209 protein-coding genes and 2 pseudogenes (1 of these 211 only partly in view) are annotated in these 225,161 nt (G+C 72.5%); 133 read left to right on the top strand and 78 right to left on the bottom strand.

From position 1 onward, the window contains the following. The 9 genes from ACF1G2_RS02905 to ACF1G2_RS02865 form a co-directional block, all read left to right on the top strand. On the top strand, positions 1–40 hold the end of the coding sequence (locus tag ACF1G2_RS02905) for a DUF6777 domain-containing protein (RefSeq protein ID WP_391796524.1). Its footprint begins 1,145 nt before the window's first position; 40 of the gene's 1,185 nt are visible here — the last part of the coding sequence; its start codon lies off the left edge, out of view; its stop codon occupies positions 38–40. Positions 41–90: 50 nt separating this feature from the next. Next, positions 91–2,196, top strand: a complete 2,106-nt coding sequence (locus tag ACF1G2_RS02900) for a SpoIIE family protein phosphatase (protein WP_391796523.1) — start codon at positions 91–93, stop codon at positions 2,194–2,196. A gap of 88 nt (positions 2,197–2,284) precedes the next feature. Next, a complete protein-coding gene (locus ACF1G2_RS02895) occupies positions 2,285–3,712 on the top strand; it encodes a wax ester/triacylglycerol synthase family O-acyltransferase (RefSeq protein WP_391796522.1) in 1,428 nt (475 codons plus the stop codon). Positions 3,713–3,749: 37 nt separating this feature from the next. Then, positions 3,750–4,622 (top strand): Fpg/Nei family DNA glycosylase, encoded by an 873-nt coding sequence (locus tag ACF1G2_RS02890; protein WP_391796521.1) that lies wholly within the window; start codon positions 3,750–3,752, stop codon positions 4,620–4,622. A 23-nt stretch (positions 4,623–4,645) separates the two neighbouring features. Then, entirely contained in the window at positions 4,646–5,419 is a 774-nt protein-coding gene (locus ACF1G2_RS02885; protein ID WP_391796520.1) for a LytR/AlgR family response regulator transcription factor, read from the top strand. Positions 5,420–5,548: 129 nt separating this feature from the next. Continuing rightward, positions 5,549–5,989 carry a hypothetical protein gene (locus ACF1G2_RS02880; protein ID WP_391796519.1) on the top strand — a complete coding sequence of 147 codons (441 nt, stop codon included), beginning with the start codon at positions 5,549–5,551 and terminating at the stop codon, positions 5,987–5,989. Positions 5,990–6,004: 15 nt separating this feature from the next. After that, positions 6,005–7,771, top strand: a complete 1,767-nt coding sequence (locus ACF1G2_RS02875; RefSeq protein WP_391796518.1) for a cation acetate symporter — start codon at positions 6,005–6,007, stop codon at positions 7,769–7,771. Further along, positions 7,768–8,976 (top strand): sensor histidine kinase, encoded by a 1,209-nt coding sequence (locus tag ACF1G2_RS02870; protein ID WP_391796517.1) that lies wholly within the window; start codon positions 7,768–7,770, stop codon positions 8,974–8,976. Before ACF1G2_RS02875 ends, ACF1G2_RS02870 begins: the two co-directional genes overlap by 4 nt. Before the next feature lie 178 nt (positions 8,977–9,154). After that, entirely contained in the window at positions 9,155–9,739 is a 585-nt protein-coding gene (locus tag ACF1G2_RS02865; protein ID WP_391796516.1) for a DinB family protein, read from the top strand. 117 nt (positions 9,740–9,856) lie between these two features. On the opposite strand, the gene ACF1G2_RS02860 is transcribed toward ACF1G2_RS02865, so the two are convergent. From ACF1G2_RS02860 to ACF1G2_RS02850, 3 genes are all read right to left on the bottom strand, one after another. Continuing rightward, the gene (locus tag ACF1G2_RS02860; protein ID WP_391796515.1) at positions 9,857–10,354 is read right to left on the bottom strand and encodes a hypothetical protein; all 498 of its coding nucleotides are present in this window, start codon (positions 10,352–10,354) and stop codon (positions 9,857–9,859) included. Between the two features lie 198 nt (positions 10,355–10,552). Further along, on the bottom strand, positions 10,553–10,972 hold the full coding sequence (locus ACF1G2_RS02855; protein WP_391796514.1) for a PaaI family thioesterase: 420 nt from the start codon (positions 10,970–10,972) through the stop codon (positions 10,553–10,555). 4 nt (positions 10,973–10,976) lie between these two features. Continuing rightward, positions 10,977–11,540, bottom strand: coding sequence for a sigma-70 family RNA polymerase sigma factor (locus ACF1G2_RS02850; RefSeq protein ID WP_391797020.1), 564 nt, complete (start codon positions 11,538–11,540; stop codon positions 10,977–10,979). A gap of 276 nt (positions 11,541–11,816) precedes the next feature. On the opposite strand from ACF1G2_RS02850, the pseudogene ACF1G2_RS02845 reads away from it, so the two are divergent. Together ACF1G2_RS02845 and ACF1G2_RS02840 are read left to right on the top strand one after the other, a co-directional pair. After that, positions 11,817–13,005, top strand: a pseudogene (locus tag ACF1G2_RS02845) (CapA family protein). Between the two features lie 102 nt (positions 13,006–13,107). Beyond that, positions 13,108–14,001: a polysaccharide deacetylase family protein gene (locus ACF1G2_RS02840; RefSeq protein WP_391796513.1), complete on the top strand. Its 894-nt coding sequence runs from the start codon at positions 13,108–13,110 to the stop codon at positions 13,999–14,001. A 66-nt stretch (positions 14,002–14,067) separates the two neighbouring features. Here ACF1G2_RS02840 and ACF1G2_RS02835 read toward each other — a convergent pair whose 3' ends face one another. Next, entirely contained in the window at positions 14,068–14,730 is a 663-nt protein-coding gene (locus tag ACF1G2_RS02835) for a class F sortase (RefSeq protein ID WP_391796512.1), read from the bottom strand. A 388-nt stretch (positions 14,731–15,118) separates the two neighbouring features. On the opposite strand from ACF1G2_RS02835, the gene ACF1G2_RS02830 reads away from it, so the two are divergent. After that, positions 15,119–15,640: a hypothetical protein gene (locus ACF1G2_RS02830; protein ID WP_391796511.1), complete on the top strand. Its 522-nt coding sequence runs from the start codon at positions 15,119–15,121 to the stop codon at positions 15,638–15,640. Positions 15,641–15,794: 154 nt separating this feature from the next. Here the strand turns inward: ACF1G2_RS02830 and ACF1G2_RS02825 are convergent, their stop codons facing one another. Next, complete coding sequence (locus ACF1G2_RS02825) at positions 15,795–16,355, bottom strand: hypothetical protein (protein ID WP_391796510.1); 561 nt, start codon at positions 16,353–16,355, stop codon at positions 15,795–15,797. Between the two features lie 174 nt (positions 16,356–16,529). Continuing rightward, complete coding sequence (locus tag ACF1G2_RS02820) at positions 16,530–17,294, bottom strand: hypothetical protein (RefSeq protein WP_391796509.1); 765 nt, start codon at positions 17,292–17,294, stop codon at positions 16,530–16,532. A gap of 95 nt (positions 17,295–17,389) precedes the next feature. Between ACF1G2_RS02820 and ACF1G2_RS02815 the strand changes: the two genes are divergently transcribed. The 4 genes from ACF1G2_RS02815 to ACF1G2_RS02800 all read left to right on the top strand — a co-directional run bounded on the left by ACF1G2_RS02815 (position 17,390) and on the right by ACF1G2_RS02800 (position 22,403). Next, positions 17,390–17,863 carry a hypothetical protein gene (locus tag ACF1G2_RS02815; protein ID WP_391796508.1) on the top strand — a complete coding sequence of 158 codons (474 nt, stop codon included), beginning with the start codon at positions 17,390–17,392 and terminating at the stop codon, positions 17,861–17,863. Between the two features lie 312 nt (positions 17,864–18,175). After that, positions 18,176–19,159 carry an SCO0930 family lipoprotein gene (locus tag ACF1G2_RS02810; RefSeq protein ID WP_391796507.1) on the top strand — a complete coding sequence of 328 codons (984 nt, stop codon included), beginning with the start codon at positions 18,176–18,178 and terminating at the stop codon, positions 19,157–19,159. Positions 19,160–19,428: 269 nt separating this feature from the next. Beyond that, positions 19,429–20,241 (top strand): SAM-dependent methyltransferase, encoded by an 813-nt coding sequence (locus tag ACF1G2_RS02805; RefSeq protein ID WP_391796506.1) that lies wholly within the window; start codon positions 19,429–19,431, stop codon positions 20,239–20,241. Beyond that, positions 20,238–22,403, top strand: coding sequence for a putative bifunctional diguanylate cyclase/phosphodiesterase (locus ACF1G2_RS02800; protein WP_391796505.1), 2,166 nt, complete (start codon positions 20,238–20,240; stop codon positions 22,401–22,403). The genes ACF1G2_RS02805 and ACF1G2_RS02800 overlap by 4 nt, the downstream gene beginning before the upstream one ends. A 58-nt stretch (positions 22,404–22,461) precedes the next feature. Here the strand turns inward: ACF1G2_RS02800 and ACF1G2_RS02795 are convergent, their stop codons facing one another. Then, positions 22,462–23,340, bottom strand: a complete 879-nt coding sequence (locus ACF1G2_RS02795; protein WP_391796504.1) for a LysR family transcriptional regulator — start codon at positions 23,338–23,340, stop codon at positions 22,462–22,464. Positions 23,341–23,412: 72 nt separating this feature from the next. Between ACF1G2_RS02795 and ACF1G2_RS02790 the strand changes: the two genes are divergently transcribed. From ACF1G2_RS02790 to ACF1G2_RS02780, 3 genes are read left to right on the top strand one after another with little or no spacing between them, the layout of a single operon-like run. Further along, a complete protein-coding gene (locus tag ACF1G2_RS02790; protein WP_391796503.1) occupies positions 23,413–24,123 on the top strand; it encodes a succinate dehydrogenase in 711 nt (236 codons plus the stop codon). 1 nt (position 24,124) lies between these two features. Beyond that, positions 24,125–26,125 (top strand): fumarate reductase/succinate dehydrogenase flavoprotein subunit, encoded by a 2,001-nt coding sequence (locus ACF1G2_RS02785; RefSeq protein WP_391796502.1) that lies wholly within the window; start codon positions 24,125–24,127, stop codon positions 26,123–26,125. After that, positions 26,122–26,871 carry a succinate dehydrogenase/fumarate reductase iron-sulfur subunit gene (locus ACF1G2_RS02780; RefSeq protein WP_391796501.1) on the top strand — a complete coding sequence of 250 codons (750 nt, stop codon included), beginning with the start codon at positions 26,122–26,124 and terminating at the stop codon, positions 26,869–26,871. The genes ACF1G2_RS02785 and ACF1G2_RS02780 overlap by 4 nt, the downstream gene beginning before the upstream one ends. Before the next feature lie 41 nt (positions 26,872–26,912). Here ACF1G2_RS02780 and ACF1G2_RS02775 read toward each other — a convergent pair whose 3' ends face one another. After that, positions 26,913–27,767 (bottom strand): helix-turn-helix domain-containing protein, encoded by an 855-nt coding sequence (locus tag ACF1G2_RS02775; protein ID WP_391796500.1) that lies wholly within the window; start codon positions 27,765–27,767, stop codon positions 26,913–26,915. A 130-nt stretch (positions 27,768–27,897) separates the two neighbouring features. Here ACF1G2_RS02775 and ACF1G2_RS02770 point away from each other — a divergent pair, with 130 nt between their 5' ends. Continuing rightward, entirely contained in the window at positions 27,898–28,446 is a 549-nt protein-coding gene (locus tag ACF1G2_RS02770) for a YceI family protein (protein ID WP_391796499.1), read from the top strand. A 13-nt stretch (positions 28,447–28,459) separates the two neighbouring features. Here the strand turns inward: ACF1G2_RS02770 and ACF1G2_RS02765 are convergent, their stop codons facing one another. Together ACF1G2_RS02765 and ACF1G2_RS02760 are read right to left on the bottom strand one after the other, a co-directional pair. After that, a complete protein-coding gene (locus ACF1G2_RS02765) occupies positions 28,460–30,811 on the bottom strand; it encodes an ATP-binding cassette domain-containing protein (protein WP_391796498.1) in 2,352 nt (783 codons plus the stop codon). A 9-nt stretch (positions 30,812–30,820) separates the two neighbouring features. Next, complete coding sequence (locus ACF1G2_RS02760; RefSeq protein WP_391796497.1) at positions 30,821–31,951, bottom strand: LLM class flavin-dependent oxidoreductase; 1,131 nt, start codon at positions 31,949–31,951, stop codon at positions 30,821–30,823. A gap of 397 nt (positions 31,952–32,348) precedes the next feature. On the opposite strand from ACF1G2_RS02760, the gene ACF1G2_RS02755 reads away from it, so the two are divergent. After that, complete coding sequence (locus ACF1G2_RS02755; RefSeq protein WP_391796496.1) at positions 32,349–32,837, top strand: hypothetical protein; 489 nt, start codon at positions 32,349–32,351, stop codon at positions 32,835–32,837. Positions 32,838–32,893: 56 nt separating this feature from the next. Here ACF1G2_RS02755 and ACF1G2_RS02750 read toward each other — a convergent pair whose 3' ends face one another. The 3 genes from ACF1G2_RS02750 to ACF1G2_RS02740 are packed head-to-tail and all read right to left on the bottom strand — an operon-like array spanning position 32,894 to position 34,701. Next, complete coding sequence (locus ACF1G2_RS02750; protein WP_391796495.1) at positions 32,894–33,112, bottom strand: dodecin; 219 nt, start codon at positions 33,110–33,112, stop codon at positions 32,894–32,896. A gap of 26 nt (positions 33,113–33,138) precedes the next feature. Then, entirely contained in the window at positions 33,139–33,903 is a 765-nt protein-coding gene (locus ACF1G2_RS02745; protein ID WP_391796494.1) for a GntR family transcriptional regulator, read from the bottom strand. Between the two features lie 30 nt (positions 33,904–33,933). Further along, positions 33,934–34,701, bottom strand: a complete 768-nt coding sequence (locus ACF1G2_RS02740; protein WP_391796493.1) for a GntR family transcriptional regulator — start codon at positions 34,699–34,701, stop codon at positions 33,934–33,936. Positions 34,702–34,883: 182 nt separating this feature from the next. Here ACF1G2_RS02740 and ACF1G2_RS02735 point away from each other — a divergent pair, with 182 nt between their 5' ends. From ACF1G2_RS02735 to ACF1G2_RS02700, 8 genes are all read left to right on the top strand, one after another. Next, entirely contained in the window at positions 34,884–36,140 is a 1,257-nt protein-coding gene (locus tag ACF1G2_RS02735) for an extracellular solute-binding protein (protein ID WP_391796492.1), read from the top strand. Next, entirely contained in the window at positions 36,137–37,036 is a 900-nt protein-coding gene (locus ACF1G2_RS02730) for a carbohydrate ABC transporter permease (RefSeq protein WP_391796491.1), read from the top strand. The genes ACF1G2_RS02735 and ACF1G2_RS02730 overlap by 4 nt, the downstream gene beginning before the upstream one ends. Continuing rightward, positions 37,033–37,866, top strand: coding sequence for a carbohydrate ABC transporter permease (locus tag ACF1G2_RS02725; protein ID WP_391796490.1), 834 nt, complete (start codon positions 37,033–37,035; stop codon positions 37,864–37,866). The genes ACF1G2_RS02730 and ACF1G2_RS02725 overlap by 4 nt, the downstream gene beginning before the upstream one ends. Positions 37,867–37,876: 10 nt before the next feature. Then, entirely contained in the window at positions 37,877–39,385 is a 1,509-nt protein-coding gene (locus ACF1G2_RS02720) for a beta-N-acetylhexosaminidase (RefSeq protein ID WP_391796489.1), read from the top strand. Continuing rightward, entirely contained in the window at positions 39,382–40,806 is a 1,425-nt protein-coding gene (locus ACF1G2_RS02715; RefSeq protein WP_391796488.1) for a cellulose binding domain-containing protein, read from the top strand. The genes ACF1G2_RS02720 and ACF1G2_RS02715 overlap by 4 nt, the downstream gene beginning before the upstream one ends. Before the next feature lie 194 nt (positions 40,807–41,000). After that, positions 41,001–42,251: an extracellular solute-binding protein gene (locus ACF1G2_RS02710; protein WP_391796487.1), complete on the top strand. Its 1,251-nt coding sequence runs from the start codon at positions 41,001–41,003 to the stop codon at positions 42,249–42,251. Between the two features lie 183 nt (positions 42,252–42,434). Further along, a complete protein-coding gene (locus ACF1G2_RS02705; RefSeq protein ID WP_391796486.1) occupies positions 42,435–43,301 on the top strand; it encodes a GNAT family N-acetyltransferase in 867 nt (288 codons plus the stop codon). Beyond that, on the top strand, positions 43,298–44,176 hold the full coding sequence (locus ACF1G2_RS02700; protein ID WP_391796485.1) for a lysophospholipid acyltransferase family protein: 879 nt from the start codon (positions 43,298–43,300) through the stop codon (positions 44,174–44,176). Before ACF1G2_RS02705 ends, ACF1G2_RS02700 begins: the two co-directional genes overlap by 4 nt. On the opposite strand, the gene egtD is transcribed toward ACF1G2_RS02700, so the two are convergent. Genes egtD through egtA form a run of 4 tightly spaced genes read right to left on the bottom strand, consistent with a single transcriptional unit; the run spans position 44,071 to position 48,357 of the window. Further along, positions 44,071–45,036, bottom strand: a complete 966-nt coding sequence (gene egtD, locus ACF1G2_RS02695) for an L-histidine N(alpha)-methyltransferase (RefSeq protein WP_391796484.1) — start codon at positions 45,034–45,036, stop codon at positions 44,071–44,073. The two genes, ACF1G2_RS02700 and egtD, sit on opposite strands and share 106 nt — an antisense overlap. Continuing rightward, on the bottom strand, positions 45,033–45,785 hold the full coding sequence (egtC, locus tag ACF1G2_RS02690) for an ergothioneine biosynthesis protein EgtC (protein WP_391796483.1): 753 nt from the start codon (positions 45,783–45,785) through the stop codon (positions 45,033–45,035). The genes egtD and egtC overlap by 4 nt, the downstream gene beginning before the upstream one ends. Next, positions 45,785–47,101 carry an ergothioneine biosynthesis protein EgtB gene (gene egtB / locus ACF1G2_RS02685; protein WP_391796482.1) on the bottom strand — a complete coding sequence of 439 codons (1,317 nt, stop codon included), beginning with the start codon at positions 47,099–47,101 and terminating at the stop codon, positions 45,785–45,787. Before egtB ends, egtC begins: the two co-directional genes overlap by 1 nt. Next, a complete protein-coding gene (gene egtA / locus ACF1G2_RS02680; RefSeq protein ID WP_391796481.1) occupies positions 47,101–48,357 on the bottom strand; it encodes an ergothioneine biosynthesis glutamate--cysteine ligase EgtA in 1,257 nt (418 codons plus the stop codon). The genes egtB and egtA overlap by 1 nt, the downstream gene beginning before the upstream one ends. Before the next feature lie 133 nt (positions 48,358–48,490). Here egtA and ACF1G2_RS02675 point away from each other — a divergent pair, with 133 nt between their 5' ends. Both ACF1G2_RS02675 and ACF1G2_RS02670 read left to right on the top strand, forming a co-directional pair. Next, positions 48,491–49,315, top strand: coding sequence for a TIGR02452 family protein (locus tag ACF1G2_RS02675; protein ID WP_391796480.1), 825 nt, complete (start codon positions 48,491–48,493; stop codon positions 49,313–49,315). 117 nt (positions 49,316–49,432) lie between these two features. Beyond that, positions 49,433–49,597 carry a hypothetical protein gene (locus ACF1G2_RS02670; RefSeq protein WP_352189670.1) on the top strand — a complete coding sequence of 55 codons (165 nt, stop codon included), beginning with the start codon at positions 49,433–49,435 and terminating at the stop codon, positions 49,595–49,597. Between the two features lie 141 nt (positions 49,598–49,738). On the opposite strand, the gene ACF1G2_RS02665 is transcribed toward ACF1G2_RS02670, so the two are convergent. The 5 genes from ACF1G2_RS02665 to ACF1G2_RS02645 form a co-directional block, all read right to left on the bottom strand. Next, positions 49,739–50,017: a GlsB/YeaQ/YmgE family stress response membrane protein gene (locus ACF1G2_RS02665; RefSeq protein WP_352189669.1), complete on the bottom strand. Its 279-nt coding sequence runs from the start codon at positions 50,015–50,017 to the stop codon at positions 49,739–49,741. A 202-nt stretch (positions 50,018–50,219) separates the two neighbouring features. Further along, positions 50,220–51,638 (bottom strand): flotillin family protein, encoded by a 1,419-nt coding sequence (locus ACF1G2_RS02660; RefSeq protein ID WP_391796479.1) that lies wholly within the window; start codon positions 51,636–51,638, stop codon positions 50,220–50,222. Between the two features lie 81 nt (positions 51,639–51,719). Further along, entirely contained in the window at positions 51,720–51,938 is a 219-nt protein-coding gene (locus tag ACF1G2_RS02655; protein ID WP_391796478.1) for a hypothetical protein, read from the bottom strand. 14 nt (positions 51,939–51,952) lie between these two features. Next, the gene (locus ACF1G2_RS02650; RefSeq protein ID WP_391796477.1) at positions 51,953–52,660 is read right to left on the bottom strand and encodes an alpha/beta fold hydrolase; all 708 of its coding nucleotides are present in this window, start codon (positions 52,658–52,660) and stop codon (positions 51,953–51,955) included. Between the two features lie 15 nt (positions 52,661–52,675). Further along, the gene (locus ACF1G2_RS02645) at positions 52,676–54,025 is read right to left on the bottom strand and encodes an MFS transporter (RefSeq protein WP_391796476.1); all 1,350 of its coding nucleotides are present in this window, start codon (positions 54,023–54,025) and stop codon (positions 52,676–52,678) included. A gap of 78 nt (positions 54,026–54,103) precedes the next feature. Here ACF1G2_RS02645 and ACF1G2_RS02640 point away from each other — a divergent pair, with 78 nt between their 5' ends. From ACF1G2_RS02640 to ACF1G2_RS02630, 3 genes are all read left to right on the top strand, one after another. Beyond that, positions 54,104–55,126 carry a LacI family DNA-binding transcriptional regulator gene (locus tag ACF1G2_RS02640; RefSeq protein WP_391796475.1) on the top strand — a complete coding sequence of 341 codons (1,023 nt, stop codon included), beginning with the start codon at positions 54,104–54,106 and terminating at the stop codon, positions 55,124–55,126. A 74-nt stretch (positions 55,127–55,200) separates the two neighbouring features. Further along, positions 55,201–55,470 carry a hypothetical protein gene (locus ACF1G2_RS02635; protein ID WP_391796474.1) on the top strand — a complete coding sequence of 90 codons (270 nt, stop codon included), beginning with the start codon at positions 55,201–55,203 and terminating at the stop codon, positions 55,468–55,470. Between the two features lie 210 nt (positions 55,471–55,680). Next, positions 55,681–56,868, top strand: coding sequence for a thiolase family protein (locus tag ACF1G2_RS02630; protein WP_391796473.1), 1,188 nt, complete (start codon positions 55,681–55,683; stop codon positions 56,866–56,868). An 88-nt stretch (positions 56,869–56,956) separates the two neighbouring features. Here the strand turns inward: ACF1G2_RS02630 and trxA are convergent, their stop codons facing one another. Beyond that, positions 56,957–57,331 (bottom strand): thioredoxin, encoded by a 375-nt coding sequence (trxA, locus tag ACF1G2_RS02625; RefSeq protein ID WP_391796472.1) that lies wholly within the window; start codon positions 57,329–57,331, stop codon positions 56,957–56,959. A gap of 187 nt (positions 57,332–57,518) precedes the next feature. On the opposite strand from trxA, the gene ACF1G2_RS02620 reads away from it, so the two are divergent. Then, a complete protein-coding gene (locus ACF1G2_RS02620; protein WP_391796471.1) occupies positions 57,519–58,970 on the top strand; it encodes a dihydrolipoyl dehydrogenase family protein in 1,452 nt (483 codons plus the stop codon). Further along, on the top strand, positions 58,967–59,848 hold the full coding sequence (locus ACF1G2_RS02615; RefSeq protein WP_391796470.1) for a 3'-5' exonuclease: 882 nt from the start codon (positions 58,967–58,969) through the stop codon (positions 59,846–59,848). Before ACF1G2_RS02620 ends, ACF1G2_RS02615 begins: the two co-directional genes overlap by 4 nt. A gap of 35 nt (positions 59,849–59,883) precedes the next feature. On the opposite strand, the gene ACF1G2_RS02610 is transcribed toward ACF1G2_RS02615, so the two are convergent. After that, positions 59,884–60,498 carry a TetR/AcrR family transcriptional regulator gene (locus ACF1G2_RS02610; RefSeq protein WP_391796469.1) on the bottom strand — a complete coding sequence of 205 codons (615 nt, stop codon included), beginning with the start codon at positions 60,496–60,498 and terminating at the stop codon, positions 59,884–59,886. Positions 60,499–60,637: 139 nt separating this feature from the next. Between ACF1G2_RS02610 and ACF1G2_RS02605 the strand changes: the two genes are divergently transcribed. Both ACF1G2_RS02605 and ACF1G2_RS02600 read left to right on the top strand, forming a co-directional pair. Continuing rightward, a complete protein-coding gene (locus ACF1G2_RS02605) occupies positions 60,638–62,035 on the top strand; it encodes a purine-cytosine permease family protein (RefSeq protein WP_391796468.1) in 1,398 nt (465 codons plus the stop codon). 31 nt (positions 62,036–62,066) lie between these two features. After that, on the top strand, positions 62,067–63,728 hold the full coding sequence (locus ACF1G2_RS02600; protein ID WP_391796467.1) for an amidohydrolase: 1,662 nt from the start codon (positions 62,067–62,069) through the stop codon (positions 63,726–63,728). 60 nt (positions 63,729–63,788) lie between these two features. On the opposite strand, the gene ACF1G2_RS02595 is transcribed toward ACF1G2_RS02600, so the two are convergent. The 3 genes from ACF1G2_RS02595 to ACF1G2_RS02585 all read right to left on the bottom strand — a co-directional run bounded on the left by ACF1G2_RS02595 (position 63,789) and on the right by ACF1G2_RS02585 (position 65,379). Further along, positions 63,789–64,436, bottom strand: coding sequence for a DUF305 domain-containing protein (locus ACF1G2_RS02595; RefSeq protein WP_391796466.1), 648 nt, complete (start codon positions 64,434–64,436; stop codon positions 63,789–63,791). 92 nt (positions 64,437–64,528) lie between these two features. Continuing rightward, the gene (locus ACF1G2_RS02590) at positions 64,529–64,978 is read right to left on the bottom strand and encodes a DUF6153 family protein (protein WP_391796465.1); all 450 of its coding nucleotides are present in this window, start codon (positions 64,976–64,978) and stop codon (positions 64,529–64,531) included. A 56-nt stretch (positions 64,979–65,034) separates the two neighbouring features. Continuing rightward, positions 65,035–65,379 carry a tetratricopeptide repeat protein gene (locus ACF1G2_RS02585; RefSeq protein ID WP_391796464.1) on the bottom strand — a complete coding sequence of 115 codons (345 nt, stop codon included), beginning with the start codon at positions 65,377–65,379 and terminating at the stop codon, positions 65,035–65,037. A 145-nt stretch (positions 65,380–65,524) separates the two neighbouring features. On the opposite strand from ACF1G2_RS02585, the gene ACF1G2_RS02580 reads away from it, so the two are divergent. Continuing rightward, complete coding sequence (locus tag ACF1G2_RS02580; RefSeq protein ID WP_391796463.1) at positions 65,525–66,490, top strand: pirin family protein; 966 nt, start codon at positions 65,525–65,527, stop codon at positions 66,488–66,490. Positions 66,491–66,598: 108 nt separating this feature from the next. Here the strand turns inward: ACF1G2_RS02580 and ACF1G2_RS02575 are convergent, their stop codons facing one another. Further along, the gene (locus tag ACF1G2_RS02575; RefSeq protein WP_391796462.1) at positions 66,599–68,254 is read right to left on the bottom strand and encodes an MFS transporter; all 1,656 of its coding nucleotides are present in this window, start codon (positions 68,252–68,254) and stop codon (positions 66,599–66,601) included. 158 nt (positions 68,255–68,412) lie between these two features. Here ACF1G2_RS02575 and ACF1G2_RS02570 point away from each other — a divergent pair, with 158 nt between their 5' ends. The 5 genes from ACF1G2_RS02570 (at position 68,413) to ACF1G2_RS02550 (ending at position 73,736) form a co-directional block, all read left to right on the top strand. Continuing rightward, positions 68,413–69,420 (top strand): helix-turn-helix transcriptional regulator, encoded by a 1,008-nt coding sequence (locus ACF1G2_RS02570; RefSeq protein WP_391796461.1) that lies wholly within the window; start codon positions 68,413–68,415, stop codon positions 69,418–69,420. A gap of 164 nt (positions 69,421–69,584) precedes the next feature. Further along, a complete protein-coding gene (locus ACF1G2_RS02565) occupies positions 69,585–69,758 on the top strand; it encodes a hypothetical protein (RefSeq protein ID WP_391796460.1) in 174 nt (57 codons plus the stop codon). A gap of 79 nt (positions 69,759–69,837) precedes the next feature. Next, positions 69,838–70,158, top strand: a complete 321-nt coding sequence (locus tag ACF1G2_RS02560; protein WP_391796459.1) for a hypothetical protein — start codon at positions 69,838–69,840, stop codon at positions 70,156–70,158. A gap of 237 nt (positions 70,159–70,395) precedes the next feature. Then, on the top strand, positions 70,396–72,243 hold the full coding sequence (locus ACF1G2_RS02555; protein ID WP_391796458.1) for an N-acetylmuramoyl-L-alanine amidase: 1,848 nt from the start codon (positions 70,396–70,398) through the stop codon (positions 72,241–72,243). 128 nt (positions 72,244–72,371) lie between these two features. Then, positions 72,372–73,736, top strand: coding sequence for a PP2C family protein-serine/threonine phosphatase (locus ACF1G2_RS02550; RefSeq protein WP_391796457.1), 1,365 nt, complete (start codon positions 72,372–72,374; stop codon positions 73,734–73,736). A 44-nt stretch (positions 73,737–73,780) separates the two neighbouring features. On the opposite strand, the gene ACF1G2_RS02545 is transcribed toward ACF1G2_RS02550, so the two are convergent. Together ACF1G2_RS02545 and ACF1G2_RS02540 are read right to left on the bottom strand one after the other, a co-directional pair. Next, positions 73,781–74,200, bottom strand: coding sequence for a VOC family protein (locus tag ACF1G2_RS02545; RefSeq protein ID WP_391796456.1), 420 nt, complete (start codon positions 74,198–74,200; stop codon positions 73,781–73,783). 137 nt (positions 74,201–74,337) lie between these two features. Further along, positions 74,338–75,177 carry a class II glutamine amidotransferase gene (locus ACF1G2_RS02540; protein ID WP_391797019.1) on the bottom strand — a complete coding sequence of 280 codons (840 nt, stop codon included), beginning with the start codon at positions 75,175–75,177 and terminating at the stop codon, positions 74,338–74,340. 163 nt (positions 75,178–75,340) lie between these two features. Here ACF1G2_RS02540 and ACF1G2_RS02535 point away from each other — a divergent pair, with 163 nt between their 5' ends. Together ACF1G2_RS02535 and ACF1G2_RS02530 are read left to right on the top strand one after the other, a co-directional pair. Next, entirely contained in the window at positions 75,341–75,805 is a 465-nt protein-coding gene (locus ACF1G2_RS02535) for a DUF3618 domain-containing protein (protein ID WP_391796455.1), read from the top strand. Then, positions 75,802–76,068, top strand: coding sequence for a DUF4235 domain-containing protein (locus ACF1G2_RS02530; protein WP_391796454.1), 267 nt, complete (start codon positions 75,802–75,804; stop codon positions 76,066–76,068). Before ACF1G2_RS02535 ends, ACF1G2_RS02530 begins: the two co-directional genes overlap by 4 nt. Before the next feature lie 126 nt (positions 76,069–76,194). Here the strand turns inward: ACF1G2_RS02530 and ACF1G2_RS02525 are convergent, their stop codons facing one another. From ACF1G2_RS02525 to ACF1G2_RS02515, 3 genes are all read right to left on the bottom strand, one after another. Beyond that, on the bottom strand, positions 76,195–77,469 hold the full coding sequence (locus tag ACF1G2_RS02525; RefSeq protein ID WP_391796453.1) for a ricin-type beta-trefoil lectin domain protein: 1,275 nt from the start codon (positions 77,467–77,469) through the stop codon (positions 76,195–76,197). A 208-nt stretch (positions 77,470–77,677) separates the two neighbouring features. Further along, positions 77,678–78,328 carry a DUF4360 domain-containing protein gene (locus ACF1G2_RS02520; RefSeq protein WP_391796452.1) on the bottom strand — a complete coding sequence of 217 codons (651 nt, stop codon included), beginning with the start codon at positions 78,326–78,328 and terminating at the stop codon, positions 77,678–77,680. A gap of 263 nt (positions 78,329–78,591) precedes the next feature. Further along, positions 78,592–80,307, bottom strand: coding sequence for an ABC transporter ATP-binding protein (locus tag ACF1G2_RS02515; protein ID WP_391797018.1), 1,716 nt, complete (start codon positions 80,305–80,307; stop codon positions 78,592–78,594). 365 nt (positions 80,308–80,672) lie between these two features. Here ACF1G2_RS02515 and ACF1G2_RS02510 point away from each other — a divergent pair, with 365 nt between their 5' ends. Together ACF1G2_RS02510 and ACF1G2_RS02505 are read left to right on the top strand one after the other, a co-directional pair. After that, positions 80,673–81,038: a hypothetical protein gene (locus tag ACF1G2_RS02510; protein WP_391796451.1), complete on the top strand. Its 366-nt coding sequence runs from the start codon at positions 80,673–80,675 to the stop codon at positions 81,036–81,038. A gap of 82 nt (positions 81,039–81,120) precedes the next feature. Next, positions 81,121–81,573, top strand: coding sequence for a YbhB/YbcL family Raf kinase inhibitor-like protein (locus tag ACF1G2_RS02505; RefSeq protein ID WP_391796450.1), 453 nt, complete (start codon positions 81,121–81,123; stop codon positions 81,571–81,573). 147 nt (positions 81,574–81,720) lie between these two features. On the opposite strand, the gene ACF1G2_RS02500 is transcribed toward ACF1G2_RS02505, so the two are convergent. From ACF1G2_RS02500 to ACF1G2_RS02490, 3 genes are all read right to left on the bottom strand, one after another. Further along, the gene (locus ACF1G2_RS02500; RefSeq protein WP_391796449.1) at positions 81,721–82,527 is read right to left on the bottom strand and encodes a crotonase/enoyl-CoA hydratase family protein; all 807 of its coding nucleotides are present in this window, start codon (positions 82,525–82,527) and stop codon (positions 81,721–81,723) included. Between the two features lie 100 nt (positions 82,528–82,627). Continuing rightward, complete coding sequence (gene thpR / locus ACF1G2_RS02495; protein WP_391796448.1) at positions 82,628–83,218, bottom strand: RNA 2',3'-cyclic phosphodiesterase; 591 nt, start codon at positions 83,216–83,218, stop codon at positions 82,628–82,630. A 53-nt stretch (positions 83,219–83,271) separates the two neighbouring features. Beyond that, the gene (locus ACF1G2_RS02490) at positions 83,272–84,882 is read right to left on the bottom strand and encodes an FAD-binding oxidoreductase (protein ID WP_391796447.1); all 1,611 of its coding nucleotides are present in this window, start codon (positions 84,880–84,882) and stop codon (positions 83,272–83,274) included. A gap of 67 nt (positions 84,883–84,949) precedes the next feature. Here ACF1G2_RS02490 and ACF1G2_RS02485 point away from each other — a divergent pair, with 67 nt between their 5' ends. Next, entirely contained in the window at positions 84,950–85,579 is a 630-nt protein-coding gene (locus ACF1G2_RS02485) for a TetR/AcrR family transcriptional regulator (RefSeq protein ID WP_391796446.1), read from the top strand. A 5-nt stretch (positions 85,580–85,584) separates the two neighbouring features. On the opposite strand, the gene ACF1G2_RS02480 is transcribed toward ACF1G2_RS02485, so the two are convergent. The 8 genes from ACF1G2_RS02480 to ACF1G2_RS02445 all read right to left on the bottom strand — a co-directional run bounded on the left by ACF1G2_RS02480 (position 85,585) and on the right by ACF1G2_RS02445 (position 93,864). Next, positions 85,585–86,196: a TetR/AcrR family transcriptional regulator gene (locus tag ACF1G2_RS02480; RefSeq protein ID WP_391796445.1), complete on the bottom strand. Its 612-nt coding sequence runs from the start codon at positions 86,194–86,196 to the stop codon at positions 85,585–85,587. After that, complete coding sequence (locus ACF1G2_RS02475) at positions 86,193–87,152, bottom strand: 3-hydroxybutyryl-CoA dehydrogenase (protein WP_391796444.1); 960 nt, start codon at positions 87,150–87,152, stop codon at positions 86,193–86,195. Before ACF1G2_RS02475 ends, ACF1G2_RS02480 begins: the two co-directional genes overlap by 4 nt. Before the next feature lie 136 nt (positions 87,153–87,288). Next, the gene (locus ACF1G2_RS02470; RefSeq protein ID WP_391796443.1) at positions 87,289–88,461 is read right to left on the bottom strand and encodes an acyl-CoA dehydrogenase family protein; all 1,173 of its coding nucleotides are present in this window, start codon (positions 88,459–88,461) and stop codon (positions 87,289–87,291) included. A gap of 44 nt (positions 88,462–88,505) precedes the next feature. After that, the gene (locus ACF1G2_RS02465; RefSeq protein ID WP_391796442.1) at positions 88,506–89,678 is read right to left on the bottom strand and encodes an acyl-CoA dehydrogenase family protein; all 1,173 of its coding nucleotides are present in this window, start codon (positions 89,676–89,678) and stop codon (positions 88,506–88,508) included. Between the two features lie 47 nt (positions 89,679–89,725). Then, the gene (locus ACF1G2_RS02460) at positions 89,726–91,864 is read right to left on the bottom strand and encodes an acetate--CoA ligase family protein (protein ID WP_391796441.1); all 2,139 of its coding nucleotides are present in this window, start codon (positions 91,862–91,864) and stop codon (positions 89,726–89,728) included. 1 nt (position 91,865) lies between these two features. After that, a complete protein-coding gene (locus tag ACF1G2_RS02455) occupies positions 91,866–92,063 on the bottom strand; it encodes a ferredoxin (protein WP_391796440.1) in 198 nt (65 codons plus the stop codon). Continuing rightward, on the bottom strand, positions 92,060–93,415 hold the full coding sequence (locus tag ACF1G2_RS02450) for an NADH-ubiquinone oxidoreductase-F iron-sulfur binding region domain-containing protein (RefSeq protein ID WP_391796439.1): 1,356 nt from the start codon (positions 93,413–93,415) through the stop codon (positions 92,060–92,062). The genes ACF1G2_RS02455 and ACF1G2_RS02450 overlap by 4 nt, the downstream gene beginning before the upstream one ends. After that, positions 93,412–93,864 carry a hypothetical protein gene (locus tag ACF1G2_RS02445; protein ID WP_391796438.1) on the bottom strand — a complete coding sequence of 151 codons (453 nt, stop codon included), beginning with the start codon at positions 93,862–93,864 and terminating at the stop codon, positions 93,412–93,414. Before ACF1G2_RS02445 ends, ACF1G2_RS02450 begins: the two co-directional genes overlap by 4 nt. A 620-nt stretch (positions 93,865–94,484) precedes the next feature. Here ACF1G2_RS02445 and ACF1G2_RS02440 point away from each other — a divergent pair. The 8 genes from ACF1G2_RS02440 (at position 94,485) to ACF1G2_RS02405 (ending at position 103,276) form a co-directional block, all read left to right on the top strand. Further along, complete coding sequence (locus ACF1G2_RS02440; protein ID WP_391796437.1) at positions 94,485–95,594, top strand: aromatic ring-hydroxylating dioxygenase subunit alpha; 1,110 nt, start codon at positions 94,485–94,487, stop codon at positions 95,592–95,594. Positions 95,595–96,003: 409 nt separating this feature from the next. Beyond that, positions 96,004–97,134 carry a spermidine/putrescine ABC transporter substrate-binding protein gene (locus tag ACF1G2_RS02435; RefSeq protein WP_391796436.1) on the top strand — a complete coding sequence of 377 codons (1,131 nt, stop codon included), beginning with the start codon at positions 96,004–96,006 and terminating at the stop codon, positions 97,132–97,134. A gap of 64 nt (positions 97,135–97,198) precedes the next feature. Next, positions 97,199–98,020: an ABC transporter permease gene (locus ACF1G2_RS02430; RefSeq protein WP_391796435.1), complete on the top strand. Its 822-nt coding sequence runs from the start codon at positions 97,199–97,201 to the stop codon at positions 98,018–98,020. Next, positions 98,017–98,853: an ABC transporter permease gene (locus ACF1G2_RS02425; protein WP_391796434.1), complete on the top strand. Its 837-nt coding sequence runs from the start codon at positions 98,017–98,019 to the stop codon at positions 98,851–98,853. The genes ACF1G2_RS02430 and ACF1G2_RS02425 overlap by 4 nt, the downstream gene beginning before the upstream one ends. Before the next feature lie 5 nt (positions 98,854–98,858). Further along, complete coding sequence (locus ACF1G2_RS02420; protein ID WP_391796433.1) at positions 98,859–100,013, top strand: ABC transporter ATP-binding protein; 1,155 nt, start codon at positions 98,859–98,861, stop codon at positions 100,011–100,013. 26 nt (positions 100,014–100,039) lie between these two features. Next, a complete protein-coding gene (locus ACF1G2_RS02415; protein WP_391796432.1) occupies positions 100,040–101,368 on the top strand; it encodes a flavin monoamine oxidase family protein in 1,329 nt (442 codons plus the stop codon). After that, the gene (locus tag ACF1G2_RS02410) at positions 101,361–102,779 is read left to right on the top strand and encodes an aminobutyraldehyde dehydrogenase (protein WP_391796431.1); all 1,419 of its coding nucleotides are present in this window, start codon (positions 101,361–101,363) and stop codon (positions 102,777–102,779) included. Before ACF1G2_RS02415 ends, ACF1G2_RS02410 begins: the two co-directional genes overlap by 8 nt. A 158-nt stretch (positions 102,780–102,937) precedes the next feature. Beyond that, entirely contained in the window at positions 102,938–103,276 is a 339-nt protein-coding gene (locus ACF1G2_RS02405; RefSeq protein WP_391796430.1) for a hypothetical protein, read from the top strand. 56 nt (positions 103,277–103,332) lie between these two features. Here ACF1G2_RS02405 and ACF1G2_RS02400 read toward each other — a convergent pair whose 3' ends face one another. Beyond that, entirely contained in the window at positions 103,333–104,646 is a 1,314-nt protein-coding gene (locus ACF1G2_RS02400) for an ROK family protein (protein ID WP_391796429.1), read from the bottom strand. Positions 104,647–104,829: 183 nt separating this feature from the next. Between ACF1G2_RS02400 and ACF1G2_RS02395 the strand changes: the two genes are divergently transcribed. From ACF1G2_RS02395 to ACF1G2_RS02375, 5 genes are all read left to right on the top strand, one after another. After that, positions 104,830–106,146, top strand: a complete 1,317-nt coding sequence (locus ACF1G2_RS02395) for an extracellular solute-binding protein (protein ID WP_391796428.1) — start codon at positions 104,830–104,832, stop codon at positions 106,144–106,146. Positions 106,147–106,160: 14 nt separating this feature from the next. Continuing rightward, the gene (locus tag ACF1G2_RS02390; RefSeq protein ID WP_391796427.1) at positions 106,161–107,156 is read left to right on the top strand and encodes a carbohydrate ABC transporter permease; all 996 of its coding nucleotides are present in this window, start codon (positions 106,161–106,163) and stop codon (positions 107,154–107,156) included. Then, positions 107,149–108,027 carry a carbohydrate ABC transporter permease gene (locus tag ACF1G2_RS02385; RefSeq protein WP_391796426.1) on the top strand — a complete coding sequence of 293 codons (879 nt, stop codon included), beginning with the start codon at positions 107,149–107,151 and terminating at the stop codon, positions 108,025–108,027. Before ACF1G2_RS02390 ends, ACF1G2_RS02385 begins: the two co-directional genes overlap by 8 nt. A 17-nt stretch (positions 108,028–108,044) precedes the next feature. Next, complete coding sequence (locus tag ACF1G2_RS02380; RefSeq protein WP_391796425.1) at positions 108,045–109,433, top strand: GH1 family beta-glucosidase; 1,389 nt, start codon at positions 108,045–108,047, stop codon at positions 109,431–109,433. Between the two features lie 229 nt (positions 109,434–109,662). Further along, complete coding sequence (locus ACF1G2_RS02375; protein ID WP_391796424.1) at positions 109,663–111,831, top strand: discoidin domain-containing protein; 2,169 nt, start codon at positions 109,663–109,665, stop codon at positions 111,829–111,831. A 99-nt stretch (positions 111,832–111,930) separates the two neighbouring features. On the opposite strand, the gene ACF1G2_RS02370 is transcribed toward ACF1G2_RS02375, so the two are convergent. Continuing rightward, a complete protein-coding gene (locus ACF1G2_RS02370; RefSeq protein ID WP_391796423.1) occupies positions 111,931–112,479 on the bottom strand; it encodes a hypothetical protein in 549 nt (182 codons plus the stop codon). 125 nt (positions 112,480–112,604) lie between these two features. On the opposite strand from ACF1G2_RS02370, the gene ACF1G2_RS02365 reads away from it, so the two are divergent. The 4 genes from ACF1G2_RS02365 to ACF1G2_RS02350 all read left to right on the top strand — a co-directional run bounded on the left by ACF1G2_RS02365 (position 112,605) and on the right by ACF1G2_RS02350 (position 119,582). After that, a complete protein-coding gene (locus tag ACF1G2_RS02365; protein WP_391796422.1) occupies positions 112,605–115,535 on the top strand; it encodes a BTAD domain-containing putative transcriptional regulator in 2,931 nt (976 codons plus the stop codon). A gap of 137 nt (positions 115,536–115,672) precedes the next feature. Continuing rightward, positions 115,673–116,533 carry an ABC transporter ATP-binding protein gene (locus ACF1G2_RS02360; protein WP_391796421.1) on the top strand — a complete coding sequence of 287 codons (861 nt, stop codon included), beginning with the start codon at positions 115,673–115,675 and terminating at the stop codon, positions 116,531–116,533. After that, positions 116,530–117,510 (top strand): iron-siderophore ABC transporter substrate-binding protein, encoded by a 981-nt coding sequence (locus ACF1G2_RS02355; RefSeq protein ID WP_391796420.1) that lies wholly within the window; start codon positions 116,530–116,532, stop codon positions 117,508–117,510. Before ACF1G2_RS02360 ends, ACF1G2_RS02355 begins: the two co-directional genes overlap by 4 nt. A 5-nt stretch (positions 117,511–117,515) precedes the next feature. After that, a complete protein-coding gene (locus ACF1G2_RS02350) occupies positions 117,516–119,582 on the top strand; it encodes an iron ABC transporter permease (protein ID WP_391796419.1) in 2,067 nt (688 codons plus the stop codon). A gap of 102 nt (positions 119,583–119,684) precedes the next feature. On the opposite strand, the gene ACF1G2_RS02345 is transcribed toward ACF1G2_RS02350, so the two are convergent. Both ACF1G2_RS02345 and ACF1G2_RS02340 read right to left on the bottom strand, forming a co-directional pair. Next, a complete protein-coding gene (locus tag ACF1G2_RS02345; protein WP_391797017.1) occupies positions 119,685–122,081 on the bottom strand; it encodes an ATP-binding cassette domain-containing protein in 2,397 nt (798 codons plus the stop codon). Positions 122,082–122,200: 119 nt separating this feature from the next. After that, positions 122,201–122,557: a VOC family protein gene (locus ACF1G2_RS02340; RefSeq protein ID WP_391796418.1), complete on the bottom strand. Its 357-nt coding sequence runs from the start codon at positions 122,555–122,557 to the stop codon at positions 122,201–122,203. A 535-nt stretch (positions 122,558–123,092) separates the two neighbouring features. On the opposite strand from ACF1G2_RS02340, the gene ACF1G2_RS02335 reads away from it, so the two are divergent. From ACF1G2_RS02335 to ACF1G2_RS02325, 3 genes are all read left to right on the top strand, one after another. Then, complete coding sequence (locus ACF1G2_RS02335) at positions 123,093–124,175, top strand: sugar ABC transporter substrate-binding protein (protein ID WP_391796417.1); 1,083 nt, start codon at positions 123,093–123,095, stop codon at positions 124,173–124,175. Positions 124,176–124,281: 106 nt separating this feature from the next. After that, the gene (locus ACF1G2_RS02330) at positions 124,282–125,061 is read left to right on the top strand and encodes an ATP-binding cassette domain-containing protein (RefSeq protein WP_391796416.1); all 780 of its coding nucleotides are present in this window, start codon (positions 124,282–124,284) and stop codon (positions 125,059–125,061) included. Next, on the top strand, positions 125,058–126,359 hold the full coding sequence (locus tag ACF1G2_RS02325) for a sugar ABC transporter permease (RefSeq protein ID WP_391796415.1): 1,302 nt from the start codon (positions 125,058–125,060) through the stop codon (positions 126,357–126,359). The genes ACF1G2_RS02330 and ACF1G2_RS02325 overlap by 4 nt, the downstream gene beginning before the upstream one ends. Before the next feature lie 53 nt (positions 126,360–126,412). Here the strand turns inward: ACF1G2_RS02325 and ACF1G2_RS02320 are convergent, their stop codons facing one another. Together ACF1G2_RS02320 and ACF1G2_RS02315 are read right to left on the bottom strand one after the other, a co-directional pair. Further along, entirely contained in the window at positions 126,413–127,330 is a 918-nt protein-coding gene (locus tag ACF1G2_RS02320; protein WP_391796414.1) for an oxidoreductase, read from the bottom strand. 39 nt (positions 127,331–127,369) lie between these two features. Next, positions 127,370–127,969 carry a sigma-70 family RNA polymerase sigma factor gene (locus ACF1G2_RS02315; protein ID WP_391796413.1) on the bottom strand — a complete coding sequence of 200 codons (600 nt, stop codon included), beginning with the start codon at positions 127,967–127,969 and terminating at the stop codon, positions 127,370–127,372. A gap of 64 nt (positions 127,970–128,033) precedes the next feature. Between ACF1G2_RS02315 and ACF1G2_RS02310 the strand changes: the two genes are divergently transcribed. Continuing rightward, on the top strand, positions 128,034–128,939 hold the full coding sequence (locus ACF1G2_RS02310) for an alpha/beta fold hydrolase (RefSeq protein WP_391796412.1): 906 nt from the start codon (positions 128,034–128,036) through the stop codon (positions 128,937–128,939). A 112-nt stretch (positions 128,940–129,051) separates the two neighbouring features. Then, on the top strand, positions 129,052–130,020 hold the full coding sequence (opcA, locus tag ACF1G2_RS02305; RefSeq protein WP_391796411.1) for a glucose-6-phosphate dehydrogenase assembly protein OpcA: 969 nt from the start codon (positions 129,052–129,054) through the stop codon (positions 130,018–130,020). Here the strand turns inward: opcA and ACF1G2_RS02300 are convergent. Continuing rightward, complete coding sequence (locus ACF1G2_RS02300; RefSeq protein WP_391796410.1) at positions 129,933–131,177, bottom strand: 4-hydroxybenzoate 3-monooxygenase; 1,245 nt, start codon at positions 131,175–131,177, stop codon at positions 129,933–129,935. The two genes, opcA and ACF1G2_RS02300, sit on opposite strands and share 88 nt — an antisense overlap. A gap of 153 nt (positions 131,178–131,330) precedes the next feature. Between ACF1G2_RS02300 and ACF1G2_RS02295 the strand changes: the two genes are divergently transcribed. Beyond that, positions 131,331–133,007, top strand: coding sequence for an IclR family transcriptional regulator C-terminal domain-containing protein (locus ACF1G2_RS02295; RefSeq protein ID WP_391796409.1), 1,677 nt, complete (start codon positions 131,331–131,333; stop codon positions 133,005–133,007). Positions 133,008–133,057: 50 nt separating this feature from the next. Here the strand turns inward: ACF1G2_RS02295 and ACF1G2_RS02290 are convergent, their stop codons facing one another. After that, complete coding sequence (locus ACF1G2_RS02290) at positions 133,058–133,516, bottom strand: MarR family winged helix-turn-helix transcriptional regulator (protein WP_391796408.1); 459 nt, start codon at positions 133,514–133,516, stop codon at positions 133,058–133,060. 173 nt (positions 133,517–133,689) lie between these two features. Here ACF1G2_RS02290 and ACF1G2_RS02285 point away from each other — a divergent pair, with 173 nt between their 5' ends. From ACF1G2_RS02285 to ACF1G2_RS02240, 10 genes are all read left to right on the top strand, one after another. Beyond that, the gene (locus ACF1G2_RS02285) at positions 133,690–134,442 is read left to right on the top strand and encodes a CoA transferase subunit A (protein WP_391796407.1); all 753 of its coding nucleotides are present in this window, start codon (positions 133,690–133,692) and stop codon (positions 134,440–134,442) included. Next, entirely contained in the window at positions 134,439–135,089 is a 651-nt protein-coding gene (locus tag ACF1G2_RS02280; RefSeq protein WP_391796406.1) for a CoA transferase subunit B, read from the top strand. Before ACF1G2_RS02285 ends, ACF1G2_RS02280 begins: the two co-directional genes overlap by 4 nt. Positions 135,090–135,106: 17 nt before the next feature. Further along, positions 135,107–135,877, top strand: coding sequence for a protocatechuate 3,4-dioxygenase subunit beta (pcaH, locus tag ACF1G2_RS02275; RefSeq protein WP_391796405.1), 771 nt, complete (start codon positions 135,107–135,109; stop codon positions 135,875–135,877). 6 nt (positions 135,878–135,883) lie between these two features. Next, on the top strand, positions 135,884–136,456 hold the full coding sequence (gene pcaG, locus ACF1G2_RS02270; RefSeq protein ID WP_391796404.1) for a protocatechuate 3,4-dioxygenase subunit alpha: 573 nt from the start codon (positions 135,884–135,886) through the stop codon (positions 136,454–136,456). Then, positions 136,453–137,802, top strand: a complete 1,350-nt coding sequence (pcaB, locus tag ACF1G2_RS02265; RefSeq protein ID WP_391796403.1) for a 3-carboxy-cis,cis-muconate cycloisomerase — start codon at positions 136,453–136,455, stop codon at positions 137,800–137,802. The genes pcaG and pcaB overlap by 4 nt, the downstream gene beginning before the upstream one ends. After that, a complete protein-coding gene (gene pcaD / locus ACF1G2_RS02260; protein WP_391796402.1) occupies positions 137,799–138,950 on the top strand; it encodes a 3-oxoadipate enol-lactonase in 1,152 nt (383 codons plus the stop codon). Before pcaB ends, pcaD begins: the two co-directional genes overlap by 4 nt. Before the next feature lie 177 nt (positions 138,951–139,127). Next, complete coding sequence (locus ACF1G2_RS02255) at positions 139,128–139,868, top strand: amino acid ABC transporter ATP-binding protein (protein ID WP_391796401.1); 741 nt, start codon at positions 139,128–139,130, stop codon at positions 139,866–139,868. Positions 139,869–139,906: 38 nt separating this feature from the next. Beyond that, entirely contained in the window at positions 139,907–140,749 is an 843-nt protein-coding gene (locus ACF1G2_RS02250; protein WP_391796400.1) for a glutamate ABC transporter substrate-binding protein, read from the top strand. Positions 140,750–140,759: 10 nt separating this feature from the next. Further along, complete coding sequence (locus tag ACF1G2_RS02245) at positions 140,760–141,425, top strand: amino acid ABC transporter permease (protein WP_391796399.1); 666 nt, start codon at positions 140,760–140,762, stop codon at positions 141,423–141,425. Next, positions 141,422–142,336: an amino acid ABC transporter permease gene (locus ACF1G2_RS02240; protein WP_391796398.1), complete on the top strand. Its 915-nt coding sequence runs from the start codon at positions 141,422–141,424 to the stop codon at positions 142,334–142,336. Before ACF1G2_RS02245 ends, ACF1G2_RS02240 begins: the two co-directional genes overlap by 4 nt. 109 nt (positions 142,337–142,445) lie before the next feature. On the opposite strand, the gene ACF1G2_RS02235 is transcribed toward ACF1G2_RS02240, so the two are convergent. Next, positions 142,446–143,189 (bottom strand): anti-sigma factor domain-containing protein, encoded by a 744-nt coding sequence (locus ACF1G2_RS02235; RefSeq protein ID WP_391797016.1) that lies wholly within the window; start codon positions 143,187–143,189, stop codon positions 142,446–142,448. A gap of 5 nt (positions 143,190–143,194) precedes the next feature. Next, positions 143,195–143,779 (bottom strand): sigma-70 family RNA polymerase sigma factor, encoded by a 585-nt coding sequence (locus ACF1G2_RS02230; protein WP_391796397.1) that lies wholly within the window; start codon positions 143,777–143,779, stop codon positions 143,195–143,197. A 220-nt stretch (positions 143,780–143,999) separates the two neighbouring features. Between ACF1G2_RS02230 and ACF1G2_RS02225 the strand changes: the two genes are divergently transcribed. Continuing rightward, positions 144,000–144,632 carry a fasciclin domain-containing protein gene (locus ACF1G2_RS02225; RefSeq protein WP_391796396.1) on the top strand — a complete coding sequence of 211 codons (633 nt, stop codon included), beginning with the start codon at positions 144,000–144,002 and terminating at the stop codon, positions 144,630–144,632. Positions 144,633–144,730: 98 nt separating this feature from the next. Here the strand turns inward: ACF1G2_RS02225 and ACF1G2_RS02220 are convergent, their stop codons facing one another. Together ACF1G2_RS02220 and ACF1G2_RS02215 are read right to left on the bottom strand one after the other, a co-directional pair. Continuing rightward, entirely contained in the window at positions 144,731–146,848 is a 2,118-nt protein-coding gene (locus ACF1G2_RS02220) for an MMPL family transporter (protein ID WP_391796395.1), read from the bottom strand. 184 nt (positions 146,849–147,032) lie between these two features. Then, positions 147,033–147,527 (bottom strand): MarR family winged helix-turn-helix transcriptional regulator, encoded by a 495-nt coding sequence (locus ACF1G2_RS02215; protein ID WP_391796394.1) that lies wholly within the window; start codon positions 147,525–147,527, stop codon positions 147,033–147,035. 135 nt (positions 147,528–147,662) lie between these two features. Between ACF1G2_RS02215 and ACF1G2_RS02210 the strand changes: the two genes are divergently transcribed. Beyond that, on the top strand, positions 147,663–149,264 hold the full coding sequence (locus tag ACF1G2_RS02210) for an SDR family oxidoreductase (RefSeq protein ID WP_391796393.1): 1,602 nt from the start codon (positions 147,663–147,665) through the stop codon (positions 149,262–149,264). Positions 149,265–149,387: 123 nt separating this feature from the next. Next, on the top strand, positions 149,388–150,761 hold the full coding sequence (locus ACF1G2_RS02205) for a cryptochrome/photolyase family protein (RefSeq protein WP_391796392.1): 1,374 nt from the start codon (positions 149,388–149,390) through the stop codon (positions 150,759–150,761). Positions 150,762–150,770: 9 nt separating this feature from the next. Here the strand turns inward: ACF1G2_RS02205 and ACF1G2_RS02200 are convergent, their stop codons facing one another. Next, entirely contained in the window at positions 150,771–151,793 is a 1,023-nt protein-coding gene (locus ACF1G2_RS02200; RefSeq protein ID WP_391796391.1) for a MerR family transcriptional regulator, read from the bottom strand. Positions 151,794–151,926: 133 nt separating this feature from the next. On the opposite strand from ACF1G2_RS02200, the gene ACF1G2_RS02195 reads away from it, so the two are divergent. From ACF1G2_RS02195 to ACF1G2_RS02160, 8 genes are all read left to right on the top strand, one after another. Further along, positions 151,927–152,568, top strand: a complete 642-nt coding sequence (locus tag ACF1G2_RS02195; protein WP_391796390.1) for a sigma-70 family RNA polymerase sigma factor — start codon at positions 151,927–151,929, stop codon at positions 152,566–152,568. 189 nt (positions 152,569–152,757) lie between these two features. Continuing rightward, positions 152,758–154,836, top strand: coding sequence for an ATP-binding protein (locus tag ACF1G2_RS02190; protein WP_391796389.1), 2,079 nt, complete (start codon positions 152,758–152,760; stop codon positions 154,834–154,836). A gap of 205 nt (positions 154,837–155,041) precedes the next feature. Continuing rightward, a complete protein-coding gene (locus ACF1G2_RS02185; RefSeq protein ID WP_391796388.1) occupies positions 155,042–156,298 on the top strand; it encodes an NAD(P)/FAD-dependent oxidoreductase in 1,257 nt (418 codons plus the stop codon). Positions 156,299–156,402: 104 nt separating this feature from the next. Continuing rightward, the gene (locus ACF1G2_RS02180; RefSeq protein WP_391796387.1) at positions 156,403–157,104 is read left to right on the top strand and encodes a DUF1365 domain-containing protein; all 702 of its coding nucleotides are present in this window, start codon (positions 156,403–156,405) and stop codon (positions 157,102–157,104) included. Next, the gene (locus tag ACF1G2_RS02175) at positions 157,101–158,414 is read left to right on the top strand and encodes a class I SAM-dependent methyltransferase (RefSeq protein ID WP_391796386.1); all 1,314 of its coding nucleotides are present in this window, start codon (positions 157,101–157,103) and stop codon (positions 158,412–158,414) included. Before ACF1G2_RS02180 ends, ACF1G2_RS02175 begins: the two co-directional genes overlap by 4 nt. Then, positions 158,411–159,220 carry a DUF1295 domain-containing protein gene (locus ACF1G2_RS02170; RefSeq protein ID WP_391796385.1) on the top strand — a complete coding sequence of 270 codons (810 nt, stop codon included), beginning with the start codon at positions 158,411–158,413 and terminating at the stop codon, positions 159,218–159,220. Before ACF1G2_RS02175 ends, ACF1G2_RS02170 begins: the two co-directional genes overlap by 4 nt. Then, complete coding sequence (locus ACF1G2_RS02165) at positions 159,217–159,891, top strand: alpha/beta fold hydrolase (protein WP_391796384.1); 675 nt, start codon at positions 159,217–159,219, stop codon at positions 159,889–159,891. The genes ACF1G2_RS02170 and ACF1G2_RS02165 overlap by 4 nt, the downstream gene beginning before the upstream one ends. Before the next feature lie 120 nt (positions 159,892–160,011). Beyond that, positions 160,012–160,407, top strand: coding sequence for an STAS domain-containing protein (locus ACF1G2_RS02160; protein ID WP_391796383.1), 396 nt, complete (start codon positions 160,012–160,014; stop codon positions 160,405–160,407). A gap of 78 nt (positions 160,408–160,485) precedes the next feature. On the opposite strand, the gene ACF1G2_RS02155 is transcribed toward ACF1G2_RS02160, so the two are convergent. After that, entirely contained in the window at positions 160,486–163,476 is a 2,991-nt protein-coding gene (locus ACF1G2_RS02155) for a carbohydrate binding domain-containing protein (RefSeq protein WP_391796382.1), read from the bottom strand. A 318-nt stretch (positions 163,477–163,794) separates the two neighbouring features. Between ACF1G2_RS02155 and nadE the strand changes: the two genes are divergently transcribed. From nadE to ACF1G2_RS02125, 6 genes are all read left to right on the top strand, one after another. Further along, entirely contained in the window at positions 163,795–164,625 is an 831-nt protein-coding gene (gene nadE, locus ACF1G2_RS02150) for an ammonia-dependent NAD(+) synthetase (protein ID WP_391796381.1), read from the top strand. 113 nt (positions 164,626–164,738) lie between these two features. Next, on the top strand, positions 164,739–165,125 hold the full coding sequence (locus tag ACF1G2_RS02145; RefSeq protein WP_391796380.1) for a VOC family protein: 387 nt from the start codon (positions 164,739–164,741) through the stop codon (positions 165,123–165,125). A gap of 96 nt (positions 165,126–165,221) precedes the next feature. Continuing rightward, complete coding sequence (locus ACF1G2_RS02140) at positions 165,222–165,479, top strand: DUF6381 family protein (protein ID WP_391796379.1); 258 nt, start codon at positions 165,222–165,224, stop codon at positions 165,477–165,479. A gap of 147 nt (positions 165,480–165,626) precedes the next feature. Further along, the gene (locus ACF1G2_RS02135) at positions 165,627–166,307 is read left to right on the top strand and encodes an ABC transporter permease (protein WP_391796378.1); all 681 of its coding nucleotides are present in this window, start codon (positions 165,627–165,629) and stop codon (positions 166,305–166,307) included. Then, positions 166,304–166,978, top strand: a complete 675-nt coding sequence (locus ACF1G2_RS02130; RefSeq protein WP_391796377.1) for an ABC transporter permease — start codon at positions 166,304–166,306, stop codon at positions 166,976–166,978. The genes ACF1G2_RS02135 and ACF1G2_RS02130 overlap by 4 nt, the downstream gene beginning before the upstream one ends. Then, positions 166,975–167,952, top strand: a complete 978-nt coding sequence (locus tag ACF1G2_RS02125; protein ID WP_391796376.1) for an ABC transporter substrate-binding protein — start codon at positions 166,975–166,977, stop codon at positions 167,950–167,952. The genes ACF1G2_RS02130 and ACF1G2_RS02125 overlap by 4 nt, the downstream gene beginning before the upstream one ends. Before the next feature lie 10 nt (positions 167,953–167,962). On the opposite strand, the gene ACF1G2_RS02120 is transcribed toward ACF1G2_RS02125, so the two are convergent. After that, a complete protein-coding gene (locus tag ACF1G2_RS02120) occupies positions 167,963–169,126 on the bottom strand; it encodes a betaine/proline/choline family ABC transporter ATP-binding protein (protein ID WP_391796375.1) in 1,164 nt (387 codons plus the stop codon). An 87-nt stretch (positions 169,127–169,213) separates the two neighbouring features. Between ACF1G2_RS02120 and ACF1G2_RS02115 the strand changes: the two genes are divergently transcribed. The 4 genes from ACF1G2_RS02115 to ACF1G2_RS02100 all read left to right on the top strand — a co-directional run bounded on the left by ACF1G2_RS02115 (position 169,214) and on the right by ACF1G2_RS02100 (position 173,989). Then, complete coding sequence (locus tag ACF1G2_RS02115) at positions 169,214–170,761, top strand: cellulase family glycosylhydrolase (RefSeq protein ID WP_391796374.1); 1,548 nt, start codon at positions 169,214–169,216, stop codon at positions 170,759–170,761. A gap of 121 nt (positions 170,762–170,882) precedes the next feature. Then, on the top strand, positions 170,883–172,181 hold the full coding sequence (locus ACF1G2_RS02110) for an alpha/beta fold hydrolase (protein WP_391796373.1): 1,299 nt from the start codon (positions 170,883–170,885) through the stop codon (positions 172,179–172,181). 136 nt (positions 172,182–172,317) lie between these two features. Next, positions 172,318–173,217 (top strand): SIS domain-containing protein, encoded by a 900-nt coding sequence (locus tag ACF1G2_RS02105; protein WP_391796372.1) that lies wholly within the window; start codon positions 172,318–172,320, stop codon positions 173,215–173,217. A 19-nt stretch (positions 173,218–173,236) separates the two neighbouring features. After that, complete coding sequence (locus ACF1G2_RS02100) at positions 173,237–173,989, top strand: PIG-L deacetylase family protein (protein ID WP_391796371.1); 753 nt, start codon at positions 173,237–173,239, stop codon at positions 173,987–173,989. A gap of 57 nt (positions 173,990–174,046) precedes the next feature. Here ACF1G2_RS02100 and ACF1G2_RS02095 read toward each other — a convergent pair. Next, positions 174,047–174,818: pseudogene (locus ACF1G2_RS02095) on the bottom strand (transposase family protein). 234 nt (positions 174,819–175,052) lie between these two features. Between ACF1G2_RS02095 and ACF1G2_RS02090 the strand changes: the two are divergent. After that, positions 175,053–175,886 (top strand): enoyl-CoA hydratase/isomerase family protein, encoded by an 834-nt coding sequence (locus tag ACF1G2_RS02090; RefSeq protein WP_391796370.1) that lies wholly within the window; start codon positions 175,053–175,055, stop codon positions 175,884–175,886. A 23-nt stretch (positions 175,887–175,909) separates the two neighbouring features. On the opposite strand, the gene ACF1G2_RS02085 is transcribed toward ACF1G2_RS02090, so the two are convergent. The 4 genes from ACF1G2_RS02085 to ACF1G2_RS02070 form a co-directional block, all read right to left on the bottom strand. After that, the gene (locus tag ACF1G2_RS02085) at positions 175,910–177,094 is read right to left on the bottom strand and encodes a hypothetical protein (protein ID WP_391796369.1); all 1,185 of its coding nucleotides are present in this window, start codon (positions 177,092–177,094) and stop codon (positions 175,910–175,912) included. Between the two features lie 111 nt (positions 177,095–177,205). Then, positions 177,206–177,985 carry a VOC family protein gene (locus ACF1G2_RS02080; protein WP_391796368.1) on the bottom strand — a complete coding sequence of 260 codons (780 nt, stop codon included), beginning with the start codon at positions 177,983–177,985 and terminating at the stop codon, positions 177,206–177,208. Between the two features lie 119 nt (positions 177,986–178,104). Next, complete coding sequence (locus tag ACF1G2_RS02075; protein ID WP_391796367.1) at positions 178,105–179,004, bottom strand: SDR family oxidoreductase; 900 nt, start codon at positions 179,002–179,004, stop codon at positions 178,105–178,107. A 41-nt stretch (positions 179,005–179,045) separates the two neighbouring features. Then, positions 179,046–180,014 (bottom strand): NAD(P)/FAD-dependent oxidoreductase, encoded by a 969-nt coding sequence (locus ACF1G2_RS02070; RefSeq protein ID WP_391796366.1) that lies wholly within the window; start codon positions 180,012–180,014, stop codon positions 179,046–179,048. A gap of 63 nt (positions 180,015–180,077) precedes the next feature. Between ACF1G2_RS02070 and ACF1G2_RS02065 the strand changes: the two genes are divergently transcribed. The 4 genes from ACF1G2_RS02065 (at position 180,078) to ACF1G2_RS02050 (ending at position 184,005) form a co-directional block, all read left to right on the top strand. Beyond that, complete coding sequence (locus ACF1G2_RS02065; RefSeq protein WP_391796365.1) at positions 180,078–180,674, top strand: helix-turn-helix domain-containing protein; 597 nt, start codon at positions 180,078–180,080, stop codon at positions 180,672–180,674. A gap of 93 nt (positions 180,675–180,767) precedes the next feature. Then, positions 180,768–181,736: an NADPH:quinone oxidoreductase family protein gene (locus ACF1G2_RS02060; protein WP_391796364.1), complete on the top strand. Its 969-nt coding sequence runs from the start codon at positions 180,768–180,770 to the stop codon at positions 181,734–181,736. After that, positions 181,733–182,932: an acyl-CoA dehydrogenase family protein gene (locus tag ACF1G2_RS02055; RefSeq protein ID WP_391796363.1), complete on the top strand. Its 1,200-nt coding sequence runs from the start codon at positions 181,733–181,735 to the stop codon at positions 182,930–182,932. The genes ACF1G2_RS02060 and ACF1G2_RS02055 overlap by 4 nt, the downstream gene beginning before the upstream one ends. After that, complete coding sequence (locus ACF1G2_RS02050) at positions 182,929–184,005, top strand: acyl-CoA dehydrogenase family protein (RefSeq protein WP_391796362.1); 1,077 nt, start codon at positions 182,929–182,931, stop codon at positions 184,003–184,005. Before ACF1G2_RS02055 ends, ACF1G2_RS02050 begins: the two co-directional genes overlap by 4 nt. A gap of 100 nt (positions 184,006–184,105) precedes the next feature. Here the strand turns inward: ACF1G2_RS02050 and ACF1G2_RS02045 are convergent, their stop codons facing one another. After that, complete coding sequence (locus tag ACF1G2_RS02045) at positions 184,106–185,311, bottom strand: PP2C family protein-serine/threonine phosphatase (RefSeq protein WP_391796361.1); 1,206 nt, start codon at positions 185,309–185,311, stop codon at positions 184,106–184,108. After that, positions 185,308–186,918 (bottom strand): CHASE3 domain-containing protein, encoded by a 1,611-nt coding sequence (locus ACF1G2_RS02040; RefSeq protein WP_391796360.1) that lies wholly within the window; start codon positions 186,916–186,918, stop codon positions 185,308–185,310. The genes ACF1G2_RS02045 and ACF1G2_RS02040 overlap by 4 nt, the downstream gene beginning before the upstream one ends. Positions 186,919–187,043: 125 nt before the next feature. Here ACF1G2_RS02040 and ACF1G2_RS02035 point away from each other — a divergent pair, with 125 nt between their 5' ends. From ACF1G2_RS02035 to ACF1G2_RS01980, 12 genes are all read left to right on the top strand, one after another. Then, positions 187,044–187,388 carry a hypothetical protein gene (locus ACF1G2_RS02035; protein ID WP_391796359.1) on the top strand — a complete coding sequence of 115 codons (345 nt, stop codon included), beginning with the start codon at positions 187,044–187,046 and terminating at the stop codon, positions 187,386–187,388. Then, positions 187,385–187,813, top strand: coding sequence for a response regulator (locus ACF1G2_RS02030; RefSeq protein ID WP_306324902.1), 429 nt, complete (start codon positions 187,385–187,387; stop codon positions 187,811–187,813). The genes ACF1G2_RS02035 and ACF1G2_RS02030 overlap by 4 nt, the downstream gene beginning before the upstream one ends. A 354-nt stretch (positions 187,814–188,167) precedes the next feature. Then, positions 188,168–188,743: a DUF6328 family protein gene (locus ACF1G2_RS02025; protein WP_391796358.1), complete on the top strand. Its 576-nt coding sequence runs from the start codon at positions 188,168–188,170 to the stop codon at positions 188,741–188,743. A gap of 74 nt (positions 188,744–188,817) precedes the next feature. Continuing rightward, the gene (locus ACF1G2_RS02020) at positions 188,818–190,014 is read left to right on the top strand and encodes a phosphatidylserine/phosphatidylglycerophosphate/cardiolipin synthase family protein (RefSeq protein WP_391797015.1); all 1,197 of its coding nucleotides are present in this window, start codon (positions 188,818–188,820) and stop codon (positions 190,012–190,014) included. 135 nt (positions 190,015–190,149) lie between these two features. Further along, positions 190,150–191,769 carry an ABC transporter substrate-binding protein gene (locus tag ACF1G2_RS02015; RefSeq protein WP_391796357.1) on the top strand — a complete coding sequence of 540 codons (1,620 nt, stop codon included), beginning with the start codon at positions 190,150–190,152 and terminating at the stop codon, positions 191,767–191,769. Next, positions 191,766–192,758, top strand: coding sequence for an ABC transporter permease (locus tag ACF1G2_RS02010; RefSeq protein ID WP_391796356.1), 993 nt, complete (start codon positions 191,766–191,768; stop codon positions 192,756–192,758). Before ACF1G2_RS02015 ends, ACF1G2_RS02010 begins: the two co-directional genes overlap by 4 nt. Further along, the gene (locus tag ACF1G2_RS02005; RefSeq protein ID WP_391796355.1) at positions 192,751–193,587 is read left to right on the top strand and encodes an ABC transporter permease; all 837 of its coding nucleotides are present in this window, start codon (positions 192,751–192,753) and stop codon (positions 193,585–193,587) included. The genes ACF1G2_RS02010 and ACF1G2_RS02005 overlap by 8 nt, the downstream gene beginning before the upstream one ends. 92 nt (positions 193,588–193,679) lie before the next feature. Next, positions 193,680–194,600: an ABC transporter ATP-binding protein gene (locus tag ACF1G2_RS02000; RefSeq protein ID WP_391797014.1), complete on the top strand. Its 921-nt coding sequence runs from the start codon at positions 193,680–193,682 to the stop codon at positions 194,598–194,600. Beyond that, positions 194,593–195,300, top strand: coding sequence for an ABC transporter ATP-binding protein (locus ACF1G2_RS01995; RefSeq protein ID WP_391796354.1), 708 nt, complete (start codon positions 194,593–194,595; stop codon positions 195,298–195,300). The genes ACF1G2_RS02000 and ACF1G2_RS01995 overlap by 8 nt, the downstream gene beginning before the upstream one ends. 167 nt (positions 195,301–195,467) lie before the next feature. After that, a complete protein-coding gene (locus ACF1G2_RS01990; RefSeq protein WP_391796353.1) occupies positions 195,468–196,310 on the top strand; it encodes a phosphatidylinositol-specific phospholipase C/glycerophosphodiester phosphodiesterase family protein in 843 nt (280 codons plus the stop codon). Positions 196,311–196,423: 113 nt separating this feature from the next. Continuing rightward, the gene (locus ACF1G2_RS01985) at positions 196,424–196,618 is read left to right on the top strand and encodes a hypothetical protein (RefSeq protein WP_352190023.1); all 195 of its coding nucleotides are present in this window, start codon (positions 196,424–196,426) and stop codon (positions 196,616–196,618) included. Positions 196,619–196,747: 129 nt separating this feature from the next. Next, positions 196,748–198,340 (top strand): hypothetical protein, encoded by a 1,593-nt coding sequence (locus ACF1G2_RS01980; protein ID WP_391796352.1) that lies wholly within the window; start codon positions 196,748–196,750, stop codon positions 198,338–198,340. Positions 198,341–198,403: 63 nt separating this feature from the next. On the opposite strand, the gene ACF1G2_RS01975 is transcribed toward ACF1G2_RS01980, so the two are convergent. The 3 genes from ACF1G2_RS01975 to ACF1G2_RS01965 form a co-directional block, all read right to left on the bottom strand. Next, positions 198,404–199,204, bottom strand: a complete 801-nt coding sequence (locus ACF1G2_RS01975) for a VOC family protein (protein ID WP_391796351.1) — start codon at positions 199,202–199,204, stop codon at positions 198,404–198,406. 127 nt (positions 199,205–199,331) lie between these two features. Next, a complete protein-coding gene (locus tag ACF1G2_RS01970) occupies positions 199,332–200,549 on the bottom strand; it encodes a phosphodiester glycosidase family protein (RefSeq protein ID WP_391796350.1) in 1,218 nt (405 codons plus the stop codon). A gap of 58 nt (positions 200,550–200,607) precedes the next feature. Beyond that, positions 200,608–200,985: a DUF779 domain-containing protein gene (locus ACF1G2_RS01965; RefSeq protein WP_391796349.1), complete on the bottom strand. Its 378-nt coding sequence runs from the start codon at positions 200,983–200,985 to the stop codon at positions 200,608–200,610. 127 nt (positions 200,986–201,112) lie between these two features. Here ACF1G2_RS01965 and ACF1G2_RS01960 point away from each other — a divergent pair, with 127 nt between their 5' ends. Next, complete coding sequence (locus ACF1G2_RS01960; RefSeq protein ID WP_391796348.1) at positions 201,113–202,192, top strand: dihydrodipicolinate reductase; 1,080 nt, start codon at positions 201,113–201,115, stop codon at positions 202,190–202,192. Beyond that, positions 202,189–202,668 carry a carboxymuconolactone decarboxylase family protein gene (locus ACF1G2_RS01955; protein WP_391796347.1) on the top strand — a complete coding sequence of 160 codons (480 nt, stop codon included), beginning with the start codon at positions 202,189–202,191 and terminating at the stop codon, positions 202,666–202,668. Before ACF1G2_RS01960 ends, ACF1G2_RS01955 begins: the two co-directional genes overlap by 4 nt. Positions 202,669–202,680: 12 nt before the next feature. On the opposite strand, the gene ACF1G2_RS01950 is transcribed toward ACF1G2_RS01955, so the two are convergent. After that, positions 202,681–204,258, bottom strand: coding sequence for a GMC oxidoreductase (locus ACF1G2_RS01950; protein ID WP_391796346.1), 1,578 nt, complete (start codon positions 204,256–204,258; stop codon positions 202,681–202,683). Between the two features lie 160 nt (positions 204,259–204,418). Between ACF1G2_RS01950 and ACF1G2_RS01945 the strand changes: the two genes are divergently transcribed. Further along, positions 204,419–205,018, top strand: coding sequence for a hypothetical protein (locus ACF1G2_RS01945; protein WP_391796345.1), 600 nt, complete (start codon positions 204,419–204,421; stop codon positions 205,016–205,018). 55 nt (positions 205,019–205,073) lie between these two features. On the opposite strand, the gene ACF1G2_RS01940 is transcribed toward ACF1G2_RS01945, so the two are convergent. Next, positions 205,074–205,802 (bottom strand): VOC family protein, encoded by a 729-nt coding sequence (locus ACF1G2_RS01940; protein WP_391796344.1) that lies wholly within the window; start codon positions 205,800–205,802, stop codon positions 205,074–205,076. A 179-nt stretch (positions 205,803–205,981) separates the two neighbouring features. On the opposite strand from ACF1G2_RS01940, the gene ACF1G2_RS01935 reads away from it, so the two are divergent. Further along, on the top strand, positions 205,982–207,196 hold the full coding sequence (locus ACF1G2_RS01935) for an aromatic acid exporter family protein (protein WP_391796343.1): 1,215 nt from the start codon (positions 205,982–205,984) through the stop codon (positions 207,194–207,196). Positions 207,197–207,240: 44 nt separating this feature from the next. Here the strand turns inward: ACF1G2_RS01935 and ACF1G2_RS01930 are convergent, their stop codons facing one another. Further along, positions 207,241–207,444 (bottom strand): hypothetical protein, encoded by a 204-nt coding sequence (locus ACF1G2_RS01930; RefSeq protein WP_383567801.1) that lies wholly within the window; start codon positions 207,442–207,444, stop codon positions 207,241–207,243. Positions 207,445–207,614: 170 nt separating this feature from the next. Here ACF1G2_RS01930 and ACF1G2_RS01925 point away from each other — a divergent pair, with 170 nt between their 5' ends. Then, entirely contained in the window at positions 207,615–207,893 is a 279-nt protein-coding gene (locus ACF1G2_RS01925) for a hypothetical protein (RefSeq protein WP_391796342.1), read from the top strand. Positions 207,894–208,284: 391 nt separating this feature from the next. Continuing rightward, positions 208,285–210,129: a S8 family serine peptidase gene (locus tag ACF1G2_RS01920; RefSeq protein WP_391796341.1), complete on the top strand. Its 1,845-nt coding sequence runs from the start codon at positions 208,285–208,287 to the stop codon at positions 210,127–210,129. On the opposite strand, the gene ACF1G2_RS01915 is transcribed toward ACF1G2_RS01920, so the two are convergent. Together ACF1G2_RS01915 and ACF1G2_RS01910 are read right to left on the bottom strand one after the other, a co-directional pair. Then, the gene (locus tag ACF1G2_RS01915) at positions 210,126–210,347 is read right to left on the bottom strand and encodes a hypothetical protein (RefSeq protein WP_391796340.1); all 222 of its coding nucleotides are present in this window, start codon (positions 210,345–210,347) and stop codon (positions 210,126–210,128) included. The two genes, ACF1G2_RS01920 and ACF1G2_RS01915, sit on opposite strands and share 4 nt — an antisense overlap. A 37-nt stretch (positions 210,348–210,384) precedes the next feature. Next, a complete protein-coding gene (locus ACF1G2_RS01910; protein WP_391796339.1) occupies positions 210,385–210,930 on the bottom strand; it encodes an EF-hand domain-containing protein in 546 nt (181 codons plus the stop codon). Between the two features lie 56 nt (positions 210,931–210,986). Here ACF1G2_RS01910 and ACF1G2_RS01905 point away from each other — a divergent pair, with 56 nt between their 5' ends. Both ACF1G2_RS01905 and ACF1G2_RS01900 read left to right on the top strand, forming a co-directional pair. Continuing rightward, positions 210,987–212,243, top strand: a complete 1,257-nt coding sequence (locus tag ACF1G2_RS01905; RefSeq protein ID WP_391796338.1) for a M28 family peptidase — start codon at positions 210,987–210,989, stop codon at positions 212,241–212,243. An 85-nt stretch (positions 212,244–212,328) separates the two neighbouring features. Further along, on the top strand, positions 212,329–212,625 hold the full coding sequence (locus ACF1G2_RS01900) for an antibiotic biosynthesis monooxygenase (RefSeq protein ID WP_391796337.1): 297 nt from the start codon (positions 212,329–212,331) through the stop codon (positions 212,623–212,625). Between the two features lie 12 nt (positions 212,626–212,637). Here ACF1G2_RS01900 and ACF1G2_RS01895 read toward each other — a convergent pair whose 3' ends face one another. Further along, complete coding sequence (locus ACF1G2_RS01895) at positions 212,638–213,099, bottom strand: RrF2 family transcriptional regulator (RefSeq protein WP_391796336.1); 462 nt, start codon at positions 213,097–213,099, stop codon at positions 212,638–212,640. 141 nt (positions 213,100–213,240) lie between these two features. Between ACF1G2_RS01895 and ACF1G2_RS01890 the strand changes: the two genes are divergently transcribed. Next, on the top strand, positions 213,241–215,991 hold the full coding sequence (locus ACF1G2_RS01890) for an FAD/NAD(P)-binding protein (protein WP_391796335.1): 2,751 nt from the start codon (positions 213,241–213,243) through the stop codon (positions 215,989–215,991). A 6-nt stretch (positions 215,992–215,997) separates the two neighbouring features. On the opposite strand, the gene ACF1G2_RS01885 is transcribed toward ACF1G2_RS01890, so the two are convergent. Then, positions 215,998–217,227, bottom strand: coding sequence for a Tm-1-like ATP-binding domain-containing protein (locus ACF1G2_RS01885; protein ID WP_391796334.1), 1,230 nt, complete (start codon positions 217,225–217,227; stop codon positions 215,998–216,000). 103 nt (positions 217,228–217,330) lie between these two features. Here ACF1G2_RS01885 and ACF1G2_RS01880 point away from each other — a divergent pair, with 103 nt between their 5' ends. From ACF1G2_RS01880 to ACF1G2_RS01870, 3 genes are all read left to right on the top strand, one after another. Then, on the top strand, positions 217,331–217,909 hold the full coding sequence (locus tag ACF1G2_RS01880) for a Type-2Aa cytolytic delta-endotoxin (protein WP_391796333.1): 579 nt from the start codon (positions 217,331–217,333) through the stop codon (positions 217,907–217,909). Between the two features lie 77 nt (positions 217,910–217,986). After that, positions 217,987–218,607: an L-threonylcarbamoyladenylate synthase gene (locus ACF1G2_RS01875; protein WP_352188944.1), complete on the top strand. Its 621-nt coding sequence runs from the start codon at positions 217,987–217,989 to the stop codon at positions 218,605–218,607. Positions 218,608–218,622: 15 nt separating this feature from the next. Next, complete coding sequence (locus ACF1G2_RS01870; protein WP_391796332.1) at positions 218,623–219,261, top strand: DUF4232 domain-containing protein; 639 nt, start codon at positions 218,623–218,625, stop codon at positions 219,259–219,261. A gap of 63 nt (positions 219,262–219,324) precedes the next feature. Here the strand turns inward: ACF1G2_RS01870 and ACF1G2_RS01865 are convergent, their stop codons facing one another. Continuing rightward, positions 219,325–220,989 (bottom strand): FAD-dependent oxidoreductase, encoded by a 1,665-nt coding sequence (locus ACF1G2_RS01865; RefSeq protein ID WP_391796331.1) that lies wholly within the window; start codon positions 220,987–220,989, stop codon positions 219,325–219,327. Between the two features lie 44 nt (positions 220,990–221,033). Continuing rightward, entirely contained in the window at positions 221,034–221,948 is a 915-nt protein-coding gene (locus tag ACF1G2_RS01860; protein ID WP_391796330.1) for a diiron oxygenase, read from the bottom strand. Between the two features lie 260 nt (positions 221,949–222,208). Between ACF1G2_RS01860 and ACF1G2_RS01855 the strand changes: the two genes are divergently transcribed. Further along, complete coding sequence (locus ACF1G2_RS01855; protein ID WP_391796329.1) at positions 222,209–225,022, top strand: hypothetical protein; 2,814 nt, start codon at positions 222,209–222,211, stop codon at positions 225,020–225,022. The last annotated feature ends 139 nt before the right edge of the window (positions 225,023–225,161 follow it).

Here is a 225,161-nt window from a genome sequence, read left to right as displayed (position 1 = left end):
GGAGACCGCGCCCCAGCAGCCGGAGACGTTCGAGGGCTGAGGCGTGATCTCCGCCGTGCGAGCGGCCGGGCCTGCGCCTAGCGTGGCCACATGAGCGCGGGTAGCGGGGGCGGCGAGTCGACGGAGCCCTGTCGCTGCGAATCGGGCACGGGCGGTGTGACGTGCTGCTTCCTCCGTGACTACGGTCGGGCGTTCCGCATGGGCAGCTTCGACTGGGATCTCGTCGCGGGCCTGATGACCATGGACGAGGGTGCCCTGCGGGTCTTCGACATCAGCCGCGACGAGTACGACGGCCACCCCGCCACCCTCTCCTCCCGTGTGGGGCCCGACGAGGGCAGGCAGCTCGACACCCTCGTCTCCCACGCGCTCAAGGACGGCAGCCACCACTACGGCGCCTACTTCCGCGTCCGCACCCGGAACGGCACACCCCGCTGGACGCACACCGAGGGGGAGATCCTGCGGGACGAGACCGGCCGTCCCGTCCGGATCGTCGGCATCGTCCGGGACGCCTCGGAGGAGGTCAGCGAGCAGGCCGTCCGGCTCGGTCTGGACGAGGGCAGGCGCGAGCGCACCAGCGTCGTGGAGTCCACCACGGCCGCCCTCGCCCACGCCCGGACGGTGCAGGACGTCATCGACCTCCTCAACGACTCGCACGGCCTGGAGTCCTTCGGTGCCACCAGCCTGGTCATGGGGCTCATGGAGGCCGGCCGGATCCACCTCGTCGCCGAGGGCCCCCAGGGCGCCTTCGTGCCCGGCACCCGGTTCACCCGGGTGGACGAGCCGTACCCGATGGGCGAGGTGATCCGGACCCTCAGACCCCGGTTCATCGAGTCGCCGGACGACTTCGCCGCGTCGTACCCGATCCTGTGGCCCCACATCAGCGGACTCGGCATCACCTCGGCCGCCTACCTCCCGCTGATCGCCCAGGCCCGGCCGATCGGCGCGCTGGGGCTGCTCTACAGCGACCGGACCGGCTTCAGCCCCGACGAACGCAACCTGCTGGTGGCACTCGGCAGCAGCATCGCGCAGAGCCTCCAGCGCGCCATGCTCTACGAGCAGGAACACGACCTGGCCGAGGGGCTCCAGCAGGCGATGCTGCCGCGCCGCATCCCCGACGTGCCCGGCGCCCAGATAGCGGTCCGCTACCGCTCGGCACGTCTCGGCCGGGACATCGGCGGCGACTGGTACGACGTCATCCCGCTGCCCGGCGGCCGGGTCGGCGCCGTCATCGGAGACGTCCAGGGACACGACACCCACGCCGCCGCCGTGATGGGGCAGCTGCGGATCGTGCTGCGCGCCTACGCCGCCGAGGGCCACACGCCCGCGACGGTGATGGCCAGGGCCTCGGTCTTCCTCCACGAGCTGGACACCGACCGCTTCGCCACCTGCACGTACGTGGAGGCGGACCTCACCACCGGCGCCATGCAGGTCGTCCGCGCCGGCCATGTCGACCCGCTGCTCCTCGACACCGACGGAAGCTGCCGCCGGCTGCCCGTCGACGGCGGGCTGCCCCTCGGCCTGTCGGCCGAGTTCGACCGGCTCGACTACCCGTCGACGACGCTGGGGCTGTCCCCCGGGCAGACCTTGCTGCTGTACACCGACGGGATGGTCGAGAAGCCCGGCTCCGACCTCGACGACGGGCTGCGGTGGCTCTCCTCGCTGGTGGAGGAAGGGCCGCGCGACCTCCAGCCGCTCGCCGACCACCTCTGCGAGGTCGTGGACGAGCGGGGCGGCGAGGACGACATGGCGCTTCTGCTGCTGCGGCGGCAGGGGGCGTACTTCCCGCAGTCGGGCGGCCGGCTCCAGCAGCACGTGGCGCAGAGCGATCCGGAGGCGCTGCGGTCGGCCCGGCACATGATCCGTGCGGCCGTGCGGGCCTGGGGAGCGGGGGAGCGCTCGGACGAGATCGAGCTGGCCGCCGACGAGCTGATCACCAACGCGCTGATGCACACCGACGGCGGAGCGATCGTGACCCTGCGCATGCTGGCGGGTCCGGAACGGCGGCTCCGCGTGGAGGTGGAGGACCGTTCCAGCGCCCTGCCCCGGCGCCGGGAGGCCGGCGAGGCGGGCGTCTCCGGGCGGGGTCTGATGCTCGTGGACCGCATCTCGGACGTCTGGGGCGTCGAATCGCGAGGCAGCGGAAAGTGCGTCTGGTGCGAATTCATTGTTAACTCTGCGTACATAGATCGTACTTGACCGTAACGGAGCGCACGCGATTGACTGCGGTGTCCGCCACCCTGGTTTCCGCCACCCGGTTTCCGCCACCTGAGGACATGGGGATCTCTTGAGCAGTCAGCTTCTGGCACCTCTCGACCTGGCTTTCTGGCATCTCGAATCCGCCGACCACCCCATGCACCTGGGCGCCCTCGCGCACTTCGGCCCGCTTCCCGGCGACGGCGACCCGTCCGCCGTCCTCGACCTCCTCGGAGACCGCGCCGCCGCCATCCCGCGCCTGCGGATGCGGGTCCGCGACGTCCTGCTGCCCGTCGGCGGGGCCGCCTGGGCCACCGACAAGCACTTCGACGTACGCCGTCACGTACGGGAGATCGCACTGCCCGGCGCCGACTTCGGCGCCGAGACCGCCCGCCTGGCCGGCGAGCTGATGGAACGGCCGGTCGAACGGGGGCTGCCGCCCTGGGAGATGTACCTGCTCACCGGTGCGCCCGACGGCTCCTTCGCCGTCCTCGTCAAGCTCCACCACGCCCTCGCCGACGGCATGCGGGCCGTCGCCATCGGCGCCGGCATCTTCGACGAGATCGCCGCTCTCGCCCGCCGTACCGGTTGGAAGGCGGGCACCAGAGGCGACAACGCGGACGGGCGGCGGAGTCCCGTCGCCGTACCGCCGCGCTCCTGGCTCCCCGGTCCCGGCCGGATCGTGGGCGCCGCCCGCGAGCGCATCGGCGACCTCGGCCGGGCCGTCGAGGTCGGCGCCTCCGTCGTCGGCGCCTCGGTCGCCCGGGCCGGCCGGCTCGACCCGCCCGCCACGGCCGCACTCGCCGCCGACTCCAGCGGCACCCGGCGGGTCGCCACGGCCGTCCTCGACCTGGAACGCGTCCACCGGATCCGCCGGACCTCGGGCGGCACCGCCAACGACGTCCTCCTCGCCGTGGTCGCCGGTGGCCTGCGCCGCTGGCTCGACGGGCGCGGCGAACCGCTCCCCGGCGCCGACCCGCGTGCCCTGGTCCCCGTCTCGCGCCGACGGCCCGGATCCCCCGCGGCCTCCGGAAACAGCCTCTCCGCCTACCTCCTCAGCCTGCCGGTCACCGAGCCCGACCCCGCCGTCCGGCTCGCCGACGTACGCCGTGCCATGGACCGCAACAAGGCCGTCGGCCCCATGCGGGGCGCCGGGGCCGTGGCCGTGCTCGCCGACCAACTGCCTCCGCTCGCCCACCGCTTCGGCGCACCCCTGGCCTCCGGAGCGGCGCGGCTCCTCTTCGACGTCCTCGTCACCAACGTGCCGCTGCCCCGCTCGGCCCTCTCCCTCGGCGGAGCACCCCTGCGCACCCTCTTCCCGATGGCCCCGCTCGCCCGCGGCCAGGCGCTCGCCGTCGCCATGTCCCCGTACGGCGGCCGCGTCCATGTCGGCCTGGTCGCCGACGGCAAGGCCGTCCCCGACCTCGACGCGCTGGCCACCGCGCTCTCCGCCGAACTCGACCTCCTCGAGGGTGCCGGCCTCCCCGTCGGACGCGGGCCCCTCGGCGGGGCCGGCTGAACGCGCGGCCGGACGGCGGCTGCGGCAGGGTGGAGCCATGCCCGAACTGCCCGAGGTGGAAGCCCTGCGAGAGTTCCTCGACGAGCACCTGGTGGGCAAGGAGATCGCCCGCGCCCTGCCCGTCGCGATCAGCGTGCTCAAGACGTACGACCCGCCTCTGAGCGCCGTCGAGGGCGCCACCGTGACCGGGGTCGCCCGGCACGGCAAGTTCCTGGACATCGCCACCGACGGCGCGGCGGGGCGGCTCCACCTCCTGGTCCATCTGGCGCGCGCGGGCTGGCTCCAGTGGAAGGACCCCCTGCCCTCCGGCGTCCCCCGCCCCGGCAAGGGACCGCTCGCCCTGCGGACCGCGCTCACCGGCGGCGACGGCTTCGACCTCACGGAGGCGGGCACCACCAAACGCCTCGCCGTCCATCTGGTCAGGGACCCCCAGGACGTACCCGGCGTCGCCCGGCTCGGCCCCGATCCGCTCGCCGGGGACTTCGACCTCGCCGCCTTCACCGCCCTGCTCACCGGGGAACGCCGCCAGCTCAAGGGCGCCCTGCGCGACCAGAGCCTGATCGCCGGGATCGGCAACGCGTACAGCGACGAGATCCTGCACGTGGCGAAGATGTCGCCCTTCAAACCCACCCAGAACCTGACCGAGACCGAGACCGCCGTCCTCTACGAGGCGATGCGGACCACGCTGCGCGAGGCCGTCGAACGCTCGCACGGGGTCGCGGCGGGCAGACTCAAGGCCGAGAAGAAGAGCGGGCTCCGGGTCCACGGCAGGACCGGCGAACCCTGCCCGGTCTGCGGGGACACCATCCGCGAGGTCTCGTACCGGGACTCCTCGCTCCAGTACTGCCCCACCTGCCAGACCGGCGGCACCCCCCTCGCCGACCGCCGCACGTCCAAGTTCCTCAAATAGTCATTTCCCCTAGACTCCGCCGCATGCTGCGCGTACTGGCCGTCGACGACGAAGAGCCGGCCCTCGGGGAACTGCTCTACCTTCTCCGTGCCGATCCGAGGATCCGCAGCGCCGAGGGGGCGACGGACGCCACCGGGGCCCTGCGCAGGATCGGGCGGGCGCTGGAGGCCGGGCCCGACGGGGACGAGGCCATCGACGTCGTCTTCCTCGACATCCACATGGCGGGGCTCACCGGCCTCGACCTCGCCCGGCTGCTCGCCGGCTTCGCCCGGCCGCCGCTGATCGTCTTCGTCACGGCGCACGAGGGATTCGCCGTGCAGGCCTTCGACCTCAAGGCCGTGGACTACGTCCTCAAGCCGGTGCGGCGCGAGCGGCTGGCCGAGGCGGTCCGCCGCGTCCGCGAGCTGGTGCACGCCCCCGCGGCCCACGCCACCGCGGGCCACGCCCCCGCCGCCGTCGCGGCCCCCGAGCAGATTCCCGTCGAACTCGGCGGCGTCACCCGGTTCGTGGCCGTCGACGACATCGCCTATGCCGAGGCGCAGGGCGACTACGCGCGCCTGCACACCGACGAGGGCAGCCACCTCGTCCGCATCCCGCTCTCCACCCTCGAGGAGCGCTGGGCGGCCCGTGGCTTCGTCCGGATCCACCGCAGCCACCTCGTCGCACTCGCCCGCATCGACGAACTCCGGCTCGACGGCGGTGCCACCTCCGTCCGGCTCGGCTCCACCGAACTCGCCGTGAGCCGTCGCCACGCCCGCCAGCTGCGCGACCTCCTCATGCGCCGCGCCGGCGGCTGACCCGGCGCGCCGTCACCGCGGACGGGCGCGCCCCGCCTCTGCCGCCGGCGGCCCAGCCGTACGCCTCTACCGTGCGTGAGCGCCGCTGCGTAGACTCCGTGCACTCCACAGCCCCTGCGAGGTCGAGCCATGCCGGAGCGGACACCGACGTCCGAGGAACCACCGCCGCGCCGGCCCCGGCGCGAGACGGTCACGCGTGCCTCCGCGCTCCGTGACAGCGGACCGCCCCGGCAGCGCTTCCCCGGCCCCCCGACCTCCACCGGCCTCCGGCCGGGAGGACCCGCGCCTCGCTCCGCCCGCTCGGAGATCAGCGAGCAGAGCACCCTCGGTCACACCTACGTCCGCTCGCTCATGCGGAGCCAGCTGCGGGCCGCCCTCACCGCGCTCGGCGCGCTGGCCCTCTGCGTCGGACCGCTGCCCCTGCTGCTCGCGCTCCCCGCGCCCGAGGCCTTCGTCTGGATCGCGCTCGGCGTCGGCGTGTACCCCGTCATCTGGGCCGTCGCCCACTGGTACGTCCGTAGGGCCGAGCGCAACGAACGCGACTTCACCGGCCTCGTCGAGGGCCGCTGAGCGCGGGGGCCGGACGTGAACCACACCTACGCGGTGGCCGCCGTCACCGCCGTCGTCCTGGCGACCGTGCTCATCGGCGCCCTCGGCCTGCGGATATCCCGTACGACCTCCGACTTCTACGTCGCCTCGCGCACCGTACGGCCCGGCCTCAACGCCGCCGCCATCAGCGGCGAGTACCTGTCCGCCGCCTCCTTCCTCGGCATCGCGGGCCTCGTCCTCGTCCAGGGCCCGGACATGCTCTGGTACCCGGTCGGCTACACCGCCGGCTATCTGGTCCTGCTCGTCCTCGTCGCCGCCCCGCTGCGCCGCTCGGGGGCGTACACACTCTCCGACTTCGCCGAGGCCCGGCTCGAGTCCCCGCCCGCCCGCCGGCTCGCGAGCCTGCTCGTCGTCGGCATCGGCTGGCTGTACCTGCTCCCGCAACTCCAGGGCGCCGGCCTCACTCTGGAGATCCTCACCGGGGCACCCGACTGGGTCGGCGGCCTCCTCGTCGCCCTCGTCGTCACCGGCATCGTCGCCGCGGGCGGCATGCGCAGCATCACCTTCGTCCAGGCCTTCCAGTACTGGCTGAAGCTCACCGCCCTGCTCGTGCCCGCCCTCTTCCTGACAGCGGCCTGGTTCGGCGACGACGCGCCGCGCGTCCGCTTCGACGCCCCGGCCGTCTTCCGCGAGCACACCACCGTGAAGGTCGCCGACACCGTACGGATCGAGCTCGACGCCCCGCTCACCCTCACCGTCACCGGCCGCGTCGACCACCTTCCGTACGACGGCGGGTCCGTCACCCTGGACGAGGGCGCCCACCGCGTGGACGGCGGCACCGAACTCGCCTTCCCCCGGGGCGCGCCCGTCCCCGCGCGGGCCTCCACCGGAGCCGACCCCCTCGGCTGGTCCCAGCCGCTGGCCGGCGGGCGCGACGGCCACCAGCTCTACGCCACGTACGGGCTGATCCTCGCCACCTTCCTGGGCACCATGGGACTGCCCCACGTCGCGGTCCGCTTCTACACCAGCCCCCACGGCCGGGCGGCGCGCCGCACCACGCTCGTCGTCCTCGGACTCGTCGGCGCGTTCTATCTGCTGCCACCGGTCTACGGGGCGCTCGGCCGCATCTACGCCCCCGAGCTGGCGCTCACCGGAGCCGCCGACGCCGCCGTGCTCGTGCTGCCCGAGCGGATGCTCGGCGGTGTGCTCGGCGACCTCCTCGGCGCGCTGCTCGCCGGCGGAGCCTTCGCCGCCTTCCTCTCCACGGCCTCCGGGCTGACGATGGCGGTCGCCGGAGTCCTCACCCAGGACGTGCTCCCCTCGCGGGGGGTACGGCACTTCCGGCTCGCCACTCTCCTCGCCACCGCCGTACCGCTGACCGCCGGGGTCTTCGCCTCGAAGGTCCCGGTCGCGGACGCGGTCGGCCTCGCGTTCGCGGTCTCCGCCTCCTCCTTCTGCCCCCTCCTCGTCCTCGGCATCTGGTGGCGCCGGCTCACCCCGCCGGGAGCCATGGCCGGGCTCGTGCTAGGCGGCGGATCCGCGCTCACGGCCGTGATGGCGACCCGCGCCGGCCTGCCCGACGAGGGCTGGCCGCACACCCTGATGGCCTGGCCGGCGGTCTGGTCGGTGCCGCTGGGCTTCCTCACGATGATCCTCGTGTCGCTCGCCACCCCCCGGCACATCCCGGCGGGTACCTCGGCACTCCTGGCCCGGCTGCACCTGCCGGAGGAGCTGACGGCCCGCCCGGAGCCGGTGCGTCACGAGCTGCGCCCCGAGCCCGGGGCGAGGGGGGCCGAGCGGTGAGCGGGATCGCGGTCGCCGCCTCCGCCGCCGTCGGCGCCGTACTCCTCGCCGTCGGCTTCGCCCTCGGGCGACTCGCCGCCCGCCGCGGCGACCGGGCGGCCGACCTCGATCTCGGCACCCCCGTCGAGCGGGCCACCTTCACCACCCTGCACACCGCCTCGCTCGCCGCCCGGCCGCTGCGCGCCGGCCTCACCGAGGACACCGCGCGCAAGGCCGCCCGGCACCTTCGCTCGCTCCTCGGCACGGAGGCGCTCTGCCTGACCGACCGGTCCGACGTCCTCGCCTGGGACGGACCGGGCGAGACCCACCACCGCGGGCACGTCATGGAGCAGGTCGCCGGAATCCTGGGCTCGGGGCGCAGCCTCTCCGCGCACACCGGCTGCGCCGATGTCGACTGCCCGCTGCGCTGGGCGGTGATCGCCCCGCTCACCGGGGAGGGCGGCGTCCTCGGAGCTCTCGTCGCCTATGGCTCGCGGGAGTCGGCGGTGCTGGTACGGGCCGCCACGGAGGTCGCCCGCTGGGTCTCCGTCCAGCTCGAACTGGCCGAGCTCGACCGGTCGCGGACCAGGATCGTGGAGGCCGAGATCCGGGCCCTGCGCGCCCAGATCTCCCCGCACTTCATCTTCAACTCCCTCGCCGCCATCGCCTCGTTCGTCCGTACCGACCCCGAACGGGCGCGGGAGCTGCTCCTGGAGTTCGCCGACTTCACCCGGTACTCCTTCCGCAGGCACGGGGAGTTCGCTCAGCTCGCCGACGAACTGCGCGCGATCGAGCAGTACTTGGCGCTCGCCGGGGCCCGTTTCGGCGACCGTCTCAAGGTCACCCTGCAGATCGCGCCCGAGGTGCTTCCGGTGGCGCTGCCGTTCCTCTGCCTCCAGCCGCTCGTGGAGAACGCCGTGAAGCACGGCCTGGAGGACAGCGTGAACGTCTGCCGCGTCACGATCGCGGCCCGTGACGCGGGCTCGGAGGCGGTGGTCGTGATCGAGGACGACGGTGTGGGCATGGACCCGGACGTGCTGCGCGCGATCCTGCTGGGGGAGCGGCCCACCGGTTCGGGCATCGGCCTGTCCAACGTCGACGAACGGCTGCGCCAGGTGTACGGCGCGGAGCACGGACTCGTCATCGAGACAGGGATCGGTGCGGGGATGAAGGTGACGGTACGGATCCCCAAGTACCGTCCCGGGGTGCACCCGACGGCCCCCTAGTCCGTGTGGCCGGGAGCCGGATCGCCGGTTGCGGTGTGGTAGTGGACCGCGAGACCGGTGGTGGCCGGGGCCATCGAGGGGCGCGCGGGACCAGGTTCTCGTCGGAGCCCGCCGGTTCCGGTGGCGGAAGGGCCATGCGTCTTGAGGCCACCGGCAGCCCATGGCAGGCTGATGCCGCATGATCGATGAGTTCGCGAAGGACAACCTGCACAGGAGACTGCGGCGGGACCGCGAGGCGCTGCTCTGGAAGCTCGAGGGTCTGTCCGAATACGACGCCCGCCGACCTTTGACAGCGACCGGGACCAACCTCCTCGGCCTGGTCAAACACGTGGCCAGCGTGGAGGCCAGGTATTTCGGCGAGGTCTTCGACCGCCCTTCCCCGGAACCGTTGCCCCGGTGGCAGGACCACGACGGCAGCGATCTGTGGGCGACCGAGGACGAGACCCGAGATCAGATCACCGAGTTCTATCGGCGCACGTGGCAACACTCGGACGCGACGATCAGCGAGCTTCCCCTCGACGCCCCCGGCCACGTGCCGTGGTGGCCGGAGCCTCATCCCCACACGAACCTGTTTGCCGTCATGGTCCACGTCCTCAGCGAGACCAACCGGCATGCCGGACACGCCGACATCCTGCGTGAAGGCGTCGACGGGCGAACCGGGATGCGCCCCGAACATGAGATGCAGATCGATGAGGAAGCCCGCGTCGCCTACTGCGCGAGGATCGAGCAGGCTGCCAGATCGGCCGCATCGGTCACGGCATAGAAGGTTGCGCCCAGCGGTATCCGCTGTCGGGTGCCCCTGACAGGAATCTCGGAACGGCGTCGGGTCCCCGACGGGCGACTGCGCACGGAAACGGTCTGCATCTGTCCGACGGACTCGTCAGTACAGATGCAGGGCCAGATGGCCGAGCGGGACCCCCAACTGCCAGGCGGGAAGCCAGACATGTGCCGACTCGTCGACGTGGAGGCGGCCGAGTCCGGCCGGCGGGAGGCCGCCGAGGTCGGCCGCTCGCACCGTCGTCGCCTCCAGGAGGCGCCAGGTCTCGCGGGCCATGGCGAGGTCCGGGCCGTCGTCGCCCGCGTGCGTCCGCTCGGCGAGCCGCGCGCGGACCCACTGCGGCCAGGGGTGGTCGTAGGCGGTCCTGGACAGCCACTCGTCGAGCCGGCCCGCGGACCGTGCTCCGCCCAAGGCCCCGTCCCCCTCGCAGAGATGGATGGTGAGCGCGAGTGTCTGGCGCCCGGCCCGGTACTCCAGCGTGCCGGGCGCGACCAGGCAGCCGGCGCGCAGCAGGTCGTCGGCTATGAACTCGGCACACAGCCACGCCATCGGGACGGCGAGTCCGCCCCCGCTGGTGCCGTTCGTACTCTCGGGCAGCAACGCTCCCACCTTCTCCCGGACATGTCGGTCGGCGATCCCGAACACGAGCCTCCACCGAGGAAGACGCGTGCGGGTCGCTCTTTACTCAACTCGCCGGTGTGGTTTCGGATACGTTTCTCCGCCGGATAGGTGCCGGTGTGGCGCCAGGAGGGCGGGGAGACGCCCGGGGCGGTCGGGGCGGTGCGACGGACCGGTGCGTCAGCCGAGGAGCGCGTACACCGCCGTCGCGTGCGCGGCCGTCTCCTCCGTGCCGTCGGCGGTCATCGTGATGTCCGCGAACGCCATACGGCGGCCGGCCTTGGTGAGCCGGGCCCGCACCAGCACGTCCGTACCGAGCACCGCCCGCTGGAAGCTGATGGACTGCTGCACCGTCGTCATCGGTACGAAGCCGCCGCGGGCCGCCGCGACCGCGATCACCGTCGCCGTGTCGGCGGCGGCCATCAGCGCCTGGCCGGACAGGCCGCCGCCCTCCCGGGCGAGCCGGTCGGACCAGGGAAGGCGCAGCACCGCCTCCCGGCCGTCGACCGAGACCACGGAGAGTCCCAGATCGAGCACCCAGGGGGCGAAGTTGTCGGCGAGTACCTTTTCGGCGGCGGCGGAAGTCAGCGTCGGCGTCACGGGATCATTGTGCTGCCACGGTCCGCTGACGGGCAACGGCGCGTCGCCGCGGCCGGTAGTCGGGCAGCCGGTGGCCGAGTTGCCGCAGCGCGTAGTGCGAGCGGGACTTGACCGTTCCGGCGGGGATGCCGAGGTCGGCCGCCGCCTCGTTGACGGTCAGGCCCCGGAAGTAGAGGCTGACCAGCACCGCGCGGTGCTCCGGGCTGAGCCCCCGGACGGCCTCGCGCACGTCGAGCGCGGCCACCGCCGACTCCGTGGCGTCCGCCGGGTCGGGCGTGGCGGCGAGCATCCCGTCGCCGATCTCGGCGGGCCTGGCGAGCCGGGAGCGCCGGGCGTCGATGGCGAGGCGCCGGGCCACGGTGAAGAGCCAGGGGCGCATCGAGTCGTAGGGCCCGTCGAAGGCCTCCGGGTGCAGCCAGGCCCGTACGAGCGTCTCCTGCACCAGGTCCTCCGCGCGCTGCTGGTCGCCGTAGGTCAGCCCGAGCAGGAAGCCGAGGAGGGCCTGGCCGTGGTCACGCTGCAGCTCCGCGAGGGCCCGCTCGTCCGTCGTCGCCTTCCCCGTCGTCACGGTCGCCGTCGTCATGCTCCACACCTCTTCTGCCGGCTCGTCGTCCCGGGGCGTATACGAACGCATGCGGGCGGCAAGGGACAGGGAACGGACAGACGTCTGCGACGAGCGGTCGCACCGAGCGGCGAATGGTGCGATGAGCGGTCGGGGCGGAGGTGTTTCATCCGAATAAGCAGGCTTTACGCCATATGCGGCTTCACCTCTTGACTGGGTCAATGATCCCCTATCAATTCATCAGGAAAGCTTTTTATCCTATGAATCGGGCGGAGTTGGCAGATGACCCAGCGTACGAAGCACGGGGCGACGGCCTTCGCGGCGGTCCTGCTCGCGGCTGTGACCGGCTGCGCGGGCGACATCGGCGCACCCGCCGCCCGTTCCGGCTCCGGGAGCCCCTCCGCCCCCTCGCCGGTCGGTGGCGGGGCCTCCGCCCGGACCGGTTTCACCCTCGTCGCCTCGGGCGACGTCCTGCCGCACGATTCGATCATCCGCCGGGCAGCCGCCGACGCGAACGGCCGGGGATACGACTTCCGGCCGATGTTCTCCGGCGTCAAGAGCGTCGTCTCGGCGGCCGATCTGGCGATCTGCCACATGGAGACCGTGTACGGACCGGAGGGCGGGCCCTACAACCGGCTACCCGGCCTTCACCTCCCCGCCCGAGATCGCCCCGGCACTCAAGGAGACCGGGTACGACTCCTGCTCCACCGCCTCCAACCACACCCTCGACGACGGCGCCGCCGGACTCGCCCGCACCCTCGACGCCCTCGACAAGGCGGGCGTGCGGCACGCCGGTTCGGCCCGCACCGCCGAGGAGGCGGCGCGCCCGACGCTGCTCAGGGCGGGCGATGCCACGGTCGCCCAGCTCGCGTACACCTATGACACCAACGGCTACCCCCTGCCCGCGGGGCAGCCGTGGGCGGTCAACCTGATCGACGAGGAGAAGATCGTCGCCGACGCCCGCGCCGCCCGGAAGGCCGGCGCCGACGTCGTCGTGGTCAGCATCCACTGGGGAACGGAGTGGCAGACCGCCCCGGACCGGCGGCAGCTCACGCTGGGCCGGTCCCTCACCTCGTCGAAGAGCGGCGGCCGGCCCGACATCGACCTCGTCCTCGGCACGCACGCCCATGTCCCGCAGGCGTACGAGAAGGTCAACGGCACCTGGATCGTCTACGGGATGGGGGACCAGATCGCCGGCGACATGGTCAACCACCAGGGCGCCTTCGACCCCCGCGGCAACCAGGGCACCCTCGCGCGCTTCACCTTCACCCCGCCGGCCGCCACCGGCGCGCGGTGGGAGGTCGCCAAGGCGGAGTTCCTTCCGCAGTGGTTCGACACCGGCCGCGGCCGGGTGGTCAACCTCAACGCCGCGATCAGGAAAGGGGAACCCGTGACCGCCGTACGGGACTCCATCCGCGACGTCGTCCTCGGCCGGGGCGCCGCGAAGGACGGTCTGGTGATGGGGGAGTAGCGCACCGGGGCCGCCTCCGCGGTGTGCGCCCAACGGGTGCATTCGGGCGGGCCGTCGGTGTGGATGAGCCACGCCGGTGTTCGACCGTGCGAGCTATAAGTCATGAAAAAGGATGAGAAGCCCAGTGGGCGGCGGACGATCCTGCGCATCGCCGCCGCCCTCGGTGCCACGGCCACGGTCGGAGTCCTCTCGTCGGACCGTCTCACGGCGCCCCCGGGCACCGCACCGGAGGCCTCCGGACCGGCGGGACGTCCGGCCCCCGGCAACAGCCCGGTGGCGGGGCCTCCAGCGGGCCCTGCCGTGGGGCCGCAGGCGGGGGCGCGGCTGAATCCGTCCTCGTACCGGCTCCAGCCGATGACGGCGCACGCGCCCCCCGCCTTCCGGCGGGCCCTCCCACCGGTCCGGCAGCGGCCGTTCCTGAAGATGTCCGGCGTCGGCCGCTCGATGGTGCTCACCTTCGACGACGGCCCCGACCCCCGCTACACGCCGGAGATCCTCGCGACCCTGCGCCGGTACGGCTGCCGGGCGATGTTCTTCGTCTGCGGCGAGATGGCGGTCGAGAACCAGGACCTGCTGCGGGAGATGGCCGCCGACGGGCACGTGGTCGGCAACCACTCGTGGTCCCATCCCCTGATGCCCAAGCTGCGTCCCTCCCGCATCCGGGACGAGCTGGGCTCCACCAGCGACCTGGTCGAGAAGGTCCTCGGCTCGGCTCCGCTCTGGTACCGCGCCCCGTTCGGGGCGTGGAACCGGCACTCGTTCGAGATCGGCGCCGAGCTGGGCATGGAGCCGCTCGCCTGGACCGTCGACACCCTCGACTGGAAGGAGCCGGGCACCGGCAGCATCGTGCGCGGGGTGCTGGACGGGGCGGCGCCCGGCGTCGTCGTCCTCTCGCACGACGCGGGCGGTGACCGCTCCCAGAGCGTCGCTGCGCTGAAGCGGTACCTGCCCGAACTCCTCGACGCCGGCTACAGCATCACCGTGCCCCGGCGCTGAGTCCGTAAGGCGAAGGCCCCCGGTGCCATCGGGCGCCGGGGGCCTTCGCGCGGACGCGGCGACCGCTCAGTTGGATCCGATCATGCGGGCGTAGACCACCACGTTGCCGTCGTAGCCGTTCGCGCGGGAATAGCCGCCGCCGCAGGTGATGACCCGGAGTTCGGGTACCCCCGTGTCGCCGTAGACCGCGGACCCGGGGAAGTCGTTCTTGGCGTACACCTCGATGCCGTAGATCTCGAAGACCGCCGTCCGGCCGTCGTACCGCTCCACCTCGATGTGCTGGCCCTTCTCCAGCGAGCCGAGGCCGTAGAAGACCGCGGGGCCCGCCTGGTTGTCGACGTGTCCGACGACGACGGCCGTGCCGCGCTGACCCGGAGCGATGCCGTTCTGGTACCAGCCCGCCATGTTGGGGTCCTGCGGGGGCGGTGCCTCGATCCACCCGGCGGCGTCCAGACCCACGTCCATGATCGGCGCGTTGACCGAGATGGAAGCGATCCGGATGCGCGAGGCGGGAGCCTGGGGCAGGGCCTCCACGCCGGCGGACATGGGGGGCGCGGGGCCCGTCAGACGGGTGTCGAGCGCCGCGGCGGCCGCCGGCTGAGGCGGGCCGGCCTCGACGTCGACTCCATTGCGCATCATCGCCAGACCGGACAGCATGACGAGGGTCAGGACGCCCCACGGCCGGCGCATCCTTCTGGGCTCGAAGACGCTGAAGTCCTTGGGGCGCATGGTTCTCCCTTCGTGGCGTCGTCAGAACGGTAAGGGCGGCGGGCCGGACCGGCGATCAGAGCGGGGCGAACGGGTGGCGGCCGGGCGGCCGACGGGTGCCGGACGGGTGCCGGGAGGCGGTCCGCGGGCCCCGAACCCCTCGCGTGCGGGGGCGGCCGGGTGACACGGACGATGACCCATCCGAGTATTCGTCGGACAATCACCCTGACGGCCTGTGACCTGCGGCTCCGTCAGATTCGGGGGCGATTCCCCGGCGTGTCGCCTCACCGGGGTGGACCAGTGCCGAAATGCGCGCTTCGCCACTGCTTGTGAGGGTTCGTCATGGAAGGCGTACTCGTCGAACTTCCCGGAGCACCGCTTTGGGGCGTCTTCCACTGGAGGTTCAACCATGCGTGCTGCACGCACTCTGGCGGTGACCGCCACCGCGTTCGCGGCGGTCGGGCTCGCCGCCCCTCTCGCCGCCGCCACCCACGGGCCCACCCAGGCCGTCAGCGCCCACCAGGTCGACCGGGGCGGTGACGGGGCCAACAGCGTCACGGTCTCCCCGTTCGCCGTGCACCAGGGCGGCATCCTCACGATCTCCGTCCGGAACTGCCCCGGCGGCCGGGTCACGTCCAACGCCTTCCCGACGGTCACCCTCTCCGGCAACGTCAACGGGGTGTCCACCGCCACCGCCCGCATCCACGACCACGCCACGCCGGGCCAGTACAACCTGGCCGTCCAGTGCAACGGCCGCACGCTCACCCAGACGTTCCGCGTCCTGGCCGGCCAGGGCGCGCAGGGTGGCCTCGGCGGCTCGCTCGCGCCCAGCTCCACGGAGATGGCGGTCGGCGGATCGCTCGTCGCCGCGGCAGCGCTCGGCGGTGGTCTCTTCATCGCCCGGCGCCGTATGAGCGGCGGAAGGGCCTGACCGCCGAACCTCCCGGTCGGCCCGCTACGCCCGTCGCCCCCGAGTCCTGGATCCAGGACTCGGGGGCGACGGGCTCGGTGTGTTCCGCGGGACGGTGGGTGTTCGTGCTCGCGCAGGCCGGTGGTGAGCGGTACGGGGGACATCGCCCCCGCCGTCAGTGCCGCCGGCCCCGGTCGAGCTGCGCCCGGCGTCGTACGACGAGGACGGTTCCCGTGGCGGCGGCGAGGACGAGGCCCGCGCCGGCCGCCAGCATCACCTTGTCGACCTCGTCGACCGAACCGCCGAGACCGCCCTGGACACCGCGCGGTGTGGTGAGGATGGTCGAGCTGGTGGTCGGCGTGGCGGTGGTGCCGCTGATGGTCAGGTTGACGGTGTCCGTGATGCCGCCGGTGCAGTTGAACGCCACGGTGTAGACGGCACCGCGCCGGGCGTCCGCGTCCACCACGGCGGTGGCCGAGGACCCGGGGGCGATGGTGACCGTGTCGAAGATGCCCGCCGACGCGATCGCCGTACTGCGGCAGCCGGGAGCGGTGAGCGTCACCCGGCCGCCCGGCGCCACCAGCGAGGGGGTCACGACGAAATCGCCCGGTGCCTTCGCTCCGGCGGCCTTGGGGTTCGGTGCGGGTGCGCCGTCCGCCGCGGAGGCGACGGGAGCGGCCAGGGCGAGGGTGGCCGCCCCCAGCAGGGCAGTGGACACGGCACGTATCGCGCGCATGGGTTCCTCCGGGTCCCCGAGGAGCAGCCGCGGAAGCGGTTTCCGCACAAGGACAGGGCATACACCTCGATACCGTCAGACGCTAGGAGCGCACTACCACAGCCGCGATCCCAGACGTGCGAATGGGGGACCGATGTCCCCCGTACGGCCCTGGTGGCGTGTCGCGCGCCGCCGCTACCGCGTGAGGTGCGGAAACAGGTCGGTGAACGGTGTGGCCGTCGCCGAGATCCCGCGCCCGAACGGCGCGTCGAAGTCCCAGATCAGGAAGAGCAGGAAGGCGATGAGCGCGCTGAACAGCCCCGCGAGCAGGAGCTCCCGGCCGGTGCGCCGGATCTGCAGGGTGAAGATGAGCCCGACCGTCACCAGCGCGCCGATGATCAGGCCGAACCACACCACCCCGGGCATGGTCGCCCCCGCGTTCTGCCCCCGGGCCCCACGCGCGTCGTCCACCACGGCCACCTGGTCCACGAGCGGTTGGTACGCCTGCCCCTCGTGGTCGTCCGCCGGCCGGTAGTCGGTCACGCTCCTGCGCACCTGTTCGAGCAGCCGGGTGCCCTGCTCGCTGAGTGCGCCGTGCTCGGACATGTGGTCCCACTCCTCGTCGACCACGTACGCGGCGTACGCGTCGACGTCGGCGCGGATCCGGTCCCGGACGCCGGCCGGGTACACCTCGACCCGGGCCGAGATCTCGTGCAGCGCCTGGGCCTCCTGGCGGACGGTCTCCTGGGCAGCGCCGCGTGCCTCCCAGACGCCCGCGATCGCGAGGCCGAGCACGATCGCGTAGATCACGCCGATCATCATGGTCATGTACTCCATGACGTCGGGGGTCTCGCTGGGATCGTCGTCGTCGGGGACCCTGCGGTTGTTGATGACGACGATGGTGAGGACGACCGCGCACGCGGCGGCCATCGCGATGGTCAGGACGAGCCATTCGGACATGGTGTTCCCTTCGGCGGGCTCAGCGGGCTCAGCGGGCTCGGCGGGCTCAGCGGGAGCGCGGGCGCAGGATCGCAGTCGCGAGCACCGCGGGGGCGGTGACCAGCAGCATCAGGGAGACGAGCGAGGGCCCGCCCGTGGGCTGGGGCCGGGCGGTCCGGCGGTACTCGGGCAGGGCGACGGGCGCGGGCGCGGGTGCCGGCGGTCGCGCACGCGCCGACGGTGTCGTTGACGGTGAGGGCGGCGGGGGAGCGGGCGCCGGTGGTGGCGGGGCCGGAGCGCGGCTCGGCGGGGCCGGTGGTGGCGGAGGCGGGGGGTCCGCCCGCTCAGGAGGGGGCGGCGGCGTGGGTTTCGGCGGCGTCGGTTCCTTGGGCGGTTCCTTCGTCGGTTCCGGTGTGGGCTCGGGCGTCGGCTCCGGTGTGGGCGTCGGCGTCGGTTCCGGGGTGGGCGACGGAGTCGGCTCCGGAGTGGGCTCCGGACAGGGCGGCGGGGTGGTCGGCGGGGGCGGACACCCGCCCGGACCGGTGCCCGCGACCGAGGTGTTCGAGCCGCCCGGCCCGGTCACGGCGTAGGCGCAGGCGTCGGCGGCCGCGGGCGCCGGGGCGGCGAGCAGCCACAGCAGCGCGGCGGCCGCCAGCGATCGCGCGAGGTGAGATCCGTACAGAGACACAGGCACGCCGAAGAGCATGATCAGAGCCCCGGCCCAGCACGCCGGGAACCGGGCCGGATTCCCCGGATGGAGGGGATCTCGGCCGTCAGTGGTTTGACGATCTCCGAAAGTTTTCTTCGCCGCCGTTGAGTGCGACGCCTCCGAGCCCCGTATCCAATGCCGTGAAGCGGCCGCGGAGGCTGCGCCGACAAGCAATGACGCAACGGGAGTTGACATGAAGACCTGGGGGAACGCGGCGCTCGCACTGACGGCGGCGACGATGCTCGCTCTGACGACGGCGTGCGGTCAGGAACAGGGCGACCAGACACTGGGCGGCCAGCCCGCGGGAGCCGCCAACCCGGCCGAAGCCCCCGCCGACGCCGGATACAGCTCCGGCGGTTACGCCTCCGGGGGTTACGGCGACAGCGGCGGCGGCGAGGCGGAGCCCGCCGGGCAGATGGCGGTGGCGTCCACCAAGCAGCTCGGCAAGGTGGTCACCGACAGCGAGGGCTTCACGCTCTACCGCTTCGACAAGGACTCCGCCTCCCCGCCGAAGGCCACCTGCGAGGGCGACTGCGTCAAGGCGTGGCCCGTGGTGAGTGCGGAGGGCGCCAAGGCCCCGGCCGGCGTGGACGCCTCACTGCTGGGCGAGGTCACCCGCGCGGACGGCAGCAAGCAACTGACGCTCGGTGGCTGGCCGATGTACCGGTACGCCAAGGACACCAAGCCCGGAGACGTCAACGGCCAGGGCGTCGGCGGCACCTGGTTCGCCTCCGCCCCCGACGGCAAGAAGGCCTCGGCGGGAGCCGACGGCGGCGCCGCGGAGGAGGGCGCCGAGGAGGAGCCGGTGACGGACGCGGCCGGGCTCTCGGTGCACAAGGATCCCAAGCTCGGTGAGATCGTGGTCGATTCGCGAGGAATGACGGTCTACCGCTTCAAGAAGGATTCCGCCTGGCCCATGAAGACGGCCTGCACCGGTGCCTGCCTGGAGAAGTGGCCGGTTGTCGCCCCCGTCGACAAGAACGACATCGAGGGCATCACGAAGAAGGGCTTCGTCACCTTCTCCCGGCCCGACGGCATCAAGCAGCAGACCATCGACTGCTGGCCCCTCTACACCTTCGCCGGCGACGAGGAGCCCGGAGACACCAACGGCCAGGGTGTGGGCGGCACCTGGTATGCCGTCTCCCCCGAGGGAAAGCTGGTCGGAGCGCCCAAGTAGGTCCCCCGCGCCGCGCTTCCGGCCTGCCGGCCCGCCGTCACCTCCCCGGTGACGGCGGGCCGGCGCACGTCCGTATGCACGTGAAAATGCACGAGCTGAAGGCGTGAACCTTTCTCTTCCGCTCGCACGTGCCAATGGCGTGTGACGAAGAACGGACCGCGAATTTCCGTTTCCACTCGCTCTCGCGACGGGCGATCAGTAGCCTCTGCTCGAACACCGGCCGCGAACACCTGGCCGCGTCCCCCGTGGTTGACTCGTTGGAGACAGTGATGGAGCGTCCCGCCTGGGCCCCGCCGGGCATCGATATCTCGGTGCCGAGCGTGTCCCGAATGTACGACTTCTATCTGGGCGGCTCGCACAATTTCGAGGTCGACCGCGAAGCGGCCCGCAAGGCCATGGAGTTCATGCCGGGGCTCCCCAAGGTCATGCAGGCGAACCGTGCCTTCATGCGCCGCGCCGTGCGCTACGCCGTCGCCGAGGGCGTCACCCAGTTCCTCGACATAGGCTCCGGCATACCGACGTTCGGCAACGTCCACGAGGTCGCCATGGCCGCCTCGCCCGACGCGCGCGTGGTGTACGTCGACCACGACCCGGTGGCCGTGGCGCACAGCCGGGCCGTGCTGGAGGGCGAGGAGCGCGCCGCCGTCGTCGCGGCCGACCTGCGCAAGCCCCGGGAGATCCTGGACAGCGCCGAGGTCCGCCAACTCCTGGACTTGGAGCGGCCCGTGGCGCTGCTGCTGGTGGCCGTCCTGCACTTCCTCGAGGACGAGGACGAGCCCCGCGCGGCGGTCGCCGAGCTGCTCGACGCCCTCGCCCCCGGCAGCCTGCTCGTGCTGACCCACGCCTCCTACGAGGGCATCCCGCTGACGGAGGACGAAGCCGCGGGTACCGTCGGTGTGTACCGGCAGATCCGCAACCCCCTCGTCATGCGCTCGCACGCCGAGATCAGCCGGTTCTTCGACGGCTGCGAGCCGGTCGAGCCCGGCGTGGTATCCATGCCGGAGTGGCGGCCCGAGAGCCCGGTGGAGGAGGAGGATCCCTACGCCTTCTCGGGCTTCGCCGGTGTGGGGCGCAAGGCGTGAAGGTGCCGTCGCAGCCGTCGGGCTCCGGTGCGGAACCGGACAGCCTGGAGGACAGACTCCGGCGGTTCGTGACCATCTGGAGCCGGGCCACCTTCCCTGTCACGGCCACCTCCATGACCCGCGCCGAGTTCGAGCAGCAACTGATGCCGCTCGCCCGCGCGCTGTGCGCCGCGCTGCACGACCGGTCCCTGGACACGGCGCCCGCCCACGGCGCCGGCGCCGCGCTGGTCGGCATCCACTGCACGGAGCCCGACGCGCTCAGCCGCACCCTCGGCGTCATCGACGCCTACCTGGTGCTCTACTGCGGTGACGAGGAGAGCGCCTCCACGGAGGAGCTGCGGGCCCGCTGTTCACGGCTGCAGCACGCGATGGCGGCCGGCTTCGCCCAGGCACTGCGCGAGCGGACCCGCGCCGAGCAGGAGGCCATCGCCCGCTCCGCGCTCAGCGCCCGCAACGCCGCCGAAGTCGCCCTGCACACCACCGAGAGCCGCTTCCGGGCGGTCTTCGACGGGGCGGCGGTCGGGATCGGCATCGCCGACCTCGAAGGGAACGTCCTGGAGGTCAACGAGACCCTCACCCGGATGTTCGGCGGTCTGGACGGGCAGATCCGCGCGCGCAAGGTCAAGGAGTGGGCCCACCCCGAGGACGGCCCGCACGTCTGGAAGCTCTACGACGAACTCGTGCGCGGCGAGCGCGAGCACTACCGCGTGGAGAAGCCGTACTACCGGGGCGACGGCACGGTCCTGTGGACCAACCTCACGGTCTCGCTGCTGCGCGACGCCGAGGGCTTCCCGCAGTACCAGCTCGCCCTCCTGGAGGACACCACCGAGCGGCGGCTGCTCAACCTGCGCCTGCGGTACGAGGCGACCCATGACGCGCTCACCGGGCTGCCCAACCGGACCCTGTTCTTCGAGCGCCTGGAGAAGGCCCTCAGCTCGGCCGACGGCGGCCGTTTCGGCCTCTGCTACCTCGACCTGGACGGCTTCAAGGCGATCAACGACAGCCTCGGCCACGCGACCGGCGACCGGCTGCTCGTCGAGGTCGCCGACCGGCTGCAGAGCTGCGCCACCGCCCCGGGCGAGATGGTGGCCCGCCTCGGCGGCGACGAGTTCGTCGCGCTGACCACCGGTCCGCACACCGAGCGCGAGGTCGCCGAGCTGGCCAACCGCATCCTCGCCACGCTCGCCACCCCCGTCCGGATCGACGGCCGTGAGCTGACGGTCCGCGGCAGCGTCGGTGTCGTCGAGGGACCGGCGGGGGAGCGGACACCGGCCGAGGTGCTGCGCAGCGCCGACATCACCATGTACCGCGCCAAGTCGGCCGGCGGAAACCGCTTCGAGTTCGCCGACGCCGAGGCCGACGCCCGGGCGATCACCCGGCACGGGCTGACCACCGCGCTTCCGGCGGCCCTGGAACGCGGCGAGTTCTTCATCGAGTACCAGCCGCTGGTACATCTCGGCGACGGCAGCGTACACGGCGCCGAGGCGCTCGTACGGTGGTGCCATCCGCAGCACGGCGTACTGGGGCCCGACCGGTTCATCCCGCTCGCGGAGAACACCGGGCTGATCGTGCCGCTGGGCCGCTGGGTCCTCCAGGAGGCCGTCCGCCAGGCCCGGTTCTGGCAGGCCCGGCACGCCGACGGCGGCCCGCTGCGCATCAACGTCAACCTCTCGCCGACCCAGCTGCACCATCCGCGCCTGGTCGCCGACACCGTCGACGTCCTGGAGCGCTCGGGCCTCGAACCGGGCGCGCTCTGCCTGGAGGTCACCGAGTCGGCGCTGATCGGCGCGGACGACGACCTGCTGAAGCCGCTGCGCCAGCTCGCCGAGATGGGTGTGGACATCGCGCTCGACGACTTCGGCACGGGCTACTCGAACCTGGCCAATCTGCGGCGGCTGCCGGTGAGCGTCCTCAAGCTGGATCGTTCCTTCACCCAGGGCATGCAGCAGCACCCCGCCGACCCGGTCGACCTCAAGATCGTGGAGGGCATCGTCTCGCTCGCGCACAGCCTGGAACTGGCGGTGACGGTGGAGGGCGTGGAGACGGGCGCACAGGCGCAGCAGCTCAGGGAGCTCGGCTGCGACACCGCGCAGGGCTGGTACTACGCCCGCCCGGGCGCTCCGGACCGCATCCACTCCCTGCTCCTGGCGGACGCGGTGTAACACCCGCCGAGGGACACGTTCCCGCCAGGGGACGGTGCCGGCCCCGACCGGGGCGCGGTCAGGTGGACCGGAGGAGCAGGCGCTGCAGCTCCCGCGCGGCCCGGGGCGGTGCCACGTCGCTGCGGTGGGCCAGCGCGATCGTACGGCGCAGCCCCGGACGGGCCAGGGCCGTGACCCGGAGGTCGCGGCCCGCGCGGGCCGCGACCATGGCCGGCACCACCGCCGCCCCGAGGCCCGCGCGGACGAAGCCGAGCACCGCGTCCATCTCGCCGCCCTCCACCGTGAACGTGGGCTCGAAGCCCTCCGCCCGGCACGCGGCCACCGTCAGCTCCCGCAGGTCGTACCCGTGCCGGAACATCACCAGCGGCTGGTCGCGCAGATCCGCGATCCGTACCGGCCGGGCCGGCGCCCGGCCCGCCGCGCTCGACACCACCACCAGATCCTCGCGCAGCAGCTCGACCGTCGTCAGGGCCGGGGACGGCGTCGGCAGCGGCAGCACCACGAGGGCGAGGTCGAGCGCGCCACGCGCCAGCTCCCGTACGAGGTCGTGCGAGCCGCCCTCCTCGATGAGGAGCTGGATCCCGGGGTGGAGATCGTGGAAGGCGCGGAGCACATCCGGCAGCAGACCCGTGCAGAGGCTAGGCGTCGCACCGAGCCGAACCCGCCCGCGCCTCAGCTGCACCAGCTCCTGCACCTCGTGGCGCGCCGTGTCCGTGTCCGCCAGGATCCGGCGCGCGAGCGGCAGCAGCGCCTCGCCGGCGTCGGTCAGCGTGATGTTCCCCCGCGCCCGGCTGAACAGCTCCGCCCCCAGCTCCTTCTCCAGGGCCCGGATCTGCTGCGAGAGCGAGGGCTGGGAGACGTGCACCCGCTCGGCGGCACGCGTGAAGTGCCGGGTCTCGGCCACCGCCACGAAGTACTGGAGCTGCTGGAACTGCATAGGCTCAGCCTATCGAGATGAGCCGGACCATGTCTTGGACCTCTCGGGCCCTTCGGCCCTAGCGTCGGATGCATGGCTCTGGCAACGAAGGCGGCACCCCCGCCGCCCACCCGCCCCCGCGGCTTCTGGTCCTCGACCATCGGCAAGAAGACCGTCATGGCCGTCAGCGGTCTGCTCATGCTCGGCTACCTCGTGGCCCACGTCATGGGCAACCTCAAGGTCTTCTTCGGCCCCGAGGAGTTCAACGCCTACGGCCACTGGCTGCGCACCATGGGCGCACCGGTCCTGCACTACTCCTGGGCCCTCTGGCTCGTCCGGATCGTGCTGCTCGCCGCCGTGGTCGGCCACGCCGTCTCCGCGTACCAGCTCAGCAGGCGCGACATCAAGGCACGGCCCACCGGCTACGTGCACCGCCGCAGGAAGTCGTCGTACGCCACGCGCACCATGCGCTGGGGCGGGATCATCCTGGCCCTCTTCATCGTCTGGCACATCCTGGACCTGACCACCGGCACCGTCCACACCGGCGGCTTCCAGGAGGGTCACCCGTACCAGAACGTCGTGGACACCTTCTCCACGTGGTACGGCAACGTGATCTACATCGTCGCCATGCTCGCCGTCGGCCTCCACGTCCGCCACGGCTTCTGGAGCGCCGCGCAGACCCTCGGCGTCGGCAACGCCCGGCGCGAGCGGCTGCTCAAGGCCCTCGCGAACGGCCTCGCGCTCGTCCTGACCGCGGGCTTCGTCTCCGTACCCGTAGCCGTCATGACCGGAGTGGTGAGCTGACATGAGCTTCCTCGACTTCACGACCGGTGAGCCGGTCGTCGACCACAAGGCCCCCGCGGGACCGATCGCGGAACGCTGGGACACCCGGCGCTTCCAGGCCAGGCTGGTCAACCCCGCCAACCGCCGCAAGCACACCGTCATCGTCGTCGGCACCGGCCTCGCCGGCGGATCCGCCGGCGCGACCCTCGCCGAACAGGGCTACCACGTCGTCCAGTTCTGCTACCAGGACTCCCCGCGGCGCGCCCACTCCATCGCCGCCCAGGGCGGCATCAACGCGGCCAAGAACTACCGCAACGACGGCGACTCCGTCCACCGCCTCTTCTACGACACCGTCAAGGGCGGCGACTTCCGCGCCCGCGAGTCCAACGTCCACCGCCTCGCGCAGATCTCGGTCGAGATCATCGACCAGTGCGTCGCCCAGGGCGTCCCCTTCGCCCGCGAGTACGGCGGACTGCTCGACACCCGCTCGTTCGGCGGCGTCCAGGTCTCCCGTACCTTCTACGCCCGCGGCCAGACGGGCCAGCAGCTGCTTCTCGGCGCGTACCAGGCGCTCTCCCGCCAGATCGCCGCGGGCAACGTCGAGATGCATGCCCGCACCGAGATGCTCGACCTGATCGTGGTCGACGGCCGGGCCCGCGGCATCGTCGCCCGCGACCTGATCACCGGCGCTGTCTCCACCCACTACGCGGACGCGGTGGTCCTCGCCAGCGGCGGCTACGGCAACGTCTTCTACCTGTCGACGAACGCCATGAACTCCAACGCCACCGCCGTCTGGCGGGCCCACCGGCGCGGGGCGTACTTCGCCAACCCCTGCTTCACCCAGATCCACCCCACCTGCATCCCGCGCACCGGCGACCACCAGTCCAAGCTGACGCTGATGAGCGAGTCGCTGCGCAACGACGGCCGCATCTGGGTCCCCAGGGCGAAGGGCGACAACCGGCCGGCCGCCGAGATCCCCGAGGACGAGCGCGACTACTACCTGGAGCGCATCTACCCCTCCTTCGGCAACCTCGTCCCGCGTGACATCGCCTCCCGTGCCGCGAAGAACGTCTGCGACGAGGGGCGTGGTGTCGGCCCCGGCGGACAGGGACAGAGGGGCGGAGCCGAAGGCTTCTCGGGCGAGGGTGGTGGCGGGCGACGGGAGGGCGTGTACCTGGACTTCGCCGACGCCATCCGGCGGATGGGCCGCAAGGCAGTCGAGGAGAAGTACGGCAACCTCTTCGACATGTACGAGCGGATCACCGCCGAGAACCCGTACGAGGTCCCGATGCGGATCTATCCCGCCGTGCACTACACGATGGGCGGACTCTGGGTCGACTACGACCTCCAGACCACTGTGCCGGGCCTGTTCGCCATCGGCGAGGCCAACTTCTCCGACCACGGCGCCAACCGGCTGGGCGCCTCCGCGCTGATGCAGGGCCTCGCCGACGGCTACTTCGTGCTGCCCTCCACCATCAGCGACTACCTCGCACGCCACCCGCACTCCGAACCTGTCACCGACGAACACCCGGTGGTCCGCGAGGTGTTGGCTGAGACAGAGGACCGGATCAACCTCCTGCTCGCCGTGGACGGAGACCGGACCCCGGACTCCTTCCACCGCGAACTCGGCGAACTCATGTGGGAGTTCTGCGGGATGTCCCGCACCGACGAGGGCCTGCGCACGGCGCTGGGGCGCATCCCGCAGATCCGCGAGGAGTTCTGGCGCCGCATCAAGGTCCCCGGCACGGGCGAGGAGTTCAACCAGTCGCTGGAGAAGGCCAACCGGATCGTCGACTACCTCGAACTGGCCGAGCTGATGTGCCTCGACGCGCTGAACCGCGCCGAGTCCTGCGGCGGCCACTTCCGCGAGGAGTCCCAGACGCCGGACGGCGAGGCCGCGCGGCGCGACGAGGAGTACTCGTACGCGGCGGCCTGGGAGTTCACCGACGGCGGCGCACCCGTCCTGCACAAGGAAGACCTCGTCTTCGAGTACGTCCACCCCACCCAGCGGAGCTACGCATGAAGCTCACCCTGCGCATCTGGCGCCAGAAGAACGCCGACGCCCCCGGCGCCATGTCCACCTACGACATCGACGGCATCTCCTCCGACATGTCGTTCCTGGAGATGCTCGACACGCTGAACGAGGAGCTCATCCTGCGCGGGGAGGACCCCGTCGCCTTCGACCACGACTGCCGCGAGGGGATCTGCGGCGCGTGCAGCCTGGTCATCGACGGAGACGCCCACGGCCCCGAGCGCACCACCACCTGCCAGCTCCACATGCGGTCCTTCCGCGACGGCGACACCATCGACATCGAGCCGTGGCGTGCCTCCGCGTTCCCCGTGGTCAAGGACCTGGTGGTCGACCGGTCCGCCTTCGACCGCATCATCCAGGCCGGCGGCTACATCAGCACCCCCACGGGCTCGGCCCCCGAGGCCCATGCGACCCCGGTGCCCAAGGCCGACGCCGACTTCGCGTTCGAGCACGCCGAGTGCATCGGCTGCGGCGCGTGCGTGGCCGCCTGCCCGAACGGATCGGCGATGCTGTTCACCTCGGCGAAGGTCAACCATCTGAACGTGCTGCCCCAGGGCGCCCCGGAGCGCGAGACCCGGGTCCTCGACATGGTCGGCCAGATGGACGCCGAGGGCTTCGGCGGCTGCACGCTCACCGGGGAGTGCGCGACGGCCTGCCCGAAGGGGATCCCGCTCCCGTCGATCGCGGCCATGAACAAGGAGTGGCTCCGCGCGACGCGCAGGTCCGGCCGTCGGTAGGGAGGTCGAGGTCGGACCCGCGGCCTCCGCGGCCCTCCCGGTCAGCCGCCGACCGCCCGCAAGGTGCCCGGCCGGCGGCCGACCAGCCGGTCCAGGGCGGCGGAGGACGCCTCGTCGGCGGGCAGCCGTACCACGAGCCGCTGCCCGTCGGCCTCGGCCAGGTCGAGCACCTCGTACGCGAGCCGCAGCTCACCGGCCTCGGGGTGCACCAGCCGCTCGACCCCCGAGCGCTCCGGCAGCACACCGGCGGAGGCCAGCCGGTCCGAGAAGGCCGCGCCGGCGGTGACCGTCAGCTCTCTGGCCAGCTCGGCCATCGCCGGATCGGAGCCGGTGACGCCGAAGTACAGCCCCGCCACCTGCTGGTCGGCGACCCGGTCCCAGTCCGGGTAGACCTCCCGGGCCCTCGGATCGGTGAGGACGTACCGCGGCAGGCTCGGCGGATCGCCGTCGAGCAGGCCCACCGGCCCCGCGAGCCGCGCGAAGCCGTCGCTGTACGCGACGATCTCACCGAGCATGTTCGTCACCGCGGCCGGCGTCTCGCCGAGCCGGTCGAGCAGCGCACGCACGGTGGACCGCACCTCACGGGCCGGGGCCGGAGCGAGCGAGCACATGTGCTGGTCCTGCCCGTGCTTCTGCAGCCGCCGCATATGGACCCGGGCGTCGAGCGGCAGCCGCAGGGCGTCGCTCAGCGCGCCGAGGACCTGGGCCGACGGGTTGCGGTCCCGGCCCTGCTCCAGGCGTGCCAGGTACTCGACGCTGATCCCGGCGAGCATCGCCAGCTCCGTCCGCCGCAACCCCGGGGTCCGTCGGCGTGTCCCGGCGGGCAGCCCGGCCTCGGCGGGTGTCAGGGCCTCGCGTCGGGCGCGCAGGAACGCTCCCAGTTCGTTGTCGCTCACTCCACGATCGTACGAGCGCGGGGCGAGAACAGGGTGGCCCTGTCACTACCAGGCTCGTCACTACCAGGCTGCGCACTACCCGTCCGGGCGCGGCCTTCCTCGCGGGACGGCGAGGCCCCAGCGTGGAGCCATGACCACTGAACAGCAGACCAGCCCGACCGCACTTCCGCTGACCGCCGGCCGCTGGGCCTTCGACCCGCTGCACTCCGCCGTCGGCTTCACCGTCCGTCACCTCGGCATCTCCAAGGTGCGCGGCCGCTTCAACGACCTCGACGCGGAGCTCGTCGTCGGTGAGAGCCTGGCGGACTCGTCGATCACCGCGACCGTCGCGCTGGCCTCCATCGACACGGGCAACGCGGACCGTGACGCGCATGTGCGGGCCGCGGACATGCTCGACGTGGAGAAGCGCCCCACGATGACGTTCCGCTCGACCCGGATCGGCGGTGCGGACGGGGAATGGACGCTCCAGGGCGACCTCACCATCGGGGACGTCACCCGGCCCGTCACCTTCGACGTGGAGTTCGGCGGAGTCGTGGAGGTGCCGATGGAAGGCAGCCGGCACGCGGGCTTCGACGCCACGGGTGAGTTCCGCCGCAGCGACTTCGGCCTGGACTTCGCCCCCGGCTTCCTCGGTGACGTGATCAAGGTGAGCCTGGAGGTCCAGTTCGTGGAGCCCTAGCTCACCGGGGGCATCAACCGCCGAGCCGGGCCGCGAGATAGCGCGCGGTCCGGCTCTCCGGCGCGGCGGCCACCGCGTGCGGCGGGCCCTCGGCAACGATCCTGCCGCCCTCCTCGCCGCCGCCCGGACCGAGGTCGAGCACCCAGTCCGCCGTGGCGACCACGTCCATGTCGTGCTCGACGACGACCACCGAGTGCCCGGCGTCGACCAGGCCGTGGAGCTGGCGCATCAGCACCTCCACATCGGCCGGGTGGAGGCCGGTCGTCGGCTCGTCCAGGACGTAGAGGGTGTGTCCGCGGCGCAGCCGCTGGAGCTCGGCGGCGAGCTTGATGCGCTGGGCCTCGCCCCCGGACAGCTCGGTCGCCGGCTGGCCGAGCCGGAGATAGCCGAGGCCGACGTCGAGCAGCGTGCGCAGACTGCGGGCGGCCGCCGGGGTGTCGGCGAAGAAGCCGGCCGCCGACTCGACCGTGAGATCCAGGACCTCCGCGATCGTGAGCCCCCGCAGTCGCACCTCGAGGGTCTCCGGGTTGTAGCGGGCGCCCCGGCAGTCGGGGCAGGGGGTGTACGTGCTCGGCAGGAAGAGCAGCTCGACCGAGACGAAGCCCTCGCCCTGACAGGTCTCGCACCGCCCGCCGGGCACGTTGAACGAGAACCGTCCCGCCTTGTACCCGCGCTCCCGGGCCTCCTCGGTGGCCGTGAACAGCTTGCGCACCACGTCGAAGAGACCGGTGTACGTCGCGAGGTTGGAGCGCGGCGTCCGCCCGATCGGCCTCTGGTCCACCGTCACCAGCCGCTCCACGCCCTCCAGTTCCTCGCCGAGCGTGCCGACCAGGGTCGACTTGCCCGACCCCGAGACCCCGGTCACCGCCGTGAGGACCCCGGTGGGGAAGGCCGCGTCGACCGCCTTGAGGTTGTGCCGGCTGACCGGCCCGGTGCGCAGCCAGCCGGTGGGCCGGCGCACCGTCCGCGCGGGGGCGGGCGCGCGGTCGAAGAGGAAACGGCGGGTCGCCGACTCCTCCACTCCCGCGAGGTCCCCCGGCGGACCGCTGTGCAGCACCCGGCCGCCGTGCACCCCCGCCCGGGGGCCGACGTCCACGATCCAGTCGGCGTGGCGGATCACGTCGAGATGGTGCTCCACCACGAACACCGTGTTGCCGGCGGCCTTGAGCCGGTCGAGGACGACCAGCAGCGCCTCGGTGTCGGCCGGGTGCAGACCCGCGGACGGCTCGTCGAGTACGTACACGACACCGAAGAGACCTGAGCGCAACTGGGTCGCCAGGCGAAGCCGTTGGAGCTCGCCGCTGGAGAGTGACGGGGTGGTGCGGTCCAGGCTGAGGTAGCCGAGGCCCAGCTCGGTCACCGTGCCGATCCGCGCGACGAGGTCCTCGGTCAGGAACCGCGCCGTCTCCGAGCCGTCGTGCTCCGTCAGAAGCCCCGCCAGAGCCGTCAGCGGAAGAGCGGCCAGCTCGGCGATCGTGCGTCCCGCGAAGGTCACCGCGAGCGCCTCCGGCCGCAGCCGGCTGCCCTCGCACACCGGGCACGGCGCGCTGGTCAGGAAGCGCTCGGCCTTCGCCCGCAGCGTGGCGCTCTTCGAGTCGGAGAACGTGTGCATCACATAGCGGCGGGCGCTCATGTACGTTCCCTGGTACGGGCGTTGGATGCGACCCGCATCCCGTACCGGATGGACCGTGACGACCGGCTGCTCGTCGGTGAAGAGGATCCACTCCCGGTCCTTCGCGTCGAGCTCCCGCCACGGCCGGTCGACGTCGTGGCCGAGCGCGTCCAGCACGTCGCGCAGGTTCTTGCCCTGCCAGGCGCCGGGCCACGCGGCGATCGCCCCCTCCCGGATCGACAACTCCGGGTCGGGTACGAGGAGTTCCTCGCCGGTCTCGTGGACGAGGCCCAGACCGTGGCACTCGGGGCAGGCGCCGACGGCGGTGTTCGGCGAGAACGAGTCGGAGTCGAGCCGCGCGGCCCCCGCCGGATACGTCCCGGCGCGGGAGAACAGCATGCGCAGCGAGTTGGAGAGCGTGGTGACCGTGCCGACCGACGAGCGGGTGTTCGGCGAGGATCGGCGCTGTTCGAGGGAGACCGCCGGGGGAAGCCCGGTGATCTCGCCGACCTTCGGCGCCCCCACCTGATGGATCAGCCGCCGGGCGTAGGGCGCGACCGACTCGAAGTAGCGGCGCTGGGCCTCCGCGTAGATCGTCCCGAACGCGAGCGAGGACTTGCCGGAGCCGGACACCCCGGTGAAGACGGCGATCGCGTCACGCGGGACGTCCACGTCGACGCCGGCGAGGTTGTGCTCGCGGGCGCCGCGGACGCGGACGTACGGGTCATGGCCGTCGATGCGAGTGTCGGGCATTCCGCAATTCTAGGTGTTTGCGCTGGTCAGGCCCGCCACGCGAGCCAGACGGCGGTACGAGTCGAGGAGCGCCGCACGGTCGTACGTACTGGTCGTCACCAGCACTTCCTGAGCCCCGCTCTCCTTCACCACCCGCTCCAGCGCGTCGCCGACCTGCTCCTCCGTGCCGTACAGGTGTCCCGTCAGACCCGACTCGAAGAAGCCGCGCTGCTTGTCGGTCATGGGGAGCCGCAGGATCTCCTCCACGGGCCTGAGAGGCGGGAAGACGCCCTGGGTGCGGGAGTGGGCGAGCGACCACGCCTCCGGTATCAGCAGGCTCCGCGCCTCCTCCTCGGTCGCGGCGACGGCGACGGTGCCCGCGATCACGACGTAGGGCTCCTCGGACCACGCCGAGGGGCGGAACGCGGACCGGTAGGCGTCGACGGCGCCCAGCATCCGCTCCCTGCCTCGCAGATCGCCGATCACCAGCGGCAGCCCCGCCTCGGCGGCGATCGTCGCGCCCTCGCCTGTCGCAAGGACGTACGGCGGGATCCGCAGACCCTCCGCCGGGCGGGCGTGCACCTGGGGGTGGGCGGTCTGGGTGCCCTCGAACCAGCCGAGGAGCTCGGACAGCTGCTCGCCGAAGCGGTCCGCGTCCTCCTTGTCCCGGCCGAGCGCGCGCCGGATCCCGTCGGTGAAGCCGACGGAGCGGCCGAGTCCCATGTCGATCCGGCCCGGGAACAGCGACTCCAGGACGCCGAACTGTTCGGCGACGACCATCGGCTGGTGGTTGGGGAGCATCACCCCACCGGTGCCGACCCGGATGGACGAGGTCGCGGCGGCCACGGCGGCCGCGAGCACGGTCGGCGCGGAACCGGCCACGCCGGGCACGCTGTGGTGCTCGGAGACCCAGAACCGGTGGTACCCGAGCGCCTCCGCCTGCCGCGCGAGCTCCACGCTCGCCCGCAGGGCGACGGCCCCGTCCTCACCCTCCCGGGTCCGGGAACGGTCGAGGACGGAGAAGCGGATGCCGCCGAGAGAAGAGGTCACGCAGGGTTCAACGCGTGCGGGCGCGGAGGATTCCCGGGCGGGCGGGGCGGGGCGGGGCGGGGCGAGGCGGGGCGGGGCGGGGCGAGGCGGTCGGCGACGGCATTCCTGCATGCGGGCGTCCCGGAAGTCCGGCACTCCGGCGTCCCGGAACTCCGGCGCCTCAGCGCCCCGTATGTGGCGCCCCGGCACCCGGTGCCCCAGCGCCCCGCCACTTCGGCGTCGCGGCGCCCCGCCACTCCGCGCGTCTCCGCCCCCCCGGCGCCTCAGCGCCCCAGTACTCCAGCCGCGCGGCGACCCGGCGCCCAGCACTCCGCGCGTCTCCGCCCCTCTGTGCCCCAGCGCCCCGGTACTCCGGCGTCGCGGCGCGCCGGCGCCCCAGCACTCCGGCGTCGCGGCGCCCCAGCGCCCCGGTACTCCCCGCGTCTCCGCCCCCCGGCACCCCCGGCCTCCCGGCCCCCCCCGGCGGGCCGCGTGCCCCCGCCTCGTCCGTCCTGCCTACGCTGTCCGTGTGACGCGCAACCGCAGCCCCCTCGCCGTGTTCGACCTCGACAACACCCTCGCCGGCACCGCCCACCGGCAGCGGTTCCTGGAGCGCCGGCCGCGCGACTGGACGGCGTTCTTCGCCGCGGCGCCGCACGACCCGCCGCTCGCGGAGGGTGTCGCCCTGTGCCTGGAGGCCGCCGAGGAGTGCGAGATCGTCTATCTCACCGGGCGCCCCGAGCGCTGCCGCCGGGACACCGTCGCATGGCTGGCCGCACAGGGACTGCCGGAAGGCGCCCTCCACATGCGGCGTGACCGCGACTTCCGCCCCGCGCGCCAGACCAAGCTGGAGATCCTGCGCCGGCTCGGCCGCGACCGGGAGATCCGGATGCTCGTCGACGACGACGAACTGGTCTGCGACGCGGCCGAGGAGGCCGGCTTCACGGTCGTACGGGCCCGCTGGGCGACCGCTTCGGAGGCGCTGAAGGACGCGCAGGAGAAGGAGGGCCGTACCTGACCTGAGGGAAGGCCGACGCCCGGCCCCTCAGGAGCCGCCCCTCACGACGCGCCCCCTCAGGAGCCGCCCTCCTCCAGCCGGAACCCGACCTTGAGCCCGACCTGGTAGTGGCCGATCTGCCCGTCGACGATGTGGCCGCGGACCTGCGTCACCTCGAACCAGTCCAGACCCCGGAGGTTCTGTCCGGCACGCTGGATGCCGTTGCGGATGGCCTGGTCGACGCCGTCGGGGGAGGTGCCGACGATCTCGGTGACGCGATACGTGTGGTTCGACATGGCGGCCGAACTCCTCTCGGTGGGGGTCACTCCACGGTGCCCCACCACGCCCCGGTCCGCGACACGTCGGGCGCCGGGTGGTCGGGCGCGCCGTCGGCGAGCGCGAGGCGGGAGACGATCCGGTAGCGGTCGCCCCGGTAGAGCGAGCGGACGTACTCCACCGGGCGTCCGCCCGGGTCCGAGGTGATCCGGTCGAAGAGCAGCGCGGGGGAGAGGACGGGGACGTCGAGCAGCGCGGCCTCCTCCTCGCTCAGGACCGTCGGCTCGATCGACTGCACGGCCCGCGCCGTCCGGATGCCGCACTTCTCCCGCAGGTGGGCGTAGAAGCCGCGCTCCATGTCGGCCGCCGTCAGACCCGGGACCAGTTCGGCCGGGACGTGCAGGTGTTCCAGGGCGATCGGTGCGCCGTCCACCCGCCGCAGCCGCGCCACGTAGACCAGCTCCGCAGCAGGGGAGACCGTCAGCTTCCGGCCGATCCGCGCGCCCGCCCGCACGGTACGGAACTCGAGCACCGTGCTCGTCCAGCTGCCCCTGCTCGGCGGCGCCCCCGCCGCGTGGTCCTCGGCCACCAGTTCCTGGGTGATCTTGGCGGGGGCGACGAACATGCCGCGGCCGTGCTCCCGTACGAGCGCTCCCGTGGCGACCAGCTCGTCGACGGCGGCCCGCAGGGTGGGGCGCGAGACGCCGAGCGTGGCGCACAGCGTGCGCTCCGAGGGGATCGCGTCGCCCGGGCGACGGCCGTCGATCACGGCCAGCAGATGCTCCCGTACCCGCTCCCGCTTGAGTTCCATCGCGTGCCCTCCCCGCCGTGGTTCCGGCGGTCAGTATGCATCGCCCTCCGTCGAGGAGGTCACGACGCCGTCGCGGGTGAAGTCGAGGCGGGAGACGATCCGGTAGCGGTCGCCCCGGTAGACCGAGTGGACGTACTCGACGGGCCGGGCCGAGGTGTCGAGGGTCAGACGCTCGATCAGCAGGGCGGGGGAGAGGACGGGGACGTCGAGCAGGCGCGCCTCCGCCTCGCTGACGACGGTCGGTTCGATGGACTGTGTCGCCTCCCGGACGTGGATGCGGTGGTGCTCGCGCAGATGGTCGTAGAGGTCGCCGGCCTCCAGCTCCTCGGCGGTGAGCGCGGAGGGCACCAGGTCCGCCGGGATGTGGAGGTGCTCGATGGCCATGGGGGAGCCGTCGACCAGGCGGAGCCGGGCGATGTAGAGCAGTTCGGCGGCGGGGGAGACCCGGAGCTTGCGTCCGATCCTGGCCCCCGCCCGCGTCCTGGCGGACTCGAGCACCGTGCTCGACCAGCTGCCCGCCGCCCGGGGCACGGCGAACGCCGTGTCGTCCGGGGCGAGTTGCTGGGTGATCTTGGCGGGGGCGACGAACATGCCGCGCCCGTGCTCCCGTACGAGCGCTCCCGTGGCGACCAGCTCGTCGACGGCGGCCCGCAGGGTGGGGCGCGAGACGCCGAGCGTGGCGCACAGCGTGCGCTCCGAGGGGATCGGGTCACCCGGGCCGCCCGCCTCGATCAGCCCCAGCAGATGCTCCCGCACCCGCTCCCGCTTCAGCACCCCGCCCGAGGGGCTGTCCTTCATGCGCTCTCCCTGACTCCTGACTGGTCAACTGGTAAGCCTCATCCTAGCCAGACTCCCGGGCGGCGAGTCTGTGAACAACGCATATTTTTCAAGGGGTTGACGGCCTCATTGGTCCATGCCACCTTCTGGTCACGCAGCTGACCACTTGACCAATTGGTCAATTCTCCTTCTCCGAGGTGCCCGTGAAGACCAGATCCCTCGCAGCGCCCGTCGCCGTCGCGGCGACCCTCGCCCTCTGCGCCACCGCGTGCGGCTCGACGGACGACCCGAAGGCCGGAGACTCCGGCGAGGTGACCGTGTGGATCATGAAGGACAGCGTCACCGACGACTTCCTCGCCCGTTTCCGCGCCGACTTCGAGGCGACGCACCAGGGCACCACCCTCGACATCCAGATCCAGGAGTGGGACGGCATCGGCGAGAGGGTCACCGCCGCCCTGGCCGGCAACGACGCCCCGGACGTCATCGAGGTCGGCAACACGCAGATCGCCCAGTACGCGGTGAGCGGCGGCGTCCGCGACCTCAGCGACAAGGCCGACGAGCTGAACGGCGCCGACTGGCTGCCCGGACTCGCCGAGCCCGGCAGGATCGACGGCAAGCAGTACGGCATCCCCTGGTACGCCGCCAGCCGGGTCGTCATCTACCACAAGGACCTCTTCGCGCAGGCCGGCATCACCGCCCCGCCCAAGACCCGCGAGGAGTGGCTGGCCGTCACCGCCAAGCTCAACAAGGGCCCGACCCAGGGCATCTACCTGCCCGGCCAGAACTGGTACGCCCTCGCCGGCTTCGTCTGGGAGGACGGCGGCGACCTCGCCGTACGCGACGGCGAGACGTGGAAGGGCGCACTCGACACCCCGGAAGCGCTGGCCGGCATGGAGTTCTACCGGCAGCTCCAGGCCCTCGGCAAGGGGCCCAAGGACTCCGACGAGGCCAAGCCCCCGCAGGCCGACGTCTTCGCCAAGGGCGACGTCGCCCAGATCATCGCCGTACCGGGCGGCGCGAAGATCGTCGAGGAGGCCAACCCCGCGCTCAAGGGCAAGCTCGGCTTCTTCCCGATCCCCGGCAAGTCGGCCGACAAGCCCGGCGCCGTCTTCACCGGCGGCTCGGATCTCATCGTCCCCGAGGCCTCCGCCCACCCCGACGCCGCCTACGAGGTCATCAAGGCGCTCGCCGGTGAGAAGTGGCAGACGGAGATGGCCAGGACGATGAGCTACGTCCCCAACCGCACCTCGCTCGCCAAGGTCATCCAGGACGACCCCGGCACCGCCGCCATGGCCGCCGGGGCCGCGCAGGGCCGCGCGACGCCCAACTCCCCCCAGTGGGCGGCCGTCGAGGCCACCAACCCGATCAAGCAGTACCTGACCGCCGTGCTCACCGGTACCGACCCGGCGAAGGCCGCCAAGGACGCGTCGGAGAGCATCACCAAGACCCTCGGCTCGTGAGCGGGCGGCGCCGGGCCGCACTCTGGCCCTACCTCCTCGTCGCGCCGACGGTCCTCGGCGGCGCCCTGCTCCTCGGCTACCCTCTCGTCCGCAACCTGCTGATCTCGCTCCAGCACTACGGGATGGGCGAACTGATCCGGGGCGACGCGGTGTTCGTCGGACTCCGCAACTACCGGACCGTCCTGGCCGACCCCGAGTTCTGGGAGGTCGTCCGGCGCACCTTCTGGTGGACCCTGATCAACGTCGCGCTGATCATGGTGATCGGCACCCTGGTCGCGCTGATGATGCGCAGGCTGAGCCGGCGGATGCGGATCCTGGTGACGAGCGGGCTGGTCATGGCATGGGCCAGCCCGGTCATCGCCACCACCACCGTCTTCCAGTGGCTCTTCGCCTCCCGTCTCGGGGTCGTCAACTGGGTGCTCGTGCGGATGGGGTTCAGCTCCTACGAGGGGTACTCCTGGCTCGCCGACGGCACGGCCGCCTTCACCGTCCTCGTCCTGCTCGTGGTCTGGCAGTCCGTCCCGTTCGCGGCCATCGCCCTGCACGCGGCGCTGATGACCGTCCCCGAGGAGCTGTACGAGTCGGCCCGGCTGGACGGGGCCGGGGCCTGGCGGATCTTCCACGCGATCACCCTGCCCCTGCTCCGCCCCCTCTTCGGCCTGGTCCTCTGCCTCGAGGTGATCTGGGTCTTCCGCTGCTTCGCCCAGATCTGGGCCGTCACCCGCGGCGGCCCGGGCGACGCGACCACCACGCTGCCGGTCTACGCCTACCGGATCGCGCAGTCCCTGCACCGCTACGACCTCGGCTCGGCCGTCTCGACCCTGACCGTGCTCCTCCTGGTCGCCGTGCTGATCGCCTACTTCCGTCAGTTGCTCCGGCAGGAGGCCGACCGGTGACACCCCGCGCGCTGCGCCGCCTACCGCTGAACACGGCCGCGGCGATCGTCTTCGTCCTCGCCGTCTTCCCCGTGTACTGGATGGTCCTGACCGCTTTCAAACCCACCCGTGACATCCAGACCGAGACCCCGGTCTTCCTGCCCACCTCCCTCACCCTGGAGCACTTCGCCGACGCCGTGGAGGCGGACGGATTCTGGCTCTTCTGGCGCAACAGCCTTCTCGTCACGGCCGGCTGTGTCCTGCTCGCGCTCGTCGTCGCGCTCGGTGCCGCGTTCGCCGTCGCCCGGATGCGCTGGCGCGGCCGCCGGGGCTTCATCCTGATGGTCTTCATCGCCCAGGTGGCGCCCTGGGAAGCCCTGTTGATCCCCATGTACGTCATCGCCCGGGACGCCGACCTGCTCGACCGGCTGGCGACCCTGACCCTGATCTACTTCATGATCACGCTGCCCTTCACCATCGTGACCCTGCGCTCCTTCCTCGCCGCCGTCCCCGCCGAGCTCGAAGAGGCGGCCCAGGTCGACGGCTGCACCCGGGCGGAGGCGTTCCGCCGGGTGACCCTGCCGCTGCTCGCGCCCGGTCTCCTCGCCACCTCGCTCTTCGGATTCATCACCGCCTGGAACGAGTTCGCCTTCGCCAACATGCTGATCATCAAGAACCAGGACGACCGGACGCTGCCCGTCTGGCTCTCCTCCTTCTCCAACGTCTTCGGCACCGACTGGGGCGCCACGATGGCCGCCTCCACCCTCTTCGCCCTGCCCGTCCTCGTCCTGTTCCTGGTCCTGCAGGGCCGGGTCGCCGCCGGGATGACCGGCGGAGCCGTGAAGGGATAACGAGCACGCCATGCGCCTGCCCCCACTCGTTCCGCAGCCCACCCAACTCCACCAGCTGTCCGGCAGGTTCACCTTCGACCGCGCCACCGCGCTCAAGGTCGCCCCCGGCGCCGAAGGTGCCGCCCGGCTGCTGCGTACCCTCCTGGGCCCCGCCACCGGTCTGCCCCTGCCCGAACGGTCCGACGGCACCGTCGTCCTCGCCCTCGACCCCGCCCTCACCGGACTCGGCGACGAGGGGTACGGCCTGACGGTCGGCGCCGAAGGCGTGCTGATGCGCGCCGCCCGCCCCCAGGGTCTCGTCGCCGGCGTCCAGACCCTCCGTCAACTCCTTCCCGTGCAGGCCCTGTACGACGGTCCCTCGCCCGGCGTCGCCTGGTCCGTCCCCTGTGTGCAGATCACCGACACACCCCGGTTCCCCTGGCGCGGCGCCATGCTCGATGTCGCCCGCACCTTCCGGCCCGTCTCCTTCCTCCACCGGTACGTCGACCTCCTCGCCCTCCACAAACTCAACGTCCTCCACCTCCACCTCACCGACGACCAGGGCTGGCGCATGCCCGTCACGTCCCGCCCCCGTCTCACCGAGGTCGGCGGCCATCCGCACGGCGGCGCCTACACCCGTACCGAGCTCACCGCGCTGGTCCGGCACGCCGCCGAGCGCGGCGTGACCGTCGTCCCCGAGATCGAGATGCCCGGCCATGTCAGGGCCGCGCTCGCCGCCTACCCCGCGCTCGGCAACCGGCCGGACCGTGCCCTCGACGTCTGGGACCGCTGGGGGGTGTGCGACACGGTCCTGGGCGTCCACGACGAGGTCCTGGACTTCTGCCGCGACGTCCTCGACGAGGTGATGGACGTCTTCCCCTCGCCGTACGTCCACGTCGGGGGAGAGGAGTGCCCGACCACCGAATGGCACGCCTCGCCCGCCGCGCGCCGGCGCGCCGCCGAGGAGGGGCTCGACGGGCCCGCCGCCCTGCACGGCTGGTTCATGGAGCGGATCGGCGGCCATCTCCTCGACGCCGGCCGCCGGCCCCTCGGCTGGACCGAGACCGGCGCCGACCTCCCCCCGTACTTCACCGTCATGCCCTGGCGCGACACCGCACACGGCCGCACCGCCGCCCGCCGTGGCCACCGGGTCGTCATGGCGCCGCACCGCACCACCTACCTCGACTATCCGCAGTCGGCACGCTCCGACGAGCCCCCGGGTCAGCCCGGCGCCGTCGTCGATCTGCGCGCCGTCCACGGCACCGACCCGGCGCCCGGCCACTGGAGCGCCGAGGAGACCGCCCAGGTGCTCGGAGCCCAGGCCCAGTTGTGGACCGAGTACGTGCCCACCGCCGCACACGCCGAGTACCTGACCTTCCCCCGGCTCTGCGCCCTCGCGGAGGTCGCCTGGGCCGGCCGCGGCGACTGGAACGCCTTCCTGGCGCGGCTGCGCCACCACAGGACCCGGCTCGACGCCCTCGGGGTGCCGCGCCGCCTTTCCCCCGCCCCCGTCACCCCCTCAGGAGAGGAAACCCGATGAGTGAACCGAAGAGCACCAGGAACCTGCGGGTACGTGCCGCGCTCGCCGTCGCCGCCGTGACCGGCCTCGGCGCCACCGCCCTGACCGCCCTTCCGGCAGCCGCGGCAGGCGAGGCCGTCACCGTCCAGTACCGGCAGAGCGCCTCCGGAAGCGACCAGGCCGAGCCCTGGTTCAAGGTGGTCAACTCCGGTTCTTCGAGCGTCCCGTTGAGCCAGGTGAAGGTGCGGTACTACTTCAAGGCCGACGCGGGAGCCTCGTACACCTACGCCTGCTCCTGGGCGGTCAAGGGCTGCGCGAACCTCACCGGAACCTTCGGTACCCTCGCCAACCCCACCGCCACCGCCGACCGCTACCTGGAGGTCGGCTTCACCGCCGGCGCCGGCAGTCTCGCCCCCGGCGCGGACACCGGAGACATGCAGCTGCGCTTCCACCGCTCCAACTGGCAGCCGCTGAACCAGAGCGACGACTACTCGTTCGGTCCGTCGCAGACGGCCTACGCGAACTGGAGCAAGGTCACGGCCACCGTCGGCGGGGTCCAGGTCTGGGGCACGGCCCCCGCGGGCAACGAGCCCACCCCGACCCCGACCGACCCCACCACACCGCCGCCCACCGGCGGGGCCGCCCTCTTCGACGACTTCGACTACACCGGCCACACCGACCCCGCGGTCTCCGCCCACGGATGGAGCGTGCGGTCCAACTCCGGCGGACCGGGTGTGCCGGGCGCCACCTGGGCCGCCGAGAACGTGACCTTCGCCAAGGAGGGCACCAACTCGATCATGAACCTGCGGACCTCGACCGCCGGCACCGCAGAGTCGACCCGGCAGACCGAGATCCTCACCCGGGCGACGAAGTTCAAGAACGGCACGTACGCCGCACGGGTCCGCTTCTCCGACGCTCCGGTCTCCGGGCCGGACGGCGACCGCCTCGTCCAGACCTTCTTCACCATCAACGACCTCAAGGCGCCGATGGCCGACGACTACGCCGAGTACGACTTCGAGTACCTGCCCAACGGCGGCTGGGGCGAGCCCGCCAACATCCTCTACACCACCTCGTGGGAGACCTACCGGCCCGACCCCTGGGAGGCGGTCAACCAGCACTCCGAGGTGCGCGCGAGCTACGCCGGCTGGCACGACCTGGTCCTGACCATCGACGACAACACGATCGTCTACTACGTCGACGGCCAGGAGTTCGGCCGCCACGACGCCCGCTATCTGCCCGAGCGCCCCATGTCCATCAACTTCAACCAGTGGCTCATCGACCTCCAGGGCCAGACGTCGACCACACCCCGGTCCTACGACCAGAAGGTCGACTACGTCCTGCACGTGAAGGACCAGGTCCTGACCCCGGCGCAGGTGGCAGCCAAGGTGGCGGCCTACCGCACGGCGGGCACCGCCTTCGAGGACTCCGTACCGGCCGTCTGACGGTCCTGCCCGGGGCAACGGGCGGGCGTGCCCGTGCACGCCTGCCCGGAACCGGACAGCCCCGGGCTTGACCAGTCCGTTGGTCCAGACCAGAATCCAGGCCACGCACCCGCACGAACACGCCGTTCGGTCCCCCCACGACGGGTCAGCTCCCCATGCCGCACTCCATTCATGGAACGCAGAAGGTGACCTACGTGAAGAACCGCCACCTGGCCTGCCCCCTGGCAGCCGCGACCGCCCTCGCCCTCGCGGGCTGCGGGCTCCTCCCCGGCGACGAGGGCGGGACCCGAACGGTGAACGTCTGGCTGATGCGCGACAGCGCCAGCGAGGACTTCCTCAAACGCTTCGAGGCCGCGTACGAAGCGGAACACGACGGCGTCGAACTGGAATTCACCATCCAGGAATGGACGGGCATCGGGAAGAAGGTCACCGAGGCGATCCGGGGCGAGGGCGGCCCCGACGTCATCGAGGTGGGCAACACCCAGGTCGCCCAGTACGCCGACACCGACAAGCTCTACGACCTCACGCTGGAGTCCGTACGCGACCTCGGCAGCGAGGACTGGCTGCCCGGCCTCGCCGAACCCGGACGCATCGGCGGATCCCAGTACGGGATCCCCTGGTACGCCGCCAACCGGGTCGTGATCTACCACAAGGACCTCTTCGAGCAGGCCGGCATCACCAAGCCGCCCACCAGCCGGGCCCAGTGGCTCGACGACACCGAGAAGCTCAACAGCACCGGGTCCCAGGGCATCTACCTCGCGGGACAGGACTGGTACACCCTCGCCGGGTTCATCTGGGACGAGGGCGGCGAACTCGCCGAGGACAAGGGTGGCGAGTGGACCGGCTCCCTGGACAGCCCCGCAGCCCTGCGCGGCATGGAGTTCTACAAGGACCTCCAGTCCCTCGGCTCCGGCCCCAAGGACGCCGACGAACAGACGCCGCCCCAGGCCGAGGTCTTCGCCCGGGGTGACGTCGCCCAGATCATCGCCACCCCCAGCGTCGTCGCCGCCATCACCAAGGCCGACCCCGGACTCGCGGACAAGCTCGGCTTCTTCCCGATACCCGGCAAGAAGGCCGGACAGCCCTGCGCGGTCTTCACCGGCGGCTCCGACCTGATCGTGCCGGAGAACGCGCCCGAGCGGAACGCCGCCATCGAGGTCGTCAAGGCGCTCGCCGGCGAGAAGTGGCAGACGGAGCTCGCCCGTGCCATGAACAACGTCCCCAACAAGGCCTCCCTCGCGTCCGTCGTCCAGGGCCAGGAGGCCACCGCCGTCATGGCCCGAGCGGCCGCCCGGGGCCGCGCCACACCGAACTCCCCGCAGTGGGCCGACGTCGAGGCTGCCAACCCGATCAAGCCCTACATGACGGCCGTCCTCCAGGGCGAGAACCCCGAGAAGGCCGCCCGGGCCGCCTCCGAGAAGATCACCCAGACCCTCGGCGAATAGCCCGGCCCGACCGAAGAACCAGGCCACGCGGGGTCCACCGACCAGCATTCAGCACCTACACACCCGCGAGCCCCCGAACGGTCATGTCGAATCCAGTCGGCCACGGAAGAAGTAAGGAGCCGGACCACCGCTCACCCGGTCCGGCCCCCACCGTCCCCCTTCCGTACGCCGGAGGAGCCCGACATGCCCGCACCCTCGCCCGTAGCCGCTGTCGCACCCGCCGTCCCCGTCCCCGCCGGTGTCACCCTCACGACCGCCCCCCTCACCGGGGTCCCGGCGCAGCCGCAGCCACTGGCTGCCGACCGCGCCACCGAGGAGCAGCCGCGCTACGTCGTCTGCCTCGCCCGTGACCAGGACGACGTCCGCGCCGCGCAGCGGCTCCGCCACCAGGTCTTCGCCGGCGAGATGGGCGCCCACCTCGACGGACCCGAGCCGGGCCTCGACATCGACGCCTTCGACGCCTACTGCGACCACCTGCTCGTACGCGAGGAGGCCACCGGCGACGTCGTCGGCACCTACCGCGTACTGCCGCCCGACCGCGCCCGCATCGTCGGACGCCTCTACTCCGAGAGCGAGTTCGACCTCGGCCGCCTCGGCCCCATCCGCGACGACCTCGTCGAGGTCGGCCGCTCCTGCGTCCACCCCGCCCACCGCAACGGCGCCGTCATCGCCCTCATCTGGGCCGGACTCGCCCGCTACATGACCCGGACCGGCCACAACTGGCTCGCCGGGTGCTGCTCGATACCGCTGGCCGACGGCGGCACGCTCGCCGCCGCCACCTGGGACACCGTCAAGGCCAAGCACCTCGCCCCCGAGGAGTACTGGGTCACCCCGCACAAGCTCTGGACCCCCGACGGCGTCACCCGCCCCGAGGGCCGCGTCGAACTCCCGCCCCTGCTCCGCGGCTATCTCCGGCTCGGCGCCTGGGTCTGCGGTGCGCCCGCGCACGACGTCGACTTCGGGGTCGCCGACCTCTACGTCCTGCTGTCGCTGCGCAACACCAACCCCCGCTACCTCCGCCACTTCCTCTCCCTCGCCCCGGCGCAGTGACCACCGCCGGCCCCGTCTCCCCCTGGCTGCCGACGGCGCCGTGCGCGCCCGGCGACTGCGCCCGGCACGCCGGCCCGTCGGCCGGGCCGGTCCTGGCGGCGCTCCGGCTGACCACGGGCGTCACCGCCGTCCTCGCCGGGGTGCTGCTCGCACCGCTGGCGGTGCTGCTGCCCGCCCGCGGCCGGCGGGCGCTCGTCCGCCGGTGGTGCCGGCTGGTGATCCTGGCCTTCGGCGTCCGTATGAAGGTCACCGGCGCCCCCGTGCCCGCGGACGGGCCGCTGCTGGTCGTCGCCAACCACATCTCGTGGCTGGACATCCCGCTCGTCGCCGCCGTCCTGCCCGGGCGCATGCTCGCGAAGCGGGAGGTCAGGTCCTGGCCGTTGCTCGGCCCGCTGGCGGCGCGCGGCGGCACCCTCTTCATCGACCGCGACCGGCTGAGAGCCCTGCCCGAGACCGTGCGCACGATGGCCGGGGCGATGGCGGGCGGCGGGCGGGTGGTCGTCTTCCCGGAGGGGTCGACCTGGTGCGGCCGGGGCGGCGGCGCCTTCCGGCACGCCGCCTTCCAGGCCGCCCTGGACGCCTCCGCGCCGGTCCAGCCGGTACGGCTGGAGTACCGGCCCGTCGGTCCCGCCGCCTTCGTGGGAGAGGATCCGCTGGCCGCCTCCCTCTGGCGGATCGCGAAGGCCCGCGGCATCACCGCGGAGATTCGGATACTGGATCCGATATCCGGCATCCAGTATCCGAACCGTCGCGAACTCGCCCGGGCGGCTCAGAGAGCCGTCGCCAGCGACAGCGCGAACCGCCCCTCCCTGTCCGTCCACCAGCGGGTCAGCTCGAGGTCGGCCTCGGCCAGCTCCGCCCGCACACCCGCCTGACGGAACTTCGCCGACACCTCCGTCCGGATCTCCTCGCCCTTCTCGAACGGCACCACCAGATCGAGCTCCGGGATCTTCACCGTCAGCGCGTGCCGCGCCCGCAGCCGCATCTCGATCCACTCCCGGTCCCGGTCCCAGACCGCCACATGGTCGAAGTCCTCCGGCCGGACGTCCGCGTCCAGCTCACGGGCGATCACGGCCAGCACGTTCTTGTTGAACTCCGCCGTCACCCCCTCCGCGTCGTCGTACGCCGCGACCAGCGTCGCCTCGTCCTTCACCAGATCCGTACCGAGCAGCAGCGCGTCGCCCGGCGCCAGCATCGCCCGTACCGAGCGCAGGAACACCGCGCGCTCGGCGGGCAGCAGATTGCCGATCGTGCCCCCGAGGAATGCCACCAGGCGCGGCCCGGGAGTTCCCGGCAGCGCGAGCCCCCGGGTGAAATCGGCGACCAGGGCGTGGATGTGGAGACCGGGACGCTCCTCGAGCAGCGCCTCGGCCGCCCCCTTCAGCGCCGACTCGCTCACGTCCACCGGCACATAGCTGTCCAGCTCCGGCAGGAGCGCGTCGATCAGGAAGCGGGTCTTCTCCGAGGAGCCGGAACCCAGCTCGACCAGCGTCCGAGCCCCCGTCGCCGCCGCGATCTCATGGGCCCGGTCGATCAGGATCTCCCGCTCGGCACGGGTGGGGTAGTACTCGGAGAGCCGGGTGATGTCCTCGAACAGTTCGCTGCCGCGCGCGTCGTAGAACCACTTCGGCGGCAGTTCCTTCGGCATGCGGGTCAGACCGTGGAGCACGTCGGCGCGCAGATCGGCCTCCGTGGCGTCCTCGGGAAGGGTACGGGTCAGCTGGAAGGGGCTCACGAGGACGGCTCCTTGAGCGAGGTGAGGGTGACATCGGTACGGGTGGCGGTCAGCAGCGTGCGGTCCGGCACCTCGTGCCAGCGGGGATCGTCGTCGTACGGTTCGGAGGCCACGACCACGCGGTCGGGACGTCTGAGGTGCCACAGGGAGTTCCCCCAGCTCGTCGCGGTGATCTCCGTACCGTCGGTGAGCAGCAGGTTGAGCCGGGACCCGGGGGCGGCCTCGGCGACCTCCCGTACGGTGTCGGCGAGCGCCTGCACCGGCGCGTCACCGGCCCGGAGCCGGTGCAGTACGAGGGCCCACACCAGCGCCGAGTCCGTACGGGCCTCCAGCGCGAGCAGCTCCGCGGCCGACAGCGAGGCGGCCGGGCCGGTCAGCGACCCCGGCCAGCCCTCGACGGCGCCGTTGTGGCTGAAGAGCCAGGGCCCGGCCGCGAACGGGGACGCCGCGGCCTCCCCGTCCGCGCCCGGCCGGGTGGCGCCCCGGACCGCCGCGAGCAGCGCGCCCGTGCGCACCACCCGCCCGAGATCGGCCAGGGTGAGGTCGCCCCAGACGGGCGCGGCGCGACGGTAGCGGGCCGGCACCGGGTCGCCGTCGGCGTACCAGCCGACGCCGAACCCGTCCGCGTTCACCACACCGCTCGTCTGCATACGCGGCTGCCAGGCCTGCCGCTCCAGCGAGAAGGGCGGCCGCAGCAGCAGCTCGCCGAGCGGCAGCGGGTCGCCGACGAAGGCGAGATGGCGGCACATCAGGAGAGCTCCGCATCCCGCGCGGTCCGGAACCCGGAGAAGATCTGGCGGCGCACCGGGAGGTCCCAGTTACGGAACGTGCCCCGGCAGGCCACCTTGTCCACCGCGAACGACCCGCCGCGCAGCACCTTGTGCGCGGGACCGAAGAACACCTCCGAGTACTCCTTGTACGGGAAGGCGGTGAACCCCGGATACGGCAGGAAGTCGCTCGACGTCCACTCCCACACATCCCCGATCAACTGCCGCACTCCGAGCGGCGAGGCGCCCTCGGGGTAGCTGCCGGCCGGGGCGGGCCGCAGGTGCCGCTGACCGAGATTGGCGTGGCCGGGCTCGGGGTCGGCGTCGCCCCAGGGGTAACGGCGCGAGCGCCCCGTCGCCGGATCGTGCCGGGCCGCCTTCTCCCACTCGGCCTCCGTGGGCAGTCGGCGCCCGGCCCAGCGGGCGTAGGCGTCCGCCTCGTACCAGCTGACGTGCACCACCGGTTCGTCCTCGGGCACCGGCTCCGTCACGCCGAAGCGGCGGCGCAGCCACTGTCCGCCGTCACGCCGCCAGAACAACGGCGCGCCGATGTCGTGCCTGCGGATCTGCTCCCAGCCCTCCGCGTGCCACCAGCGCTCGTCGGTGTAGCCGCCGTCCGCCAGGAACGCCATGTAGGCGCCGTTGGTGACCGGCACGGTGTCGACGAAGAACGCGGGGACGACCCGGGTGTGCGCCGGGCGCTCGTTGTCCAGGGCCCAGGCCTCGTCCGAGGTGCCCATCGTGAACGCGCCGCCGGGAACCAGTACTTCGGCCGGAAGGAGGCCGATGTCCGTGACGGGCGGCGGGGGTGCGCTGAGCGCCTGCGGTCCCTTCCGCAGTTGATGGGTGATCAGCATCGTCTCGTCGTGCTGCTGTTCGTGCTGGGCGATCATCCCGAAGGCGAACGCCGCCTCCACCAGCGGCCGCCCCTCCAGCGGTGTGCGCTCCAGGATGTCCAGGACCCGGCTCCGGACGTCCGAGGCGTACGTACGGGCCTCGGCGGGCGCCAGCAGCGGAAGGGTGGGACGGGACGCGCGGGGGTGCTCGAAGGCGTCGTAGATCGAGTCGATCTCCGGGCGCAGCGCGTCACGCCCGGCCACCGTCCGCCAGAGCCACTGCTCCTCCTGGTTGCCGATATGGGCCAGGTCCCACACCAGCGGGGACATCAACGGTGAGTGCTGAGCGGTGAGTTCGTCATCCTCGACGCAGGAGGTGAGCAGCGCGGTGCGGGCCCGCGCGGTCGTGAGCGCGTCCAGCGCCCGCCGCCGCAGCACCGTCGGCTCGTCGGTCACGGTCATCACGCCACCTCCTGGTGCTCGTCGGCGGGACAGCTGCCGGTCCGTACATGGCGCTCGTGGAAGTCGGCCACCGCCTGCCGGACCGCCTCGCTCGCCCCGATCCGGGGCAGCGCCTCGAGGGCCGCGGGGAACGCGACCAGCGCGGCCGCGTGAAGGTCGGGGTCGGTGAGCCCGTCCCGCGCCGCCGCCAGCCAGAGCTCGTTGCGCGGAGCGGTCAGCGAACCAGCACGCTCGGCAAGGGGTTTGACGGCCCGGTAGACCGTCTCGGCCGCCTCCGCGTCGTCGAAGAGCGCCGTGGTCACGGCGACCGGCACGATCCAGCCGTCCGGTCCGGATTGGGCGTCGATCATCCGCAGCTCCAGATGCCCGCGTGGCCGCACCGGCGGGAAGAGGGTCGTCAGGTGATAGTGCAGATCGTCCTCGTCGGCAGGCCGGGGGCGCCCGGTGCGCAGCCACTCCCTGAACGTCAGCGCCTCCGGAACGTCCCAGGGCGTCTCCGCGCCGCGTACGCACATCACCGGGGTGTCCAGCACATGTGCCGCCCAGGCGGCACGCGGCTCGCCGTCCGGCGGCGGGGCGAGCGCCCGCGCCGGGTCGAGATCCGCCCACAGGGCCTGCCGGGTGGACCGCCAGCCGGTCCGGCGCCCGCCGTGGACGGGGGAGTTGGCGAACGCCGCCACCAGTACCGCGCCCAGCAGATGCGCCATCTGCCAGCGGCGGTGGTAACCGAGCGGCCCCGGCTCCTCGTGACCCGCGTCCAGGCAGACCTGCACGGACGCCGAGTCCCGCATCATGGCCCGGCCGGCGGGACCCGTACGGTCGAGAACGGTCTCCATCGCGTCGTAACGGGGCTCACGCAGGATCCGCTCGCGCGGCGCGTTCCAGGGATCCACGCCGTACCCGTTGAGGGAGAGCCCGAGAGGGGAGAGGGCGTCGCGCACCGCGCGCAGGTCGGCCGAAAGGGTGTCGACGCAGCTCATGAGGGATCCGGCGGGCGGCGAGCTGAGCTCCAGCTGTCCACCGGGTTCGAAGGTGATGGCCGAGGCCAGGGGCAGGGACCGTACGGTGTCGACGGCCGCGGCCAGTCGTTCGGGCGGGACGGGAAGCCGCGGATCCCGCAGCTCGTGGACGAGCCATTCCACTTCCACCCCGACCGTGCGGGGCGGACCCGTCTTGAAGCAGATACATCGGAGCAGGTCCTCGGCCTCGTCCACGCTGAGGCCCTGATCGCCCTGCGGTATGCCGCTCGACGACATGTCGTCTCCTCCTTCTCCGTCAGGCACTGATTCCACCTAAAGCCACCACCGACGGGCGTGCAAGAGCGCCTCACCGGCCCCCCGGTGAATATCCCGTTGCTCAGGGTCAACGGAATCGATCAAGCTTGCGTTCATGAGCGCACGACTGCGGGGGATCGCGAAGCAGACCGAGGAGATCGTCGAGGCGGGCCGTTACCGAGCCCCCGGCGGCCGGGCGGTCTCCATCGAGGAGGCGCTGCGCGCCGCGCTCGCGGGCACGACGCTGTACGGCCCCGAGGCCGTGCCCGTCACGCCGGACACGGACCGCTCCACCTCCGTCGAGGTCACCGACGAGAGCAGTCTCGTCGCCGCCCGGCGCCTGACCGGGGCCGATCCGGCCACGCCGGTGGCCGTCCTGAACTTCGCCTCCGCCCGTAACCCCGGTGGGGGATACCTGAACGGCGCGCAGGCCCAGGAAGAGGCCCTCTGCCGGGCCTCCGCCCTCTACACGACGCTCCTGCGCGCCCCCGAGTACTACACGCACCACCGGGCCGAGCGGGACGCCTTCTACACGGACCGGGTGATCCACTCGCCCGGTGTCCCCGTCTTCCGCGACGACCGCGGCGGACTGCTCGACGAGCCCTTCACGGTCGGTTTCCTCACGTCGCCCGCCCCCAACGCGGGCGTGATCCGCCGGCAGACGCCCGCGCTCGCCGACCGTGTCCCGGCCGCCCTCGCCGCCCGCGCGGAACGGGTCCTGGAGACGGCCGTGGCGGCCGGATACCGGCGGCTCGTCCTCGGCGCCTGGGGCTGCGGGGTCTTCCAGAACGACCCGGCCGAGGTCGCGGGCGCGTTCCGGGTACTGCTCATGGACGGCGGCCGGTTCGCCGGCCACTTCGAGGAGATCGTCTTCGCGATCCTCGACCGTGCGGCCGCCCGGACGACGCTCGGCGCGTTCCAGCGCGTCGTCACCGGCTGACCCGCCGCCCGATCTCCCCGGAAATCCGGCGACGCGCCCCTGACATGCGGCGCCCGTACGCCCGTGCGAGGCTGAAGACGGCCCCAGCGTCCGAGTTCCGGTACAGGAGGCACGATCGTGGGCAAGAAACAGACCCGGGTGAACCGCGGTGCCCGTACGGGCGGCCACGAGCACAGGACCGAGGCGACGTCGAAGGAACAGACTCCGGCCGTACGGGAGACCCCGCGCCCGATCATCGAGCAGGTCTCCCACAAGAAGGAACGGAAGTTCGGTCACAACTGACCGTTCCGAACGGACTTGCGTGCCCGGTGGGTGACAGCGGCGCACACGCGACAGACGGGGCACGCGACGGGCGGGGCACCCCACTGGGGTGCCCCGCCCGTCGCGTGGGCCCGGCACGCCGTCTCCCCGACCCGCGGGAGGTCAGGCGTGCCGGTGGGAGCGCCGGTTCCCGGTGAAGAGGCGGTACAGCGCCAGCAGGATGAGGGACCCCACGATCGCGGCGACCCAGGTGGAGAGGTCGAAGAAGCCGTCGATCGAGTCGACGCCGAATATGACCTTGCCGAGCCATCCGCCGAGCAGGCCGCCCGCGATACCGATGAGCATGGTGATGATGATGCCGCCCGGGTCCTTGCCCGGCATCAGGGCCTTCGCGATGAGACCGGCGAGCAGTCCGATGAGGATCCAAGCGATGATGCCCATGATGCGTCTCCTACCTTGCGTGATAAGAACGGTGTCAGACAGTCGTCTTTACCCGTTCGGCCCGTCCAAACACGGGGACCCCGGTACGGCACCCGGGGAGGGGAGGGGAGACGAGCGGAGCGGCATCGCGGCGCCGTGAACGGCACGGCCGGGGCCCGGCGCCGCACCGGCGCCGGGCCCCGACTGTCCCGCTCCCGTACGGCTACCCCCGGTCGTCGCCGACCGGGATCGCCTCCGTCCGGGGAGCGGGCGCGGTCGCGCCGTTCACCGAGGGCGCCGTGGCCGTCTGGGCGCCCGGATTCATCGTCGAGAGCAGCTGACGGGCAAGACCCAGACCCGTCCCGCCCATGGTCAGCGCCTTGGCGAACATCTCCGCCATGCCGTCGGCGCCGTTCAGCAGGACCATCTGGTCCACATTGCCGAAGGCCGACGCGCCGGCCTCGACGATCTCCGGCCACCTCTCGGCCAGCTGCTGCGCGACCACGGCCTCCTGGTTCTCGGCCAGCGCCGCGGCCCTCGCCTTGATCGACTCGGCCTCCGCGAGACCCTTGGCGCGCGTCGCCTCGGCGACGGCCAGACCCCTGGCGTGCTGGGCGGCGGCCTCCGCCTCACCGGTGAGCCGGGTCGCGGTGGCCTTGGCCGCGCTCGCCAGCTCGGTCTCCTTCGCCTCCGCCTGCGCCGCCGAGATCCGGGCGTCGCGCTCGGCCTCGGCCAGCGTCCGCGTCTCGTACGCCATGGCGTCGGCGGGCTTGCGGACCTCCGCCTGGAGCTGCTGCTCCTTGCGGTGCCCCTCCAGCTCGGCGACCCGGGTCTCCTGGACGACGACCTCCTGGCGCGCCCCCGCCTCGGCCAGCGGACCGGCCTGCCGGGCCTTCGCCGACGCCTGGTCCCGCTCGGCCTGATAGCCGGCCTGCAGGATCTCGCTGTCCCTGGTGGCCTCCGACATCCGGGCCGCGGCCTGCTGCTCGGCCTCGGTGGCCCGCCGGTTGGCCTCCGCCTGCGCGATCCGGGCGTCGCGCTGAACGGCCGCCGCGTGCGGCGCGGCCAGGTTCTTGATGTACCCGGTCGGGTCCTCGATCTCGTGGATCTGCAGCGAGTCCACGATCAGACCGAGCTTCTCCATCTCCGTGCCACAGGCCGAACGGGCCTGCCCGGTCAGCTTCTCGCGGTCACGGATCATGTCCTCCACCGTCAACCCGCCGACGATGGCGCGGAGATGACCGGCGAAGACGATGTGCACCCGCTCCGACATCAGCTTCTGCTGGTCGAGGAAGCGGCGGGCGGCGTTGGCGATCGACACGAAGTCGTCGCCCACCTTGAAGATCACCACACCACGGACCTTGAGCGGAATGCCCTGGTGGGTGACGCACTCCACCTGCAACTGGGTCTCGTTGAGGTCGAGCGACAGCTTCCGTACGGCCTGGACGCCGGGCATCACGAGCGTGCCGCGCCCGGTGACGATCCGGAAGCCCATGCCCTCGCCGAGCCCCTCCATCTTGTGGTTGGAGCCGGAGATGATCAGCGCCTCGTTCGGTTCCGCGACGCGCCACATGAGTTTGAACAGTGCGATGAGGACGAGGACGGCGACGACAGCGCCGCCCGCCAGGATGCCGATTCCCATGGGCAGCTCCCCCTTCACCGGAGCCGTGCGGATCCGGTGAAGGGAGTGTGCGCCTCGCCGGACGGGCGCTCAATGGATCGGTCAGCCTTCGTACGCGGCTGTGACGTAGACGGTGCGTGGAGGGAGATGTTCCACGACCATCACGACCGTACCGAGACCGATCCGTTCCGTGGCGTCGGCCGCGTACGCGAGGAAGTGCTCGGCTCCGCCCCGGATCCGGACGATCACCTCGCCGACGAGTCCCGGCCCGACGGTGCCGGTGACCCGGCCGACCATGCCCACCATCGAGAGCTCGTCCATGACCACACGGTACGTCAGATCCAACCCTTCAAGGCGGTCATGAACCCGTCGAAGTCGTCGCGGTGGATCGTGTGTCCCGCGCCGACGACCGTACGGAGTTCGAAACCGCGCCCGGAGAGCATCCGGGCGTCGTCCGCGGTCACGAGCAGGCTCGGGTCGGCGAGGGCGACCAGCGAGGGCACGGCAGGTCTCGTGGGCCACATGTCCCGGCCGGCGAGGGTCACGAGACTCTGCGCCGTGCGCTCGTCCCACAGCCCGACGGTGTCGATCTCGATGTCGAGATCCTCCTCCGCCCAGCGGGGGTTGAAGACCCTGATGTGCTCGCGGGTGAGCCGCTTGGCATGGGCGAAGAGCTCCGCCCTGGTGCTCGCGTCCCCGGCCGGCAGATGCCAGGCCGGATCGACGTACACCGCTCGACGCGGGGCCAGGCGCTCCACCGCGGTGGCGAGGGCCAGCGCTCCGAGTGAATGCCCGATCGCCAACTCGGCTCCCACGGACAGGGTTTCGACGAGATCGTCGGCGTAGCTCTCCGGCGTGTACTCCTCCGGCCCGGCGGCCCGGCCGCTGGCGCCGTGCCCCCGCAGATCCACCGCCACCACCCGGTAGCCCTGCTCGGCCAGGGCCGGTCCGACCCGCCGCCAGGTGCGGTGGTCGGACATGATGCCGTGGATCAGCAGGGCGACCCGGTCGCCGGATCCCCAGGTTGTGGTGTGCAGGCGCACGTCGTCCCCTCTCGGTCAGCGCACGGTACGGATCGGGCGCACGGCGAGTGCCCCGAGGACCGACAGTACGGCGGCGATCACGAAGAGGGCCGTGTACCCGCCGCTGAGGGAGACGATGAGCGAGGCCACGAACGGGGCGACGATCTGCGGCCCGGCGTTCGCCACGTTGAGCACGCCCATGTCGCGGGCCGCGTCCTCCGCCTTCGGCAGCACCATGGTGACCAGGGCGGTGTCCACGGCCATGTAGCAGCCGAAGCCGAGGCCGTTGACGACGGAGAAGACGAGCATCGCGCTCCAGCTCGTCGAGACGGCCGGTATGACGAGCGCGACGGCGGCCAGCGCGGCCGAGGCGCCGACGAACAGCTTGCGGCGGTCGTAGCGGTCCGAGAACCAGCCGCCCAGGACGGTGGAGACCACCATGGCGACGGAGTTGACCGGCATCAGGATGGCCACCGCCTCCTCCGGGGTGAGCCCGCCCGGCAGCTCGGTGTGGTCCTTGAGGATGTACAGCTGGAAGCCGGCGACCGCGAAGTAGCCGAGGACGAGCAGCGCGCGCCCGATGAACGCCCAGCGGAAGTCGTGGTGCCTCAGCGCGCTGCCGAAGGCGGCGATCTGCTGCTTCACGGGCAGGGGGGCCTTGGCAGGCATCCGCCGCTCGGGGGCGCAGGTGGTGAACAGGACGGCGGTGGCCGCCACGATCACGCCGAAGACCAGGTAGCCGGTGCGGTAGTTCTCCGAGAAGGCGGCGCCGATGAGCGCGCCGACGGTGGACCCGATGGGCATGCCGAGCCCGACGGCGGCCGAGGCCTTGCCACGTGCGGCGAAGGGCACCCGGTCGGGCACGACCGAGGTGATCGCCGCCTGGTAGATGTTCATGACGGCCTGGCCCAGACACCAGGCGATCGTCACGAGCAGGATCGTGTCCACGCCGCCCAGCAGGAACATCACCGGTATCGCGAGCAGTCCGCCCGCCAGGATCCACGGGTTGCGCCGGCCCGAGCGGTCGGACAGTGCGCCGGCGACCGGGTTGAACACCGTCGCGAAGATCGCGGAGACACCCGAGACCAGGCCGAAGTTGGCGACCTTGTTCGCGGGGTCGATGTCCTCGATCTGCAGGGCGAGCAGCAGGCCGGGGACGCCGATGTAGAGCGCGTACATCGCCGTGTTCCCGGCGAGGAGGAGGGACAGCAGACCGCGGGTGGGCCGGGGGTCCGCGGGGGAGCCGGCTGCGGCGGGGGTTTCGGGTCCGGTGCCGGCGTCGGCTCCGGTGTCGGAGGAGGAAAGGGCCAGGGTGCCCTCCTGGTGAAGATCGCCCGATGCGGGGCGAGGAGCGGATGTGCGAGTGGTGACACGTGTCAGTGACACGCGTCAGCATTGTGTAGCACCCGAATCCGGCCATCCGGAAGACCCTGGCCCGGATCGGTCTGGAAAGATGCCGGAGCGATGACCAAGTCACCCGAACAGTCCGCCGAACGTCCTGTCCCGACCAGCGCCGATGTGGCGCGGCTCGCGGGAGTGTCCAGAGCGACCGTCTCGTACGTCCTGAACAACACCGCCGCCGTACGGATCAGTGAGCCGACCCGGCAGCGGGTGCGCGAGGCGGCGGAGGAGCTGGGATACGTCCCGCACGCCGCGGCGCGCAGCCTGCGTGCCGGTCACAGCCGGATGGTGCTGCTGCCCACCGCCCACGTGCCGATCGGCCCCCTCTACAGCCGGTTCTTCAACGAGCTGCAGTGGGCCCTGCGGCGCCTCGACTACACCGTCGTGCAGTACGGCAGCCTCGGCCTCGAAGGCGACGAGGCCGCGCGCGCCTGGGCGGAGCTCCGTCCGGTCGCCGTGGTCTCGCTCGGTGAGGTCCAGCTCTCCCCGCACGGCGTCGAGATCCTGAAGCGGTCCGGGGCGAAGGCCGTCATCACCGTCGGCCCGCACCGGGTCGACGGCGCGCACGCCCTCGTCATGGACCAGGGCCGGGTGGGGCGGGTCGCCGTCGAGCACCTCCTGGAGCGCGGCCGGCGCCGGATCGGCGTGGTGATCCCCGAGGAGCCGGGGCTCGAGATGTTCTCCGGGCCACGGCTCGAAGGTGCCCGGCAGGCGGTGGCGGGGACGGAGGCCACCGTCGTACCGCTGCCGCTGCGGTACGAGGAGGAGTCGGCGAACGGGCTCGCCGGACGCTGGCGAGAGCTGGGCCTCGACGCGGTGTTCGCGTACAACGACGAGTACGCGATGCTGCTGATGCGGGCCCTGCAGGACGCGGGGATCTCCGTCCCGGACGAGACGGCGGTCGTCGGCTCGGACGACCTGCTGCTCGGGCGGCTGCTGCGGCCACGGCTGACGACGGTGCAGATCGACATGGTGATCGGCCGGCACCTCGCCGAACTCGTCGACAGTACTGTCCGCGCCCCCGACAGCACGCCCATGGCGCAGGAGCTGATGGCCTCGCGGGTCGTCGCCCGCGAGTCGAGCTGAGCGCCTCCGTCGGGCGGTGGGTGGCAGGCGCCGAGCAGCGGGCGCCGGGCGGCGATGCGGCTTAGCGTCGAAGCATGAGCACAGTTCCGCGGCGCTTCGAGATCCTGCTCGTCGCCGAGCACGTGGAGGACCGGGGCGGCGCGTCCGTGGAGGACAGTGCGGTCCGGACCGCGGTGGTGGAGGTGACGGGCCACACGGGCTCGTCGGGCTACCCGCGCTACGAGGGTCACGGCATGGCCGCCGACATCGACCCGGAGACCCGCACGGTCGAGGCGCTGCTCGTCGACGGCCGTGAGCTCGACTACGGCCTGACGGCGCTGGTCAGGGTCCCGACGGGGTCCTGAGCGGTGGCGGTGTCGTATCGGTTCACACACCACGTACGGGACGTCCGGCACCGTTGACAGAAGCCTCCGCCGGGCGGAGACTCGGCGCGCACGTCAACGAAGGAAAATTCACCAGGCGAACGAAGCCCGGCGGGCACGCGCACGGCGCACACGCACACGCACGCGGCACGCGCGCGACCGCCCGCCCGAGGGTCACGTGGGAGAGAACCGATGAGCATCCGCGACGTCTACATCGTCGACGCCGTCCGCACCCCGATCGGCAAGTTCGGAGGCGCGCTCTCCTCCGTACGCCCCGACGACCTCGCCGCCCATGTCGTCGCGTCGCTCGTGAACCGGTCGCCCGACCTCGACCCGGCCAGGATCGACGACGTCTACTTCGGCGACGCCAACGGCGCGGGCGAGGACAACCGTGACGTGGCCCGGATGGCCGTCCTGCTCGCCGGGCTCCCCACCTCCGTGCCCGGTGTCACCGTCAACCGGCTCTGCGGCTCCGGTCTTGAGGCGGTGATCCAGGCCGCGCGCGCGATCGCGGTGGGCGACGCCTCCGTGGCCGTCGCGGGCGGCGTCGAGTCGATGTCCCGCGCCCCCTGGGTCCTGCAGAAGCCCGAGCGCGCCTTCCCGGCCGGCCATCAGCAGCTCCACTCCACGACGCTGGGCTGGCGGATGACCAATCCGAGGATGCCCGCGGAGTGGACCGTCGGCCTCGGCGAGGGCGCGGAGCTGATCGCCGACAAGCACGCCCTCACCCGCGAGCAGCAGGACGCGTTCGCCCTGGCCAGCCATCAGAAGGCGGCCGAGGCGTGGGCGAAGGGGCTGTACGACGGCGAGGTCGTGCCCTACGAGGGCGTGGAACTCGACCGGGACGAGTGCATCCGCGACACCACGTCCCTGGAGGCGCTCGCCAAGCTGAAGCCGTCCTTCCGCCGCGAGGGCGGGACGGTCACGGCGGGCAACGCCTCACCGCTCAACGACGGTGCCGCCGCGCTGCTCCTGGTCGACGAGGAGGGGCTGCGGGAGACCGGCCGCGAGCCGCTCGCCCGGATCCGCGCCTCGGCCGTCACCGGCATCGAGCCGCAGCTCTTCGGGCTCGGGCCCGTGGAGGCGGTGCGGCGCGCGCTCGGGAAGGCGGACCGGTCCTTCGCCGACCTGACCACGTTCGAGCTCAACGAGGCCTTCGCCGCCCAGTCCCTCGGCTGCCTCGCCGAGTGGCCGGATCTCGATCCCGCCGTCGTCAACCCGCGCGGCGGTGCCATCGCGATCGGGCACCCGCTCGGCGCCTCCGGCGCACGGCTCGCGGGCGCGGTGGCGCACCAGCTGGCGGCGGCGGGCTCGGGTACCGGACTCGCTGCCCTGTGCATCGGCGTCGGCCAGGGTCTCGCGCTGGTTCTGGAGCGCTGACCCCCGAGGGCCCCACGCGGACCCGCGGCGCGAGCCCACGCACGCGGGGGCGGTACGGGATCTCCCGTACCGCCCCCGCGGCGCGCCGTTACTGCTGCTGCTGTTGCTGGGCGTCCTCGATCGACTTGCGCACCTGGTCCATGTCCAGCTTGCGCGCCTGACCGATCACGTCCTCCAGGGCCGCCTCCGGCAGCGCGCCGGGCTGGGCGAACACGGCCACGTTGTCGCGGACGATCATCAGCGTCGGGATCGATTGGATCTCGAAGGCGGCCGCCAGCTCCTGCTGCGCCTCGGTGTCCACCTTGGCGAAGACCAGGTCCTCGTGGCGCTCGGACGCCGCCTCGAAGACCGGTGCGAACTGCCGGCACGGACCACACCAGGAAGCCCAGAAGTCGATCAGAACGAATTCGTTGTCGCTCACGATCTGGTCGAAGTTGTCCTTGGTGAGCTCAACAGTGCTCATGTTTTCTGCCTCTCCGGGTCTCCTGGCGGGTGTCCTCACGGTCCCCTGGGGACTCGACCCGCACAACGGCGTATCGAGTCGCGCTATTCCACGCGGTTCCGCTCCTGTGCACGGCCCTCGTCGCGGGCGTGCAGGGCCGCACCTTCCCCTGTGGCCACGGCGCACACCTGCCAGCAGACTGGGGCTCATGACACATGAGGTGGAGCAGGAGTACGACGTGGTGGTCCTGGGCGCGGGACCCGTGGGCGAGAACGTGGTGGACCGGGTCGGGGCCGCCGGTCTGAGCGTGGCGGTGGTGGAGAGCGAACTGGTCGGCGGCGAGTGCTCGTACTGGGCCTGCATGCCGAGCAAGACCCTTCTGCGCCCGGCCATCGCCCGCTCGGACGCCCGTAAGGTCCCCGGCCTCCGGCAGCTGGTGCAGGGGCCGCTCGACGCGGCGGCGGTCCTGGCCCACCGCGACTACTACGTCTCCGACTGGAAGGACGACGGCGCCGTCGGCTGGCTGGAGTCCACCGGAGCCCGCCTCTACCGCGGCCACGGCCGTCTCGCCGGCCCCCGGAAGGTCGTCGTGGAAGGCCCCGAGGGCGATCGCCATCTCCTCTCGGCCCGTCACGCCGTCGCCGTCTGCACCGGCAGCCGCGCGGCGCTGCCGGAGCTGCCCGGCCTGACCGGGGCCCGGCCCTGGACGAGTCGCGAGGCGACCAGCTCACACACCGTTCCCGGCCACCTGATCGTGGTCGGCGGGGGAGTGGTCGCGGCGGAGATGGCCACCGCCTGGCAGGCGCTCGGCTCGCGGGTGACCGTCCTGGTGCGGGGCAAGGGGCTGCTGCCGCGCATGGAGTCCTTCGTCGGCGAGCACGTCGCGGACGCGCTGACCGAGGGCGGCGCCGATGTCCGCACCGGCGTCTCCGTGGCCGCCGTGGTACGCGACGGAGGCACCGGCCCGGTCACCGTCGTCCTGGAGGGCGGCGACCGGATCGAGGGCGACGAGGTCCTGTTCGCGACGGGCCGGAGCCCGCGCACCGACGACATCGGTCTGGAGACCGTCGGCCTGGAGCCCGGCTCGTGGCTCTCGGTGGACGACAGCCTCCGGGTCGAGGGAAGCGACTGGCTGTACGCCGTCGGCGACGTCAACCGGCGGGCCCTGATGACCCATCAGGGCAAGTACCAGGCGCGGATCGCCGGTGCGGCCATCGCCGCGCGCGCCGCCGACGGCGCCTCCGTGACGGCCACCCCCTGGGGCGCGCACGCGGCCACCGCCGACCACGCGGCCGTACCCCAGGTCGTGTTCACCGACCCCGAGGCCGCGGCGGTCGGCCTCTCCCTCGCCGAGGCCGAGAACGCCGGTCACCGGGTCCGCGCGGTCGACCTCGACCTCACCTCCGTGGCGGGTGCCGGTCTGTACGCCGACGGCTACCGCGGCCACGCCCGGATGGTCGTCGACCTGGAACGCGAGATCGTCCTCGGCGTCACCTTCGTCGGGCCCGGCATCGGAGAGCTGCTCCATTCGGCCACCGTCGCCGTCGCTGGAGAGGTGCCGATCGACCGCCTCTGGCACGCCGTTCCGGCGTATCCGACGCTGAGCGAGGCCTGGCTGCGGCTCCTCGAGGCGTACCGGGACGGCGCGACCACGGCATGAGTCCCGGCGCCCCCGACCTCACCAACGACTACGACGGCCGCTGCGCGGTCTGCGGGTCCGTCGTGCCGGCGGGGACGGGGGTGCTGCGGCACGGCCACGGCCCCAAGGACGGCTGGGAGGTCTTCCACCCGGGGCACGTGCCCGAGGACGGACCGCCGGCCCGGCAGGACCTGCCGGGCTGGCACCGCCGCCGCCTCATGGCGGTGGACATCGTGACCACCGGATACCGGGGGGCCGTGGACCGGATCCTCGCCGCGTCGGTGCGGACGAGCGACGACGCGGACAACGGAGATTGGATCATGGATCCTGGATCCAATCTCCCGTATCCGGACGGCGGCGCGGGACTCGGCACCGCCGTCGAGCACGCCCGCGCCGAAGGCGCCCCCGCTCCCCGCGCGCTCGACGAGCTCGCGACCGTCCTCGCCGGTCACCTGGCCGCGAACGAGGTGCTGGTCGTCTGGTTCGCCCCCCACGTCCTGACCACCCTCCACGCCGAGCTCCGGCGCCATGACCTGGCCCCCCTCACCGCACGGCTCCCGCACGGAGTGGCCCCCGTCTGCGACCCGCTCGTCCTGGACCGCCACGCCGACCGCTACCGCCCCGGCAGCCGCTCCCTGCGGGCCGTCACCGCGTGGTACGGCGTCCCGCATGCCCGCCCCGGAGACGCGGCCTCCGACGCCGAGGCGTCCCTCGCCCTCGCCCGGCTGATCGCGGACTCCTATCCCGCTGTCGCCAAGCTGTCCCGCCCCGCACTCCACGCCGAGCAGATCCGCTGGTACGCCGACCAGATGAAGCGCCACCCCGACGCCCTCGACTGGCCCTACAGCGCCGTCGAGCCGCTCCCCTGGGAGGACCCGCCGGCCGCCGGCGGCGCGTAGCCGCCGCTCACCCCCGCGGGATCAGCCGCGCGAGCTCAGCCCCGCGGGATCAGCCGCGCGGCCGCCGCCCGAGCCGCGTCGATCGCCGGGCGCGGGTCGGGGCCGTGCTCCTGGCCCAGCACCATGCGGGTGCTGAGACCATCGAGGAGTGCGAGGAGTTCGGAGGCGCGCTCGGTCACCTCGGCCGCGTCCATGGGCGCGAACCGGGCCTGCGTCACGCCCTTGGCGAGCAGGTCCTCCAGGTCCTCCTGCCAGCCCCGGTCCAGCTCCTGCTGCGCCTCGCGCAGCGTGTCGTTCCCCTGGGTGCGCGCCCAGAGTTCGATCCAGAGCATCCACCGGGGATCGCGCGGACCCTGCGGCAGATAGAGCCGCAGGAACAGGTCGAGCTTGCGCTCCGCCGTCAGCCGCCGGCCGAGCAGCGCCCGACGCTCCTCGGTGAGGGCCGACTCGCTCCAGCGCAGCGCGGCGAGCAGCAGCAGGTCCTTGCTGCCGAAGTAGTACAGGATGTGGCCGCCGCTGGTCCCCAGGCGCTCGGCCAGCGCCGACATGGTGAGCGCCGCGAGACCGTTCTCGGCGATGGCCGCCATGGCCTCTTCGAGCATCCGCTCCTGGGTGATGTGCCCGTCGCGCCGTCGTGCTGACCCTGCCACCCGTGCCTCTCCTCCCCGTGACCCCGCCAGGTCACGACTTTAACCGCAGGTCTCGGAGGTCTTGACGCGGCCGTCACCTCTCCCACATCTTGAATGCTGTTCTAAATTCTAGAACACCATTCAAAGTCTGGGAGTGGGCATGCTGCACCAGGAGAGAACGGCGGACGCCGGCCGGGACGAGGTCTTCCAGGTCGAGGGCCACGGCATCGACCCCATTCCGGACGCCGAGCGCCACGGCGGTGCCAAGGACCTGTTCTGGCTCTGGTTCGGCTCCAACCTCACCTTCACCTACGTGATCAACGGCGCCCTCGCCGTCGCCTTCGGCCTCTCCTTCTGGCAGGCCACCGCGGCCGTCGTCATCGGCGGCCTCTCGTTCTTCGCGATCAGCGCGGCCGGGCTCAGCGGCGTCCGCACCGGCACCGCCACCCTCGTGATCTCCCGCGCGGCCTTCGGGGTGCGCGGGAACTGGCCCGCCGGACTCCTCAACTGGGTCGTCAGCATCGGCTACACCATCGTCAACACGGTCGTCGGCACCCTCGCCCTCGAAGCCCTCCTCGCCGACCTCGGCTGGGCCACGGGCGGCCACACCGCACGCGCCGTCGCCCTGCTCGTGACGCTCGCCATGACCTTCGCCGTCGCCCTGTGGGGCCATGCCACGGTCCAGTTCGCCGAACGCTGGATGGCCCACGCCCTCGCGCTCGGGTTCGCCGCCCTGCTCGTCTTCGTGCTGCCCGGCGCCGACACCACCGCCCCGGCCGAAGGGCCCGGCGCCGCCGGATGGAGCCTCGCCTTCGTCGTCGTGCTCGCCGGCCCCATCTCGTACGTCCCGATGCCCGCCGACTACACCCGCTATCTGCCGCGCACCACCTCACTCAAGGCCCTCACCTGGAGCGGCGGGCTCGGCGGCTTCCTCTCCTCCGTCGCCCTCGGCGTCGCCGGCGTCGCCGCCGCGACCCAGGCCGACATGACCGACGCGGTCGCCGGGGCCGAAGGACTGCTCCCGAGCTGGTTCCAGCCGCTCTTCCTCGCCCTGATCCTCGGCGGCTCGGTCACCAACTCGATCATCACGCTCTACTCCTCCAGCCTGAACCTCCAGGTCCTCGGCATCCCCTGGAGCCGCTCGCGCGCCATCGTGATCAGCGCCGCAGTCACCGCCGTCGGCTCCCTGGGCGCCCTCTTCCTCACCGACTTCACCACCTCCCTGCTCGCCTTCCTCTCCCTCCTGATCATCGTCTTCGCCCCCTGGGGCGGGGTCTTCCTCGCCGACATGGTCCTGCGCCGCTGCACCTACGACTCCGACGCCCTGCACGCCGGCGAGCGCGGCGGCTACTGGTACCGCTCCGGATGGAGCCCCGCAGGAATGACCGCCCTGCTCGCCGGGATGGTCTTCGCCGCCCTCACCTGCGACTCCGCGCTCTGGACCGGCCCCCTCGTCGCCCCGCTCGGCGGCGCCGACCTCACCCTCCTCGGCGCCCTCGTCTCCGCGCTCGTGTACGTCCTCCTCGCGCGCCGCACCGCCACCCCCGTACAGCCGTGACACCTCCGTCAGGAACTGGAGTCCGCCCCTCATGAACAGCGCAACCCCCGCCGACCTCGTCCTCACCGGGGCCCGCATCCACACCGTCGACCCCCGGCTGCCCGAGGCCGAGGCGCTCGCCGTACGCGACGGACGCATCGTCTGGCTCGGCGCGGACGCCGACGCCGCGCGCTGGACCGGTCCCGGCACCACGGTCCTCGACGCGGGCGGCCGCCTGGTCCTGCCCGGCTTCATCGACGCCCACAACCACGTACGCCTCGGCTCCGACGACGCCTGCGTCCAACTCGCCGGGGCCCGTACCCTCGACGCGATCCACGAGCGCATCGCCACCTGGCGCGCCGCTCACCCCGAAGCCGCCTGGATCGAGGCCGAGGCGTTCGACTACTCCGCGATACCCGGCGGGCGCATGCCCACCGCCGCCGACCTCGACCCCGTCACCGGCGACACGCCCGCCCTCGTGCTCAGCTACGACGTGCACACCGCCTGGCTCAACACCGCCGCCCTGCGTGCGCTCGACGTCACCCGCGACCGCACGGACCTGCCGTTCGGCACCGCCGTCACCGACCCCGAAACCGGCGAACCGACCGGCTTCGTCAAGGACTTCGCCATCAAGGGCCTCTCCCGCGCCGGCCACCGTGCGCTGCGGGAGCTCGGCCTCCCGTGGGCCTCGCCCGACCGCCAGTACGGCCGGCTCGCCAAGAGCCTGGACGACGCCGTCGCGTTCGGCATCACCACCGTCGTCGAACCGCAGAACTCCCTGGACGACCTCGCCCTCTTCGAGCGCGCCCGCGCCGAAGGCCGGCTCCGTTCCCGGATCGTCGCCGCGCTCTTCCACCCGCGCGGCACCACCGACGCCGAACTGGACGAATTCGCCGCCGCCGCCCGTACGTTCGCCGACGACCGGCTGCGCGTCGGACCGCTCAAGCTGTACATCGACGACGTCGTCGAACCCCGCACGGCCGCCCTCCTGGAGCCGTACGCGGGCTGCGGGCACCACCGCGGCGGCACCTTCTACCCGCCGGAGGAGTTCGCCGAGCTGCTCACCGGGCTCGACGCGCGCGGCTTCCAGTGCTTCGTCCACGCCACCGGCGACCGCGGCATCCGCACGGTCCTCGACGCCGTCGCCCGAGCCCGCGCCGCCAACGGGCCGCGCGACGCCCGCCACCAGGTCGTCCACGTCGAGTGTCTCGACCCGGCCGACACCCCGCGCTTCGCCGAACTCGGCGTCGTCGCCTGCATGCAGCCCCGCCATGCCGCACCCGACATCGCGGGCCCGGGCCAGGACTGGGCCGAGAACATCGGCCCCGACCGCTGGCACAAGGCGTGGCCGCTGCGCAGCCTCCATGCCGCAGGTGCCGTCCTCGCCCTCTCCAGCGACTGGAACGTCGCCGAGATGGACCCCATGGTCGGCATCTACACCGCCGTCACCCGCCGTCCGCTGCACGGCGGGGGAGAGCCCTGGACGCCGGAGGAGACGATCGACGTCGCCACTGCCGTCGAGGGCTACACCATGGGGTCCGCCTTCGCCAACTTCCTGGAGGACGAGCGGGGTTCGCTGACCGTCGGCAAGCTCGCCGACTTCGTCGTCCTCTCCCGCGACATCCTCCGCATCGACCCCGAGGAGATCCCGGGGACGGTGGCCGAGACCGTCGTCGTGGGCGGCGACATCGTCCACACGCGTACGGGCGCCTGACCCCCGTACGGAGGACCGGCGGCTCCCCTCATTCCGGGGAGCCGCCGGCACGCGCCCGGGTCAGAGCCGGTCGAGGATCTTCTTCAGCTCGGCGATCTCGGCGGACTGGGTCCGCACGACGTCGTCGGCGAGCTTCTTCGCCGTGGCGTCGCGACCGTCCTTCTGCTCGGTCTTCGCCATCGCGACCGCCCCCTCGTGATGGGCGGTCATCAGCTCGGCGAACTTCCGGTCGAAGGCCTTGCCCCGGAGGGACTCCAGTCCCTTCATGTCCTGCTCGGACATCATCCCGGCCATGGCGTGGCCACTGCCGTGTCCGCCGCCGTGACCGCCCGCACCCGCCGACTCGGGCTTGCCCCAGGACTTGAGCCAGGACCTCATCGTACGGATCTCCGGGTCCTGGGCCTTCTCGATGTCGGCGACGATCCTCTTGACGCCGTCGTCCTCCGCCCTGCCGTCGGCGAGCTCCGCCATCTCCAGGGCCTGCTGGTGGTGCGGGATCATCGCCTGGGCGAACGCCACGTCCGCGTCGTTGAACGCGCCGGCCGCGGAAGAGCCGGAGGCCGAGGCCGCGGCGCCCGGCTTCGTCCCGCCGGCCGCGTCGTGAGCGGAGTCTCCGGCGGAGCCGCAGGCGGCGAGCAGCAGGGCCGCGACGGCGGCGGCGCCGGTCAGCGTGAGCTTCCGGGCGGTGGGATGGTCGAACGTACGCATGTCTGTCACACCTCGTGTGCTGTGAAGGTTCGGAAAGGCCGAAGCGGCGCGTGTGCGGGCGGCGCGAGGCGCGCCCGCGGTGGCGGTTCGGCCTATATCCGCAGGATCGACAGCTGAGCGAGGTCGGGAGATATGGGTGGCGGGGCGTTCGGGGCGAGCGACCGGGTGAGCCGGCCGAGCAGCCGCACCAGCCGGTCGGGACGCCGCCCGAGGGCGGCGAGGACCAGCCGGGCGAGAGCCCAGACGCCGAGGACGGCCACGCACAGCGTGGTCATGTCCATCGCCATGCCGGAGTCGTGCGACGGGGCGGCGGGAGCCTCGGTGCCGGTGGGGTGGACGGGGGCGGCGTCGTGGACGGAGGCGGTGTCGTGGACGGGGGCGGAGGCGTGCGACACCCCGTCCGTCCCCGTGTCCGAGGCGTTCTCCGGGTGGCCGACCGCGTGCATCACGAAGACGCCGAGGGCGAGCACCACCACGAGCAGCAGGTGCGCGACGGCACCTCCCGCTCGCGTCCGGCTCCGTCCCACACGTTCCGTACGCACCGCTGAACCTCCCGCGACGACCCTACCGAAGGCCGCCGCGGGACCGGCTCAAGGGCCTACTCCGGCAGGTCGCCGTTCATGGCGGCGGCGAGCCGGAGGTGCGGGGCGGCCTCGGCGGGGCGGCCCTGCCGCTGCAGGGTGCGGCCGAGCATGAGCCGGGCGTAGTGCTCCACCGGGTCCCGGTCGAGCACGGCGCGCAGCTCGGTCTCGGCGCGGGACAGCTGGGCGGAGTGGTAGTAGGCGCGGGCCAGCAGTAGGCGCTGGGCGGTCTGTTCGGGGTGCTCGGCGACGAGACCGCGCAGGATGCGCGCCGCCGACAGGTACTCCTTGGCCTCGAAGAAGAACCGGGCGCGGTCCCAGCGCTCGCCGGCCGTGCCGAACTCGTAGTACGTGTCGTTCACTCGCGCTCCCTCGTGGCGTCCATACCCTGCCACCCGGTGGGGTGGTGCCGTCGTCGTCAACATCGCAAGATGATTGAACATTCCACTACTATTTCCGGGTGGAGACACGCCCACCTCGTCCCGTGAGAGGAATAGGTTGACTGGCATGAGCAATCTAGATCGTCAGGCCGCCCTCACCGTGTGCGGCGGCCGCGGCTTCGTCGTCGCCGAGCCGGTCCGGGAACTCCTCAGCCCCCGCCACGTCCAGCTCGGCGAGTCGACCGAGGTCCGCCGTCTGCTCCCCAACCTCGGCCGCCGCATGGTGGGCGCCTGGGCCTTCGTCGACCACTACGGTCCCGACGACATCGCGGACGAGCCCGGAATGCAGGTCCCGCCGCACCCGCACATGGGTCTCCAGACGGTGAGCTGGCTCCACGAGGGCGAGGTCCTGCACCGTGACAGCACGGGCAGCCTCGAGACGATCCGCCCCCGGGAACTGGGCCTGATGACCTCGGGCCGGGCGATCTCCCACTCCGAGGAGAGCCCCCGCTCGCACGCGCGCTTCCTCCACGGGGCCCAGCTCTGGGTCGCGCTCCCGGACGCCCACCGCCACGTCGAACCCCACTTCCAGCACCACGCCGACCTCCCCCAGGTCACGGCCCCCGGCCTGACGGCCACCGTGATCCTCGGCGAACTCGACGGCGCCACCTCGCCCGGCACCACGTACACCCCCCTGATCGGCGCGGACCTCGCCCTGACGGCGGGCACGGAGGCGAGTCTCCCCCTGGATCCGGACTTCGAGTACGCGGTCCTGTCCATGTCCGGGGAGGCCCACGTCGACGGTGTCCCCGTCCTCCCGGGCTCGATGCTCTACCTCGGCTGCGGCCGCACCGAACTCCCCCTGCGCGCAACCTCGGACGCGGGCCTGATGCTCCTGGGCGGCGAGCCGTTCGAGGAGGAGATCGTCATGTTCTGGAACTGGATCGGCCGGTCGCACGAGGAGATCGCGCAGGCCCGGGAAGACTGGATGACGGGCACCCGCTTCGGCGAGGTGAAGGGCTACGACGGCCTCCCGATCCCCTCCCCGGAACTCCCCCCGACCCACCTGAAGGCCCGGGGCAGGCTGCGCTGACCTGCTGGTTTGTGTGAACCCTGGTGGGTGCGGTCCTCGCACCCACCCAGGTCATGAGATCCGTCCTGCAGCACTCTGCGGCCGGTGGAGCTGTGGGGCCGCGCCCTCTTAGGAGGCAGGCAGCTGCCGGACGTCGGCGCCGGCCTCCTGCGCCCCGCCGGAAGCGTCCTCTCCGTCCCGCTGCCGGGCGTCCGGCTCGCGCTGGGGGATGAGGAAGGTCGCGAGCATTCCGAGCACCAGCAGCGCGGCGCAGGTGTAGCCGTTGATCTGGACCCCGTAGGACATGGCGTCCCGGGCTGCGTCGGCGGCCGCGGCCGTCTCGGGGTGCTGGCTCAGACCGGAGATCATCGCGCCCGCGCTGTCGGCGACTGCCGAGGACAGCTCGTCCGCGTCGGGCGTTCCCTGCTGGGCGAGCCGCTCGGACAGGTCGGAGTCCAGCGCCGTGAAGAACGTCGACGTCAGGATCGCGATGCCGAGCGCGGAGCCGAGCTGACGCGCGGCGCTCTGGATTCCGGAGCCCTGGCCGGCCTGCTGCGGCGGTACGTCCGCCAGGACGACGTTGGTGACCTGCGCGGTGGCGAAGCCGACCCCCATGCCGTACAGGAAAAGGGCGACGGCGATGACCCACCACGCGGAGTCGTCGCTCGCCAGCAGGCCGAACAGCAGCAGACCGAGCGCTTCGAGCGTGAGGCCGATGCGGACCAGGCCGACGGGGCCGGTCCTCTCGGCCATGCCGAAGCCGGCACCGCTCGCGAAGAAGCTGCCGACCGCGACGACGAAGACCATCAGGCCGGTCCGGAGTACGGAGTACCCCAGGGTGTACTGGAGCCACAGGGGCAGTACGGCGAGGATGCCGAACTCCGCCAACGCGATGATCAGCGTCGCGATGTTGCCCGTGCTGAAGGACTTGATGCCGAACAGCGAGGTGTCGATCAGCGGTGCCGTGCCGTTCTCGCGCGTCAGCCGGACCTGCAGCTGGAGGAAGAGCGCGAGGCTGACCACGGAGACCGCCAGGGCGACCGGGACGACGGACAGGTCCACCCCGTCACCGAAGGGGCCGAAGCTCTTGCGGGCCTCCCACCAACCGTAGTTGCGGCCCTCGATGAGACCGAAGGCGAGAAGTCCGAGCCCCAGCACCGACAGCACTCCGCCGCCGACGTCGACCTTGCGCGGCTGCCGGGGAGACGGCTGGAGGAACCGGATGATGCCCGCGAGGATCAGAACCACGACGAAGATGTTGATGCCGAACGCCCACCGCCAGGAGTACTCGGCGAGCCAGCCGCCCAGCAGCGGTCCGACCGCCGCGGCCGCACCGATCGTGGACCCCCAGATGGCGAAGGCCTTGCCGCGATCGCGTCCCCGGAAGGTCATGCTGAGCAGCGCCAGCGACGTGGGCATGACGATCGCGCCGCCCACGCCCTGGGCGAACCGGCTGACGATCAGGAACTCCCCGGAGGGCGCCACAGCCGCGGCGATGCTCGCCAGCCCGAAGATCACGGTTCCGACGACGAACAGGCGGCGTGCTCCCACGATGTCCGACAGGCGCCCCATCATCAGCAGCAGGGCTGCCAGGATGATCGCGTAGGACTCCTGGACCCACTGGGCGCCGAACGCGGAGATCTTCAGGTCGTCGATGATGGAGGGCATCACCACGTTGACGATGGTGAAGTCCACGACCACCAGCGACACCCCGAGAGAAATCGCGACCAGACCCAGCCAAGCGTCCCGACTGCCGGATGAGGACCGAGTTGGATTCTCAGACACTGCGTTCTTCCGATCTTCTCGATGCGATGCACCCGGTGGAACGCCGGGGGCGACATACGGGAGCGGGAGGGGATGCGCGCCGCCCCCGGAGCAGCGGCACCATCGCAGGAGAAGAGGACGCGTGCTGACCTCTACTGATCGCAATCGGAGGGAAATTCTTGATCGCCAACCGCACACTGGAGCTCCTCAGCCTGCTTCAGGCACAGAAGGAGTGGACCGGCGACGGGCTGGCCGAGCGCCTGGGGGTGTCCCCGCGCACCGTCCGCCGTGACATCAACCGGCTCCGCGAACTGGGCTACCCCGTCACGGCGACGAAAGGCCCCTCCGGCTACTACCGGCTGTCCCGCGGGGCGCGTCTTCCTCCACTGGTAGTCGACGACGAGCAGGCCATCGCCATCGCGCTGTCCCTCCAGACGGCGCCCGCCTCCGTGACCGGCATGGGTGACGCCACCAGACGCGCGCTGAACTCCATCAGGGAACTCCTGCCGCCCCACCTCTCCCGCCGCCTCGCGACCTTCTCCGTCGAACAGATGGAGAACGCCTGGGAGCTGGCCCCGCCCCAGGTCGACCCCGGACTGGTGGCCCAGCTGAGCGCCGCCGCGCAGGAGCGGGAACTTGTGCGGTTCACCTACCGGTCCATCGAAGTCGACGAGGCGGACGGCTGTGAGGTCCTCGCCGAACCCCACCGGCTCGTCGTCTGGTCGGGACGTTGGTACATGGTCGCCTACGACCAGCGAGGGTGCTCCTGGCACGCCTACCGGCTCGACCGGATCGAACAGCCGGCCCCCACCGGGTGGCGCTTCGCCCAGCGTGACGTTCCCGAGGGGGACATCACCCGCTTCGTCCAGAGCCAGCCCGACCGCGGAGACACCTCGGACACCTGGCCCTGCTGGGGCACCGTCCTGATGGAGTGCCCGGTGGCGCTGGTGGCCAAGTGGGCTCCGGGCGCGGCGAGTTGTGAAGCGATCGACGAGCGGATCACCCGGATACGGATGGGTGCCTGGTCGTGGTCGGCGCTCATCGGCTTCCTGGTCACCTTCGACTGCCGGTTCACCGTCGAGAGCCCGCCCGAACTCGCCGAGGCGGCACGCCGTGTGATGGGCCGTATCGACGTCGACATCCCCCGGGCCGACGCGTCCGCCTCGGGGGGAAAGCCGACCCCGTGATCTCCCTCCGGCCCACCTGAATCCCCGGGGCAGGGTGCGCTGACCGCGAAGGCCGCGGCCGCGGGGGACCAGGGCGCCACGGTCCGTCGCCGGTCGAAGCCTCGCCTCGGCTTGGACCGGCGATGCGGGGGCAGACGGACAGCACCCTTCGAGAGGAGCTGTTCATGCTTGGCATAGTGGCTGCGGTCCTGTTCTTCATAGCGTGGCTGATCAACGCCGCGGACATCGGTACCAACGACGTCTTCTCTTCGGCGAACGTGATGCTGCTCGGGTTGACCGCACTCGCCCTTCACGTGGCGGGTGTGGGGGCCGGCCGTTCCTTCAAGCGCCGCCGCTGACCTTGCCAGGGCAACCCGCAGGGACGTCCTGACGTCTCGTTCTCCGGAGGACGGCCGCCGACCACACCCGGGAGAGCACGTGGCGAAGAAGAACGAGACGACGGACGCGGCGGCGGAGAGGGATCGCGAGAAGTGGATGGCGCGTTTCCAGGTGCGGCTGGTCAGGCAGCCGGGCGTGGACCGGGCAGTCGTGCTGCGGGCGGTCAAGGAGGTCACGGCGCACTGCGCGGATACGGGAGAGCACCCGCGGGCCGCCTTCGGTGATCCGGACGCCTACGCCGTGCAGGTCGCCGAGCGGCTCGTGCCGGCGGACCGGGCGGCGGAGGCGCGGCGTCGCAACGCCGGGGTGGACGCGCTCGACTCCGTACTCAAGAGGGCGCGGGACATCGCCGGACTCTGACCGCCCGCTCCACCTCGCCCCCCGTGCGGCTCGTCATGCCGTGGCCGGCAACTGCTCCGGTGCGGTGACGGACCCGCACGCATGCGGCGTGTCGGCCGGAACGGAAGGCCGTCGCCCCAAGGATTGTGGCGGCCGCCGAACCGGCCTCGACGACGACTCCGACCGCCGAAGCGAATGGGACGTGGTGTGGCCAGAAGACACAGGAGGCAGCGGCGTCTCGGCGCGACGGGTGTGGCGGTGGCCCTCATCTGGGGGTGCGCCGGTGCCGGGACCGCCCGGCCGTCCGATGCCACGCCGGGTGACTTCGAGCGGGCGGCCGAGCAGGCAGCCGCGGAGTTCGGCGTACCGAAGGACGTGCTCCTCGGGGTCAGCCACGAGGCCTCCTGGTGGGAGGGCAACCAGGGCCGCCCGAGTACCAAGGGCGGCTACGGGCCGATGCACCTGACGGACACGACGTCCGGGAGGACGTACGCCCACCGCCCGGGCGAAGGGCCCGTGGACGCCACCGGCACCGACGACCCCTCCGAGCACACCGTGCAGGCCGCCTCCGCACTGATCGGCGTCGCACCACGGACTCTCAAGACCGACGAGCGGCAGAACCTCCGAGGTGGCGCCGCCCTCCTCGCCTCGTACCAACGGCAGATCACCCGGGGGGCCTCGCCGGATCCCGGCAGCTGGTACGGGGCCGTGGCGCGGTACAGCCAGGCCGCCGACACCGCGACGGCCGGCCGGTTCGCCGACGGCGTGTTCACCGTGATCCGTACGGGCATGCGGCGGGTGCGCGAGGACGGTCAGACGGTGACGCTGGCGAAGAGGCCGGCCGTTCGTCCGGCGACGTCACAGCTCGCGTCCCTGAGGCTGAGGACGCTTCCCGCGACGGAGGTGCCGGAGTGCCCCACCGAGCTGAACTGCCGGTTCGTCGCGGCCGCAGCATCGAACTACCAGGTGTCCGCGCGGAATTCCAACGGCATCGACGTCGACTTCATCGTCATCCATGACATCGAAGGGCCCTACGACGCGGGAATCAGCTGGTTCCAGGACCCGTCCAGCGGGGTTTCCGCGCACTACGTGATGAAGGCCGACGGCAGCGCTGCGACCCAGATGGTCGCCACCAAGGACATCGCCTTCCACGCCGGAAACTACTGGGTCAATCTGCACGGCGTCGGCATCGAGATGGAGGGTTACGCCGCCCAGGGGCCGACCTGGTTCACCCCGGCCCAGTACAAGGCGACGGCCGCGCTGGTGACCTACCTGGCACGGCGCTTCGACGTCCCGCTCGACCGCAGGCACATCGTCGGGCACGACAACGTCCTTCCACCGCGGCCGGCCCGCGCGCCCGACGCCCACTGGGACCCCGGCCCCTACTGGGACTGGGAGAAGTTCATGGCTCTCCTCGGTGCCGGCGACCGCCGGGAGCCCGGTGCCGAGGGGGAAGCGGGCGGCGGGAACATCGGGATCGGCCAAGCGGTCAAGATCGTCCCGGAGTTCGGCAAGAACCCGCAGGCGGTCAGGGTGTGCGATCCCAAGTGCCGTACACAGAACCAGCCTTCGAACTTCCTCTACGTCCGCACGGCGCCGCGCGTCGACGCTCCGCTCGTCTCCGATCCCGCGCTCCATCCGGACGGGTCGGCGGGAACCGAGCGCATCGACGACTGGGGAGCCACCGCGATGTGGGGGCAGGAGTTCGTGGTCGCCGACGTGCGAGGAGACTGGACGGCCATCTGGTTCGGTGGGCAGAAGGGCTGGATCCACAACCCGGCGGGTGTGCACACCCGCCCCGCCCCGAACGCGCGGATCGTCCGTCCCGCGGACGGGGCGAAGTCGGTCTCCGTCCACACGACGGCCTACCCTCGCGCCGCCGAGTACCCCCGGGGAGTGGTCGCGTCGGAACAGACGCGGTTCACCATGTACGCGTTCCCGCCGGGTCAGGCGTACGTGGCCGCCCGCACCCCGGTGGGCGCCGACGACTTCTTCCCCGCCACGCCGGCGCGCCCCGAGGTCGTGGTCACCGGTGACCAGAAGTACGACGTGATCCAGTACAGCCGCCGCCTCGCCACCGTGGACCATGCGGAGACCCGCGGCTGACCGCTTCGTCACCGGCCGTGTCGGGACGTTCACATGACCGAGCCGTAGGGGTGTGCTGGCGCGCGGATGGCCGGAGGGCTGAGTAGGTTGGCGAGAGAGGCATCCCCGGGAAGAGGAGCCGGTGGGCCGTGAAGCTGGAGATCGATTACAGGGCGTTGTTCACCGCGACGCCGAGCCCGTATCTGGTGCTGTCACCGGATCTGGTGATCGTCGATGTCAACGAGGCGTATCTGCGGGCGACCGGACGCAGCCGCGACGAGCTGCTGGGCCAGCCCTTGTTCGAGGCCTTCCCCGACAACCCCGCGGACCCCGACGCGGACGGTGTCAGCAATCTCGGGGCGTCGCTGGGGCGGGTGCTGGCCACGGGCCAGACGGACATCATGGCGCTGCAGAAGTACGACATCCCCGTGACCGAGCGCCCCGGAGTGTTCGAGGAGCGCTGGTGGTCCCCGGTCAACGCCCCCGTCACCCGTCCGGACGGACAGGTCGCATGGATCATCCACCGGGTGGAGGACGTGACCTCGTTCGTCCGTGCCCGCCGGTTCCACCGTTCCGCCGAGGGCGAGCAGCTGCCCGGACGGGGAAGCCGAAGCGGGAACGAGACGGGGAGCGGGAAGGAAGACGGCAGCGAGAGCGGAAACGGGAGCGGGGACGAGAACGGTCACGGGAACGAGCGCGGCAACGGGAACGAGTACCGGAGCGAGGACGGGGTGGAGGCCGAGCTGTACGCCCGGGCGCGGGAACTGCAGCTGCTGAACGAGGAGCTGCGCCGTGCGCATGCCAGGGAAAGGGAGATCGCGCTCGCGCTGCAGGAGGCGATGCTGCACTCCCCGGACCTGGCCCGGCATTCGGATGTCGCCGTGCGCTACCTGCCGGCCGTCGGCTCGCTGAACGTGTGCGGCGACTGGTACGACACCGTCGACCTGGCCGAAGGACGCTTCACGGTCGCCGTGGGTGACGTCGTCGGCCACGGCCTGGAAGCCGCCACGGTCATGGGCATGCTCCGCAGCGCCCTGTCCGCCGCCGGCCGGTCGGTGGCGGGGCCCGCCCAGGCCCTGGAGGTGCTGGGGATGTACGCCCGCTCCATCGAGGGGGCGCTCGCCGCCACCGCGGTGATGGTGTTCGTGGACACCCGCTCCCAGCTGGTCGTCTACTCCAGCGCCGGGCACCCGCCCCCGGTGCTTCTGCACGCGGACGGCACCTGCGAGCTGCTGGATCAGGCCACGGACCCGCCGCTGGGAGCCAGGCCGGCGCATGTCCTCCGGCCGCAGTCCGGCACCTCCTACCGCCCCGGAGACACGCTCGTCCTCTACACGGACGGGCTGATCGAACGCCGCGACGAGGACATCGACCACGGCCTGGACCGGCTCACCACCGCGCTCGGCGACCTCCACGGCCATGACCCGGAGCGGCTTGCCGACGAACTGCTCGCACGGCTGGGGGTCGCCGGAGGTGCCCGCGACGACATCGCCCTCGTCGTCGTCCGTCTCTGACCCCCACGTCGGCCACACGGAACCACCGGACCGACAAGGGGAGTTCACACCGTCTTACGAGAGCCGTCGGCGGATCGAGCGGCCAGGACGAAGGAGTGCCCGGCCGGATCGGTGTAGCGGCGCAGGTCGGTGCGCCGGTCGGACCGGGTACCGTCGCGCACCGCCGCGACGGGGCGCGCCCCGAGTGAGACCGCCTCGCGCTCCGCCGCGTCGAGCGCGTCATGGGCCACGAAGAACTGCAGGTGGGCCTGGAGCGAGTCCTCGGGGCGGGGCCAGCTCGGCGGCGCCTGTCCGAGGTCACGGCGGATCCCGAGGACCACTCCGGCGTCACCGGAGACGAGCAGCAGATCGGGATCGCCGTCGGCCGGCTCCACGGTGGCGGCCAGCAGGGCCGCGTAGAACTGTGCGAGGGGTTCGGGGTCGGTGCTGTCGAGAACGAGGACACTGGTCTTGGGTACGGTCATGCGACCCGTCTGCCCCGCGCCGCCGCCGACAAGCGCACCGGCTGCCGACCACCGGCTGCCGGCTCCCGACCACCGGCTGCCGACCACCGGCCGCGGCCCGCGCTCGGCTCGGGACCGGCGGCCGTTTACGGCAACGCCTACGGCAACTCCGGAACGAACGGAAGGTAGTCGGTGTCCGGACCGGAAGGGATCACCGCGTAACTGGACTCCGGCAGTTCGTTCCACACGCCCGGCAGGTCGCCCAGGGGCTCGGAGACGACGATGCGGGTGTCGTCGGAGATCTCGCTGAGATAGTGGATCTCGGGGTGAAGGCCCCGGACCGCCTCGGCCCTGCTGCTGTAGAAGAGCGAGCGCGACTTTCCCTGACTGGAGTGCCGGAACGCCCAGACGCGCTCACCGTCGCTCACCGCCACCGTCATCTGCATCGGTTCAGGCACGCCGTGTTCTCTGCCGAGGTGCTCCACCGTGCCCACCATCCGGGCCACCGCGCCCGGGACGTCCTGGTCCAGGCCGAAGGTGACGGCCAGGTAGAACATCACTTCGGAGTCCGTCGATCCCTCGATGGAGGGGAAGAGCGCCGGGTCGACCGCCATGCAGAGATCGCGCTGCAGGCGGGGGAAGTCCGCGATGGCCCCGTTGTGCATCCACATCCAGCGACCGTGCCGGAAGGGGTGGCAGTTGGTCTGCTGGACCGCCGAGCCGGTCGAGGCCCGGACATGGGCGAAGAACAGGGGGGAGCGGACATGCGCCGAGAGTTCGCGCAGGTTGCGGTTGTTCCAGGCCGGCCCGACATCGCGGAACACGGCCGGCGTCCCGTCCCCGTCCGTGCTGTACCAGCCGAGGCCGCAGCCGTCACCGTTGGTCGTCTCGACGCCCATCCTGGCGTGCAGACTCTGATTGATCAAGGAGTGTTCGGGACGGTAGAGCACGGTGTCGAGCAGCATCGGCGTACCTGAGTAGGCGAGCCAGCGACACATACGCCCCATCCCCTTCGGGAGCCTGTTTCGAGCGTACGTGGTGAGCGCCGGAAGTGCCCGTCCGTGACGGTTCCCGGCCGTGTGGACCGGGCCGGGCCGGGTACACGCGCAGACACGGGGGTCGGAAGACCGTGCAGGAAAGATCGACAAGGAGGGCGAAGCGATGACCCCGTCCCGGCACGAACCGCAGAAGACCGGCGCCGAAGCGACCGAGAAGCGGCGCGAGAAGGTGCAGCAGACCCGCGAGCAGCTCGGATCGACGGTCGACGCGCTCGCCGCGAAGGCCGACATCAGGGCCACGGCGCACGACACGGCCGCCGCCGTGAAGGGCCGGGCGGGCCATGTCGCGACCCAGGTGCGGGACAAGGCCGCTCACGCCGCTCAGGCCGTGCGGGAGAAGACTCCCGAGCCCGTACGGGAGAAGGCCGGCAGCACGGCGGCCCAGGTCCGCGACAAGACTCTGCACACCGCGCACCTGGTGCAGGAGAAGGCCCCCGAACCCCTGAAGCAGCGCGCCGACCAGGCCACCCACAAGGCGCGGGAGAACCGCATCGCGCTTCTCGCCGCCGCCGGGCTCGGGCTGCTGGCCGCGGCGGTGATGCGCCGACGCAGGAAGGCACATCGATGAAGGCCTCGAAGGTCGCCTACAAGCCGGTCGGCCTGGCCCTGGGCGCCGCGACCGGCATGATCTCCGGAGTGCTGTTCAGGCAGGTATGGAAGAAGCTCGGCCACGAGGACGACGCACCTGACGCCACGGACGAGGAGCGCGCCTGGCGCGAGGTCCTCATCGCCGCCGCGCTGCAGGGCGCCATCTTCGCCACCGTGAGAGCCGCCGTCGACCGCTCCGGCGCCACGGCCATCCGCCGGGTGACAGGAACCTGGCCCGGCTGACCTGCCGGCCCCGCGGTCGATGCGGTCGCCGGCATCGCTGCTCCCCGCAGCTCCGGTCTGATCACCCCGGCGGGCGCCGCCGACACGGCAGTCGGGCCGAAGAGCCGCCGTGTCCCCTGACGTTGCTCAGCCCACCGTCCACTTCTGGTTCGCCGTTCCGGCGCACGTCCACAGCTGGAGACGGGTGTTGTTGGCGGAGCTGTTGCCGGTGGCGTCGAGGCACTTGTTCGCCTGGGGGTTGACGATGTCCCGGGCCGCGCCGGCGACCCAGCGTTGGGCCGGGGTGCCGTTGCACTCCCAGAGCTGGACGAGTGTGCCGTCGGCCGTGCCGCCGGAGGCCGCGTCGAGGCACTTGCCCAGGGCGCGGATCGTGCCGTCCGTACCGACCGTCCACTGCTGTGCGGCGGTGCCGTTGCAGTCGTAGAGCTGCACCGGCGTGCCGTCGGCCGTGTTCGCGCCGGCGACGTCCACGCACTTGCCGCCGAGTCCCGTGATCCGGCCGCCGGTGGTCGGGCCGTCGCCCGTGGTGACGCGGACGTGGTCCACGACGAGCTGCTGCGGGAAGACGGTCGAGCCGTCGGGGTCGCCGGGCCAGTAGCCGCCGACGGCGAGGTTCAGGATGAGGAAGAAGGGCTTGTTGAAGACCCAGGACCGGCCGCCCAGATCGGCCGGAGTCCGGGTCTGGTACACGGTCCCGTCCACCGACCAGGTGATCCGGTCGGGGGCCCAGTCGACGGCGAAGGTGTGGAACGCGTCGGCGAACGCCTGTCCGCCGGGCAGCGTGTAGCCGGCGCCGATGCCGCCCGAGCCGGAGTAGCCCGGGCCGTGGAGGGTGCCGTGGACGGTGGAGGGCTCGAAGCCCACGTTCTCCATGACGTCGATCTCGCCCGAGTTCGGCCATCCGACCTGGCCGAGGTCGTTGCCGAGCATCCAGAACGCCGGCCACATGCCCTGGCCGCGGGGCACCTTCATCCGGGCCTCCACCCGGCCGTACTGGGCCGTGAAGCGCCCGGCGGTGTTGAGGCGGGCCGAGGTGTACTCGCACCGGCCGTACCAGCACGTGTAGTTCCCGGGGTTCTCGCGGCGCGCGGTGATGACGAGATGCCCCTGGCCGTCGAGCGCTGCGTTGGCCGTTCCGGCCGTGTAGTACTGCCGCTCGTGGTTGTTGACGTTGTCGCCGGTTTCGAGCTGCCAGCGGCCGGCGTTGACGGCGGAGCCCGCGGGGCCGTCGAAATCCTCCGCGAAGGTGACGGCGGCCGCCTCGGCGGCGGGCACCGCGCGTATGCCGTCGTCGGCGGTGGATCCGGGGGCGGTGCCGGCGATGCCGAGCAGCAGAGCGGCGCCCGCCAGGACGGACAGGGCCACCCGCAGGGGGCGGCGCGGTGGGCGGGAGGAGTGCATGGCTCTCTCTTCCGTCGGATGTGGGGGATGGGGGGATGGGGGCGGGAATGGAGAGGACGGCAGCAGGAGGGCATGCGCATGACATGCCTTAGTCACCTCCATGATTTAAGAAGTAAGTTAAGTGGCCGTCAAGAGGCTTGAGTTGGTCGCCGGGAGACGCGGCTGACCCCGGCCGGGACGGGGGGCCCGGCCGGGGGTTCCGCCCGTGTCAGTTCGCCGGACACTCCTTCCAGGCGAGGTGGTAGACGGTGCTGATGTCACCGTCGGTGGAGTCCATCGTCATGTAGCTGGTCTTGGCCGGGTTCGACGTGCCGGCGTTCACCCGGAGTTCGGTGTTGATGTTGAAGTTCCGCTGCACACCGCAGGGCGCCCACACGAGCTGCGCCCAGTCGGTGTTGTCGGTGGCCTGCCAGTTGTCCTCGTACGGGCCCCGGAAGGTGTGGGTCCGCGACGCGGTGTTCGGAGAGCCCTGGAAGTAGTACGACGCCTTCTCGGTGCTGCTCGCGCCGGGCTGGAGTGACGCGTAGCCGCGGTAGTCTGCGCTCGCGATCGCGTAGGTGAAGCCCTGGGGGACGTGCACCAGGAGGTTGAGCTGGCAGTTCCTGCGGGCCGCCGTGGGGGCGGAGCCGCCGCCGACCTGTGCCAGGTACTCGCTGTACGTGACGGTGAAGGCGGTGTTGTCCTCGGAGACGGCGATGGCCGCGGTGCCCAGGGGGCAGCCGGAGCCGTTCACCGTCGCGATGTCGATGACGATCCTGTCCGGGGGCGGATCGACGATCGACGACGGGCTCGCCTGCGTCGGCAGGGCCGAGGCGAACAGAGCGGCGACCGCTCCGCTCACGAGCAGGGGGACTCTCATGATTTCTCCCATCCGGTGGTTCGCTGCGCCACGGGGGTGGTCCAACCGGCAACGGTTGAACTATCATGTACATGTCAGACATGTGGGCTGGGGCTCCCCGCCGGTGTGGGCGGGGGTGGTCGAATGCTAGGCGCCCGGGTACGGCGGGGCAGGGGGGTGCCCGGCCAACAATCCCCCCGCGAACGGCCCTCCTTTTGGCGCGGAACAGCGGTTGGCGGCCCCTGGGTCCCACAGGAACCGGGGACCCCAGGGGTAACGCCGCCTCAGCTCTCGGCGGTGGCCAGGAACTGGGTCGCGGCGAGCTCCGCGTACAGCGGGTCGACGGCGACGAGTTCGCGGTGCGTGCCCACGGCCCGCACTCGCCCCGCGTCCATGACGACGATGCGGTCCGCCATGGTGACCGTCGACAGCCGGTGGGCGACGACCATCACGGTCGTGGTGCGCGCGACGTCCGTCACGGTGTCGCGCAGCGCGGCCTCGTTCACGGCGTCGAGCTGGCTCGTGGCCTCGTCGAGCAGGAGGAGCCGGGGGCGGCGCAGCAGCGCGCGGGCGATCGCGACGCGCTGGCGTTCGCCACCGGAGAGCTTGGTGCCACGGTGGCCCACGAGGGTGTCCAGGCCCTTGGGGAGCCGTTCGACGAGACCGTCGAGCCGTGTGGTCCCGAGCACGCGCAGTACGTCGTCCTCGTCGGCGTCGGGGTTGCCGAGCAGCAGGTTGTCGCGCAGGGTGCCGGAGAGGACCGGCGCGTCCTGCTCGACGTATCCGATCGCGGCGCGGAGCCGGGGGATCTCCCAGGTGTCCAGGTCGCGGCCGTCGAGGGTGATCCGTCCGGCCTCCGGGTCGTAGAACCGCTCGATGAGCGAGAAGACGGTGGTCTTGCCCGCGCCGGACGGACCGACGAAGGCGGTCATGCCGCGCTGCGGCACGGAGAAGGTCACCCCGTGGTGGACGTGCGGCAGATCGTCGGCGTAGCGGAACCGGACGTCCTCGAAGGTCAGCGCGGCGGGCTCCGCGCCGGGCGCGGGCAGTGGCGCCGGCGCCGCCGGCGGCTCGGCCGGGAGCTGCAGGGCCTCGCGGATCCGGGCCAGGGCACCGGCCCCGGCCTGGTACTGCGTCACGGCGCCGACGACCTGCTGGATGGGCGACATCAGATAGAAGACGTACAGCAGGAAGGCGACGAGGGTGCCGACGTCGATCGCGCCGGTGGCCACCCGGGCGCCGCCGACCGCGAGCACGGTGATGAACGCGATCTGCATGGAGAGGCCGGCGGTGTTCCCGGCCAGCGCGGACCACTTCGCGGCCCGGAGGCTCTGCCGCCAGGACTCCTCGGCCGCCGCGTGCACGGCCTGCTCCTCACGGTGCTCGGCGCCGGACGCCTTGACGGTACGGAGCGCGCCGAGGATGCGCTCGAGCGACGCCCCCATCGCCCCGACGGCGTCCTGCGCCTGCCTGCTGGCCTTGTGGATACGGGGCACGAAGACACCGATCACCGTGCCCGCGCCCAGCACGACGCCGAGCGTGACCGCGAGCAGCACCGGATCGACCACGCCCATCATCACCAGCGTCGCGACGAGCGTCAGCCCGCCGGTGCCGAGACCCACCAGGGAGTCGGTGGTGACCTCGCGCAGCAGGGTCGTGTCGGAGGTGACCCGCGCCATCAGGTCGCCGGGCTCGCTGCGGTCCACGGCCGCGATGCGCAGGCGCAGCAGATACGACGACAGGGTGCGCCGCGCGCCGAGGACGACCGACTCCGCGGTGCGCTGCAGGACGTACCCGCCGAGCGCACCGATGGCCGCGTTGGCGACGACCAGGGCCGTCATCAGCAGCAGCGCGCCGGCGATCGGACGGTCGTCGGAGAGCGCGTCGATCAGGAACTTGGCCACCAGCGGCAGCGCGAGCCCGGTGGCTCCGGTGACCAGGGACAGCACCGCCCCGAGCAGCAGCGTCCAGCGGTGCGGCCGCACGTACCCCAGGAGCATGCGCCAGGCGGGCGTGGCCGGCCCGGCCGGCTCACCACTCGCGTACGCGTCCCGCGGTGCGGGATCGGTGGGCGGGGCGGACTCTGTGGTGGTGGCCACTCGTGCTCCTCGTCGTCGTGCCGTGCCGGGTGGGCGGCCGGGGTCCGCCCCGGACGGGAGGAGGCATCAATGTACGTCCGGGCCGGGAGGGTACGGGCCGTGGGGTGGGCCTCCAGGAAGCCAGACGCGGTACGGGGCGCGGCGGTTGAGGACGCCGGGCGTGTCCGCTCCCCGTGACGTCGGGCACACCGGACGGCGTCCGTGGTTCGGCCGTGGCCACCGGGGCAGGAAGCACGAGGGGCGGCTGATGTCAGGGGGGATGCCGCATGATGTTCGGTTACTCGGACGACTGGATGGCCCTGCTGTTCGTCCCGGTGGTGTTCTGGGTGCCGCTCGGGCCCTTCCTCATGGCGGGTTTCGGTGTGTGGTGCGCCCGGCGGCCGGGCTGGGTGCCGCGACTCTGGTCGGTGCTGGTGCCGGCCGTACCGGTGGGGATCTCGGGCTCCGTCCTGGTATCAGGCCTGATCCGCCTGAAGGAGGAGACCTGGCAGGAGGACCTCACCGGCTATCTCGCGGTCTACGTCTTCGGCATCACCGTGCTGCCCTGGCTGCTCGGCTACGCCATCACGCGCACCTCGCGCGCGCTGCGCGCCCGCCGGAACCGGGTCGCCCCGCCGGCTCAGCAGGGCTGAGCGCGCGCAGGGTGCTCCGCCGAACGGGGGTTTCCGGGCCCGGACCGGTGCCGGGGCCGCCATGGCGGGTAGGGCGGCGCCCATGAGCGGAATGGAACTCAGCAGCAGCGCGTTCGACGACAACACCACGATCCCCCGCCGGTACAGCGGGGAGGGAGAGAACGTCTCGCCACCCCTGACCTGGTCCGGAGTGCCCGAGGAGGCCACGGAGCTGGTGCTTGTCTGCGAGGACCCGGACGCGCCGGGGGAGACGTTCCTGCACTGGCTGGTGACCGGCATCGATCCGGAGACCACCGGGGTGCCGGAAGACACGAAGCCGCGGGGCGGGCTGCCCTGGCCCAACGGCTTCGGCCGTATGGGCTGGGGCGGGCCGATGCCTCCGCCCGGCCACGGTCCGCACCGCTACCACTTCCGCCTCTACGCCCTGTCCGAGCCGCTGCCACTCCACGGGCACCCGGGCGTCGAGGAGGTGCACGGCGCGCTGAAGGGCCGCGAGCTGGCCTCCGGCACGCTCCTCGGGACGTACGAGCGCTGAACGCGGCCGGTGATGCCGTGAAGCTGTCAGGCCGTGATGCCTTCAGGGCGTGATGCCGTCAGTCCGTCAGTCCGTCAGTCCGTCAGTCCGTCAGGCCTCAGGCCTCAGGCCTCAGGCCTCAGGCCCCAGGCCTCAGGCCTCAGGCCGTCAGTCCGTGAAAGACCCGTGGCGGCCCGCCCCGTGCGCGAAGCGTGCGGCGCCGGAGAGGGTTTCGCCGGCCGACAGCGGCACCATGCCGTGACGCAGCTCGGCCGCCAGCGCATCCGGTTCGGGGAGGCCGTGCTGCTCCCGTACCGAGAGCCGGTCGTGACGCAGGCACAGCTGCGGGAACGCGGCGATCTCGCGGGCGAGTTCCTCGGCGGCCCGCCGGGACCGCCCCGAGGGTACGAGACGGTTGGCGAGTCCGATCTCGTACGCCTCGGTGGCCGGGACCGGCCGGCCGGTCAGGATCAGGTCCATGGCGCGGCTCTCGCCGATCAGCCGTGGCAGCCGGACCGTACCGCCGTCGATCAGCGGGACGCCCCATCGGCGGCAGAACACCCCGAGGACCGCGTCCTCCTCGACCACGCGCAGATCGCACCAGAGAGCCAGTTCGAGCCCGCCGGCCACGGCATGACCGGCGACGGCCGCGATCACCGGCTTGCTCAGGCGCAGGCGGGTCGGGCCCATCGGGCCGTCGCCGTCCGGCTCCACCCGGTTTCCGTCCTCCGTGCCGATGGCCTTGAGGTCGGCGCCCGCGCAGAACGTCCCGCCCTCACCCCACAGCACCGCGACCGAAGCCTCGTCGTCGGCCTCGAACGCCCGGAATGCGTCGGCCAGTTGCCGAGCTGTCGGCCCGTCCACCGCGTTGCGGGCGGCGGGCCGCGACAGCACCACGGTGGTCACCGGCCCGTTCCTTTCCACACGTACGGCTGGGGCCAGCGGGTCGTCCGATGCAGCTGGGGTGTCGGTCATGGGGGCATTCTCACGCGCCCACGGCCCCACGGCCAGAGCGCCGATCACGACGACACGAGGAAGCCGTGCGCCTCACGGCGTTCTTCGCCGAACCGATGTCTCAATGGCCCTCGACGCCGCCGAAGCTCCACGCCTCGATGTCGCGGTAGTGGATCGGTCCGGGGCCGCGGCCGAAGTTGCTGCCGACCAGGTGCAGTCGCCCGGCCGGCCAGGCGCGGCCGGTGAACGCGGCGAGTCCGGCAGCGGTCTCCACCACGGGAGCGGTCTCGTTGCGGCGGGCCCGGGCGAGCGTGAGGTGCGGGCGGAGCGGCCGGTCCTCGAAGGCGACACCGCACGAGCGGACCACGGCCCGCACCTCGGACGCGAGCAGGTGCAGACCGTCGAGGTCCCCGTCGATCCCGCTCCAGAGCACCCGCTCGTCGAAGTGCCCGCCGCCGCGCAGCGCCAGTTCCAGGGGGCGGCGGGCCGCCGCGAGTCCGGCCAGCGGCGGACGGAGGAGCGGCACGTTCTCCGCGGGGAGTTCCCCGAGGAACGCCAGCGTGATGTGCCAGTCCTCGATCCGGTTCCACCGCAGGTCCGGGTACGCCTCGTAAGCGGGCCGCAGCGCGCGCGCCAGCTCGTCCTTGGCATCGTCCGGAGGGGCGAGCGCGACGAACACCCGAATGGTCGAGGAGTGGTTCTGATCGTTCACAGAGCACTTCGTACCTCACCCCGAGCGGTTCGGTCACCTTTCGTCCGCGGCGCTCAGTCGACGAGCACTCCGGGGTTGAGGATGCCCCGGGGGTCGAGCGCGTCCTTCGCGGCACGCAGAGCGAGGGCGAACGGCTCGGGGCGCTGGCGGTCGTAGCCCGGGCGGTGGTCGCGGCCGACGGCGTGGTGGTGGGTGATCGTGGCCCGATGGCGGTGCAGTACCTCGCTCGCCACGGCCTTGAGGTCGTCCCAGAAGGCCACCTCGTCGCCGGGGCGGCCGGCGGCCAGGACGGTGAAGTACGGGGCCGCGCCGTCCGGATAGACGTGAGTGAGGCGGCAGTTGACGGTCGCCGGGTGGCCGGTGGCCTTCAGCGCTGCATCGCCGACCTCCGTGCGCACCGCTTCGATCAGTGCGGGGATCCGGTCCCACGTCGCAGCCGTCTCGAAGGTCTCGGCCACGGCCCCCATCCTGACCAGGCCGTCGCGGAGATACGGCATCCGCAGGAAGGCCGAGCGCCAGGCGCTCACGGCGGCGTCGGCGGGCGCGCCGTCCGCCGAGAGGGTGTCCGCCGCACGTCGGCCGCCGTGGGAGCGGGCCAGGTCGACGGCCTGTTCCAGGCGCGACGTGACCGGTCCGTCCGAGGACTCGAACCCGAGGACGAGTACGGCCGAGCCGTCGTGCGCGGCCCCGGACAGCGCGGCCTCTCCGGAGTCGAGGAGCCGGCAGTTGGCCGGGGAGAGGTCCGACTGGGCAAGAGCGCGTACGGCTTCGAGTGCGGCGTGGAAGTCGGTGAACGAGAGGGAAGCGGACGCCTTGTGGGCGGGGCGCTCCTGCAGCCGCACCCATGCCTCCGTGATGACGCCGAGCGCTCCCTCGGAGCCGAGGAAGAGCCGGTCGGGGGAGGGGCCGGCGCCCGACGCGGGCAGCCGCCACGAGGCGCTGGTGCCGGCCGGGGTGACCACGCGCAGCGACTGGACGAAGTCGTCGATGTGCGTCCGGCCGGTGGCGTAGTGGCCGCCGGCCCGGGTGGCGAGCCAGCCGCCCAGGGTGGAGAACTCGAAGCTCTGCGGGAAGTGCCGCAACGTCAGCCCGTGCGGCCGCAGCTGGTCCTCCAGGCTCGGACCGAGGGTGCCGGCCTGGATGCGTGCGGACCGGCCCCGGACATCGACCTCCAGGACGCGGTCCATGGCGGTCAGATCGAGGGACAGCACGGCGCGGTGGGCGTCGCCGCGGTACTCCACGCCGCCCGAGACCGAGGACCCGCCGCCGTACGGGACGACCGCGACCTGCCGCTCGCCGGCCCAGTCCAGCAGGTCGGCCACCTCCCGGTCGTCCGTCGGGCGTGCCACGAGGTCGGGTATGCGGCCGGGGCGCCCGCGCAGGGCGCGTACGACATCGCGGTACGCCTTGCCCATGGCGTGCGCCGCGCGCTGCCGGGGGTCGGTGTCGACCAGGTGGGCGAGGCTCGCGGGCGGCGCGACGGCGGAGTCCGCGATGCGCAGGTCGGAGACGCGCGGAACGGGGAGCGGGCGGGTGAGGGTGCCGGGGAGCAGGGCGCCCATCGCGGCGCACTCCGCGTCGTCGGGATGCGCGTCCTCCCACCCCCAGCCCCACCAGGAGCGGGTACGAGGAGAGGGAACGGGCTGCGTCGTCGTGCCGGACATGGGTGCGCTCCCGAGGTCGCCGAATGAATTTACCTATCGGTAAATTACTTACTGATAATATCGACGCATGGCAACCCCCCGCTCGAAGGCAGGCACCAAGGGAGTTCCGCGGCACCACCGTCAGCAGCAGATGCTGGAGGCCGCCACGGAGGAGTTCGGCACGCGCGGCTACGCGGCCGCCTCGCTCGCCGCGATCGCGGAGCGCGTCGGCGTCACGAAGACGCTGCTGCACCAGTACTTCGGTACGAAGGAGGACCTGTACCTCGCCTGTCTCGTGCCGGTCGGGGACCGGCTCCTGGACACCATCCGCACCGCGATGGGCGAGCACGGGACCACCGGGCAGACGCCCCTGCGCGTGCTGGACAGCATCTTCACCGCGCTGGAAGGGCGGCGGGAGGCGTGGTTCGTCCTCTACGACACCTCACTGCCGGCCGGTGGCGAGGCCGCGCGCCGGGCCGCCGAGTACTGGACGGCCATCGACCGGCTCGCGGCCGGCGGCACCGCCGACCTGCTCCGCGCGGCCGGATCCACCGACCCGTTGGACGCGGACGCCCTCCGGTACGTCTGGCGCGACCTGGTCGCCACCCTCGTCCGCTGGTGGGTCAAGCACCCCGAGGAGTCCCCCGAGGCCATGACCCGGCGCTGCGCCCGTCTCTTCGCGGCCGCCGCCGCCCTCACGCCCGACCCGGCCGGCTGAACCCCTCAGACCTCGGGGAACGCGGGGTCGATGCCGAGCGTCGGGGCGATCGTTCCCCAGATCGTCGAGCGGGCCGTCGCGAGGTCCACGCGGGGGTCGTCCAGCATCAGGCGGATGCCGAGGCCGTCGCAGAGGGCCAGCACCTGCGTGCTCAGCGCGTCGACGTCGCAGTCGGCGAACTCCCCGGACGCGACGCCGCGTTGCACCGCCCCGCCGACCCAGACATGCAGCTGGTCGTACAGGTCGACGGCCAGATGGCGCGCCGCCGTGTCGCGCAGGGCCCGCACCCACAGCTCCTGCCAGAGCTTCCAGTCCTGGCGCAGCTCCGCGTCCGTCGGCAGCATGCTCCGCAGGATGCGGGCCAGGGCGACGGACGCCGGGACCGCTTCGGCGCCGTCTTCGGCCTCCGTACCGGTCTGGGCGAAAGAGTGCGTCATCGCGTCGGCGAAGAGCTTCTCCCGCGTGTCGAAGTGATAGTGCAGCAGTGCCTTCGAGACTCCGGCGTGGTCGGCGACCTTGCGCATGCTGACGTTCTCGAAGCCGATGTCGGCGATGACTTCGCACGCGGCCGTGAGGATGCGCTCTCGCGTCTCCAGTGCGCGTTCGGCCTTGGTCACGTCGGCTGCTCCCCGTGTCGGTGCCCGTGGACCGGGCGGGCGGGCCCGGTCGCCCGGTCCGCCACTCCGCCATTCTCGCGCATCGCGCTTGCCCGGCCGCCGTAGGTGTGAAAGCCCCGGCCCGTCTTGCGGCCCAGCAGACCCGCGTCGACCATGCGGGCGAGGAGCGGCGGCGGGGCGTAGAGGGGCTCCCGGTACTCCGCGTACATCGACCGCGCGATGGCCTGCACCGTGTCCAGGCCGATGAGGTCGGCAAGGGCGAGCGGGCCCAGGGGATGCGCGCAGCCGAGGGTCATGCCCCGGTCGATGTCCTCGGCCGACGCCGTCCCGCACTCGGCCATGCGTACGGCGGCCAGCAGGTACGGCACGAGGAGGGCGTTCACGACGAACCCCGCCCGGTCCTGGGCGCGGACGACCTCCTTGCCCAGGACCTCGACGGCGAACGCCCGCGCCCGCCGGACCGTCTCCTCACCGGTCAGCAGGGACGGGACCAGCTCGACCAGGGGAAGCACCGGCACCGGGTTGAAGAAGTGGAGGCCGACGACCTGCGCCGGCCGCGAGGTGGCGGCCGCCAGGCGGATGACCGGGATGGAGGAGGTGTTCGTCGCCAGGACGGCGTCCCGCCGCTCCACCGTCCGGTCGAGCACGGCGAAGACCTCCAGCTTCGCCCGCTCGTCCTCGGCCACCGCCTCGACGACGAGGTCCCGGTCCGCGATCCGCTCCATCTCCGTGGTCACCGTGATCCGGCCGAAGGCGGCGTCCCGTTCGGCGGCCGTCAGTCTTCCCGATGCCGCGGCGCGCTCCAGGGAACGGGCGATCCGCTCCCGGCCGGCGGCCGCGGCCGTACGGCCCGATTCGACCACCACGACGTCCCGCCCGGCGCGGGCGCAGACCTCCGCGATACCGGAACCCATCAGTCCGCAGCCCACGACCCCGACCCGCTCGACGTCCGTCATCGGTGCGTCCTCCCTCCACTGAACCTGTGATGCCTCGGCTGTTGCGTGCGCGTACGCGTACGAGGTACGGGTGGTCCGGACGGCGGCGCGGTGCATCGAGCCGCCGGGCGCCGGCCGGACCACCCGGGGAAAGCGCCTATCCGGCGGACGGCATGTGCAGAACGCCCGTACCCCGCTTGACCAGTTCGCCCGCGATGATCAGCCGCTGGATCTCGGAGGTTCCCTCCCAGATCCGGTCCACGCGCAGTTCGCGGTAGAGCCGCTCGACCGGGTACGAGCGGTCGTAGCCCCGCCCTCCGAAGATCTGCAGGCACCGGTCGATCACCCGGCCGGACGCCTCGCTCGCCGCCAGCTTGGCGATGGCCGCCTTGGCGTGGAGCGTCTTGCGGTCGGCCACGCCCTCGTCGACCTCCCAGGCGACCTGGTGGGTGTAGGCGCGGTTGACGGCGATGTCCACGGCGGAGTCGGCGAGCATGCCCTGGATCAGCTGGAAGTCGGCGATACGGGAGCCGAACTGGCGGCGCTCCACCGCCCAGTCACGGGCCAGTTCCAGGCCCCGTTCCGCCGCTCCGACGGTCCGCGCGGCGATCATCAGCCGCTCCTCCGTGAACCAGGAGCGGGTGATGTCGTAGCCCTGGCCCACCTCGCCGAGCACCGCGTCGTCGGGTACGAAGACCTCGGTGAAGGTGAACTCGGGGTGCTCGTAGACGAAGGTGTGCATCCAGCGCGGCACCCGCGTCATCTCGATGCCCGCCGTGTCCTTGTCGACGAGGAACAGGGTCGGAGCGCGCTCCTCTCCGGCGGCCGCGAGCACGATCATGAAGTCGGCGTGGTCGCCGACGGTGACGAACCACTTCTCGCCGTTCAGCACCCAGCCCCCGTCGACCCGGGTCGCGGTGGTGCGCAGGCTCTGCGGGTCGGAGCCGGCCTCCGGCTCGGTCACCGCGTAGCAGTCCCGGCGCTGCCCCCTGATCACGGGGACGAGGTACCGCTCGCGCTGCTCCGGGGTGCAGTAGGAGAGTGCGTTGGCCGGGCGCCACACCATGTCCCACAGCGCGCCGGTGAGCCGTCCGAGCTCCGCCTGGACCGTCACCTGCTCCAGGATCGTGAGCCCGGCGCCGCCCCATTCCTGCGGCATGTTGACCGCCTGGAGTCCGCTGTCGAGGACGGCATCGCGGATCTCGGCGTGGGCCTGAGGGGGCAGCCCGTTGTTCTCCTCGCAGTCGAGTTCGTACTTCATGATGACGTCGGTGAGGGCGCGCGCCGCGTCCCGGAGCTCTTCCTGGCGGGCGGTGAGGCGGAAGTCCATGGGTGTGTCTGTCCTCTGGGTCGTGGTGGGCGGGCGAGCGGTCGTCAGGAGTGGGGAAGGGCGAGGGCCCGGGTGCCGCGCTTGATCAGCTCGTTGGCGATGATCAGGCGCTGGATCTCGGAGGTGCCCTCCCAGATCCGGTCGACGCGCAGTTCGCGGTACATGCGCTCGACCGGGTACGTACGGTCGTAGCCGCGGCCGCCGAAGATCTGGACGCACCGGTCGATGACCCGCCCCGCGGCCTCGCTCGCCGCGAGCTTCGCCGTCGACGCCTTGGCGTGCAGCATCTTGGGGTCGGCGTCCGGCCGGTCGGCCTCCCAGGCGACCTGGTGGGTGTAGGCGCGGTTGACGGCGATGTCCACGGCGCAGTCGGCGAGCATGCCCTGGACGAGCTGGAAGTCGGCGATGGGGGAGCCGAACTGGCGCCGTTCGACGGCCCAGTCCCGGGCGAGCTCCAGGGCACGCTCGGCGGCGCCGACGGTACGGGCGGCGATCATCAGCCGCTCGTCCGTGAACCACTCCTTGGTCAGCTCGTAGCCGCTGCCGACACCGCCGAGCACGTCCTCGTCGGCGACGAAGACGTCGGTGAACGTGAACTCGGGATGCCCGTTGACCGCGGAGTGCATGAAGCGGGGGACACGGGTCATCGCCACACCCGGCGCGTGCTTGTCCACGAAGAACAGCGTCGCCGCCCGCTCGGGTCCCGCGTCGGCCTGCACGAGCAGGAAGTCCGCGATGTCACCGCAGGTCACGAACCACTTCTCACCGTTGAGGAGCCAGCCGCCCTCGGTCCGGGTCGCCGTGCTCGTGCCGGAGGCCGGGTCGGAGCCCGCACCGGGCTCCGTCACCGCGAACGCGTCGAACCGCTCGCCCCGGATGGCCGGCAGCAGGTACTTCTCCCGCTGCTCCTCGGTGCCGTACGCGAGGACGTTCGCCGGCCGCCAGGGGATGTCCCAGAGGCAGTTGGTGACCTTGCCGAACTCCTCCTCGACGATGACCTGGTCCAGCAGGGAGAGGCCCGCGCCGCCCCACTCGGCCGGCATGTTGATGGCGTAGACCCCGGCGTCGATCGCGGCGCGGGTCAGCTCGCGGACCGTGTCGGCGGGCAGCGGGCCGCCCGCCTCCTCGGCCTGGTCCTCGTACCTCATCAGGAGCCGCGTGTAGGCGGCGGCGCGGCCTTTGAGATCGGCCTGTTCGGGTGTGTAGCGGAAGTCCATGTGTCCTCCAGGGCACAGATGGCGGGTGGTGGGTCCGGCAGCCGGCGTCAGCGCCGATCGGCGGGCTGGGCGAGATCGGCGGCCGCTGCGGGATCGGCGGGCGGGGCGAGGACCGCCCGGGCGTCCAGGGCGAGGGCGCCGTCCGGACGTACGAGCAGCGGGTTGACCTCCAGTTCGGCGATCTCCGGGTGCGCGGCTGCGACGGCGGTGATGCGCTCGACGACGGCCGCGGCCGCGGCCACGTCGACGGCCGGCCGTCCGCGCACGCCGTCCAGCAGCGCGGCGCTGCGCAGGCCGCGCAGCAGGGCTTCGGCCCGCGACGCCGGTACGGGCGCGAGGGCGAAGGCCACGTCCCGGAGCGTCTCGGTGAGCACCCCGCCGAGCCCGACCAGGGCGACCGGCCCGAACCTCGGATCCCGGTTCACGCCCACGATCAGCTCGACACCGTCCGACAGGTCGGCCATCGCCTCGACCGAGTAGGCGGGCGCCCCGAGCCGGGACCGCATCTCGCGGTACGCGCGAAGGAGTGCGTCGCGGTCGGGCAGGCGCAGCGCCACACCGCCGGCGTCGGACTTGTGCAGGACGTGCAGAGCCTTGAGTACGTACGGGCCGTCGAACTCGGCGGCGGCGGCCAGCAGTCCGGCCTCGTCCGTGATCTCGCGCGCCGCCGGGAACGGCACGCCGGCGGTGGCGAGCAGCGCCCGCACCCCGTGATACCCCGGACTCCGCAGCGGTTCGGCGGCGGGCGGCAGCGGCGGGACGCCACCCGTGCCGGCCGCCGCCCGGCCGGTCATCGCCGCCAGCGCGCGGGCCGCGTCCTCGGTGGCACCGAACACCGGAATCCCGGCCTCGGCGAGCACCCGGCAGCTCGGCGACTGCGGGTACATCGACTGCACGACGAGCGGCTTCGGCACGACGGCGAGGTGGGCGGCGATCTCCTTGGCGGCGCGGGTCTCGCCGTCCGCGAGTGCGGAACCGCCGGCCGGACCGCCGCCCAGACCGCCGTCGGACGCGGCGTATCCGCCGAAGTACCCGGTCATCAGCACGGCGTCGACCTCGTCGGCGGCGAGGAGCTCCCCGACCGTGTCGGCGTACGACAGGGGGCGCTGCTCGCCCATCCCCGCCAGATCGACGGGGTTGCCGACCGAGGACTGCTCCCAGAGCACGGCCCGCAGCCTGTCCTGGGCCGGCCCGCCGAGTTCCGGCACGTCGAGCCCGGCGTCCTCGGCGGCGTCCGCCGCGATCGCGCCGTGACCGCCGCCGTCGGTGAAGACCGCGGTACGCCGGCCGGCCGGACGCGGTCGGGTGGTACGAGGCTCCGCGCCCAGCGCGGCCAGGACCACGGTCATCTCCCTCGGTGTGCGGACGAGTTCGACTCCGGCGTCGCGGCAGGCGGCGGCCACCACGTCGGACGAGGTGGTGAGGGCCCCGGTGTGCGACTGGGCGCTGCGCGCGGAGGCGGTGCCCCGGCCGGCGGTGAGCAGGACCACCGGCTTGCCCGCCGCGGCGGCGGCCGCCGCGAACGCCCGGCCGTCGCCGAAGTCCTCGGCGTAGACCGCGATGGCAGACGTGGCGTCGTGGCGGGCGCAGTCCTCGACGAGGTCGACGAGCGTGACGTCGGCCTGGTTGCCGAGGGAGACGAAGCGGGAGAACCCGAGGCCGTGCGGCTCGCCCCGGAGCTGGAGTTCGAGAGCGAGGTTGCCGCTCTGGCTGAGCAGGGCGACACCGCCGGGGGCGAAACGGTCGGAGGCCAGGTACAGCTCCGTGGTGTTGTCGGCGATGCCCAGGCAGTTGGGCCCGACGAGGACGGCTCCGGCGGCGCGTACACGGACGGCGACCGCCCGCTGCCGGGCGAGTCCCGCGGGGCCCGCCTCCGCGAAGCCCGCGGTGATGGCGACGATCGCCTTCGCCCCGCAGACGAGGGCCTCGTCGACGGCGGCCTCGAAGCCGGCGCCGGGCACGGAGATCACGACCAGGTCGACGGGCTCGCCGATCGCGGTGAGGGAGGTGGCCGCCGTTCTGCCGAGGACGGTGCCGCCGCGGCGGTTGACCAGGTGCACGGGCCTTCGGTCCGGAGCGCGCAGCGCCTGGGAGGCCACCGCGTGGCCGTACTTCGCCGGGTCGTCGCTCGCGCCGACGACGGCGACGGAGCCGGGGTCGAACAGGGCGGTCAGATCGCGTGCCATGTCATCCCTCCACGCGGAGGGCGGAGTTGGGGCAGCTCTCGACGCAGGCATGGGCGCGGGCGGCGGCCTCGGGGCCGGACGGGACGTCGAGGGCGATGACCCGCGCGTAACCCCATTCGTCGAGTTCGACCAGGTCGGGCGCGGGTTCCTGGCACAGTCCGTAGCCCTGGCAGCGGGTGGAGTCCAGAAGGAGTTTCACGGCGTTCCTTTCAGCGCGGGCAGCGGGAGGGCGGGGGAGGAGAGGGGAGAGACCGGGGAGGGGAGCGCAGAGCCGGAGGAGGGGAGAGGGGCCCGGGGGCGGTCGGGGTCGGCTTCCGCCGGCGGCACGGTCGCGGTCAGGCGGCGGCCGTCCGGGGGAGCGGCGGCGCACCGCGGGCAGGGCGTGGCGAGATGGGAGCGGACGAGCCGGGGGAAGGCGCGGAGCAGACTGCCCGCGATGCCGGCGGAGGCGTCGAGCAGCCCGCAGGCGCCGCGTCCGGGCAGGCCCTGCGACCAGCGGCGCAGGCTGTCGTCGGTGTCCCGACCCGCGGTTCCGGCGGCCAGTGCGCGCAGGGCGTCGCCGACGGCTCGGGTCCCGGAGACGCAGACCCCGCACTGCCGTGCGCTCTCGGCCGCGAGATGGGCGGCCGCGTCGGCGGCGGTGGCCACGGGGCATTCGCCGGGGGAGAGGAAGCGGATCGCTCCGCATCCCAGGGCGGTGCCCGCGGCGGTGAGCGCGTCCGGTTCCAGGGGGAGACCCAGGGCGTCCGCGCCGACGAGTCCGCCGAACAGCCCTCCCATCAGCGCTCCGGTCGCGTCGGGTACGCCGAGCTCGGCGGCCAGTACGCGCAGGGGGACTCCGTACGGGACCTCGGTGAGCACCGAGGCGACCTGGCCGCCGGAGAGCGTCACCAAGGTGCCGAGGGCGATGGAGCGCCGCAGGTCGGGCCGGGCTGCCGTGAGGGCGATCCGGGCGAGGGTCTCGACGTTGGAGACCAGGGTGGGCTCACCGCCGACCCCCTGCTCGAAAGGGCGGGGCGGCTTGGCCGTGGGCAGCGCGGGTCCGCCGTCGATCCTGCGGACCGCCGCAGTCTCCTCGCCGGCGACATAGGTGTGTCGGGTCTCGACGATCTCGACGGGCAGGGGCGGTGGGTGCTCGACGAGGGCCCGGCGTACGCTCCCGGCCGCCACCGGGTCGGAGAGGTACACGACGCCCCGTACGGCCCCGACGACCGCGGCGGAGCGGGCGAGTCCGTCGAGGACCAGATGGGGACGGGCCCGCAGCAGCCAGCGGTCCTTGACCGAGCCGGGTTCGCCCTCCTCGCCGTTGGCGACGACGACGGGGGCGCCGCCGCGGTCGCGTACGGAGCGCAGTTTGACGGCGGCCGGAAATCCGGCGCCACCGCGGCCGCGCAGCCCGGAGGCGGCGAGGTGGGCGAGGAGGCCGTCGGGGGCGGTGAGCCCGTCGTAGCCGCCGGTGGCGCGGTAGTCGTCGGCGCTCTCCGTCAGGCCCGGAGCCGTCCCGAGGACGGTGCCCGGCGGGTTCGCCGTCGGGAGTCGGATCGTGGTCATCGGCTGCTGCTTCCTGTCCGAGTGGGGGCCTGGGGGCCGGTGGGGGTGGAGGTGGGGATGTGGCCGCGAAGGGTCCGTAGGGCCCCTTCCAGCGCGGCGCGGTCGCCCGCCGTGCGGCCGTATCCAGGACCAGGAAGGCCGATGAGCATGCGGTGGTGGTCGAGGACGACCTCGCAGGCGAGCAGGGCCGCGGCGGGATCACCCGCCCGCGACCCGGTGGCCACGCCGGTCACCAGCTCGGTGACCTCGGCGAGGTAGCGGAGCCAGCTGTGCCGGCTTCCGCGTAGGACCAGCCGTTCGACGCGGCGCCGCTCCGCCGCCGCCACGTCCTCCGCCCGCCGCGTCGGCGCGCCGGGCACGGAGGCGCGCAGGGCTGCCACCGCGGTGGGGAGTTCTCGCTCCGGTTCGGGGGTGAGCCCGAGCCAGTCCAGACGCCGACGACCGCTCATGCGTGCCTCCGGAGGTTGGGTGCCGCCCTGCCGGTCCGGTGCCTCGCGGAGGGCCTTCGGTACGGGGAGGCCCGATGGCTCGATGTGCGTGGGCACCGACCTGGTGGGACGGCCGGATGTCGGGGGATCGAGGAGATCGGATGGATCAAGAGGGAGGGGTTCGAGACTGCGAGGGGTGCGGGGCCCGGGCCTGCCGGGCGGGCCACCCTCCTACTTCCACGCCTGTGAACAGGGCGAATGAGGAGCAGTGCCGGGGCGGCGACACGAGAACGCGTTTGCTGACCGATCGGTCAGGCAAGAATTACGCTAGCTGACCGATCGGTCAGTGAACAAGTCTTGACCCGACGGAAACGAGCCAGCAATCTGGCTGTCCAATCGGTCAGCCCGGTCCCGGCTTCCCGCCCCGACCGCCTGTCCGCAGCTCGGTCGTACCGACATCGCATGCCCATACCGATCGCCGCACCGGCGGCACGGAGGAGTCACCGATGTACTCCAGAGCACCGGAGAAACCCGAAGTCGCTCAAGCACCGACAGCCACCGAAGCATCAGCAGACGCGGGAGCGCCGGCGGCCGACGGAGCACCGGCAGCCGCCGGAGCGCCATCGGCCACCGAGACGCCGGTGGCCCCCGCGCTTCCGGCGCGCTACTACACCGACCCCGCCACCGCCGCCGCGGAGACGCGGCATGTGTTCGGCAAGTCCTGGCAGCTCGTCTGTCACGAATCCGACCTGCCGAACCCGGGGGCCCGCCTCGCCGCCACCGTCGCGGACCGGGAGGTTCTGGTGGTCCGCACCGAGGACGGCGGCCTCGCCGCCCACCTCAACGTCTGCCGTCACCGCGGCACGCGCCTGGTCACCGCCCCCGAACCGGCCGGCAAGGCGATCCGCTGCCCGTACCACGGCTGGACGTACCGCCTCGACGGAAGCCTGGTCGGCGCCCCGGAGGCACGGCAGATCCCCTGTCTCGACAAGCCGAGGCTCGGCCTGTTCCCCGCCCGCGTCGAGTCCTTCCTCGGCTTCGTCTTCGTCAACCTCGACCTCGACGCCGTACCGCTGGCGGAGAGCTGCGCCGGCCTCGAAGCGGCGGTCGGCCACTACGCGGGAGCCGACCTGGTGCCGGTGGGCCGCGCCCGCATCCACGACCTGGCCGGTGCGGAGGTGCAGAACGCCAACTGGAAGGTGGCGGTCGACAACTACCTGGAGGGGTACCACGTTCCGGTGGCTCACCCCGGCCTCATGCGGCTGCTCGACTACCAGGGCTACACCCACGAGATCGAGGAGTCCTACGCCCTCTTCGCCTCGCCGCTGCGCGACAAGCCGTCCTCGAACTGGGCCGAGCGCCTCTACCAGCGCATCGCCGCGCCCATGCCCGGCCTCGCCGAGGCCGACCGCCGGATCTGGCGGTACGCGGTCATCTACCCGAACACCCTCATCGACTTCTACCCCGACCACGTGCTGGCCTGGACCGCGATCCCCACGGCGGTGGACCGCGTGGCCGTGCCCGGAGCCTTCTACACCCGCCGTGGCACCGGACTGCGCACCCGCCTCGCCCGGCGCCTGAACATCCACATCGGCTGGATCACCAACGACGAGGACGCCGAGCTGGTGGCCCGTGTCCAGAAGGGGCTCACCACGCCCGGGTTCGAACCCGGACCGCTGTCGCGCCGCGAGTCGGCGGTCGGCTGGTTCGCCGACCGCGTCCGGGCCGACCTCGACGGCGCCGCGCCCTAGACGGGCCGCCCGCCGGCCTCCGTACGAGGAGGCCCGACGGCCGCGACGCGTACACACGCCGACCGGGCCGCACGCTCTCGCCGAGCAGACGCCCGCGTGCCGACCGCGCACTCCCGACCGGCCCGCGCACCGCACGGCCGCACGGCCCGCCCGCACCAGGCCACCTCCCTCAACGGGCCCCGTGCCCGCACCAGGCCACCTCCCTCAAGGGGCCCCACGCCCTCGCCAGGCCGCACGCAACGCCGGGCCCCACGCCCGGCCGAGGGCCAAGCCCCACGCCCTTCCCGCACGCTCTCACCGGCCGCACCCTCCCCACACCGCCGGCGACCGTGCCTCCACCCACCCACGACCGAGCCCCGACGCCCCGCTCGTTCCCGCCGTCCCCCTGCGGCCCTACGGAGAGGACCCCATGTCCCCCGAGGCACTCCCCCCGACCCGTCGCTCGTTCCTCCGCGCCGGTACCGCCGCCGCTGTCGCCCTCACCGCTGCCGGCTGCGGCTTCAGCTCCGCCGACGACCCGGCCGGCAAGGCGCGCGCCGAGACCCCCGTCGACGCCAAGGTCGACGGCGATCTCGTCTACTTCAACTGGGCCGACTTCGTCGACCCCGCCGTGTTCGAAGGCTTCCAGAACGAATACGGAGTCAAGGTCGTCCAGTCCAACTACGACTCCATGGAAGGCATGGCGGCCAAGCTCAACGCCGGAAACCGCTACGACATCATCTTCCCCACCGCGAAGTGGGCCGAGCGCCTCGTCGCCGGCGGCCGGCTGCGCAGGATCGACCACTCCCGGCTCCGCAACGCCGACGCCGTGTTCGGCGGCTACGACTACTTCGCCGACCCCTGGTACGACCCCCGCTCGGCGCACACGGTCCCCTTCACCATGTACAAGACCGGCATCGGCTGGCGCCGGGACCGGCTCGGCGACCTCACCGGTTCCTGGAACGACCTGTGGAACGACAAGGCCAAGGGAAAGGTCTTCGTCCTCGACGACCGCGACGAGGTGCTCGGTCTGGGCGCGCTCAAGCTCGGCCTGGACCTCACGACCGGAGACCGCGAGGACCTCGCCCGCGTCACCGACACCCTGCGCACGCTCCGCCCCCGCCTGCGCGGCTTCTCCAGCGACAGCTACAACAACCTGCTCAACGGCAACGCCGACATGACCCAGGCATGGAGCGGCGACATGGCCGCCATGCTCGCCCAGGCCGAGGACCCGGACGTCTTCGGCTTCGAAGTCGCCCGCGAGGGCGCCCCGGTCAACTCCGACTGCTACGCCATACCCTCCGACGCCCGGCATCCAGGGACCGCGATGCTCTTCATCGACTACATGCTCCGCCCGGAGAACGTGAAGAAGAACATCGAGTACATCGGCTACCCGATGCCGGTCCGCGGCACCGAGGACACGTACGCCGCGCTCGTCGAACCGTTCCCCCAGTGCTCGGTGACCGCCGACGACCTCAAGGCCGACCTCTTCTTCCGTAACGGCGACACCCAGGCAGAACGGGCCCGCGACGCCGCCTGGACCGATGTGAAGGCCGGCTGACATGGCATCGGGCAAGCGATCCGGGGCGGCGGCCGGGAGGCAGCCCCGACTGTGGACCTGGCTCATGCTCCCCGGAACCGTCTGGATGACGGGCTTCCTCGTCGCCTCCCTCCTCCTGGTGGCCACCCTCTCGCTCGGCTCCACCGACCCGCTCGGCAACCCGCGCTTCGGGTTCGACCTCGGGAACATCACCGCACTGGCCGACCCGGCCTACAGCACGGTCCTGGTGCGCTCCCTCGGTTACGCGCTGATCACCTGTGTGATCTGCCTGGCCGTGGCCTACCCGGTCGCCTATGCCATCGCGCTGCGCGGCGGTCGCTTCAAGAACCTGCTGATCGCCGCGATCGTCGTCCCGTTCTTCGCCAACTACCTGGTGCGGATGTACGGCTGGTCCGTCGTTCTCTCCGACGACGGGCCACTCCTGAAGGGCCTGCGTGCCCTCGGTCTCGCCGACGACGGCACCAAGATCCTCCAGACCGGTACGGGCGTCGTCGCCGGGCTCGTCTACGGCTTCGTCGTCTTCATGATCATCCCGCTCTACGCGGCGATGGAGCGCATGGACACCTCGCTCATCGAGGCGGGCCGCGACCTCTACGGCGGCCCTCTGCGCACCTTCTTCTTCGTCACCGTCCCCGCCACCCGGCAGGGAGCCGCCGCCGGCTGCGTCCTCGTCTTCCTGCCCGCCATGGGGGACTTCGTCAGCGCCCAGCTCATGGGAGGTCCCGACCAGATCATGATCGGCAACCTGATCCAGGACAAGTTCTTCCAGGGCCAGAACTGGCCGCTCGGATCCGCCCTGACCATGCTCCTCATGGCGGTCCTGTTCCTCGGGATGCTCGGCTACCTGCGCCGCACCCGCAAGGACGAGACGGAGGCCGTCCGATGAGCGCCCGGCAGCGCCGCCGGCGCGGCGCCGAACGGCGGCCCCGGTTCGCCGTCGCGGTCACCGCCGTCTTCTTCGCGCTCCTCTACCTCCCCGTCGGCGTCGTCGTCCTGTTCTCCTTCAACTCGCAGAAGTCCCTCACGGTCTTCGAGGACGTCAGCCTCCGCTGGTACGAGGCGTTCGTCCACGACGACGTGCTGCTCTCGTCGCTCGGCATGAGCCTGCGGGTCTCGCTGGTCGCCATGGCCGGATCGCTCGTCCTCGGCGTCGCCCTGGCCCTGGGCCTCGTGCGCGGCCGCAGCCGCCTCGGCTCCTTCGCCGGCCTGGTGATGCTCGTCCCGCTGATCACACCGGAGATCGTGACCGGTGTCGCGGCGATGCTCCTCTTCAAGGGCCTGGGCATCACCCTGTCCACGACGACCGTGATGCTCGCCGAGATCACCTTCTCCATCTCGTACGTGACGGTCATCCTCCGCTCCCGGATCGCCGCGCTCAATCCGGAGGTGGAGGAGGCCGCGATGGACCTCGGCGCCACCCGGCGGCAGGCCTTGCGCCTGGTCACCCTGCCCGCGCTGCTCCCGAGCATCCTTGCGTCGGCGGTGCTGATCTTCGCCCTCGTCTTCGACGACTTCGTCCTCGCCTACTTCACCACCGGCGTCGACCCGCAGCCGCTGTCCGTACGCATCTACTCGGCGATCCGGTTCGGCGTGCAGCCGACCATCAACGCCGTCGGCACGCTGATGCTGGCCGGGTCCATCGGCCTCATCGTCCTCGCACTCGCCATCCCGCGCCTGTTCGGGCGGCGCGGCGGCCTCGATCTGCTCTCCGGGAAGTGACACCGATGCACCCGACCTCCGCGAACCCGAACCCCGACGCCCCGACCTCCGCGAACCCGAACCCCGACGCCCCGGACCCCGACGTCCGGATCCCCGCCGTGCGGCTCGACCACGTCAGCAAGCAGTACCCCTCCGGCGACGGCACCTACGCCGTACGCGACGTGGAACTCGACATCGCCCCGGGCGAGTTCTTCTCCCTCCTCGGCCCGTCCGGCTGCGGGAAGACCACCCTGCTGCGGATGATCGGAGGCTTCGCCGACCCCACCGAGGGCAGCGTCCTCCTCGACGGCCAGGACGTCACCGGGCTGCCGCCCGACAAGCGCAACGTCAACACCGTCTTCCAGAGCTACGCCCTCTTCGACCACCTCTCGCTCGCGGACAACGTGGCCTTCGGCCTCAAGCGACGGGGCGTCGGCCGCGCCGAGATCCGGCACCGCGTCGCCGACATGCTCGACCTCGTCCAGCTCGGGCACCTGGCGGCCCGCAAGCCGCCCACCCTCTCCGGCGGTCAGAAGCAGCGGGTCGCGCTCGCCCGTGCCCTGGTCAACAGGCCGCACGTTCTCCTGCTCGACGAACCGCTGGCCGCCCTCGACCTCAAACTCCGCCGTCACATGCAGGTCGAGCTCAAGCAGATCCAGCGGGAGGTCGGCATCACCTTCGTCTTCGTCACGCACGACCAGGACGAGGCGCTGACCATGTCCGACCGCCTCGCCGTGATGAACGACGGGCGCGTCGAGCAGTGCGGCACCCCCGAGGACGTCTACGAGCGCCCCACGAGCAGCTTCACCGCCTCCTTCATGGGCACCTCCAACCTCGTCCCCGGCACCTACCGTTCCGGCCGCGTCGTCCTCGACGACGGGCCCGAACTCCCCGTCGGCGACCGGCCGGCCGTCCCCGACGGCAGCAGGGTCAACCTGTCGATCCGCCCCGAGAAGATCTGGCTCTCCGACCTGGAACCCGACATGGCCCGCGTCAGCGGGGTCGTCCGGGAGACGGTCTACTGCGGACCGACCACCACCTACCTGATCGAACTGGCGCCCGGCGTCACGGTGTCCGTGCTGGAGCAGAACACCGACCGCTCCCGCATGGAGGACCGCTGGAGCGGCGGCGAACACGTCGAGGTCGGCTGGAAGCCCGAGCACTGCCTCGTCCTCGACTGAAGCGGCACCGACCGAAGGAACACCCCATGAACCACGACGTCATCGTGCTCGGCGCGGGCCTGGCCGGCCTCACCGCCGCACGCGACCTGGCCGCCGGCGGAGCCGACGTCCTCGTCGTCGAGGCCCGCGACCGGGTCGGCGGACGCGTCGAGCAGACCGAACTCCCCGACGGGCGGCTGGTCCAGCTCGGCGGAGAGGTCGTCGGCCGCGCCCACACCGCGTACACGACCCTGGCCGCCGAACTGGGCCTCACCCTGACCCCCAGCTACGTCGCCGAGCCCGGCGCCCTCACCCGCGCCACCCCCGAAGACGTCTCCGCCGGCGACCCGCCCCACTGGTTCGGCCCCGGCGACGACGCCTGCCACCGGAAGGTCACCGCCGCCTTCCGCGCGCTCGCCCGCACCGTCGACCCGGACGACCCCTGGGCCCACCCCGAAGCCGTCGCCCTCGACCGGCTCTCCGTCGCCGACTGGCTGCGCGCCGAGGGGGCGACCCCGGCCGTCGTACGGCTGTGGGAGATCGGCCAACTCGCCCTCGCCGACGGTTCGTACGAGCGCACCTCGCTCCTCGCCGCCCTGCGCAAGCACGCCGCCGTACCCGTCGCGGGGGAGGGCCCCGAGCACTACGACTACGAGGCCTGGGAGGGGCTGCGGGTGGCCGAGGGGTCCGCGACGGCGGCCCTGCGCATGGCCGCCGCCCTCGGCGGGCGGATCCGCACCGGCTCGCCCGTGGAGGCGGTCGCCGTACGAGGTTCCGGCCGCTGCTCCGTACGGCTTGCCGGGGGCGAGACCCTCACCGCCGGCGCCGTCGTCAGCGCCCTGCCCGTCGGCCCGCTCCGGTCGGTCGCCGTCACCGGCGTCTCCGAGGAGCGACTCGCCTCCCTGCACCGCCAACGCCACGCGCTCGCCGCCAAGTTCGTCGCCGCCTACGACCGGCCGTTCTGGCGCGACCTGGGCCGCAGCGGTCTCTCCGAGTGCGAAGGCGTCCTCGGCAGCACCTGGCCGCAGAGCGACGGCATCCTCTCCGCCCTCGTGCCACCCGAAAGGCTCGGCGTCCTGCTCGGCATGCCCACCGCACTGCGGACCGGCGAACTCCTCGCGGACATCGCCCGCCTCTACGGCGACGCGGCGCGCCGGCCGCTCGCCGGCTACCTGCGGATGTGGGGCACCGACCCGTGGACCCAGGGGTACGTCACCCAGTGGACCCCCGGCGACGTCACGGCCGTCGGCCCCCTCCACGGCACCCACGAACCCCCCTTCTACGTCTGCGGATCCGACCAGTGGGTCGCCGGCTACATGGAAGGCGCCGTCCGCACCGGACGCGACGCGGCCAGGGAGGCGCTGCGCCGTGGCTGACACCGTACGGAACCACATCGCGGGCACGGACCGGCCCGCCGCCTCCGGCGCGACGATGGAGCTGGTCGACCCCGCCACCGGCCGCGTGCACCGCCACGCCCCGCGCTCGGGCAGCTCCGACACCGACGCCGCCTGCGCGGCCGCCGCGACCGCGTACCGGCACTGGTCCACGACCACGCCCGCCGAGCGGCAGCGGGCCCTGCTCGGCATCGCCGACGCCGTCGAGGAGCACGCGGACGTGTTCACGGCGGCCGAGACCGGGGACACCGGCAAACCTCCCCACCAGTTCAGGACGGAGGAGCTCCCCGCGATCGTCGACACCCTCCGTTTCTTCGCCGGAGCCGCCCGGAACCTGCCCGGTGTCGCCGCCGCCGAGTACACCGAGGGCCGCACCTCGCTCCTGCGCCGCGAACCGGTGGGGGTCTGCGCCCAGATCACCCCGTGGAACTACCCGCTGATGATGGCCGTGTGGAAGATCGCCCCGGCGATCGCCGCAGGCAACACGACCGTGCTCAAGCCCGCCGACACCACCCCCTCGTCGTCCGCGCTGCTCGCCCGCCTCGCGGCGGAGCACCTGCCGCCGGGCGTGCTCAACGTGGTCTGCGGCGACCGCGACACCGGTCGCGCGCTCACGGCCCACCCCGACGTCGCCCTGATCGCCGTCACCGGCAGTGTTCGGGCGGGCCGGGAGATCGCGGCCGCCGCGGCCGCCGACCTCAAGCGGGTCCACCTGGAGCTCGGCGGCAACGCCCCGGTCCTCGTCCACGACGACGTGGACGTCGAGGCGACCGCCGCCACCCTCGCGGCCGTCGCCTACTACAACGCCGGCCAGGACTGCACCGCGCCCACCCGGCTGCTGGTCCACCACCGGGTCCACGACGCGTTCCTCGCCGCCTTCGCGGCGGAGGCCCGCAAGCTCCGCACCGGCCCCCCGGAGGAACCGGGGATCGACGTCGGGCCGCTCAACAACGCCGCTCAACTCGCCTCGGTGCAGGGGCTGCTGGAACGGCTCCCGGCGCACGCCGAGATCGTGACCGGCGGCGTCCGGCCGCCCCGGCCCGGGTTCTTCCACGAGCCCACCGTCGTCGCCGGCGTGCGCCAGGAGGACGAGATCGTGCAGGAGGAGATCTTCGGGCCGGTCGTGACCGTGCAGCCGTTCGCGGACGAGGCGGAGGCGCTGCGCCTGGCCGACGACGTCCGGTTCGGGCTCGCGGCCAGTGTGTGGACGGCGGACCACGACCGCGCGATGCGCGCGACCCGTGCCCTGCACACCGGCATCGTCTGGGTGAACACCCATGGCACCACCGTCTCCGAGATGCCGCACGGAGGAGTCAAGCACTCGGGCCACGGCAGTGACCTGTCCATGTCGGGCCTGCTCGACTACACCCAGGTCAAGCACGTGATGCTCTGAACTCCGCAGGCTCTCCGGGCCGTGACGTCCGTCGGTTCATCTCTTGTGTGACGAGATGGAGTTGGGGGCATTCGGGTGGAAGGCGGGGCGGACCGCAACTGCGCCGGGTGCTTTCGTAGTCGTCCCCCTCAGTTGCACCACGAACTGAGGAGGCACTCATGACCGGGTTTCAGGGTTTCGCCACTGGCACCGCTGAGCTGCTGGATCTCGACCCGTACCGTTTCCCCGCCATGCTCATGGCCGACGAGCCCGAGGCGACGTCCATGACCCGCGGGGTCATGGAGTTCGGCGACTACGTCCTGCCCGCCCCGGCGCCGGAGAGCCGTCTGTCCTTCCCGCTGGCGCCCGCCGACCGCCGCCGGCTCGACCTGCACGCCGCGCTCACCACGGCGGGCATCGCGCCCCTCCCCGGCGACCTCGGAGCCATCGAGGCGCTGTGCGGGCTCGACGACACCATCCACGACGCGCTGCTGCGCTGGATCACGCCGGAGCGGTGACCGGCCTCAGGGGGTGCCGCGTGGATCATGCCCACGCGACACCCCCTCGGGGTTGTCTAGGACGTCGCGCGGTGCCGGAGGGCGGGTTCCCAGGCGGGGACCGGCTCCTCCGGTGGGGCCTCGCTGTGGCGGCCGCCCCGCGCGAAGAACGCTTCGAGAGGGAGGATCGCCGCCCCCACCGTGACGGCGTCCGGGCCGAGCGTGCCCAGCTCGATCCGGGTCCGGCTGGCCGGGTAGCGCAGGGCGAAGGCCGCGGCGTGGGGCTTGACCGTCTCCAGGAAGCGGGAGCCGAGCTGGAGGCCGGCCCAGCCGCCGACGAGGATGCGCTCGGGCTGGAAGAGGTTGATCAGGTCGGCGAAGCCCGCGCCCAGGTACTCGGCGGTCTCCTCCAGAACGGCGAGCGCCGTCGCGTCGGGCTTCCGCTCCGCGCCGTGCGGCGGATAGGCGGCCGCGATCATCGACGTCAGCGCGGTCTCCTCGTCCGCCCCCGCGGGCGGCCTGCCGCCCGCCTCCCGCCAGCGGTCGAGGAGCGCCTCGGCACCCGCGTACGCCTCCAGGCAGCCCTGGGAGCCGCAGCGGCAACGGCGCCCGCGCACCCGGACCGTGAGGTGGCCCCACTCGATCGCCCGGCCGGTACCCATCCCCTCGCCGATCACGCACGCGCCGACACCGGAGCCGAAGAGGACGACCACGGCGCTCGCGGTGCCGCGCCCGGCCCCGAACCACATCTCGGCCTGGCCGAGCGTCTTGGAGCCGTTGTCGATGTAGTACGGCACGCTCGCGGGCACCGCGCCGGTCTCCCGGAGCAGCCGCTCCAGGGGTACGGCGTCCCAGCCGACGGTCTGGCCGTGGACGACGGCGCCGTCCTCGGGCGTATGCGCGACGATGCCCGGGACGCCGATGCCGACGCCGAGCAACCGCTCCGGCGGCACGTCCGCCGCGCGCAGCACCGCGGCGATGCCGTCGCGCACGTGGCCGACCACGACGTCCACGTCGTAGCCGCCGTGCGGGCCGGTGCCGTCGGCCGACAGCGGACGCTCCACGCGTGCCAGCTCGGTCAGGGCGAGATCGAAGAGCTCGACCCTGATGCGGGTCTCGCCGACGTCGATGCCGATCATGCAGCCGCTGGCCGGGCTCACGCGCAGCAGGGTGCGGGGCCGGCCCCCGGCGGAGTCGACACTGCCGGCCTCCTCCACCAGGCCCTCGGCCAGGAGTTCACCGACCACGTTGCTGACGGAACCGGAACTCAGCCCGGTGGCCGGGCCGAGCGTCAGACGGCTCTGCGGCCCGTCGAAATACAATCGTTGCAGAACCGCGGTGCGGTTCTCCCGCCGCAGGTCACGCACCGTACGACTGCTCTTCGCTCGCACCCTGCCCCCTGTTCGTGAAGTCTCTCCTCGCAAGATACCCCTGCCCGGGCCCTTGACGCGACCTTCTCTCGGTATTTAACTCACGTCCTAAATTAAGCCGGGGGGTGTACGGGGCGGGCGTGGGACGTCTGCCGGTCCCGCCTCCTCGCACTCCGTCACTCCCCGAAAGGGTCTCGAGGAGCCATGCGCAGAATCAGAGCCGCGGTCACCGGTGCCGTCACCCTCTCCCTCGTCCTCACCGCCGCCGCCTGCGGAGGCGGTACCTCCGACGGTTCCGGCTCCAACTCCCAGCCGAAGACGCTCACGTACTGGGCCTCCAACCAGGGCTCCAGCATCGAGGTCGACAAGAAGGTCCTGCAGCCCGAACTCGACCGGTTCGAGAAGGAGACCGGCATCAAGGTGAAGCTGGAGGTCGTGCCCTGGTCGGACCTGCTCAACCGGATCCTCACCGCGACCACCTCCGGCCAGGGCCCCGACGTCCTGAACATAGGCAACACCTGGAGCGCCTCCCTGCAGTCCACCGGCGCCCTGCTGCCCTGGGACGCCGCGAACCTGGAGAAGATCGGCGGCAGGGACCGCTTCGTCGACTCCGCGCTCGGCTCCACCGGCGTCCCCGGCCAGGACCCTGCCGCCGTCCCCCTCTACTCCATGGCGTACGCCCTCTACTACAACAAGCAGATGTTCAAGGACGCCGGCGTCGACAAGCCCCCGGCCACCTGGGACGAACTGGTCGCCACCGGCAAGCGCCTGAGCAAGGACGGCAAGTGGGCCATCGGCGTCGAGGGCGCCAACCTCTCCAACAACATCCACCAGGTCTTCGTCCTCGGCAAGCAGCACGGCGCCGACTTCTTCACCGCCGACGGCAAGGCCGACTTCACCTCCGACGGAGCCGTCGCCGCGGTCAAGCAGTACGTCGACCTGATGGCCGCGCACAAGATCGTCGCTCCCGGCAACGCGGAGTACGCCCAGAACCAGTCCCTGAGCGACTTCGCCAAGGACAGGACGGCGATGGTCCTCTGGCAGACCCCCTCGCAGACGTTCGCCTCGCAGGGGATGAAGGAGGACGAGTGGGGCGTCGCCCCCGCGCCCGTCCTCTCCGGCACGCCGGGCACGGGAACGGCCGTCAACTCCATGGTCGCCGGCATCAACATGGCCGTCTTCAAGAACACCAAGAACATCGACGGCGCCATGAAGTTCGTGAAGTTCATGACCGGCGACGAGGAGCAGAAGATCCTCAACAAGGCCTACGGTTCCGTCCCGCCGGTCAAGACCGCGCAGCAGGACCCCGCCTTCTCCACGCCGTCGCTCACCGTCATCCGCGACACGCTCGCCACCAGCGCCTCCGCCCTGCCGCAGGTTCCCGAGGAGTCCCAGTTCGAGACCGTGGTCGGCACCGCGGTCAAGGAGCTGTTCGCCGACGCCGCGGCCGGCCGACCCGTCACCGACGCGTCCGTGAAGGCCGCGCTCGAAAAGGCCCAGCAGCAGATGCCCAAGAAGTAGGCACGGGACCACTCATGACCTCAACCGTCACGCCCCCGGCGGCACGGGCGGTGCGGAAGGCCCCGCCCGGAGAGGCGCGCTCCCCGCGCCGCCGCTCCGGGCGGCTGCGCCGCATCGGGCTGCCGTACCTGCTGCTCCTGCCAGCCCTGGCCCTCGAACTCCTCGTCCACCTCGTGCCGATGGTGATCGGCATCGCCATGAGCTTCAAGGAGCTCACCCAGTTCACCGTCCGCAACTGGGCCGACGCGCCCTGGGCCGGATTCGAGAACTACGCGCTCTCGGTCGACCTCGACGCCCCCGTGGGCCAGGCCCTGCTGAAGTCCTTCGTGACGACCTGCCTGTTCACCGTCACGTCCGTCGGTCTGTGCTGGCTCCTCGGCACCGCCGCGGCCGTCCTCCTCCAGGAGTCCTTCCGCGGCAGGGGGGTGCTGCGGGCGCTCTTCCTCGTCCCGTACGCCCTGCCGGTCTACGCCGCCGTCATCACCTGGGCGTTCATGTTCCAGCACGACAACGGCATGATCAACCACGTCCTCCACGACCAGCTGGGCATCGGGGACCGCCCCGCCTTCTGGCTCATCGGCGACAACAGCTTCTGGGCCCTGCTCGTCGTCTCCGTCTGGAAAGGCTGGCCGTTCGCCTTCCTGACCGTGATGGCGGGCCTGCAGAACATCCCCCGCGAGCTGTACGAAGCCGCCGCGCTGGACGGCGCCGGGGTGTGGAAGCAGATCCGGCACATCACCCTCGCCTCCCTCCGACCGGTCAACCAGGTCCTCGTGCTCGTGCTGTTCCTGTGGACCTTCAACGACTTCAACACACCGTTCGTGCTCTTCGGCAAGGCGGCGCCCGAAGCCGCCGACCTGATCTCCCTGCACATCTACCAGTCCTCGTTCCAGACCTGGAACTTCGGCGCCGGCTCGGCCATGTCCGTCCTGCTGCTGCTCTTCCTCCTCCTCGTCACGGGCGTCTACCTGCTGATCACCGGCAGAGGAAGGAAGGCCGGCGATGGCTGAGCCCGCCCGGCGGCGCACGCCGCGCTCCCCGATGGCCCCTCCCCGGTCCTTCCTGTGGACCCGGCGGATCGTCCTCACCCTGCTCACCGGATTCGTCCTGCTGCCGGTGTACGTGATGGTCTCCAGCTCCCTCAAGCCGCTGGCGGACGTCTCGGAGAAGTTCCAGTGGCTCCCCTCGGAGCTGACCGTCCGCCCGTACATCGACATCTGGCACACCGTCCCGCTCGCCGACTACTTCGTGAACTCCCTGATCGTGGCGGGCGCGGCGACCGTGTGCTCCGTGGTGGTCGCGGTCTTCGCGGCGTACGCGGTCAGCCGCTACGGCTTCCGCGGCAAGCGGGTCTTCACCGTGACCGTGCTGTCGACCCAGATGTTCCCCGGCATCCTCTTCCTCCTGCCGCTCTTCCTCATCTACGTCAACATCGGTAACGCCACCGGGATCGCGCTCTTCGGCTCGCGTGGCGGTCTGATCCTCACCTACCTCACTTTCTCGCTGCCGTTCTCCATCTGGATGCTGATCGGCTACTTCGACTCGATCCCGCGGGACCTCGACGAGGCGGCGAAGGTCGACGGCTGCGGTCCCGTCGGCGCCCTGTTCCGGGTGGTCGTCCCCGCCGCCGTGCCGGGGATCGTCGCCGTCGCCGTCTACGCGTTCATGACGGCCTGGGGCGAGGTCCTCTTCGCCTCCGTGATGACCAACGACACCACCCGTACGCTCGCCGTCGGCCTCCAGGGCTATGCCACCCAGAACGACGTGTACTGGAACCAGGTGATGGCCGCCTCCCTCGTCGTGAGCGTGCCCGTCGTCGCCGGGTTCCTCCTTCTCCAGCGCTATCTCGTCGCCGGCCTCACCGCGGGTGCGGTCAAGTGACGCTCTTCCACCCACCGATGTCAGAGAGGTCCTTCGTGTCCGAACCCACCGACGCCCGCACGCTCGACCTGGACGCCTTCCCCGCCGGCTTCTCCTGGGGCACCGCGACCTCCGCCTACCAGATCGAGGGCGCCGTGACCGAGGACGGCCGCGGCCCGTCCATCTGGGACACCTTCTCCCGCACGCCCGGCGCCGTCGACAACGGCGACCACGGCGATGTCGCCTGTGACCACTACCACCGGTGGCCCGAGGACATCGCCCTGATGGGCGCACTCGGTGCCGACGCGTACCGGCTCTCGATCGCCTGGCCTCGTGTCTTCCCGGCCGGAGACGGCCCCCTGAACACACCGGGCCTCGACTTCTACGACCGGCTCGTCGACGGCCTGCTGGAGGCCGGGATCACGCCCTCGGTCACCCTCTACCACTGGGACCTGCCCCAGGCGCTCCAGGATCGGGGTGGCTGGGCCGAGCGGGAGACCGCCGAACACTTCGCCCGGTACGCGGGTGCGGTCGCCGCCCGCCTCGGTGACCGGGTCGGCCAGTGGGCCACCCTCAACGAGCCGCTCTGCTCCGCCTGGATCGGCCACCTCGAAGGGCGCATGGCGCCCGGTCTGACCGACCTCACCGCCGCCGTCCGGGCCTCCTACCACCTCCTCCTCGGCCACGGCCTCGCCGCCGGGGCCGTCCGGGCCGCCGTCCCCGGCGCCCAGGTCGGCATCGTCACCAACCACTCCACGGTGGCGCCCGCCTCCACCCGGCCCGAGGACATGGCGGCAGCGGCCCGCGCCGACGGCCACACCAACCGCTGGTGGCTCGACCCGGTGTACGGCCGGGGCTTCCCCGCCGACATGCGCGAGGTGTACGGCGTCGAGCTCCCCGAACGGCCGGGCGACCTCGACCTCATCGCCGCCCCGCTCGACTGGCACGGCGTCAACTACTACTTCCCGGTCACCGTCGCGGACGACCCCGCCGGACCCGTCCCGTACGCCCGCGAGGTCCGCCTGCCGGACGTGCCCCGCACCGGCATGGACTGGCAGATCGACGGCGACGGTCTCGAAGCCATCCTGCTGCGGCTCACCGACGACTACGGCGCCCGCCGCCTGTACGTCACCGAGAACGGCTCCGCCTTCGCCGACGCCGTGGGCCCCGACGGCACGGTCGACGACCCGGAGCGGACCGCGTACCTGGAGGAGCACGTGGCCGCCTGTGCCCGGGCCGTGCGCAAGGGTGCGCCGGTCGCCGGGTACTACGCGTGGTCCCTGTTGGACAACTTCGAGTGGGCCTACGGCTACGACAAGCGCTTCGGCCTCGTCCACGTCGACTACGCCACCCAGCGGCGGACCGTGAAGGGGAGCGGTCGCAGGTACGCGGACATCATCCGTGCCCACCGGGACCTCACCGGCTGACGGGCGACCGGACACCGGTGGCCGCGTGGCCGACGGCAGGGTTTCCGCTCCCACGAGGGGGGTGCGGAAGCCCTGCCGTCGTGCGTCCCAGAGCCGCTGCCCCACGTGATCCGAGACTTAAGGCAAGCCGAAAGAAAAGTCCGGTCGAAGTCATTGACCGTCAGAAACCGTGCCGGGCAGGGTGTGCGGGAGCGCTCTCCTCCATCCCGATTCCTGCCAAGGAGCCCGCATGTCTCCTCTTGGGCACCACCCACCCCACAGACGGCCGCGGCGCGGTGTCGCCGCGGCCGTGGCCACGGCCCTCGCCGGCGCGCTGCTCGCCCTGGCCCCGGCCGGCGGGGCCCAGGCCGCCGCCGCACCGGTCTCGCAGGGCAAGCCCGTCACCGCCTCCAGCGTGGAGCAGTCCGGCACCGCCGCCGCGGCGGCCGTCGACGGCGACCTCGGCACCCGCTGGTCCAGCGCCTTCTCCGACAACCAGTGGCTCCAGGTCGACCTCGGCGCCCCCACCGCGCTCGACCGGGTGGAACTGCGCTGGGAGGCTGCCTACGCCAAGGCCTACCGCATCGAGCTGTCCACGAACGGCACCGACTGGACGTCCGCGTACGCCACGACGGCGGGGGCCGGCGGCACGGAGACCGTCCCCGTCTCCGGCACGGCGCGCTACGTACGCCTCCAGGGCGTCACGCGCGCCACCGGATACGGCTACTCGCTCTGGGAGTTCCAGGTGTACGGCACCGACGGCGGCCCGGCCCTCCCCGGCGGCGGCGACCTCGGGCCGAACGTGCACGTCTTCGACCCGTCCACGCCCGGCATCCAGGCCAAGCTCGACGAGGTCTTCCGGCAGCAGGAGTCGGCGCAGTTCGGCCCCGGCCGGCACGCCTTCCTCTTCAAGCCCGGTACGTACAACGGGCTCAACGCGCAGATCGGCTTCTACACCCAGATCGCCGGCCTCGGCCTGCGTCCCGACGACACGACGATCAACGGCGACGTGACCGTCGACGCGGGCTGGTTCAACGGCAACGCCACCCAGAACTTCTGGCGCTCCGCCGAGAACCTCGCCCTCAACCCGGTCAGCGGCACCAACCGGTGGGCGGTCTCGCAGGCGGCCTCCTTCCGCCGGATGCACGTCAAGGGCGGACTCAACCTCGCCCCCAACGGCTACGGCTGGGCCAGCGGCGGCTACATCGCCGACAGCAAGGTCGACGGACAGATCGGCAACTACTCGCAGCAGCAGTGGTACACCCGCGACAGCTCCATCGGCGGCTGGTCGAACTCCGTCTGGAACCAGGTCTTCTCCGGCGTGGAGGGCGCTCCGGCCACCGGCTTCCCCGAGCCCCGCTACACCACCCTCGACACCACACCGGTCTCCCGCGAGAAGCCCTTCCTCTTCTGGGAGGCCGGTGAGTTCAAGGTCTTCGCGCCCGCCAAGCGGGTCAACGCCCGCGGCACCACATGGGCGAACGGCGCCCCGCAGGGCGAGTCCATCCCGCTGAGCAGGTTCTACGTCGTCAAGCCCGGGGCCACCGCCGCCACGATCAACACGGCCGTCGCCCAGGGCCTGCACCTGCTCTTCACCCCCGGGGTCTACCACGTCGACCGCACCCTCGAGATCAACCGGGCGGACACCGTCGTCCTGGGCCTCGGACTGGCGACGATCATCCCGGACAACGGCGTGACCGCGATGCGCGTCGGTGACGTCGACGGCGTCCGGCTGGCCGGCTTCCTCATCGACGCCGGACCCGTCAACTCGCCGACGCTGCTGGAGGTCGGCCCCGCCGGAGCCTCCGCCGACCACGCCGCCGATCCCACCACCGTGCAGGACGTCTACATCCGCATCGGCGGCGCGGGCGCCGGCCGGGCGACCACCAGCATGGTCGTCAACAGCGACGACACGATCGTCGACCACACCTGGGTCTGGCGCGCCGACCACGGCGAGGGCGTCGGCTGGGAGACCAACCGGGCCGACTACGGCGTCCGCGTCAACGGAGACGACGTGCTCGCCACCGGACTCTTCGTCGAGCACTTCAACAAGTACGATGTGGAGTGGTACGGCGAGCGGGGCCGCACGATCTTCTTCCAGAACGAGAAGGCGTACGACGCCCCCGACCAGGCGGCCATTCAGAACGGGGCCACCAAGGGCTACGCCGCCTACCGCGTCGCCGACTCGGTCGACACCCACGAGGGCTGGGGCCTCGGCAGCTACTGCTACTACAACGTCGACCCCACGATCCGGCAGGCGCACGGCTTCAAGGCGCCCGTGAAGCCGGGCGTGAAGTTCCACAGCCTGCTCACGGTCTCGCTCGGCGGCAACGGCCACTTCGACCACGTCGTCAACGACGTCGGAGCGCCCACGGCCGGCAGCGACACCATCCCCTCGACCGTCGTCTCCTTCCCCTGACCCACCTCCACTTTTTTTGGCCGGTGCCCGCCGTCACGGCGGACACCGGCCCTTCGGCCCCCCGTCCCCCGTTCGGGGGGCCCGATCCGGGACGCGTCCTCAGACCGCGGAGCGTTCGCCCGTCGGCTCGACGATCACGATCCGGACGTGCGACGGGGCGTAGCTGCGCGCCTTGCGGACCAGCTTGGGCAGACTGAACTTGGGCCGCTGTACGGCGACATGGATGGGCGCGGGCATCGCCGGGTTCGGCGGCGGAACGACGGCGCCGGGCGGCAGGGCGGCGCCGGGGCGGAGCCGCACACCGATCAGGGCGTGCGGATCGTCCGGCGGGGTCGCCACGGCGAACTGGGTGACGTCGGTCCAGGGAAGCAGCACGTTGCCGACACGCACACCCGCCGCGTCGAACTGGAAGGCCGTGCGCCGCTGTTCGAACCAGGAGATGATGAACGGCAGGGCCGCGACGATCACCACGCCGCCCGCCATCTCCAGTGCCCAGCCGAGCAGCAGGGCGAGCGCCACGACTCCGATGACCGCCCCCCACAGGCCCGCCAGGTCGGTGGGGGAGAAGGGGTGGGTGACCCGGAAGCGCTCCCATCGCGCACCACGGCGGGTGGGCGGAGTCCCGGGCGGGCGATCGACGTTCGACATGGTGGCTGGTCCTCTCTCGATGACGTGGCAGACCCTCTCGCGAGACGCTGGAAAGGCGATGAAATCCTGCTGATGCGAGCCGGACGGTCACGCGAGCGGGCGACGACGGGGGAGGCCACGGGGACATGGGGGAATCGGGGACGGACATGGATCCGGCGGCACGGCTGCGGATCGACCTGCTGGGACCGGTCGGCGTCCGCCGGGGCGAGGCGCCGCTCGACATCGGTCCCGTACGGAGGCAGGCGGTCCTCGCCGCGCTGGCCTTACGGGACGGGACCCTGATCACGCGTCAGCAGCTGCTCGACGACGTGTGGGGAACGGAGCCTCCGGGGACGGGCCACCGGGTCCTGCCGAGCTACGTCTACCCCCTGCGGAAGGCGCTGGACGCACCCGGCACCGCGACCGCACGGTCCGTGATCCGGGGGGAGCGCGGGGGCTACCGCTTCGTCGCCGGCGCGGCACGCACCGACGTGGCCGAGCTGACCGAGCGGGCGGCCGGGAGCCGGCGCGCCAAGGCCGCGGGCAGCCTCGACAGCGCGCTGGAGCTCTGCACGCGGGCCCTGGACCTCTTCCGCGGCGAACCGCTGGCCGGGCTGCCGGGACCCTTCGCCGAGGCGGAGCGTCAGCGGCTCGCCCAGCACCGGCGCGCCCTGCGGCACGAGCGCGCGGAACTCCTGGTCCTCCTCGGCCGCTTCGCCGACACCCTGGACGGCCTCGCGGCCGCGGCTGTCTCCCAGCCGTACGACGAGGCCCTCGCCGCCCTGCGGATGCGGGCGCTGTACGGCAGCGGCCGGCAGGCGGAAGCCCTCGCCCTCTACCGGGAGATGCGCCACCGGCTCCTCGAAGAGCTGGGCCTGGAACCCGGCGATGAGCTCCGGAGGATCCACCAGGGCGTCCTGCGCCGGGACGACGCCCTGCTGCTCGGCGACCCCGCCGAGGGCGCGCCCCCGGCGGGGTCCGCCGCCGCGCGCCCGCGCAGGCCCCGCGTCGACCTGCCGGGCGACACCGCGTGCCTCGTCGGCCGCGAGGCCGAACTCGCCCTGCTCACCGCCCCGGTGCCGGACGGAGCCGTGTCCGTCGCGGCCGTGGACGGGACGGCGGGGGTCGGCAAGACCGCGCTGGTGGTCCGCGCGGGCTGGACGCTCCATGGCCGGTACCCGGACGGCTGCCTCTTCGTGGACCTGCGCACCCACGACGGGGCCCAGGAGAGCGTCGGCCCGCGCCGTGCCCTGCGCCGGTTGCTGCGCGCCGTCGGGAGCGACGCCGACGGCCTTCCGGACGACCTGGACGAACTGGTCGGGGCCTGGCGCGCGGCGACGAGTGCGCTGCGGCTGCTCCTGGTCGTCGACGACGCCCGCAGCGCGGAGCAGGTGCGCCCGCTGCTGCCCGCCGGACCCGGCAGCCGGGTCCTGGTCGCCGGGCGCGGGCGCCTGCCCGACCTCGACGCCGACCTGCGCCTCACCGTCGAGCCGCTCGGCACGGCAGCGGCGGTCGAACTGCTCCGGCAGCTCCTCGGCGAGGAACGCGCGGACAGCGAACCGCAGGCCGCGCGCGAACTCGCCCGGCGCTGCGGCGGACTGCCGCTGGCACTGCGCATCACCGGCGCGCGGCTGCAGCACCGCCCCTCCTGGACGATGGCCCACCTGGCGGGCCGGATGCCGGACGACGAGCACGGCCTCGACGAGCTGAGGGCGGGGGACCGCAGCGTGGAGGCGGCGTTCCGGCTCTCGTACGACCAGCTCACGCCCGAACTGCGGCGCGCCTTCCGCACGGTGGGTGCGGCCCCGACCCATGTCTTCGACGGCCTCACGCCCGCTGTGATGCTGGGCTGCACCCGCGAGGCGGCCGAGGACCTCATGGAGCGGCTCGTCGACGCGAGCCTGCTCCAGCAGCCGCGCCCCGACCGCTACCGGCCGCACGACCTGGTCAGGGCCCACGCGCGGCGGCTCGCCGAGGCGGCACCCGGGGAGGCCGCCGCCGACCGCGAGGCGGTCCTGCGGCTCTACGTGGCCGCGGGCCGCGGCGCCGGCGACTGGGGCCCCGGCGGCTTCCCGACCGGCCCCGCCGGTCTGAGCTCACCCTTCGGCGACTGGCGGGCCGCGGCCGCCTGGCTGGAGGCCGCCGGCGGTGAGCTGGTGGACGTCGTGGCGCACGCCGTGGCCGCCGGTGAGTACGACCACGCCTGCTGGATCGCCGAGAGCCTGGTCGACCCCCTGGTCCGCCAGGGCCGTTCGCACGAGTCCCGTGCCGCGCTCGAACTCGTCCTGCCGTACGCGGAGATGAGCACCGACCGGCGGATGCCTGCCTCCCTGCGCAACTGCCTGGGCGTCACCGACATCTACGGGGGGAGGCTGCGGCAGGCGCGCGCCTGGTTCGCCGACGCGCTGCGTCGCGCCGAGAGCCAGGGCGATCCGCTCGACCGGGCGCGGGCCATCGCCGGCCTCGGAATCGTGGAGTGGCCCCTCGGCGACACCGAGGAGGCCGTCGCCCGGCTGAACGAGGCGGCGGAGCTGGCGACAGGGCTGGACGACACCTGGCTGGCCGGGATGGTGATCTGCAATCTGGGCGGGATCCACGGCCGGCAGGGGCGTCATGAGCTGGCGTTCGAGCACTACGACACCGCCCTCGCCTTCGCGGAGAAGAACGGCCGTCCCGGACTGATCGCCCGGTTCCTCTGTTTCGCGGCCGACGCCCAGCTGGCCCTCGGCCGCCACACGGAAGCGGCGAGACTGGTGGGCCGGGCAGCCGAACTGGCCCGTGAGGCGGGCGAGGAGGAGCTGCGCACGGTCACCCTCTCCCGCCTCGGAACCGTGGAACACGGCAGGGGCCGTCTGGGCCGGGCCGTCGACCTCCACCGGGAGGCGCTGTCCACGCTCACCGAGCGCACGAGCACGTGGCTGGAGATGGATGTCCGTATCCGGCTGGGCCAGAGCTACGCCGCGGCCGGCCGTCGGGTCGAGGCCCGGCAGCAGTTCCGGGAGGCCCTCGCCCTCCCCGGGGCCGACGCCCACGTCCCCGCGTACGACACGGCGCTCGACGGTCTGAACGCCTGCTGAGCACCCGCCCGCCGACCCGGAGTAGCCGGAACCGACCGGATGTCTGACCGAAGATGACCGAACTTGCCCGGCTTGTCCGGTCCAAGCCGTGGGCACCCCGTGTTCATGCTTAATTAGGTTAGGCTAACCTGCATGGCGTGAGAGTTGGTGAAGAAAGCCCGCAGGCCACGGCCGTGCGCGGTCACGCCCTGTCGGCCCGAGAGGTCACCGTCGCCTACGACGGTGTCGACGTCGTGCACGACGCGTCCGTGACGCTGCGACCCGGCGAAGTGACCGTGCTCGTCGGGCCGAACGGAAGCGGGAAGTCGACGCTCCTGCGGACGATCGCCCGTCTGCAACGGCCCCGGAGCGCCACGCTGACCATCGACGCCGAGACGGACGGTCTCGCCCTGACGCCCCGCGAGTTCTCCCGGCACGTGGCCCTGCTGACGCAGGGCCGCCCCACCCCGAGCGGGCTGACGGTACGGGACGTCGTCGAGTTCGGCCGGTACCCGTACCGCGGCCGCTGGGGCAAGGCGGACCCGGGCGGCAGGGTGGCGGTGGACCGCGCGCTCGGCATGACGGGCGTCGAGGAGTTCGCCGACCGCGGCGCCGAGTTCCTCTCCGGAGGGCAGCTCCAGCGGGTCTGGCTCGCGGGCTGCCTCGCCCAGGAGACCGGTGTGCTGCTCCTCGACGAGCCGACGACCTATCTCGACCTGCGGTACCAGATCGAACTCCTCGACCTGATCCGCGACCTGGCCGACGACCACGGCATCGCCGTCGGCGTCGTCCTGCACGACCTCGACCAGGCCGCGGCCGTCGCCGACCGGATCGTCCTGCTCCGGGCGGGACGGATCATCGCCGAGGGCCGCCCCGAAGACGTCCTGACCGCACCGCGGCTGACGGACACGTACGGCATCCGCATCGAGGTCGACACCGACCCCACGACCGGCCGGCTGCGCACCCGCGCCATCGGCCGCCACCACACGCGAAGCGAAAGGCTCAGCACCACCTCATGAGACGCCTCCTCCTCACCGCCGCGGTCGCCACCACGGCGGCCCTCACCCTGACCGCCTGCGGGACCACCGAGCCCGCCGAGGACGACGCGAAGAAGTCCGCGGAGCCCATCACCCTCACCGACTCCACCGGCGTGAAGGTGACCCTCGACGGACCCGCCAAGAAGGTCGTCGGCACCGAGTGGAACGTCGTCGAGACCCTGATCTCCCTCGGCGTCGACCCCGTCGGCGTCGCCGACGTCAAGGGCTACAAGACGTGGGACACCGCCGTCCCGCTGAAGAACGACGCCAAGGACATCGGCACGCGCGGCGAGCCGAGCGTGGAGACCGTCGCCGGCCTGAAGCCCGACCTCATCGTCGCCACCAACGACCTGCCGCCGGCCGCCGTGAAGCAGCTGCGGAAGATCGCCCCGGTCCTGGAGCTCAAGGCCGCCGACGCCGCCGACCCGATCGGCCAGATGACGAAGAACCTCGACCTCGTCGCCCAGGCCACCGGCACCACCGAGAAGGCCGGCAAGCTCAAGACGGAGTTCGAGGCGAAGCTCGCCGAGGGCAAGAAGGCCCTGGCCGACGCCGGCCTGGCCGGCAAGCCGTACGCCTTCGCCGACGGCTACGTCGTCTCCAACCAGGTCTCGATCCGCCCCTTCACCGGCGGCTCCCTCATCGGCGCCGTCAACGAGAAGCTCGGCCTGAAGAACGCCTGGACGGTGGAGGGCGACCCGGCCTACGGCCTCGGCACCACCGACGTCGAGGGCCTCACCAAGCTCGGTGAGGGCACTCACTTCGCGTACATCAGCAACAACGGCGACCCGAGCAGCACCCCGTTCGACGGCGTCCTGAAGAAGGACAAGGTGTGGACCTCGCTGTCGTTCGTGAAGAAGGGCGACACCCACCGGCTGCCCGACGGCATCTGGATGTTCGGCGGGACCGAGTCGATGAACCAGTACGTCGACTCCGTCGTCAAGGCGCTGACGAAGTAACCCCCATGGCCGTCACCGCACCTTCCTCCGCCACCCTCCCGTCGGCGGCCGTGTCCCGGACGGGCGCGGCCGCGGTGACGGCCGCACTGGTCCTCCTCGTCGCGGGCTTCGCGCTCGTCGACATCACCCAGGGCACGGCCTCCGTCGGCGCGTCCGAGGTCTGGAAGGCCCTCACCGGCAGGGCCGACCCGTCCGACGCGTCCGTGGTCATCGCCTCGCGCCTGCCGAGGATGGCCGCCGGGCTGCTCGTCGGTGCCGTCCTCGGCATGGCGGGCGCCGCCCTGCAGGCCGTCAGCCGCAACGTGCTCGCCTCGCCCGACACCCTCGCGGTGAACGCGGGCTCCTACCTGGCCCTCGGGCTCTCCGCCGCGGGCGGAGTCTCGCTCCCGCTGCTCGCCTCCTCGGGCGTCGCCTTCGTCGGCGGGCTCGCGGCGGCGGCCGTCGTCCTCGGCCTCTCCGGCCTGGGCGCCGGCACCGTGCGGCTGGTGCTGGCCGGCAGCGCCCTCACCCTCGGCCTGACCGCCATCACCGAGGGGCTGCTCCTGCTGTTCCCCCAGCAGACCGAGGGCCTCTTCGCCTGGAACCAGGGCAGCATCTCCCAGAACGGGTTCGACGGCGTGCTGCAGATGGCGCCGGTCGGACTCGTCGCCCTCGCCGGGCTGCTGCTCATCGCCCGCAGGGTCGACGCGCTGGCACTCGGCGACGAGGCCGCCCGCGGACTCGGCGTGCCCGTGCGCTCCACCCGCGTCACGGCGGTCGTGCTCGCGGCGATGCTCTCCGCGGCGGCCGTCACGCTGGCCGGTCCGATCGGCTTCGTCGGTCTGTGCGCCCCCGCCCTCGTGCGTCCGCTCGTCCGCCGCTACCGCGGCTTCTCCCGCGCGCGGGCCGGACTTCCCGTGGCGGGGCTCGTCGGCGCCGCCCTCGTCATGGGCTCGGACGTGCTGCTGCGCGCCATCGTGCCGGCGGACACGGCGGTCGCCGTGCCCACGGGCGTCGTCACCAGCCTGGTCGGCGCCGTCTTCCTGATCGTCATGGCGACCCGGACCCGCGACACCGCCGGAGCCGCCGCGGCCGACCGGCTGCGCATCCGGAGCCGGGCCGTCTTCCTGACCACCACCGCCACACTGGTCGCGGTGCTGGTGGGCGTGACCATCGCCGCCGTCCTGCTGGGCGACAGCAAGCTGCTCCTCGGCGACGTCATGAACTGGGCGCAGGGCAGGGCGGGTCAGACCATCTCGTTCATCCTGGACAGCCGGGTGCCCCGGGTCCTCGCGGCCCTCCTCGCCGGCGCGGCACTCGCCCTGGCGGGCACGCTCGTCCAGGCCGTCACCCGCAACCCCCTCGCCGAGCCCGCGACGCTGGGCGTCTCCGGAGGCGCCGCGCTCGGCGCCGTACTCCTCGTCACGTCCGTGCCGCTCGCCGGTTCGTGGAGCGTGGCGGGAGCCGCCTTCGCGGGCGCCGCGGTCAGTTCGGTCGTGGTCTTCGGGCTCGCCGCACGCGGCGGCTTCCAGCAGAACCGGCTGGTCCTCGTCGGCTTCGGCGTCGCCACCGGTACGGCCGCGCTGATCAGCCTGCTCATCGTCCTCACCGACCCGTTCAACGCGACCAAGGCCCTCACCTGGCTCTCCGGTTCCACCTACGGGCGGACCCTGCCGGACGTGGTGCCGCCGGCGGCCGTGCTCGCCGTGGGCTTCGTCGCCGCCGTCCTGCGGCGTACCGAACTCGACCTCCTGTCGCTCGACGAGGACACCCCACGGCTTCTGGGCCTCGGTGTGGAGCGCGGACGGCTCGGCTTCCTCGTCCTGAGCGTCCTGCTCAGCGCCACCGCCGTCGCCGCCGCGGGCACGATCGGTTTCGTGGGCCTCGTCGCCCCGCACGCGGCCCGTGCCCTCGTGGGCAGGCAGCACGCGCGCGTGGTTCCGGTCGCGGTCCTCCTGGGCGCCGTACTCGTCTGCACGGCCGACCTGTTGGGCCGTACGGTGATCGCCCCGGCACAACTCGGCGCCGGACTGATGACCGCGGTGATCGGGACGCCGTACTTCCTCTACCTGCTCGTCCGCAGCCGCCGCTGACACCCGGACGCCCCAGGCACCGGACACGGACGCGCCGAGACCGCACGAGCCCCGCCACCGCCCTTCCGGCGGCGACGGGGCTCGCGTCGCGTCGTGTCCCGCTCAGGCTCCGACGTACGCCGCGAGGTGCTCGCCGGTGAGGGTGGAGCGGTCGGCGACGAGCTTCGCGGGCGTCCCCTCGAAGACGATCTTCCCGCCGTCGTGACCGGCGCCGGGGCCGAGGTCGATGATCCAGTCGGCGTGGGCCATGACGGCCTGGTGGTGCTCGATGACGATGACCGACTTGCCCGAGTCGACGAGCCGGTCGAGCAGGCCGAGCAACTGCTCCACGTCCGCGAGGTGGAGGCCGGTGGTGGGCTCGTCGAGGACGTAGACACCGCCCTTGTCGCCCATGTGGGTGGCCAGCTTGAGCCGTTGCCGCTCGCCGCCGGACAGGGTGGTCAGCGGCTGGCCGAGCGTGAGGTAGCCGAGCCCGACGTCGCTGAGCCGCTCCAGGATCTTGTGCGCGGCCGGCGTGGCCGCGTCGCCGGAGCCGAAGAACTCCTCGGCCTCGGTCACCGACATCGCGAGCACCTCACTGATGTCCCGGCCGCCGAGGTGGTATTCGAGCACCTCCGCCTGGAACCGCTTCCCCTCGCAGTCCTCGCACGGGGTGGCGACGCCCGCCATCATCGCGAGGTCGGTGTAGATGACCCCGGCGCCGTTGCAGGTGGGGCAGGCACCCTCGGAGTTGGCGCTGAAGAGCGCCGGCTTGACGCCGTTGACCTTCGCGAACGCCTTGCGGATCGGGTCGAGCAGACCCGTGTACGTCGCCGGGTTGCTCCGCCGCGAGCCCCGGATCGGCGTCTGGTCGACCGACACGACGGGCTCACCGGCCGGGATCGACCCGTGCACGAGGGAGCTCTTGCCCGAGCCGGCGACACCCGTGACGACGACCAGCGCGCCGAGCGGGATGTCGACGTCGACGTCCCGCAGGTTGTTCGCCGCCGCGCCGCGGATCTCCAGGGTGCCGGTGGGCGTGCGCACCGACTCCTTGAGCGAGGCCCGGTCGTCGAGGTGACGGCCGGTGATCGTGTCGCCGTCCCGCAGCTCCTCGACCGTGCCCTCGAAGCAGACGGTCCCGCCCGCCGTGCCGGCACCGGGACCGAGGTCCACGACATGGTCGGCGATCGCGATCGCCTCGGGCTTGTGCTCGACGACGAGGACGGTGTTGCCCTTGTCGCGCAGCCGCAGCAGCAGGTCGTTCATCCGCTTGATGTCGTGGGGGTGGAGCCCGATGGTGGGCTCGTCGAAGACGTAGGTGACGTCGGTGAGCGAGGAGCCGAGGTGCCGGATCATCTTCACGCGCTGCGCCTCACCGCCCGACAGCGTGCCCGCGGGCCGGTCGAGCGACAGATAGCCGAGGCCGATCTCGACGAACGAGTCGAGCGTCCGCTGCAGCGAGGCGAGCAGCGGCGCCACCGACGGCTCCTTGAGGCCGCGGACCCATTCGGCGAGGTCCCGGATCTCCATGGCGCAGGCGTCGGCGATCGAGATCCGCTTGATCTTCGACGACCGCGCGCCCTCGCTGAGCCGGGTGCCGTCGCACTCGGGGCAGGTGGTGAAGGTGACCGCGCGCTCCACGAACGCCCGGATGTGCGGCTGCATCGACTCCTTGTCCTTGGACAGGAACGACTTCTGGATCTTCGGGATCAGCCCCTCGTAGGTGAGGTTGATGCCGTTGACCTTGATCTTGGTCGGCTCTCCGTAGAGGAAGGCCTGCATCTCCTTCTTGGTGAACCTGCGGATCGGCTTGTCCGGGTCGACGAAGCCGGACTGCGCGTAGAGCTGCACGGTCCACTGGCTGTCCGACTTCCAGCCGGGGATGGTGAACGCGCCCTCGGAGAGCGACTTGGAGTCGTCGTAGAGCTGCGTGAGGTCGATGTCGGAGACCTTGCCCCGGCCTTCGCAGTGCGTGCACATGCCGCCGGTCCGCTGGAACGTCGCCTTGACGGTCTTCGTCTTCGCGGCGCCGCGGTCGACGGTGATGCCCCCGCTCGCCCGGACCGAGGCGGTGTTGAAGGAGTACGCGCTGGGCGGCCCGATGTGCGGCTTGCCGAGCCGGCTGAAGAGGATGCGCAGCATCGCGTTGGCGTCCGTGGCGGTGCCGACGGTCGAGCGGGGGTCGGCACCCATCCGCTGCTGGTCGACGGTGATCACCGTCGTCAGACCGTCCAGCACGTCCACCTCGGGGCGGGCGAGCGTCGGCATGAAGCCCTGGACGAAGGTGCTGTACGTCTCGTTGATCAGCCGCTGCGACTCCGCGGCGATGGTGTTGAACACCAGCGAGCTCTTGCCCGAGCCGGAGACCCCGGTGAACACCGTCAGCCGGCGCTTGGGGATCTCGATGCTGACGTCCTTGAGGTTGTTCTCGCGTGCGCCGTGCACGCGGATCACGTCGTGGCTGTCGGCACCGTGCGGCGTCGTCGGCCGCGCGCCCTTCCTCGTGGCCATGCTGATCGTGTCTCCATCTGTGAGCGGGTACGTCTCTGGGGCTGCGTCGTCGTCTCTGGTGCTACGTCGCCGTTCTACGTCGTCGGCGCCCCGGCGGCAACGCCCGGCGGCCGGGGCGCCGGCGCTCACCGGTCCTGGACGAGCCCGAGGACGTTGCCGTCGGTGTCGGTGACGGTGGCCACCAGGCGGCCGCCGCCGACGTCGTGCGCGGGCTCCTTGACGGTGGCGCCGGCGGCGGTGACCTCGGCGATCTTGGCCTCGATGTCCGGTACGTGCCAGTAGGCGACCGGCGAGGTCATTCCCTGCGGTCCACCGTTCGGCACCAGCCCGATGTGCTGGCCCCCGGCCTCGAAACCGACGTAGTACTCCCCGTCGACCTGGGGATCGGTGCCGAGCAGCGCGGCGTACACCGCCTTGGCCTTCGCGAGGTCGGAGACGGGGTGCAGCACGGTCTTGACGCCCTGCGTGGAAGAGGCGCTCATGGTCACTCCTGGAGTCGTGGGTCACGGGGACCCGGTGGCGTGGGGGAGACGGAACCCTGGTCCGGGCGGGTCGCTCCGCGGCCCTCGTCCCCGTACGACAGCCACGCTACGTGCGGCCCGGAGCGGGCGCTTCTCGATTCCTGACCGTTCCCGCGACGGGATCCGGGGCCGGACCGGCGACGGGATCCGGGGCCGGACGGGGCCGGGACCCAGGGCCGGATCCGGGACGCCTGCGAGCGCCAGGAACGCGGTCGCCCCGGGCGTGCGGCCGGTGCGGCTCCGGACCACGCTGGTCGCGGCCGTACGCGGTGCCGCGCTGCTCGGCCAGACGCCGGGCCCGGTCCCGGCTGCCGGGGTTCGGACTCGCGCTCGCCTCGATCGTCGCAGGCCAGCTGCCCCCGAGGCGACGCCCGGCGCGGTCACCCGCTTGCCGGTCCTCCAGTTGCGGCTAATGTCGTATTAAGGCCATAAGTACACCCCTTCGACTCCCGCGTTCACCTGGTGAAGGGAAGGGGGCGTACGGAAGGAGCCCCCGATGACCCGCACATTGCGTGGCGCGATAGCCCTGGTCGGAGCCGCGGCCCTCTCCTTGGGAGCGGTCTCCGTCAGCAGCGCCCAGCCCGGCGCCGCGCAGCAGGACGACATCAAGATCGGCCTGCTGCTCCCCGAGAGCAAGACCACGCGCTACGAGAAGTTCGACCGGCCGTACATCGAAGAGAAGATCAAGGAACTGGCGCCCGACGCCCAGATCGACTACTACAACGCGGCCGAGAGCGCCACCACTCAGCAGCAGCAGGTCAACACCGCGCTCGCCAAGGGCGATCAGGTGCTGATCCTGGACGCGGTGGACTCCAAGTCCATCCAGTCGTCCGTGCAGAAGGCCAAGGACGCGGGCGTGAAGGTCGTCGCGTACGACCGGCTCGCGCAGGGTCCCGTCGACGCCTACGTCTCGTACGACAACTTCAAGGTCGGCGAGTTGCAGGGCCAGGCACTGCTGAAGGCGCTCGGCGACAAGGCCGACAGTGGCCAGATCGTCATGCACAACGGGTCTCCCACCGACCCCAACGCCGCCGAGTTCAAGGCCGGTGCCCACTCGGTCCTCGACGGCAAGGTCGACATCGGCAAGGAGTACGACACGCCGAACTGGGACCCCAACAACGCCAACCAGCAGATGTCGGGCGCGATCAGCGCGCTGGGCAAGGACAACATCGTCGGCGTGTACTCGGCCAACGACGGACTGGCCGCCGGCATCGCCACCGCGCTCAAGGCGTCCGGCATCAACGTGCCGTTGACCGGACAGGACGCCCAACTCGACGCCATCCAGCGGATCCTGCTCGGCACCCAGACCATCACGATCATGAAGCCCTACAAGCCGGAGGCCGACATCGCCGCCACCATGGCGGTCAACCTGGCCGAGGGCAAGGAGCTTCCCGCGTCCCTGGTGCCCACGACCGTCACCAGCGGCAGTGGTGAGAAGGTTCCGGCCAACCTGCTGACGCCGATCGTGGTCGACAAGAACAACATCGACGACACGGTCGTCAAGGACGGCCTCTACACGGTGGACGAGATCTGCACGCCCGCGTACGCGTCCGCCTGCGCGGAGGCCGGTCTGGAGTAAGGAGCCCGCGGCGCGCGGCGACCGCGAGGTCGCCCGCGGCGCGAGCCGTACCGGCCGGACAGGATCGCGAGCGAGTCCGACGGGTCCCGGCAGGAGGCGGTTGACGGTGCTCGGAACACCTGTGCTCAGTCTTCGGGGAATCTCCAAGCGGTTCGGAGCCGTCCAGGCACTCTCGGAGTTCGACCTGGAGGTCCACGCCGGAGAGGTCGTCGCCCTCGTGGGCGACAACGGCGCCGGCAAGTCGACCGCCGTCAAGGCGATCGCCGGGGTGAACCCGCCGGACGGCGGAGTCATCGCCTGGGAGGGCAGACCGGTCTCCATCCACCGGCCCCACGACGCCCAGTCCCTCGGCATCGCCACCGTCTACCAGGACTTGGCGCTCTGCGACAACCTGGACGTCGTCGGCAACCTCTTCCTCGGCCGTGAGCTCAAGAGGTGGGGTGTGCTCGACGAGGTCCGCATGGAACAGCGCTCGCGCGAACTCCTCAACACGCTCTCCATCCGCATCCCCAGCGTCCGGATCCCCGTCGCCTCGCTCTCCGGCGGCCAGCGCCAGACCGTGGCGATCGCCCGCTCACTGATCGGCGCACCGAAGGTCGTCATCCTGGACGAGCCCACCGCCGCGCTCGGCGTGGAGCAGACCGCCGAGGTCCTCGACCTCGTCGAGCGGCTCCGCGAGCAGGGGCTCGGCACCATCCTGGTCAGCCACAACATGGAGGACGTGATGGCGGTCGCGGACCGCATCGCCGTGCTGCGCCTGGGCCGGAACAACGGCATCTTCGACAAACGCTCCACCACCACCGAGGAGATCATCTCCGCCATCACCGGCGCCAGCGACAGCGCCGTGACCCGCCGCCAGGCGCGGAAGCGGGAGGAGGAGCGATGAGGCGCGACCGAGGCCCGCACGACCCCTCCACACCCGGATCCGGCGACGCGGCGGGCCAGGAACCGGCCCATGACGCCATGCCCGCCGTGGACGCCCGGCTGATCGTCCGGGAGGAGGGCATCAAGGGCTACCTCGGGGAGTTCAAGCGCAAACTGCGCAGCGGTGAGCTGGGCTCCCTGCCGGTGGTCATCGCCGTGATCATCATCTGGACCGTCTTCGGCTCCCTGGACAGCGCGTTTCTCTCGGCGCAGAACCTGTCCGACCTGAGCCAGCAGATCGTCGGCACGGGCATGATCGCCATCGGGATCGTCTTCGTCCTGCTGCTCGGCGAGATCGACCTCTCCGTCGGCTCGGTCAGCGGCCTGTGTGCCGCGATCTTCGCCGTACTCAACGTCCTGAACGGCATGAACGAGTGGCTGGCGCTCCTGGTCGCCGTCGCGGGCGGAGCCGCCGTCGGACTCATCCAGGGCTTCTTCTTCGCCAAGGTCGGCGTGCCCGCGTTCGTCGTCACGCTCGCCGGCAATCTGGCCTGGAACGGACTCATGCTCCAGGTGCTCGGCACCAGCGGAACGGTCAACATCCCGAGCGAGAGCATCGTCTCCGAGCTCTACTCGAAGATCTTCCACTCCTCGGCGGCCTCCTACGTGACGGCCGCCGTCGGTGTGGGGCTGTTCCTCGCGGCCTCCCTCCTCGACGCCAGGCGCCGCCAGAAGGCCGGGGTGCCGTTCCGGCCGATCGCCGAGATCGTGATCCGTACGGTCGTCATCGCCGCGATCGCCTTCGCCGCGGCCTACATCCTCAACCAGTACCAGGGGCTCCCGCTGGCGCTCCTGATCTTCCTGATCGTGCTGGTCGTCATCGACTTCGTCCTGCGCCGGAGCACCTACGGCCGGCAGGTTTTCGCCGTCGGCGGCAACATCGAGGGCGCGCGCCGGGCCGGCATCAGCGTGCCGTTCATCCGGATGACCGTCTTCTCGATCTCCGGCACCATGGCGGCGGTCGGCGGCCTCTTCCTCGCCGGGCAGATCCAGTCCGCGAGCCAGACCTCCGGCGGCGGCAACCTGCTGATGAACGTCATCGCCGCAGCCGTCATCGGCGGCACCAGCCTGTTCGGCGGGCGCGGTTCGGTCTGGTCCGCGCTGCTCGGCGCGCTGGTGATCGGGTCGATCCAGTCGGGCATGAACATCATGGGCGTCAGCAACGCCGTCCAGTTCATGATCACCGGTGCGGTCCTGCTGGCCGCCGTCGTCGTCGACTCGCTGTCCCGTCGCAGCCAGAAGGCCGCGGGCCGCGCCTGAGGGGACAAGGCCGGTGCGGCGGTGTGTGGCCGCACCGCCGCACCGTTCCGGTACTACGCCTCGCCGCGACGGTGCAGGGCGTCCAGAGTCGCCAGTTCGTCCTCGGTGAGGCGCAGCGCCCCTGCCGCGACGTTGGCCTCCAGGTGCCCCAGGTCGCCCGTGCCGGGAATGGCGAGCATGTGCGGACCCCGGTGCAGCGTCCACGCGATGCGCACCTGCGCCGGGCTCGCTCCGTGCGCCCGGGCGACGGCCAGCACCTCGGCTTCCACCGTGGCCTGGGCGGCGCCCGCCTGGCCCGCCGCTCCGGCGATGGAGTAGAAGGGGACGTACGCGATGCCCTGTTCGCCGCACTCACGCACGAACGCGTCGTGGTCCGGACGCACCCCTATCCCGTACCGGTTCTGCACGCAGACCACCGGGGCGATCTCCTGGGCCTCGGCCACGTGGTGGGGGTGGACGTTGGAGAGGCCCAGGTGGCGGATGAGTCCGGCCTGGCGCAGGTCGGCCAGCGCCCCGAAGCGCTCGGCGATCGAGTCGGTGCCGAGGATCCGCAGGTTCACCACGTCGAGGTGGTCGCGGCCGAGCTGGCGCAGGTTCTCCTCGACCTGCCCGCGCAGCTCCTGCGCGGTCGTGGCGTGTGCCGCCCACCGCCCCGCCGCGTCCCGCCAGGGTCCGACCTTGGTGGTGACGACCAGGTCGTCCGCGTACGGCGCGAGGGCCCGGTTGATCAGCTCGTTGGCGGAGCGCAGGGGGGAGAAGTAGAACGCGGCGGTGTCGATGTGGTTCACGCCGAGCTCGACGGCCCGGCGCAGTACGGCGACGGCCTGGTCCCGGTCGCGGGGGACGGCGTTCTCGACGAGCGCCTCTCCGGTCTGCGGCAGACGCATCGAGCCGAAGCCGATCCGGTTGACCGTGAGGTCGCCGAGTGTCCAGCTGTCCGAGGCGGCTGCGGTGATCGTTTCCGTGGTCATCCGGAGATGATCTCCCGCCGGCGGCTCCGGGCGCCAGGGTCAGCCGTCGGTCCGGAGCCGGTCGCGCTGCAGCTGGTGGGCGAGGGTGCGGCGCATCGAGGGGGTGGCCGAGGAGGGGGCGGGCGCGGCCGCGGCGGTCTTCGCGGGGACGTCGAGAGCGCGGCTGATCTCGTCGTACGCCGCCTGGTACGCGGTCCGACGGGTGGCGGGGAGCCGGTCCCGGTGCGTCCTGAGGTCCTCCTCGACCAGACGGCGCAGCTCGTCGACGGTCCGGGCGGTGAAGCGCTTCCGGCCGCGCGTGAACGCGTGGACGTACGGCGTGCAGTGGGCGGTCTCGCCGCAGGACTCGGAGATCGCCTCCGCGAGGCCCCACAGCCGCCCTTCGAGCCACGGGGTGTCGCCCTGCCGGAGGGAGAGCGCCATCGGTGCCTCCGGAGACCTGGCCCTGACCTGCTTGGACACGGCCGGCTGGCTCATCTCCGTGAGCCGGGCGATGCGTTCCTGCGTCCAGCCGTAGCCGACGAACACCTTGATCATCTCGGCCCGCAGCCGCCGCATCTCCTCGCCCGCCCGGATGACCTCGTTCATGGCGGCGAGCATGCGCGCCGCCTGCTCCTCGGTGATCTCCTCGCTTTCCATGACTCGGTTATACAGGGCCATAACCAGGTTGTACTACTCGGTTGTGGATGGCAGGGTCCTCCTCATGCCCGCCTACTTCGCCGCATCGGACGGAACCCGCCTCGCCCACCGCACGGAGCACCGCACGGAAGACCGCAAGGGGATCCGCGGGGAAGGCCGTGCCGAGGGCCTTACGGAACCGGCCGGCGACCCCGTCATCTGCCTCCCCGGAGGCCCCACGGACTCCCGCTACCTCGGAGACCTCGGTGGCCTCTCCGCGTACCGCCGCCTCGTCCTTCCCGACCCGCGCGGGACGGGGGACTCTGCCGTCCCCGAGGATCCCGCCTCCTACCGCTGCGACCGCGTCGCCGGCGACGTCGAGGCGCTGCGCGTCCACCTCGGCCTGGACCGTATCGACCTGCTCGGCCACTCCGGGGGCGCCAACACCGCCGTCACGTACGCCGCCCGGTATCCGCACCGGGTGCGCAGCCTCGCCCTGATCACCCCCGGGACGGCGGCCGTCGGCATCGAAGTCCGCGGTGAGACGCGGCGTACGGCGGCGCTGCTCCGGAAGGGCGAGCCGTGGTTCCCCGGCGCGTTCGCCGCCCTGGAGGCCCTCACCGAGGGCAGGGGCGCGGACTGGGACGCCATCGCCCCCTTCTGCTGGGGCCGTTGGGACGAGGCTGCGCGCCGCCACCACGCGGGCGCGCGGCCGGGCAACGCCGAGGCGGTCGCGGGCTTCGCCGCCGAGGGCGCCTTCGACCCGGAGTCCACCCGCGCCGCGCTCGTCGCCCTCGAGGCCCCGGTCCTCGTGCTCGCCGGGGAGTTCGACCTGAACAGCCCGCCCGGTCCGGTCTCCGAACTCGCCGCGCTCTTCCCCGGCGCCTCGTTCGCCGTCCAGTCGGGGGCGGGTCACTACCCGTGGATCGACGACCCCGACGCGTTCACCGCCACGGTGGGGGCCTTCTTCTCGGCGCACTCGCCCCGCTGATCGCCCTGCCCCCGCCGGTACCGGTGGGTGGGGCGGGAGCCTCGCCGCCCGCGTAGGCTCGGGGGGACAGTCCGCAGCGGGCGCTGGGCGACGGAGGGAACGGGCGCGGGCCATGAAGATCGACCTCACGGACACCACTTCCAGCAAGATCAACAAGGCGATCGTCGAGGGCCGCAGGGCCGTCGGCACACCCGCCGTCGGCATGGTGCTCACCCTCGTGATCGTCACCGACGAGGAGAACGCCTACGACTCGCTGAAGGCCGCCAACGAAGCCTCGCGCGAGCACCCCTCGCGCACGCTCGTCGTCATCAAGCGACACGGCCGTTCACCCCGGCGGCGGTACGAGGACCGGCTGGACGCGGAGGTGCGCGTCGGCAGCGACGCCGGCTCGGGGGAGACCGTCCTGCTCCGGCTGCACGGCGAACTCGGCGCCCGCGCCGACTCCGTGGTTCTCCCGCTCCTGCTCCCCGACGCCCCCGTCGTCGTCTGGTGGCCGGTCGACGCCCCCGACGTCCCCGCCAAGGACCCGCTCGGCTCGCTCGCGCAGCGCCGCATCACCGACGCGTACGCCGTCGAGGACCCCCTCGGCGCACTGGCCGTCCGCGCCGCCTCCTACGCCCCCGGTGACACCGATCTCGCCTGGACCCGGCTCACCCCGTGGCGCTCGATGCTGGCCGCCGCCCTCGACCAGGCCGCCGCGACGGTGGTCTCGGCGGCCGTGGAGAGCGAGGCCGACAACCCGAGCGCCGAGCTGCTGGCCCTCTGGTTCGAGGACCGGCTGCGGGTCCCGGTCGAACGGGTCGTCACGGACGGGCCGGTCGTCACCGCCGTGCGTCTCGGCACGCCCGACGGCGAGATCCGCATCGACCGGCCCGAAGGCCCGGTCGCCCGGCTCTCCATCCCCGGCCAGCCCAACCGGGTCCTCGCCCTCAAGGTCCGTACGACGGCAGAGCTGATCGCCGAGGAACTGCGCAGGCTCGACCCCGACGAGATCTACGCCTCGGCGCTGCGGACCACGGCCTCCTCCGCTCCCGCGCCTTCCACGACCTCCACGCCCTCCTCGATCGGCAACCCCACGTAGTTCTGGGCGAGTTCCGCCGCGGCATGCGGCGAACGCGCGATCCGGTCCAGCTGGGAGAGCTGGAGCCGGGTGTCGAAACCGGACTGGGCCGGATCGGTGTGCAGGGTCGTCGTCATGGCGTACGAGAAGTGCTCGGCGCGCCACACCCGGCGCAGGCACGCGTCGGAGTAGCCGTCGAGCAGCCGCGTCGAGCCCGTCGCCGCCCGGTGGGCGAACGCCCGCGCCAGGACGATCACGTCGGCGGCGGCGAGGTTGAGCCCCTTCGCACCGGTCGGCGGAACGATGTGGGCCGCGTCCCCGGCGAGGAACAGCCGGCCGTACCGCATCGGTTCGGTCACCGAACTCCGCATCGGCAGCACCGACTTCTGGGTGATCGGGCCACGCCGGAGCCGCCACTCGGGAGCGTCGCCGAGCGCGAAGCGGGCGTCGAGCTCGTCCCAGATCCGGTCGTCCGGCCAGTCGGCCGGGTCGGTGCCGTTCGGTACCTGGAGGTAGAGCCGGCTCACGGCGGGGGAGCGCATGCTGGCGAGCGCGAAGCCCCGTTCGGAGTGGGCGTAGATCAACTCCTCGTACACGGGCGGGGCTTCGGCGAGGATGCCGAGCCAGGAGTACGGGTACGTCCGCTCGTACGTCGTCTGCTCGCCCTCCGGAACCGCCGTGCGCGCGACCCCGTGGAAGCCGTCGCAACCGACCACGTAGTCGCAGGTCAGGGTCTTTTCGCGGCCCTCGTGGGTGTAGTGGATCGCCGGTTGGTCCGTGTCGACGCCCTCCACGGACCGCGCCTCGGCACCGAACAGCAGCGGTCCGCCCTCGGCGAGTTGAAGGGCGATCAGGTCCTTCACCACCTCGGTCTGCGCGTAGACCCAGACCCGGCGGCCGTCGGTGAGCGCGGGGAAGTCGACCCGGTGGGCCCGGCCGTCGAAGCGGAGCTCGATGCCGTCGTGGGCCATCCCCTCCTTGTCCAGCCGCGCACCCGCCCCCGCCGCCCGCAGGGCGTCGACGGTGGCCTGCTCGAGAATCCCGGCGCGCTGCCGCTGCTCCACGTACGACCGGTCGCGGGACTCCAGGACCACGCTGTCGATGCCGGCGCCGCGCAGCAGACGGGCGAGGAGCAGCCCGGAAGGGCCGCCGCCGATGATGCCGACGGTGGTGTGCATCGAGCCTCCATGTTCGTATAGTGAAATAAACTTCACCGAAGAGTGGGCCGAGTCTGCGCCCGCCGCGCCCCGCTGTCAACGCCCCGCGTGGACACCGCGGCCCGCCGCGGCGTCCGTCCTCTACGGTGTCCCCGAGATCGTCAGGGAGACTCCATGCCATCGACCGGAACCGTGCCGCCCGAGGCCGTCGCGCCGCTGACGCGCGGGCTCATGGTGCTGCGCCGGCTCACCGACGCCGACGGGGTGCTCAGCCTCAGTGAGCTGGAGCGCATCACCGGCCTGGCCCGCTCCACCGTCGACCGGGTGACCGGCACGCTCGCCCGCATGGGATACGTACGCCTCGACGGCCGTGACGTCTTCCTCGCGCCCCGGCTGATGGATCTGGGCAACGCGTACCTGGCCGCCCTCGGGCTCCCCGGGCTGCTCGGCGGCCCCGCCGACGCGCTCGCCGACGCACTGGACGAGTCGGTGTCTCTCGCCGTCGCGGACGGCGACGGCGTCCGCTTCGTCCACCAGGCCACCCGTCGGCGCGCGATGTCCCTCAGCTTCCGCATCGGCGACCTGCTCCCGGCCGAACGGACCGCGCCGGGAGCGCTGCTGGCCGCCGACTGGACGGAGGAGGAGTGGGCGCGGTGGCGGGCGCGCAGGGCGGCGGACCCCCGGGCGACGGGTTTTCCCGCCGTCCCACCCGGCGACGGTCCGGACGAGAAGGAGTTCGCCGCGCATGCGGCGCGGGCCGGTGAGTGCGGCTGGGCCCTGGACGACCAGCTCATCGAACCGGGCCTGGTGGCGCTCGCGCTGCCCGTGCGGGACGCGGACGGCGCGGTCACCTGTGTGGCGAGCGTGGTCAGCCACACCAGCCGTCACACGGCCGATTCGCTGCGCGAGGCGATGCTGCCCCGCCTGCGGAGCGCGGTCGCGGAGTGGGAGGCCCTGCTGAAGGGGCAGGGGCAGGAGGCGGTCGGCGGTCGGCGTTCCCGTCCGCGGGATCCGGCAGACCCTGCGCCCGGCCTCGCCGACTGGACCCACGCCTCGAAGCAGGAGCTCGGCCGGGGCTTCATCGAGTCCCTCGCCCGCGGGCTCACCGTCCTCACCGCGTTCGGCGAGGGCCGGGCCGCGCTCCCCCTGAGCGCCGTCGCCGAGGCGACCGGGCTCGCCCGCGCCACCGCCCGGCGCGCCCTGATCACCCTGGAGCATCTGGGATACGTCGAAGCCGAGGGCCGCCTCTTCCGGCTCGCCCCGAGAGTCCTCGCGCTCGGCTATCCGTACCTCTCACGGCTGCCGCTTCCGCAGATCGCCGCACCACACCTCGCCGAACTCTCGCGGCGCGTCCACGACTCGGCGTCCCTCGCGGTGCTCGCCGGCCCTGACGTCCGGTACACCGCCCGGGTGGCCACGCGCCGGATCATGAGCGTCCACATCACCGTCGGCACCCGCTTCCCCGCCCACGCCACCTCGCTGGGCCGGGTGATGCTCGCCGATCTGCCGTCCGACGCCCGCGCCGCGTGGCTGGCGGAGACCGAGCCGCAGGCCCTCACCCCGTACACCCTCACCTCGGCCGGAGAGCTCGCCGCCGTCCTGGCGCGGGTGCGGGAGCAGGGGTACGCCCTCGTCGACGAGGAGCTGGAGCAAGGACTGCGCTCGATCGCCGTGCCGGTGCGCGACCGCGCGGGAGCGGTGGTGGCCGCCGTGAACGTGGCCATGCACAGCAGCCGCCGCACGGTGGAGGAATGTGTCGGCGAGGTCCTCCCCGAACTGCGTGCCACGGCGGCCCGGATCGAGGAGGACCTCCGCACGGCGGGCCGGTTCGCCCCCGTACCCGAAGCCTGACAGGCCGGGTCGCTTGCGCCGCGTCCTGTCGCCACCGTCCCTGGAAGCCGTCAGGAGCCCGTGGTCTCCGACGGGTCCCGCAGGCGTTCGGCCGCGTCCGACACCCGCAGCATCAGGCTCATGAACTGGGCCTGCTCCTCCGCCGAGAGAGGGGCCAGGAAGACCTGGTTCATCCGCGCCGTGCGGACCGTCAGCCGGCGGTGCGTCCGGCGGCCGTCCTCGGTCAGGCGCAGCAGGAAGCGGCGACCGTCCTCCGTGTCGCGCACCTTGTCGAGCAGGCCGCGGCGCGTGAGCCGGCTGACGACCTCGGCGATCGTGGAGCGGTCCAGGCCCACGCGCTCGCCCACCGTGCGCTGATCGAGCCCCGGCTCGGCGGTCAGGGCGTTGAGGACGCCGAACTGCGGGGAGGTGATCTCCTCCGAGACCATCGTCGTCCACAGCAGGTGGTGCGCCTGCTGGAGCCGTCGGGCCAGGTGCCCGGGATGGGTGGTCAGATCGACCGCGGCCATCGTCTGCCTCCGGTTGAGTTCGTCGGTGTACTGAACGATACGCCCCTGTCTCCGGTGGCTATTGACGCGCACGAGTGCCGGTGCCAGCATGGCGGCATCGCTCAGATGCTCAGTGCACTGACTAATTGGACTGTTTCTCTCGATTCCTCGACTCGACTCCGGAGGCTCTCCGTATGGACAAGGTCGTCCCCACCGCAGCCGACGCGGTGGCCGACGTGGGCGACGGGGTCTCGCTCGCGGTCGGCGGCTTCGGCCTCAGCGGCGTTCCCGCCGTGCTCGTCGACGCCCTCCACCGACGCGGCTCCACCGGGCTGCGCATCGTCTCCAACAACTGCGGGGCGATGGACACCGGCCTGGCCGTCCTCCTCTCCGCGGGCCGCATCGCCCGGGTCACGGGCTCGTACATCGGCGCCAACAAGGAGTTCGCCCGCCAGTACCTCGCCGGCGAGCTGGAGGTGGAGCTGATCCCGCAGGGCACGCTCGCCGAGCGGCTCCGGGCCGGCGGCTGCGGCATCCCCGCCTTCTACACCCCCGCGGGCGTCGGCACCCAGATCGCCGACGGCGGCCTGCCCTGGCGCTACGACGGCGAGGGCGGCGTCGCTCTCGCCTCGCCGCCCAAGGAGGTACGGGAGTTCGACGGCGTCGCCCACGTCCTGGAGCGCGCCATCCGCACCGACTTCGCGCTCGTCCGCGCCGCGCGCGGGGACCGCCACGGCAACCTCGTCTTCCGCAAGTCGGCGCGGAACTTCAACCCCCTCGCCGCGATGGCCGGAAAGGTCACGATCGCCGAGGTGGAGGAGCTGGTCGAGCCGGGCGAGCTCGACCCCGACGCCGTGCACCTCCCCGGCGTCTTCGTCCAGCGCGTCGTCGCCCTGACCCCCGAACAGGCCGGGGCGAAGCGCATAGAGAGGAGGACCACGCGATGAGCTGGACCCGCGAGCAGATGGCCGCCCGCGCCGCGCGCGAGCTGAGGGACGGCCAGTACGTGAATCTCGGCATCGGACTGCCGACCCTGATCCCCAACCACCTCCCCGAGGGCGTCGAGGTGATCCTGGAGTCGGAGAACGGAATCCTCGGCACCGGGCCGTACCCCACCGAGGACGAGGTCGACCCCGATCTCATCAACGCGGGCAAGGAGACCGTCACCGTCCTGCCCGGTGCCTCCTACTTCGACTCCGCACTCTCCTTCGGGATGATCCGCGGCGGGCACATCGACGTCGCCGTGCTCGGCGCCATGCAGGTCTCCGCCCGCGGCGACCTCGCCAACTGGGCCGTACCGGGCAGGCTCGTCACCGGCATCGGCGGCGCGATGGACCTCGTCCACGGCGCCAGGACGGTCATCGTCGTGATGACCCACACCGCCAAGGACGGAACGCCGAAGATCGTGGAGGAGTGCACCCTCCCGCTGACCGGCCGGGGCTGCGTCGACCGGATCGTCACCGACCTCGGCGTCCTCGACGTCACCGACGACGGCCTCGTCCTCACCGAGACCGCGCCCGGCGTCGACCCCGCCGACCTCCTCGCCAGGACGGCGGCCACGGTCCACCTCGCCACCCCCGCCTCCGCCCGCTGACACCTCCGGGAACATCCATGGCCCTCACCCAGTCGGACATCGACACCGAGATCGACGAGCTCCAGAACGCCTACGACAAGGAACTGGCCGCCGGCGCCGCGCCCCGCGTCCACCCGCCCCGCGCCTACGCCCCGTACCGCAGCTCCCTGCTCCGCCACCCCCGGCTGCCGCTCGTCGCCGTCGACGGCGGCGACCCCGAGACCGTCGAGCTCTCCGGCCCCGTCTTCGGCCCCACCGACATCACCGAGACCGACAACGACCTCACCCGCCGGCACGCGGGCGAGCCCCTCGGCGAGCGGATCACCGTCTCCGGGCGCCTCCTCGACCGGGCGGGCCGCCCCGTACGCGGACAGCTCATCGAGGTGTGGCAGGCCAACGCCTCCGGCCGGTACGCCCATCTGCGCGACCAGCACCCGGCGCCGCTCGACCCGAACTTCACCGGCGTCGGCCGGACCCTCACCGACGGCGAGGGCCGCTACACCTTCACCACCGTCAGGCCCGGCGCCTACCCGTGGCGGAACCACACCAACGCCTGGCGCCCCGCCCACATCCACTTCTCCGTCTTCGGCACGGCCTTCACCCAGCGCCTCGTGACGCAGATGTACTTCCCCGGCGACCCGCTCCTCGCCCACGACCCGATCCTGCGCTCGGTCACCGACCCCGCGGCCCGCGAACGGCTCGTCGCCCGCTACGACCACACGCTGTCGCGGCCCGAGTTCTCCCTCGGCTACGCCTGGGACATCGTTCTCGACGGTCCCTCCGCCACCTGGATCGAAGAAGGGCGCTGACCCGCGATGACGCTTCTCCCCACCCCCTCCCACACCGTCGGTCCGTTCTACGGGTACGCCCTGCCCTTCCCCGACGGGGAGCGCATAGCGCCCGACGGCCATCCCGACCGGATCGTCCTGCACGGACACGTCTACGACGGCGAGGGCGCACCCGTCCCCGACGCGCTCCTCGACTTCTGGCAGGCCGCGCCCGACGGATCCCTCGCCGGTGCGCCCGGCTCGATGCGCCGCGACCCCGTCACCGGCGGTCATCTCGGGCGCGGCGGAACCGGCTTCACCGGGTTCGGCCGGGTCGCCACGGACGCCGACGGCCACTACGCACTGGCCACGCTGCCCCCCGGCAACACAGGTCTGCCGTACATCAGCGTCTGCGTCTTCGCCCGCGGCCTGCTGCACCACCTCTTCACCCGGGCATACCTCAGGGACGGCCCCGACGCGCTGCTGGACGCCCTCCCGCCCGAGCGCCGCGCCACCCTGGTCGCCAGGCCCGACGGGGCGACGGTGACCGCGCCCCGCGCGTACCGCTTCGACATCCGCCTCCAGGGCGAGGGTGAGACGGTCTTCCTGGAGTTCGCATGACGGCCGACCTGATCGACGTGGGCCTCCTCGCGCCGGGGCGCGCGGGCTCACCGGTCGAGGCGGCGACGGGCGACACCGCGTTCCTGCGGGCGCTCCTCGACGCGGAGGCGGCCCTCACCCGCGCCCAGGCCGCCACCGGACATGCGCCTCACGGAGCCGCCGAGGCGGTGACGGCGGTCGCGGCGGACACCACCCGCTTCGACGCACGGGACATCGCCCTGCGCGCCCGGTCCGGCGGCAACCCCGTCATCCCGCTCGTCGCGGACCTCACGAACGCGGTGCCCGAGAAGTGGCGTCCGTACGTCCACCGGGGGGCGACGAGCCAGGACATCATGGACACCGCGACGATGCTGGTCGCGCGCCGCACGCTGGCCCTGGTCCTGGACGGACTCCACCGTACGGAGCGGGCGCTGCGCACACTCGCCGCCGCGCACCGGGACACGGCCATGCCCGGCCGTACCCTCACCCAGCACGCCGTGCCCACCACCTTCGGCCTCAAGGCCGCCGGCTGGCGGGCGCTCGTACTCGACGCGCGTGATCGCATCCGTACGGTACGGGACGCACTGCCCGCCCAACTCGGTGGTGCGGCAGGGACGTTGGCCGCCTTCGACGTCTACGGCGAAGGGTTGCCGGGGGGTGCCGAACGGCTCGTGGCCGCCTATGCGCGGGAGACCGGCCTCGCCGAGCCCGCGCTGCCCTGGCACACCCTGCGCACCCCGGTCGCCGACCTCGCGGGAGCCCTCGCCTTCACCGCGGGGGCCCTCGGGAAGTGCGCCGCCGACGTCCTCACCCTCTCCCGTACCGAGATCGCGGAGGTGGCGGAGGGGGCGGGCGGGGGCTCCTCCGCCATGCCGCACAAGGCGAACCCCGTGCGGGCGACGCTCGTCGCCGCGGCCGCGCGGCGGGCCCCGCACCTGGCCGCCGCGCTGTACGGCTCGCTGGCCGCCGAGGACGAGCGGCCCGCGGGCGCCTGGCACGCCGAGTGGGAACCGCTGCGCGAACTGCTCCGGCTCGCGGGCGGGGCGGCCCGCGACGCCGCGGAACTGGCCTCGGGGCTCCAGGTCCACGCCGACGTCATGCGTCACCACCTCGACCTCACCGGCGGGCTGATCGTCTCCGAGCGCCTCTCCGCAGCTCTCGCCCCGGTGCTCGGACGCCCCCGTGCGAAGGAACTCCTGACCGAACTCGCCCGGCGCTCAGGCGCCGAGGGGCTCCCGCTCGCCGAACTGCTCGCCGGAGTACCCGAGCTCCGGGACCTCGGCCTCGACCTCGACGAGCTCGCCGACCCCACCCGTTACACCGGCTCCGCCCGAGCCCTGACCGACCGCGCCCTGGAGCGACCGTGACCGTCACCGCCACCCCGCCGCCGTACGCGGGACTGCATCACCGCGTCGAGGGGCCGCCCGGCGCGCCCGTGCTGATCCTCGGCCCCTCGCTCGGCACGTCCACCGCCCTCTGGGACGCGGTCGCACCCGAGCTGTCGGCCACCCACCGGATCGTCCGCTGGGACCTGCCCGGCCACGGCGGCTCACCCGCCTCCCTCATCGGCCCCGGAGCGACCGTCGCCGACCTGGCCCGTCTCGTAGGCGACCTCGCCGACGAGCTCGGCGCCGACCGCTTCTCGTACGCCGGAGTCTCCCTCGGCGGCGCGGTGGGCCTGCACCTCGCCGCACACCACCCCGGGCGGGTGGAGCGGCTCGCGGTGCTCTGCTCCTCCGCGCACTTCGGGCCCGCCGCGCCCTGGGCCGACCGCGCGGCGACCGTCCGTCGCGAGGGTCTGGCCGCACTCGCGGAGACGGCACCCGCGCGCTGGTTCACCCCGGGCTTCACCGTTCCGCGTCTCGTCGACGACCACCGCCGCGCCGACCCCGAGGCGTATGCCGCCTGCTGCGACGCCCTCGCCGCCTTCGACCTGCGGGACCGGCTCGCCTCGATCACCGCCCCCACGCTTCTCGTCGCCGGGCGCGAGGACCCGGCGACCCCGCCTGCGCATCTGCGGGAGATCGCGGACGCGGTCCCCGGCGCGACGCTCACCGAGATCCCGGGGGCCTCGCATCTGGCCCCGGCGGAACGGCCCGAGGCCGTCCTCGCCGCACTGCGCGGTCACTTCACGGACGGCGGCGCGAAACGGGGCATGGCGGTCCGCCGCCAGGTGCTCGGCGACGCGCACGTGGACCGTGCGCAGGCGGACCGGACGGCGTTCACGGCGCCCTTCCAGGACTTCATCACGCGCTACGCCTGGGGCGAGATCTGGACCGACCCCACGCTCTCGCGGCGCGAGCGGAGCCTGGTGACCCTGACGGCCCTGGTGGCCCGCGGTCACCTCGACGAGCTGGCGATGCACGTGCGTGCGGCCCGGGGTAACGGCCTCACGCCGGAGGAGATCGGGGCCGTCCTGCTCCAGACGGCGGTCTACTGCGGTGTTCCGGCGGCCAACGCGGCCTTCGCCGTGGCCCAGCGCGTCCTCGCGGAGGAGTCCGCGCCCGGGGACTGACCGTTCCGCCGCCCGCCGCCCACCACCGCCGACCTCCGGGCCGATGTGACAATCGTTTTCATTGTGTCCGTTCCTCGCGTGGACTCCGCCGTGTGGCGGACGCCCGGCGTGCGGTCCATCGGCCGAGGGCGGAGCATGAACGTGAGGAGGGTGGGAGCGGCGAACCAGGAGGCTGCCATGCCCGACGCGCTCGTCGTGCTGAAGGACGTCGACAAACACTTCGGCGCCCTCCATGTGCTCCAGTCCATCGACCTGACCGTCGGCCGCGGCGAGGTCGTCGTGGTCATCGGGCCCTCCGGTGGCGGGAAGTCGACCCTCTGCCGTGCCATCAACCGTCTGGAGACCATCGACTCCGGCGAGATCGTCATCGACGGCAAGCCGCTGCCCGCCGAGGGCCGCGAGCTCGCCGCGCTCCGTGCCGACGTCGGCATGGTGTTCCAGTCGTTCAACCTCTTCGCGCACAAGACCGTGCTCGAGAACGTCACCCTCGGCCAGATCAAGGTCCGTAAGAAGGACAAGAAGGCCGCGGAGAAGCGGGCCCGTGAGCTGCTCGACCGTGTCGGGGTCGCGTCCCAGGCGGACAAGTACCCCGCGCAGCTCTCCGGCGGCCAGCAGCAGCGTGTCGCCATCGCCCGCGCGCTGGCGATGGAGCCGAAGGTGATGCTCTTCGACGAGCCGACCTCCGCGCTCGACCCCGAGATGATCAACGAGGTACTGGAGGTCATGCAGCAGCTCGCCCGTGACGGAATGACCATGGTCGTCGTCACGCACGAGATGGGCTTCGCACGCTCCGCGGCCAACCGTGTGGTGTTCATGGCGGACGGCAGGATCGTGGAGGAGACCACGCCCGACCAGTTCTTCAGCAATCCGAGCAGCGACCGCGCCAAGGACTTCCTCTCGAAGATCCTTCACCACTGACCGCGGTCGCCGTGCCCAGCAGCCCCAGGGGTGATCACATGAATCCGCGCAAGCGCACCAAAGCCGTCGTGGCGGCCGCCGCCGCTCTCACCCTCTCCTTCTCCCTGGCCGCGTGCAGCGACGACAGCGGGAACGGGTCGAGCGGCGACGACGAGAAGATCACCGTCGGCATCAAGTACGACCAGCCCGGCGTCGGACTGAAGACGCCGGACGGCACGTACACCGGCTTCGACGTCGACGTGGCCACCTACGTGGCCAAGCAGCTCGGCCGCGATCCCGGCGACATCGAGTGGAAGGAGGCCAAGAGCGCCGACCGGGAGACGATGCTGGAGCGCGGCGACGTCGACTTCATCGCCGCCTCGTACTCCATCAACGACGAGCGGGCGCAGAAGGTCGACTTCGCGGGTCCGTATCTCCTGGCCCACCAGGACGTGCTCATCCGCGCGGACGACGACTCCATCAAGCAGCCGTCCGACCTCAACAACAAGCGGCTCTGCTCGGTCACCGGCTCGACGTCCGCGCAGAACGTCAAGGAGAAGCTGGCCCCGCAGGCCCAGCTCCAGGAGTACGGCGGGTACTCGGAGTGCCTGACCGGTCTGGAGAACGGCGTGATCGACGCGGTGACCACCGACGACTCGATCCTCGCCGGCTACGCCTCGCAGCCCGAGTTCGAGGGCAAGTTCAAGCTCGGCGGCTTCAAGATGAGCAACGAGAACTACGGCATCGGCGTGCAGAAGGGAAGCGAACTCAAGGAGCAGATCAACGACGCGCTCGAACAGATGGTCGCGGACGGCTCCTGGGACAAGGCGGTGAAGGACAACTTCGGTCCTGCCGAATACCAGAACGAACCCGCGCCGGAGATCGGCGTCGTCGTCAAGTGAGTGGGCCTCCGTGTTCGATTTCCTCGAAGGCTACGACCTGCTGGGAGCGTTCTGGGTGACGGTGCAGCTCACCGTCTACTCCGCGATCGGCTCCCTGATCTGGGGGACGCTGCTGGCCGCCATGCGCGTCAGCCCCGTCCCCCTGATGCGGGGCTTCGGCACCGTGTACGTGAACATCGTCCGTAACATCCCCCTCACCGTCATCATCGTCTTCACCTCGCTCGGGCTCTTCCAGACCCTCGGCGTCAACATGGGCGCCAAGGACTTCACCACCATCAACTTCCGGCTCGGCGTCCTCGGACTGATCGCCTACACCGCCGCGTTCGTCTGCGAGGCGGTGCGCTCGGGCATCAACACCGTCCCACTCGGTCAGGTCGAGGCCGCCCGTGCCATCGGGCTCAACTTCCCCCAGGTCCTGCGTCTCATCGTGCTTCCGCAGGCCTTCCGCTCCGTGGTGGGACCGCTGGCCAACGTCCTGATCGCCCTCACCAAGAACACCACGGTCGCCGCCACGATCGGCGTCGCCGAGGCCGCCCTGCTGATGCGGGAGATGATCGAGAACGAGGCTCAGCTGCTCCTCATCTCGGCGATCTTCGCCTTCGGCTTCATCTGCCTCACCCTGCCCACCGGGCTCTTCTTCGGCTGGCTGAGCAAGAAGGTGGCGGTGAAGCGATGAAGGAACGGCCCACCGTCCTCTACGACGTCCCGGGACCGCGCGCGAAGCGCCGCAACGTCCTCTACACGCTGCTGTTCCTGATCGCCCTCGCCGCCGTGATCTGGTGGGTCCTCGTCAGCCTCGCGGACAAGAACCAGCTCGCGGCGGACAAGTGGGAGCCCTTCGTCACGGACTCCCGGGTCTGGACGACGTTCCTCCTCCCGGCCCTGAAGAACACCGTCATCGCCGCGGCGCTCTCCATGCTCATCGCCCTGCCCCTCGGCGCCCTCTTCGGCATCGCCCGGCTCTCCGACCACCGGTGGGTACGGGGCGCGGCCGGCACGGTCGTGGAGTTCTTCCGCGCCATTCCCGTGCTCATCCTGATGCTCTTCGCCAACGCGGCCTACTCCGAGTTCACCGACATCAGTCCGGAGACCCGCCCCCTCTACGCGGTCGTCACCGGACTGGTCCTCTACAACGCCTCGGTCCTCGCCGAGGTGGTCCGGGCCGGCATCCTCGCCCTGCCCGGCGGCCAGACGGACGCCGCGAAGGCGATCGGCATGCGCAAGGGCCAGACCATGGCGTACGTCCTGCTGCCCCAGTCGGTCACCGCGATGCTCCCGGCGCTCGTCAGCCAGCTCGTCGTCATCGTCAAGGACACGGCGCTCGGCGGAGCCATGCTCGGCTTCTCCGAGCTGCTCGCGTCCGTACGCCCGATGAGCGCCAACTACGGCGCCAACACGATCGCCAGCTTCACCGTCGTCGCCGTCATCTTCGTGATCCTCAACTTCGCGCTCACCACCTTCGCCGGCTGGCTTGAGCGCCGGCTGCGCCGCGCGAAGAGGTCCACGGGCGCGGTCGTCGGAGCGGGCGCGGTGGAGGAACTCGCCACCCCCGGCGAACACGTCGGCCCCGCCGACGAGACCAAGTGACGGGCTACCGGCCCTCGGGCGGCGCCCCCCCGGGGCGCCGGCCCGGGGGATCGGCGCCGGCCCGTGGGAAGGCCCGGCGCCCCCTCCCACGGGGAAGCCGCCCGACGCGTCAGCCCTGGGGGAAGGCGAGTACGGCCACCGGGTTCGAGGTCGGATGGGGCGAGCCGCCCGCCGGTTCCACGGTGATGCCCATGCCCGACGCCCCGCTCACGGGGCCCTCCAGCAGGGTCGCCTCGGTGGTGGCGCGCGGGTCCATCAGCCCGGCCGGGCGCATGGTGCCGGCGTCGTCGTACCAGAGCTGGTAGACCTTTCCGCTCGGCGGCGCCGCCATGCCGGCCGCCGCGAACACCGCCCGGTCGAGCGAGCGGGAGACGACGACCGTGCCCACGGCGCCCCCCTCGACGCGGGTGGTGGAGATCCGGGCGTCCGGAGCGGCCAGGACCGCCGCGACCGCGTCGTTCGCCCCGCGCGCCTGGCGGGCCTCCTGCCGCGCCTCCTCCGCCTGCCCGTACTGCCAGACCGCGACGCCACCCAGCCCGACGGCGCCCGCCAGACAGGCCGCGAGGGCCCAGTGGGACAGCCGGCGCAGCCCGCGACGCCCCGGCAGGGAGCGCCCCGCCGACGTCGCCGGCGGATCCTGGCGTACGGTCGCGATCCGGCCCATCACCCCCGTCCGCAGCGACGCGGTGGGCGCCACGGCGACGGCGAGGCCGAGCCTGGTCACCGTCTCGGAGAACTCCTGTACCTCCTCGGCACATGACGGACACCCCGTCAGATGCCGCTCCACGGCCTCGCGCTCCCCGGAATCCAGCGCGTCGAGCGCATACGCGCCGGTCAAGGTGTGCGGATCCATCGCGTTCACGCGCCCACCCCCAGGCAGTCCCGGAGCCGGATGAGACCGTCGCGCAGCCGCGTCTTGACGGTTCCCAGCGGCAGGGTCAGCAGTTCCGCGACCTCCCGGTACGTGAGGCCGCGGTAGTAGGCCAGCGTCACCGACTCGCGCTGCAGCTCGGTCAGACCCCGCAGACAGCGCCGGAGCTGTTCCCGCTCCAGCCGGAGCTCGACCTGTTCCACCACCTCGTCGTACGCCGGTGTGTGCTCCAGGAGGGCGACCCGTGCCTCCCGGTCGCTCGCCGCCTGCTCGGAGCGCACCCGGTCGACCGCCCTGCGGTGCGCGAGCGTCAGGACCCAGGTCATCACCGAACCCCGCGAGGGCTGGTAGCGGGCCGCCGTCCGCCAGACCTCGACGAGCACCTCCTGCGCGACCTCCTCCGACTGCGCGGGGTCCCGCAGCACCGTGCGGACCAGGCCGAGCACCGGCCCGGAGACCGCCTCGAAGACCGTCGCGAACGCCTGCTGGTCCCCGTGGGCCACGCGGCCCATCACCTCGGGCAGGTCCGGAGCCGGGGACGGGGCCCTGCCGATCTGCACGTTCTCTCTCACCGGGAAGGCCTCCAGAAGCACTCGGGTTCGAGGAGTATTCGGAGCCGTCGGCCCGCCGGACGGGTCGCGTTCCGGACGTGTCCGGGCGCGGGCCCGTGCCACCGAGGGCGACAACCGTTCCTCATGACTCTTTCGGGTGAGAGAGCCATCCGGAGGCGCTCGCGTGACGAATAAGCGGCGTGGGCCACCGACCGGTGGGCCCCCCGACTCAGGAGTGATCATGAACAGCCAGAGCTACCGCCGCGCCGCCGTTGCCGTCACCGCCGCCGTGCTGCTGCCGCTGGGCCTCTCCGCCTGCGCGGGCGGCGGGTCGGACAGTGAGGCCGCGGCGGCGCCGGACGCCGCCACCTCGCAGCCGGCCTCGGGCGGCACGACGGCCGACGAGCCCTTCGGCCCCGCCTGTGCCTCGGTGCCGAAGGAGGGCGCCGGGTCCTTCGACGGGATGGCCGAGGACCCGGTCGCCACGGCCGCCTCGAACAACCCGGAGCTGTCCACGCTGGTCGCCGCCGTCAAGCAGGCCGGCCTCGTGGACACCCTGAACAACGCGGAGAACATCACGGTCTTCGCGCCGACGAACGACGCCTTCGCCAAGATCCCGAAGGCCGACCTGGACAAGGTCCTCGCCGACAAGGAGCAGCTCACCAAGATCCTCACCTACCACGTCGTCGGCCAGAAGCTGACGCCGCAGCAGATGGAGAACGGCTCGTTCGAGACCCTTCAGAAGAGCACGCTCACCACCTCGGGCTCGGGGGAGAGCTACACCGTCAACGACTCCTCGAAGGTCGTGTGCGGCAACGTGCCCACCGCCAACGCCACGGTCTACATCGTCGACACGGTGCTGATGCCGAAGTAGTCCGAGCCCTGCTCGCGCGGTCACTCGCGCCGTACCCGAGCCGTGCTCCCGCCGTACGTGGCCGCCACCCCGCCCCGGGCCGGGTGGCGGCCACGGCCTCATCCGGAGGTGGCCCGGTCCTCGCGGCGGCTGAGCGCGCCGGGCCACCAGGCGACGGGGCCGAGGTCCCGTACGAGGGCCGGCACCAGCAGGGAGCGGACGACGAGGGTGTCCAGGAGGACGCCGAAGGCGACGATGAAGGCGATCTGCACCAGGAACGCCAGCGGAATGACGCCCAGCGCCGCGAAGGTGGCGGCCAGGACGACACCGGCGGAGGTGATGACACCGCCGGTCGCGGTCAGCCCGCGCAGAACGCCCTCACGTACCCCGTGCCGCAGCGATTCCTCCCGGACCCGGGACATCAGGAAGATGTTGTAGTCCACGCCGAGGGCGACCAGGAAGACGAACCCGTAGAGCGGGACCGAGGAGTCGGTGCCGGTGAAGCCGAACACGTGCTGGAACACCAGCGCCGAGACGCCGAGGGTGGCGACGAAGTTCAGGGCCACCGTGGCGACGAGGAGCAGCGGCATCAGCAGGGAGCGGAGCAGGCCGACGAGGATGACCAGGATGATCGCGAGCACCACCGGCACGATGAGCATCCGGTCGCGTTCGGCCGTCCGTTGGGTGTCGTACCGCTGAGCCGTGTAGCCGCCGACGAGGGCGTCCGCCCCCGGCACGGCGTGCACGGCCGTACGGAGCCGGGCGACGGAGTCCTTGGCGGCTTCGCCGTCCGCGGCGTCGGCCAGGGTGACGTCGATCCGGACCCGGCCGTCGACGACGAGCGGCGCGCCCGCCCCCGGCCGGCCGGAGGCGGTGACCGCGGTGACCGAGTCCACGCCGTCCACGCCCTCGGCCGCCGAGGTGACGCCGTCCAGCGCGGCGGCGTCGGCGATCACGATCGCCGGATTGCCCGCGCCGCCGGGGAAGTGACGGCCGAGGGTCTCCTGCGCGGCGACGGACGGGGCGTCGTTCACGAAGATCTCGTCGAGCGGAACCCCCTGGGACTGCAGGGTGGGTGCGAAGGCGGCGCAGGCGAGGAGCCCCGCGAGCGTCGCCGCCCAGACCTTGCGCGGCGCGCGGTCCACGAGCGCGGCCACCCGGCGCCAGATGCCGTGGCCGCCGCTCCCGGAGTCACCGCTCCCGGGGTCCGCCGGGCGCGGCCGTGCGGGCCAGTACGCGGCGCGGCCGAGCAGGACGAGGACGGCGGGCAGGAAGGTCAGGGCGCTCAGCACGGCGCAGACGATGCCGATGGCGCCCACCGGGCCCAGCGCCCGGTTGTTCGTCAGATCGCTGAAGAGCAGGGCGAGCAGGCCGAGGGCCACGGTGGCCGCGCTGGCCGTGATCGGTCCGGCGGACCGCCGCAGCGCGGCGCGCATGGCGGGGAACCGGTCGCCGTCGCGGCGGGAGAGCTCCTCCCGGTACCGGGCGGCGAGAAGCAGCGCGTAGTCGGTGGCGGCACCGATGACCAGGATCGACAGGATGCCCTGCACCTGGCCGTCCACACGGACGACGTCGTGGTCGGCGAGGACGTACACGACGGCGCACGCCAGGGCGAGCGAGAACACCGCGCCCAGGATGATGACCAGAGGCAGCAGCACACTGCGGTACACGAGCAGCAGGATGAGCAGCACCGTGACCAGGGCGACCGCGAGGAGCAGTCCGTCGATGCCGGCGAAGGCGTCCGACAGGTCGGCCTGGGTGGCGGCGGGTCCCGCGAGCCAGACGGTGGTCCCCGGCACCGAGGAAGCCGCCCGGTCGACCGACTTCAGCGTGGGCGCCAGTTCCTCGCCCAGGTCCGGGCGCAGCTGGACCACTCCGCGCAGCGCCTCCCCGTCCTCGGAGGGCAGGGCCGGGGACGGCGTACCGACGACTCCCGGCTCTCCGGCGAGCGTGGCCAGCGCGCGGGTGGCGGCGGACCGCTGTTCCGCGCCGATCGTGCCACCGCCGGGCGCCGTCCAGACGACGAGCGCGGGGAGCGTCTCCTCCTGCCGGAAGGCTCGCTGGGCCTCGATCACCCGGGTCGACTCGGCACTGCGGGGGAGGAAGGCGGCCTGGTCGTTGGTGGCCACCTCACCGAGCTTGCCCGCGTACGGGCCGAGCCCGCCTCCGACGGCGAGCCAGACGACGAGCAGGACGAGGGGCAGCAGACGGCCTGCCCATCGTGTGGGGCTGGACATGCGGACTCCAGGGACGAGGTCTCTCACGGGCAGAAGGTATCTCGAAGGAAAAGAATCTCAATGATTGAGAGAGATTGAACCATGGTGGATCTAGGACACGACGGCACGGGGCATCCCCGGCTCCGAGGAGTCCCGCTCCGGACCCCCTTCCGGCGCGCGAGCCCGTCCGGATGCACCGGCGCGTTCAGCGACGGGGCACGCGGAGTTCGCCGAGTTCGTCGTTGAGCGCGCTCAGGAACCGCAGCGCCACGGCCAGCTCGTCCTCGTCGAACCGGAGCCGGGCCCGCTCCGTCGCCTGCGCGAGCGGCATGAAGTAGCTGCGCGCGGCGGCCTTCGCCCCCTCCACGTAGTGCACATGGACGACCCTGCGGTCGGCGCTCTCACGGGAACGGCGGATGTGTCCGGCCCTTTCGAGCCGGTCGAGACAGGCGGTGACCGCCCCCGAGGTCAGCCCCAGACGCTCCCGCAGCCGGCCCGGCGTCAGCGGCTCGCTGCTGTCCAGGACCACCGAGAGCGCCTGCACGTCCGTGGGATGCAGACCCTGCGCGAGTGCGAAACCGTGGACCAGCCGGTTGATCTCTCCGTTCGTCCGCCGCAGCTCGACGGCGAAACTCTGCAGATCGCCCGGTGCGCGCTCGGACGCGGTGTCCCCGGTCTCGGATTCCTCTGTGCTGGCCACACGATCAGCCTATAGAAACCGGTCCGTGCATCCACCGCGGCCGTGCCCCGGGAAGAGTCGGACGAACAACACCCGGCCGTCGGGGCAGCGCGGCACACGCCACACGTCCCCCGACCGGCGGAACGGAGCACCTCGATGACGGACGCACCAGGACATGAGCCCCACGAGCCCCCCACCCCGGGGCCGCTCTGCCTCGTGACCGGCGCCAGCGGCTACATCGGCGGCCGCCTCGTCCCCGAACTCCTGGCGGCCGGATACCGGGTGCGCTGCCTGGCCCGTACCCCCGCGAAACTGCGGGACCACCCCTGGGCCGACCAGGTGGAGACCGTACGCGGCGACGTCACCGACGCCGAGAGCCTCGCCCCCGCCTTCCGGGACGTCGACGTCGCCTACTACCTGGTGCACGCGCTGGGCGGCGGGTCCGACTTCGAGAGCACCGACCGCAGGGCGGCCACGACCTTCGCCGAGGAGGCCCGCGCCGCCGGCATCCGGCGCATCGTCTACCTCGGCGGGCTCGCTCCGCGCGGCGTCCCCGACCGTGACCTCTCGCCGCACCTGCGCTCGCGTGCCGAGGTCGGACGCATCCTCCTGGGATCGGGGGTCCCGACGACCGTCCTGCGCGCCGCGGTCATCATCGGCTCCGGCTCGGCCTCCTTCGAGATGCTCCGCTACCTCACCGAGCGCCTCCCGGTGATGGTCACCCCGAGCTGGGTGCGCACCCGGATCCAGCCGATCGGGGTCCGGGACGTGCTGCGCTATCTCGTCGGCAGCGCGCGGATGCCCGAGGAGGTCAACCGGGCCTTCGACATCGGCGGGCCCGACGTCCTCACGTACCTCGGGATGATGCGCAGCTACGCGGCGGTCGCCGGGCTGCCGCGACGGCTCATCTTTCCCGTCCCGGTCCTGACACCGCGTCTGTCCAGCCTGTGGATCGGCCTGGTCACACCGGTGCCCCGGTCCATCGCCCGCCCCCTGGCGGAGTCGCTGAAGTACGAGGTCGTCTGCGACGAGCACGACATCGCCGACTGGGTGCCGGATCCGCCGGGCACCCCCCTCACCTTCGGCAGGGCGCTCTCCCTCGCGCTCCAGCGGGTCCGCGACGCCCAGGTCACCACACGCTGGTCCTCCGCGGCCCTCCCGGGAGTCCCCAGCGACCCGCTCCCGACCGACCCCGACTGGGCGGGCGGCAGCCTGTACACCGACGAGCGCGAGCTGACGGTCGACGCGTCACCGCAGGCGCTGTGGCGGGTGGTCGAGGGGATCGGAGGGGAGAACGGCTGGTACTCCTTCCCTCTCGCCTGGGCCGTACGAGGCTGGGTCGACCGGCTCGCCGGCGGCGTCGGGCTGCGCCGGGGCAGGCGCGACGCCACGCGGCTCAGGGTCGGTGACTCGCTGGACTTCTGGCGGGTCGAGGAGATCGAGCGCGGCCGGCTGCTGCGGCTGCGCGCCGAGATGCGGCTCCCGGGGCTCGCCTGGCTGGAGATGTACGCCGAGCAGGACCCGGACGGGACGACCCGCTACCGCCAACGGGCCCTCTTCCACCCGCGGGGCCTCGCCGGACACCTCTACTGGTGGAGCGTGTCGCCGTTCCACGCCATGGTCTTCGGCGGCATGGCCCGCAACATCGCCGAGCAGGCCCGGGCCACCGAGACCACACCGACTCCGGCCGGCACTCCTCACCCCGCACCTCAGGGCAGCGCCGCGCCCGCCACGACGGAGACGGACGGCGACCGGTGACCGGCGGACGGGCCGCCGCATCCGGCGCGGCCCCGTCGGGCGAATGGACCCGCAAGGTCAGCGCAGTGACCCTCGCGGGCGCCCGTCGGGCGGCCGTCCGGTGACGAAGCCAGGAGCGGTGCCATGAACGTCTCGGTCGTCCTGTTCACCTCGGACCTCCGCGTCCACGACCATCCGCCGCTGCGCGCCGCGCTGGGGCCGGGGAACGAGACCGTGCCCCTCTTCGTCCGGGACCCGGCCGTCGACGGAGCGGGCTTCGCGGCCCCGAACCGGCTCGCCTTCCTCGCGGACTGCCTCGGCGACCTCGACGCCGGACTGCGTGAGCGCGGCGGCCGGCTCGTGGTGCGCTCCGGCGACCCCGTCGACGAGGTGCGCGCCGTCGTGCGCGAGGCCGACGCCGACGAGGTGCACATGGCGGCCGGTGTCAGTGCCTTCGCCCGGCGCCGCGAGGACCGGCTCCGCCATGCCCTGGAGGAGGACGGACGGCGCCTGTACGTCCACGACGGCGTCGTCACGGCGCTGCCCGCGGGGGCCGTCACCCCGGACGGATCGGACCACTACTCCGTCTTCACCCCCTACTTCAACCGCTGGTCGCGCGAGCGGTTGCGGGAGCCGCTCGCGGCGCCGCACAAGGTCCGGGTGCCGCGGGGCATCCGCTCCGAGGACCTCCCCGCCCGCGCCGACGTGTCCTCCGTCTCCGAAGGCCTGGCCACCGGCGGCGAGAAGGAGGGCCGCAAACGGCTCACCGCCTGGCTGGGCCGGGGAGCCGACGCGTATGAGGAACGCCACGACGACCTCGCCGGCGACGCCACGTCCCGGCTGTCCCCGTACCTGCACTTCGGAGCCGTCTCGGCGGCCGAGGCGGTCCACCGGGCCAGGACCCGGGGAGGGCCGGGCGCGGAGGCGTTCGTACGGCAGCTCTGCTGGCGCGACTTCCACCACCAGGTCCTGGCGGCGCGCCCCGAGGCCGCCGAGGACGACTACCGCTCCCGGTCCGACGCGTGGCGGCACGGGAAGCAGGCCGAGGCCGACCTCCGGGCCTGGCAGGAGGGCCGCACCGGGTACCCCGTCGTGGACGCGGCGATGCGCCAGCTCGCCCACGAGGGCTGGATGCACAACCGGGGGCGGCTGCTCGCCGCGTCCTTCCTCACCAAGACGCTGTACATCGACTGGCGCTCCGGAGCGCGCCACTTCCTCGACCTGCTGGTCGACGGCGACGTGGCCAACAACCAGCTCAACTGGCAGTGGATGGCGGGCACGGGGACCGACACCCGCCCCAACCGCGTGCTCAACCCGGTGACCCAGGGCAAGCGGTACGACCCCCAGGGCGCGTACGTACGACGGTGGGTGCCGGAACTCGCCGGGCTCGAAGGCCCCGCGGTCCACGAGCCGTGGAAGCTGCCCGGACTCGAACGTGCCCGTTACGACTATCCGGACCCCGTGGTCGAACTCCCCGACGGGCTGGCCCGGTTCCGGCGCGCCCGGGGCCAGGACTGAGCCGGAGGCTCAGGACCGCGAGGCGGGGGAGCCGGGGGAGGCGGCCGGTTCGCCACCCCGCGCCGCCTCGCAGAGCCCGCGCAGCAGGGCCAGGGCCTCCCGGAGCCCACCGGGGCGCAGCATTCCGGGGCCGGGGGTCTGCCCCGCCCAACCGGGGCCCGCGAGAAGGACGGTCGTCCGGGCCCGGGCGCCCTTGACACCCCAGGAGGTGTCGGCCACGTGGCGGGCCAGCGGATGGTGCGCCGTGGACCGTGCCTGGGCCCACAGCACGACCGCGGCGGGGCCGGTCCTGCGCACCGCCTGGTCGAGCGCCTCGGGAGGCACGGCGGCACCGAACATGCGGGTGGGGAGGGCGAGTTCGGCCAGTCCCGCGGCGAGCGCCTCCAGCGGCAGGGTGTGCTGTTCGTTCGGCACGCAGGCGAGCAGGACCGGGGGAGTGTCCGCCGCCCGCGCCGTACGCCCGGGAGCGCCCACCCGGCGCAGCGCGGTCGACACGTGCCACGACAGCAGGTGCTCCACCTCGACGTAGCGGTCCTCCGAGGTGTCCCACTGGCGGCCCACGGCGTGCAGGGCGGGCGCCATGACGTCCTCCCAGGCGGCGACCAGGCCCCGCCTCGCGAGCACGGAGTCCAGCAGCTCGTCCATGGCCGCGGAGTCGAGGCGGACGGCCGCGCGGCCCAGTCCCCGGCGCTCCTGGCGCAACTCGTCCGGGAGCGCCGGCCGCCTCTCGGGGAGCGCCGGCCCCTTCTCCGGAAGCGGAGGCGCCGGCGGCACGTCCTCGACCGCAGCCGGAGAGGCCGACGCGGCACGGGCGGCACGCGCCGCCTCCGCGGGTGGGACTCCCGATGCCGTCAGACGGCACATCTCCTGGAGGACGGCGATGTCGCCGGGGGTCCACCGGCGGTGCCGCCCGCTCTCCCGGGACGCCGGTCCGATGCCGTAGCGCCGGTCCCAGGAGCGCAGTGTGGTGGGCGCGACGCCCAGGCGGCGGGCCACCGCACCGCTGGTGAGGCCCGGGGTGGGTTCGGTCATGGTTCCATCATACGACGCACAATCGATGCGAGTGGTGTCCAGCGGCAGCTGGATCGGAATCTGGAGATGCCCCGCACCCGGGGCTCCGCCCCCGACCGATCCTCTCCGGTCCCGGCCGTCAGGAGCAGTCGTCATGACCGTCATGACCGCACCGCCCGTCGTCTCCCCGCCTCCCGGCCTCGACGAGGGCCTCTCCGTCGACGAGTGGCTCTCCGACCAGGACGTCGCCCGGGGGTTCGTACGCGGCGAGGAGCGGTGTCTGACCGTCGCGTACCACCGGTGGAACGGCCTCGTGCGCACCCTGGCCGCACGCACCCTCGGAGACCCGCGGGAGGCCGAGGACGTGAGCCAGCAGGTCTTCCTCGCCGCCTGGAAGGGCCGTGCGGGCTACCGGCCCGAGCGCGGGCCGTTCCCCGGCTGGCTCGTCGGCATCACCCGGCGGAAGATCGCCGACGCGCTCTCCGCGCGCACCCGGCGCCGGGACCTGGTCACCGCGGCCGGAGTCCGGCTGCCGCGCGAGGGCGAGCCGGCCCCCGGCCCCGAGGCGGTCCTGGACCGGCTGGTCGTCACCCGCGAGCTGGCGAGACTCCCCGCCGTCCAGCGGGAGGTACTCGCCATGGCCTTCTACGGGGACCTCACCCAGGTGCAGATCGCCGAGCGCACCGGAATGCCGCTCGGCACCGTGAAGAGCCACGCGCGGCGCGGGCTGCACCGGATGCGCCGCGCGCTGAGCGAGGGGCCCGACCGCCACCTCGCGGCGGGCGCGGCCCGCTAGCGACGCACAATCGATGCGTTCGCCGGACACGCGGCCGGAGGCCCGCACCGGAGGCCCGGGTCCCGTCGGATCGGAGGCCGGCTCCCGCCGGACCGGACACCGCCGCTCCCCGTTCGGCGGGACCGCGTCACCGTGGAATGACCCGGGGCGGGGGGTCCGCTCGAGCGAGACATGAGGGACACTGCTGCCGTGCGTGGACATCTCCCGGACGAGAACACCAGTTTCGTGGGGCGCGACAGGGAACTGGACCGGCTGGCAGCGCAGTTGAAGGACCGCCGCCTGGTCGTGGTCACCGGGGTCGGAGGCGTCGGCAAGACGCGGCTGGCCCTCCACACCGCGGCCCGCCTCGCCGACGGCTTCCCCGACGGCGCGTGGTGGGCCGACCTCACACCGCTGGAGGGCGACCGGCTGCTCGTGGCGACGGTCGCCGACGCCGTCGACCTCACCTTCCACACCCCCGGCATGCCCGCCGCCGTCCTCGGCCGCTGGCTCGCCGACAAGCGGCTGCTGCTGGTCCTCGACTCCTGCGAACACGTCACGGACGCGTGCGCCCGGCTCCTCACCGACCTGCTCGCCGCCGCTCCCGGACTCACCGTCCTCGCCACCAGCCGACGGCCCCTCGGACTGCCCGAGGAGAAGGTACTCACCCTCGAACCGTTCGCCGCCGCCGGGCGCGACGCCATGGACCTGCTCCGGCAGCGCACCGCGGCGGGCCCGAGGCGCGGCGCCCGCGTCCCCGCCCAGTGGGCTGCCGGGCCCGCCGCCGAGATCTGCTCCCGGCTGGAGGGAATCCCCCTCGCCCTGGAACTCGCCGCGGCCCAGATGCGCCTCCAAGGCGTCGAGTCCGTCCGTGAACAGCTCGACTCCCGCTTCGAACTCCTCGTCCACCACGAGCGCGTGTGGCCCCAGCGGCACCAGACCCTGCGCGCCGCGATCGGCTGGAGCCATGAGCTGTGCGACCCCCTCGAACGGCTGCTCTGGGCGCGGCTGACCGTCTTCCGCGGCCCGTTCGACCTCGACTCCGCCGTCTTCGTCTGCACCGGGGGCCCGCTGACCCGGGAGACGCTGCCCGCCGCCCTCGACGCGCTCGTCCGCGCCTCCGTGGTCCGCAGGGAGGGCGCCCGCCACCGCCTCCTGGACACCATCCGCGAGTACGGCGCCGGCTGGCTCGCCAGGCTCGGCGAGAAGGAGGCGGTCGCCGACCGGCACGCCGCCTACTGCCTGGACCTGGCCCGACGGGCCGACGCCGGATGGCTCGGTCCCGAGCAGCTCCACTGGTACACCACCGTCGACGAGCACTACACCGACCTGTGCACCGCACTGGACCGGCTGCTGCGCACCGACCCCGACGCCGCACTCGCGCTCGCCGGGGCCGTCGGCTTCTACTGGTCGTGCAGCGGCCGGCTGCGCGAGGCCCGCGACTACCTGGAACAGGCCCTGGTCCTCAGCGAGGCCAGGGGCGCCGACCGGGCCCGTGCCCTCTGGGCCCTGGGCGTGGTCCTGACCCTGCAGGGCGACTTCGTCCCCGCCCAGGACGTCAGCGAACGCTGTGCGCGCGAGGCCCGGCACGCCGAGTACGCCTCACGGACCGCGGCCACGCCCACCCGGCCGGCCGGCGTGGGGACCGACACCCTGGACGCCGCCTACCTCGCGGGACTGCTCGCGCTCATGACCGGCCGGCCGATGGCCGCGCTCGTCCTCGTCGGACACGTACTCGACGCGGCCCCCGGCCCTCCGACCGACTCGGCCGCCCGCCTGCGCTGCCTCCTCGTCCGGGTCTTCGGACTGACCGGACTCGGGCGGTTCGACGAGGCCCGTGCGGAGGCCCACGCCCTCCGGACGGCCTGCGTGGAGCTGGGAGAGCACTGGACCCGCGCCTACCTGGACTACCAGCTCGCGCTCATCGGCCTCCTCGAAGGGGAGCCCGAGGCCGCGGCCGACCACGCCCGCGAGATGCTGGCCGGAAAGCGGAAGCTCGGCGACGGCTTCGGCGTCGCCCTCGGCCTGGACGTCCTCGCCGCCGCGCTCGCCGCCTCCGGGGACGGCGAACTCGCCGCCGACGTCTCCGGCACCGGCGAGTCGTACTGGCGCTCCACCGGCCACCCCCAGCGCGGCATGCCCGAACTGCACGCCCTGCGCCTCAAGTACGAGGACACCGCCCGCGCGACGATCGGCTCGACCGCATACGAGGAGATCTTCCTGCGGGCCCTCTCCGGGCTCGCGCAGGACGGGCTCGAACGCGCCCTGCGCGGATCACGGCACACCTGACACCCGTCCCTCCGCACTGCTCTCCAGGGCCGAGAGCGCCGCGCGGACCCCCGACTTCCCCCGCGAGGCGCGGGACGGATGCGGTACGACCCGAATATCGGACCATGGGACCAGATCCCCATCCGGCAGCCCCTCAGTTCCGAAGTACCTCCTGAGACATCCGCGCGCACCCGGCGCGCGGTCCGACAGGGAGGGGTCGAGGAACGTGGAACGGCAGAGGGTCGCGGTCGTCGGCGGGGGAGTGGCGGGGCTGACCGCCGCCCACGTGCTCCGCCGCGCGTACGACGTGGTGCTGTACGAGGCGGACGACCGCCTGGGCGGCCACGCCCACACCCACGAACTGCCCACCGGAGACGGCGGGACCGTCCACGTGGACAGCGGATTCATCGTGCACAACGAGCGCACCTACCCCCACCTTCTCCGGCTCTTCCGCGAACTGGGCGTCACCACCCAGGACTCCGAGATGAGCATGTCCGTGCGGTGCGACGGCTGCGGCCTGGAGTACGCCGGAGCGCGCGGCCCCGCCGGTCTCCTGGGCGGTGGAAACGTGCTGCGCGGCCGGCACCTGCGCATGCTCGCCGACGTCCCGCGCTTCCACCGGGCCGCCCGCCGGCTGCTCGCCTCCGGGGACGACGCCCCGACCCTCGGGGACTTCCTCGAGGCACACAGGTTCTCCGCCTACTTCACCGGCCACTTCGTCATCCCGCTGGTCTCGGCCGTCTGGTCGTGCGCTCCCGGCACCGCGCTGCTCTACCCCGCCCGGTACCTCTTCCGCTTCCTCGCCCACCACGGACTTCTGTCCGTCACGGGATCGCCCCAGTGGCGCACCGTGACCGGAGGCTCGGCCGCGTACGTCGCCCGGGCCGCCAAACACCTCACCGCCGTACGGACCTCCACCCCGGTCCGCGCCGTCGAGCGCGCCGCGGACCACGCGCGCGTGACCACCGAGGACGGCGACACCGCGACGTACGCCGCCGTCGTGCTCGCCGTCCACCCCGACCAGGCGCTGCGGATGCTCGCCGACCCCACGGACGCCGAGCGGCGGGTCCTCGGCGCCTTCACCTACTCCCGCAACCCCACCGTGCTCCACCGCGACACCTCCCTGCTCCCGCGCGCGCCGCACGCGCGCGCCTCGTGGAACTACCGGCTGCCGTCGTGCACCGCCCGTCCCGACGCGGTCCAGGTCAGCTACGACATGAACCGGCTGCAGCGGCTGGAGACACCCGACCCGCACATCGTCACGCTCAACGCCGGCGACCGCGTCGACCCCGGCACCGTGCTGGCCCGCATGGTCTACGAGCACCCCGTCTACACCCCCCGGTCCGTCGCCGCGCAGCGGGAACTGCCCGGTCTGAACACGACGGTCACCGCCTTCGCCGGCGCGTACCACGGCTGGGGCTTCCACGAGGACGGCTGCCGCTCGGGAGTCGAGGCCGCCGAGGCCCTGGGGGTGACGTGGTGAACACCCGCCCCAGGGAGCCTGACCGGCCCCGCGCCCCGAAGGGGGCCCGGCCCCGTGTCCCGGAGCCGGACCGGCCCCGTGTCCCGGCCCTCTACGAGTCGACCGTGGCCCACGCCCGCCTCGCCCCCGTCCGCCACGTCTTCCGGACACGCACCTACTTCTGGCTCGTCGACGTCGACGACCTGCCCCGGCTGCCGCGCGGCCTGCGCGCGCTCGCGCGCTTCGACACCCGCGACCACTTCGACGGCCGGGCACCGACACCGGGCGCCGCTCTGCGCGGGTACCTGCGCGCGAACGGGGCGCACGACGCCGACGGGCGCGTCCTCATGCTGACCCAGGCCCGGGTCCTCGGCCATGTCTTCAACCCGCTGACGCTCTACTGGTGCCACGACCGCGACGACACCCTCGTCTGCGTCGTCGCCGAGGTCCACAACACCTACGGGGAGCGCCACTGCTACCTGATGCGTCCCGACGCGCACGGCCGCGCCGACGTACCCAAGGACTTCTACGTCTCGCCCTTCTACGGTGTCGAGGGCACCTACCGCATGCGGCTGCCCGTCCCCGGAGACTCCCTCGACCTGACCGTCCAGCTGCACCACGGCGCGGGCCGGCCACCCTTCACCGCGACCGTGCGCGGCCGCCACCGGCCGGCGAGTCCTCGCGCGCTCCTCTCCGTGGCCCTGCGCCACCCCTGGTCGACCGCGAAGGTCTCCCTCGGCATCCGTCTGCACGGCATCCGTCTCTACCTCCGCGGACTTCCCGTCCAACCCCGACCCGTCCACCCCACGCACGAAGGAATGCTGTGACCGCTCCGCACTCTCGGGCGCAGACGAGGGCCGACGAGCCCGTCCCCGAGGCCGCGCCCGGCACCACCCCGCCCACGCGCCGGTCCGACGTCGCCGAGCCGCCGCGCGTCTCGGCCCTGCGGACCGCCATCGCCCGGCGGATCGTCGAACGGGCCTTCGCCCGCATCCCGTTGCGCGTACGGCACGCGGACGCCGGCGCCCCCGGCATCCCCGCGGTACCCGGCGCCGCGCCCACCCTCACGCTGCACGACCCCGAGGCCTTCCACCGCCGGATCGGGGCCGACGGACTGATCGGGTTCGGCGAGTCCTACATGGCCGGTGAATGGGACAGCGACGACCTGGTCGGCGTCCTGACCGTGCTCGCCACGCACGTCGACGACCTGGCCCCGGCCCCGCTGCGCAGGCTGCGCGGCGCGTGGGTGCGCCGCAGGCCCGCCCACCAGCGCAACACCCCCGACGGAGCCCGGGAGAACATCCACCGCCACTACGACCTCTCCAACGAGCTGTTCGCCCTCTTCCTCGACGCGAGCATGTCCTACTCCTCGGCCGTCTTCGCCGCGTTCCCCGCCTCACCCGCGACGTTCACCGCCGCCCAGCACCGCAAGATCGACCGGCTGCTCGACCTGGCCGACGTCGGACCGGGCACCCGGCTCCTGGAGATCGGCACCGGCTGGGGGGAACTGGCCCTCCGCGCGGCGGGCCGCGGCGCCCGGGTGCTGACCGTGACCCTCTCCGAGGAGCAGGCGGAGCTGGCGCAGGCTCGGATCGCGGCCGCCGGGTTCTCCGACCGGGTCACCGTCGAACTCCGGGACTACCGGGACGTCAAGGGCTCATTCGACGCCGTCGTCAGCGTCGAGATGATCGAGGCCGTCGGCGCCGAGTACTGGCCCGCCTACTTCGCGAGCCTGGACCGTCTCCTCGCCCCCGGCGGCCGCGTCGCCCTCCAGTCCATCACCATGGAGCACGACAGGATGCTGCGCACCGCCCGTACCCACACCTGGATCAGCAAGTACATCTTCCCCGGCGGCCTCATCCCCTCGCGCGAGGCCATCGCGGCGGAGAGCGCGGCCGTGGGCCTGCGGATCACCGAGGACACCGGCTACGGCGACCACTACGCCGAGACGCTCCGGCTGTGGCGCGAGGAGTTCGTGCGACGCGCCGACGAGGTGGCCGCCCTGGGCTTCGACCACGTCTTCCGCCGTATGTGGGAGCTGTACCTCGCCTACTCCGAAGCGGGATTCCGCTCCCGCTACCTGGACGTGCGCCAGATCAGGCTGGTCTCCGACGACCTGCGGCGAGGGCTCCGGTGAACGGTTTCGACGGCGGTGCCTTCGCCCTGAACCTCGGCGTCGCAGCCGGTGTCGCGCTCGCCGTCATGCTGGCCGCCTTCGCCGTCGGCACGGCCAAGGGGCTGCACCGGATCGTCGACATCGCCTGGGGTGCCGCTTTCGCCGCGGTCGCCCTCGCCACCTGGCTGCTCTCGGCGGGCGACGGCGACGACGGCCGGCGCCTGGCGGTCGCCCTCGCCACGGTGGTGTGGGGGCTGCGCCTCGCCCTCCACATCGCGCGGCGCGGCCGGGGCCACGGCGAGGATCCCCGGTACGCCCGCATGCTCGCCCGCGCCCCCGGCGACCCCCGGCTCTACGCGCTGCGGAAGATCTATCTGCTCCAGGGCGGGCTCGTCTGGCTCGTCTCCCTGCCCGTCCAGGCCGCCGCGTACCTCACGGAGCCGCTCGGTGCGCTGGGTGCGCTCGGACTGTTCCTGTGGGCCGGAGGGCTGGCCTTCGAGGCGGTCGGCGACCACCAGCTCGCCCGTTTCAAGGCCGACCCCGCCCACCGCGGAATGATCATGGATCGGGGGCTGTGGAGCTGGACCCGACACCCCAACTACTTCGGCGACTTCCTGGTCTGGTGGGGGCTCTGGCTCCTGGCCTGTGCGACCTGGCAGACTGCGGCGCTCACCCTGGTCTCGCCGGTGGTGATGAGCGCGCTGCTCATCTGGGGAAGCGGCAAACGACTGCTGGAGGCGCACATGGCGGACCGTCCCGGCTTCGCCGACTACGCCGCCCGTACCAGCGGCTTCTTCCCGAGACCGCCACGACGGGGGGCCGGATGACTGCCACCGCCGGCCGCCGGGGAGCGCCGACGGACGACGAGGGCGCGCTGGTGCTCCGTTCCTCACCGGCCGCCCCGAAGGCGGCCGTCCTGCTGCTGCACGGCGGCCGGGCCGACGGACCGGAACCGCCGCCCGCGCTCAACCTCCCCGCCCTGCGGATGCGGCCCTTCGCCGCGGCGGTCGTGCGCGCGACCCGCGGAGCCGACGTCCTCGTGGCCGAGGTGCGCTACCGGCACCGCGGCTGGAACGGCGACCGCTGCGACGCGGCCAGGGACGCCGCCGCTGCCCTCGCCCGCGTCCGGAAGCTCGTCGGCGAGGTTCCCGTGGTCCTCATGGGGCACTCCATGGGCGGCCGCGCGGCACTCCGCGCGGCCGGCGCCCCGCACGTCCGGGGCGTGGTGGCCCTCGCCCCCTGGTGCCCGCCCGGCGAGCCGGTGGACCATCTGGGCGGCCGCCGCCTCTACCTGCTGCACGACGAGCGGGACCGGGTGACCTCGGCGGCCCAGTCCTGGGAGTTCGCCCGCCGGGCGCGAAGGGCCGGGGCGGACGCCGTCGCCGTCCGGATGCCCGAGGGCGGCCACAGCATGCTCCGGAGCGCGGGCTCCTGGCACCGGCGGGCGGCCCGGCTCGCCGCGGCCCTGCTTGACGACGCGCCGACTCCCGACGGCTGAGGAGTCACCCCCGTCTCCTCCGGCCCGGTTGTCCCCCGGAAGTGGATCACTGCCGCGCTCCGGGGTGACCGGGCGGCGCGCCGTTTTCCCGTGGACGGGGCGACCGGTGTTGATGGAGGGGTGAGTACCCAGCGCACCGCACCGATACTGACCCGCATCCCCCGCCCCGTCGTGTGCGACGAGGGCGCGGACACCGCGCCCGGGGACATAGCGGTCCACTCGTGCCGGAACCTCGGCGCCACGGGGCTGCTGGTCCGGCTGAAGGGCGAGGTCGACCACCTCGGCGCGGCACCGCTGCGCGCGATACTGGCCTCCGCCGCCGAGGCCGGGGTCACCGACCTCGTCCTCGACGCCTCCCGCGTGACCTTCTGCGACTCGGGTCTGCTGGGCGTCCTCGACCAGTGGACCCTGATGGGCGGCCGGTACCGCATCGACGCGCCCTCGCCGGTCGTCCTGCGGCTGTTGCGGGTCTCCGAGGGGACCCTGCGCGGACCGCTGCGGCGCCCACGCGCCTGACCCGCGGTCTCCTGGACGGAGCGGGGCGGACGGCGTCGCCCCTCGACGCCGCCCGCCCCTCCCGCGCCCGCGGTACCGCTACTTCAGGTACGGCCCCGCGGTCCCGATCCGGCCGGGCCCGTTCAGGACGTACACCCGCAGGTTGCCCTTGCCCGGCGCGGCGACGCTCAGAGTGCCGTCGTCGACGACCCGCCGGTCGCCGGTGACGGCGTCGGTGTAGGTGCCGTTCGGGACGCCGGTGAAGGTGGCCGCACCGCTGACGGTGACGAGTGCGAAGCTGTCGGTCGTACCGCTGGTGTAGCGGCGCTTGTACGCCATCGAGCCGCTGATGCCCTCGGTGGAGTACTGACCCGTCTGGAGTGCCGGAACGGCCCGGCGGATCTGGTTCAGCCGCTGGACGTGCCGGACCAGCGGCTGTGCCAGGGTCTGGGCGACCGCTCCGCTCGCCGACTTGACGGTGGAGAACCCGGAGGCCTTCACCTCCCCGGCGAGATGGTCGCCGAAGTAGGCGCGGCCCGTGGTCGCGAGCGGGCAGGTGGGCCCGCAGTCGATCTTCCTGCCCTTCTGGAACTCGATCTCGGAGCCGTAGTACAGCGTCGGGATGCCGCGGAAGGTCCACATCAGCGACATGTTCTCGGCCCACGCGTCCGTGCCGCCGGCGTAGCGCTCGCTGCTCTTGTTGGGCCCGTAGTCGTGGCTGTCGACGTACACGACGTTGTAGGTGGCGTCGTTGTAACTGTCGTCGGAGTCCTTGCCGTTGCCGAAGGCGTTCTGCGCGTCGCCGAAGTTCATGTGCATGCGCATGTCGATGACGTTCATCCCGGAGAACCTGCTGTGGTCCGGCGCGTGGTAGCTGTTGCCGTCGAGGAACGCGTTGTTCGACGTGGGCTGGTTCCCCGTGCCCTGCTGCTGCTCGTAGTCGTACATCTCCAGCGCGGCTCTGGTGTCGTCGGCGTCGTACTCCCTGCGCTCCTTCCAGGTGTAGAACTGGGCGGAGTGGTTGACCGAGCCGCGGTTCCACTTGTCGTTGACGAAGGCGGCGACCTCGCCGAAGACGAAGAAGTTCTTCGCCGCCTCCGCGCCGAACCTCTGCGTGACGCGCTGCTGGATGGCGGGCAGGAAGCGCCGGTTCCAGGTGGTCCGCGGGATGTGGACGGCGGTGTCGACGCGGAAGCCGTCGACACCCATGTCGATGTACTTGTCGTAGGCGCCGATCAGGTAGTTCTGCACGGGCGCCGACTCGGTGTCGAAGTCGGCCAGATCGTCGTGCAGCCAGCAGGAACGGGAGTCCTCGCCCTCCCAGTTGCCGATCCAGCAGGTGTGGTAGAGCGACTTGGGGAACATGCCCGACGTGGGGTTCGGCCACTGGCAGTTGTAGATCCGGTAGCCCTCCGGGGAGGTGTACGGGGTCGGGGTTCCCCAGTTGACGCAGGTGTTGCCGGTCGGTTCGGCCGTCGACCAGAGGTCGCCGTTGTAGTAGGACTTCCCCGACTTCGGTTCGACGGTCAGCCCGTCGTACTCGAACGAGGAGTTCGGCTCGTCGTAGTACCAGCTCCACTGGCTGTCACGGACGCCGTACGTCCTGGGGGTGAAGAGCCCCTTTGCGCCCCAGCGGGAGGAGTGGTTGTAGACGACGTCCTGGTAGATCTTCATGCCCTTGGCGTGGGCCGCGTTGATCAGGTCCTGGTACGAGGCTCCGGCCGACTCCAGACGGGCGTCGACCTCGTAGAAGTCGTACCCGTGGTAGCCGTGGTAGTCGTAGTCGGACCGGTTGAGCACCACGGGGGTGATCCAGACGGCGGAGAAGCCGAGCCCCTTGATGTAGTCGAGCTTGTTCACCAGCCCCTTGAAGTCGCCCCGGAACATCGGATCGCCGTTGGCCGCGTTCCCCGACCTGGTGTGCTGGCTGCCGCCCCGGTTGTTCGAGGTGTCGCCGTCGTCGAAGCGGGCGGTGAGGACGAAGTAGATCGGGTCCTTGCGGGGGTCGGTGCCGAGCGGCCGGCCCGGGCCGGGAGCCGGGGGCGCCGTGCCGGTGGTCGCCCGGGCGGGCGCGGAGGCGGCGGAGGCGTTGCCCGCGGCGTCGAGGGCCCTGACCGTGTAGGTGTAGGCGGTGTTCTCCGCCAGGCCCGTGTCGGAGAGGACGGTGGAGCCGACGTCCGTGACCGTCGTGCCGCCCGTGCCTCCGGTACGGGTCACCTGGTAGCCCGTCACCCTCGTGTCGTCGGTGGAGGGTTCCCACGTCAGGACGACGGAGGTGCCGTCGGCGTTCGCGGTGACCCCGGCCGGCACGCTGGGCGCCCGGGTGTCGGGGACCTCGGCGGCGCACGGGTTCGCGGCGCCGCCGGTGACCACCCGGTCCTTGACGGTCGTCGTGCCGGCGGACAGCGCGTAGTTCGCCCCGTTGTTGTTGTCCCAGACGCCGTTGCCGTTGTTGAAGACGGCGCTCAGGGTGGTGGCGGCGCCGAGCTCGACGGTCCGCTTCCACCAGCCGGTGCAGGCCGCCTCCATGCCGATGCCGGGGACGGTGGTCCAGGCGCCGCCCGCGGGGGCGTAGTGCAGGTTGGCGGTGGTCCAGCCGAGCGCGGCGGTGGAGTAGTAGACGGTGGCCTGGTTGCCGGGGCCGGCGGGTCCGCCGGGATGGTCGGCGCACGGGTCGGAGTGGGCGACCACGCCGTCCCTGACCGTGATCGTCCCGGTGCCCAGGTCGTAGTTCTGTCCGCCGTTGTTGTCCCAGGTGCCCGCGCCGTTGTTGAAGGTGGCCCGGAGTCCCTCGGCCGAGCCCAGGGCTACGGTCTTCTTCACCCAGTCCGTGCAGGCCGCCTCCATCGGCACGCCCGGGACGGCGGTCCAGGCGCCGCCGTCGGGGGCGTAGTGGAGGTTGTGGGCCGACCAGTTCTTGGTCTTCGTGTAGTAGAAGACCGTCGCCGTGTTCTCCGCGGCCGCGACGGGCTCCGAGGGCACGGTGGCCGGCCCGGCCGGGTGTGTGGCGTACAGCAGTCCGATCAGACAGGCGGCGGCCAGGGCCGCGGCCGGGGCGCGGCCGAAGCGCGGGACGGGGGAGCGTCGCATGCGTCTCTTCTCCGGGGCAGGGCCACGACGGGGGAGGCCGTGGCGGCGGTGGGAGTTGAAAGTTCGTTCGGCAACTTGCTGCAAGCGCTTGCGTGGGCCGAAAATTACCCGTGCATGACAGGGCCGTAAAGAGTCGCGACAGCATCTGTGGCGAACGGGGCCGGACGCGTTCGGATGCGGGGTCCCGGCGGAGCCGGGGCCGGGAAACGGGCACGGGGCGGGGCCGCATAGAGTCGGCTGTGGCGAGGATCCGGCGCCTCACCGGCGTACCGGACCGCGCCCGTCCCCGTACCGTCGCACCACCCCGAGGAGCACCCCGTGACCGACGCGGCGTCCACCGCCCTGCAGCAGCAGATCGCCCGGGAACTCGAGGTGTCCCCGACCTTCGACCCGCTCGTCGAGATCGAACGCCGGGTCGCCTTCCTGGCCGAGCGCCTCACCTCCACCGGGCTGCGCAGCCTGGTCCTCGGGATCAGCGGCGGTGTGGACTCCACGACCGCGGGCCGGCTCTGCCAGCTCGCCGTGGAGAGGGCCCGCGCGGCGGGCCACGACGCCACCTTCTACGCCATGCGCCTGCCCTACGGCGTCCAGGCCGACGAGAAGGACGCCCAGCTGGCCCTGGGCTTCATCGCCGCCGACCGGGTCCTGACCGTGGACGTCAAGGCGTCCAGCGACGCCGCGCTGGAGGCCTCCCTGGCCGGCGGGGTGACCTTCCGGGACGCCCACCACCAGGACTTCGTCCAGGGCAACATCAAGGCCCGGCAGCGCATGATCGCGCAGTACGCCGTCGCGGGCGCCCACGACGGCCTCGTGGTCGGCACCGACCACGCGGCGGAGGCGGTCTCCGGCTTCTTCACCAAGTACGGCGACGGCGCGGCGGACGTCGTCCCGCTGACCGGCCTGACCAAGCGACGCGTGCGCGCCTGCGCCGAAGCCCTCGGCGCCCCCGCCGAGCTGGTGTGGAAGACCCCGACGGCCGACCTGGAGACCCTCGACCCGGGCAAGCCCGACGAGGACGCGCTCGGCGTCACGTACGACGACATCGACGACTTCCTGGAGGGCAAGGCGGTCGCGGAGGCCGCGTTCGCCTCGATCGTCCGCCGCTACGAGCTGACCGACCACAAGCGCCGGCTGCCGATCGCTCCCTGAGGGTGACCGGCGGCGACCATCCGGCCGTCAGCCCGCGTGGCGGGCGTCCGGATGGTGGTCCGCTGGGTGTGCCCTCGGAGATCCCGAACGGCACACGCGAAGGAGACAACGGCATGTTCGGACAGTCGAAGGCGTTCAGCGGCTTCTCGGTCGACGACATGGACAAGGCCCGCCGGTTCTACGGGGAGACCCTCGGCCTCCAGGTGGAGGACTCCGGTGGCGGACCCATGCGGATGCTGACGATCAAGCTGGGGAGCGGCGCGAACGTCTTCGTCTACCCCAAGGACGACCACACGCCCGCGTCCTTCACGATCCTGAACTTCCCCGTCGACGACATCGACGTCGCCGTCGACGAGCTGGCCAAGCGGGGCGTGACCCTCAAGCGCTACCCGGGGTTCGAGCACGACGCCAAGGGCGTGGTCAAGGGCCCCGAGGGGCCGGCCGCGATCGCCTGGTTCACGGACCCGGCGGGCAACGTCCTCTCCGTCATCCAGGAGTAGCGAGCCGTACGACCACGGCCCGGCCCCTCGCTCGGGGCCGGGCCGTCGCGTTTCCCCCGTCGTCGTACGGGAAGCCGCGGGCCGAGGAGGTGTGTCATGTCAGGACACGACGGCAGGGGCCCCGAAGGCGGGGCACGCGAGAGCAGAAGAGAGGGCGAGGCGGCGCACGCGCACGCCCAGTACCAGCGCGACAAGTCGGAGAACCTCCTCCAGCGAGCCCGGCGGAGCGCCGACCCCGAGGAGGCGGCCCGGCTTCGCGAGCAGGGCGAGGAGCTCAAGGAACGCAGCGAGAAGGCCCTGCGCGAGGAACACGAGCCCCGGCCCGACGATCTCCACGAGCGCTACCCGGGCTGAGCCCGTCTCCCTGCCGCTCGGACGCGCGGACGCGCGGACGAGCCGGGCGGGGGCGATCGGCGCGCGGGGGTCGCGAGCGCTCTGCGGGCGGTGCTCGAACGGACCGTTCGGGGTGCGAACACCGGGGGCTGCGCCTGCAATGGGGGGATGACCGCGCCTCCCGACGACTGCCTCGCGCGCAACGAGTGGATCTGCGGCGCCTATCTGACCTCCCGGAGCGAGATCCTCGGTGACGCCGTCGTCCAGCATCTCCAGCTGACCTTCGTCTCCGTGGCCCTCGCCGTGCTGCTCGCCGTCCCTCTCGCCGTCGCCGCCCGCCGCTGGCGCTGGGCCGCCGGGCCGGTCCTGGGCGTCACCACGATCCTGTACACGATCCCGTCCCTCGCGATGTTCTCACTGCTCCTGCCGGTCTACGGCCTCAGCGCCTCGATCGTCGTCGCCGGGCTCGTGCTCTACTCGCTCACCCTGCTCGTACGGAACATCCTGGCCGGCCTCCGCGCCGTCCCCGAGGAAACCCGGCAGGCCGCGCGCGGCATGGGCTACGGACCGGTCCGGCTGCTGCTCACCGTCGAGCTGCCGCTCGCGCTGCCCGCCTCGATGGCCGGACTGCGCATCGCCACCGTCTCCGCCGTCTCCCTCGTCACCATCGGCGCGATCGTCGGCCACGGCGGCCTCGGCAACCTCATCTACGCCGGGATGAACACCTACTTCAAGGCGCAGGTCCTCACCGCCTCCGTCCTCTGCGTGATCATCGCCGTCGCCGCCGACCTGGTGCTCCTCGGCGCGCAGCGGCTGCTCACGCCCTGGGCCGGCAGGCAGGCCGCGTGAACACCGTCACCGCCGGCTGGGACTGGCTCACCAGCGCCGCCAACTGGTCCGGCGACAACGGGATCTGGCACCGCCTCGCCGAGCACGTCCTCCTGACCGCCGTCTGCCTCGCGCTGAGCTGCGCGGTCGCCCTCCCGGTCGCGCTCGTCCTCGGTCACCTCGGCAGGGGCGGCGCCCTCGCCGTGAACCTCTCCAACGTCGGCCGTGCCGTGCCCACCTTCGCCGTCCTCGTCCTGCTGCTGCTCAGCCCGATCGGCTCGTACGGGGAGTGGCCCACGATCATCGCCCTGGTCCTGTTCGCCGTCCCGCCCCTGCTCACCAACGCGTACGTCGGCATGCGCGGCGTCGACGCCGACGTCGTACGGGCCGCGCGGGGGATGGGGATGACCGGCCGGCAGATGCTCCTCGGGGTGGAACTGCCTCTCGCGCTCCCGCTGATCCTCACCGGTGTCCGGATCGCCGCCGTGCAGCTCGTGGCGACCGCGACCGTCGCCGCACTCGCGGGCGGAGGCGGTCTCGGGCGGATCATCACCGCCGGGTTCAACCTCGCCTCCACTCCGCAGGTCGTCGCGGGGGCGGTCCTTGTCGCACTCCTCGCACTGCTGGTCGAGGGCGTCTTCGAGGGGGCGCAGCGCCTCGCCCCGTCCTGGGCGCGGGGGAGCGGGGGATGAGCGGGTGGCGCGTCCCGGCGTGCGCGGCGGGCGCGGTGGCCGCCGTGCTGAGCCTCTCCGTTCTCAGCGGCTGTGCCACCGGCCCGTCGCTCGAGAATCAGGGTGAGGTCACCGCGCCGCCCGGCGACAGCCGCGACCTCACGATCGGCTCGGCCGGCTTCACCGAGAGCGATCTGCTGGCCCAGATGTACGCACTGCTCCTCGAAGAGGCCGGCTACGGCACGAAGATCATCTCCGTCACCAACCGCGAGATCTACGAACCGGCGCTGGAGAGCGGTCAGATCGACGTCGTGGCGGAGTACGCGGCCACGTTCGCGGACTGGCTGAACGCCAAGGTCCACGGGCCGGACGCGCCGACCGTCGGGTCGCCGGATCTGGCCGCCACCATGACCGCCCTGCGCGGACTCGCCGGACCACGCGGACTCACGGTCCTCGACGCGGGCCGCGCCGTCGACCAGAACGCCTTCGCGGTCACGCGCGCGTACGCCGCCGAGCACGGTCTGAAGACCCTGAGCGACGTCGGCGCGGCGAGACTTCCCGTACGGCTCGCGGCGGGCGACGAGTGCGTGCAGCGGCCGTACTGCGCACCCGGTCTGAGGGAGACCTACGGCATCGACGTCACCGGCGTCGACCCGAAGGGGGTGGGCACCACCCAGGCCAAGCAGGCCGTGCAGAGCGGTGAGAACCAGATGGTCCTGACCACGACCACCGACGCCACGCTCGACGAGTTCGGCCTGGTGCTGCTCGCCGACGACAAGAACCTCCAGAACGCCGACCACATCGTCCCCGTCGTCAACCGCTCCCGGGCCGGCGGCGAGCGCGTCACCGCCGCCCTGGGGAGCCTCAACACCGTGCTGACCACGGCCGATCTGGCGCACCTGAACGAACAGGTCGACAGCTGGCGTCGCCTCCCGGAAGACGTCGCGCGGGCCTATCTCCGGGAGAAGAAGCTCCTCCCCGCCGAACCGGGCTGACCCCGGACCCTCACGCGTCGGCGACCGAGTCGAACTCCACCTGGTCCCGGGCCACGCCCTGCGCGTCGGCGTCCACGGAGCGGCGCAGGGCCTCGTGGAGCTTCGCCGGGGTCAGGACCCCGAGGAACCGGGTCCCGTCGAGGACGGCCACCCAGCCCGCGTCGTGCTGGAGCATCTCGCTGAACGCCTGCTTCAGCGGTGCCCCGACCGGCACCCAGGCCTCCATCCGGCGGGCGAGGTCGCCGACCGTGCCCGCCCGGCCCGCGAGCGCGAGGACGTCGGTGGCGACCCAGCCGTGCAGATCGCCGTCTGCGCCAAGGACGACGGCCCAGCGGGCCCCTTGGCCGCGCAGCCGGGCCGCCGCGTCCGGCGCCGGCTCGTCGAGCCGGGCCACGGACGGCTGTTGCAGGTCGTCCGGTTCGATCGTGGTGACCGAGAGCCGCTTCAGCCCCCGGTCGGCGCCCACGAACTGGGCGACGTAGGGAGTGGCGGGCGTGCCGAGCACGGCCGCCGGGGTGTCGAACTGCTCGATGCGACCCTGCCCGTAGACGGCGATCCGGTCGCCCATGCGGACCGCCTCCTCGATGTCGTGGGTCACCAGGAGGACGGTCTTGCGCACGGTGGCCTGGAGGCCGAGGAACTCGTTCTGGAGGTGCTCGCGGACGACGGGGTCCACCGCCCCGAAGGGTTCGTCCATGAGCAGGACGGGCGGGTCGGCGGCGAGTGCGCGGGCGACCCCGACGCGCTGGCGCTGGCCGCCCGACAGCTGCGCGGGATACCGCGGACCGTAGATCCCGGGGTCGAGGCCGACCAGGTCGAGGAGTTCGGCGGCGCGGGCCCGCGCCTTCGACTTCTTCCAGCCGAGCAGCGCGGGCACGGTCGCGGTGTTGTCGAGGATCGTCCGGTGCGGAAAGAGCCCGACCTGCTGGATCACGTAACCGATGGTCCTGCGCAGCTCCACCGGATCGACCTTCGCGATGTCCTTCCCGTCGACCAGGATCCGGCCCGAGGTCGGTTCGATCAGCCGGTTGACCATCATCATCGTGGTCGTCTTGCCGCAGCCCGATGGGCCGACCAGCGTGACCAGTTCGCCCTCGGACACGTCGAAGGAGAGGCCGTCGACCGCGGTGGTGCCGTCCGCGTACACCTTGCCGACCTGCTCGAACCGGATCATGGATCCACGCTAGGAGGCGCGGATGCGCCGCGCACGGGGGCCGGGACCGTCCGGGGACCGACAGCCCGCTGAACGCCGTCTCTTGTCATGACCCTTGCGAGCCGCTCTCCCTGGCTGCTATTCAATTCGTTAGGAAACTTTCCTTCCAATCCATCGTTCCGGGAGACCCCCATGACATCGGTACGATCGGCACGTCTCCGGCTGCGCTCGCTGGGTGGAGCCGGCACCGCGGCGGCCGCACTCCTCCTCGGCCTCGCCACCGCACCGCCCGCGGCGGTCGCCGCCCCCGTCACCCACGAGGCGGAGACCGCCACCGTCTCGCGGGGCGTGGTGGAGTCCGACCACGCGGGCTTCACCGGCTCGGGCTTCGTCAACTACGACAACGCCGCCGGCGGTTACGTCCAGTGGAACGTCAACGCCGCCCAGGCCGGCCAGGCGACCCTGACCCTGCGGTACGCCAACGGCACCACGGCCAACCGGCCCATGGACATCGCCGTCAACGGGACCGTCGCCGCCGCCGGCAAGTCCTTCGCCGGCACGGGCGCCTGGACCACCTGGGCCACCACCACCCTCACCGTGAACCTCGAGGCGGGCGCCAACACCGTCCGCGCCACCGCGACCACCGCCAACGGCGGCCCCAACGTCGACCACATCAAGGTCGACACCGCCACGGCGCCCCCGGTCGGCGCCACCCCGGTCGCGATCAACGGCCGGCTCACGGTCTGCGGCGTCAGGCTCTGCAACCAGTACGGCAAGCCCGTCCAGCTCCGCGGCATGTCGAGCCACGGCACCCAGTGGTACCCGCAGTGTCTCACCGGCGGTTCGCTGGACGCCCTCGCCAAGGACTGGAAGGCGGACGTCCTGCGTGTCTCCACCTACGTCCAGGAGGACGGCTGGGAGACGGACCCGGTCAGGTTCACCAACCTCGCCCACACGCTGATCGACCAGGCCACCGCCCGGGGCATGTACGTGATCGTCGACTGGCACATGCTCGACCCGGGTGACCCGCACGCCAATCTCGCCAACGCGAAGAGGTTCTTCACCGACATCGCCGGCCGGCACAAGAACAAGAACAACATCTTCTACGAGGTCGCCAACGAGCCCAACGGTGACAGCGTGACCTGGTCGAGGATCAAGAGCTACCACGAGCAGATCGTCCCGGTCATCCGGAACATCGACGGCAACGCCCCGATCCTGCTCGGCACCCGCGCCTGGTCCTCCCTGGGCGTCTCGGACGGCGGCAGCGAGACCGAGGTCGTCAACAACCCCGTCAACGCCACCAACGTCATGTACACGTTCCACTTCTACGCGATGTCCCACCGCGAGGAGTACCTGAACACCCTGTCCCGGGCCGCCGACCGGATCCCCGTGTTCGTGACCGAGTTCGGCACCCAGGACTACGCGGGTGAGGGCGCCGACGACTTCACCATGACGCAGAAGTACATCGCCCTGATGGCCGCCAAGAAGATCAGCTGGACCAACTGGAACTTCTCCGACGACCACCGCTCGGGCGCGGTCTTCAAGACCGGCACGTGCGACGGCAACGGTCCCTGGACGGGCACCTCGTCCCTGAAGGAGGCCGGCGTCTGGATCCGCGACCGGATCAGGTCCGCCGACGACTTCCCCACCTCCTGACCCCTCCCCGCCCCACCTTCCGCACCACCTCCTGACGCACCTGCCGACCCACCTCGACGCGCCCCCGTCCCCTGCCCTGTGATGCACTGGGCGGGCGGGGGCGCATCGAACAGGAGCCGCATTGACCAGCTACCGCCAGCCCGGCCTCGTCCTCACCGACCGCCGCTTCGCCGTTCCGCTCGACCACGCGGACCCCGGCGGCGAACAGATCGAGGTCTACGGCCGTGAGGTCGTCGCCGGCGACCGGTCGGCCGACGACCTGCCGTGGCTGGTGTACCTGGAGGGCGGGCCCGGCTTCGGGGCCCGCCGCTTCATCGGCCGGCAGGCGTGGCTGGGCCGGGCCGTCCAGGACCATCGTGTCCTCCTCCTCGACCAGCGCGGGACCGGCCACTCCACCCCCGTCAACCGCCAGACCCTGCCCCTGCGCGGCACCCCGCGCCGGCAGGCCGACCACCTCGCCCACTTCCGGGCCGACTCGATCGTCAAGGACTGCGAACTCATCCGGAAGCGCCTCACCCGCGGCGCCCCCTGGACCGTCCTCGGCCAGAGCTTCGGCGGCTTCTGCGCCACGCACTATCTCTCCACCGCCGCCGAGGGCCTGCGCACGGCCCTCGTCACCGGCGGTCTGCCCTCCCTCCACGCCACCGCCGACGAGGTCTACCGCGCCGCCTACCCCCGTGTCCGGCGCAAGGTCGAGGCCCACTACGCCCGCTACCCGCAGGACGTCGACCGCGCCCGCACGATCGCCGCCCACCTGCTCGAGCACCCGGCGACCCTGCCGAACGGCGGGCTCCTCACCGTCCAGGCCTTCCAGTCGCTCGGCATCCTCCTCGGCGGCGGCGAGGGGACCCACGAGCTCCACTACCTCCTGGAGGAGGCCTTCGTCCCCACGCCCGGCGGCCCCGCGCTCTCCGACGCCTTCCTGGAGAACGTCCAGGGCCGGCTCTCGTACGCGGGGCACCCGCTCTACGCCGTGCTGCACGAGGCCATCTACGCCCAGGGCCACGGGCCGACCGCCTGGGCCGCCGAACGGGTCCGCGCCGAGTTCCCGGAGTTCGACGCGGAGAAGACCCTCGCCGGCGACGCGCCGCTCCTGTTCACCGGCGAGACCGTCCACCCCTGGCACTTCGAGACCGATCCGGCGCTGCGCCCGCTCCGCGAGACCGCCCACCTCCTCGCCGAACGGACCGACTGGGCACCGCTCTACGACCCCGCGCGTCTCGCCGCCAACGAGGTGCCCGTCGCCGCGGCCGTCTACCACGACGACATGTACGTCGACACCGCCCACTCGCTGGAGACCGCGCGCACCGTCCGGGGGCTGCGGACCTGGGTGACGGACGAGTTCGAGCACGACGGCGTACGGGCCGGAGGGCCGAGGGTGCTCGACCGGCTGCTCGCCCTCGCCCGGGACCGGATCTGACCGTCCGCGCCACCCGCGGAGCGATCCCCGCCCCGGCCCCGCGCAAAAGTCCAAGCAGTGCGTCCTGATTACTCATGGTGCGTGCGGGGCCGGCGGGATAGAACTCCTCCGGAGCGCACCGAGGAGAGGACCGGAGATGACCACCCACGTCAGTGCCGAGATCGCCGGACAGCCCGACTGCTGGCGGCGTGCGGCGGACATCGCCGCCGACCACGCCGGGCTGCTGCCCCGGCCGGGTGAGCGGATCGCGGTCGTCGGCTGCGGCACCTCGTACTTCATGGCCCGCGCCTACGCCGCCCTGCGCGAATCCCTCGGCGCGGGCGAGACCGACGCCTTCCCGGCCTCCGACGAGACCCCGCTCGGCCGCGGCTACGACCGGATCGTCGCCCTCACCCGTTCGGGAGCCACCACCGAGGTGGTGACCCTGCTCGCGCGCGCCTCGGGCCGGATCCCTACGCTCGTCCTGACCGGCGTCCCCGACAGCAGGGCCGTGCACCACGCGGACCGGTCGATCGTGCTCGACTTCGCCGACGAACGCTCCGTCGTCCAGACCCGGTTCGCCACCACCGCCCTCCAACTGCTGCGCGCGGGCCTGGGCGTGGATCTCACCCCCTCGATCACCGACGCCGAACTCGCCCTCTACGAACCGCTGCCCACGGTCTGGGAACGTCGCACCCAGTTCACCTTCCTCGGCACCGGCTGGACGGTCGGACTCGCCGACGAGGCCGCCCACAAACTCCGTGGCGTGGCGCGCGCCTGGGCGGAGTCGTACGCCGCGATGGAGTATCGCCACGGGCCGATCGTCATCAGCGACCGTACGAGTCTCGTGTGCTGCCTCGGTCCGGAGCCGGCCGGTCTCCGGGACGAGGTGGAGGCCACCGGAGCGCTGTTCGCCGCCGACGCCATCGACCCCCTGGCCGCCGTGGTACGCGCCCAGCGCCTCGCCGTCACCCTCGCCGCCCGGCGCGGCCTCAACCCGGACCGCCCCCGCCACGCGTCGCGCTCGGTCATCCTTTCCGCCGCGATCCGCGGGTGAATCCCCGTATCCTGCGCCCATGATCGACACGAGCAGCTCACCCCTCCACGACATGCCAGACGACTGGCAGCGCGCGCTCGCCGTGGTCGCCCACCCGGACGACCTCGAGTACGGCTGCGCCGCGGCCGTCGCGGCCTGGACGGACGCCGGCAAGGAGGTCGTCTACGTCCTCGCGACCCGGGGCGAGGCCGGTATCGACTCGCTCGCCCCGGCCACCTGCGGCCCGCTGCGCGAGCAGGAGCAGCGGGCGAGCGCGGAGGTGGTCGGGGTGTCGACCGTGGAGTTCCTCGGCCACCGGGACGGAGTGATCGAGTACGGACTCGGTCTGCGCCGCGACATCGCGGCGGCCGTCCGCCGGCACCGGCCCGAACTCGTCATCACCCTGAACCACCGCGACACCTGGGGCTTCGGCCCCGGCGGGTACTGGAACACTCCGGACCACCTGGCCGTGGGCCGCGCCACGCTCGACGCCGCGGGCGACGCGGGCAACCGCTGGATCTTCCCCGAACTGACCGAGCAGGGGCTGGAGCCGTGGAACGGCGTGCGCTGGGTGGCGGTCGCGGGAACGAGCACACCGACCCACGCCGTCGACGCCACGCCCGGCGCCGAGCGCGCCGTCCGGTCGCTGCTCGCCCACCGCGCGTACATCGAGGGCCTGACGGACCAGGACCCCGAGGAGTACGTCCGTACCTTCCTGGCGCAGAACAACGAGCGCTTCGCCGCCCGCTACGGCAACCGGCCGACCGTCGCCTTCGAGCTCTTCTCCCGCTAAAGGGTGTTGCAGAAGGTTGCGTCGGGGCAGGTCAGGACCGGTTTCAGGGCTGTCTGGTCATGCGGCGAGGGCGAGGTTGTGCATGTGGGCGACGGCCTGGACCGCGTGGTGGAGGCCGTTACCGCGCTGGCGGCAGTCGCGGAGGATCTTGTAGTGCTTCATGCGGGCGAAGGCGTGCTCGACCCTGGCCCGGACCTTCCGGTGCTCGGCGTTGTCCTCTTCCTCGCCCGGCAGCAGCGCCCTTCCCGGGCGTTTGCGGTGCGGGACGACGAGACCGGTGTTGATGTAGGCGCCGTCACCCAGCACGGTCACGCCTTCGCAGTGCTGGGCCAGACCGGAGCCCCGCCAAGCCTTCGCATCGGCGGTGTTGCCCGGCACCGGCCGGGCCGCCGCGACCACCTGCTTGGTGTCGGCATCGATGATGACCTGCACATTCGCCGAGAACCGGTAGTTGCGTGAGGACGCACCGACCTTCCGGTCGCGGACCGGGACGAGGGTGCCGTCCACGATCCAAAGCCGCTCGACCGCGTCGGCCGGTCGGGCGGCCGGCTCAATGGCCAGCAGCGGGCCGCAGCCGCTGGATCACCCGGCAGACGGTCGCCGTCGAGACCCCGAAGAGCGGGGCGAGCTGTCGCATGGTGAGGTTGGTGCGGTAGTAGACGGCCACCAGCAGGACTCGGTCCGCCAGCGGCAGGCACCACGGTCGGCCGCCACCGGGACCGTTGCCGCCCCGTTCGCGCACGACCTTCAGCAGCCGCTCGAACTGCCCCATCCGCAGACCCGTGAACGTCTCCACCCACAATGGCTTAGCCCTCAACACTCCACCCATACAGGGGAAATGCCCGAACCGAAGCCTTCTGCAACACGCTTTAGGGCGTGTTTCGAAAGTCCTGCCCCTCGTGCCGGAGGCGTTTCGTCCGGCCGCTCTGAGCGGGGGCGATGCGGTACGCCTCTGTCTTCGCCTGCGACGGATGCTGGCGGGCGGCCTTCCTGTGGCAGTGCTGACCGCCTAGCCTGACCCTCTGTCTGACGGTACGTCAGAAATCAGGGGTGAGGTGAAGCTGTGATCGACACGCTCGACACGGAGATCCCGGAGGGCGAGGAGCGCCTCGCGCTCACGGTCGAGGACGGCGTGGGCGTCCTCACGCTCTGCCGGCCGGAGAAACTCAACGGCTGGAGCTGGGAGGCCAGCCGCCAGCTCGGCCTCATGGCCGACCGGATCCGCTTCGACGAGCGCGTGCGGGTCGTGCTGCTCCGGGCCGAGGGGCGGGCCTTCTGCGCGGGCATCGACGTCACGGCACCCGGCGGCGGGATCACCGGCCGGACGGCCGCCGCGAGGTTGCAGCGGTACGACGAGGGCATCCGCTGGGTCCACGAACGCTTCGCGGTCTTCGCCCGGCTGCCCCAGCCCGTCGTGGCCGCCGTCCAGGGCTACTGCCTCGGCTTCGGCTTCGAGCTCGCGCTCATGGCGGACATCCGGATCGCCGCCGACGACGCCGTGTTCGCCCTGCCCGAGGCGGGGATCGGCGTCGCCGTCGACGCGGGCGGCGATCTGCGGATCGCCCGCGAGGCCGGCGCCGGCTGGGCGAAGTACCTGGCCCTCACCGGCCGTCGGATCGACGCCGTCACCGCCGAACGGCTCGGCCTCGTCCAGGTCGTCACGGCCCGCGACGACCTGGATCGCACGGCCCGCGAGACGGCGGACGCCATTGCGTCCGCCGCGCCGCTCGCCGTCCGCGCGATCAAACGGAACATCGACGCCTACGCGGACCAGGGCCTGACCGCCGCCCTCGACCGTACGGCGCTGTCCGCCGCGCTCACCCTCACCTCCGACGACGCCCGCGAGGGCTACGCCGCGAAGGCGGCCCGCCGCGCCCCGCGCTTCGAGGGCGGCTGACACCCCCCATGTGGCTCGTCCCGCTACGGCGTGTATCCGGAGGTGACGAAGTAGGCCCCGTACGTGAAGGAGAGGAACGCCAGCGCGGAGAGCGTCGCGACCAGGGTGAGCGGCTTCGCCCTGGCCAGCGCGACGGCCGCGGGCAGCAGCAGAGTGAAACCGGGCAGCAGAAAACGCGGCTTGATCTGGATGAAGCCGCTCACGCCGACGGCCACGGCCACCAGGACCAGGGTGAAGACGACGACGGCCGTCGGCGGACGTGAACTCAGAAGAGCCCACAGGAGGACGAGGCCCGCGATCACGATGAGCACGGAGGCCTGTTCCACCGCGCTCACATGGCCGGCGGCCACCCTGCTCGTGGCCGCGATCACGGACTCGCCGAAGTCGACCTCTGTCTTCCAGTCGCGCTGCACGTCGAAGTAGCCGAGCGGCCGCCCGGTGCACAGCCCGGCCCACACGGCATAGCCGAGCAGCCCCAGGGGCGCGATCAGGACCGGGGTGAGCGTGCGGCGCCCGCGCGGCGAGGCGAGCAGCGCCGTGACGACGACGGCGGCCACCACGGCGATGCCCAACGGGCGCGTCAGGCCCGCCGCCACGGCGAGCACGGACGCCGTGATCAGGCGTCGCGTCACCAGGGCGTACAGCGTCCAGGCGCACAGCGCGGTGAACATCGCCTCCGGGTAGGCCATGGACTGGATGAACGCCTGCGGCAGCAGACCCCACAGGACGGCGAGCAGGACCCCGACGCGATGGCTGTGCAGGGCCGTTCCGAACGCGTGGACCCCCCATGCCGCGACCACGGAGGACACACAGGTGATCAGCAGCGCGGTACCGGTGAGCGTCATCGGCAGCAGCTCGCCGGCCGCCCGCACGGCACCCGGATACAGCGGAAAGAACGCGAGGTCCTGCCATCGGCCGGCCGGGCCGCCGCCGTAGCCGGGAATCAGATCCGCGTGACCGTAGCCGTGCTGTGCGATGCCCAGGTACCACCGCGCATCCCACACGTAGCCGAGCGACGTCTCGAGAGGCGTGCCGCTCTCCGCCGCTCGCACCGCGATCCAGCCGACCCCCAGGACCTTGCACGCCAGGTAGCAGAGGATCGCCGGCCTGGCGCGCCGGTACGACAGGAAGGCGCGCCGGACGAGAGGGTTCCGTGGTGACGTCCGCGGAACCGCCTGCCGGGTCTCCGCGCCGGTGTCGACGGTCAATGCGTGCCCAATCGTCGGAGCCGCCCTGGGAAGCGCGGTCGTGAACCGTGACATTCCGGACCCTATGCGGAGCGCGACCGGGAATCGCCGGCCAAGGGCGCGAAACACGCCCTAGTTCGGCGGTTCGGGCTTCAGCACCGCGAACGGGGCGCCGAAGGGATCCGCCAGCCAGGCGATCCGCCCGACGTCGGGGATGTCGGCCGCCGGCATGAGGACCGACCCCCCGTTCCCCTGGGCGCGGATGACGATGTCGTCCGCGTCCGCGACGCCGAAGTACGGGATCCAGCGAGCCTCCCTCCCGCCCTCCTGGAGTTCGGCGACCCCGCCGAAGGAGGCGTCCTCCAGGTCCCCCTCGGCGGTGGACAGCACCCGGTAGGTCATACCCGGCGCCTCCATCTCCTGCGAGCGCCAGCCGAACAGCCTCCCGTAGAAGTCCAGGGCAGCCGCCGGGTCCGGCACGTGCAGCTCGGCCCAGCACAGCGTGTTGTTCTCGGACGTCCTGTCCAGGCCCTTCGTCTCACCCGGCTGCCACACGGCGAAGTCGGCGCCCGCCGGGTCGGTCAGCTGGGCCATCCGTCCGGCGGTCATGACATCCATCGGCTCGGCGCGCACGGTGCCACCCGCGGACTCGGCCGTCTTCACCGTGGCGTCGGCGTCCGGCGTCTGGAAGTACAGCGTCCACGCGCTGCTCGCCCCCTCCTGCGTCAGCGGGCCGAGGGCGGCGACCGTCCGGCCGTCCTGCTGGAAGAAGCCGTAGCCTCCGGCATCCGGGCCGGCCGACGCGAACTCCCAGCCGAAGACGGCGGTGTAGAACGCGGCGGCGACCGCCGTGTCGGGGCTGCCCAGGTCGACCCAGCTGGGCGATCCCTTGGTGAAGTCCGTACCGAGCATGTGATGTGCCCTGCCTTTCCGCGTCTGGAGGTCGTCCGGTCACCCTCGCCGATCCTCGCCGCTCTCCCTCGCCCGCGCAGCCGCAGCCGCCCGGGTTCATCCGCGTGGACCAGCGGGCGTCACTCCCCGAACCTGCCGCGGCCCAGCTGCTCGCGCACCGGCACCACGGGTTCGTTGACGAGGGCCCGGCGCTGCCAGTTCGCGCCGTCCACCACCAGCGTGTGCCCGGAGACGAACCGGGCGTAGGGAGAGGCCAGGAAGGTCGCCGCCCAGCCCAGCTCCCGCGGGTACCCCACCCGCAGGGCGGGCTGCCGGTCGTCCTGGCCGGCCGCCCGCGCGAGCGTGCCCCGGATGTCGTCCGTCATGTCCTCGTGCGGCATCAGCCCCGGCACCAGGCCGTTGACCTGGATGCCGTACGGTCCCCACTCCACCGCCAGCGTCTCGACCAGGTTCTTCACACCGGCCTTCGCCGCCGCCGAGTGCGCGAAGCCGGGACCGCCGGTCCAGGCGTAGGAGGCGCCCACGTTGACGACGGACCCGGGCGTGCGGGCCGCGAGGTGGCGCCGGGCGAACTCCCGGGTCATGAACCAGGTCCCGGTCAGCGTGATGTCGACGACCGCACGCCAGCCGTTGGGCGACAGCTCCTCCGCCGGCACGGGGAAGTTGGCCGCCGCGTTGTTCACGAGGACGTCCGGCCGGGAGCCGAGGACCGCCTCGCACGCGTCGAAGGCTCCGGCCACGGCATCGGGCTCACGGATGTCGCAGACCGCGGTCGCCACCCGCGTCCCGCCGGTCTCCGCCAGCTCCCCGCGCGCGGACTCCAGCCGGGCGGCCGTCCGGCCGACGAGCATCAGCTCCGCGCCCAGCCGGGCGAACTCGGCCGCGACGGCCTTCCCCAGACCCGACCCGCCCCCGGTCACCAGGACCGTCCTTCCCTCGTACGTCCCCGGTGGCAGCGCGCTCGCGCCGAGCGGGGGAGGAGCGGGCAGCCCCGGCGGATCCGTCTCCGTGTTCGTCATGCCGCATCGATAGCGCGCCACGGGCGAGAACTGAAGCCCTGTCAGCCTGCCGCGGCCGCGACCTTGCGGTCCAGGTCGTCCATGAGCAGCTCCGTGTTGATCGCCACACCGGCCCGGTAGCCTCCGCTCGCCGCGTTGATCACCTGTTCCTGCGCGCCGATCGCGTTGCCCGCGGCCCAAACGCCGGGCACGCTGGTCCGGCCGGTCTCGTCCACCGCCACGAAGTCGCCGAGCGGGGTCTCCCGGGTCTCGGCGCCCAGCGCGGTGAGCAGCCCGTCCCGGGGCGTCATGCGGGGCCCGACGAAGAGCACCTCACGCTCGACGACCCGGCCGTCCGCCATCCGTACGCCGGTGAAGCGGTCGTCCTCGACGACCAGGCCCGCCACCTCGCCCGTCACGACCTCGACCCCGGCCGCCGCCACCCGGGCGCGCTCCTCCTCGGAGAGCGGCCCGGCCGTGTGCGCGAAGAGGGTCACGTCCGGGGACCAGTGGCTGAGGATCAGCGCCTGGTGGGTCGGCATGCCCGGGTGCGCGATCACCCCGAAGGCCCGGTCGCGGACCTCCCAGCCGTGGCAGTACGGGCAGTGCAGCACGTCCCGTCCCCACCGTTCGGCGACGCCGTCGATCGCGGGGAGTTCGTCGACGAGTCCGGTGGTGACGACGAGCCGGCGCGCGCGGACCAGGTGGTCGTCGTCCACGGTCACCACGAAGCCCTCGGCGTCGCCGAGCTCCCGGACCGCTCCCGTCACCTGCCCGGTCGTCCACTCCACCCCGTACGCGGCGATCTCGCGCCGGCCCACCTCCAGGAACTCCGCCGGGTCCATCCCGTCCCGCGAGAGGAACCCGTGCATGTGGGCGGACGGGGCGTTGCGCGGTTCGCCCGCGTCGACCACCAGGGTCCGGCGCCGCGACCGGCCGAGGATCAGGGCCGCGCTCAGCCCGGCCGCTCCACCGCCGGCCACCACCACGTCGTAGGACTCGGGCTCATGCGGGCTCGTGTGTTCGCTCATACCAGCAGCGTCTCCCCGACCGCCGAGGTTGACAAACACGTTTGCCGTTTCTGCAATGGAGGGATGAGTGAGACAGACACCGGGGACGACCGCATCGACGCCGTGCTGAACGAGGTCGGACCACGGCTGCGCCGGATCCGGCGCGATCGCGGCGCCACGCTCGGGGACCTCTCCGCCTCCACCGGAATCTCCGTGAGCACCCTCTCGCGTCTGGAGTCCGGGCAGCGCAGGCCGAGCCTGGAGCTGCTGCTCCCCATCGCGCGGGCCCACCAGGTGCCGCTGGACGAGCTCGTCGGCGCGCCGCCGGTCGGCGACCCTCGGGTCAAGGCCAGGCCCATCGTGCGGAACGGCCGGACGATGTTCCCGCTCACCCGCCAGCCGGGTGGACTCCAGGCGTACAAGGTGGTGCAGGAGAAGCCGCACGAGGACCCGGACCCGCGGGTCCACGAGGGGTACGAATGGCTCTACGTGCTGTCCGGGAGGCTGCGCCTCGTCCTCGGCGAGCACGACGTCGTGCTGGGGGCGGGGGAGGCCGCCGAGTTCGACACGCGCTTGCCGCACTGGTTCGGGCCCACGCCCGACGGGCCGGTGGAGTTCCTGAGCCTGTTCGGTCCGCAGGGTGAGCGGATGCATGTGAGGGCCCGGCCCCGGCAGTCCTGAAGAAGTCCCCGGCGCATGGTTCCACCAGACACAAGCGACCGCTTAGTATGCGACCGACCGCGCAGTACGGACGACGGCTGGTGGAGGACCGCGATGCAGGCATGGCGAGTGCACGAGAACGGCGAGCCGGGCGAGGTGATGCAGCTCGACGAGGTGGAGGCGCCCACCCCCGGTGAGGGGCAGCTCCTCCTCAGGGTCCGCGCGGCCAACGTCAACTTCCCGGACGCCCTGCTCTGCCGGGGCCAGTACCAGGTGCGGCCCCCGCTCCCCTTCACCCCCGGGGTGGAGATCTGTGGCGAGACCGAGGACGGGCGGCGGGTCATCGCGACGCCCGCCCTGCCGTACGGCGGCTTCGCCGACTACGCGGTGGCGGACGCGGCGGCGCTGCTGCCCGCCCCCGAGGCCCTCGACGACGCCGAGGCGGCCGCCCTCCACATCGGCTACCAGACGGGCTGGTTCGGGCTGCACCGGCGCGCCGCCCTCAAGGAGGGCGAGACCCTGCTCGTCCACGCCGCGGCGGGCGGTGTCGGCAGCGCGGCCGTCCAGCTCGGCAAGGCGGCCGGCGCCACCGTCATCGGCGTCGTCGGCGGAGCGGAGAAGGCCGAGGTCGCCCGGGCGCTCGGCTGCGACGTCGTCGTCGACCGGCGCTCCGAGGACGTCATCGCCGCCGTCAAGGAGGCCACCGGAGGCCGCGGCGCCGACGTCATCTACGACCCCGTGGGCGGCGACGCCTACACCCAGTCCACGAAGGTCGTCGCCTTCGAGGGCCGCATCGTGGTGGTGGGCTTCGCCAGCGGGGTCATCCCCTCGGCCGCCCTCAACCACGCCCTGGTCAAGAACTACTCGGTCGTCGGGCTCCACTGGGGCCTGTACAACCTCAAGGACCCGGCCGCCGTCCTGCGCTGCCACGAGACGCTCACCGCGTACGCGGCCAAGGGCCTGATCAAGCCCCTGGTCAGCGAGCGCGTGCCGTTCACCGGAGCGGCGGACGCCGTACAGCGCGTGAGCGAGGGCGTCACCACCGGCCGTCTCGTCGTCGTCCCGGAAGGAGCCACCGGATGACCGCCGCCGCCCCGGACGCAGCCGAACTGCGCGACCTTACACAGCGGTTGATCGCCGAGCACCCGCCCGCGACCACCGGTCGGACCGAGTTCCTGCGCGCCCGCTTCGACGCCGGACTCGCCTGGGTCCACTACCCCGTCGGCCTCGGCGGCCTCGACGCCCCGCGCTCCCTGCAGGCCGTCGTCGACGCCGAACTCGCCGCGGCGGACGCCCCCGACAACGATCCGCGCCGGATCGGCATCGGCCTCGGCATGGCGGCGCCGACCCTCCTCGCGTACGGCTCCGACGAGGTCAAGCAGCGCTTCCTCAGGCCGCTGTGGGTGGGCGAGGAGGTGTGGTGCCAGCTCTTCAGCGAGCCCGGCGCCGGCTCCGACCTCGCCGCCCTCGGCACCCGCGCCGTCCGCGACGAGGCCACCGGCGACTGGATCGTCAACGGCCAGAAGGTGTGGACCTCCAGCGCCCATGTCGCCCGCTGGGCCATCCTCATCGCCCGCACCGACCCCGACCTCCCCAAGCACCGGGGCATCACGTACTTCGTCTGCGACATGAGCGACCCCGGCGTCGAGGTCCGGCCGCTCCGCCAGATCACCGGCGAGGCCGAGTTCAACGAGGTCTTCCTCAGCGATGTCCGCATCCCCGACGCGCACCGGCTCGGCGAGACCGGCGACGGCTGGCGCGTCGCCCAGACCACGCTGATGAACGAGCGGGTCTCGATCGGCGGAGCCCGCATCCCCCGCGAGGGCGGCATGATCGGGCCGGTCTCCACCACCTGGCGCGAACGTCCCGAACTGCGCACCCACGACCTGCACCGACGGCTGCTCGACCTCTGGGTGGACTCCGAAGTGGCCCGGCTCACCGGGGAACGGCTGCGCCAGCAGCTCGTCGCCGGACAGCCGGGACCCGAGGGCAGCGCGATGAAGCTGGGCTTCGCCCGCCTCAACCAGGCCATCAGCGGTCTGGAGGTCGAACTGCTCGGCGAGGAAGGGCTGCTGTACGGGGACTGGACCATGCGCCGCCCTGAGCTGGTCGACTTCACCGGCCGTGACGCCGGCTACCGCTACCTGCGTTCCAAGGGCAACTCGATCGAGGGCGGAACGACCGAGGTCCTGCTGAACATCGTCGCCGAACGGGTCCTCGGACTGCCCGCCGAGCCCCGCAACGACAAGGACGTCGCCTGGAAGGACCTCGCGCGATGACTGACCTCCTCTACTCCGAGACCGAGGACGACCTGCGGGCGGCGGTCCGCTCCCTGCTCACCGACCGGGCCGGCCCGAGCGTGCTGCTCGGCCGGATCGAGACCGGCGACCCGTACGTCCCCGGCCTCTGGAAGTCCCTCGCGGGCGAGATCGGCGCGGCCGGGCTGCTCGTCCCCGAGAAGCTGGGCGGCCAGGGCGCGAGCCACCGCGAGGCGGCCGTCGTCCTGGAGGAGCTGGGCCGCGCGGTGACCCCGGCGCCATACCTCACCAGCGCCGTCGTCGCGACCGAGACCCTGCTCGCCCTGGACACCGAGAGCGCCCCGGTCGCCGAGCTGCTGGCGGGGCTGGCCTCCGGGCGCAGGGTCGCGGTGCTCGCGCTGCCGCTGTCCACCGCGCCCGGCGCGGAGCCGCTCACCGCAGGGACGGCGAACGGTGTCGCCGACGCCGCCCTGGCCGACGTCTTCCTCGTCCCGCGGGCCGACGGCCTCCACGCGGTCGCGGCGGACGCCGTCGGCGTGGAGCCGCAGACCCCGCTCGACCTGACCCGGCCCCTCGCGAGGGTGACCGCGGCCGGCGCGGGAGGCGTCCGGCTCGCCGACGCGGAGACCTCCGCGGCGGCGGTCCGGCGCGGCCTGCTCGCGGGAGCGGGGCTGCTCGCCTCCGAGCAGCTCGGGCTCGCCGAGTGGTGTCTGGAGGAGACCGTCCGCCACACCCGCACCCGCTACCAGTTCAACCGGCCCGTCGGCTCCTTCCAGGCGCTCAAGCACCGCATGGCGCAGCTCTGGCTGGAGGTCGTGAACGCCCGGGCGGCGGCCCGCGCCGCCGCCGACGCGCTGGCCACCGGCAGCCCCGACGCGCCCCTGACCGTCGCCGTCGCCCAGGCGTACTGCGCGAAGGTCGCCGTCCACGCGGCGGAGGAGTGCGTCCAGCTCCACGGCGGCATCGGCATGACGTGGGAACACCCGGCGCACCTGGCGCTGAAGCGGGCCAAGTCGGACCAGATCGCCCTGGGTTCGACAGGACGCCACCAGGACACGATCGCCGCCCTGGTCGGCCTCCCCGCGCCCGCCTGACGAGCGACGGCGGGGGCGGAGGACTTCCGCCCCGCCGCACGCGGCCGGGGCCGCCCCTCGTGGGGGACGGCCCCGGCCGCACGTCGTGAGCCCGTCGGGGTCAGCTTCCCTCCGAGGGCCCCCGAGGGCCCCAGTCGAGGCGCAGCACGGCCAGGTCGTCGGTGTGCCGTCCCGCGTTGAGCGCGCGCGCCTCTTTGATGAGGAGGTCGACGTGCGTACCGGGATCCGTCGGCGGCAAGCGGTCGATCAGGCCGAGCAGACCGTCGACCCCCAGGCGGCGGTCCGTGTCACCCGCGTACCCCTCGGTCAGGCCGTCCGTGTAGAGCGTCAGCCCTCCGGTCGCCGGCAGCGGGATGACGGTCTGCGGCCACTGTCCGAGTTCCGGGGCGATGCCGAGGGCGATGCCGTGCGCGGAGGACACCTCCAGAGTGCCCTGATCCGTGCTCAGCAGGGGCGCGTCGTGCCCGGCCAGGTGCAGGGTCGCCGTCCGGGCGCCCTGGTCGAGCGTGATCAGCGCACAGGTCGCGAAGAGGTGCGGCTCCCGCCGCTCCGCGCTCAGGATGCGGTCGAGCAGCCGCAGCAGCTCCGCACCGCGGTGGCCGCCGAGGACGAGCGAGCGCCACGCTATGCGCAGGCACACCCCCAGGGCGGCTGCGTCGGGGCCGTGGCCGCTGACGTCACCGACGATCCCGTGCAGTACACCGTCGTCCTCGACCGCGTCGAGGAAGTCGCCGCCCAGCAGCGCCTGTTCCCGCCCCGGCAGGTAACGGGTCGTGATCGTGACGGCCCGGGTCTCCAGGAGGGGCTGCGGAAGGAGCCCGCGTTCCAGCCGCTTGTTCTCCTGCGCCTGGAGCCGTGCCGCCTGAGCCTCGACGGCGGCGCGCTCGCTCCTGCTCCGGTACACGGCGTACCGCACGGTCCGCCGCAGGAGATCGGGCTCCACCTTGCCCTTCACCAGGTAGTCCTGCGCACCCGCGGACATGGCGTCGGTGCCGGCGTGCCGTTCGGACAGGCCGGTCAGCACGACCACGGCCGTGTGCGGGGCGCTCGCCCGCACGGTCGCCACGGCGGCCGGCCCCGAGGCGTCCGGCAGGTGCAGGTCGAGCAGGATGCAGTCGGCGGGCTCGCCCGCCAGCTCGGCGCAGGCATCCGCCAGCGTCGTCGTCACCGTCAGCCGGAAGGGCAGCCCGGTGTCGTGCAGCAGCTCCTCCACGAGCAGGGCGTCGGCCTCGTCGTCCTCGACGAGAAGCACCCGGTACAACTGGTCGTCCGCGTACGCGGCGAATGCCGGTGCCGTGGCGGTCACAGCGCTCTCTCCGTTCCGGTGCTCGGGGTGTCCTGTGCGCCGGACCCGAACTCCTCGGCCGTCGGGGGCTCCTGGGCCAGGGTGAAGGTGATCCGGGTCCCCTCGGTGCAGCCGGTGTCGATCGCGATGGTCCCGCCGTGGAACTCGACGATCTTCTTGCACATGGCCAGGCCGATGCCACTGCCCGGGTACGCGTCCTTGGTGTGCAGCCGCTGGAAGATGACGAAGACCTTCTCCGCGTACTCGGGCGCGATGCCGATGCCGTTGTCCGTCACCGTGAACCGCCACGACGAGCCCTCTTGCCGCGCGTCCACCGAGATGCGGGGCGCCACGCCGGGGCGGCGGAACTTGACGGCGTTGCCGATCAGGTTCTGCCAGAGCATCCCCAGCTGGGTGGGGTCGGCGACGACGGTCGGGAGCGGCGAGCGGGTGATCTCCGCGCCCGACTCCTCGATGGAGACGCTGAGGCTGTCGAGGCAGCCGTCCAGCACCTTGTCGAGGTCCACCCGCTCGAGGGCGTTGTGGATCCGGCCGACGCGGGAGAAGTCGAGCAGATCGTTGATCAGGGTCTGCATCCGGTTGGCGCCGTCGACCGCGAAGCCGATGTACTGGTCCGCCCGGTCGTCGAGCTGCCCTCCGTACCGCCGCTGCAGGAGCTGGGTGAAGCTGGAGACCTTGCGCAGGGGCTCCTGCAGGTCGTGCGAGGCCACATAGGCGAACTGCTCCAGTTCCGCGTTCGAGCGGCGCAGGTCGGCCGTCTGGGCGTCCAGGCGGGCCCGGGCCTCCTCGGTGAAGGAGAGCTCCCGGACCAGCCGCCTGCGCATGACGTCGAACTCGTCGGCGAGCCGGGCCAGATCCGCCGGTCCCGTGGGGGAGATGGCGTGGGCGAAGTCCCCTCCGGTGACCGCGCGGGCGTCTGCCCCCAGCCGTTCCAGCGGCTCCTTGATGCCTCGGCGCAGCCCTTCGAAGACGAGAGCCGCCAAGGCGGCGACGACGACGGCGATGGCGGTGAAGATCCAGTTCCTCAGCGCCATGGCGCCCTGGAGTTCCCGCCGCATCTGGTCCCGCTCGTCGCTCAGGTGCCGCTGCAGATCGCCGACGGCTTCGCGCAGGTCGTCGAAGGCGGCCTTGCCCCGGGTCGCCCGCTCGACGGCCGCCGGGGAGGACGAACCGGCGGCCGTGGCGGCGATCGGCCGGGCGGTCTGCTCCTGCCACGCCTCCAGGGCCTCCTCGGCCTCGGCCAGGGCGGCCCGCCCGGCCGCGTCGTCGACCAGCAGCTCCGAGAGCCTGGCGGTGGACGACTCCTGCGCGCCCAGACCCTCGCGGTACGGGTCCAGGAAGTCGGTCCTGCCCGTGAGGGCGTAACCCCGGATACCGGTCTCCTGGTTCAGCACGGCGAGCTCCAGTTCGCCCGAGGCCGTCAGGGCCACCGAGCTGACGTCCACCAGCTGGCCGCTGATGGCCGTGGTCCGGCTGAGGACCCAGCCGCCCGTCAGGCCGAGAGCGGTCAGCACGACCAGCCAGACGGTGATGCCCACACGCAGCCACGTCCGCGTCGTCCACGTGGAGAAACGCCGATCGGACGGCTGTCCCTCATTGCCGGTCACGCTGTACACCCCTCCACCGAAGCCATCGTCCACCGTCCTCCGTCGAGGTACGGCCCGCATACTCTAGAGCCCCCGATGACAACGGCAGTTGTCGAGGGCGCGTTCCCCCGCCTACAGTGCGGGGCATGGACGGCATGACGACCTCCGCGCCCACCCCGCGGCTGGACCTTGCCTCCGTCGCGGAGACAGGAGTCCATCAGTTGGCCCAGAGCCTCACGCACCATGTCCTGGACACCTCGTCCCTGCTCGGGTCGGAAGCTCGGACACCGGCACTGACGCGACTGTTCGTGCTGGAGGAACTGCGCCGGGCCGCCGAACGGCTCCAGCGGGCCGCGGCGGCCGAAGCCGCGAGCGCGGGCGCCGGATATCCACAGATCGGCGAAGCCTGCGGCATGACCCGGCAGGGCGCGCGACGCCGCTGGCCCGGACTCCTCGACCACCCCCACGACCATTCCACGGAGCAACGATGACGACCGCCCCCTCCCGTCCCTTCGACGTTCTCCTCGTCGAGGACGACATCGCCGACGCGATGCTCATCGAGGAGGCGCTCTCCGAACGGGGGACCCGCAACCTCGTCCAGGTCACCGACGGGGTCGCCGCGCTGGAGCACCTCCGCGCGCCGGACAGCGCCCGCCCGGACCTCATCGTCCTGGACCTCAACATGCCCCGCATGAGCGGCCGCGACCTCCTCCAGGTCCTGAAGAACGACGAGGCGCTGCAGACCATCCCCGTCGTCGTCCTCACGACGTCCTCGGCCCCCGAGGACATCTCCGGGGCGTACAGCAGCCACGCCAACGCCTACGTCACCAAGCCGGTCAACCTGGACGAGTTCGAGCGCGCCGTGCAGAGCATCGACGCCTTCTACCTCGAAACGGCCGTGCTGCCGCGTAGCTGAGGCACCGTCGTCCGGCCGCCCGGAGCGCCCTCGCACTCCGGGCCCGGGCCGGCCGCTCCCGCCGGGGCGGCGCATGCCCTGCCCGGCCCCGTGCGGGGCGGCTCGCCGTCCCGCTCTCATCGGCCTCACGCGTCGGTACCCTCCCGGTCGTCCCACGGCTCCGCGCGCTCACCTGCCCCCGCCGGGGCGGACCACGCTCCTTCGTCCGGGTGGATCGCCGATCAGCGGGACGTTCCGCGCCGCCGGACGGCCTCGCGCCCGGTTCGTCCGCGATCGCCCCGACAGCGTCCGGGGGAAGTTCACGATTTCGCGCGGAGGGCGTATACCGCCGCGGCGACCGGGCATCCGGGCGCCATGGATACGACGACGCCGGCCCCCGGGGCCCCAGACGACACTGCCGGAAGAAGCATCGCCGAGGAGAGGTCGACCCGAGCGAGCACGGTCGAGGAGCGTGGCGCCGGACGCCGGGAGACCGAGGACGAGCGGGCGGACCGCCGCTGGCAGGAACTCATCCAGGAGATACGCGTCGCTCAGACGGGCGTCCAGATCCTGCTCGGCTTCCTGCTCACGGTCGTCTTCACCCCGCACTTCCAGTCCCTGGACACGACGGACAAGACGATCTACCTCGTCACGGTCGTCCTCGGCTCCCTGGCCACCGGAGCGCTGATAGGCCCGGTGGCCTTCCACCGCATCGTCTCCGGCAGGCGCATCAAGCCCGAGGGCGTCGTGTGGGCCTCCCGCCTCACCTTCACCGGACTGGTGCTCCTCCTCGTCACACTCGCGTCGGCGCTCTTCCTGATCCTGCGCGTCGCCACGCACGACAGCCACGTGCCGTGGATCGTCTCCGGCGTCTGCGCCTGGTACGTGCTCTGCTGGTTCGTCCTCCCCTCCTGGGCGCGCGTCCGCTACGCCACCGGCTCCGAGCACTGAGCGGCCCCCCCGGCCCAGCACGGAGACCGCCCGCCCCACGGCCCCTCCCGACCGAAGGACCCCACGTGACGCTCCTGGAACAAGGACAGAGACCCGCCTCCGCCCCCGCGCCCGCCGCCGCCCGTGTCCAGCGCCTGCGCCGGCGCCTGGAACGGCTCATCGGCATCGCGGCGACGGAAGGCAACCAGCTCCTCGCCCTTCGCAACGGGGACCAGATCTTCCCCGCGATGCTCGAAGCCGTCGAGGCCGCCGAGCACACGATCGACATGATGACGTTCGTGTACTGGCGCGGGCAGATCGCCCGCGACTTCGCCGCGGCCCTCGCCCGGCGGGCCCAGGACGGGGTGCGGGTCCGGCTGCTCCTGGACGGCTTCGGAGCCAGCCGGATCGAGCCGGAACTCCTCGACGCCATGGACGCCGCCGGTGTCCAGGTGGCCTGGTTCCGCAAGCCCCTCTGGCTCTCGCCGATGAAGCAGAACCACCGCTGCCACCGCAAGGCGCTGATCGTCGACGAGCGCACCGCGTTCACCGGCGGCGTCGGCATCGCCGAGGAGTGGTGCGGCGACGCCCGCGACCCCTCCGAGTGGCGGGACACCCATGTGCGGGTCCAGGGCCCCGCGGTCGACGGGATCGCCGCCGCCTTCGCCCAGAACTGGGCCGAGTGCCACGACGAGTTGTACGACGAGCGGGACCGGTTCGTCGAGCACGACCAGCCGGGCAGCAGCATCGTCCAGGTCGTCCGGGGCTCGGCGAGCTTCGGCTGGCAGGACATGCAGACCCTGATCCGGGTCATGCTCACCTCCGCCGAGCACCGCTTCCGCCTGGCCACCGCCTACTTCGCCCCCGACACGTACTTCGTCGACCTGCTGTGCGCGACCGCGCGGCGCGGTGTGACCGTGGAGATCCTGCTGCCCGGCCCCCACACGGACCAGCGTGCCTGCCGGCTGGCAGGGCAGTTCCACTACGAACGGCTGCTGGAGGCCGGTGTGTCGATCCGCCAGTTCCAGCCGACGATGATGCACGCGAAGATCATGACGGTCGACGGGGTCGCGGCGCTGATCGGATCGACGAACTTCAACCGCCGGTCCATGAGCCACGACGAGGAGGTCATGCTCGCCGTCCTGGACGAGGGCTTCACCGCCGGACTCGACGAGGACTTCGACGCCGACCTGCGGCGCAGCGTCGCCGTCGACCCGGCCCGGTGGCGGCGCCGGGCCGCGCTCCAGCGCGTCGCCGAGGCCGCCGTCCTGCCCATTCGCCGCTTCCTCTGACACGGGTCCCTCGTCCCGCCCGCCCGCGCCCGTCCCCCCGGCCCGGTCGGGGCGAGGGGAAAGGTGCCCCCACCATGCTGTTTAATTGCGAGTCGTTCGCAATAACAGTTGATCTTCAAGAGGGGTGTGGGCACGATGACCGCCCGATCCATACGCGGCATGGCGGCCGCGACGCTCGCCGGCTCCCTGGCCCTCGCCGCCGCGGCCTGCTCGAACCCGGGCGGGACCGGTGCGGGTTCGGGCGGACCGAAGGACTCCGCGGTCGTCGGCATCGCCTACGAGCCCGAGACCCTGAGCCCCCTCCTCGGCTACGGCAAGGACGGCAACTCCAAGATCTTCGACGGGCTCCTCGCCTTCGACGCCGACATGAGGCTGAAGCCGGCGCTCGCGGCCGAACTGCCCCAGGTCGGCCGGGACGGGCTGACGTACACGTACAGGCTCCGCAAGGGCGTGACCTTCAGCGACGGCGCCCCCTTCACCGCGAAGGACGTCGTCTTCACCTACCGGACGGTCCTCGACCCGAAGACGAACAACCCCTCCCGCACCGAACTCGACGCCCTCAAGAGCGTCGAGGCGGTCGGCGACGACACCGTCGTCTTCACCCTGAAGTACCCCTACGCGCCCTTCGCCGAGCGCACGGTCCTCGCCATCGCCCCCGAGCACGTCGCGGGCAGGCAGGACGTCAACACCGGCGCCTTCACCACCCGGCCCGTCGGCACCGGCCCGTACGTCCTCACCGACTGGTCCAAGGGCGAGAAGCTCAGCTTCAAGGCCAACCCGACCTACTGGGGCGGCGCGCCGGAGGTGAAGAAGTTCACCATGGCGATCATCAAGGACGACGACGTCCGCGCCACCAGGCTCCGCTCGGGCGACCTCGACGGCGCCGTCCTGCCGCCCAACCTCGCGGCCGGCTTCAAGGGGGACAGGGCGAGGAAGACGTACGCGGCGAAGACCTACGACTACCGCACCGTCACACTCCCCACCCACAACAGGGTCACCGGGGACACCGCCGTCCGCCGCGCCCTCGACGTGGCCGTCGACCGGCAGGCGATGGTCGACAAGATCCTCGAAGGCGCCGGCAAGCCCGCCTACGGCCCCGTCCCCACCGACAGCGAGTGGTTCGCCAAGGGCACCGAGCGCCGCCACGACCTCGACGCCGCCAAGAGGATCCTCGACGAGGCGGGCTGGAAGCCCGGCGCCGACGGCGTCCGCGTGAAGGACGGCGTACGGGCCGAGTTCCCGCTCTGGTACCTCTCCGGCGACAAGCTCCGCCAGGACCACGCCCTCGCCTACGCCTCCGACGCCAAGAAGGCCGGCATCGCGATCAAGACCCAGGGCGGCACCTGGGAGGTCATCGAGCCCCGGATGAAGACCGACGCTGTCCTCGCCGGCGGCGGCTCGCCCGGCGACCCCGACTTCGACCAGTACCTCCTGCTGACCTCCCGCCTCGGCGGCGACGGCTTCAACAACATGGCCTGGTACGACAACAAGACCGTCGACAAGGCCCTGGAGGACGGCCGCCGCACCGACGACACCGTCAAGCGGCGCGCCGCGTACTCCCTCGTCCAGCGCGAACTGGTGAAGAACCCCGGCTACACCTTCCTCACCCACATCGACCACCTGTACGTCGTCGACGACGACTGGGACGGCCTGAACACCCAGACCGAGCCCCACGACCACGGTCTCGCCTCCGGCCCCTGGTGGAACGTCGAGGCCTGGAAGCCCAAGGGCGGCACGGAGAAGGCCGAGCGGTGAGCCGACGCCTCCCCTGGGGGGCCATGGCCCGGATGACGGGACGGCGGGCCCTGTTCGCCGTCCCCGTCCTCCTCGCCGTCACCTTCGCGGTCTTCGCCGTCGCCGAGGCCTCCCCCTTCGACCCCGTCAAGGCGTACGCCGGCACCGCCGGACTCACCGCCTCGCAGGAGAACCTCGACCAGCTCCGCGCCAACCTCGGCGTCGACCGGCCCCTCACCACCCGCTGGTGGGAGTGGCTGACCGCCGCGCTCCACGGCGACCTCGGCGACTCCAGCGTCATGCGGCAGCCCGTCGCCGACGTCATCACCGAGCGCGTCGGCTGGTCCGTGCTCCTCGCCACCACCGCCTTCCTCCTCGCCATCGTGCTCGGCACGGTCCTCGGCGTCCTCGCCGGGCGCCGGCGCGGAGGACTCCTCGACCGGGCCGTCAGCTCGGCCGCGTACACCCTGGAAGCCGCCCCGGCCTTCTGGCTCGGACTGCTCGCCATCTGGTTCTTCGCCCTCACGCTCGGCGCCCTGCCGGCCGGCGGACTCACCGACACGGCGAGCGACACCGTCACCGCCGGCCAGGTCGCCACCCACCTCGTGCTGCCCGCCCTGGTCCTCGGCGTCTCCCAACTGCCCTGGTTCTTCCTCTACGTCCGGCAGGGCGTCGGGGACGCGCTGGAGGAGGACCCCGTACGCGGCGCACGGGCGCGCGGGCTGCGGGACCGGACCGTCCTGATCGGCCACGCCCTGCGTTCCGGCATGCTCCCGATGCTCACCCTCGTCGGCTCCCGGGTCCCCGAACTCATCACCGGAGCCCTGCTCGTGGAGACCGTCTTCAGCTGGCCCGGGATCGCCGCCGCGACCGTCCAGGCGGCCACCTCCGTCGACTTCCCGCTGCTGGCCGCGCTCACCGTGCTCGCCACCGCCGCCGTCCTCCTCGGCAACCTCCTCTCCGACCTGCTGTACGGACTCGCCGACCCGAGGGTGGGCTTCGATGGCTGATCCCCGCACCCGCCGACTGCGCCTCTGGTCCTCCGCCGGGATCGTCGGCGCGGTCCTCCTCGCCGTCCTCCTCGTCCCGCCGCTCGTCCAGCTCGACGAGCAGGCCGTCGACCTGTCCCTGAAACTCCTGCCCCCGTCCCCGGCACACCCCTTCGGCACCGACGACGTCGGCCGCGACCTGCTGCTGCGCTGCGTCTACGGACTGCGGATCTCGCTCCTCGTCGGCCTGGTCGCCGCGCTCGTCGCCACCGTCATCGGCACGGCCGTCGGCGCCGCTGCCGCCTCCCTCGGCGGCTGGACCGACCGGCTCGTGATGCGGATCGTCGACGCCTTCTCCTCCGTACCGCACCTGCTGCTCGGCATCTTCATCGTGGCCATGTTCCGGCCGGGAGTGTGGCCGGTGATCGTCTCCGTCGCGCTCACCCACTGGCTGTCGACCGCCCGGATCGTCCGCTCCGAGGTCCTCTCGCTGCGCTCGCGCCCCTATGTCGACGCGGCGATCTCCGGCGGCGCCTCGCGGTGGCGGGTGACCGTACGCCATCTGCTGCCCGCCGTCCTGCCGCAGGCCGGACTCGCCGCCGTCCTGATGGTGCCGCACGCCATGTGGCACGAGTCGGCGCTCTCCTTCCTCGGCCTCGGGCTGCCCAGCCACCAGGCCAGCCTCGGCAACCTCGTCCAGTCCGCGCGCTCCTCGCTCCTCGCCGGCGACTGGTGGCCGACGCTCTTCCCCGGCCTGCTCCTCATCGTGCCGACCCTGGCCATCGCCGGGCTCGCCGGAGTGTGGCGGGACCGCCTCAACCCGCGCCGCCGATCGGAGCTGATGCTGTGAACCCGCGCGTCGCACGAGCCCTGGAGGCCGTCACCGCCGAACGCGGCCACACGGCCGTCCTCAGCGTGCGCGGGCTCTCCGTCCGCTTCCGGATGCGCGGCGGACGGCACGTCGCCGCCGTCACCGACGCCGACTTCGACCTCGCGGCGGGGGAGTGCCTCGCCCTCGTCGGCGAGAGCGGCTGCGGCAAGTCCGTCCTCGCCTCCGCGCTCCTCGGGCTGCTGCCCGCGAACGCCGAGACCTCGGGCACGGCGCTGCTCGACGGCGTCGACCTGCTCGCCGCCGGCGAGCGGACCCTGGCCCGTACGGTACGGGGACGGCGCATCGGTCTCGTACCGCAGAGCCCCGCCGCCCACCTCACCCCCGTCCGGACCGTGCGCGCCCAGCTGGAGGAGACCGTCCGCGAGCTGACCGGCACCCCGCGGCGGGAACGGCGCGCCGCGGCCGAGGCGGCGGCGGAACGGGCCGCGTTCCCGGCCGGGCACCTCGACCGGTACCCGCACGAACTCTCCGGCGGCCTCGCCCAGCGCGCCGCCACCGCGCTCGCCCTCATCGGCGACGCCCCGCTCCTGCTCGCCGACGAGCCGACCACCGGCCTCGACCGCGACCTCGTCGAGCGGACGGTCGACGAGCTGCGCCGCCACGCCGACGCGGGCCGCGCGCTGCTGCTGATCACGCACGACCTGGCGGCGGCGGAACGGATCGCCGACCGGGTGGCCGTGATGTACGCGGGCCGGATCGTCGAGACGACGGCCGCCCACCGCTTCTTCGGACAGCCCGGTCCCCGCCACCCCTACGCCCGGGGCCTCCTGAACGCCCTGCCCGACCGCGCGTTCACCCCGATCCCGGGCATGCCCCCCGAGCTGACCGCCCTGCCGTCGGGCTGTGCCTTCGCCCCGCGCTGCGAGCGGGCGACACCGGCCTGCGACACGTTCCCGAAACCGCTCGCGGGCGTCGCCTGCCACCACCCGACGGGGCAGCCGGCCGACCTGCCAGGAGTGCCCCGTGCTTGAACTCGACGCCCTCACCGCCGGCTACGACCGTCGTACGCCCGTCTTCGTCGACACCTCTCTCACCGTCGCGCTGGGCGAGTCGGTCGGCCTCCTCGGACCCAGCGGCTGCGGCAAGTCGACACTCGCGCGGGTCGCCGCGCTGCTGCACCGGCCGGACGCCGGGAGCGTCACCGTCGACGGCGAGCGGGTGCGGGGCTGGCGGCACGGCGCACCGCGCGCTCTGCGGACCGCGGTCGGCGTGGTGTTCCAGCAGCCCCGGACGTCGGCCGACCCCCGTCTGCGGCTCGCCGATCTGATCGTCGAACCGCTGCGGGCCGGCGGCCGCCGCGCCGAGGCCCCCGAACGGCTCGCCCGACTCGCCCCCGCCGTGGGGCTCACCGACGACCTGCTGGCCCGCCGCCCGCACGAGGTCAGTGACGGACAGTTGCAACGCGCCTGTTTGGCGAGGGCGTTGGTGCTGCGGCCGCGCTGGCTCGTCTGCGACGAGATGACCGCCATGCTCGACGCATCGACGACTGCGGCGCTGGTCGCCGCGGTGGAGGCGTACCGCGCCGAAACGGGCGCGGGCCTCCTCGTCGTCGGCCACGACCGTGTCCTCCTGAACCGCTGGTGCGACCGCACGGTCGAGTGGTCCGACTGCGCGGGCGGTGGAGGCGGCGGTACGGAGGCCGGTCCCGGGACCGGCTCGAAGACGCGCTAGCCGGACCGGGGGCCTCCGCCAACCCGTCACGCCTTCGGAAGGCGGGCGAACCTCCGGCGACCGGACGGCATCGCGTCAGCCAACTCTTCGTCCGGCGCGGTCCGTTGGGAGCCGGGCCCGCACATACTCGTGCGGGTACCTCTTCCCGACACCTCCGGAGTCGTCCCATGGCGCCCCTGTCCCGCCGCACCGCCGTCGCCGCCCTGGCCGCCGCCGCGACCTCGGTCGCCCTGCCCGGCACCGCCCTCGCCGCCCACCGCGTCCGCCCCTTGCCGCTCGCGCACGCGCACAACGACTACCTCCACGACCGTCCCCTCCACGACGCCCTCGACCACGGATTCACCAGCGTCGAGGCCGATGTCTTCCTCGTCGAAGGGGAGTTGCTCGTCGCCCACGAGCCCGCCGGGCTCGACCCGAGCCGTACCCTCCGCTCCCTCTACCTCGACCCGCTCCTCGCCCGGGTCCGCGCCCACCACGGCTCCGTGTACGCCGGCCACCGCCGTCCCGTGCGGCTCCTCGTCGACATCAAGGCCGACGGCGTCGCCGCCTACCGGGAACTCGACCGCCAACTCCGCCCGTACCGGCGGATGCTGTCCACCGTCACCGCCGGCCGCGTCCACCTCGGTGCCGTCACTCCCGTCGTCTCCGGCGACCGCGCCGCCCGCGGCCCCATGGAGGCCCAGCGCGTCCGCCACGCCTTCTACGACGGCCGGCTGGACGACCTCGCGGCGCAGGCCCCCGCGCCCGCCTCCTTCATCCCGCTCATCAGCTCCAACTGGACCCAGTCGTTCGACTGGCGAGGCGAAGGACCCTTCCCCGCCGCCGAGCGGGCCCGGCTGGCCTCGATCGTCGGGACCGCCCACGCGCGCGGCCAGCGGGTCCGCTTCTGGGCCACCCCCGACCAGCCCGGACCCGCCCGTGACGCCCTCTGGGGCGAGCTGCGCGCCGCCGGTGTCGACCACATCAACACCGACGACCTCGCCGGGCTCCGGGACTTCCTGAACCGCTGACGGCGAATCCCACCCGTTCGGCCGACATGCCGTACGGCCGGACGGCGCTCCCGCTGCGCCACACTGGCCGCCGAACGCCGCGATTCCGGCGCGGCGCAAGGAGGGTGTGGGCGATGGCCGTGTCCGTTTCTGTCGTACTGCTGCTGCTCGTCCTGGCGGTGATCTTCCTCCGCAACGGCGGCCTCAAGTTCTCCCACGCGCTGGTCTGCGCCCTGCTCGGCTTCTTCCTCGCGGGCACGAGCATGGCGCCGACCATCCAGAACGGGGTCGCCGCCACCGCCAACGTCGTCAGCAGCCTCAAGCCCTGAGCCGCCGCGCCGTAACGTTTCACGGCCGTGAAGTGGCCATGAAACCAGCGGCAGTTCCATGTACATCTCACGCACTCGGGCCTAACGTCGGCCGCCGGCGCGACCGACGCACGCACCCGAGGAGCCGCTTTGACCACGCCCCCACGACGAGCCCGTGTGCTCGCCCTGATCGCCGCGGTGAGCGCCGTCGCGCTCGCGTTCGCCACCCCCGTCGCCGTCGCCGACGAGATACCCCTGGCCCCCGGCCACCGCCTCGTCGAGCACTACGACGGCGCTCCCGCGACCGCCCGGCCCGTGCCGGGCGACGCGCCCGCCCAGCATCCGTACCTCGCGCCCAACGGGCGCAGCGGCATGCACGCCGACGGCGCCGGCAGCGGCACGCACCCCTTCTCCGGTCCGCTCGGGCGCGACCCGAGGGTCTCCAGCGAGAAGATCGCCGCCGTCGGCGGCGAGTGCGCCACGGTGACCTTCGACGCGGGCGGCCGTCTGCTGACCGTCTGCGGAACCTTCTCCGGCTTCCTGCTGAAGCTGCTCGACCCGCGCACCCTGGACACGCTCGCCGAGTACAAGCTGCCGCAGCGTTCCTCGACCGTCGAGGCGATCACCCGGCTCGACTTCGAGAAGATCTTCAAGGACACCTCCGGCGGCGCCTACTTCTACCTCGACGACCGGGACCGGGTCGTCCTGGCCGACTCCCGTCAGCACGTCCTGCGCATCGCACACCGTCAGAAGCCGGACGGAGACTGGGAGTTCGTCGTCGAGGACGACTGGGACCTCACCCCGCTCGTCCCGCACGACTGCGTCAGCTGGACCAATCTCTTCCCGAGCGGTGTCTGCGACCCCGTCACCTCCGTCATGCCCGACTGGGACGGACGCATCTGGTGGGTGACCCGCCTCGGCCGGGTCGGCACCGTCGACCCCGCCACCGGAGCGCTCCGCTCGGTCCGGCTGAACGGCGAGGAGATCCAGAACTCCTTCTCCGTCGCCGAGGACGGCGTCTCCATCGTCTCCGACCACGCCCTCTACAGCTTCCGGGCCGACGCCGACGGCACCCCGCGGATCCAGTGGCGCCAGACGTACGACCGGGGGACCGGCACCAAGCCGGGTTCGGTGAACCAGGGTTCGGGGACCACGCCCGACCTCTTCGGCGACGGCGGCTCCGCCGGGCCGTACGTCGCGATCACCGACAACGCCGACGACCGGATGAACGTCCTCGTCTACCGCCGCGGCGCCGACGTCCCGGCCGAGCGGCGCCTGGTCTGCAAGGTCCCGGTCTTCGCCTCCGGGGCCTCCACCACCGACAACTCCCTGATCAGCTGGGGTGACAGCCTGGTCGTGGAGAACAACTACGGCTACGAGAACCCGACCACGCTGACCTTCGGGCGCAGTGTGGTCGGCGGCGCCGCCCGGATCGACGTCCGGCCCGACGGCAGCGGCTGCGACACAGTCTGGGAGAGCGACGTGCGCTCGCCCTCCACCGTCCCCAAGCTCTCCACCGCCAACGGCCTGCTCTACTTCTACGAGAAGCGGCCGAACCCGCTCGGCGTCGACGCCTGGTATCTGACGGCGGTCGACTTCCGCACCGGGAAGCGTGCCTGGCAGCGGCTGACCGGCACCGGCCCGGCGTACGACAACAACTGGGCCCCGATCACCATCGGCCCCGACGGCACCGCGTACGTCGGCGTCTTCAACGGGATCGTCGCCGTCCGCGACGGAGGCTGAGCGGGCGCGAAGATGCCCGGGGACGGAGGGAACGACCCCGGGCACCGCGTGCCTGCCGTGCGCTCAGACCATGTCGGGCACGTCGCCCACGGTGGTCCTGGTGTCGATCACGGCGAACGCCGCGCCCTGCGGGTCGAGGATCGCGGCGAAGCGGCCGAAGGGGCTGTCCATCGGCCCGAAGACCTTCTGACCGCCCAGCTTCACGGCCCGGTCGACCGCCTGGTCGCAGTTGTCGACGGCGAAGTAGACCTGGATGTACGACGGGACCTCGGGCGGGAAGTCCTCCGGCGTCATCGTCATCCGCCCCAGGACAGGCATCTCGTCGCCCAGGTCGAAGACCTTGTAGTCCATGGTCTCGTCGATCATCTTCTTGGCGTTGTAGCCGAAGACCGACGTCAGGAAGTCGTCCGACTTCGCGGGCTCCCGTGTGAAGACCTCGGCCCAGGCGTAGGAGCCGGTCTCGCCCTCCAGCTCGAAGCCCTCGTGGACGCCGGGCTGCCAGATGCCGAAGATGACACCGGCCGGGTCCTGCGCCAGGCACATGGAACCGAACTCGCCGACCGCCATCGGCTCCATGATGACCGTGCCGCCGCTGTTCCTGATCTTCTCGGCCGTGGCGGCGACGTCGGGCGAGGCGAAGTAGAGACACCAGGCCGTCGGCTGGGAGTCGTCCTGGCCGGGCATCGGCGGAACGACGGCCGCGACCGCCTTGCCGTCGCGGTACGCCTGGGTGTAGTTGCCGAACTCCGAGGACGATTCGCCGAAGGTCCAGCCCAGCACCTCGCCGTAGAACGTCTTGGCGCCCTCGAAGTCGTTGAACATCGCGTCGGCCCAGCAGGGTGTGCCTTCACGTCGTGCGGCCATGACTCTGACTCTCTTCCGATCGATGGGGCTCGCCGGTGGTTGCCGAGTCCCACGCTAGTCAGGGCGGGCCCGGCCCGCTCGGTGACGGACCGTGTCCGTGCGGGGCCGGCGGAGGGCCGGCGGCGGTTCAGCGGCGGGAGAAGATCCCCACGGCGTTCGGCACCGGCCGCTCGGCGCCTCCGGAGGGGTGGTTGCGTACGGTGACCGACGCGGCGCCCGGGTCCCGGGTCACCAGAGTGGACGAACCACCGCCGTCGAGGCTGAAACCGTCCTCCGCCCCCACCTGGTCGAGGAGTGCCGCCACCTCGGCGACCGTCAGCCCGGTGCGGAAGCCGGGGGCGCCGTCCAGCGCCAGGAGCAGCAGCCGGCGGCCGCCGTCGGCGACGCCCGCCGCGGACCGGACGGCGGCGGTGCGCGGGTCGAGACCGGGCAGCGGCGTGCCCGCCCTCAGCACCGGATATCCGCCCACCGCGAAGACGTAGGGGACGCGGGAGCCCTCCGCGACCATCCGGTGCCGTACCCGCACCCGGTCGCCGAGGGCCAGCGCTCGCAGTGACCGCGCGCCCGCCTCCCGGCCCACGAGGACCTCGCTGTCCTCTGCGATCGGGCCGCGCCCCGGGGAGTCACCCGTCGCGACGACCCGCCCGTGGCGCACCGTCACCTCGTACGTCTCCGAGGAGCACGGCGCCGCGCGCTCGGTGTCCGTGCCACAGGTGGCGCGGACGCGGGAGGCCTCGCCCCAACCGGAGGTGAACGCCCCGACGGAGCCGACCGGCAGCGCGTACTGGTCGAGGCCGCCGAGCGGCAGCAGGCCTTCGGGTGTGGAGACCGCGCCGTCCAGGGTGAGGCGGCCCAGCCGGGCGCGGCGGTCGACGCCCACGCCCAGGACCTCGCGCGTGTCGGTGCCCGGCGGCAGCGCGGGCCCGAACCGCTGGCCGGCCGGCACGGCTGCCTTCAGCGCGTGTCCGGCGGCGATCGCGGGGCCGACGGGAGCGCCGGTCGCCTCGACGCCCGGGTGCTGGGTCTCGGTGATGTGGAAGAAGTCCCCGTTGACCCCGGCGACCGCGCCGCGTGCGTCGGCGAGCGCCGAGAGCGGGGCGCGGGCCGCGACCGCCCCGGGGGTCAGCAGATCGACGGCGACCCTCGGATCGCGCAGGTCCACGGAGACCAGATGGACCCGGGCCGGACCCTTCAGGCCCGCCACGTCGAAGGCGCGGTAGGTGACGCCCGGCGCCACCGTCGTCCACGTGGCGTCGGCCGTACCCGGCGTGGCCCGGCCCAGCAGGGCGCAGCAGGCCAGCAGGAAGGCCGCCGCCGCGCGCTTGCGCGTACCCGGACTCCGCATGATCCCCTCCTGGCGACCCGGCCCCTGTCCCGCTCGCGCCAGAAGATCTGATCAGGCGTCAGTGACCGGCTTCCGGACCGGAGTCGACGAGCCGGGAACGGATGAGGAAACGGACACCTTCCGGTGCCTCCAGGGAGAAGCCGCTGCCCCGGCCCGGTACGACGTCGACGATCAGCCGGGTGTGACTCCACAGCCCGAACTGCGCCTTCGACATCCAGAACGGCACCGGCTCCGCGACACCGGCGACGTCGAGCGAGGCGAGCAGCACGTCCGCCGCGCCCGTGCGGAACTCCCCGTCCGGATAGCACATGGGCGCACTGCCGTCGCAGCAGCCGCCCGACTGGTGGAACATCAGCGGACCGTGCGACTCCCGCAGCCGCCGCACCAGGTCGGCCGCGTCGGGCGTCAACTCCACCCACGCTCCGGGTCGATCCATCTCCCGCCCCCTCCTCGTGCGTCCACCGGGTCCCCAGCGAACACCGCCGGAGGTTGCGAGAGGGTTGCGTCCGCCGAAATCGGCCGCACCCCTAGGAACTGACGGTCCGTCAGGTTACCCTCCCCGCATGATTCCGACCGTTGTCTGGGGAACCGGAAATGTCGGCCGCGCGGCCATCCGGGCCGTCGACGCCCATCCGGCGCTCGCCCTCACCGCCGTCCTCGTCCACGACCCCGGCAAGGTCGGCCGTGACGCGGGCGCGCTCGCCGGACTCGACCGTTCCCTCGGGGTGGCGGCGACCGACGACATCGGCGCCGTGCTCGGCGGCCGCCCCCGCGCGGTGGTGTACGCCGCATCGGGCGACATCAGGCCCGACGAGGCGCTCGCCGACGTCGTCCGGGCCGTCCGCGGCGGCGCGGTGGTCGTGACCCCGGCGCTCTACCCGCTCTACGACCGGCACGGCGCCCCGCCGGAGTTCCGTGACCCGGTCCTCGCCGCCGTGGCGGAGGGCGGCGGTTCCCTCTTCGTCTCCGGTGTCGACCCCGGCTGGGGCAACGACGTCCTGCCCCTGCTGATCAGCGGCCTCGGCACCCTCGTCGACGTGGTCCGCTGCCAGGAGATCTTCGACTACTCCACGTACGAGCAGGAGGACTCGGTCCGCCATCTCATCGGCATGGGACACCCCATGGAGTACGAACCGCTGATGCTCGCCCCCTCCATCCCGACCATGGTCTGGGGCGGCCAGATCCGGCTCATGGCGCGGGCCCTCGGCGTCGAACTCGACGAGATCCGCGAGACCATGGAGCGCCGCGCCCTCGACACCACCGTGACCACCCGCACGATGGGCTTCTTCGAGGCCGGCACCCAGGGCGCCGTACGGTTCGAGGTCCAGGGGATCGTCGACGGCGAACCCCGCATCGTCATCGAACACGTCACCCGGATCCACCCCTCCTGCGCCCCCGACTGGCCCACCCCGCCCGACGGCGCCGGCGCCCACCGGGTGGTCATCGAGGGCCGTCCGCGCATCGAGGTCACGGTCGAGGCCACCGACGAGGGCGAGAACCGTTCGGCGGGCGGCAACGCCACGGCCGTCGGCAGGCTCGTGAACGCCCTCGACTGGCTCGTGGACACGAAACCCGGACTCTACGACGCGCTCGACGTCCCGCTGCGCCCGGCGGTGGGCCGACTGGGAAGGAAACGGCCATGAGGATCGACGTCCCCGAGGGCAGGCACCCGATCGAGTACGTCTGGGGCGAGATCGTCCCCGAGATCGGGACCGCCGCAGCGAACTTCTCCCTCTCCGTCTACGCCCACACGACCCTGGGCCTGCGCGAGTTCGAGGCCGCGCGGCTGCGGATCGCGCAGGTCAACGGCTGTCTGTTCTGCCTGGACTGGAGGACGGACCGGGACGGCGAGAAGGTCGAGGAGTCGTTCGCCGACGCGGTGACCCAGTGGCGCACCACCGATGCCTTCGACGACCGTACGCGGCTGGCCGCGGAGTACGCCGAGCGGTACGCCCTGGATCATCACGGTCTCGACGAGGACTTCTGGACTCGTATGACCGCTCACTACAGTCAGCCCGAGATCGTGGAGCTGACGATGAGCATCGGCTCCTGGCTGTCGTTCGGCCGGCTCAACCGGGTGCTGGGCCTGGACGCCGTGTGCGTGCTGCCCACCCAGTGAACCGGAGGCGACTCAGAGGTCGGTGGCGATGATCTTCTCGATGTTGCGTTCGGCGAGCGCGGTGATCGTGACGAAGGGGTTGACGCTGGTGTTGCCCGGGATCAGCGCGCCGTCGATCACATAGAGACCCGGATGACCGTGGAGACGGCCGTAGTTGTCGGTGGCCCGGCCGAGCACCGCGCCGCCGAGCGGGTGGTAGGTGAGGTGGTCGCCCCAGATCTTGTACGCGCCGAACAGGTCCGTGCGGTAGATCGTCCCCTCCTTGGCGTTGATCTTGTCGAAGATCGTCTTGGCCGCGTTGATGGAGGGCTGCTTCCAGGAGGTCTGCCAGTTGAGCTCGACCCGGCCCGCCGTGGGGTTCCACGAGAACTCGGCGCGGTTCGGGTTCTTGGTGATCGACAGATAGAACGAGGCGTACGTCTCGATGCCCGTGGGCAGCGGCGCGACCTCGGCGAACGCCCCGCCCGCGTCCCAGTTGTCGATGCCGGCCGTGGGCATGGACGCCTGGAGCTTCCCCGTCGGGTCCCACATGTGGTTGGCGCGCCCGCACATGACGTTGCCGTTGTCCCCCCAGCCCTTGCCGATCTCGCCGTTGAGACCGGGCAGCGCCCCGGTGGCCCGCAGCTTGGTCAGCAACTTGCTGGTGCCGACGCTGCCGGCGGCGAAGAACACCCGGTCCGCCAGGATCGTCTCGGTGGACGTGGTGTTCCCCGAGGTGTCCAGCCGGTCGACGAGGACCGCGTAGCCGCCGCCCGCCGCCGGGGACACCGACGTCACCCTGTGCAGCGGTGAGACGGTGACCCGCCCGGTCGCCCGGGCCTGCGCGAGATAGGTCTTCTGCAGGGTCTTCTTGCCGTGGTTGTTGCCGTAGAGCACCTCCCCGGCCAGCGCCGACTTCGGTACGGCGCCGGCGGCCTCCTGCTTCATGTACTCCCAGTCGTAGACGTTGGGCACGAAGACGAAGGGGAAGCCGGAGCGCTGGGCGTGCTTGCGGCCCACCCGGGCGTACTGGTAGCACGCCGCGCTCTCCCACCAGGACGGGTCGACGTGGTTCACGCCGAGCCCGGCGTTGGCGCGCGGGTAGTAGACGCCGTACATCTCCTCGACGTCGACCGACGGGAGGATCGCGCCGAAGTTCTCCCGGCGCGGGGTGACGGCCATGCCGCCGTTGACCAGGGAGCCGCCTCCGACGCCCCGGCCCTGGTAGACGGTGATGCCGCCGAACTCCTCGGCGTCCAGGATGCCCGTGTGGCGGGGGACGTCCTTGTCGAGCGGAAAGCCGAGGAACTGGCTGAGGGGCTGCTTGGTGCGGGTGCGCAGCCAGAAGGACCGGTGGTCGGGGGTGGTGGTGTTGGCGAAGATCTTGCCGTCGGGGCCGGGGGTGTCCCAGGCCATGCCCATCTCGACCATGCGCACGTCGACACCCGCCTGGGCGAGCCGCAGCGCGGCGACGGATCCCCCGTAGCCGGTGCCGATCACCAGAGCAGGGATACGGGACTGCGTGGCCGACGCGTAGGCGTGCGCGGGGAGTGCGAGAGTGCCGAGAATAGAACCTGTTCCCGTGATGAATCCACGGCGTGTAACAGCCATGAGGAGCCCTCACTGTCGGTGGAATGGGAACGAGTTCTACTGCCGCCCGCATGGGAAGTCACGGCATACCGATTGGTAACTTTTGGCTGGATCGCTCAAGAATGTTCCGGGCAAAGCCGACATTCTGATGAGTGAAGGATCCGCCGAGACCGGAGCACCCATGTCCCTGCCGACCCTGGCCCCCGACGTCCTCGACCGGACGGCCGCCGCACTCCACGACACCGCCGCGTGGCAGGAGATCGTCCGCCACTGGGACGCTCCGTACGAGGAGCAGGCCACCGTCCAGGACGAGTGGCGCGGGCTGCTCTCCGTCCCCGTCGACCAGCTCGTGACCACCGCCCTCGCCGGCCTCACCGCGCCCCCGCCCGCTGAACGGCGGCTCCCGGGCCGGCTCGGCGCCGTCCTGCCCGACCGGCTGCACACCTGGCGCCGCATCGGTCAGAGCGACGTACGCCCCTCCGTCCACCTCGCCCACGCCCGCCACGTCCTCGTCGAGTGGGGCTGGCAGAACAGGCCGTACCGCCTCCGCGACGCCCGGGGCGCCCGCTGCCTCTGCGGCGCGCTGCTCGCCGCCCACCGCCTCGGCCACGGCAGCGCCGACACCATGAACCGCTCCGCCGCCTGGATCGTCACCGAACTGCGCGCCCAGGGCTGGACCGGGCTCATCGGCCCCTGGAACCGCGCACCCGGACGCACCGCCGAGGAGGCCCTGGCGCTCCTCGACGCCACCATCCGGCGCGCCGCGCACGCGGGGGAGTGACTGACCGGGCCCGTGTCGCCGGACCGCACGCGGAGCCCCGCCACCGCCCCCGGCCTCACTCCACGCTGTCCGCCACCGTGAACAGCCCGCCGTCCGGATCGCAGAGCGTGATGCGCCGCCCGTTGCCCGAGGGGACTACGGGCGAGACAGTCTTCCCGCCGAGCCGCACGGCCGCCTCGGTCGCCTCGTCGACGTCGGGGACCCGGAAGTGCACATGCCAGCGCGGCCGTACCTGAGGGTCGGGGGCCGCCTCCACCGCCCCGCCGAAGAGCCGGGCGACCGTGACACCCGCATGGCTGAGAACGACATGATCGTCCTCGTAGCTCACCTGGCAGCAGCCCGGCCGCTCGCCCGCCCAGTCCAGCACCTCGGCGTAGAAGATCGCCGCGTCGAAGGCGTTCCGGGTCCGCAGTTCGAGCCAGGCCGGAGCACCGCCCTTGCCGACGCTCCAGTCGGGGATCACCTCGCCCTCCCAGATGCCGAAGACGGCACCCTCCCGGTCCGAGGCGAGCGCGGCCCGCCCGGTCCCGAAGCGCAGCGGCCCCACGGCCACCGTGGCGCTGCGCTCCCGGATGCGCGCCGCGGTCAGGTCGGCGTCGTCGACGGCGAAGTACGGCGTCCAGGCGACCGCCACCGCGAGGCGCGGCGCCAGCGCGCCGATCCCGGCGACCGGAGCCCCGTCGCGCAGGGCGACGGAGAACTCCTCACCCAACCGGGTGGAACGGAACTCCCAGCCGAACACACCCCCGTAGAAGCTCTCGGCGGCGCGGAGATCGCGGGTCATGAGACTGACCCAGCAGGGGGCGCCGGACACCGCATGGCTCGAGGTCGACACAACCTTCATCCATCCGTCGTGGACGCGTGATCGGTTCCCATCCCACCGTACCCCCGGAGAGATCGCCATTCCGGCGGGCCGTACCGGTACGGCGTGCGAAGTCCCCACCGGTACGAAAGCCTGAAAGCGTGAGGGACGTGCGCGCTGCGCTGCGAAAAGTGGTGGCCGACCTGTACGCGCGGCGCCGGGACCCGGCGGTCGTGCAGACCGTCAGGTCCGCGGTCGCGGCCACGATCTCCTATGTCGTCGCTCTCCAGCTGAGCAGCGAGCCCGCCCCCCTGACCGCCCCGCTCACCGCGCTGCTCGTCGTCCAGGTGACTCTCTACTCCACGCTCACCACCGGCATCCGACGGGTCAACGCGGTGGTCGTCGGCGTCGTCATCGCCATCGCCTTCAGCGCCCTGGTCGGCCTCACCTGGTGGAGTCTCGGGCTGATCATCCTGGCCTCGCTGGTGGTGGGCCGTTTCGTGCGCGTCGACGAGTTCGTGCCCGAGGTCGCGATCAGCGCGATGCTCGTCCTCGGCGTCACCCAGGTCACCGACACCGCCTGGGACCGGGTCCTGGAGACCCTCATCGGGGCGATCGTCGGTCTGACGTTCAACACGGTCCTCGCCCCGCCGGTCTGGGTCGGCTCGGCCGGTGAGTCCATCGAGGACCTGGCGCGCCGTATGCGCCGGCTGATGCTGGGCATGGGCGAGGAACTCGCCACCCCCACGACCGTCGCGCACGCCGCCGCGCGCCTCCACGAGGCACGCCGGCTCGACAACGACGTGGCCGACGTCGACGCGGCCCTGCGGCAGGCCGAGGACAGCCTCCGGCTCAACCCGCGCGTCAAGGAACAGGAAGGAGTCCTGTACCGCATCGTGCTGCGCACCGGGCTCGACACCCTGGAGATCTGCGCCGTCGTCCTGCGGGTCATGGCCCGCACGCTCACCGACCTCGCCAAGGAGCGCAAAGGCGCGGAACTCTTCCCCGAGGACCTCGCGCTCGCGCTCGAAGACCTCCTGGCCCGCGTCGCCGACACCCTCGTGAGCTTCGCCGTCCTGGTCTCCACCCACGTCAGCGAGGACGCCGACGCCGCCGAGGAACGGCTCGCCGGCGAACTCCGCGCGGCGCGCGCCGTCCGCGACCACACGGCCGACCTCCTGCTCCAGGTCGTCCAGCGCGACGCCCGCCACTGGCAGCTGTACGGGGCGCTCCTGGCCGAGATCGACCGGATCCTCGACGAGCTGGACCTCGACCACCGCGGGCGCCGCCTCATGGAAGAACTCGACCGCCACTCGCGCGAACGCGCAGGGCGGCGGCCGAGGCTGTCGGCGCTCCGCGACCGACTGGGGGTCTGAGGGACTTCGGCTGGGGGACATGGGGGAATTCGGAAATCCGGCCGTCAACGCCGGTCGTTCATCAGCTCCTGGAACGAACTCATACAAGGGGTGCAGTGACGGTCGGTCCTCTCGCGCTCCTCCAGCGGCTCCTCGTGGAGCGACTGCCCGCACAGGGCGGTCGCGGTGCCGATGGCGGCCACGTGCCAGACGAAGATCCCGTCACGGGGCGCTATGCCGACGTGCATTTCGTACATGGTCGTCTCCATGCTCGGCGGACTCTTGCCCTTCCAGTGCACCCGACGGAGGGCCGGTTGCACGCCCGGAGGGCGGCTGTTCGGGTGACGCGCCCCGCGCCGCCGCCTACCAGGCTGCCCGGGGGCCGGATGGCTACGCTGGAGCAGGGGGCGAGGACGGCGAACCGGTCGGAGGCGACCCCATGAGACGACGCCACCACTTTCACATCGACCACGCGGGGCACTCCGTCAGCGTCACGGTCCAGACCGGCCACAAGGCCGTCGTCGAGGTCCTTGTCGACGGCAAGGAGACGGGGTACGCCACGACCGGTCACGACCGCCCCGTGACCGTGCACATCGAGCTGCCGACCGACCCGCCGACGCCCGCGACGGTCCGCGCCGCGGCCGGTCCCGGGATCCCCCGCTGCGTCCTGGAAGCACCGGGCACCGAGCCGCAGGTCATGTCACCCCGGCTCTACTGACGGCCCGCGCCCGCCGCCCGACCACGCGCGGGCCCCCGTGACACACCCGCCGCCGCGCCCTCGGGCCGGCGGCGCCGGTCGAGCACCGGACAGCGTCCTTCCGCACGCCCCCTTCCGCACGCCCCCGCCCCTACGCAGGCGGGGGCGCCCCGTTGTGCCCGACGACCGGCACGACCCGCGGCATCCGCATGCCCACACCCCGACGAACCACCCACCGCGGGGGAAACCCGACCCGACCGACACACCGTCAGGTCAACACTGGGTAACGCCAACGGGCTTATGGGGTTGAACACTTCCTTCCGCATGCCGGTCTCTGGGATCTTGCGTCCCACCCCCTACAACACAGGGCCCGGCAGGCGCCACCAGCGTCACCGGGCCATCGGAGGACGCATTGTTTTCCCACATACCCAGCCGGCTGAGACTCTCCGCCGTGGCCGTCGCCGCTCTCGGCTCGGCCGTCGCGCTCACCGTGCCCGTCGGAGCCGCCCAGGCCGCGCCGACGACCATCCCGGAGCCCACGGCAGCCTCCGCGGCCCAGGCCGGCTCCACCGCCTCTGCCGCGTCCGCCGCCTCCGCCGCCCGCGCGGCCAAGGCGGCCGTTCCGGCGGCCTGGGCGGCCGGCACCCGGGCCTACCTGGTCATCACCGCTCCCGGTGACACCACGGCCGTCCGCACGGCGGTCGCGAACAACGGCGGCACCGTCTTCGCCTCGTACGACGCCATCGGCGTCGTGGTGGCCCACTCGACGTCGACCGGCTTCGCCCCGGCGATGCGCGCCGTCTCCGGGGTCCAGCAGGTCGGCGCCACCCGCACCTCCGACGTCCCCGCCGACGCCTACAACCCGGCGCTGCCCAGCAACCCGTCCCAGTCCGCCGCGCCGTCCACCGAGCCGGTCCGCTCGGACATGACGCAGATCAAGGCCGACCAGGCCTGGGCGATCAGCACCGGTTCCCCGACGGTCAAGGTCGGCATCCTGGACACCGGCGTGGACGACCAGCACCAGGACCTGGCGCCCAACTTCAACGCCGCCGACTCGGTCTCCTGCGCGTACGGCAAGACGGACACCCGGGCCGGGGCGTGGCGTGACGTCGACACCCACGGCACGCACGTCGCCGGTACGGTCGCGGCCGCCAAGAACGGCAAGGGCGCCATCGGCGTCGCGCCGGGCGTGAAGATCTCCTCGGTCCGCATCGCCGAGCCGGGCAGCACGCTGTTCTTCGCGGAGAACACCATCTGCGGGCTCGTCTGGGCCGGTGACCACGGCTTCAAGGTCACCAACAACAGCTACTACACGGACCCGTGGCAGTTCAACTGCCCGAACAACGTGGACCAGGCGGCCATCCTGGAGGGTGTGGGCCGCGCCCAGAAGTACGCGGAGGGCAAGGGCTCGCTGCAGGTCGCGGCGGCCGGCAACGCCAACTACGACCTGGCGAACAAGACCACCGACACCTCCTCGCCCAACGACTCCACCCCGGTGACCCGGACCATCACCAACGACTGCCTCGACATCCCGGCGGAACTGCCGGGCGTCGTCACGGTCGCGGCGAACGGCACCAACGGCTCGTCCAAGGCGTCCTTCTCCAACTTCGGCCGTGACGTCATCGAGGTGTCGGCGCCCGGCGAGTCCGTCTACAGCACGGTCCCCGGCGGCAAGTACTCCTCGCTGAGCGGCACCTCCATGGCCTCCCCGCACGTGGCGGGCGTGGCGGCGCTCCTCGCCAGCGCCAACCCGGGCGCCACCCCGGCGGACATCCGTACGAAGCTGGGCGTCCAGGCCACCGACCTGGCCTGCCCGTCGGACAGCCGGTGCACCGGCACCACGGCCAACAACAGCTTCTTCGGCGAGGGCCGCGTCGACGCGCTGAAGGCGGTCGGCGGCACCACCCCGCCCCCCGGCGCGTACTTCGAGAACCTCACCGACGTCGCGATCTCCGACAACGCCACCGTCGAGAGCTCCCTCACGGTCAGCGGGGTGACGGGCAACGCCCCGGCCACCCTCAAGGTCGGGGTGGACATCAAGCACACGTACATCGGTGACCTGAAGGTCGACCTCGTCGCCCCCGACGGCACGGTCTACACCCTGCACAACCGGACCGGCAGCGGCACGGACAACATCCTCCAGACCTACACCGTCAACGCCTCCGCGGAGGTCGCGAACGGCGTCTGGAAGCTCCGTGTGAACGACAACGCCAACCAGGACACCGGCAAGATCGACGCCTGGAACCTGACCTTCTAGGCCTTACCCGGGCGCCCTTCACCGTTCCGGCGGGGGCGCCCGGACTCCGGTCCGGAGTAGAGGTGGTCGACCTCGGGCCGCAGATCCAGTATGTCGAGGAACTCCGCGAGCTCGGCCCGGTCGGTCGTCCGGCTCGCGACGGCCCGCCGAGCCGCACGACGGCGCTCTCCGGGACCCCGGCGCCCGGGCGAACCGTCGCTCTCCTCAGTGACGTCCATGACGAGATCCGACCACACCACGGGCCCCCGCGCACGGTCAGTACACGCCGAGGAAGATGCCTCCGGGCGTGTCGAGGTTGTCGTTGTGCAGGTGGAACGCCCGCAGCGACCGGGCGATCTCGCGCTGCGAGAGGAACGCGTCGCGGTCCAGGTCGAGACGCTCGAAGACGCCCGGGTCCTGCTCCCCGGTGACACCCCAGACGGCGAGATACGCGGTGAACTCCTCGCCGCTGACCCGCTTGTCGCCCTTCGTGTCCATGATGCGGAAGACGGCCGCCGCGAGGTCTTCGAGCAGTTCGGGCCGGTCGCTGTCGTAGCCCACCGCGCGATGGGCGTCGACGAATCCGTCCTGGTCCAGCCGATCCCGTCCCGGCACCGACTGGGTGAGCAGCCCCAGCCACTGCGCCCAGTACGCACGCTCCAGGGCCTGGATCCGGGAATCGTCCGCCGTCAGCCCGTAGACCGTCGCGTACGCCCGCACGACCCGCTCGTGGTCGGACCAGGTGACGAATCCGTCGCCGTCGGAGTCCATCACCTCGAAGAGGCGTCGGAGCCTACGGGTGATCGGATCGAGCGTCGGCATGCGGGGATCCTTCCGTCGGAGGGGGTCGTACCGAGAGGGACGGCAGAACCCCCAGTGTGGTTGCCCGCGAGCGCCCCGGTGTGCCGCACCACCCACGCGCCGCGCACGAGAAGGAGCGCGAGACGGCGCACGAGAACGCGCGCGGACCGGCGCCGTACGCCACCATCGACGCCATGGACCACGGTCCCGGCGCTCCCGCGCACGTCGTGTCCGCGCTCGTCCGGGAGCTGGCCCGACGGGCCGATCCGGGGCGCCTGCGGCAGGACGTCGACTTCCTCGCCGACCGCCCGCGCGGCCGGACCCACGCGCCCGACGCCATGCTCCGCGCCGAAGCGTATGTGGCCCGTCGGCTGGCCGAGGCAGGCTGGCTGACCGAACGGCGGCCGTTCGACGTCCGGTGGCGCCCCGGCTGCACCGACCGTCCTGGTGGCGCGCGCCTGTCGCCCTTCCGCTTCCGCGTGCACCGGCGGCTCACCGGAGCCAACCTGCTGGCCCGGCTGCCCGACGGAGCCGACGGGGGCGACCGGCACGACCGGGGCGACGAGGACGTCCGGAACGACCGGGGCGACCGGCCGGCCGTGCTCGTCGGAGCCCACCTGGACACCGTCGCGGGCAGCCCCGGCGCCGACGACAACGCCTCCGGAGTCGCCGCACTGCTGGAGGTGGCACGGCTGCTCGCCGGGCTGCCCCGGCCACCCGCGGTGCGCCTCGCCTTCTTCGACATGGAGGAGCTGGGGTTCGTCGGCGCGCGGGTCGTCGCCCGCGCGGCCGGCCGGGGGCAGCGGATCGCCGGGATGCTCTGCCTGGAGTCCGTCGGCTGCTTCGACACCGAACCCGGAACGCAGACGGTCCCGCCGGGGTTCGGGACGGTCTTCCCGGGCGCGGCCGGAGCCGTCCGCGCGAACGGGCGGCGCGGCGACTTCGTCCTCGTCGTCCACCGCCGGTCCTCGGAGACGGCAGCCGGCCTGTGGCGCCGGGCGGCCGCGGCCACGGACCCGCGCCTGCCCGTCGTCACCCTTCGGGACCCCCGCCCCGACGGCCCGCTCGGCACCCTCGCCGGACTCGCCGTGCCTCCGGTGAACCATCTCGGCCGCAGCGACCACGCGGCGTTCTGGAACGCGGGCATCCCGGCCGTCCTGCTCACCGGCACGGCGAACTTCCGCAACCCCCGCTACCACCGCCCCACCGACACCCCGGACACCGTCGACCACGAGCGCCTGGCGGCCGTCGCCGTCGCCACCGCGGTCACCGCCGCTCTCTGGCAGCCACCCGGCCCGTCCCGGCCCTTCCGTCCGCGCCGTCACCGCCCGTAGCCGTATCGGAGGCGGAATCGGGCCAGCGGACCTACCGTGGTCGGACAGCGCGATCACGACCGATCCCGTTACCGAGGAGGCTGCGATGGAGCAGCGCTTTGTCTGGGTGACCACGCGCCGCATCACGCCGGGCGCCCTGGAGGAGTTCGAGCAGGCCTGGCGCCCCGGATTCTCTCCCGACGGCCTGCACAAGGCCTACGCCTACTGGACCGAGGACGGCCAGGAGATCACCGGCGTCTCGCTCTGGGACTCCAAGGAGGCGTGCGACGCCTGGCGGTCCTCCGACGCGGAACGCCAGCGCCGCGAGACGATGGCGCCGTTCGTCGTCGAGGAGAACGAGGCCTTCTACCGGGGCGGCGAACTCGGCCTGCCCGGACGGTGACCACGCACGGCGCTACGGATAGGTCCGTACGTCGTCGGTGTACTCGCGGGCCCGCTCCCGGACGAGATCCGGCAGCGTCCCCGACGCCAGGTCCGCGAGGGTCGTCCCCTCCAGGACCTGGCGCAGACTCGCGCGCACCGCGCGCCAGACGTCCGGCATCGGCGCCGCCGCCCCCTGGTACTCCAGACCCGTCAGCTTCAGGTCGCGCACGCTCACCAGCGGACCGTCCATCGCCCGGATCACATCGGCGAGGGTGATCTCCCCGGACGGTCTGGAGAGGGTGTACCCGCCGTCCGGGCCGCGCACGCTCCGCACCAGCCGGGCCTGCCGCAACTCGCTGAGGACGACGAAGAGGAAGCGGACCGGGATGTCCTGCCGGCCCGCGATGTCCTCCGCCTTGAGCGGCCGGTCGGGGGAGCAGGCGAGCTCCGCCATGGCCCTGACCGCGTAGTCCGTTCGCGCTGAGATCCTCACCGCCTCAATGTCTCACGCCTGGCGCGAAACCGATCCGGCCCCCGGCGCACGGGGCGGGGCGGCCTTGTCATTGCACATTGTTCATCGACATAGTGAACAACGTTCCGCAGTGCCCGCCCCGGCCGGAGGTCCCTCGTGCCCATGCCCGTGCCCCTGCCCGCGTCCGCCCCCGCGCCGACGGTCCCGGGCCGTCCGCGGCCGACCGTGGCCGTCGTCGGCGCGGGCGCGGCCGGCGCGCTCGTCGCCGTCCAGCTGTGCGAGACGGCCGCCCGCCGGCGGATCCCGCTCGACCTCGTCCTCGTCGACCCCGCCGCCGAGGCCGGACGCGGCACGGCGTACGCCACCGAGGTCCCCGAACACCGGCTCAACGTGCCGGTCGGCGGGATGAGCTGCTACCCGGACGACCCCGGCCACTTCCGGCGCTGGCTCTGCCGCCACGGTGAATCGACCGTCACCGAGCGGGACTTCGCGTCCCGGCACCGCTTCGGCTCCTACCTCGCCGACACCCTCGGACGCGCCATCATCACGGCCCACGGAACCGTCGCCGTGCGCCGGCTGCGGACGCGGGCGATCCGCTGTGCGGAGACGGCCGACGGGCGGTTCGAACTGCGCCTCGCCGACGGCGGGACCGTCACGGCCGACACCGTCGTCCTGGCCACCGGGCCCGCCGCGGGCACCGCGCGCTGGGCCCCGGCCGAACTGCGCGGCTCCGAGCGGTTCGTCGCAAGCCCCTGGGCGCCAGGCGCGCTCGACGGGGTGGGGCCGCACGACGACGTGCTGCTCGTCGGCGCGGGCCTGACCGCCGTCGACCTCGCGCTCGTCCTCGACCGGCCCGGCCGCACCGTGCACGCCCTCTCACGCAGCGGTCTGCTGCCCCGCCCCCACGCCGTCGCGCCGCTGCCGCCCGTACCCGCTCCGCCCGGCCTCACGGCGCTCCCGCTCCGCCGGCTGCGCACCGCGCTGCGGCTCCACTTCGCCGCCTCGCTGCGCGACCACGGCGACTGGCGCCCCGCACTCGACGGACTGCGCCCCGCCATCGCCGCGCTCTGGCAGGGGCTCACCGACGAGGAGCGGGCCGAGTTCCTCGAACGCGACGCGACCCGGTGGAACGTCCACCGCCACCGGATGGCTCCTGCCACCGCCGAGACGATCGCCCGGGCCCGCGCCGCCCGCCGCCTGCGCGTCCACTCCGGCCGGATCGCCGCCGTCCGCACGACGGACGACGGCCGGATCGCCGTCGCGCTCGCCGACGGCCGGGAACTGACGGCGGGGTGGGTCGTCGACTGCACCGGCCCCGGGCTCCGGACCGACCCGGCGGACGACCCGCTGTGGGGCGGGCTCCTCGCCGACGGCCTGGCCGCCCCCGGCCCCCTCGGCATCGGCGTCGCCACCGACGCCGGCCGGCTGCGCGACGCCCACGGCGGCACCGGCAGGCCGCTGTTCACCCTCGGCGCGCCCCGGCGCGGCGAGCTGTGGGAGACGACCGCGATCCCCGAGATCAGGGCACAGGCCAGGGAGGTCGCCGAGTCCGTGCTCGCACCCCTCACCCGTACCCCGCAGCCGACCCGCCGACGGCCCACCGACCAGTTCGGGCTGCCGCTGTCGACCCACGCCGCGGCCGCCGCCGCCTTCCGCAGCGGCCTCGGCCGGGTCGTCACCGTACGGGCCAAGTCCGCAGAGGCGTTCGCCCGGGCCACCGCCCTCGACCCCGGCTTCGCCCTCGGGCACGCCGCGCTCGCCCTGCTCGGCCACGAGTGCGGCGCCGATCTCGACGTACAGCGCGAACTCGCCGACGCCCAGCGCAGCGTGGCCGAGCGCGGCGACGACCGGGAACGCTCCTTCGTCGACGTCGTCACCCGCCGGATCCGGGCCCATGACGCCGGTGGTTCGGCCGAAGGCGACGGGGGAGCGGACGGCGACCGGGCACTCGTCGCCCACCTCGACCGCTACCCCGGTGACGCCTTCGCGCTGAGCATCGCCGTGCCCACCATCGCCTTCTCCGGCGTGGGCGACCTCGACGGCACGCTGGCCCGCCGTATCGTCGAGCACACCGCGCCCGCCTACGACGGGCACTGGTTCCCCACCTCGCTGCTCGCCTTCGTCCGGCAGGAGCAGGGCCGCATCGACGAGGCGGGCGCCCTCGCCACGGCGGCCCTGGCCGTCGAACCCGCGTCAGGACACGCCGTCCACGCCCTCGCCCACGTCCACTACGAGTCCGGCGACCACCGTGCGGGCCGCGACTGGCTCGACGGCTGGATCGGCGGCCAGGGTCGCGGCGCCGTGCACCGCGCCCACTTCTCCTGGCACGTGGCGCTCCACGAACTCGCCCTGGACGACTCCGAGGCGGTACGCCGCCGCTGGTTCGCCCAGCTCGCACCGCGGCAGGTGAACGGCGTCCGCGCCCTGGTCGACTCCGGCTCCCTCCTGTGGCGGGCCAGGATGACCCGGAACTGGACCGGAGCCGTACCCGTCGACGGGGTCCTCGACGCCGTCGAGCGCGACCTCCTCGAACGTCCCGCGACCGCGTTCACCGCCCTCCACGGGGCGGTAGCCCTCACCGCAGCCGGCGATCTGCCCGCGCTCCGGAGGCTGCGCACCCACGCCTGCGGCGCCGACCCCGTCCAGCGCGAGGTCATCGCCCCGCTCTGCCGCGCCCTCGAAGCCGTCCTGGAGGAACAGTGGACGACCGCGGTGGAGGGGCTGCGTGCCCTGCAGCCGGCCCTGCGCCGCGTGGGCGGCAGCGCCGCCCAGCGCGAGATCGTCGAGGAGACCCTCCTGTACGCCCTCCTCGAAGCCGGTCAGAGCGACGCGGCCCGCCACCTCCTGGAGGAACGGCTCGACCGCCGCGCCTCCCCGCTCGACCGGCGCCGGCTGGCCGACCTGCCCGGGTGAACGGGGTCAACCCCCCTCGATCAGACGGTGCAGGAGGTCCGCGGCGGCGCGGCCGAACGACGGGTCGTTGAGGTGCGTGTCGGCCTCCACCACGTCGACCGCGCTGCCGCGCAGCCCGTCCCGGACGGCGTCGAACAGCGCCTCGTCCACCTCCGGATCGTGGTACGGCCCGCCCGGCCCGCCGAGCGTGGACAGCCCGCGCAGCGGCAGGAGGACGGTCGTGGGACCGGTGGCGGACCGCAGCTTCGCCGCGACGCGCGCGCCGAGCTCCGCGCACTCCTCGGCCGTCGTCCGGACCACCGAGACCGACGGGTTGTGCACCCGCACGTCACGGTCGAGCACCCGCTCGGGGACCGTGTCGAGGGGGCCGAACTTCACCAGGTCGAGCGCTCCGGGGCTCACCACCTGCGGAACCCCCGCGCGCCCGGCGGCGAGCAGCCGGTCGGGCCCCGCCGTCAGGATCCCCCCGCAGAGGTCGTCCGCGAGTTCGCAGAGCGTCAGGTCCAGGACGCCCGCGAAGAGCCGCTGCTCCGCGAGCGACTCCAGGGTCCGGCCCCCGGCCCCGCTCGCGTGGAAGACCAGCACCTCGTAGCCGAGTTCGGTCAGCCGCGCCCGCGCCGCGTCGACGCCCGGCGTCGTCACCCCGGCCATGCTCGCGGCGATCAGCGGCCGCTCGCCGTCCGCGGCGGGCCCGGGGACGGCCGTCGCGAAGCCCCGCGCCATACCGGCCACCGCGTCGACGGCGTTCGCCAGTATCGGGGCCGACACCCGGTTGACCCCGGCGATGTCGACCACGCTGTACATCAGCGTGATGTCCGCCGAGCCGACATAGGGCGCGACATCGCCCGAGGCCATCGAGGAGACCATCACCTTCGGCACCCCCAGCGGCAGCGCCCGCATCGCCCGTGTCGCGATCGACGTACCGCCGCTGCCGCCCAGCGCAAGCACCCCGTGGAGCCTGCCCTCCGCGTGCAGCCGCCGCACGACCTCCGCCGCCCCGCGCGCCATCGCGGTCACGGCCGCGCCACGGTCTCCCTCGCTCCGTAACCGTTCCAGGCGCACGCCCGCCGCCCGCGCCACCTCGGCGCGCGGGACGTCGGCGGGTATCCGCGGGCTCCCGATCACCCCCGTGTCGACCACGATGACCTCGACCCCGCGGCGCTCCAGCCGCTCGCGCAGCCACCCGTACTCAAGGCCCTTGGTGTCCAGCGTGCCCACCAGCACTACGATCGCCATCCCCGTACTGTCCGGCGAAGTCGACAAGACGACAAGGGTGTGGCGGCCCGACGCCAGACGGCATACTGACCCCCCTTGATCACCACGACGAACGAGGAGAGTCATGACCGCCAGTTTCAAGACCGTCATCGAGGTGGGTCCGGACCATCTCGACCAGGCCCGGGCCATCGACCGGCTGTTCCAGGAGGCGATCGCGCCCGCCACCGTCAACTTCGACTTCGAGAACATCCACCAGGCCGCGGTCGCCGTGCCGGACAGCGCCGTCGTGAAGATGGTGCGCGGCTGGGGGCTCCAGGAGCACGCGCCCGTCATGGTCATGGTGCTCTCCCTCAAGGAGGCCGTGCGCCAGGCGCTGCCCGGCGAGTTCGCCGAGGCCCGGTTCTGGGACACCGTGGAGCGGGAACTCGCCGACGCGTTCACCGGACTCGCCGCGCAGGAGGGCGGACCGGGACTCGCGTACTACGACGAGGGTCCGGACCGGACGAGCTACTACCGGGACCTGTTCTTCGCCCTGCAGGACGAGGAGACCGGGGACCACATGTACGCGATCGCCTTCTGCATCGACGTGACCGTCGGACTGGAGAAGGAGAAGGCCGCCGCTCTGGAGATCACGGACATCGCGCCGTACGCGATCCGGCTCAACGCGATCGTCCTGCGCCAGGAGTTGCGCCTCGCGGCCTGACGGCCGTCCGGACGTGCGGTGAAACCGCACCGGCCCGCCGTCCCGGGCCGGACCCGCAGGGAACCTAGACTGACCGCATGGCGAAGTACTTCGACGTGCACCCCGAGAACCCCCAGCGCCGCACCATCAGCGGTGTGGCCGACAGCATCCGCTCCGGCGCGCTCATCGCGTACCCGACGGACTCCTGCTACGCGCTGGGATGCCGCATCGGCAGCCGCGACGGCATCGGCCGGATCCGTTCGATCCGTGAGCTCGACGACCGCCACCATTTCACCCTGATGTGCCAGAACTTCGCGCAGCTCGGCCAGTTCGTGCACGTCGACAACGACGTGTTCCGCGCCGTGAAGGCGGCGACGCCCGGCAGCTACACCTTCATCCTGCCGGCGACCAAGGAAGTCCCGCGCCAGCTGCTGCACCCCAAGAAGAAGACCGTCGGTGTCCGGATCCCGGACCACGTGGTGACCCAGGCGCTCCTGGAGGAGCTCGGCGAGCCGCTGCTCTCCAGCACGCTGCTCCTGCCCGGCGAGGACGAACCGATGACCCAGGGCTGGGAGATCAAGGAGCGGCTCGACCACGCGGTGGACGCCGTCCTCGACTCCGGTGACTGCGGCACCGAGCCGACGACCGTCATCGACTTCTCGAGCGGCGAGCCGGAGGTCGTACGCCGAGGAGCGGGCGACACCGCGCGGTTCGAGTAGCCGGGCGTTCGCGACATGACCGTCATATCCCCTCGGTACGGCATTCTGCTGGCGGCGGCCGCCCTCCTGACGACCGCCGGATGCGGCCTCGGGGCCGAACTCGACCGCGAGGCCGACCCCGAACGGACCGGTGCCCACGCCGTTGAGGCCCCGCCGCCCATGGAGGTCCCCGCTCCCGGTCCGTCCGGCCCGGGCGCCCCGCCCGATCCGACCGCCACGGAGGGCTGTCCGGAGTCCGGTGTCCGGGTGACGACCGGAATGGTCAACGTGGCCATGGGGCTGCGCGCCATGCCGGTGACGCTCACCAACTGCGGTACGGGCGAGCAGCGCGTCAACGGCTATCCGGACGTACGGGTACGGGACGTCGAACGCCGGCCCATGGACGTCACGGTGCTGAAGGGGCCCGGGCCCATCACCACGCTCGACGACCCGGGACCGCACCCGGTGGCGCTGAAGCCTGGGGAGTCCGCGCGCAGTGTCTTCGTCTGGCGCTACTCGGCCGTCGAGGCGTCGACCCTGCGGGGGAGCGGCGTCTACGTCGAGATCGCCCCGGCCGCGGGCGCGGAGCGCCGGACGGTGGTGCCGGAGGGCGGCCTGGACATCGGCGAGACGGGCCTGCTGGGCACGACGGCCTGGGAGAAGGTCACGGACTGACACGGGGCCGCGGGACGGGCCCGGGGGACGGAGCCGCGTGGGGCCCCGCCCCCCGGGGCCTCGTCAGACCGGGCGCCGCAGGCGGCTGGTTCGGGCGGCGGCCACCAGCTCGGCCACCGTGGCGAGTTTGACCCGGGGCCTGCCGGTCTCGTGGCCGCGGCCGCGTTCGGCCCGGTCGATCGCGGCCAGGCCACGGGCGTCGACGACCTCCGCGGCGCGTCTGCGGACCAGCCGCCGGAACGCCTGCGGGGTACGGGACGGGGTGGGCAAGGCACCCGCGACGGCGTCGGCCAGGAGCGTGCCCACCGTCTCCGCCGCGCAGGTCCGGTTGGCGCCGATCCCGCCCGAGGGACCGCGCTTGATCCAGCCGACGACGTACGTCCCGGGCATCCCGGTCACCCGGCCGCGCTCGTGCGGCACGGTGCCGGTCGCCTCGTCGAAGGGCAGCCCCGGCACCGGCACGCCCCGGTAGCCGACCGCCCGCACCACCAGACCGGCTGGGATCTCCCGCTCGCCCGGACCCTCCGTCACCCGTGCGGCCCGTACCGCCCCCTCGCCTGCCAGCGCCACCGGCGCGGAGTGGAACCGGAGCACGATTCGCCGCTCACCTTCCGAAGACGACGCCGGCGGGCGCGTCCAGTCCACGGCCTCCCGCGCCACGTCCCGGAGCAGCGCGGCCTTCTCGCCCGGCCCGGCGCCGTCGATCGCGGCGCCGGTCCGCGGATCGTGGTCGTCCACGACCAGCCGTACCCCGGGCAGATGGGTGAGGGCGAGGAGTTCGGAGGCGGTGTACGCCGCGTCCTCCGGGCCGCGCCGCCCGAGCAGCACCACCTCGCGCACCCGCGACGCGCGCAGGGCGGTGAGCGCGTGGTCGGCGATGTCGGTGCCGGCCAGGCTCTCCGGGTCCATGACGAGGATCCGGGCGACGTCGAGCGCGACATTTCCGTTGCCGACCACGACAACCCGCTCGGCGCCGGTCACGTCGATCGCGTCGGGGGCGCACTCGGGGTGGGAGTTGTACCAGGACACGAACGCCGTCGCCGAGACGCAGCCCGCAAGCTCCTCGCCCGGGACGCCCAGGCGGCGGTCGGTGGAGGCGCCCACGGCGTAGACGACCGCGTCGTGGTGCGCGGCGAGTTCCTCCGCCGTGACGTCCCTGCCGATCTCGACGCCCAGCCGCATCCGTACCCGGGGGTGGGTGTGGAAGCGGGCGAAGGTGTCACCGACCTTCTTGGTCGCCGGGTGGTCCGGCGCCACGCCGTACCGGACGAGACCGCCCGCCACGGGCAGCCGGTCGACCAGGGTCACCTCGGCGTTGGTGTGCAGCAGCAGGTCCTCGGCGGCGTACATGCCCGCCGGGCCGGTGCCGACGACCGCGACGCGGATCGGCGCGAAGTCCGAGGGCAGGCTCCGCTCGAAGGCCGGCGCGCCCCAGGAGTGGAAGTTCGGCCCGGGGGACCGGGCCGGAGGCTCCCGGTCGGCGAAGTACGCGGCGTTGACGGCCGCGTACCCGGCGTGCGCCGCCGAGAGGCTGTCCACCGGGAAGATCGCGTCCACCGGGCAGGCGTCGGCGCAGGCTCCGCAGTCGATGCACGTGGCCGGGTCGATGTGGAGCATCTCCGTGCTGCCGAACTCCCGTTCCTCCGGCGTCGGGTGGATGCAGTTGACGGGGCACACGGCGACGCAGGTGGCGTCGCTGCAGCACGTCTGGGTGATGGCGTAGGTCATGTCGTCGGCTCAGCTCAGCTCGGCTCGGTCCGGTCGGTCTGTGGTCAGATCAGGTGGGCGCGCTTGTAGAAGACGAGGGCCGGCCGGGTCAGGAGCCCGGCGGAGGAGAGGAACTCCATCAGGCCCGCGCAGCTGGACCGCATCAGCGACTTGCGGTGCTCGTTCGCCCTGGCCTCGCGCACGGCGCGCTCGACGTCGAGCCCGGCGCTCTCGTAGACCTTCCGGCCCACCATGCTGGTGACGATGACGTACGAGGCGATCGCGATGACCAGCGCGTGGAACTGACGGCGCGCCCGGCTCGCCCCACGGAGCCGCCTGCGCGTCTCCTCGCGGGCGAACTTCATGTGCCGCGACTCCTCCACGACATGGATGTTGTTGATCGTGCGGACGAACGGCACGACCCGCTCGTCTCGCATCCAGTCGCGCTGCATCACGTCGAGGACCTCTTCGGCCACCAGGATCGCCGCGTACGCCGCCTCGCCGAAGGCGACGGTCTTGAAGGCCCTGCCGAGTTCGACCGCGATCCGGCGCGGCCGGTAGGCGGGCGCACCGAGCTTCGCGGCGCCCCGGGCGAACATGATGGAGTGCCGGCACTCGTCGGCGATCTCGGTGAGCGCCCACTGGAACCGGGGCTCGGTCGGGTCCTTGGCGTACATGTCCCGCAGCACCATCTGCTGGAGGATCATCTCGAACCAGATGCCGGTGCTGGCCACCGAGGCGGCCTCCTGGCGGGTCAGCTCCTTGCGCTGAGGCTCGGTCAGCTCGCCCCAGTACGCGGTGCCGTAGAGGGTGCTCCACTCCGGGCTCGCGCCGTGGAAGTCCTTGTCCAGAGGGGTGTCCCAGTCGACCTCGGTGGCGGGGTCGTACGACAGTTTCGCGGCCGAGTCGAGCAGCCGCCGGGCGACCTCCTGCTCGGCGTGCCGTTCCTCGCTCCCCGGTCGGACGGTGCTGCTCGCCATGTGCGGCTCCTTGGATCGAGACGTCGCACGCTTGTTAGATGCGGCGTCTAGCAAGCTGTTAGACGGAACGTATAACAAGGGGGCCGTGCGGGCCTACCCCCGTGCGGGAAATCCCCTCGATGCCTCCACGTGTCCGGTCCCGTCCACGACCGGACGCCCCCATGAGGCAACCCACGGCGGCCGGTTGCCGTCCTCCGGTCACGACAGAGGCACTCGCCGACCACGAGGTGCCCGCACGACCGATCGTGAGGAAGACCGCTTTGATACGTGTCACACGCGCGGTGACCGCGGCCGTGGCGTTACTCGCTCTGGCCGCGGCGTCGCCCGGAACGGCGTTCGCCGAACCGTCCCCGGGTTCCCTGGCGCGGGCGGGGAACCCGCGTGGGGAAGGGGACGAGGGCAGGCTCCCCGAGGGCTGGCGCCTCACCGGCAAGGGCGCCGACCGGCAGCTCGTCTGGACGTCACCCGACCCCGTGCGCATGGGCGACGCCCGCGTCGAGTTCCACTCCGGGAACCGACTGCTCGGCATCCCCGTGCCCGCCGCCGACGGCAAGGCGTACCGGCTCCGGGCGGACGGCCTGCGGCTCGGCTCCGCGGACGAGCTGAAGGTGGTCGCCGGCGGGCGCCGCCTGGACGCTGGCGCCCCCGCGCCGGCCCGCACCGCCGGCGCCCGGCCCCCGGCGCGATCCGCGCTGACGGAGCCACCGTTCCCGGCCAACCCGGTGGACCCCGGAGTGCCCGGCGGCTACCGCACCGTCAGCGGCGAGTACGACCTGACTTCCGTACGGCTGCCCGGCTACGCCGAGCCCGTCGAGATGCGGGCCATGGTCGTCGGACCGAAGGGCGCGGAGGGCAAGCGGCCGCTCGCGCTGTTCCTCCACGGCCGTCACAGCACCTGCTACGGCTCCGGCGAGGAGGTGACCGGCGCCTGGCCCTGTGCCCCCGGCACCCGGCCGATCCCCAGTCACAAGGGATATCTGCGAGCCCAGCAACTGCTGGCCTCCCAGGGCTATGTGACCGTCTCGATCTCCGCCAACGGCATCAACGCCCAGGACAACCTCGCCGAGGACGCCGGAGCCCAGGCCCGCTCCTCCCTGGTCCGGCAGCACCTGGCCCGCTGGGCCGAGTGGTCCGAGAACCCGGCGGGCGCCCCGTCCGCCGTACGGGCCGCCTCGCCCGCCGACCTCTCCCGCGTGCTGCTCGTCGGCCACTCCCGGGGCGGCGAGGGCGTCAACCGCGCAGCGCTCGACAGCCTCCACCGTCCGCCCGCCGACCAGGACGGACACCAGGGCCCCGTGCGCTGGACCATCCGCGGCAACGTGCTGATCGGACCCACGATCTTCGGCCAGAACCCGGCCCCCGACGTGCCCTCGATGACCATGCTGCCCGGCTGCGACGGCGACGTCTCCGACCTCCAGGGCCAGATCTACGTCGACGGAACGCGCGGGGTGGGCGGCGGCGCCGCCCTCCAGAGCGCGGTCTACATGCCCGGTGCCAACCACAACTTCTTCAACAGCGAGTGGACCCCGGGACAGGCGGAGGCGCCCGCCTGGGACGACTTCTTCGAGGACGACTCGCGCGACCCGGTGTGCTCGCCGGGCACCTCCACCCGGATGAGCGCCGCGCAGCAGCAGACCGCGGGCGCGACCTACATCGCGGCCGCGGCCCAGCTGTTCGTCGCGGGCGACGACCGCGTCCGCCCGCTCCTCGACGGCAGCGGCCGGCGCGCACCCTCGGCCGGCACCGCGCGCGTCCTCAGCCACGCCGTCGGCGCGCACCGCACCCCCGCGTTCCTGCCCGGGCCCTCGACCGCCGTGACCGGCGGCCGGGTGTGCGCCCAGATCGACCCCGACCCCGACCGGGCCTGCCTGGCTCCCGACGCGAGCGGCCGGTCGCCGCACTTCGCCCACTGGGAGGCATCGCCCGAACCGGGCCGCGACGCCGTCGCGTTCCGCTGGAAGAAGGGGGCCGTCGGACCTCCGGTGACGATCCGCTCCGCCGGTCCCGTCTCGCTCAAGGGCTCCGAGGCGCTGGCGCTGCGCGTCATCCTTCCGCCCAACAGCACCGGCACGCACCTGGACGCAGCCCTCGTCGACTCCACCGGCAAGCGGGCGCGCCTCGGCGCGGCAGCCCGGATCGACGGCCTCCCCGGCAGCGACCGGACCACGTCCCTCTGGGCCCGTGAACTCCGCTTCCCCCTGGCCGCGGCCGTACGGTCCGGCCTGGACCTGAGCCGCGTCACGACCCTCGAACTGACCCCGCGCGGCGGCGCCGGAAGCGCGTGGCTGATGGACGCCTGGGGCTGGCGCCCCGGCACGCCGGAGGCCCGGCCGACCGCCATGCCCCGCGTCGACATCGGCCGGCTGACCGTCGACGAGGGCGACTCCGGGGTCCGTACCCTCCGGGTCCCCGTCACCGTCTCGGGCCAGGGCAGCGGACAGGTCCGCGTGTTCGTCCCCCGGCCGGGCACGGAGGAGGTCACGTCCACGGTCGTGACGGTACGCCCCGGCAGCCAGGACATCGACGTGCCCGTCGAGGTGCGGGGCAACACCCGCTACGGCTACGACGTCACCCAGGACGTCTCCGTGAAGGCCGTACGCGGCGTGGCCGTCGGCTCGCACCGGGGCGGGGTGACCGCCCGGAACGACGACGCGATGCCCACGGTGACGCTGACCCCGGTCGAGGCCGACGTCACCGAGGGCCGGCCGCTGACCTGGCGGCTGACCCTGTCCGCCGCCGCCGACGTGGAGGTGGGCGGCTCGCTCGCCCTCCTGCCGGTGGCCGGCGGCGCCGAGCTGTCCACGGCGGACGTCGGACGGAGCTGGCTGGAGGAGCACTTCGGCGAGCCCCCGGCCCGTCCGGTGCCGCTCTCGGGCCTGTGGGAGGGCGAGGCCCCGGCCTTCTCGGTACAGGTGCCCGCCGGGCGGACGTCCGCCGAGGTGAGCATTCCCACGGTCACGGACACGGTGCGCGAACCGACCGAGTACCTGCGCAGCCGGCTCATCACGTACGACGCGGACTGGGAGCCGCACGAGGGCCCGGAGTTCAAGGGCTCGGTACGGGACGCCGCCTAGCGCGGGCCGGCCTCATGGACCGGACGGGGGGGGGGGGGGGGCCCCCCCCCCCCCCCCCCCCCCCCCCCCGCCCGCCCCCCCCCCCCCCCCCCCCCCCCCCCCCCCCCCCCCCCGCCGCCGGGGGGGGGGGGGCCCCCAA

Source organism: Streptomyces sp. NPDC013457 (genome assembly GCF_043089925.1).
Taxonomy (GTDB): domain Bacteria; phylum Actinomycetota; class Actinomycetes; order Streptomycetales; family Streptomycetaceae; genus Streptomyces.
This window is presented reverse-complemented; position numbering and strand designations above follow the sequence as displayed.

What these genes read in the sequence shown, in the direction of transcription:
- ACF1G2_RS02545 (WP_391796456.1), bottom strand. Translation starts at nt 74,200, where the DNA reads ATGACCGTACCCAAGACCAGTGTCCTCGTTCTCGACAGCACCGACCCC.
- ACF1G2_RS02135 (WP_391796378.1), top strand. Translation starts at nt 165,627, where the DNA reads ATGACCGCGCCTCCCGACGACTGCCTCGCGCGCAACGAGTGGATCTGC.
- ACF1G2_RS02770 (WP_391796499.1), top strand. Translation starts at nt 27,898, where the DNA reads ATGACCACTGAACAGCAGACCAGCCCGACCGCACTTCCGCTGACCGCC.
- ACF1G2_RS02030 (WP_306324902.1), top strand. Translation starts at nt 187,385, where the DNA reads ATGACGACCGCCCCCTCCCGTCCCTTCGACGTTCTCCTCGTCGAGGAC.
- ACF1G2_RS02075 (WP_391796367.1), bottom strand. Translation starts at nt 179,004, where the DNA reads ATGACGAACACGGAGACGGATCCGCCGGGGCTGCCCGCTCCTCCCCCG.
- ACF1G2_RS01960 (WP_391796348.1), top strand. Translation starts at nt 201,113, where the DNA reads ATGATTCCGACCGTTGTCTGGGGAACCGGAAATGTCGGCCGCGCGGCC.
- ACF1G2_RS02380 (WP_391796425.1), top strand. Translation starts at nt 108,045, where the DNA reads ATGTCAGAGAGGTCCTTCGTGTCCGAACCCACCGACGCCCGCACGCTC.
- ACF1G2_RS02615 (WP_391796470.1), top strand. Translation starts at nt 58,967, where the DNA reads ATGAGTCCCGGCGCCCCCGACCTCACCAACGACTACGACGGCCGCTGC.
- ACF1G2_RS02835 (WP_391796512.1), bottom strand. Translation starts at nt 14,730, where the DNA reads ATGCGCCCCAAGGACTTCAGCGTCTTCGAGCCCAGAAGGATGCGCCGG.
- ACF1G2_RS02840 (WP_391796513.1), top strand. Translation starts at nt 13,108, where the DNA reads ATGAAAAAGGATGAGAAGCCCAGTGGGCGGCGGACGATCCTGCGCATC.
- ACF1G2_RS02325 (WP_391796415.1), top strand. Translation starts at nt 125,058, where the DNA reads ATGAGGCGCGACCGAGGCCCGCACGACCCCTCCACACCCGGATCCGGC.
- ACF1G2_RS02600 (WP_391796467.1), top strand. Translation starts at nt 62,067, where the DNA reads ATGAACAGCGCAACCCCCGCCGACCTCGTCCTCACCGGGGCCCGCATC.
- pcaH (WP_391796405.1), top strand. Translation starts at nt 135,107, where the DNA reads ATGGCCCTCACCCAGTCGGACATCGACACCGAGATCGACGAGCTCCAG.
- ACF1G2_RS02620 (WP_391796471.1), top strand. Translation starts at nt 57,519, where the DNA reads ATGACACATGAGGTGGAGCAGGAGTACGACGTGGTGGTCCTGGGCGCG.
- ACF1G2_RS02605 (WP_391796468.1), top strand. Translation starts at nt 60,638, where the DNA reads ATGCTGCACCAGGAGAGAACGGCGGACGCCGGCCGGGACGAGGTCTTC.
- ACF1G2_RS02055 (WP_391796363.1), top strand. Translation starts at nt 181,733, where the DNA reads ATGACCGCCGCCGCCCCGGACGCAGCCGAACTGCGCGACCTTACACAG.
- ACF1G2_RS02395 (WP_391796428.1), top strand. Translation starts at nt 104,830, where the DNA reads ATGCGCAGAATCAGAGCCGCGGTCACCGGTGCCGTCACCCTCTCCCTC.
- ACF1G2_RS02510 (WP_391796451.1), top strand. Translation starts at nt 80,673, where the DNA reads ATGATGTTCGGTTACTCGGACGACTGGATGGCCCTGCTGTTCGTCCCG.
- ACF1G2_RS01990 (WP_391796353.1), top strand. Translation starts at nt 195,468, where the DNA reads ATGGCGCCCCTGTCCCGCCGCACCGCCGTCGCCGCCCTGGCCGCCGCC.
- ACF1G2_RS02720 (WP_391796489.1), top strand. Translation starts at nt 37,877, where the DNA reads ATGCGCCTGCCCCCACTCGTTCCGCAGCCCACCCAACTCCACCAGCTG.
- ACF1G2_RS02070 (WP_391796366.1), bottom strand. Translation starts at nt 180,014, where the DNA reads ATGAGCGAACACACGAGCCCGCATGAGCCCGAGTCCTACGACGTGGTG.
- ACF1G2_RS02005 (WP_391796355.1), top strand. Translation starts at nt 192,751, where the DNA reads ATGGCTGATCCCCGCACCCGCCGACTGCGCCTCTGGTCCTCCGCCGGG.
- ACF1G2_RS02255 (WP_391796401.1), top strand. Translation starts at nt 139,128, where the DNA reads ATGCCCGACGCGCTCGTCGTGCTGAAGGACGTCGACAAACACTTCGGC.
- ACF1G2_RS02125 (WP_391796376.1), top strand. Translation starts at nt 166,975, where the DNA reads ATGAGCGGGTGGCGCGTCCCGGCGTGCGCGGCGGGCGCGGTGGCCGCC.
- ACF1G2_RS02140 (WP_391796379.1), top strand. Translation starts at nt 165,222, where the DNA reads ATGTCAGGACACGACGGCAGGGGCCCCGAAGGCGGGGCACGCGAGAGC.
- ACF1G2_RS02390 (WP_391796427.1), top strand. Translation starts at nt 106,161, where the DNA reads ATGACCTCAACCGTCACGCCCCCGGCGGCACGGGCGGTGCGGAAGGCC.
- ACF1G2_RS01945 (WP_391796345.1), top strand. Translation starts at nt 204,419, where the DNA reads ATGTCCCTGCCGACCCTGGCCCCCGACGTCCTCGACCGGACGGCCGCC.
- ACF1G2_RS02050 (WP_391796362.1), top strand. Translation starts at nt 182,929, where the DNA reads ATGACTGACCTCCTCTACTCCGAGACCGAGGACGACCTGCGGGCGGCG.
- ACF1G2_RS02760 (WP_391796497.1), bottom strand. Translation starts at nt 31,951, where the DNA reads ATGCAGGAATGCCGTCGCCGACCGCCTCGCCCCGCCCCGCCCCGCCTC.
- pcaG (WP_391796404.1), top strand. Translation starts at nt 135,884, where the DNA reads ATGACGCTTCTCCCCACCCCCTCCCACACCGTCGGTCCGTTCTACGGG.
- ACF1G2_RS01930 (WP_383567801.1), bottom strand. Translation starts at nt 207,444, where the DNA reads ATGGAGACGACCATGTACGAAATGCACGTCGGCATAGCGCCCCGTGAC.
- ACF1G2_RS01965 (WP_391796349.1), bottom strand. Translation starts at nt 200,985, where the DNA reads ATGGATCGACCCGGAGCGTGGGTGGAGTTGACGCCCGACGCGGCCGAC.
- ACF1G2_RS02435 (WP_391796436.1), top strand. Translation starts at nt 96,004, where the DNA reads ATGTCCCCCGAGGCACTCCCCCCGACCCGTCGCTCGTTCCTCCGCGCC.
- ACF1G2_RS02375 (WP_391796424.1), top strand. Translation starts at nt 109,663, where the DNA reads ATGTCTCCTCTTGGGCACCACCCACCCCACAGACGGCCGCGGCGCGGT.
- ACF1G2_RS02580 (WP_391796463.1), top strand. Translation starts at nt 65,525, where the DNA reads ATGAGCAATCTAGATCGTCAGGCCGCCCTCACCGTGTGCGGCGGCCGC.
- ACF1G2_RS02470 (WP_391796443.1), bottom strand. Translation starts at nt 88,461, where the DNA reads ATGGACTTCCGCCTCACCGCCCGCCAGGAAGAGCTCCGGGACGCGGCG.
- ACF1G2_RS02465 (WP_391796442.1), bottom strand. Translation starts at nt 89,678, where the DNA reads ATGGACTTCCGCTACACACCCGAACAGGCCGATCTCAAAGGCCGCGCC.
- ACF1G2_RS02000 (WP_391797014.1), top strand. Translation starts at nt 193,680, where the DNA reads ATGCGCGGCGGACGGCACGTCGCCGCCGTCACCGACGCCGACTTCGAC.
- ACF1G2_RS01940 (WP_391796344.1), bottom strand. Translation starts at nt 205,802, where the DNA reads ATGACCCGCGATCTCCGCGCCGCCGAGAGCTTCTACGGGGGTGTGTTC.
- ACF1G2_RS02880 (WP_391796519.1), top strand. Translation starts at nt 5,549, where the DNA reads ATGCCGGAGCGGACACCGACGTCCGAGGAACCACCGCCGCGCCGGCCC.
- ACF1G2_RS02015 (WP_391796357.1), top strand. Translation starts at nt 190,150, where the DNA reads ATGACCGCCCGATCCATACGCGGCATGGCGGCCGCGACGCTCGCCGGC.
- ACF1G2_RS02220 (WP_391796395.1), bottom strand. Translation starts at nt 146,848, where the DNA reads ATGTCCAGCCCCACACGATGGGCAGGCCGTCTGCTGCCCCTCGTCCTG.
- ACF1G2_RS02450 (WP_391796439.1), bottom strand. Translation starts at nt 93,415, where the DNA reads ATGACCACGATCCGACTCCCGACGGCGAACCCGCCGGGCACCGTCCTC.
- ACF1G2_RS01910 (WP_391796339.1), bottom strand. Translation starts at nt 210,930, where the DNA reads ATGCCGACGCTCGATCCGATCACCCGTAGGCTCCGACGCCTCTTCGAG.
- ACF1G2_RS02235 (WP_391797016.1), bottom strand. Translation starts at nt 143,189, where the DNA reads ATGGATCCGCACACCTTGACCGGCGCGTATGCGCTCGACGCGCTGGAT.
- ACF1G2_RS02460 (WP_391796441.1), bottom strand. Translation starts at nt 91,864, where the DNA reads ATGGCACGCGATCTGACCGCCCTGTTCGACCCCGGCTCCGTCGCCGTC.
- ACF1G2_RS02425 (WP_391796434.1), top strand. Translation starts at nt 98,017, where the DNA reads ATGAGCGCCCGGCAGCGCCGCCGGCGCGGCGCCGAACGGCGGCCCCGG.
- ACF1G2_RS02370 (WP_391796423.1), bottom strand. Translation starts at nt 112,479, where the DNA reads ATGTCGAACGTCGATCGCCCGCCCGGGACTCCGCCCACCCGCCGTGGT.
- ACF1G2_RS02750 (WP_391796495.1), bottom strand. Translation starts at nt 33,112, where the DNA reads ATGTCGAACCACACGTATCGCGTCACCGAGATCGTCGGCACCTCCCCC.
- ACF1G2_RS02290 (WP_391796408.1), bottom strand. Translation starts at nt 133,516, where the DNA reads ATGGCCGCGGTCGATCTGACCACCCATCCCGGGCACCTGGCCCGACGG.
- ACF1G2_RS02475 (WP_391796444.1), bottom strand. Translation starts at nt 87,152, where the DNA reads ATGACGGACGTCGAGCGGGTCGGGGTCGTGGGCTGCGGACTGATGGGT.
- ACF1G2_RS02500 (WP_391796449.1), bottom strand. Translation starts at nt 82,527, where the DNA reads ATGACCGACACCCCAGCTGCATCGGACGACCCGCTGGCCCCAGCCGTA.
- ACF1G2_RS02660 (WP_391796479.1), bottom strand. Translation starts at nt 51,638, where the DNA reads ATGGGAATCGGCATCCTGGCGGGCGGCGCTGTCGTCGCCGTCCTCGTC.
- ACF1G2_RS01875 (WP_352188944.1), top strand. Translation starts at nt 217,987, where the DNA reads ATGGCGAAGTACTTCGACGTGCACCCCGAGAACCCCCAGCGCCGCACC.
- ACF1G2_RS01955 (WP_391796347.1), top strand. Translation starts at nt 202,189, where the DNA reads ATGAGGATCGACGTCCCCGAGGGCAGGCACCCGATCGAGTACGTCTGG.
- ACF1G2_RS02210 (WP_391796393.1), top strand. Translation starts at nt 147,663, where the DNA reads ATGACGGACGCACCAGGACATGAGCCCCACGAGCCCCCCACCCCGGGG.
- ACF1G2_RS02515 (WP_391797018.1), bottom strand. Translation starts at nt 80,307, where the DNA reads ATGCTCCTGGGGTACGTGCGGCCGCACCGCTGGACGCTGCTGCTCGGG.
- ACF1G2_RS02205 (WP_391796392.1), top strand. Translation starts at nt 149,388, where the DNA reads ATGAACGTCTCGGTCGTCCTGTTCACCTCGGACCTCCGCGTCCACGAC.
- ACF1G2_RS02745 (WP_391796494.1), bottom strand. Translation starts at nt 33,903, where the DNA reads ATGGAACTCAAGCGGGAGCGGGTACGGGAGCATCTGCTGGCCGTGATC.
- ACF1G2_RS02365 (WP_391796422.1), top strand. Translation starts at nt 112,605, where the DNA reads ATGGGGGAATCGGGGACGGACATGGATCCGGCGGCACGGCTGCGGATC.
- ACF1G2_RS02830 (WP_391796511.1), top strand. Translation starts at nt 15,119, where the DNA reads ATGCGTGCTGCACGCACTCTGGCGGTGACCGCCACCGCGTTCGCGGCG.
- ACF1G2_RS01880 (WP_391796333.1), top strand. Translation starts at nt 217,331, where the DNA reads ATGACCGCCAGTTTCAAGACCGTCATCGAGGTGGGTCCGGACCATCTC.
- ACF1G2_RS02535 (WP_391796455.1), top strand. Translation starts at nt 75,341, where the DNA reads ATGACCCCGTCCCGGCACGAACCGCAGAAGACCGGCGCCGAAGCGACC.
- ACF1G2_RS02250 (WP_391796400.1), top strand. Translation starts at nt 139,907, where the DNA reads ATGAATCCGCGCAAGCGCACCAAAGCCGTCGTGGCGGCCGCCGCCGCT.
- ACF1G2_RS02430 (WP_391796435.1), top strand. Translation starts at nt 97,199, where the DNA reads ATGCTCCCCGGAACCGTCTGGATGACGGGCTTCCTCGTCGCCTCCCTC.
- ACF1G2_RS02350 (WP_391796419.1), top strand. Translation starts at nt 117,516, where the DNA reads ATGGCCGTCACCGCACCTTCCTCCGCCACCCTCCCGTCGGCGGCCGTG.
- opcA (WP_391796411.1), top strand. Translation starts at nt 129,052, where the DNA reads ATGAAGATCGACCTCACGGACACCACTTCCAGCAAGATCAACAAGGCG.
- ACF1G2_RS02420 (WP_391796433.1), top strand. Translation starts at nt 98,859, where the DNA reads ATGCACCCGACCTCCGCGAACCCGAACCCCGACGCCCCGACCTCCGCG.
- ACF1G2_RS02885 (WP_391796520.1), top strand. Translation starts at nt 4,646, where the DNA reads ATGCTGCGCGTACTGGCCGTCGACGACGAAGAGCCGGCCCTCGGGGAA.
- ACF1G2_RS01970 (WP_391796350.1), bottom strand. Translation starts at nt 200,549, where the DNA reads ATGCGGAGTCCGGGTACGCGCAAGCGCGCGGCGGCGGCCTTCCTGCTG.
- ACF1G2_RS02490 (WP_391796447.1), bottom strand. Translation starts at nt 84,882, where the DNA reads ATGTCCGGCACGACGACGCAGCCCGTTCCCTCTCCTCGTACCCGCTCC.
- ACF1G2_RS02195 (WP_391796390.1), top strand. Translation starts at nt 151,927, where the DNA reads ATGACCGTCATGACCGCACCGCCCGTCGTCTCCCCGCCTCCCGGCCTC.
- ACF1G2_RS02115 (WP_391796374.1), top strand. Translation starts at nt 169,214, where the DNA reads ATGACCCTTGCGAGCCGCTCTCCCTGGCTGCTATTCAATTCGTTAGGA.
- ACF1G2_RS01925 (WP_391796342.1), top strand. Translation starts at nt 207,615, where the DNA reads ATGAGACGACGCCACCACTTTCACATCGACCACGCGGGGCACTCCGTC.
- ACF1G2_RS02065 (WP_391796365.1), top strand. Translation starts at nt 180,078, where the DNA reads ATGAGTGAGACAGACACCGGGGACGACCGCATCGACGCCGTGCTGAAC.
- ACF1G2_RS02805 (WP_391796506.1), top strand. Translation starts at nt 19,429, where the DNA reads ATGGAGCGTCCCGCCTGGGCCCCGCCGGGCATCGATATCTCGGTGCCG.
- ACF1G2_RS02285 (WP_391796407.1), top strand. Translation starts at nt 133,690, where the DNA reads ATGGACAAGGTCGTCCCCACCGCAGCCGACGCGGTGGCCGACGTGGGC.
- ACF1G2_RS02100 (WP_391796371.1), top strand. Translation starts at nt 173,237, where the DNA reads ATGATCGACACGAGCAGCTCACCCCTCCACGACATGCCAGACGACTGG.
- ACF1G2_RS02705 (WP_391796486.1), top strand. Translation starts at nt 42,435, where the DNA reads ATGCCCGCACCCTCGCCCGTAGCCGCTGTCGCACCCGCCGTCCCCGTC.
- ACF1G2_RS01975 (WP_391796351.1), bottom strand. Translation starts at nt 199,204, where the DNA reads ATGGCCGCACGACGTGAAGGCACACCCTGCTGGGCCGACGCGATGTTC.
- ACF1G2_RS02630 (WP_391796473.1), top strand. Translation starts at nt 55,681, where the DNA reads ATGAGCATCCGCGACGTCTACATCGTCGACGCCGTCCGCACCCCGATC.
- ACF1G2_RS02200 (WP_391796391.1), bottom strand. Translation starts at nt 151,793, where the DNA reads ATGACCGAACCCACCCCGGGCCTCACCAGCGGTGCGGTGGCCCGCCGC.
- ACF1G2_RS02715 (WP_391796488.1), top strand. Translation starts at nt 39,382, where the DNA reads ATGAGTGAACCGAAGAGCACCAGGAACCTGCGGGTACGTGCCGCGCTC.
- ACF1G2_RS02415 (WP_391796432.1), top strand. Translation starts at nt 100,040, where the DNA reads ATGAACCACGACGTCATCGTGCTCGGCGCGGGCCTGGCCGGCCTCACC.
- ACF1G2_RS02890 (WP_391796521.1), top strand. Translation starts at nt 3,750, where the DNA reads ATGCCCGAACTGCCCGAGGTGGAAGCCCTGCGAGAGTTCCTCGACGAG.
- ACF1G2_RS02225 (WP_391796396.1), top strand. Translation starts at nt 144,000, where the DNA reads ATGAACAGCCAGAGCTACCGCCGCGCCGCCGTTGCCGTCACCGCCGCC.
- ACF1G2_RS02445 (WP_391796438.1), bottom strand. Translation starts at nt 93,864, where the DNA reads ATGAGCGGTCGTCGGCGTCTGGACTGGCTCGGGCTCACCCCCGAACCG.
- ACF1G2_RS02530 (WP_391796454.1), top strand. Translation starts at nt 75,802, where the DNA reads ATGAAGGCCTCGAAGGTCGCCTACAAGCCGGTCGGCCTGGCCCTGGGC.
- ACF1G2_RS02295 (WP_391796409.1), top strand. Translation starts at nt 131,331, where the DNA reads ATGCCATCGACCGGAACCGTGCCGCCCGAGGCCGTCGCGCCGCTGACG.
- ACF1G2_RS02505 (WP_391796450.1), top strand. Translation starts at nt 81,121, where the DNA reads ATGAGCGGAATGGAACTCAGCAGCAGCGCGTTCGACGACAACACCACG.
- ACF1G2_RS02120 (WP_391796375.1), bottom strand. Translation starts at nt 169,126, where the DNA reads ATGATCCGGTTCGAGCAGGTCGGCAAGGTGTACGCGGACGGCACCACC.
- egtB (WP_391796482.1), bottom strand. Translation starts at nt 47,101, where the DNA reads ATGACCGTGACCGACGAGCCGACGGTGCTGCGGCGGCGGGCGCTGGAC.
- ACF1G2_RS02520 (WP_391796452.1), bottom strand. Translation starts at nt 78,328, where the DNA reads ATGAGAGTCCCCCTGCTCGTGAGCGGAGCGGTCGCCGCTCTGTTCGCC.
- ACF1G2_RS02865 (WP_391796516.1), top strand. Translation starts at nt 9,155, where the DNA reads ATGATCGATGAGTTCGCGAAGGACAACCTGCACAGGAGACTGCGGCGG.
- ACF1G2_RS02355 (WP_391796420.1), top strand. Translation starts at nt 116,530, where the DNA reads ATGAGACGCCTCCTCCTCACCGCCGCGGTCGCCACCACGGCGGCCCTC.
- ACF1G2_RS02280 (WP_391796406.1), top strand. Translation starts at nt 134,439, where the DNA reads ATGAGCTGGACCCGCGAGCAGATGGCCGCCCGCGCCGCGCGCGAGCTG.
- ACF1G2_RS02320 (WP_391796414.1), bottom strand. Translation starts at nt 127,330, where the DNA reads ATGACCACGGAAACGATCACCGCAGCCGCCTCGGACAGCTGGACACTC.
- ACF1G2_RS02060 (WP_391796364.1), top strand. Translation starts at nt 180,768, where the DNA reads ATGCAGGCATGGCGAGTGCACGAGAACGGCGAGCCGGGCGAGGTGATG.
- ACF1G2_RS02340 (WP_391796418.1), bottom strand. Translation starts at nt 122,557, where the DNA reads ATGAGCGCCTCTTCCACGCAGGGCGTCAAGACCGTGCTGCACCCCGTC.
- ACF1G2_RS02665 (WP_352189669.1), bottom strand. Translation starts at nt 50,017, where the DNA reads ATGGGCATCATCGCTTGGATCCTCATCGGACTGCTCGCCGGTCTCATC.
- trxA (WP_391796472.1), bottom strand. Translation starts at nt 57,331, where the DNA reads ATGAGCACTGTTGAGCTCACCAAGGACAACTTCGACCAGATCGTGAGC.
- ACF1G2_RS02240 (WP_391796398.1), top strand. Translation starts at nt 141,422, where the DNA reads ATGAAGGAACGGCCCACCGTCCTCTACGACGTCCCGGGACCGCGCGCG.
- ACF1G2_RS02640 (WP_391796475.1), top strand. Translation starts at nt 54,104, where the DNA reads ATGACCAAGTCACCCGAACAGTCCGCCGAACGTCCTGTCCCGACCAGC.
- ACF1G2_RS02025 (WP_391796358.1), top strand. Translation starts at nt 188,168, where the DNA reads ATGGATACGACGACGCCGGCCCCCGGGGCCCCAGACGACACTGCCGGA.
- ACF1G2_RS02655 (WP_391796478.1), bottom strand. Translation starts at nt 51,938, where the DNA reads ATGGACGAGCTCTCGATGGTGGGCATGGTCGGCCGGGTCACCGGCACC.
- ACF1G2_RS02155 (WP_391796382.1), bottom strand. Translation starts at nt 163,476, where the DNA reads ATGCGACGCTCCCCCGTCCCGCGCTTCGGCCGCGCCCCGGCCGCGGCC.
- ACF1G2_RS02300 (WP_391796410.1), bottom strand. Translation starts at nt 131,177, where the DNA reads ATGCACACCACCGTCGGCATCATCGGCGGCGGCCCTTCCGGGCTGCTC.
- ACF1G2_RS01870 (WP_391796332.1), top strand. Translation starts at nt 218,623, where the DNA reads ATGACCGTCATATCCCCTCGGTACGGCATTCTGCTGGCGGCGGCCGCC.
- ACF1G2_RS02385 (WP_391796426.1), top strand. Translation starts at nt 107,149, where the DNA reads ATGGCTGAGCCCGCCCGGCGGCGCACGCCGCGCTCCCCGATGGCCCCT.
- egtC (WP_391796483.1), bottom strand. Translation starts at nt 45,785, where the DNA reads ATGTGCCGCCATCTCGCCTTCGTCGGCGACCCGCTGCCGCTCGGCGAG.
- ACF1G2_RS02810 (WP_391796507.1), top strand. Translation starts at nt 18,176, where the DNA reads ATGAAGACCTGGGGGAACGCGGCGCTCGCACTGACGGCGGCGACGATG.
- ACF1G2_RS02315 (WP_391796413.1), bottom strand. Translation starts at nt 127,969, where the DNA reads ATGGAAAGCGAGGAGATCACCGAGGAGCAGGCGGCGCGCATGCTCGCC.
- ACF1G2_RS02105 (WP_391796372.1), top strand. Translation starts at nt 172,318, where the DNA reads ATGACCACCCACGTCAGTGCCGAGATCGCCGGACAGCCCGACTGCTGG.
- ACF1G2_RS02525 (WP_391796453.1), bottom strand. Translation starts at nt 77,469, where the DNA reads ATGCACTCCTCCCGCCCACCGCGCCGCCCCCTGCGGGTGGCCCTGTCC.
- ACF1G2_RS01900 (WP_391796337.1), top strand. Translation starts at nt 212,329, where the DNA reads ATGGAGCAGCGCTTTGTCTGGGTGACCACGCGCCGCATCACGCCGGGC.
- ACF1G2_RS02825 (WP_391796510.1), bottom strand. Translation starts at nt 16,355, where the DNA reads ATGCGCGCGATACGTGCCGTGTCCACTGCCCTGCTGGGGGCGGCCACC.
- ACF1G2_RS02565 (WP_391796460.1), top strand. Translation starts at nt 69,585, where the DNA reads ATGCTTGGCATAGTGGCTGCGGTCCTGTTCTTCATAGCGTGGCTGATC.
- ACF1G2_RS02765 (WP_391796498.1), bottom strand. Translation starts at nt 30,811, where the DNA reads ATGCCCGACACTCGCATCGACGGCCATGACCCGTACGTCCGCGTCCGC.
- ACF1G2_RS02790 (WP_391796503.1), top strand. Translation starts at nt 23,413, where the DNA reads ATGGCTCTGGCAACGAAGGCGGCACCCCCGCCGCCCACCCGCCCCCGC.
- ACF1G2_RS01860 (WP_391796330.1), bottom strand. Translation starts at nt 221,948, where the DNA reads ATGGCGAGCAGCACCGTCCGACCGGGGAGCGAGGAACGGCACGCCGAG.
- ACF1G2_RS02405 (WP_391796430.1), top strand. Translation starts at nt 102,938, where the DNA reads ATGACCGGGTTTCAGGGTTTCGCCACTGGCACCGCTGAGCTGCTGGAT.
- ACF1G2_RS02900 (WP_391796523.1), top strand. Translation starts at nt 91, where the DNA reads ATGAGCGCGGGTAGCGGGGGCGGCGAGTCGACGGAGCCCTGTCGCTGC.
- ACF1G2_RS01865 (WP_391796331.1), bottom strand. Translation starts at nt 220,989, where the DNA reads ATGACCTACGCCATCACCCAGACGTGCTGCAGCGACGCCACCTGCGTC.
- ACF1G2_RS02795 (WP_391796504.1), bottom strand. Translation starts at nt 23,340, where the DNA reads ATGCAGTTCCAGCAGCTCCAGTACTTCGTGGCGGTGGCCGAGACCCGG.
- ACF1G2_RS02080 (WP_391796368.1), bottom strand. Translation starts at nt 177,985, where the DNA reads ATGCTCGGTACGGACTTCACCAAGGGATCGCCCAGCTGGGTCGACCTG.
- ACF1G2_RS02635 (WP_391796474.1), top strand. Translation starts at nt 55,201, where the DNA reads ATGAGCACAGTTCCGCGGCGCTTCGAGATCCTGCTCGTCGCCGAGCAC.
- ACF1G2_RS02485 (WP_391796446.1), top strand. Translation starts at nt 84,950, where the DNA reads ATGGCAACCCCCCGCTCGAAGGCAGGCACCAAGGGAGTTCCGCGGCAC.
- ACF1G2_RS02820 (WP_391796509.1), bottom strand. Translation starts at nt 17,294, where the DNA reads ATGTCCGAATGGCTCGTCCTGACCATCGCGATGGCCGCCGCGTGCGCG.
- ACF1G2_RS02540 (WP_391797019.1), bottom strand. Translation starts at nt 75,177, where the DNA reads ATGTGTCGCTGGCTCGCCTACTCAGGTACGCCGATGCTGCTCGACACC.
- pcaB (WP_391796403.1), top strand. Translation starts at nt 136,453, where the DNA reads ATGACGGCCGACCTGATCGACGTGGGCCTCCTCGCGCCGGGGCGCGCG.
- ACF1G2_RS02335 (WP_391796417.1), top strand. Translation starts at nt 123,093, where the DNA reads ATGACCCGCACATTGCGTGGCGCGATAGCCCTGGTCGGAGCCGCGGCC.
- ACF1G2_RS02035 (WP_391796359.1), top strand. Translation starts at nt 187,044, where the DNA reads ATGGACGGCATGACGACCTCCGCGCCCACCCCGCGGCTGGACCTTGCC.
- ACF1G2_RS02785 (WP_391796502.1), top strand. Translation starts at nt 24,125, where the DNA reads ATGAGCTTCCTCGACTTCACGACCGGTGAGCCGGTCGTCGACCACAAG.
- egtA (WP_391796481.1), bottom strand. Translation starts at nt 48,357, where the DNA reads ATGTCGTCGAGCGGCATACCGCAGGGCGATCAGGGCCTCAGCGTGGAC.
- ACF1G2_RS02780 (WP_391796501.1), top strand. Translation starts at nt 26,122, where the DNA reads ATGAAGCTCACCCTGCGCATCTGGCGCCAGAAGAACGCCGACGCCCCC.
- ACF1G2_RS01950 (WP_391796346.1), bottom strand. Translation starts at nt 204,258, where the DNA reads ATGGCTGTTACACGCCGTGGATTCATCACGGGAACAGGTTCTATTCTC.
- ACF1G2_RS01985 (WP_352190023.1), top strand. Translation starts at nt 196,424, where the DNA reads ATGGCCGTGTCCGTTTCTGTCGTACTGCTGCTGCTCGTCCTGGCGGTG.
- ACF1G2_RS02740 (WP_391796493.1), bottom strand. Translation starts at nt 34,701, where the DNA reads ATGAAGGACAGCCCCTCGGGCGGGGTGCTGAAGCGGGAGCGGGTGCGG.
- ACF1G2_RS02595 (WP_391796466.1), bottom strand. Translation starts at nt 64,436, where the DNA reads ATGCGTACGTTCGACCATCCCACCGCCCGGAAGCTCACGCTGACCGGC.
- ACF1G2_RS01885 (WP_391796334.1), bottom strand. Translation starts at nt 217,227, where the DNA reads ATGGCGATCGTAGTGCTGGTGGGCACGCTGGACACCAAGGGCCTTGAG.
- ACF1G2_RS02145 (WP_391796380.1), top strand. Translation starts at nt 164,739, where the DNA reads ATGTTCGGACAGTCGAAGGCGTTCAGCGGCTTCTCGGTCGACGACATG.
- ACF1G2_RS01915 (WP_391796340.1), bottom strand. Translation starts at nt 210,347, where the DNA reads ATGGACGTCACTGAGGAGAGCGACGGTTCGCCCGGGCGCCGGGGTCCC.
- ACF1G2_RS02310 (WP_391796412.1), top strand. Translation starts at nt 128,034, where the DNA reads ATGCCCGCCTACTTCGCCGCATCGGACGGAACCCGCCTCGCCCACCGC.
- ACF1G2_RS02165 (WP_391796384.1), top strand. Translation starts at nt 159,217, where the DNA reads ATGACTGCCACCGCCGGCCGCCGGGGAGCGCCGACGGACGACGAGGGC.
- ACF1G2_RS02675 (WP_391796480.1), top strand. Translation starts at nt 48,491, where the DNA reads ATGAGCGCACGACTGCGGGGGATCGCGAAGCAGACCGAGGAGATCGTC.
- ACF1G2_RS01890 (WP_391796335.1), top strand. Translation starts at nt 213,241, where the DNA reads ATGCCCGTGCCCCTGCCCGCGTCCGCCCCCGCGCCGACGGTCCCGGGC.